Annotated in this window: 177 protein-coding genes, 7 tRNA genes and 22 pseudogenes (1 of these 206 cut by a window edge); 89 read left to right on the top strand and 117 right to left on the bottom strand. The window is 74.6% G+C overall.

The window, feature by feature from the left end:
- From L6E17_RS12705 to L6E17_RS12690, 4 genes are all read right to left on the bottom strand, one after another.
- Positions 1-642, bottom strand: the 5' portion of a protein-coding gene (locus tag L6E17_RS12705; RefSeq protein WP_236240847.1) for a cytochrome P450. It extends 576 nt beyond the left edge of the window; only the first 642 of its 1218 coding nucleotides appear in the window; its start codon is at positions 640-642; the stop codon falls past the left edge of the window.
- A 63-nt stretch (positions 643-705) separates the two neighbouring features.
- Complete coding sequence (locus L6E17_RS12700) at positions 706-1362, bottom strand: HAD family phosphatase (RefSeq protein ID WP_236240846.1); 657 nt, start codon at positions 1360-1362, stop codon at positions 706-708.
- Between the two features lie 90 nt (positions 1363-1452).
- Positions 1453-2487, bottom strand: a complete 1035-nt coding sequence (locus tag L6E17_RS12695; protein WP_236240845.1) for a ScbA/BarX family gamma-butyrolactone biosynthesis protein — start codon at positions 2485-2487, stop codon at positions 1453-1455.
- A gap of 653 nt (positions 2488-3140) precedes the next feature.
- The gene (locus tag L6E17_RS12690) at positions 3141-3920 is read right to left on the bottom strand and encodes an HAD-IIA family hydrolase (RefSeq protein ID WP_236240844.1); all 780 of its coding nucleotides are present in this window, start codon (positions 3918-3920) and stop codon (positions 3141-3143) included.
- Between the two features lie 1415 nt (positions 3921-5335).
- On the opposite strand from L6E17_RS12690, the gene L6E17_RS12685 reads away from it, so the two are divergent.
- Both L6E17_RS12685 and L6E17_RS12680 read left to right on the top strand, forming a co-directional pair.
- Entirely contained in the window at positions 5336-5599 is a 264-nt protein-coding gene (locus tag L6E17_RS12685; RefSeq protein ID WP_236240843.1) for a hypothetical protein, read from the top strand.
- A gap of 2 nt (positions 5600-5601) precedes the next feature.
- The gene (locus tag L6E17_RS12680; RefSeq protein WP_236240842.1) at positions 5602-6264 is read left to right on the top strand and encodes a class F sortase; all 663 of its coding nucleotides are present in this window, start codon (positions 5602-5604) and stop codon (positions 6262-6264) included.
- Positions 6265-6336: 72 nt separating this feature from the next.
- Here the strand turns inward: L6E17_RS12680 and L6E17_RS12675 are convergent.
- Positions 6337-6410 (bottom strand) — tRNA-Lys (locus tag L6E17_RS12675).
- Between the two features lie 196 nt (positions 6411-6606).
- Between L6E17_RS12675 and L6E17_RS12670 the strand changes: the two genes are divergently transcribed.
- Positions 6607-7998 (top strand): peptidoglycan-binding protein, encoded by a 1392-nt coding sequence (locus L6E17_RS12670; protein ID WP_236240841.1) that lies wholly within the window; start codon positions 6607-6609, stop codon positions 7996-7998.
- Positions 7999-8930: 932 nt separating this feature from the next.
- Here the strand turns inward: L6E17_RS12670 and L6E17_RS12665 are convergent.
- Positions 8931-9071 (bottom strand): hypothetical protein, encoded by a 141-nt coding sequence (locus tag L6E17_RS12665; RefSeq protein WP_236240912.1) that lies wholly within the window; start codon positions 9069-9071, stop codon positions 8931-8933.
- 592 nt (positions 9072-9663) lie between these two features.
- On the opposite strand from L6E17_RS12665, the gene L6E17_RS12660 reads away from it, so the two are divergent.
- Together L6E17_RS12660 and L6E17_RS12655 are read left to right on the top strand one after the other, a co-directional pair.
- On the top strand, positions 9664-10605 hold the full coding sequence (locus tag L6E17_RS12660; protein WP_236240840.1) for an SPFH domain-containing protein: 942 nt from the start codon (positions 9664-9666) through the stop codon (positions 10603-10605).
- Positions 10606-10767: 162 nt separating this feature from the next.
- Positions 10768-11379 (top strand): lytic polysaccharide monooxygenase, encoded by a 612-nt coding sequence (locus L6E17_RS12655; RefSeq protein WP_236240839.1) that lies wholly within the window; start codon positions 10768-10770, stop codon positions 11377-11379.
- A 108-nt stretch (positions 11380-11487) separates the two neighbouring features.
- On the opposite strand, the gene L6E17_RS12650 is transcribed toward L6E17_RS12655, so the two are convergent.
- The 6 genes from L6E17_RS12650 to ehuB form a co-directional block, all read right to left on the bottom strand.
- Positions 11488-11561, bottom strand: a tRNA-Lys gene (locus L6E17_RS12650).
- 67 nt (positions 11562-11628) lie between these two features.
- Complete coding sequence (locus L6E17_RS12645; RefSeq protein WP_236240838.1) at positions 11629-12387, bottom strand: IclR family transcriptional regulator; 759 nt, start codon at positions 12385-12387, stop codon at positions 11629-11631.
- 242 nt (positions 12388-12629) lie between these two features.
- On the bottom strand, positions 12630-13394 hold the full coding sequence (ehuA, locus tag L6E17_RS12640; protein WP_236240837.1) for an ectoine/hydroxyectoine ABC transporter ATP-binding protein EhuA: 765 nt from the start codon (positions 13392-13394) through the stop codon (positions 12630-12632).
- Entirely contained in the window at positions 13384-14034 is a 651-nt protein-coding gene (ehuD, locus tag L6E17_RS12635; RefSeq protein ID WP_236240836.1) for an ectoine/hydroxyectoine ABC transporter permease subunit EhuD, read from the bottom strand. The genes ehuA and ehuD overlap by 11 nt, the downstream gene beginning before the upstream one ends.
- Positions 14031-14690, bottom strand: coding sequence for an ectoine/hydroxyectoine ABC transporter permease subunit EhuC (ehuC, locus tag L6E17_RS12630; RefSeq protein WP_236240835.1), 660 nt, complete (start codon positions 14688-14690; stop codon positions 14031-14033). The genes ehuD and ehuC overlap by 4 nt, the downstream gene beginning before the upstream one ends.
- The gene (gene ehuB / locus L6E17_RS12625) at positions 14687-15577 is read right to left on the bottom strand and encodes an ectoine/hydroxyectoine ABC transporter substrate-binding protein EhuB (protein ID WP_236240834.1); all 891 of its coding nucleotides are present in this window, start codon (positions 15575-15577) and stop codon (positions 14687-14689) included. The genes ehuC and ehuB overlap by 4 nt, the downstream gene beginning before the upstream one ends.
- 93 nt (positions 15578-15670) lie before the next feature.
- On the opposite strand from ehuB, the gene L6E17_RS12620 reads away from it, so the two are divergent.
- The 3 genes from L6E17_RS12620 to L6E17_RS12610 all read left to right on the top strand — a co-directional run bounded on the left by L6E17_RS12620 (position 15671) and on the right by L6E17_RS12610 (position 20266).
- Positions 15671-16357: a decarboxylase gene (locus tag L6E17_RS12620; protein ID WP_236240833.1), complete on the top strand. Its 687-nt coding sequence runs from the start codon at positions 15671-15673 to the stop codon at positions 16355-16357.
- Positions 16358-17246: 889 nt separating this feature from the next.
- Entirely contained in the window at positions 17247-18368 is a 1122-nt protein-coding gene (locus tag L6E17_RS12615; protein WP_236240832.1) for an LLM class flavin-dependent oxidoreductase, read from the top strand.
- A 197-nt stretch (positions 18369-18565) separates the two neighbouring features.
- The gene (locus L6E17_RS12610; RefSeq protein WP_236240831.1) at positions 18566-20266 is read left to right on the top strand and encodes a glycosyl hydrolase family 18 protein; all 1701 of its coding nucleotides are present in this window, start codon (positions 18566-18568) and stop codon (positions 20264-20266) included.
- 98 nt (positions 20267-20364) lie between these two features.
- Here the strand turns inward: L6E17_RS12610 and L6E17_RS12605 are convergent, their stop codons facing one another.
- Positions 20365-22410, bottom strand: coding sequence for a bifunctional diguanylate cyclase/phosphodiesterase (locus L6E17_RS12605; protein ID WP_268985152.1), 2046 nt, complete (start codon positions 22408-22410; stop codon positions 20365-20367).
- Between the two features lie 750 nt (positions 22411-23160).
- On the opposite strand from L6E17_RS12605, the gene L6E17_RS12600 reads away from it, so the two are divergent.
- Complete coding sequence (locus L6E17_RS12600; RefSeq protein ID WP_236240907.1) at positions 23161-24366, top strand: M6 family metalloprotease domain-containing protein; 1206 nt, start codon at positions 23161-23163, stop codon at positions 24364-24366.
- 55 nt (positions 24367-24421) lie between these two features.
- Here L6E17_RS12600 and L6E17_RS12595 read toward each other — a convergent pair.
- The 3 genes from L6E17_RS12595 to L6E17_RS12585 form a co-directional block, all read right to left on the bottom strand.
- A tRNA-Lys gene (locus L6E17_RS12595) sits at positions 24422-24495 on the bottom strand.
- A complete protein-coding gene (locus tag L6E17_RS12590; RefSeq protein ID WP_236240830.1) occupies positions 24486-25157 on the bottom strand; it encodes a bifunctional DNA primase/polymerase in 672 nt (223 codons plus the stop codon). The genes L6E17_RS12595 and L6E17_RS12590 overlap by 10 nt, the downstream gene beginning before the upstream one ends.
- 148 nt (positions 25158-25305) lie before the next feature.
- The gene (locus tag L6E17_RS12585; RefSeq protein WP_236240829.1) at positions 25306-25662 is read right to left on the bottom strand and encodes a hypothetical protein; all 357 of its coding nucleotides are present in this window, start codon (positions 25660-25662) and stop codon (positions 25306-25308) included.
- Between the two features lie 356 nt (positions 25663-26018).
- Between L6E17_RS12585 and L6E17_RS12580 the strand changes: the two are divergent.
- A pseudogene (locus tag L6E17_RS12580) lies at positions 26019-27472 on the top strand (hypothetical protein).
- Positions 27473-27947: 475 nt separating this feature from the next.
- Here the strand turns inward: L6E17_RS12580 and L6E17_RS12575 are convergent.
- From L6E17_RS12575 to L6E17_RS12565, 3 genes and pseudogenes are all read right to left on the bottom strand, one after another.
- Entirely contained in the window at positions 27948-29291 is a 1344-nt protein-coding gene (locus tag L6E17_RS12575; RefSeq protein ID WP_236240828.1) for an AAA domain-containing protein, read from the bottom strand.
- A complete protein-coding gene (locus L6E17_RS12570; protein ID WP_236240906.1) occupies positions 29288-30895 on the bottom strand; it encodes a hypothetical protein in 1608 nt (535 codons plus the stop codon). Before L6E17_RS12570 ends, L6E17_RS12575 begins: the two co-directional genes overlap by 4 nt.
- Before the next feature lie 30 nt (positions 30896-30925).
- A pseudogene (locus L6E17_RS12565) lies at positions 30926-32067 on the bottom strand (hypothetical protein); the annotation flags it as partial.
- Between the two features lie 188 nt (positions 32068-32255).
- On the opposite strand from L6E17_RS12565, the gene L6E17_RS12560 reads away from it, so the two are divergent.
- A complete protein-coding gene (locus L6E17_RS12560) occupies positions 32256-32852 on the top strand; it encodes a histidine phosphatase family protein (protein WP_236240827.1) in 597 nt (198 codons plus the stop codon).
- Between the two features lie 390 nt (positions 32853-33242).
- Here the strand turns inward: L6E17_RS12560 and L6E17_RS12555 are convergent.
- A pseudogene (locus L6E17_RS12555) lies at positions 33243-34647 on the bottom strand (tetratricopeptide repeat protein).
- Positions 34648-34939: 292 nt separating this feature from the next.
- Between L6E17_RS12555 and L6E17_RS12550 the strand changes: the two are divergent.
- On the top strand, positions 34940-35359 hold the full coding sequence (locus L6E17_RS12550) for a hypothetical protein (RefSeq protein ID WP_374109043.1): 420 nt from the start codon (positions 34940-34942) through the stop codon (positions 35357-35359).
- Between the two features lie 370 nt (positions 35360-35729).
- Positions 35730-36588 (top strand): annotated as a pseudogene (locus tag L6E17_RS12545) (spermidine synthase).
- 3 nt (positions 36589-36591) lie between these two features.
- Here L6E17_RS12545 and L6E17_RS12540 read toward each other — a convergent pair.
- Positions 36592-37157, bottom strand: a pseudogene (locus tag L6E17_RS12540) (hypothetical protein).
- Between the two features lie 69 nt (positions 37158-37226).
- On the opposite strand from L6E17_RS12540, the pseudogene L6E17_RS31445 reads away from it, so the two are divergent.
- The 5 genes and pseudogenes from L6E17_RS31445 to L6E17_RS12515 form a co-directional block, all read left to right on the top strand.
- Positions 37227-37502: pseudogene (locus L6E17_RS31445) on the top strand (response regulator); the annotation flags it as partial.
- 142 nt (positions 37503-37644) lie between these two features.
- Entirely contained in the window at positions 37645-37932 is a 288-nt protein-coding gene (locus L6E17_RS31440) for a winged helix-turn-helix domain-containing protein (RefSeq protein WP_374109047.1), read from the top strand.
- Entirely contained in the window at positions 37929-39323 is a 1395-nt protein-coding gene (locus tag L6E17_RS12525) for a HAMP domain-containing sensor histidine kinase (protein WP_236240903.1), read from the top strand. The genes L6E17_RS31440 and L6E17_RS12525 overlap by 4 nt, the downstream gene beginning before the upstream one ends.
- A 497-nt stretch (positions 39324-39820) precedes the next feature.
- On the top strand, positions 39821-40453 hold the full coding sequence (locus L6E17_RS12520; RefSeq protein WP_236240826.1) for a hypothetical protein: 633 nt from the start codon (positions 39821-39823) through the stop codon (positions 40451-40453).
- A 244-nt stretch (positions 40454-40697) separates the two neighbouring features.
- Positions 40698-40961, top strand: a complete 264-nt coding sequence (locus tag L6E17_RS12515; protein ID WP_236240825.1) for a hypothetical protein — start codon at positions 40698-40700, stop codon at positions 40959-40961.
- A gap of 264 nt (positions 40962-41225) precedes the next feature.
- Here the strand turns inward: L6E17_RS12515 and L6E17_RS12510 are convergent, their stop codons facing one another.
- From L6E17_RS12510 to L6E17_RS12490, 5 genes are all read right to left on the bottom strand, one after another.
- Positions 41226-42647 (bottom strand): GH1 family beta-glucosidase, encoded by a 1422-nt coding sequence (locus L6E17_RS12510; RefSeq protein WP_236240824.1) that lies wholly within the window; start codon positions 42645-42647, stop codon positions 41226-41228.
- Positions 42648-42688: 41 nt separating this feature from the next.
- Complete coding sequence (locus tag L6E17_RS12505) at positions 42689-44140, bottom strand: glycoside hydrolase family 1 protein (RefSeq protein WP_236240823.1); 1452 nt, start codon at positions 44138-44140, stop codon at positions 42689-42691.
- A 172-nt stretch (positions 44141-44312) separates the two neighbouring features.
- Positions 44313-45206 carry a carbohydrate ABC transporter permease gene (locus L6E17_RS12500; protein WP_236240822.1) on the bottom strand — a complete coding sequence of 298 codons (894 nt, stop codon included), beginning with the start codon at positions 45204-45206 and terminating at the stop codon, positions 44313-44315.
- Positions 45207-45209: 3 nt separating this feature from the next.
- Complete coding sequence (locus L6E17_RS12495) at positions 45210-46226, bottom strand: carbohydrate ABC transporter permease (protein WP_236240821.1); 1017 nt, start codon at positions 46224-46226, stop codon at positions 45210-45212.
- A gap of 454 nt (positions 46227-46680) precedes the next feature.
- Positions 46681-48063: an ABC transporter substrate-binding protein gene (locus tag L6E17_RS12490; RefSeq protein ID WP_236240820.1), complete on the bottom strand. Its 1383-nt coding sequence runs from the start codon at positions 48061-48063 to the stop codon at positions 46681-46683.
- Positions 48064-48499: 436 nt separating this feature from the next.
- On the opposite strand from L6E17_RS12490, the gene L6E17_RS12485 reads away from it, so the two are divergent.
- Both L6E17_RS12485 and L6E17_RS12480 read left to right on the top strand, forming a co-directional pair.
- On the top strand, positions 48500-49528 hold the full coding sequence (locus tag L6E17_RS12485; protein WP_236240819.1) for a LacI family DNA-binding transcriptional regulator: 1029 nt from the start codon (positions 48500-48502) through the stop codon (positions 49526-49528).
- 87 nt (positions 49529-49615) lie between these two features.
- Positions 49616-50113: a GNAT family N-acetyltransferase gene (locus tag L6E17_RS12480; RefSeq protein WP_236240818.1), complete on the top strand. Its 498-nt coding sequence runs from the start codon at positions 49616-49618 to the stop codon at positions 50111-50113.
- A gap of 578 nt (positions 50114-50691) precedes the next feature.
- Here L6E17_RS12480 and L6E17_RS12475 read toward each other — a convergent pair.
- Together L6E17_RS12475 and L6E17_RS12470 are read right to left on the bottom strand one after the other, a co-directional pair.
- Positions 50692-51081 (bottom strand): VOC family protein, encoded by a 390-nt coding sequence (locus L6E17_RS12475; protein WP_236240817.1) that lies wholly within the window; start codon positions 51079-51081, stop codon positions 50692-50694.
- 477 nt (positions 51082-51558) lie between these two features.
- Complete coding sequence (locus tag L6E17_RS12470; RefSeq protein WP_236240816.1) at positions 51559-53337, bottom strand: glycoside hydrolase family 6 protein; 1779 nt, start codon at positions 53335-53337, stop codon at positions 51559-51561.
- A gap of 746 nt (positions 53338-54083) precedes the next feature.
- Between L6E17_RS12470 and L6E17_RS12465 the strand changes: the two genes are divergently transcribed.
- Positions 54084-57020: a glycoside hydrolase family 48 protein gene (locus L6E17_RS12465; RefSeq protein ID WP_236240815.1), complete on the top strand. Its 2937-nt coding sequence runs from the start codon at positions 54084-54086 to the stop codon at positions 57018-57020.
- Between the two features lie 105 nt (positions 57021-57125).
- Positions 57126-59816 (top strand): cellulose binding domain-containing protein, encoded by a 2691-nt coding sequence (locus L6E17_RS12460; RefSeq protein ID WP_236240814.1) that lies wholly within the window; start codon positions 57126-57128, stop codon positions 59814-59816.
- Here the strand turns inward: L6E17_RS12460 and L6E17_RS12455 are convergent, their stop codons facing one another.
- The 11 genes and pseudogenes from L6E17_RS12455 to L6E17_RS12410 form a co-directional block, all read right to left on the bottom strand.
- The gene (locus tag L6E17_RS12455; RefSeq protein WP_236240813.1) at positions 59817-61688 is read right to left on the bottom strand and encodes a rhamnogalacturonan lyase; all 1872 of its coding nucleotides are present in this window, start codon (positions 61686-61688) and stop codon (positions 59817-59819) included.
- 81 nt (positions 61689-61769) lie between these two features.
- The gene (locus L6E17_RS12450) at positions 61770-62699 is read right to left on the bottom strand and encodes a peptidoglycan-binding protein (protein ID WP_236240812.1); all 930 of its coding nucleotides are present in this window, start codon (positions 62697-62699) and stop codon (positions 61770-61772) included.
- Positions 62700-63246: 547 nt separating this feature from the next.
- Positions 63247-63378: a hypothetical protein gene (locus L6E17_RS30505; RefSeq protein ID WP_264296598.1), complete on the bottom strand. Its 132-nt coding sequence runs from the start codon at positions 63376-63378 to the stop codon at positions 63247-63249.
- A 24-nt stretch (positions 63379-63402) separates the two neighbouring features.
- Positions 63403-63612, bottom strand: coding sequence for a hypothetical protein (locus L6E17_RS30965; RefSeq protein ID WP_308315869.1), 210 nt, complete (start codon positions 63610-63612; stop codon positions 63403-63405).
- A gap of 730 nt (positions 63613-64342) precedes the next feature.
- A complete protein-coding gene (locus L6E17_RS12440; protein WP_236240811.1) occupies positions 64343-64549 on the bottom strand; it encodes a hypothetical protein in 207 nt (68 codons plus the stop codon).
- The gene (locus L6E17_RS12435) at positions 64546-64764 is read right to left on the bottom strand and encodes a hypothetical protein (RefSeq protein ID WP_236240810.1); all 219 of its coding nucleotides are present in this window, start codon (positions 64762-64764) and stop codon (positions 64546-64548) included. Before L6E17_RS12435 ends, L6E17_RS12440 begins: the two co-directional genes overlap by 4 nt.
- Before the next feature lie 138 nt (positions 64765-64902).
- A pseudogene (locus tag L6E17_RS12430) lies at positions 64903-65751 on the bottom strand (helix-turn-helix domain-containing protein).
- Positions 65748-66488: a DUF6879 family protein gene (locus tag L6E17_RS12425; protein ID WP_236240809.1), complete on the bottom strand. Its 741-nt coding sequence runs from the start codon at positions 66486-66488 to the stop codon at positions 65748-65750. Before L6E17_RS12425 ends, L6E17_RS12430 begins: the two are co-directional and overlap by 4 nt.
- Before the next feature lie 298 nt (positions 66489-66786).
- The gene (locus L6E17_RS12420) at positions 66787-67074 is read right to left on the bottom strand and encodes a hypothetical protein (RefSeq protein WP_236240808.1); all 288 of its coding nucleotides are present in this window, start codon (positions 67072-67074) and stop codon (positions 66787-66789) included.
- 104 nt (positions 67075-67178) lie between these two features.
- Positions 67179-67358, bottom strand: coding sequence for a hypothetical protein (locus L6E17_RS12415; RefSeq protein WP_236240807.1), 180 nt, complete (start codon positions 67356-67358; stop codon positions 67179-67181).
- Positions 67355-67546 carry a hypothetical protein gene (locus L6E17_RS12410; protein WP_236240806.1) on the bottom strand — a complete coding sequence of 64 codons (192 nt, stop codon included), beginning with the start codon at positions 67544-67546 and terminating at the stop codon, positions 67355-67357. The genes L6E17_RS12415 and L6E17_RS12410 overlap by 4 nt, the downstream gene beginning before the upstream one ends.
- 320 nt (positions 67547-67866) lie before the next feature.
- On the opposite strand from L6E17_RS12410, the gene L6E17_RS12405 reads away from it, so the two are divergent.
- The 3 genes from L6E17_RS12405 to L6E17_RS12395 all read left to right on the top strand — a co-directional run bounded on the left by L6E17_RS12405 (position 67867) and on the right by L6E17_RS12395 (position 69917).
- On the top strand, positions 67867-68637 hold the full coding sequence (locus L6E17_RS12405; protein ID WP_236240805.1) for a helix-turn-helix transcriptional regulator: 771 nt from the start codon (positions 67867-67869) through the stop codon (positions 68635-68637).
- Positions 68638-68653: 16 nt separating this feature from the next.
- Entirely contained in the window at positions 68654-69235 is a 582-nt protein-coding gene (gene cyaB, locus L6E17_RS12400; RefSeq protein WP_236240804.1) for a class IV adenylate cyclase, read from the top strand.
- A gap of 130 nt (positions 69236-69365) precedes the next feature.
- A complete protein-coding gene (locus L6E17_RS12395) occupies positions 69366-69917 on the top strand; it encodes a flavoprotein (protein WP_236240902.1) in 552 nt (183 codons plus the stop codon).
- Between the two features lie 104 nt (positions 69918-70021).
- Here the strand turns inward: L6E17_RS12395 and L6E17_RS12390 are convergent.
- The 4 genes from L6E17_RS12390 to L6E17_RS12375 form a co-directional block, all read right to left on the bottom strand.
- Positions 70022-70094 (bottom strand) — tRNA-His (locus L6E17_RS12390).
- A gap of 486 nt (positions 70095-70580) precedes the next feature.
- Complete coding sequence (gene orn / locus L6E17_RS12385; protein ID WP_236240803.1) at positions 70581-71183, bottom strand: oligoribonuclease; 603 nt, start codon at positions 71181-71183, stop codon at positions 70581-70583.
- Positions 71184-71287: 104 nt separating this feature from the next.
- Positions 71288-72550: a helix-turn-helix domain-containing protein gene (locus tag L6E17_RS12380; protein ID WP_236240802.1), complete on the bottom strand. Its 1263-nt coding sequence runs from the start codon at positions 72548-72550 to the stop codon at positions 71288-71290.
- 401 nt (positions 72551-72951) lie between these two features.
- Positions 72952-73254 (bottom strand): hypothetical protein, encoded by a 303-nt coding sequence (locus tag L6E17_RS12375; RefSeq protein WP_374109042.1) that lies wholly within the window; start codon positions 73252-73254, stop codon positions 72952-72954.
- A gap of 817 nt (positions 73255-74071) precedes the next feature.
- Between L6E17_RS12375 and L6E17_RS12370 the strand changes: the two genes are divergently transcribed.
- Positions 74072-74593, top strand: a complete 522-nt coding sequence (locus tag L6E17_RS12370) for a universal stress protein (protein WP_071265206.1) — start codon at positions 74072-74074, stop codon at positions 74591-74593.
- 236 nt (positions 74594-74829) lie between these two features.
- A pseudogene (locus tag L6E17_RS12365) lies at positions 74830-75395 on the top strand (GPR1/FUN34/YaaH family transporter).
- A 581-nt stretch (positions 75396-75976) separates the two neighbouring features.
- Here the strand turns inward: L6E17_RS12365 and glmS are convergent.
- The 13 genes and pseudogenes from glmS to L6E17_RS12300 form a co-directional block, all read right to left on the bottom strand.
- Positions 75977-77794 carry a glutamine--fructose-6-phosphate transaminase (isomerizing) gene (glmS, locus tag L6E17_RS12360; protein WP_236240801.1) on the bottom strand — a complete coding sequence of 606 codons (1818 nt, stop codon included), beginning with the start codon at positions 77792-77794 and terminating at the stop codon, positions 75977-75979.
- A gap of 86 nt (positions 77795-77880) precedes the next feature.
- Positions 77881-78159, bottom strand: coding sequence for a hypothetical protein (locus L6E17_RS12355; RefSeq protein WP_071264217.1), 279 nt, complete (start codon positions 78157-78159; stop codon positions 77881-77883).
- Between the two features lie 217 nt (positions 78160-78376).
- Positions 78377-80161, bottom strand: coding sequence for an IucA/IucC family siderophore biosynthesis protein (locus L6E17_RS12350; RefSeq protein ID WP_236240800.1), 1785 nt, complete (start codon positions 80159-80161; stop codon positions 78377-78379).
- Positions 80158-80721 (bottom strand): GNAT family N-acetyltransferase, encoded by a 564-nt coding sequence (locus tag L6E17_RS12345; RefSeq protein WP_236240799.1) that lies wholly within the window; start codon positions 80719-80721, stop codon positions 80158-80160. Before L6E17_RS12345 ends, L6E17_RS12350 begins: the two co-directional genes overlap by 4 nt.
- A complete protein-coding gene (locus L6E17_RS12340; protein ID WP_236240798.1) occupies positions 80718-81992 on the bottom strand; it encodes a lysine N(6)-hydroxylase/L-ornithine N(5)-oxygenase family protein in 1275 nt (424 codons plus the stop codon). Before L6E17_RS12340 ends, L6E17_RS12345 begins: the two co-directional genes overlap by 4 nt.
- Entirely contained in the window at positions 81976-83418 is a 1443-nt protein-coding gene (locus L6E17_RS12335) for an aspartate aminotransferase family protein (protein ID WP_236240797.1), read from the bottom strand. Before L6E17_RS12335 ends, L6E17_RS12340 begins: the two co-directional genes overlap by 17 nt.
- Positions 83419-83606: 188 nt before the next feature.
- Positions 83607-84476 carry a siderophore-interacting protein gene (locus L6E17_RS12330; protein WP_236240796.1) on the bottom strand — a complete coding sequence of 290 codons (870 nt, stop codon included), beginning with the start codon at positions 84474-84476 and terminating at the stop codon, positions 83607-83609.
- Between the two features lie 5 nt (positions 84477-84481).
- Entirely contained in the window at positions 84482-85537 is a 1056-nt protein-coding gene (locus L6E17_RS12325) for an ABC transporter substrate-binding protein (protein WP_236240795.1), read from the bottom strand.
- A 108-nt stretch (positions 85538-85645) separates the two neighbouring features.
- Entirely contained in the window at positions 85646-86050 is a 405-nt protein-coding gene (locus tag L6E17_RS12320; RefSeq protein WP_236240794.1) for a hypothetical protein, read from the bottom strand.
- Between the two features lie 125 nt (positions 86051-86175).
- Entirely contained in the window at positions 86176-87336 is a 1161-nt protein-coding gene (locus L6E17_RS12315; RefSeq protein WP_236240793.1) for an acyl-CoA dehydrogenase family protein, read from the bottom strand.
- A gap of 5 nt (positions 87337-87341) precedes the next feature.
- Positions 87342-88277: a hydroxymethylglutaryl-CoA lyase gene (locus tag L6E17_RS12310; protein ID WP_236240792.1), complete on the bottom strand. Its 936-nt coding sequence runs from the start codon at positions 88275-88277 to the stop codon at positions 87342-87344.
- Positions 88274-90213, bottom strand: a pseudogene (locus L6E17_RS12305) (biotin carboxylase N-terminal domain-containing protein). Before L6E17_RS12305 ends, L6E17_RS12310 begins: the two are co-directional and overlap by 4 nt.
- A 19-nt stretch (positions 90214-90232) precedes the next feature.
- Positions 90233-91849 (bottom strand): carboxyl transferase domain-containing protein, encoded by a 1617-nt coding sequence (locus L6E17_RS12300; protein ID WP_236240791.1) that lies wholly within the window; start codon positions 91847-91849, stop codon positions 90233-90235.
- A 105-nt stretch (positions 91850-91954) separates the two neighbouring features.
- Here L6E17_RS12300 and L6E17_RS12295 point away from each other — a divergent pair, with 105 nt between their 5' ends.
- Entirely contained in the window at positions 91955-92566 is a 612-nt protein-coding gene (locus tag L6E17_RS12295) for a TetR/AcrR family transcriptional regulator (protein ID WP_236240790.1), read from the top strand.
- 442 nt (positions 92567-93008) lie between these two features.
- Here the strand turns inward: L6E17_RS12295 and L6E17_RS12290 are convergent, their stop codons facing one another.
- On the bottom strand, positions 93009-94082 hold the full coding sequence (locus L6E17_RS12290) for a DMT family transporter (RefSeq protein WP_236240789.1): 1074 nt from the start codon (positions 94080-94082) through the stop codon (positions 93009-93011).
- A 219-nt stretch (positions 94083-94301) separates the two neighbouring features.
- Between L6E17_RS12290 and L6E17_RS12285 the strand changes: the two genes are divergently transcribed.
- Positions 94302-95081: a phosphatase gene (locus tag L6E17_RS12285; protein WP_236240788.1), complete on the top strand. Its 780-nt coding sequence runs from the start codon at positions 94302-94304 to the stop codon at positions 95079-95081.
- A 59-nt stretch (positions 95082-95140) separates the two neighbouring features.
- Here the strand turns inward: L6E17_RS12285 and tesB are convergent, their stop codons facing one another.
- The 3 genes from tesB to L6E17_RS12270 form a co-directional block, all read right to left on the bottom strand.
- The gene (gene tesB, locus L6E17_RS12280) at positions 95141-96013 is read right to left on the bottom strand and encodes an acyl-CoA thioesterase II (protein ID WP_236240787.1); all 873 of its coding nucleotides are present in this window, start codon (positions 96011-96013) and stop codon (positions 95141-95143) included.
- Positions 96014-96020: 7 nt separating this feature from the next.
- The gene (locus L6E17_RS12275) at positions 96021-97178 is read right to left on the bottom strand and encodes an acyl-CoA dehydrogenase family protein (protein WP_236240786.1); all 1158 of its coding nucleotides are present in this window, start codon (positions 97176-97178) and stop codon (positions 96021-96023) included.
- A gap of 175 nt (positions 97179-97353) precedes the next feature.
- The gene (locus tag L6E17_RS12270) at positions 97354-98712 is read right to left on the bottom strand and encodes a PucR family transcriptional regulator (RefSeq protein ID WP_236240900.1); all 1359 of its coding nucleotides are present in this window, start codon (positions 98710-98712) and stop codon (positions 97354-97356) included.
- A gap of 462 nt (positions 98713-99174) precedes the next feature.
- On the opposite strand from L6E17_RS12270, the gene speB reads away from it, so the two are divergent.
- Positions 99175-100170 carry an agmatinase gene (speB, locus tag L6E17_RS12265; protein WP_236240785.1) on the top strand — a complete coding sequence of 332 codons (996 nt, stop codon included), beginning with the start codon at positions 99175-99177 and terminating at the stop codon, positions 100168-100170.
- 123 nt (positions 100171-100293) lie between these two features.
- Positions 100294-101985: a thiamine pyrophosphate-binding protein gene (locus L6E17_RS12260; protein ID WP_236240784.1), complete on the top strand. Its 1692-nt coding sequence runs from the start codon at positions 100294-100296 to the stop codon at positions 101983-101985.
- A 4-nt stretch (positions 101986-101989) separates the two neighbouring features.
- Here the strand turns inward: L6E17_RS12260 and L6E17_RS12255 are convergent, their stop codons facing one another.
- Entirely contained in the window at positions 101990-102817 is an 828-nt protein-coding gene (locus tag L6E17_RS12255; RefSeq protein ID WP_236240783.1) for an endonuclease I family protein, read from the bottom strand.
- Positions 102818-103323: 506 nt separating this feature from the next.
- Between L6E17_RS12255 and L6E17_RS12250 the strand changes: the two genes are divergently transcribed.
- The 3 genes from L6E17_RS12250 to L6E17_RS12240 all read left to right on the top strand — a co-directional run bounded on the left by L6E17_RS12250 (position 103324) and on the right by L6E17_RS12240 (position 109608).
- The gene (locus L6E17_RS12250; protein ID WP_236240782.1) at positions 103324-104727 is read left to right on the top strand and encodes a MerR family transcriptional regulator; all 1404 of its coding nucleotides are present in this window, start codon (positions 103324-103326) and stop codon (positions 104725-104727) included.
- A 553-nt stretch (positions 104728-105280) separates the two neighbouring features.
- Positions 105281-109027, top strand: coding sequence for an ABC transporter ATP-binding protein (locus L6E17_RS12245; protein ID WP_236240781.1), 3747 nt, complete (start codon positions 105281-105283; stop codon positions 109025-109027).
- Positions 109028-109203: 176 nt separating this feature from the next.
- Positions 109204-109608, top strand: coding sequence for a hypothetical protein (locus L6E17_RS12240; RefSeq protein ID WP_236240780.1), 405 nt, complete (start codon positions 109204-109206; stop codon positions 109606-109608).
- 170 nt (positions 109609-109778) lie between these two features.
- On the opposite strand, the gene L6E17_RS12235 is transcribed toward L6E17_RS12240, so the two are convergent.
- Complete coding sequence (locus L6E17_RS12235) at positions 109779-111611, bottom strand: glycoside hydrolase family 3 protein (RefSeq protein WP_236240899.1); 1833 nt, start codon at positions 111609-111611, stop codon at positions 109779-109781.
- A gap of 679 nt (positions 111612-112290) precedes the next feature.
- Between L6E17_RS12235 and L6E17_RS12230 the strand changes: the two genes are divergently transcribed.
- Positions 112291-113070, top strand: a complete 780-nt coding sequence (locus L6E17_RS12230; protein ID WP_236240779.1) for an SDR family NAD(P)-dependent oxidoreductase — start codon at positions 112291-112293, stop codon at positions 113068-113070.
- Between the two features lie 57 nt (positions 113071-113127).
- On the opposite strand, the gene L6E17_RS12225 is transcribed toward L6E17_RS12230, so the two are convergent.
- The 6 genes from L6E17_RS12225 to L6E17_RS12200 all read right to left on the bottom strand — a co-directional run bounded on the left by L6E17_RS12225 (position 113128) and on the right by L6E17_RS12200 (position 117276).
- Positions 113128-113532, bottom strand: a complete 405-nt coding sequence (locus L6E17_RS12225) for a hypothetical protein (protein WP_236240778.1) — start codon at positions 113530-113532, stop codon at positions 113128-113130.
- A 12-nt stretch (positions 113533-113544) separates the two neighbouring features.
- On the bottom strand, positions 113545-114075 hold the full coding sequence (locus L6E17_RS12220; RefSeq protein WP_236240777.1) for a DUF1203 domain-containing protein: 531 nt from the start codon (positions 114073-114075) through the stop codon (positions 113545-113547).
- Between the two features lie 156 nt (positions 114076-114231).
- Complete coding sequence (locus tag L6E17_RS12215; protein WP_236240776.1) at positions 114232-115185, bottom strand: hypothetical protein; 954 nt, start codon at positions 115183-115185, stop codon at positions 114232-114234.
- 203 nt (positions 115186-115388) lie between these two features.
- A complete protein-coding gene (locus L6E17_RS12210; protein WP_236240775.1) occupies positions 115389-116177 on the bottom strand; it encodes a sugar phosphate isomerase/epimerase in 789 nt (262 codons plus the stop codon).
- 65 nt (positions 116178-116242) lie between these two features.
- A complete protein-coding gene (locus L6E17_RS12205) occupies positions 116243-116434 on the bottom strand; it encodes a DUF397 domain-containing protein (RefSeq protein ID WP_236240774.1) in 192 nt (63 codons plus the stop codon).
- The gene (locus tag L6E17_RS12200) at positions 116431-117276 is read right to left on the bottom strand and encodes a helix-turn-helix transcriptional regulator (protein WP_236240773.1); all 846 of its coding nucleotides are present in this window, start codon (positions 117274-117276) and stop codon (positions 116431-116433) included. The genes L6E17_RS12205 and L6E17_RS12200 overlap by 4 nt, the downstream gene beginning before the upstream one ends.
- Before the next feature lie 156 nt (positions 117277-117432).
- Between L6E17_RS12200 and L6E17_RS12195 the strand changes: the two genes are divergently transcribed.
- On the top strand, positions 117433-117888 hold the full coding sequence (locus L6E17_RS12195; protein WP_236240772.1) for an ATP-binding protein: 456 nt from the start codon (positions 117433-117435) through the stop codon (positions 117886-117888).
- Positions 117889-118357: 469 nt separating this feature from the next.
- Here L6E17_RS12195 and L6E17_RS12190 read toward each other — a convergent pair whose 3' ends face one another.
- Both L6E17_RS12190 and L6E17_RS12185 read right to left on the bottom strand, forming a co-directional pair.
- Positions 118358-118744 carry an SH3 domain-containing protein gene (locus tag L6E17_RS12190; protein WP_236240771.1) on the bottom strand — a complete coding sequence of 129 codons (387 nt, stop codon included), beginning with the start codon at positions 118742-118744 and terminating at the stop codon, positions 118358-118360.
- Positions 118745-119171: 427 nt separating this feature from the next.
- Complete coding sequence (locus tag L6E17_RS12185; RefSeq protein WP_236240770.1) at positions 119172-120239, bottom strand: LacI family DNA-binding transcriptional regulator; 1068 nt, start codon at positions 120237-120239, stop codon at positions 119172-119174.
- Positions 120240-120364: 125 nt separating this feature from the next.
- Between L6E17_RS12185 and L6E17_RS12180 the strand changes: the two genes are divergently transcribed.
- From L6E17_RS12180 to L6E17_RS12160, 5 genes and pseudogenes are all read left to right on the top strand, one after another.
- Complete coding sequence (locus L6E17_RS12180) at positions 120365-121531, top strand: Gfo/Idh/MocA family protein (protein ID WP_236240769.1); 1167 nt, start codon at positions 120365-120367, stop codon at positions 121529-121531.
- A complete protein-coding gene (locus L6E17_RS12175) occupies positions 121528-122700 on the top strand; it encodes a dihydrodipicolinate synthase family protein (RefSeq protein WP_236240768.1) in 1173 nt (390 codons plus the stop codon). The genes L6E17_RS12180 and L6E17_RS12175 overlap by 4 nt, the downstream gene beginning before the upstream one ends.
- Positions 122701-122738: 38 nt before the next feature.
- Positions 122739-123516, top strand: a pseudogene (locus L6E17_RS12170) (sugar phosphate isomerase/epimerase family protein).
- A gap of 431 nt (positions 123517-123947) precedes the next feature.
- Positions 123948-126185, top strand: a complete 2238-nt coding sequence (locus L6E17_RS12165; RefSeq protein ID WP_236240767.1) for an ATP-dependent RecD-like DNA helicase — start codon at positions 123948-123950, stop codon at positions 126183-126185.
- A gap of 171 nt (positions 126186-126356) precedes the next feature.
- Positions 126357-127646: a citrate synthase gene (locus tag L6E17_RS12160; protein ID WP_236240766.1), complete on the top strand. Its 1290-nt coding sequence runs from the start codon at positions 126357-126359 to the stop codon at positions 127644-127646.
- 496 nt (positions 127647-128142) lie between these two features.
- On the opposite strand, the gene L6E17_RS12155 is transcribed toward L6E17_RS12160, so the two are convergent.
- A complete protein-coding gene (locus tag L6E17_RS12155) occupies positions 128143-128460 on the bottom strand; it encodes a heavy-metal-associated domain-containing protein (RefSeq protein WP_236240765.1) in 318 nt (105 codons plus the stop codon).
- A 130-nt stretch (positions 128461-128590) separates the two neighbouring features.
- Complete coding sequence (locus tag L6E17_RS12150; RefSeq protein ID WP_236240764.1) at positions 128591-128788, bottom strand: AlpA family transcriptional regulator; 198 nt, start codon at positions 128786-128788, stop codon at positions 128591-128593.
- 335 nt (positions 128789-129123) lie between these two features.
- Here L6E17_RS12150 and mmsA point away from each other — a divergent pair, with 335 nt between their 5' ends.
- On the top strand, positions 129124-130626 hold the full coding sequence (gene mmsA, locus L6E17_RS12145; RefSeq protein ID WP_236240763.1) for a CoA-acylating methylmalonate-semialdehyde dehydrogenase: 1503 nt from the start codon (positions 129124-129126) through the stop codon (positions 130624-130626).
- A 140-nt stretch (positions 130627-130766) separates the two neighbouring features.
- Here mmsA and L6E17_RS12140 read toward each other — a convergent pair whose 3' ends face one another.
- Positions 130767-131186 carry a GNAT family N-acetyltransferase gene (locus L6E17_RS12140; RefSeq protein ID WP_236240762.1) on the bottom strand — a complete coding sequence of 140 codons (420 nt, stop codon included), beginning with the start codon at positions 131184-131186 and terminating at the stop codon, positions 130767-130769.
- A 123-nt stretch (positions 131187-131309) separates the two neighbouring features.
- Here L6E17_RS12140 and L6E17_RS12135 point away from each other — a divergent pair, with 123 nt between their 5' ends.
- Together L6E17_RS12135 and L6E17_RS12130 are read left to right on the top strand one after the other, a co-directional pair.
- Complete coding sequence (locus tag L6E17_RS12135) at positions 131310-134066, top strand: alpha/beta fold hydrolase (protein WP_236240761.1); 2757 nt, start codon at positions 131310-131312, stop codon at positions 134064-134066.
- Entirely contained in the window at positions 134063-134920 is an 858-nt protein-coding gene (locus L6E17_RS12130) for an ABC transporter permease (RefSeq protein ID WP_236240760.1), read from the top strand. The genes L6E17_RS12135 and L6E17_RS12130 overlap by 4 nt, the downstream gene beginning before the upstream one ends.
- A 289-nt stretch (positions 134921-135209) precedes the next feature.
- Here the strand turns inward: L6E17_RS12130 and L6E17_RS12125 are convergent, their stop codons facing one another.
- Positions 135210-135947, bottom strand: coding sequence for a DNA-binding response regulator (locus tag L6E17_RS12125; protein WP_236240759.1), 738 nt, complete (start codon positions 135945-135947; stop codon positions 135210-135212).
- 297 nt (positions 135948-136244) lie between these two features.
- On the opposite strand from L6E17_RS12125, the gene L6E17_RS12120 reads away from it, so the two are divergent.
- Together L6E17_RS12120 and L6E17_RS30960 are read left to right on the top strand one after the other, a co-directional pair.
- Positions 136245-136964: a DUF4142 domain-containing protein gene (locus tag L6E17_RS12120; protein WP_268985068.1), complete on the top strand. Its 720-nt coding sequence runs from the start codon at positions 136245-136247 to the stop codon at positions 136962-136964.
- A 281-nt stretch (positions 136965-137245) separates the two neighbouring features.
- Positions 137246-138127, top strand: coding sequence for a class F sortase (locus L6E17_RS30960; RefSeq protein ID WP_236240758.1), 882 nt, complete (start codon positions 137246-137248; stop codon positions 138125-138127).
- Between the two features lie 7 nt (positions 138128-138134).
- Here L6E17_RS30960 and L6E17_RS12110 read toward each other — a convergent pair whose 3' ends face one another.
- A complete protein-coding gene (locus L6E17_RS12110) occupies positions 138135-139256 on the bottom strand; it encodes a sensor histidine kinase KdpD (RefSeq protein WP_236240757.1) in 1122 nt (373 codons plus the stop codon).
- Positions 139249-140013 (bottom strand): response regulator transcription factor, encoded by a 765-nt coding sequence (locus L6E17_RS12105; protein WP_236240756.1) that lies wholly within the window; start codon positions 140011-140013, stop codon positions 139249-139251. The genes L6E17_RS12110 and L6E17_RS12105 overlap by 8 nt, the downstream gene beginning before the upstream one ends.
- Here L6E17_RS12105 and L6E17_RS30955 point away from each other — a divergent pair.
- A complete protein-coding gene (locus tag L6E17_RS30955) occupies positions 139962-140801 on the top strand; it encodes a redoxin domain-containing protein (protein ID WP_236240755.1) in 840 nt (279 codons plus the stop codon). The two genes, L6E17_RS12105 and L6E17_RS30955, sit on opposite strands and share 52 nt — an antisense overlap.
- A gap of 1 nt (position 140802) precedes the next feature.
- Positions 140803-141705 (top strand): cytochrome c biogenesis CcdA family protein, encoded by a 903-nt coding sequence (locus L6E17_RS12095; protein WP_236240754.1) that lies wholly within the window; start codon positions 140803-140805, stop codon positions 141703-141705.
- On the opposite strand, the gene L6E17_RS12090 is transcribed toward L6E17_RS12095, so the two are convergent.
- Positions 141668-142372, bottom strand: coding sequence for a peroxiredoxin-like family protein (locus tag L6E17_RS12090; RefSeq protein WP_236240753.1), 705 nt, complete (start codon positions 142370-142372; stop codon positions 141668-141670). The genes L6E17_RS12095 and L6E17_RS12090 overlap by 38 nt on opposite strands.
- Before the next feature lie 256 nt (positions 142373-142628).
- On the opposite strand from L6E17_RS12090, the gene L6E17_RS12085 reads away from it, so the two are divergent.
- Positions 142629-144023, top strand: a complete 1395-nt coding sequence (locus L6E17_RS12085; RefSeq protein ID WP_236240752.1) for an NAD(P)/FAD-dependent oxidoreductase — start codon at positions 142629-142631, stop codon at positions 144021-144023.
- Between the two features lie 178 nt (positions 144024-144201).
- Here L6E17_RS12085 and L6E17_RS12080 read toward each other — a convergent pair whose 3' ends face one another.
- Positions 144202-145362, bottom strand: coding sequence for a glycosyltransferase family 4 protein (locus L6E17_RS12080; protein WP_236240751.1), 1161 nt, complete (start codon positions 145360-145362; stop codon positions 144202-144204).
- 558 nt (positions 145363-145920) lie between these two features.
- Between L6E17_RS12080 and L6E17_RS12075 the strand changes: the two genes are divergently transcribed.
- Positions 145921-146394, top strand: coding sequence for a cupin domain-containing protein (locus L6E17_RS12075; RefSeq protein WP_236240750.1), 474 nt, complete (start codon positions 145921-145923; stop codon positions 146392-146394).
- A 203-nt stretch (positions 146395-146597) separates the two neighbouring features.
- On the opposite strand, the gene L6E17_RS12070 is transcribed toward L6E17_RS12075, so the two are convergent.
- The 5 genes and pseudogenes from L6E17_RS12070 to L6E17_RS12050 form a co-directional block, all read right to left on the bottom strand.
- A complete protein-coding gene (locus tag L6E17_RS12070; protein ID WP_236240897.1) occupies positions 146598-146768 on the bottom strand; it encodes a hypothetical protein in 171 nt (56 codons plus the stop codon).
- 159 nt (positions 146769-146927) lie between these two features.
- Positions 146928-147787: pseudogene (locus L6E17_RS12065) on the bottom strand (NAD(P)/FAD-dependent oxidoreductase); the annotation flags it as partial.
- A 68-nt stretch (positions 147788-147855) separates the two neighbouring features.
- On the bottom strand, positions 147856-148053 hold the full coding sequence (locus L6E17_RS12060; RefSeq protein WP_071267355.1) for a ferredoxin: 198 nt from the start codon (positions 148051-148053) through the stop codon (positions 147856-147858).
- Between the two features lie 56 nt (positions 148054-148109).
- On the bottom strand, positions 148110-149030 hold the full coding sequence (locus L6E17_RS12055; RefSeq protein WP_236240749.1) for a pyridoxamine 5'-phosphate oxidase family protein: 921 nt from the start codon (positions 149028-149030) through the stop codon (positions 148110-148112).
- Positions 149031-149175: 145 nt separating this feature from the next.
- Positions 149176-149631, bottom strand: a complete 456-nt coding sequence (locus L6E17_RS12050; protein ID WP_236240748.1) for a VOC family protein — start codon at positions 149629-149631, stop codon at positions 149176-149178.
- 160 nt (positions 149632-149791) lie between these two features.
- Between L6E17_RS12050 and L6E17_RS12045 the strand changes: the two genes are divergently transcribed.
- The 3 genes and pseudogenes from L6E17_RS12045 to L6E17_RS30490 all read left to right on the top strand — a co-directional run.
- Positions 149792-150364: a CGNR zinc finger domain-containing protein gene (locus L6E17_RS12045; RefSeq protein WP_236240747.1), complete on the top strand. Its 573-nt coding sequence runs from the start codon at positions 149792-149794 to the stop codon at positions 150362-150364.
- Positions 150365-150933: 569 nt separating this feature from the next.
- On the top strand, positions 150934-151587 hold the full coding sequence (locus tag L6E17_RS12040; protein ID WP_236240746.1) for an HAD-IA family hydrolase: 654 nt from the start codon (positions 150934-150936) through the stop codon (positions 151585-151587).
- A gap of 89 nt (positions 151588-151676) precedes the next feature.
- Positions 151677-151850 (top strand): annotated as a pseudogene (locus L6E17_RS30490) (helix-turn-helix domain-containing protein); the annotation flags it as partial.
- Between the two features lie 307 nt (positions 151851-152157).
- Here the strand turns inward: L6E17_RS30490 and L6E17_RS12030 are convergent.
- The 6 genes from L6E17_RS12030 to L6E17_RS12005 all read right to left on the bottom strand — a co-directional run bounded on the left by L6E17_RS12030 (position 152158) and on the right by L6E17_RS12005 (position 160373).
- Complete coding sequence (locus tag L6E17_RS12030) at positions 152158-153870, bottom strand: acyl-CoA synthetase (RefSeq protein ID WP_236240745.1); 1713 nt, start codon at positions 153868-153870, stop codon at positions 152158-152160.
- Positions 153867-155864, bottom strand: a complete 1998-nt coding sequence (locus tag L6E17_RS12025; protein ID WP_236240744.1) for an FAD/NAD(P)-binding protein — start codon at positions 155862-155864, stop codon at positions 153867-153869. The genes L6E17_RS12030 and L6E17_RS12025 overlap by 4 nt, the downstream gene beginning before the upstream one ends.
- 740 nt (positions 155865-156604) lie before the next feature.
- A complete protein-coding gene (locus tag L6E17_RS12020; protein WP_236240743.1) occupies positions 156605-157993 on the bottom strand; it encodes a methylaspartate mutase in 1389 nt (462 codons plus the stop codon).
- The gene (locus L6E17_RS12015) at positions 157990-158589 is read right to left on the bottom strand and encodes a cobalamin B12-binding domain-containing protein (RefSeq protein ID WP_268985065.1); all 600 of its coding nucleotides are present in this window, start codon (positions 158587-158589) and stop codon (positions 157990-157992) included. The genes L6E17_RS12020 and L6E17_RS12015 overlap by 4 nt, the downstream gene beginning before the upstream one ends.
- Before the next feature lie 174 nt (positions 158590-158763).
- Entirely contained in the window at positions 158764-159180 is a 417-nt protein-coding gene (locus tag L6E17_RS12010) for a cupin domain-containing protein (protein WP_236240742.1), read from the bottom strand.
- A gap of 269 nt (positions 159181-159449) precedes the next feature.
- Positions 159450-160373 carry a LysR family transcriptional regulator gene (locus tag L6E17_RS12005; protein WP_236240741.1) on the bottom strand — a complete coding sequence of 308 codons (924 nt, stop codon included), beginning with the start codon at positions 160371-160373 and terminating at the stop codon, positions 159450-159452.
- Positions 160374-160645: 272 nt separating this feature from the next.
- Here L6E17_RS12005 and L6E17_RS12000 point away from each other — a divergent pair, with 272 nt between their 5' ends.
- Both L6E17_RS12000 and L6E17_RS11995 read left to right on the top strand, forming a co-directional pair.
- Positions 160646-161290 (top strand): ABATE domain-containing protein, encoded by a 645-nt coding sequence (locus L6E17_RS12000; RefSeq protein ID WP_236240740.1) that lies wholly within the window; start codon positions 160646-160648, stop codon positions 161288-161290.
- A 188-nt stretch (positions 161291-161478) separates the two neighbouring features.
- Positions 161479-161754: a hypothetical protein gene (locus L6E17_RS11995; protein ID WP_236240911.1), complete on the top strand. Its 276-nt coding sequence runs from the start codon at positions 161479-161481 to the stop codon at positions 161752-161754.
- Between the two features lie 157 nt (positions 161755-161911).
- Here L6E17_RS11995 and L6E17_RS11990 read toward each other — a convergent pair.
- Positions 161912-162514: pseudogene (locus tag L6E17_RS11990) on the bottom strand (ABATE domain-containing protein); the annotation flags it as partial.
- A 116-nt stretch (positions 162515-162630) separates the two neighbouring features.
- Between L6E17_RS11990 and L6E17_RS11985 the strand changes: the two are divergent.
- The 3 genes from L6E17_RS11985 to L6E17_RS11975 are packed head-to-tail and all read left to right on the top strand — an operon-like array spanning position 162631 to position 164594.
- Positions 162631-163179 (top strand): HPP family protein, encoded by a 549-nt coding sequence (locus L6E17_RS11985; protein ID WP_236240739.1) that lies wholly within the window; start codon positions 162631-162633, stop codon positions 163177-163179.
- Positions 163180-163188: 9 nt separating this feature from the next.
- A complete protein-coding gene (locus tag L6E17_RS11980) occupies positions 163189-163872 on the top strand; it encodes a pyridoxamine 5'-phosphate oxidase family protein (RefSeq protein WP_236240738.1) in 684 nt (227 codons plus the stop codon).
- The gene (locus L6E17_RS11975; RefSeq protein ID WP_236240737.1) at positions 163869-164594 is read left to right on the top strand and encodes a hypothetical protein; all 726 of its coding nucleotides are present in this window, start codon (positions 163869-163871) and stop codon (positions 164592-164594) included. The genes L6E17_RS11980 and L6E17_RS11975 overlap by 4 nt, the downstream gene beginning before the upstream one ends.
- Positions 164595-164854: 260 nt before the next feature.
- On the opposite strand, the gene L6E17_RS11970 is transcribed toward L6E17_RS11975, so the two are convergent.
- Genes L6E17_RS11970 through L6E17_RS11960 form a run of 3 tightly spaced genes read right to left on the bottom strand, consistent with a single transcriptional unit; the run spans position 164855 to position 165416 of the window.
- Positions 164855-165013, bottom strand: coding sequence for a hypothetical protein (locus L6E17_RS11970; protein WP_236240736.1), 159 nt, complete (start codon positions 165011-165013; stop codon positions 164855-164857).
- The gene (locus L6E17_RS11965; RefSeq protein WP_236240735.1) at positions 165010-165201 is read right to left on the bottom strand and encodes a hypothetical protein; all 192 of its coding nucleotides are present in this window, start codon (positions 165199-165201) and stop codon (positions 165010-165012) included. The genes L6E17_RS11970 and L6E17_RS11965 overlap by 4 nt, the downstream gene beginning before the upstream one ends.
- On the bottom strand, positions 165198-165416 hold the full coding sequence (locus L6E17_RS11960) for a hypothetical protein (protein ID WP_236240734.1): 219 nt from the start codon (positions 165414-165416) through the stop codon (positions 165198-165200). Before L6E17_RS11960 ends, L6E17_RS11965 begins: the two co-directional genes overlap by 4 nt.
- Positions 165417-165761: 345 nt before the next feature.
- On the opposite strand from L6E17_RS11960, the gene L6E17_RS11955 reads away from it, so the two are divergent.
- Positions 165762-166496, top strand: a complete 735-nt coding sequence (locus tag L6E17_RS11955) for a DUF6879 family protein (protein ID WP_236240733.1) — start codon at positions 165762-165764, stop codon at positions 166494-166496.
- A gap of 10 nt (positions 166497-166506) precedes the next feature.
- Entirely contained in the window at positions 166507-167370 is an 864-nt protein-coding gene (locus tag L6E17_RS11950) for a helix-turn-helix transcriptional regulator (protein ID WP_236240732.1), read from the top strand.
- Between the two features lie 275 nt (positions 167371-167645).
- Here L6E17_RS11950 and L6E17_RS11945 read toward each other — a convergent pair.
- Positions 167646-167718: transfer RNA gene (locus tag L6E17_RS11945), tRNA-Arg, on the bottom strand.
- A 307-nt stretch (positions 167719-168025) separates the two neighbouring features.
- On the opposite strand from L6E17_RS11945, the gene L6E17_RS11940 reads away from it, so the two are divergent.
- From L6E17_RS11940 to L6E17_RS11905, 8 genes and pseudogenes are all read left to right on the top strand, one after another.
- Positions 168026-169651, top strand: a complete 1626-nt coding sequence (locus L6E17_RS11940) for a GTPase domain-containing protein (RefSeq protein ID WP_236240731.1) — start codon at positions 168026-168028, stop codon at positions 169649-169651.
- Positions 169652-169705: 54 nt separating this feature from the next.
- Positions 169706-171492, top strand: a pseudogene (locus L6E17_RS11935) (GTPase).
- A 122-nt stretch (positions 171493-171614) separates the two neighbouring features.
- On the top strand, positions 171615-172151 hold the full coding sequence (locus tag L6E17_RS11930; RefSeq protein WP_236240730.1) for a single-stranded DNA-binding protein: 537 nt from the start codon (positions 171615-171617) through the stop codon (positions 172149-172151).
- Positions 172152-172430: 279 nt separating this feature from the next.
- The gene (locus L6E17_RS11925; RefSeq protein ID WP_236240729.1) at positions 172431-173852 is read left to right on the top strand and encodes a thioester domain-containing protein; all 1422 of its coding nucleotides are present in this window, start codon (positions 172431-172433) and stop codon (positions 173850-173852) included.
- A gap of 389 nt (positions 173853-174241) precedes the next feature.
- Positions 174242-174436, top strand: coding sequence for a hypothetical protein (locus tag L6E17_RS11920; protein ID WP_236240728.1), 195 nt, complete (start codon positions 174242-174244; stop codon positions 174434-174436).
- Positions 174437-174901: 465 nt separating this feature from the next.
- On the top strand, positions 174902-176566 hold the full coding sequence (ettA, locus tag L6E17_RS11915) for an energy-dependent translational throttle protein EttA (protein ID WP_236240727.1): 1665 nt from the start codon (positions 174902-174904) through the stop codon (positions 176564-176566).
- A 14-nt stretch (positions 176567-176580) separates the two neighbouring features.
- The gene (locus L6E17_RS11910) at positions 176581-177015 is read left to right on the top strand and encodes a thioesterase family protein (protein WP_236240726.1); all 435 of its coding nucleotides are present in this window, start codon (positions 176581-176583) and stop codon (positions 177013-177015) included.
- Positions 177012-177713, top strand: coding sequence for a hypothetical protein (locus L6E17_RS11905; protein WP_236240725.1), 702 nt, complete (start codon positions 177012-177014; stop codon positions 177711-177713). The genes L6E17_RS11910 and L6E17_RS11905 overlap by 4 nt, the downstream gene beginning before the upstream one ends.
- 330 nt (positions 177714-178043) lie before the next feature.
- Here the strand turns inward: L6E17_RS11905 and L6E17_RS11900 are convergent, their stop codons facing one another.
- Positions 178044-178448 (bottom strand): globin, encoded by a 405-nt coding sequence (locus tag L6E17_RS11900; protein WP_236240724.1) that lies wholly within the window; start codon positions 178446-178448, stop codon positions 178044-178046.
- Between the two features lie 97 nt (positions 178449-178545).
- Here L6E17_RS11900 and L6E17_RS11895 point away from each other — a divergent pair, with 97 nt between their 5' ends.
- Positions 178546-179535: a methyltransferase domain-containing protein gene (locus L6E17_RS11895; protein WP_236240723.1), complete on the top strand. Its 990-nt coding sequence runs from the start codon at positions 178546-178548 to the stop codon at positions 179533-179535.
- On the opposite strand, the gene L6E17_RS30950 is transcribed toward L6E17_RS11895, so the two are convergent.
- From L6E17_RS30950 to L6E17_RS11850, 7 genes and pseudogenes are all read right to left on the bottom strand, one after another.
- Complete coding sequence (locus tag L6E17_RS30950; RefSeq protein WP_236240722.1) at positions 179532-179921, bottom strand: FHA domain-containing protein; 390 nt, start codon at positions 179919-179921, stop codon at positions 179532-179534. The genes L6E17_RS11895 and L6E17_RS30950 overlap by 4 nt on opposite strands.
- A 973-nt stretch (positions 179922-180894) precedes the next feature.
- Positions 180895-181044 (bottom strand): annotated as a pseudogene (locus tag L6E17_RS11880) (hypothetical protein); the annotation flags it as partial.
- Positions 181045-181349: 305 nt separating this feature from the next.
- Positions 181350-182813, bottom strand: a pseudogene (locus L6E17_RS11875) (PP2C family serine/threonine-protein phosphatase).
- Between the two features lie 216 nt (positions 182814-183029).
- Positions 183030-184294, bottom strand: a pseudogene (locus tag L6E17_RS11865) (hypothetical protein).
- A 910-nt stretch (positions 184295-185204) separates the two neighbouring features.
- Positions 185205-186206, bottom strand: a pseudogene (locus L6E17_RS11860) (N-acetylglucosamine kinase).
- The gene (locus L6E17_RS11855; protein ID WP_236240720.1) at positions 186197-187459 is read right to left on the bottom strand and encodes a 6-phospho-beta-glucosidase; all 1263 of its coding nucleotides are present in this window, start codon (positions 187457-187459) and stop codon (positions 186197-186199) included. The pseudogene L6E17_RS11860 and the gene L6E17_RS11855 overlap by 10 nt, the downstream one beginning before the upstream one ends.
- A 75-nt stretch (positions 187460-187534) precedes the next feature.
- Entirely contained in the window at positions 187535-188611 is a 1077-nt protein-coding gene (locus L6E17_RS11850; protein WP_236240719.1) for a mechanosensitive ion channel family protein, read from the bottom strand.
- 234 nt (positions 188612-188845) lie between these two features.
- On the opposite strand from L6E17_RS11850, the gene L6E17_RS11845 reads away from it, so the two are divergent.
- Positions 188846-189382 (top strand): HNH endonuclease, encoded by a 537-nt coding sequence (locus L6E17_RS11845; RefSeq protein ID WP_236240718.1) that lies wholly within the window; start codon positions 188846-188848, stop codon positions 189380-189382.
- Positions 189383-189556: 174 nt separating this feature from the next.
- Here L6E17_RS11845 and L6E17_RS11840 read toward each other — a convergent pair.
- A pseudogene (locus tag L6E17_RS11840) lies at positions 189557-192518 on the bottom strand (beta-N-acetylglucosaminidase domain-containing protein).
- A gap of 326 nt (positions 192519-192844) precedes the next feature.
- On the opposite strand from L6E17_RS11840, the gene L6E17_RS11835 reads away from it, so the two are divergent.
- The 3 genes from L6E17_RS11835 to L6E17_RS11825 all read left to right on the top strand — a co-directional run bounded on the left by L6E17_RS11835 (position 192845) and on the right by L6E17_RS11825 (position 195579).
- The gene (locus L6E17_RS11835) at positions 192845-193171 is read left to right on the top strand and encodes a hypothetical protein (RefSeq protein WP_236240717.1); all 327 of its coding nucleotides are present in this window, start codon (positions 192845-192847) and stop codon (positions 193169-193171) included.
- Positions 193172-193531: 360 nt separating this feature from the next.
- The gene (gene malQ / locus L6E17_RS11830; RefSeq protein ID WP_374109041.1) at positions 193532-195328 is read left to right on the top strand and encodes a 4-alpha-glucanotransferase; all 1797 of its coding nucleotides are present in this window, start codon (positions 193532-193534) and stop codon (positions 195326-195328) included.
- 20 nt (positions 195329-195348) lie between these two features.
- Positions 195349-195579 carry a hypothetical protein gene (locus L6E17_RS11825; RefSeq protein WP_236240716.1) on the top strand — a complete coding sequence of 77 codons (231 nt, stop codon included), beginning with the start codon at positions 195349-195351 and terminating at the stop codon, positions 195577-195579.
- A 307-nt stretch (positions 195580-195886) separates the two neighbouring features.
- Here the strand turns inward: L6E17_RS11825 and L6E17_RS11820 are convergent, their stop codons facing one another.
- The gene (locus tag L6E17_RS11820; protein WP_374109040.1) at positions 195887-196441 is read right to left on the bottom strand and encodes a MarR family winged helix-turn-helix transcriptional regulator; all 555 of its coding nucleotides are present in this window, start codon (positions 196439-196441) and stop codon (positions 195887-195889) included.
- 136 nt (positions 196442-196577) lie between these two features.
- Here L6E17_RS11820 and L6E17_RS11815 point away from each other — a divergent pair, with 136 nt between their 5' ends.
- The 4 genes and pseudogenes from L6E17_RS11815 to L6E17_RS11800 all read left to right on the top strand — a co-directional run bounded on the left by L6E17_RS11815 (position 196578) and on the right by L6E17_RS11800 (position 200111).
- Entirely contained in the window at positions 196578-197501 is a 924-nt protein-coding gene (locus L6E17_RS11815; RefSeq protein WP_236240715.1) for an EamA family transporter, read from the top strand.
- Positions 197502-197739: 238 nt separating this feature from the next.
- Positions 197740-198585 (top strand): annotated as a pseudogene (locus L6E17_RS11810) (DMT family transporter); the annotation flags it as partial.
- A gap of 205 nt (positions 198586-198790) precedes the next feature.
- Positions 198791-199693 (top strand): LysR family transcriptional regulator, encoded by a 903-nt coding sequence (locus L6E17_RS11805; RefSeq protein ID WP_236240714.1) that lies wholly within the window; start codon positions 198791-198793, stop codon positions 199691-199693.
- Positions 199694-199814: 121 nt separating this feature from the next.
- Positions 199815-200111, top strand: a complete 297-nt coding sequence (locus L6E17_RS11800; RefSeq protein WP_308315868.1) for a hypothetical protein — start codon at positions 199815-199817, stop codon at positions 200109-200111.
- A 34-nt stretch (positions 200112-200145) separates the two neighbouring features.
- Here the strand turns inward: L6E17_RS11800 and L6E17_RS11795 are convergent, their stop codons facing one another.
- The 3 genes from L6E17_RS11795 to L6E17_RS11785 form a co-directional block, all read right to left on the bottom strand.
- Positions 200146-200508 (bottom strand): hypothetical protein, encoded by a 363-nt coding sequence (locus L6E17_RS11795; protein ID WP_236240713.1) that lies wholly within the window; start codon positions 200506-200508, stop codon positions 200146-200148.
- Between the two features lie 314 nt (positions 200509-200822).
- Positions 200823-201017, bottom strand: a complete 195-nt coding sequence (locus L6E17_RS11790) for a DUF397 domain-containing protein (RefSeq protein WP_236240712.1) — start codon at positions 201015-201017, stop codon at positions 200823-200825.
- Positions 201018-201026: 9 nt separating this feature from the next.
- The gene (locus L6E17_RS11785) at positions 201027-201881 is read right to left on the bottom strand and encodes a helix-turn-helix transcriptional regulator (protein WP_236240711.1); all 855 of its coding nucleotides are present in this window, start codon (positions 201879-201881) and stop codon (positions 201027-201029) included.
- 243 nt (positions 201882-202124) lie between these two features.
- Between L6E17_RS11785 and L6E17_RS11780 the strand changes: the two genes are divergently transcribed.
- Positions 202125-202574, top strand: a complete 450-nt coding sequence (locus L6E17_RS11780) for an ATP-binding protein (RefSeq protein ID WP_236240710.1) — start codon at positions 202125-202127, stop codon at positions 202572-202574.
- Positions 202575-202961: 387 nt separating this feature from the next.
- Here the strand turns inward: L6E17_RS11780 and pepN (L6E17_RS11775) are convergent, their stop codons facing one another.
- The 3 genes from pepN (L6E17_RS11775) to L6E17_RS11765 form a co-directional block, all read right to left on the bottom strand.
- Complete coding sequence (pepN, locus tag L6E17_RS11775; protein WP_236240709.1) at positions 202962-205526, bottom strand: aminopeptidase N; 2565 nt, start codon at positions 205524-205526, stop codon at positions 202962-202964.
- A 124-nt stretch (positions 205527-205650) separates the two neighbouring features.
- Positions 205651-206667 (bottom strand): aspartate-semialdehyde dehydrogenase, encoded by a 1017-nt coding sequence (locus tag L6E17_RS11770; protein ID WP_236240708.1) that lies wholly within the window; start codon positions 206665-206667, stop codon positions 205651-205653.
- 194 nt (positions 206668-206861) lie between these two features.
- Positions 206862-210176: a S8 family serine peptidase gene (locus tag L6E17_RS11765; RefSeq protein WP_236240707.1), complete on the bottom strand. Its 3315-nt coding sequence runs from the start codon at positions 210174-210176 to the stop codon at positions 206862-206864.
- Between the two features lie 215 nt (positions 210177-210391).
- On the opposite strand from L6E17_RS11765, the gene L6E17_RS11760 reads away from it, so the two are divergent.
- On the top strand, positions 210392-210859 hold the full coding sequence (locus tag L6E17_RS11760) for an NUDIX hydrolase (protein WP_236240706.1): 468 nt from the start codon (positions 210392-210394) through the stop codon (positions 210857-210859).
- Positions 210860-210953: 94 nt separating this feature from the next.
- Positions 210954-212153, top strand: a complete 1200-nt coding sequence (locus L6E17_RS11755) for a serine hydrolase (RefSeq protein ID WP_236240705.1) — start codon at positions 210954-210956, stop codon at positions 212151-212153.
- 480 nt (positions 212154-212633) lie between these two features.
- Here L6E17_RS11755 and L6E17_RS11750 read toward each other — a convergent pair.
- Both L6E17_RS11750 and pepN (L6E17_RS11745) read right to left on the bottom strand, forming a co-directional pair.
- A pseudogene (locus tag L6E17_RS11750) lies at positions 212634-213613 on the bottom strand (hypothetical protein).
- A gap of 324 nt (positions 213614-213937) precedes the next feature.
- A pseudogene (gene pepN / locus L6E17_RS11745) lies at positions 213938-216479 on the bottom strand (aminopeptidase N).
- Positions 216480-216634: 155 nt separating this feature from the next.
- Between pepN (L6E17_RS11745) and L6E17_RS11740 the strand changes: the two are divergent.
- Positions 216635-217267, top strand: a complete 633-nt coding sequence (locus L6E17_RS11740; protein WP_236240704.1) for a DsbA family protein — start codon at positions 216635-216637, stop codon at positions 217265-217267.
- A gap of 128 nt (positions 217268-217395) precedes the next feature.
- Here the strand turns inward: L6E17_RS11740 and L6E17_RS11735 are convergent, their stop codons facing one another.
- Positions 217396-218031 carry a superoxide dismutase gene (locus L6E17_RS11735; RefSeq protein WP_236240703.1) on the bottom strand — a complete coding sequence of 212 codons (636 nt, stop codon included), beginning with the start codon at positions 218029-218031 and terminating at the stop codon, positions 217396-217398.
- A 152-nt stretch (positions 218032-218183) separates the two neighbouring features.
- A complete protein-coding gene (locus L6E17_RS11730) occupies positions 218184-219611 on the bottom strand; it encodes an amino acid permease (RefSeq protein WP_374109039.1) in 1428 nt (475 codons plus the stop codon).
- 393 nt (positions 219612-220004) lie between these two features.
- Between L6E17_RS11730 and L6E17_RS11725 the strand changes: the two genes are divergently transcribed.
- From L6E17_RS11725 to L6E17_RS11715, 3 genes are all read left to right on the top strand, one after another.
- Positions 220005-220583, top strand: coding sequence for a biotin transporter BioY (locus L6E17_RS11725; protein ID WP_236240702.1), 579 nt, complete (start codon positions 220005-220007; stop codon positions 220581-220583).
- Between the two features lie 670 nt (positions 220584-221253).
- Complete coding sequence (locus L6E17_RS11720; protein ID WP_236240701.1) at positions 221254-221742, top strand: ribose-5-phosphate isomerase; 489 nt, start codon at positions 221254-221256, stop codon at positions 221740-221742.
- Positions 221743-221747: 5 nt separating this feature from the next.
- A complete protein-coding gene (locus L6E17_RS11715) occupies positions 221748-222569 on the top strand; it encodes an Fpg/Nei family DNA glycosylase (protein ID WP_236240700.1) in 822 nt (273 codons plus the stop codon).
- Positions 222570-222576: 7 nt separating this feature from the next.
- Here the strand turns inward: L6E17_RS11715 and L6E17_RS11710 are convergent, their stop codons facing one another.
- A complete protein-coding gene (locus L6E17_RS11710) occupies positions 222577-223806 on the bottom strand; it encodes a GNAT family N-acetyltransferase (RefSeq protein ID WP_236240699.1) in 1230 nt (409 codons plus the stop codon).
- Positions 223807-223913: 107 nt separating this feature from the next.
- On the opposite strand from L6E17_RS11710, the gene L6E17_RS11705 reads away from it, so the two are divergent.
- Both L6E17_RS11705 and L6E17_RS11700 read left to right on the top strand, forming a co-directional pair.
- Complete coding sequence (locus L6E17_RS11705; RefSeq protein ID WP_236240698.1) at positions 223914-225062, top strand: PP2C family protein-serine/threonine phosphatase; 1149 nt, start codon at positions 223914-223916, stop codon at positions 225060-225062.
- An 82-nt stretch (positions 225063-225144) separates the two neighbouring features.
- On the top strand, positions 225145-225600 hold the full coding sequence (locus L6E17_RS11700) for an HD domain-containing protein (RefSeq protein WP_236240697.1): 456 nt from the start codon (positions 225145-225147) through the stop codon (positions 225598-225600).
- Here L6E17_RS11700 and L6E17_RS11695 read toward each other — a convergent pair.
- The gene (locus tag L6E17_RS11695; protein WP_236240696.1) at positions 225587-226708 is read right to left on the bottom strand and encodes an acyltransferase family protein; all 1122 of its coding nucleotides are present in this window, start codon (positions 226706-226708) and stop codon (positions 225587-225589) included. The two genes, L6E17_RS11700 and L6E17_RS11695, sit on opposite strands and share 14 nt — an antisense overlap.
- A gap of 439 nt (positions 226709-227147) precedes the next feature.
- On the opposite strand from L6E17_RS11695, the gene L6E17_RS11690 reads away from it, so the two are divergent.
- Positions 227148-227342 carry a hypothetical protein gene (locus L6E17_RS11690; RefSeq protein WP_236240695.1) on the top strand — a complete coding sequence of 65 codons (195 nt, stop codon included), beginning with the start codon at positions 227148-227150 and terminating at the stop codon, positions 227340-227342.
- Positions 227343-227653: 311 nt separating this feature from the next.
- Here L6E17_RS11690 and L6E17_RS11685 read toward each other — a convergent pair.
- Positions 227654-227727, bottom strand: a tRNA-Gly gene (locus L6E17_RS11685).
- A gap of 137 nt (positions 227728-227864) precedes the next feature.
- On the opposite strand from L6E17_RS11685, the gene L6E17_RS11680 reads away from it, so the two are divergent.
- Positions 227865-227941, top strand: a tRNA-Pro gene (locus tag L6E17_RS11680).
- Between the two features lie 390 nt (positions 227942-228331).
- Complete coding sequence (gene tig, locus L6E17_RS11675) at positions 228332-229711, top strand: trigger factor (RefSeq protein ID WP_236240694.1); 1380 nt, start codon at positions 228332-228334, stop codon at positions 229709-229711.
- The last annotated feature ends 44 nt before the right edge of the window (positions 229712-229755 follow it).

The raw sequence follows: 229755 nt of genomic DNA, 5'->3' as shown, positions 1-229755 counted from the left end.
GGCGATGAGGCCGTCGGCCCGGGTGGGGCGGGCGCCGGTCACCAGGTCGGTGACGTAGCCGTAGACCTTCCAGAAGTGGTCCAGGAGGGTGGGCACGTCATCGCCGGAGGCGATCTGGACGGTGCGGGAGAACGGCCGGAAGTACGCGATGTCCTCGACGGGGATGCCGAGGAAGTGGCAGTTGACGGTGACGGGCAGCGGGTCGAGGACGGTGCGGAAGAGGTCGGGCCGGTCCTGGGCGCGCAGCGCGGCGAACAGCTCGTCGATCACGGCGTCGACGGTGGGGCGCAGCCGCTCCACACCGGCGGAGCTGTAGTCGGCCGTGACGAAGCCGCGCATCCGAGCGTGGTCCGGCGTGTCGAGGTTGAGCAGCAGCTCGGGCGGCATGGTGGTGGGCAGGAAGCTGGGCCCGTCGTCGACGTTCGTCTCGGCGCGGGCGAACGTCGGGTCGGCGAGCACCTTGTGTACGTCGGCGTACCGGGTCAGGTGCACGGCGGTGTGGCCGCTGGGGAGGGTGACGAGCGGCAGTCCGCCGGTGGAGCGGCCGGGCCGGGGTGTGTAGGCGGGCGGCGCGTCGAGCCGGGGGACGCCGGCGAGCGGGAACACCGTGCTGACGGTGGTCGCGGAGGTGCTGAGGTCCATGGAGGGAGCCCCGTTTCGTGGTCGCGGTCGGGTGACGCGGGCGGCGTGCGGGTGCCGCGGGCGTCAGAGGATGCTGGGCAGGCCCGTGAGCTGCCGCAGGTCGTTCAGTGCCTGGTGGTTGTCGCGGAAGTGGACGGTGCGCCAGCCCTGTCCGCGGGCGGCGGCGCAGTTCTCGGCGAGGTCGTCGACGAGGACGCAGTCCTCGGGCGCCGCGCCGGCCGTCTTGGCCGCCAGGTCGAAGATCGCCGGGTCGGGCTTGCGGACACCGGCCTTGCAGGAGTCGATCAGGCAGTCGACCTCGCCGGCCGGGGCGACGATCGCCGTCCAGTACGGCTCCCACTCGACGACGTTGTTCGACAGGATGCCGACGCGGAAGCCGTTGTCTCGGGCGTACCGCAGGGCGCACACCATCACGGGGTTGGCCGTGACGCCGTCGAACCACTGCTCGCCGAAGGTCTCCAGGCGCGCCCGGCCGAGGTCGAGTCCGGGGTGGCGGGCCGTCAGCACGCGGCGCAGCCGGCTCCCCCACTCCGCCTCGGTGAGGGCGGCGGTCTCGATGGGGGCCAGGGTCGGCACGCCCATCTCGGAGGCCACCTCCTTCATGGCGGCCTGGAGACAGGCGGGCGGGATGCCCGTCTTGCGGTGGTAGGCGTCGTAGAGGTCGTCGAGCGGGGGCGAGAGGACGCCGCCGAAGTCGAACCAGATCATGGGCAGGGGCATGCTGGCGCCCTCCTGGGGGCGGTGAACGGGATGGTGGAAGGGTGGGCCGCGCGCGACGGCGCGCTGCCGGGGCAGGGGCGGGCCGGACCGCTATGCGGGGGCCGGGGCCTCTGCCGGCACGGACGTGGCGGGAACGAGGATCCGCCCCATGGGGCTGGTGCACCGCAGGGCGATCTCCGCCGTGGAGATCACCGTCTCTTCCTGGAGGGTTTCCATCCGGAAGACCGCCGCGCCCGGGGTTCCGGGGTCGTCGACCAGGTCGGCGCGGCACACGGTGGGCAGCTCGAACTCGCCGAACCGCGCGAAGGAGGCGTCACAGCGGGTGAGCGTCAGCCGTTCCGGCGAGAGCCCGAGGAGCTCGTGGGCGGCGTGCAGGGCGGTCTGCCGGTACGCCTCGAAGAACAGCGCGCCCGGGATGTGGTCCAGCGGGTGATCGAAGAGCGCCGGGTGCGCCTGGTCCACGACGACCTGCGCGACGACGCCGCGGCCGATGGACGCGGTCTCGGCCAGGACCACGTTGGCCGGTGAGCGCCGCCCGACGGCCGCCGGGGACAGCCGGCGCCCGCCGGGGTGCGGGAGGGCGCGCGGGGTGTCCAGGTCGAGTGCGGCGCGGCCGCGTGCGCGCAACCGGTCCCAGGCCTCGCCGGGCATCCACTGGATGGCCATGGTCATGGCGGCGGCCGCGCGGTCGTCGACGGCCAGCCGCATCTCCAGTGTCACGCCCACGAGTTCGCCGCCGCGGTGCTTCTCGGCGGTGACGGAGGCGGTGAGCAGCGCGTGCCCGGGCAGCGGCCCGATCTGCAGGGCTGCCGTGTCGAGGACGGTGAACTCACCGGTGTTGAAACTGAACTTGGCGCCCAGCGGCACGCCGAGGTGCTCGTGGGCGACCAGGATGGAGGTCTGCCGGAACACTTCGAGCAGCAGGAGCGGGTCGTAGGCGGCCGGAGTGGCCAGGTGGTCGCTGTAGTAGCTGTGCACCCGCGGGAGCTGTGCGGCGATCAGGAAATCGTTGTCAGAGCGCTGTTGGGTGTCGGTCAGGAACACCTCGCAGATGGCGGCGCGGTGGACGAGCTGCCGGGAGACGGTCGCCGCGTAGGACAGACCGTGGTTTCCAGAAATGGACATGCCTCGGTTCCCCCTTGAGTAAGGCAGGTTCGAAAATGACCGTACCAAGGTTCGATCATTCTCGTCCGTGGCGATGGTCACAGCAGGTGGGTGATGGTTTCGGCCATTCGCCAAGGGGTGCCCGGATGCTCGCTGTCGGCCCCGAGACGGTCGCGCGGTGACTGCTTCGGGTGCTCGTGGCGCGGGGCGGGTGCCGGCGTGGAGAAGGGCGAACGGCGCGCCGCCGCGGTGGAGGGCGGGGCGGAGGGAGGTGAGCGTGAAGGCGAGGGTGCGGGATGCTCCGGCGTGACGTCTGCCCTCGGTCCGGCCGGGTGCGGGAGGAATCCCGCCACGCTCGTGCCCTCCGCCTTGACGCCGTCAAGACCTGCGTGAGGCTGCTGTACGACCCGGCTGCGCTGCCGCCGATCGGGCCGGAACCGGGATCCGCGGCGTCCCGGTGGGCGAGTCGGTCGCCGTGCGGGCCGGGAGGCCGGCGGGGACACGGGGGCACTGGCCGGCATCGGACGTGCCCGCCGGGGCGTCCTCGGTGCCCCTCCGCTTCCACTGCGCCGGCGCGGACAGCGGGTACGGGGTGCTGGACGGCGTCCGCGCCACCGCCTCCTGACGGGCCGGCGGCCGGCCCCGCCCGCGGCAGGGGGGCCGGCCGCCGCCGGTCAGACGAAGTCCACCAGGTCCGCGATGGACTCCTTCACGTGGGTCGGCCGGTACGGGAAGCGGTCGATGTCCGCCCGTGCCGTCAGGCCGGTGAGCACGAGGAAGGTCTCCATGCCCGCTTCGAGTCCGGCCAGGATGTCGGTGTCCATCCGGTCCCCGATCATGGCGCTGCTCTCCGAGTGGGCGCCGATGGTGTTGAGGCCGGTGCGCATCATCAGCGGGTTCGGCTTGCCCACGAAGTAGGGCTCCTTGCCGGTCGCCTTCGTGATGAGCGCGGCGACCGCGCCCGTCGCCGGGAGGGCGCCCTCCGCCGAGGGCCCGGTCTCGTCCGGGTTCGTGGCGATGAACCGGGCCCCGTTGTTGATGAGCCGCACCGCCTTCGTCATCGCCTCGAAGGAGTACGTGCGGGTCTCGCCCAGGATCACGAAGTCCGGCTCGGTGTCCGTCAGGACATACCCGACGTCGTGCAGCGCCGTCGTCAGCCCGGCCTCGCCGATGACGTAGGCGGAGCCGCCGGGGTGCTGGTCGTCGAGGAACTTCGCGGTCGCCAGCGCCGAGGTCCAGATGTTCTCGACGGGCACGTCGAGCCCGATCCGGTCGAGCCGCGCGTGCAGGTCCCGCGCGGTGTAGATCGAGTTGTTCGTGAGCACGAGGAACGGCCGCCCTGAGTCCCGGAGCTTCCGGATGAAGGCGTCCGCGCCCGGCACGGGGACGCCCTCGTGCATCAGCACGCCGTCCATGTCGGTCAGCCACGAGGTGATGGGCTTGCGCTCTGCCATGTGCCGCTCTCCTGTACGCGAGGACCTGCTGGGGCCGCCGGGACGACGCTGTGCCGCGACGCCCTCAGCCTAGTTCCTCGGTGCCGGGCCGCCCGGGGGTGCCCGGCCTCCGCGGGCGGACGGCCGTTCACCGTGCCGGGCCGTGCGCCTCTACCGGCCGGTAGGGGCGGTCCGGGGGTCGGCCGGGCGGGTGCCGGGCCGGCGGCTCGGGATGCGGGGAGCGCGGGGAGGCGTGACGCTTCCAGTACGAGGAGGTTCACGATGCGCACAGGAGTGCTTGCTCTCCGTGCCGGAGGGGTCGTCGCCGTGGTGGCGGCGGTGCTCGGGCCGGGGCTGGGACTCGGATCCGGGGTGGTCCCGGAGGCGGGGGCCGTGGAGGCGCGGGTCGGTGTGGCGGCCAGTCCGGAGGTCGTGGCGCCCGGGGCGGACCTGGACGTCCGGGTGGAGGGGTGCGGCGCGGACCGAGGGGCCGTGCGGTCGGCCGCGTTCGTGACCGACGTCGAGCTGTCCGGCGCCGAGGGCGGCACCCTGCGCGGGGACACCACCGTGCGGTCCGGCACCGCCGAGGGCGCCTACGCCCTCCTGGTCGACTGCGGCGGCCGCACCTACGAGGCCGCGGGCAGCGTCCGCGTCTCCCCGGACCCGCCGCCCACCCCGTACGCCGCCGTCCGGGCGGGCGGGGAGGTGCCGCCCTCGCCGCGGACATGCCGAGCGTGGCCGGGCCGGGTGCGGCGGAGCAGCATGGGCCCGGGACCCGGCACGCCGTCATCGGCCTGGTCCTCGCGACCGTCGCCGCCGTGGCCGTCGCCCTGCGCGGCAACCGCCGCAGGCGGCCAGGCAGCCCCGCGGCCGGCCCTCCCGGCGGCGGCCCCCTCGGCACGGACCCCTGCGAACCCGACGGCCGAGGCGCCGACCGCCGCGCCACCGGCCCCGCCGGCACCGACTCCACGGGCACGGAGCCCTGGGCGCCCGACCACCTCGGCGCCGCTTCGGTGGGCGCCGGCCGACGCGGATCCGCTTCGGTGGGCGCCGACCGCCTCGGCGCCGATTCGCTGGGCGCCGATTCCTTGGGCGCCGACCGCCGCAGCGCTGACTCGCTCGGTGCCGCGGCGGTCGGTCCGGCCGCCCGCGAGGCCGACCGCCGCGAGCCGTCCGGCTCTGAGGTCCATCGCCGCGAGCCGTCCGGCTCCGAGACCCACCGTCCCGAGCCGTCCGGTTCCGACCCGGACCACCCCGGGGCCGGCGGTCCTGCGCCTGGAGGTCCTGGGCCCGGCGGTCCTGCCCCCGGCGGTACTGCACTTGACCGTTCCGTGTCCGACCGTCCTGGGTCCGGCGGTCCTGCGCCTGATGGTCCTGCCCCCGGCGGTCCTGCCCGCTCCCGCCCCGCGCCCGACGGTCCTGCACTCGACTGTCCCGTGTCCGACCGTCCTGCCCCCGGCCGCCCCGAAGGCGCCGTGCGGCCGGATCGCGACGGCTCCGAGGGTCCCGCCGGCCGCCCCGACCTCTCCCGCCGCCCCGGCCGATCGGTACGGGTGGACGCGGAGCGCCGCGGGCGCCCCGGGCGTGCGGACGCCGAACACGCCTCGCACGCCGAACACGCCTCGCACGCCGGGCAGGCCGAACACGCCTCGCACGCCGAGCGTGCCCGGCACGCCGACACCCGCTTCGGCACGGAGTGACCATGGGCAGGGAGGCGGGGGCCGGCGGTGCGGGACGGTTCGCCGTGGGGCTGGTCTGGGCGCTGGTCCTCGTCGTGCTCTGGCTCTGGGGCAAGGAGGTGACCCACGGGCAGGGGGCCCTGTCCGCCCCCGCGACCGGGGACGTCGCCGCCGTCGGCCGCCCCCGGGGCGTACCGCTGCCGCCGCCCGTGCCGCCCCTCCCGCCCGCCGCCCCGCAGCGGCTTGAGGTCCCGTCCCTGGGCGTGACCGCGCCGATCGTCCCGCGCGGCCTCGACGGGGCCGGCGGCATCGAGGCGCCGCCGTACGAGATGCCGCAGACCGTCGGCTGGTACGGCGCCGGGACCGCGCCCGGCGCGGACGGTGCCGCCCTCCTCGTCGGCCACGCCGACACCGACACCCGTCCGGCGGTGTTCCACACGCTGGCCGCCGTGCGGCCCGGCGCGGTCGTGCGCGTCCGGCGCGCCGACGGGGTGCTGGCCGAGTTCACCGTCGACGACGTGGGTGTCCTGCCGCGCCGCGGCTTCGACGCCGACCGCGCCTACGGGCGGCGCGACCCGGGCCGCGCCGAGCTGCGGCTCATCACCTGCGGCGGCACCTTCGACCGGGCCTCCGGCACCTACAGCGCGAACGTCGTGGTGTCCGCGTACCTCACCGGCGTCCGCTGACCCGCGCACCGGCCGCGCCCGCGGGCCGACACGAAGAAGCCCCCCGCTTCCGCGAGGGGCTTCTTCCGTCTGTGCGCCGCCAGGGACTCGAACCCCGGACCCGCTGATTAAGAGTCAGCTGCTCTAACCAACTGAGCTAGCGGCGCCTGCTGACCTGCACAACTCTACCCGATGCCGCGGGGTGCCCCGCACCACCCGGCCGGCCCCGGCGGCGGGGCGCGGTCCGATTTTCCGACTCGCCACGCCCGTCGGATGGTCGTTTTTTCCTTTTCAACCGTCAAAATGCGTTATGTCAGGACAGTCGAGAGACTGGCGCCCGTGCATCAGGACGAACGAAGCGTGATGAGCGTGGAGGGGAACAACCACATGGTCGCAACCGTCCCGGTCTTCGAGGAGTACGAGCCCGCCGCCGACTGTCCCTGCCCCGGCTGCGCCCGGTGGCGGCGGGAGCTCGCGCTGCGCCTCCCGGTGCGGACCGGCGGGCACCCCGCCGCGCACGGCGCCCGCCGTGCCCTCGTCCTCGCCACGGCGGCGGGCGTGGTCCTCGGCGGCGGTGCGGGCGCCGTGGGCGCGGTCCACCCGGCCGGCCCGTCCCACCCCCTGGGCCCCGCCGGTTCCGCCGCGCCGCCGCCCACCCCGCAGGGCTGGGCCGAGGGCCTGCACGGCCGCCCGCACCCCGGGCCCACCAGCGGCCCGGTCTCCCGCCAGGACCTGCCCAGGACCACCCGCGCGGACATCATCAACCGCGCCAAGCGCTGGGTCGCCGAGGGCGTCCCGTACTCGATGGAGAAGTACTGGTCCGACGGCTACCGCCAGGACTGCTCCGGGTACGTCTCCATGGCCTGGAACCTCCCCGGCAACGAGTGGACCGGCACCTTGCACCGGTTCGCCACCCGGCTGGACCGCAGCGAACTGCAGCCGGGCGACATCCTGCTGTTCCACAACCCCGACAACCCGACCAAGGGCTCGCACGTCACGATCTTCGGCGGCTGGACCGACTACCGCCGCACCCACTACGTGGCGTACGAGCAGACCAAGCCGTACACCCGCAAGCAGGCCACGCCGCTGGCGTACTGGAAGAACTCCGACCGCTACCTGGCCTACCGCTACAACGGGCTGATCAGCGGCGAGGCGCCGTCCGACACCGACACCGACACCGACGCCGACACCGGCACAGGCACCGGGGCCCCTGGCGCCGCGGGTGCGGGCTTCCCCGGCCCGTGGGCGTTCGGCCCCGGCGCGCGGAACCCGCACATCACCGAGCTCGGGCGGATGCTGGTCGCCCGCGGGGCAGGCCGCTACTACGCCAAGGGTCCGGGGCCCCACTGGGGCGAGGCCGACCGGCGGGCCACGCAGGCGTTCCAGCGGGCCCAGGGCTGGCGGGGCAAGGAGGCGGACGGCCTGCCGGGACCGCACACCTGGCGGCTGCTGGTGCACGGCAAGGGCCGTGACGTCGGCGGGGCGGCGGCGGCCACCCGCGCCCCGTCGGGCGCCGTCCCGTCCTACCCCGGCCGCGGCCGCTTCCGGCCCGGCCAGTCGAACACGTACGTCGAGTTGCTGGGCCGCCAGTTGGTGAAGCGCGGCTACGGCAGGCACTACCGGAAAGGCCCCACCCCGCGCTGGGGCGAGGCCGACCGGCGCAACGTCCAGGACTTCCAGCGGGCCCAGGGCTGGCGCGGCGGCGCCGCCGACGGCTACCCCGGCCCGGAGACATGGAGGCGGCTCTTCCGATGACCGACCACAGCGACGAGCGTGAGGCCCGCACGATGACCACGCCGAACCAGGAGCCCGCGCCCCCCGCCGCGGACGAGGCGCCGCCCGGGTCCATCCCCATGACGGACCTGCCGTTCCCCCCGACCCTGGGCCCGCGGACCAAGCCGGCCCGGCCGTCGGCGCCCGCCAGGGCGGCCACCCGGGTGATCTCGGCCGCGATGGCGGCCCCGCCCAGCCTGGCGCCCCTGGCGGGCCCGCCGGCCCAGCCCGCCCCGCCGGCGACGGCACCGCGCGGCGGCGAACCGGCCGGGGCGCCCCGCGAGACGCCGGTCACCGAAGGGGCAGCGGAACCGCCCCGGGCCCGGGTGGCGCAGCCGGCGCCGGCGCCGTCACCGGAGCAGCGGCCGCAGCGTGAGCGGGCGTCGGCGCCGCGGCGCCGTGTGACCACCGTGGCCGCCGTTCCGGCCGACCTCTCCGCGGCCGTGCGCCGGGCTGCGCCGGCGGGCCCCGCGGCCGCGGCGCCGTCGGCGCCGGTCGGCGGCGCCAGCCCGGCGGGCGCGCCCGCACCGGCCGGCACCGGCCCCTCGGCTGAGCGCGCCGGATCGGCCGACCGGGCCGCGACCCCCACTACGGCGGATCAGCGGACCGAGGCGGTTCCACCGACGGGCGCGGCCCGACCCCGGGGGCGGACCAGCCGACCGGGGCGCCTCTGCCGACCGGGGCGCCTCTGCCGACCGGGGTGTCTCCGTCGACCGGGGCGCCTCTGCCGATCGGGGTGTCTCCGTCGATCGGGGTGTCTCCGTCGAGCGGGGCGCGGCGGGCGGCCCCGGCGCACCGGGTGCGTCCGCCGCCCGCACGGCACCCGGCGCGTCCGCCGCCTCGCCGGCCCCCACCGCTGCGCCCGCCGCCGGGAGTTCCCCCGCTTCCCGTACCTCCGCGCCTTCCTCGGCCCCTCACGCGGCTGCGGCCTCCTCCGCATCCCCCACCTCTGCGGCCTCCTCCGCATCCCCCACCTCTGCGGCCCCTGCCGCTTCCCGCGCCTCTGCGGTCTCCTCCGCCTCCGTCATGCCGAGTGCGCCGGTCACTCCGGTCACGCCCGTCACGCCCGGCGCGCCGACCGATCCGGTGACGCCCGTCAGGCCGGCCGATCCGGACGCCCCGACGGCGCCGTCCGCGCCGTCCCCGGAACGCCGGCCGCAGCCGGAGCCCGAACCGGCGGCCGGAGCGGAGGCGGAGGGGCGGCAGCAGGCCGGGCTGTCCGCCGGGCCGCGGGCGGCACCGCTTCGGGCACCCCGCGCGGACGGTCGACCGACCTGTCGCAGGACCCCGCGGCCACCATGCCGCTGGGTCCGGTGACGGTTCCGCTCGCCGTGCGCCCCGCCGCCCGGCGGGACATCGCGGTCCGCCGCCTGGAGCAGCCGCCCCGGGGACGCCGCAGCGCGACCCGGCCCCGCAGCGCGACCCGGCCCCGCGGCGCGACGCAGCGCCGCAGTCCGCGCCCGAGGAGGCCGCGCAGCCCGAACGGCGGGCGCGCGGGCCCCGGTTCGCCGGGTTCGCCGTTCTGCCGGGGCGCGGCGGTCGCCCCGGCCGGCACGCGGGCAACCGGGCGGCGGGCCGGGGGCCCGGCAGCCGGGGGCGGGGAAGTGGGCCGCCGGTGGCCGGGCCGCGGCCGGACGGCCGGCGGCGGTGCCGGAGGCCGGGTCGGCGCAGGTCGAGCCGCGTCTTGTCGAGCGGCCGGGGGCCGTGCTGCCCGGCTGGGTCGCGGTGCTGGCCGGGCTGGCCGCCCTCGCGGCGTGCGCGGTGGTGGCGTGGTGGTCCGGGGCGGTGCCCGAGGGGCTGCTCGGTCTGCTGGGGCTGCCGGTGCGCCCGTACCGGGGGCTGGCGTTCGGGCCGGCGTTGCTGCTGGCGGTCGGGGTGCTGCTCGTGCTGTTCGCGTTCGGCGGCCTCACGCGCAGCAGGGTGGGGACGGCGTGGGTGCTCACGCTGTTCGGCGAGTACCGGGGCACGGTCCGCCGCACCGGCCTCGTGTGGGTGAGCCCCCTGCTCCTGCGCCGCCGCCTCGACGTGCGGATGCGGCACTGGCGCAGTGAACCGGTGGCGGCGGTGGACGCGGGCGGCACCGGGCTGAGGGTCGTGGTGCTGGTGGTGTGGCGGATCCGGGACACCGTCCGCGCGGCCTTCGCGGTGGCGGACCACGAGACGTACCTGCGGGAGCAGGTGGAGGCGGCGCTGGCCCGGGTGCTGTCCCGGCGGCCCGTCGACGCGCCGCGCTCCGGCGGCGGCGAGGCGCCGACGCTCCGGGACGCCGACGCGGTCGGCGAGGCCCTGACCCGTACGCTCTCCGCCGCCTGCGCGCCGGTCGGGATCGAGGTGTTCTCCGCGCAGCCGGTCCACATCGAGTACGCCCCCGAGATCGCGGCCGCGATGCGGCGGCGGCGGATCGCGGCGATCGAGGCGGACCAGCGGGACGCCGTGCTGTCGGGGGTGGTCGACGCGGTGGACGACGTGGTCCACCGGCTGACCGCGCGTGGTCTGGTCGAGCTGGACGACTACGACCGCAAGGCGCTGGTCAAGGACCTCACCGTGGCGTTCTGCGCGGGGCGGGGCGGTCCGGTCGAAGGCGCGTGAGCCGCCTGCGATTGGTATGGACATGACGAGTTCATGTCCCTAGATTGGGAGTTGGTCTAGACCGCAGCACGGCCCGTACGACGGTACGGCAGCACCGCAGCACGCCCGTTCCCTCCGCCATGACGTCGCGCGCGATCCCCCACCTCCCCACCGGAGTACAGCATGCGAGAGACGAGTCAGAAGAGGCATCGGATACGCACGGCGCTGGCCGTGGCCCTGGGGGTCGCCGGGGTCTCGGTCCTCGCCACCGGCAGCGCCGGCAGCCACGGCTACACCGACGCACCGATCAGCCGGCAGAAGCTCTGCGCCAACGGCACGGTCGCGAACTGCGGCTCCATCCAGTGGGAGCCGCAGTCCGTCGAGGGCCCGAAGGGCTTCCCGCTGGGCGGTCCCTCGGACGGCACCATCTGCTCGGGCGGCAACGCCCGGTTCGCCGAGCTCGACGACCCGCGGGGCGGCGCCTGGCCGGCCACGCAGGTGGCGAGCGGGCAGAGCTACAGCTTCCGCTGGCGGTTCACCGCCCCGCACCGCACGACCGACTTCCGCTACTACATCACCCGGAACGGCTGGGACCCCACCAGGCCGCTGACCCGCTCGGACCTGGACCCGCAGCCGTTCCTCACCGTCCCGTACAACGGCAAGCAGCCGCCGTACACCCTCACCCACCAGGGCACCATGCCGAGTGGCAAGACCGGCCGCCACCTGGTCCTGGCGGTGTGGAACGTGCACGACACGGCGAACGCGTTCTACGCCTGCTCCGACGTCCGGTTCTAGCCGCCCGCCCCCGCGGGTCCCGGTGTGCCGGTTCCGGTGCGCCGGCCCCCGCACCCGCGGGCCGACACGAAGAAGCCCCCCGCTTCCGCGAGGGGCTTCTTCCGTCTGTGCGCCGCCAGGGACTCGAACCCCGGACCCGCTGATTAAGAGTCAGCTGCTCTAACCAACTGAGCTAGCGGCGCCTGCTGACGGGGTTAATACTACCCGGTCCCGAGGGGTGCTCCCGACCGCGTTCAAACGTGGCGGGACTCACAGGGCCAGCGACAGCACCACCGGCGCCGCCTTGCGGTTCAGCGTGTCGGCCGCCGCGCGCAGGCGGTGGGCGTGCTCGATCGGCAGGGACAGCGCCAGGCAGCCCACCGACGACCCGGCCGTCAGCGGCACCGCCGCGCACACCGTGCCGACCGCGTACTCCTGGAGGTCCAGCACCGGCACGGTGGGCGGCTGGCTGTCCAGCTTGGAGAACAGCACCCGCTCGCTCGTGATCGTCCGGGAGGTCAGCCGGGCGATCTTGTGACGGGACAGGTGGTCCCGGCGGCCGTTCTGGTCGAGCTGGGTGAGCAGGCACTTGCCGACCGCGCTGGCGTGCGCCGCCGAGCGGAAGTCCACCCACTCGTTGACCTTCGGCGTGTGCGGCCCGTCCGCCATCTGCGTGATCTTGACCTCGCCGTCGATGTACCGGCTGATGTAGACGGCGGCGCCCACCGTGTCCCGCAGCGCGGTCAGCGTCTCCTGGAGCTTCGCTTCCAGCGCCTCCCGCCGGCTGGCACCCGACCCCAGCAGGAGCAGCGAGTCCCCGACCACGTACACACCGGCGGCGATCTCCTCGACGTACCCCTCCCGGCGCAGCATCCGCAGCAGCGGGGTCAGGTGGGCGACCGGGAGTCCGGCCTCCTTCGCGAGCTGGCTGTCGCTGACGCCGCCGCCGTGCCGGGCGACCGTCTCCAGCACACGCAGGGCGTACTGCACCGAATGGAACGCCGGATGCGGCTTGGGCTTCGGCGCCACGGTTTCCCCCTACCAGGTTGTGACCGCATGCTTCCTCCCCACGATAACCGCCAAGGGCCGTTTTCGGGCGCCCCGTTGACAAGAACGCCGGGGCGCCCCGGCCGTATACGCTGGGGCGCTCCCTTGTGGCATGTGCTGCTGGCATATCGAGGTGCGGTCGGGGCCGATGCGGCGGCCGGTCGGCGGCCCCGTCGGCCGAAACCGGGACGGGGCCGGATCCGAGCGGTGGACGGCGGTCCGGCTCAGAGCACGGCGCCGAGGAACTCGCGGGTCCGGGCGTGCTCGGGCGCGGAGAAGATCTGCTCCGGCGGACCTGCCTCGATCACCCGCCCGGAGTCGAACATCAGCACCTGGTCCGAGATGTCCCGCGCGAAGTTCATCTCGTGCGTGACGCAGAGCATCGTGATGTCCGTGGTCCGCGCGATGTCCCGCAGCAGGTCCAGCACCCCCGCCACCAGTTCCGGGTCGAGCGCCGACGTCACCTCGTCCAGCAGCAGCACCTTCGGCCGCATGGCCAGGGCCCGGGCGATCGCCACCCGCTGCTGCTGCCCGCCGGACAGCTGCGCCGGCCGGGCGCCCGCCTTGTCGGCGAGCCCGACCATCTCCAGCAGGCCGCGGGCGCGCTCCTCCGCCTCGTCGCGGCCCATCCCGAGCACCCGCACCGGCGCCTCGGTGATGTTGCGCAGCACGGACATGTTCGGGAACAGGTTGAACTGCTGGAAGACCATCCCGATCTGCTTGCGCAGCTCGCGCCGCTGCCGCTCGTCGGCGGGGAACAGCCGCTCGCCGCCGACCTCGATCGTGCCCCGGTCGGGCCGCTCCAGCGTCATCAGCATCCGCAGGATGGTCGTCTTGCCGGAGCCGGACGGCCCGATCAGGGTGACGTGCTGACCCGGGGAGACCGAGAACGACAGGTCGTCGAGGACGGTGTGCTCACCGAAGCTCTTCCCGACGCCCTCGAAGCGGACGAGTTCGGTGGACGGTCCGGTGGACGGTTCAGTGGACAAGGCGGCGCTCCAGGGCTCGGACGAGAAGGGAAGCCGGGTAGGCGATGAGGATGAAGGCGACACCGACGACGGTGAGCGGCTCGGTGTACTGGAAGGTCACGGCGCTCTGCAGCCGCGCCTGCTGGAGCATCTCCAGCACGCCGATCGCCATGAGGATCGGCGTGTCCTTCAGCATGGCGATGACGTAGTTGCCGAGCGCGGGGGCGACCCGCCGCAGCGCCTGCGGCAGGATCACCGCGGTCCAGGTGCGGTGCGCGGGCAGGCTCAGCGCCGTCGCCGCCTCCCACTGGCCCGCCGGCACGGCGTCGATGCCGGCCCGGTAGACCTGCGCGGTGTACGTCGAGTAGTGCAGCCCGATCGCGAACGTGCCGGTGACCAGCGCGGAGAACTGCACGCCCCACTCCGGCAGCACGAAGAACAGGAAGAAGAGCTGCACGAGCAGCGGCGTCGTGCGGATGAACTCGGTGAACACGTGCACCGGCCACCGCACCCACCGGCTGGGCGCGCGGAACGCGGCCGCCCACACCAGGCCCAGCGAGAACGCCAGCAGCGACCCCAGCACGAGGACCTGGAGCGTCACCAGCAGCCCGTCCGCGAAGCGCGGAAGGAAGTCCCAGACAGCAGACCAGTCCCAGTTCACTTGGCGGCCACCCCCAGATTCGCCTTGGTCCGTCGTTCGAGGGCCTTCATCGACTGCGTGATGCCGAAGGCGATGACGGCGTAGATCACCAGCACGACCGTGTAGATCTGCGCGCTCTCCTGCGTCGCCAGCCGGACCAGGTACGCCGCGAACGACACGTCACCCACGCCCAGCAGCGACACCAGGGCCGTGCCCTTCAGCAGCTCCACCAGCAGGTTGCAGAAGGACGGCAGCATCTCCGGCACCGCCTGCGGCAGCAGCACGAGCCGCATCCGCTGCCAGGGCGTGAAGCTCAGCGCCACGGCCGCCTCCCGCTGCGCCGGCGCCACCGCGTTCAGCGCCCCGCGCACGATCTCGGCGCCGTACGCGCCGTACGACAGGCCCAGCGCGAGCACCGCCGCCCACATCGGCACCAGCTGCCAGCCCAGCAGCGGAGGCACCACGAAGAACAGCCAGAACATCAGCACCAGAGCCGACACGCCACGGAACACCTCCGTGTACGCCGCCGCCAGGAAGCGCACCGCGCGGGAGCGGTGCGTCCTGGCCGTGCCCACGGTGAACGCCACGGCGGCGCCCAGGGCCGCGCTGAACACCAGCAGCTGCAGGGTGGTCCAGATGCCGGGCAGGACCCAGTTCTCCCAGAGTCCGGAGGTCATCGGCACAGCTCCTCGGCGGTCAGCGTGGTCATCTCGGACTCCGTGAAGCCGAACCGCCGCAGGATCCGGAAGAGCTCGCCGCTCCGCTTCATCTTGTGTATCTCGGCGTTGAAGGCGTCCCGCAGGTCGCCGTCGGTGAGGCGGAAGGCGAAGCCGCCGCCGTCGATCTGCTCCTTGCCGTCGACGACGGCCGCGAACGCCTCGGTGGCCTCGGCCCTGCTGCTCTTCTTCACCACCTCGCGGGCGGTGAGCGCGGTCCCGGCGAACACGTCGACGCGGCCGGACTCGACGGCGTTCAGTCCGGCCACCTGGTCCTGGAGAATGACGATGTCCTTCTCGGGGTACCCGGCCGCCACGGCGTAGCCGATCTGCGCGTAGCCGGTGCCGGTGGCGAGCCGGGCCCTCTTCCGCACAGCGTCGTCGTAGGAGCGCAGGCCGAGGGGATTGCCCTTGCGGACGATGAAGGAGTCGAGCATCTGGTACTCGGGGTCCGAGAACAGCACCTGCGCGCAGCGTTCCTTCTTGATGTACATCCCGGCGGACACCACGTCGAACTGCTGCGCGTTGAGGCCGGGTATGAGGGAGCCGAAGCCCGTGGCGACCGGCTGGACCCGGTCGATGCCGAGCCGCTTGAAGACCACCTTGGCGAGTTCGGGCGCCTCCCCGGTGAAGGCCCCTTGTTCGTCGATGTACCCGTACGGCACCTCGCCGGCGATGCCCAGCCGCACGGTGCGCTGCGAGCGCAGCCGGGCGAGCGCGTCCCCGGACGGCACGCGGGCGCACCCCGTGCCGCCGAGCGCGAACCCCGACGCGCCGAGCGCGGCGCCGCCGACCAGTAGCGAGCGCCGTCTTATGGATCCTGCTTCCCTGGAGTCTGTGAGGGCCATGGGCGCGCGGCTACCCGAAGCGGCGAGGGCTATGCGTGCGGGTTTCCCGCCGGACGCGCCCGGCGACCGCGCCGAAGGACCAGGAGGCTGACCATGACCACCGTCGGACTGCTCCGCCCGGAAGGCCACGCGGAGGACGACTACCGCCGTATCGAGACGCTGCTGGACAGCGACATCCGCGTGGCCTCGGTGGCGTACGGGGGGCCGGACGAGGATCCGGAGCGACTCGCCGCCGAGGCGGCGGGGCTGCGGCTCGCGGGCGCCGAAGCGGTGGTATGGGCGTCCACCGGGGCGTCGTTCGTACGGGGCTGGGAGGCGGCGCACGAGCAGGCCCGCGCACTGGCCCTGGCGGCCGGGGTGCCGGCCTCCAGCACGTCGATCGGTTTCGCGCACGCGGTGCGGGCGGTGGGCGCCGTGCGGGTCGCCCTCGCCGCGACGTACGCGCAGGACGTCACGGAGGGCTTCGCCCGGTTCCTGGAGGCGGCCGGGATCGAGGTGGTCGGCACCCGCCGGGCCCATGCCGCGGGTCCGCTGCCCGATCTGGTGCGGGCCGCGGACGACCCCGGCGCGCAGGCGGTCCTGGTGCCGGACACGGCCCTCGCGACGGTGTCCCTGCTGCCCGAGGCGGAAACGGCCGTCGGCAAGCCGGTCCTGACGGGCACGCTGGTCACGGTGTGGGAGGGCCTGCGGCTGGCGGAGCGCCGCGGGGCGTGGGCGGAGGAACTGGGCACGCTCTTCGCCCGCCACGAGCCGCGGGACGTCTGGGAGCCGGACCACTGACCACCCGGTCGGTCTCCGGCCACGCGCCACCTCCGGTCGGTCTCCGGCCACGCGCCACCCCCGGTCAGGCTCCGGCCGCGCGCCGTCCGCGGTCGGTCTCCGGCCACGCGCCACCCCGGGTCGGGCTCCGGCCGCGCGCCATCCGCGGAATCCGGCGGCGCACGCCGCTCGTGGACGGGGGCTCGCGCCGCCCGGGCGGGTAGCGGCTCACGCCACCGGCGGATACCGGCTTGCGCCGCCCGCGGAATCCGGCGCGCGCCGCCCGGGCGGGTTCCGGCTTGCGCCAGCCCCGGAAACCGGCTTGCGTCACCCGTGGGATCCGGCGCGCGCCGTTCGCGGATTCGGGCCCGCGCCGCCCGCCGGTTCCGGCCCGCGCCGCCCGAGGCTTCCGGCCCGCGCGCCCGTCGGCGCCCGGCCCGCCGCTGGGTGTCCGGGCACGCCGCTCCCGGCGGTGCCTCTCACCGTGGCCGGGGACCGTCGGCCGGCGGCGCGGTACGCCCCGCCATGCGGCCCACGTCCGCGCCGCTCCGGTCGGCCCGCCCTGTACCGCCGGCGCCTCGCCGGCAGCCCCCACCCGGCACCCCCGTACCGCCGGCCCTGTACCGTCGGCCCGCCGGCAGCCTCGCCGGCACCCCCGTACCGTCGGCGCCTCACGCGGCACCCGCCCCGTACAGCCGGCCCTGTACCGCCGGCCCCGCCGGCAGCCTCGCCCGGCACCCGCCCCGTACCGCCCGCCCGGTGGGCTCCCGCCGCCTCGCCTCGGGCGCCGCCCGCCCCCGTGGCCGTCGGCCTCAGGACAGCTCCGCCGCCTCCCTCTGCGGGGAATAACCGGAAGGACCCTCCAGTTAGGTTCTGCGTACGTGCACGGCCCTGACAGGAGGACCCCGCGGTGAGCGAGCCCGCATCGACGAACGCGACAGACCATCCGGCCATACGCGGGGCGGCCCGGGGCGCCGCGCCCGTGCCGCTCTCCGTGCTGGACCTGGTCACCGTCGGCCGCGGCAGCACCGCCGCCGAGGCGCTCGCCACCAGCGTCGCGCTCGCGAGGCTCGCCGAGCGCCGCGGCTACCACCGCCACTGGGTCGCCGAGCACCACTCGATGCCCGGCGTCGCCTCCTCCTCCCCGGCCGTGATCCTCGCCCACCTCGCCGCGCACACCGGCCGCATCCGGCTCGGCTCCGGCGGCGTGATGCTGCCGAACCACGCCCCGCTCGTGGTCGCCGAGCAGTTCGGCACGCTGGAGGCGCTCGCACCGGGCCGGGTGGACCTGGGCCTCGGGCGGGCGCCCGGCACCGACGGGGCCACGGCGGCCGCCCTGCGCCGTACCGACACCCCGGGCGAGGGGGCCGACGACTTCCCGCGGCAGCTCGCCGAGCTGGTCGCGTTCCTGGACGACGACATCCCCGCAGGCCACCGGTACGCCGGGATCCACGCCGTGCCGGGGCCGGTGCAGGGGTCGCGGGGCCGCCCGCCGGTGTGGCTGCTCGGCTCGTCCGGGTACAGCGCGCGACTGGCGGGGGAGCTGGGGCTGCCCTTCGCGTTCGCCCACCACTTCTCCGCCCGCAACACGGTCCCGGCGCTGGACCTCTACCGCGCCTCCTTCCGCCCGTCCGCCGTGCTGGACGCGCCGTACGCCCTCATCGGCGTCTCCGCGCTGGCCGCCGACGACGCGGGGGAGGCCCGCCGGCAGGTGCTGACCGGCGCGCTGTCGATGCTGCGGCTGCGCACTGGGCGCCCCGGGCTGATCCCCACGCCCGAGGAGGCGGAGGCGTACCCGTTCGGCCCGGCGGAGCGGGACTTCGTCGACCGCTGGCTGGCCGACGTCGTGCACGGCACGCCGGACGAGGTGCGGGCGGGCCTGGACGAGCTCCAGGGGCGCACGGGAGCGGACGAGTTGATGCTGACGGCGAACGTCCACAGCGGCGCGGCGCGGCTGCGCTCGTACGAGCTGGTGGCGGACGCGTACGGCTTCGCTGGTTCGGCCTCGGGAAGCGGTGCACAAGTGTCCTAAGTGAACCTTAAACCGCTCGTCACCCCCGGTGGCGAGCGGCTCGGTGGGACCCGGGAGGGGCTCTGACGAGGGCTTTCCTGCGCGAATTGGTCTAGTCCTCGTTTGGTTCAGACCATTGACGGGCGCGGGCGGCGGTGGCTATCAATGCTCCAACTTCCGCATCGCGCACCCCGCTTCGCCCCCCTCGGAGGCCCCCCGTGCACGCCCGTAAACCCTTGCTCGCCGCGCTCACCAGCGCCGCCCTCGCCGCCGGAGCGCTGGCCGCCGTCACCTTCGGCGGCGCCGCGGCGTCGGCGGCGGACACCGCGCCCGCCGCCGACGGCAAGGGCGGAGTGAAGATCGCCTACTACGACCAGTGGAGCATCTACGGCAACGCCTTCTACCCGAAGCACCTGGACACCCGGGGCATCGCGGCGAAGCTGGACGTCATCAACTACTCGTTCGGCAACATCCACCCCACCGACCTCACCTGCTTCATGGCGAACAAGGCGGCGGGCGACGACAACAACCCCAACGCCGGTGACGGCGCGGGCGACTCCTACGCCGACTACCAGCGCACCTTCTCCGCCGCGGACAGCGTGGACGGCGTCGCCGACAAGTGGGACCAGCCGATCGTGGGCGTCTTCAACCAGTTCAAGGAGCTGAAGGCGAAGCACCCGCACCTCAAGATCAACATCTCGCTGGGCGGCTGGACGTACTCGAAGTACTTCCACGACGCCGCCAAGACCGACGAGAGCCGCAAGAAGCTCGTCTCGTCCTGCATCAAGCAGTACATCCAGGGCGACCTGCCCGTCGAGGGCGGCTACGGCGGCCCCGGCACCGCGGCCGGCATCTTCGACGGCATCGACATCGACTGGGAGTACCCCGGCTCCTCCGGCGGCCACCTCGGCAACCACTACGGACCCGAGGACAAGGAGAACTTCACGCTGCTGCTGGCGGAGTTCCGCAAGCAGCTCGACGCGTACGGAGCCGCGCACGGCGGCGAGAAGTACCTGCTGACCGCAGCCCTCCCGGCCGGCCAGGACAAGATCAAGTACATCGAGACGGACAAGATCGGCGCGTACCTCGACTACGCGAACATCATGACGTACGACATGCACGGCGCCTGGGACGGCGACGGGCCGACGTACCACCAGTCCCCGCTGTACTCCGGGGCGAACGACCCGACCGACCCGATCGAGCCCGGCACCGAGAAGTACTCCATCGACGACGCCATCGACGCGTGGATCGACGGCGACCCGGTCTACGGCATCGCCGGCGGCTTCCCGGCGGACAAGCTCACCCTCGGGTACGAGTTCTACTACCGCGGCTGGAAGGGCGTCCCGGCCGGCGCCACCCACGGCCTGGCGCAGCCCGCCACGGGCGGCTCGGCGGCCCGCCCGCTGAGCCGGCAGGCAGGCATCGCCCACTACAAGGAGCTCGGCGGCATCGTCGACAACCCGGCGACGACGTTCTGGGACGACGACGCGAAGGCGTCCTACTTCTACAAGGACGGCGAGTTCTTCACCGGCCTGGACAAGCGCGCCGTCCAGGCGCGCGCCGACTACGCGCACAGCCGCGGACTGGCGGGCGCGATGATGTACTCGCTGCTCGGGCTGGACGAGGACACGACCCTGCTGAACCACATCGTGGAAGCGGTCGGCTCCACCCCGCAGACGCCGAGCCCCACCCCCACGGACCCGACCCCCACCCCCACCCCGACCGAGCCCACCCCGACCCCGACCCCCACCGCCCCGGAGGGCTGCACGGCCGCGGCCTGGAGCACGTCCGCCACCTACACCGGCGGCAGCGAGGTCTCCCACGACGGCCGCACCTGGAAGGCCGAGTGGTGGACGCAGGGCGAGGAGCCCGGCACCACCGGCGAATGGGGCGTGTGGCAGGACCTCGGCGCCTGCTGACCCGCAAGGCCCCATGACGGCCGCCCCCCACACCGCCGCCCCTGACCGGAGAGACCACATCCTCCCGGTCGGGGGCGGTTCTCACGCGTCCGCCGGGCTCAGGCCGTCCTCGCGCCGACCCGGATCATCTCCGCGATGCGCTCCGGGTCCACCGCCCGCGAGTACAGCCAGCCCTGACCGGTGTCGCAGCCGATCCGCCGCAGCCTCGCCGCCTGCCCGGCGGTCTCCACGCACTCGGCGGTGACGGTCAGCCCCAGCCGGTGTGCGAGGTCCACCATGGCCTCGACGATGACCTCGTCCGCGGGGTTCGGGTGCGCCTCGTCCTGGAAGCCCCGTACGAACGACCCGTCCAGCTTCAGCACGGACACGGGCAGCCTGCTGAGGTAGGCGAGGTTCGAGTAGCCGGTGCCGAAGTCGTCGATGGCGATCCGCACCCCCATGTCGCTGAGCGCCTGCAGGGCCTGGAGGGGCCGCCCCGCCGAACCCATCACGGCCGACTCGGTCAGCTCCAGCTGGAGCAGCCGCGGCGCGAGCCCGGTCTCGCCCAGGATCTGCGCGACGTCCGCCACCAGGTCGGAGTCCCACACCTGGCGGACGGCGACGTTGACGCTGACGAAGAGTGGCGGCTCCGAGGGGTGGTCCTGCTGCCAGCTGCGGGCCTGGCGGCACGCGGTCCGCAGCACCCACCGCCCCAGCTGCACGATGGAGCCGTCCTCCTCCGCGATCCCGACGAACCGATTCGGCGCCAGGGTGCCGAACCGCGGGTGGTTCCAGCGGACCAGCGCCTCCACACCGCGGACGGTGCCGTCCGCCATCCCCACCAGCGGCTGGTAGGCGAGGGCGAACTCGCCACGCTCCACGGCCGGCCGCAGATGGGAGGAGAGCGCCTGCCGCGTCATGCGGTGGGCGTTGCGCTCCGGGTCGAAGAGCGTCCAGCGGGCCTTCCCGTCGGCCTTCGCCCAGTAGAGCGTGGTGTCGGCGGCCTGCATCAGCCCGTTGACGTTGGTGCCGGCGGCGGCCCGCTCCACGACACCGATGGAGGCCGACACCGACAGCCGCTGCCCCGCCAGGTCGAACGGCTCCTGCACGGCGGCGAGCAGCGCGCCGGCCAGGTCGGTGAGCTGCTCGGTGCCGGCCGCGTCCTCGACGAGCACGGCGAACTCGTCACCGCCGAGCCGCGCCACGAGGTGGCCGCCGCGGGTGTGCGGGTCGTTGTCCGCGCACTCGGCGAGGCGGCCGGCGACGGCGGCGAGCAACTGGTCGCCCACCCGGTGGCCGAGCGTGTCGTTGACGGCCTTGAACCCGTCCAGGTCGAGGTAGCAGAGCCCGATCCGCCCGGTGCCCCCGTCCTCGTACCCGTCGTACGAGGAGTTCTCCAGCGCGGACGTCAGCCGCTCGAAGAACAGCGTGCGGTTGGGCAGCCGGGTCACGGGGTCGTACATCTGGAGGTGGCGCAGCCGGGCCTGGAGCGCGCGGCGGTCGCTGATGTCGGCGACCGACAGCAGGACGCTGCGGCCGCCGGGCACGGGTGCGACCGTCACCTCGGTCCACACGGAGTGCCCGTCGGGGTGCTTGAGGCGGCGGGTGCACCGGAGGCGGGACCGGTGGCCGCGGAGCACCTCGTGGTAGGCGTGCCAGGTGCGGCGGTCGGCGGCCAGGTCGACCAGGTCGGCGGCGGCCTGGCGGCGCAGGGACGACCGGTCGGTGCCGAGGAGGGCGGCGAGGGAGTCGTTGGCGCTGACGACCAGCCCCTCCGGGTCGACCACGGCCATGGCGAGCTGCGCGCTCCTGAACGCGGCGCCGATGTCCCGCAGTTCACCGGGCGCGGCGGCCGCCGGGGCGTCCCCGGACGCCGGTGCCGGTGCCGGTGCGGTGCCTGCGGCGGGTACGGCGGCGGGGCCCGTGCGGGCGGGGCCCTGCGGGTGCGGCAGCGCGCCCGCCGCGGGGTCCGTGCCGGGGGCGGGGGCCGCACCGGAGCCGGCGGCGGGGGAGGCCCCCGGGGCGGCGGGGCGGGCGGCGGCCGCGGTACGGCCGCGGGGGACGGCGGGGACCGCGCCGCCGCCCGGTCCCGCCGGGCGGGACCCGGCACCGGTGGCGGGGCCCGCGGCGGGACCCGTCGCGAGGGCGGCGGCCAGGCCGGTCATGGTGCCGGGGGCGGCGCGCAGCACGCGGACCGTGCGGGGGCGCCGGACGCGCCGGCCCGGGGCCGCGCCACCGGATCCGCGCCGCTCACCGGGCCGGGACCGGGTCCTCCGCCCGCGGCGGCCGCCGTCCCGGAACCCGCCGTACCGGACCCGGCCGGGAAGCCGCCGGGGCCCGCCGTGCGGCCGGCGGGGCGGGCGCCGGGGGAGTCGGCGCAGGGGGCGGCGCCGGGCACCGCCGCGAGTCCCGGGCGGCCCGCGGGTCTGCCGGCCGGGTGCGCCGACCTGGCGCTGTCACGCTGAGTGATCGCCAGTCGGAACAGCCGGGCGGTGCCGAGCTGTGCGACTGCCGTGTGTCCCGGTCCTTCTGGAGTTCCGTTCACCGCTCGCTCCCGCAGGGCAGTTGTGACGTACAAATGTGGTCGGGCCAGGTCAGGCTGGGAAAGTGTGCCGATCATAGAGGGCTCCCATGGGGCCGTTCCAGCGACCTTGGCGCCCTGTGGACAACGGGTCCCCGACCCCCCGCCCCGGGACGATCGTTTCTGCGCGGGTGTGGCGGGGGTCGATCCTCCTCTGACCGGTTGTGACTGTCGGTGAAGAGTCCGCGGGGGCCGGGAGTGTCGCCGATCACCCGGCTGGTGCAGTGGAACAGGACGTACGGCGGCAAATCCTCACAGGGTGGTGAGACATCACGTTTCCCGTACGGAGGTCGACGTGCAGGGTCAGCAGCCGCCCCCGCAACCACCCGAGGGAGTGCACCGCCCGAGCCTGCGCGCCGCGGCGGCGGGCTTGTTCTGCCTGGCGGCCATCGCCGCGACCGGACTGGTGGCGGGCCCGTCGGCGGCCGCCGACGCGCCGGGCTCCTGCGCCCTGCCGCGCACCGCGGCGCACCACTCCCTGGGTCTCGACACCTGGAACACCGCGTACCCGAAGCCCGAGCGGAGGCTGGACGCGGTGATGCTGTTCCTGTCCTTCCCCGACTCCCGGCCGCTGACCGGTACGGCGGAGATCGCGGCCTCGTACTTCCCGGACACCAGCCGCTTCTTCGAGCGGGCCTCCTACGGCCGGTTCACGCTGCGGGCCCACCCTCGCGAGGGCTGGCTCCGCATGCCGCGGGCGTCGACCGCGTACGCCGTGGAACGCGACTGGGCGCCGGACCGGCGCGCCGCCTACCTGCGGGACGCGCTGGCGGTGGCGGACCCGGTGGTGGACTTCTCCCGCTACGACATCGTCTACCTGGTCGCGGACCCGGACGCGCCGGGCGTGGACTCCGACGCGACGAAGGTCGTGAATCTGCGGACCCCGCTGCGGGCCGACGGCGCGGACATCGCCCGGGTGGTGACGCTGTTCGAACGGAACCCGCCGGACCGCAACGTCCTCGCGCACGAGACCGGTCACGTCTTCGACCTGCCCGACCTGTACCACCGCCCGGTGGACGGGAAGGGCGACTGGGACACGTACGTCGGCGACTGGGACGTCATGGGCAGCCAGTTCGCGCTGGCCCCGGAGTTCCTGGGCTGGCACAAGTGGAAGCTGGGCTGGCTGGGGGAGCGGCAGGTGCGCTGCGTGCGGGGACCGGAGGTGCTCTCCCTGGAGCCGCTCGCGGCCCGGCCGGTGCGCGGGACGACCCCGGGCACCCGGCTGGCGGTGGTGCGGACCGGGCCCCACAGCGCCCTGGCCGTCGAGGCGCGCGGCGCGGTCGGCAACGACCTCGGGGCGTGCACGGAGGGCGTGCTGGTCTACCGGGTGCGGGGCGAGGCGGCGTCCGGCGCCGGCCCGGTGGAGGTGATCGACGCGCATCCCCTCACGGACGCCTGCCGGGACCGCTCGGTGTACCCGCCGCTGGCGGACGCGCCCCTGGGGGTGGGCGAGGCGTTCACGGTGCCCGGGGAGACGACCCGGGTCGAGGTCGTGGACCGGACGGAGACCGGCACGTGGACGGTGAAGGTCACCCCGTAGGCCCCTCCGCCGCACGAAGAAGCCCCCCGCTTCCGCGAGGGGCTTCTTCCGTCTGTGCGCCGCCAGGGACTCGAACCCCGGACCCGCTGATTAAGAGTCAGCTGCTCTAACCAACTGAGCTAGCGGCGCCTGCTGACGTCGTAGACATTAGCACCCGGATCCTGGACTGGCGAAATCGATACCCGCACGTCCCGGCCCGATGTGGCGCGCGCCACGCGGACGCATGCCCACAGCAGCACCTCGGGGCCGGGCAGCCACGGGGAGCGGGTGTCGGGTGCGACGAGCCAGCGGGGCCCGTCCGCGGTGCCGGCGCAGGGGACGAGGGGCGGGACGGTCACGGCGTCGCCCGCGCCGTGGCACAGCAGCGGCGGGACGGCGCCGCCCCACTCCTCCCAGTCCAGCAGCGACGGCAGCCGGCGGGCGGTGCCGGGGGCGGCGAGCAGCAGGACCCGCCCGCGGTGCGCGGCGACCGGCCCGGAGCCCGGCCCCTCGTCCCAGAGCCGGTCCAGCAGGCGCCGCCCGAAGAACGCCGGGACGTTCACGACGTCGAAGGCGCGGCCGCACGGCAGCACGGCGGGCGCGGTGGGGCGCGCCTCCCACAGCGCCAGCGTGGAGTCCGGGTAGGCCGAGGCGGACACGAGCCAGTCCACGCCCTCCGCGGTGACCTGCGTGGCGTGCTGCGGACCGCAGCCGCCGGCCGGCCGCCGGACGGGGGCGGCGCGGCGGGCGGCGCGGGCGTCGTCGCCGTGGACGGGGGGCAGCGGGGTCTCGTGGCGCAGCCAGGTGCTCATGCGTCCAGGTCTACCGGCTGTGACGGGTCGAACCCGCTGAGTTCCCGGAATCGAGGACAAACCGGGGAGCGAGCCGCTATCGTTCGCCCCCGGCATATGTCCCCTGCGGGGTGCGGCCCGCATCCGGTCAACGGCGGGGTGCCCGGTTTCACTCGTCCGGGGTCTGACCGCCGCCCTTGACCAGGTCGCGTCCGAAGTCGACCATCCGCTGCGCGTAGTCCTCGGTCCACTCCGCCCGCGCCGCGATGTCGGCGGTGGTGAGCCGGTCGAAGCGGCGCGGGTCGGCGAGCTGCGCCGCCGCGATCGCCTGGTACTCCATGGCCCGGTCGGCGGCGGCCCGGAAGGCGAGCGCGAGCTCGGTCGAGCGGGAGAGGAGCTCGCGGGGGTCCTCGATCGACTCCAGGTCGAAGAAGTGCTCCGGGTCGGAGGCGGCCGCCGCAGGTTCGAAGAGCAGAGGGCCCGGCCTCAGCCGCCGCTGCTGCTCGCTCCGCTCGGTTTCCGCCATTGACGACTCCCCACATCCGATGACCCGGCCGCTGTTCCGGTTCCCCACGGCCACCGACCATTGTCCCGCCTCCCGCAAGACCGCGTCCGGACACCCCGCGGCGGCCGCATCCGCCCCTGCCCCGGCCGCGGCGCGGCGCTTTCCGGCCGGGGCGGCGCACCGGGGGCGCGCCGCGACCGGCCCCCTCGGGTCGGGCGTCCCCCGCCGGTCGTGCGCCCGCGCCGTTCGATTAACCTCCTCCCGACCATAGGGATGATCATGTGCTTTTCGGGCGGGGGCCCGCAGGGGGGAGCGCCATGCTGCACAAGCCGTCACCGGGCGGACGGACCACCGAGGGCCGGCGCGCCGCCGACCGCGTGTGCTCCGCCGTGCGCCGCCGGACACCCCTGTGGCCGGTGCCGGTGCTGTGGACCGTCGCCCTCGGACTGTGGGGGCTCTCCCGGCAGGACAGCGTGTGGCGCGACGAGGCCGCCACCTGGCAGGTGGCCCGGCGGTCCACCGCCGACATCCTGCGCATGCTGGAGCACGTCGACGTGGTCCACGGGCTCTACTACCTGCTCATGCACGGCCTCTTCGCGTGCTTCGGCCCCGGCACCACCACCCTGCGCCTGCCGTCCGTGCTCGCCGTCGCCGCGGCGGCGGGCTGCGTGGCCGCCCTCGGCCACCGGCTGGCGGCGCGTGGGCCGGCCTCGGCGGAGGTCTCGTGCTCGGCCTGCTCCCGGCCGTCCAGTTCCACCTCCAGGAAGGACGCCCCTACGCCCTGGTCGCGGCCGGGGCGGGGCTCGCGACACTGCTGCTCGTGGACGCGCTCCAGGGGCGCGGAAGCCCGGCCCGCTGGGCGGCCTACGGCGGCGCGGTCGCCGTGTGCGGCCTGCTCAACTGGCTCTCGCTGCTGGTCCTGCCGGCGCATCTCGTGACGCTGCTGTGGGTGCGCCCGGAGCGGCGGGTGCTGCTGCGCTGGGCCGCGGCCTCGGCGGCCGCCGCGACCGCGGTCCTGCCGCTGGTCCTCTACAGCCGCGGCCAGTCCGGCCAGGTGTCCTGGATACCGCCGCTGACGTGGCACATGATGATCGGCCCCGCCGTCCTGCTGGCGATCGGCGCGCTCGGGGCCCTGGCCGACCGCCCGCGCCGGGGCAGGCTGTCCGCGGCGTCCGTCGGCCTGCCGCTGCTCGCGGTGCCGCAGACCGGTCTCATCGGCCTGTCCCTGGTCAAGCCGCTGTACGTGGACCGGTACGTCCTGTTCAGCCTGCTGGGCCTGGCCCTGCTGATCGGCGCGGCCCTCGCCGCGCTGGTACGCGCGGCCGCGCCGCGGTCACCGCGGGCGGCGCCGTGGCTGGTGCCCGTGCTCGTCGCGGCGGCGGCGCTGGCCCTGCTGCCGCAGTCCCTGGCCAAGCGGTCCCCGGCGAGCCGGGTGGACGACGTCCTCGCCATAGCCGCGCAGGTGCGGCGGGTGAAGCAACCCGGTGACGCAGTCGTCTACCTCCCGGCGGCCCGGCGGGACACCGGGCTCGTCTCCCCCGACGCCGTCGCCGGTCTGCGGGACGTCGCGCTCGCGCGGAGCCCCGAGGAGTCCGCCACGCTGAAGGGCGAGGAGGCCGCGCCCGACCGGATACGGGCCGCGATGCTGGCCCAGCGGCGCATCCTGCTCGTCACGGACGCGGAGCAGGTGGCGAGGCCGGTGGCGGGCGCCAGGGACAAGGCGAAGGCGTCCGTGCTGGAGCAGCACTTCACGGCGGTGGCCGACCACCAGGTACGGGGCCGCCGGGTCACGGTGTACGAACGCCTCCCCGACGCCCCGGGACGTCGGTGACCCCGTGCCCCGCCGCCCCCCGCGCCCCGGTGACCTTGCTGCGCCGGTGACGCCGGTGCCCGCGCCCCCGGCCCCGCCGCCGCCCGGTGACTTTGCTGCCCCGGTGACGCCGGTGCCCGCGCCCCGGTGACCTCGCTGCCCCGGTGACGCCGGTCTCCGCGCCCCCGGCCCCGGGGCCCCTCCGGTGACGCGGCGGGCGCGCGGCTCACCCGGCGGCCCGGCGCGGAGCGGGCACGGCCGCCCGCACGTCCCGTGCTGCCCGCCCGTGCCCGGACGCGGGGCCCGGGACAGCGCGGCCGGGCCGCGGCGCTCGGCCACGCGGCTTCCCCGCTCGCCCGCCCGTCCTGCCAGTGCCGCGTCCGGCGGCGGCTGCCTGTCCTGGCGGTGCCGCGTCCGGCGGCGGCTGCCCGTCCCGGCGGCTGCGGGCAGCCGGCCCGTACGGCCCCGCCGGGGCACCCGGCCGAGGGGGCGCGGTTCAGGGGCGCCAGCTGACGCGGTGCTCGGACCAGTGGTCCCACGTGGCCATCATCGCCTCCCAGCCGTCCGGGAACTTCACCGTCACACCCAGCTGCACCGGTTCCGTGGAGGGGTGCTCGTCCAGCAGCTCCGCCACGCCCGCGCGGCACACCACCACGCACGCGTGCCGGTGGCGGGAGGCGAGGACGCACAGGCGGCCCGTCTCCAGGTGGAACGCCGTCGCGTCGGGGCGGCCCGACAGCGGGTGCAGCACCACCGTCAGGTCGTACTCGCGCCCCTGCAGCCGGTTCGCCGTGTCCACCGTGACGCCCGGCGGCACCCCCAGGTCGTGCAGCGCCGCGCGGACCGCCGCCGCCTGGTCCCGGTGGGCCGTGCCGACGGCGACCCGGTCCGGGGTGAGCGGCACCGGCCCGTCCGCGCGCTCGCTGACCGCGGCTGCGCCCCGGTCCAGGAGGCGGCGCACCACCAGCGCGCACGCCCGCACCGCCTCAGGGTCGGTGCGGGGCGTGTGGCGGGCGGGCAGCTCCAGCAGCCCCCACCCCGACTCCGCCGCCTCGTCCAGCACCCGGTCCGCCGGGGAGCCGTCGCCCCGCGCCCCGAACGTCAGCCGACGGTCCTGCGGGCCCGTGCCCGCGCGGAAGCGCGTGTACGGGTAGAACGCGTCGGACACCAGCGGCGCCGCCGACGCGGGCAGCCGCCACGACACCGGCAGCCGGTGCTGCGGCAGCTCCGGGTTGTGCGCCAGCAGCGTCGACACGGCGCTCGCCGACGGGTCGTACGACAGCCCCGCCCACTGGTCGGCCGTGACGACGGAGAACGGGTCGAGCTGCCCGGGGTCACCGACGAACAGCGCCCGCTCGAACAGGCCCGCCACGGCGAGGAGCGCGTCCGAGCGCATCTGGTACGCCTCGTCCACGATGGCGTGCCGCCACGGCTCGACACCCTTCACGTGCGCCCACTTCGCCGCCGTAGACAGCACCACCGGCAGCCCCGCCAGGTCCGCGGCCTTCGCCGACTTCCGCACGGTGTCCAGCGCGTCCAGCGCCCGGTCGTACGGGTCGCTGTCACTGGAGTGCAGCCGCCCCAGCTCCAGCCCCGGTTCCTTCTCCGCGAGCCGCAGCACCAGGTCGTCGACCTGCGCGTTCGTCTGCGCCACGATCATCAGGGGCCGTCCCGCCGCCGCCAGTTCGCGCGCCGCCGTCACCACCAGCGTCGACTTGCCCGCACCCGGCGGGGAGTCGACCACCACCCCGCGGTCCGTCCCGTGCAGGGTGTCGTGCAGGATCCGCGCGGTGGCGCGGGCGGCCTCGGCCGCCGGGTCGAAGCCGTCCGCCGCCGTCACAGGAAGTCCTCCGGCGTCACCGGGTCGGGCGTCTCCGCCAGGTCCGTGCGCGGCGGCCCCCCGTGGGTCCACGGGGTGTCCTCCGGGTCCGGCAGTTTCGGCCCCACCCGCTGGTCGTGTTCGAACAGCGTCCACACGATCCGGTCCCCCTTCTGCGGCACCGAGCCCTCCGCCGGCTCCCGCGACCTGCCCATCCGGTCCAGGACCCGCAGCACCACCCCGGACCCGGCCCCCTGCTCCCCGGCCTCCTCGAAGCGGACGAACTCCGCGCTCTGCGGGCGGCCGTCCAGCGACCGGTACGCCTTCACCCCGGGCCCCAGGTGCGGCGTGTCGTCCGTCCGCACCGTCAGCAGCGGGCGGGGCGACGGGCGCTTCGACTCCGTCCACGCCGGCTCCACGTCCACGACCTCCGCGAGGAACGCCTCGCCGGCGAGCCGCCGCCCCGCCATCACCAGCGGGTCGTCCAGCGCCTCCTGCGCGTCCAGCTGCGTCTGCGCCGCCTCCCGCGCGGCGAGCTTCTGCGCGGCCGTCACCGCGTCGTCCCGGCGCGGCTGCGGCGGCTCGCCCGCCCGCACCCGGTCCCGGTGCCCGGTGAACGACCAGCGGTCCCGCGTCCAGCGGTCCGCCACCCGCTGCCCGGCCGGCAGGTCCCGCAGCAGCCCGAGGGCCCGCCACACCGCGTCCCACGTGGGCCGCATCTGCGTCAGCAGCAGACGGCGGATCTCGCTCTCCGCCCGGTGCAGCGCGCCCAGCCGCTCGTCGGCCGCCTCGCCGTCCTCGGCGGCCGCCAGGGCCTGCCGCGCCCGGTCGTACCGCTCGATCGCGGGCGCCAGCAGCCGGTTGTCGAACGCCGGGTCCGTCGCCGGGCCCGCCGGCGGGCACAGCAGCTGCCCCTCCCGGTCCCGCCCCGACTCGGCCCGCAGCGCGGCGGCCGCGCCCTGCTCCCCCTCGGGAGGGTCGATCCACGCCAGCAGCGCCCCCAGGTGCTGGTCCTCCAGCGACGACTGGCCCGTCGCCCAGTGCCGGTTCAGCAGCTCCGTCGCCGCCACCAGCAGCGACGAGCCGGGCACCCGCGCCCGCTCGCCGTAGTGCGTCAGCCACCGGCCCAGCAGCGGCACCCGCGGCGGCGCCGGGAAGGGGGTCTCCGGGTCCTGCTCGGCGGTCCGCCGGAACCGCGTCGACCGCCCCAGCAGCCGTACGTACTCGACGCCCGCCCGGTTCGGCACGACGAGCTGCGGCGCGTCCGCGCACAGGTCGACCGCCACCTTCACCTTTTTGCCGGTCTCCGGGTCGGTCTCGGACCGCTCCGCCTGCTCCACCACGTCCGCGTACGCGTCGAGGTACGGCAGGACCTCCTCCGCCAGGTCCGCGAGGAACGTGAACCGCAGGTCCCGGTCGCGCGGCTGCGGCACGACGAGCAGCCGGGGCTCCGCCGGGTCCGTGCCGACCAGGGCCCCGAGCGGCGCGCCCGCCTCGCCCGCCGTCGTCAGCGGCACCAGCACCAGCGGCCGGTCCGACACGTGCCGGTGCCGCACCGTCGCCAGCGGGCGCGCCCGCCCCGCCTCCACGGCCTCCAGCCGCGCGAGCGTGGAGATCAGCGACATGCCCCGGCCTCCTCCCGCGCCCCGCGCTCCCCGGCACCCGGCCGCGTCCCGCTCTGCCGCGGCCTCCAGCGCCTCCGCCCGCAGCGCCGCGGCCCTGCGCAGCGCCGCCACCGCCGGGTCCCCGGCCTCGCCGGCGCCCGCGGGCCGCCGCCAGGACCGCGCCGACCGTCGTCAGCCCCCGAGCTCGCCCCGCACCGACCGGCCCAGCGTCTCCACGGCCCCCGCGCCGCGGGCCCGGCCCCGGCAGTGGAACGCCAGCTCGCAGGACGACAGGCACTCCGGCGCGTACGCGTGCGGCACCGCGTCCACGGCCGCCGCCAGCTCCTCGGCGGAGCGCGCCGACACGTCGAAGGTGAGCCCCTCGGGCAGGGCCGCCGCGATGTCGTCGAGCCGGGTCAGCCGCGCCAGCTGACGCCGGGTCACGGCGAGCTGCTTGCGCACGTCCACGGCGGAACCCGTCGGCTGGTTGGAGAAGTCCTTCGGGCAGATCAGCAGCACCGACGTCCCGACCTCCGCGCCGGGCGTCACCGCCGCCACCCGCTCCAGCGCCAGCACGTACACCGCGGCCTGCCGGGCCGCCGCACCCGCCTTCGCGGCGTCCGCCGTCCCGTCGATCATCGGGAACGACTTGATCTCCACGACCGTCCACCGCCCGTCCGGGTGCACCACCACCGCGTCCGGTTCCAGGTACACCGGGGAGCCCGCCACCTCCAGCGCCAGCAGCGGATGGTCCAGCAGGGTCCACGCCCCGGCCGCCGTCGCCTCCCGCAGCGCCAGCGCCGTACGGGCCGTGCGCCCCTCGGGACCGGCGGCGGACAGGTCCGGCGTCCGCACCTCCCCGGGCGCGTCGGCGCCCAGCAGCCGCAGCAGCTCGGCGCCGCCGCCCGCCTTGACCTTGGCCTCGAAGGCGTTTCCGCGCATGAACGCGAACTGCGACTGCCCGAAGCCGGGCTGCGCGCCCAGCGCGGACGCCAGCGCGAGTTTGTCCACCCCGGCCCCGTCCAGCAGCGCGCGCGGCGGCAGCCCGGGTTCGCCGCCAGCGCGGCCAGCGCCCGGGCGTCCAGCGGGTGCGGCGCGGCGGCGGGACCGCGCAGCTCGGCCAGGCGCAGCCGGAGGGGCGTCTGCGGAGTGTGCGGAGCCGGACGCGGCCCGCTGCCCAGGGAATCGCTCACCGCGGAAGTCTCCCATCCGCCACTGACAGACGGGGCGCGGTCCGCCGGAACCGCTCGGGGCCCCGGCCGCGGGTGGGCGCCGGCGCCCGTACGCGATGATGGACGGGTACGCCGCTGCACCCGCCGTCGTGTGCACACCTTCCGCGGGCTCCCGCCAGACGCCCCGCGCACCTCCAGGAGAACCACCCATGGCACCGCGCATCCTGCTCGCCCGGCACGGCCAGACCGAGTGGTCGCTGCTCGGCCGGCACACCGGCAGGACCGACATCCCCCTGCTGGACGAGGGCAGGCGCGGCGCGGAGCTGCTGGGCGGGCGGCTGCACCGCGGTCCCTGGGCGGGGCTCGCCGGGTACGAGATCCGCACCAGCCCCCTGTCCCGTGCGCGCGAGACGTGCGAGCTGGCCGGCTTCGGGGACCGCGCCGAGACGTGGGACGCGCTCATGGAGTTCGACTACGGCGCCTACGAGGGCATGACGCCCACCGAGATCAAGGCCGCCCGCCCCGGCTGGCTCATCTGGCGCGACGGCGTCCCGGACGGCGAGACCCTGGCGGAGGTGGCCGCCCGCGCGGACGAGGTCGTGGAGTGGGCCCGCTCGGCCGACCGGGACGTGCTGGTCTTCGCGCACGGGCACATCCTGCGCTCCATCGCGGCGCGCTGGCTGGGCGAGGACGTCTCCTTCGCCGCGCGCATCAACCTCGCACCCACGAGCCTGTCGCGGCTCGGCTGGGCGTACGGCGCGCCCGCGATCGAGCGCTGGAACGACACGGGGCACCTGGAGGCGTAGCCCCCGGGCAGCCGTGCGGTTCACGCCGTACCCGCGCGCGCACCCGCCCGGGTGCGGGCACGTGCCGATGAACGACGACCCGGCCGTGCCCACGCGCGCACCCGCCCTGCCCCGACCGGGCAGTGCTCCGTCCACCGAGGCCCCGCCGTGCCGAGCGGGCAGCGTCTCGCCCACCGCGGCCCCGCCGTGCCCACACGCGCACCCGCCCTGCCCCGACCGGGCAGTGTCTCGGCCACCGCGGCCGCCCCGCGCCGAGCGGGCAGCGTCCCGCCCACCGCGGCCCCGCCGCCCTCAGCGCCCGCCGGCGACCACCCCCGCGGCGTACCGCATGCCTCCGCACCCGGGAGGCCAGGACCCGCGGAGCCCGCCGCCCTGCCTGTCCCGGCGTGCCTACGCGCGCGTGGGACCCGTGGTCCAGGGGGCGGCCGCCGGCGGGCGGGTGCGGCTCGCCGCCCCGGCGCCCGCGCCCGTGCGCCGGGCCAGGAAGGCCGCCACCTGGGGTGCGGTGCGCCACGGCTCCAGGGCCCGCGCCGTCTCGGCGAGCATCGCCCGGATCCGCGTCGACTGCACCTCGCCCAGCGCGTCCAGGACCCGCCCGCCGACCTCCGCGGCCTCCTCCGGCGCGCCGTCACGGGCCAGGTCGGCTGCCAACTGGGCCCGGTACAGGGCCCGGTTCCTGGCGAACTCGGGGCCGGCGAGCGCCGCCGCGTGCCGGGCGTGCCGCACCGCGCGCCGCCCGTCGCCCAGCAGCGACCAGCACTGCGCCTCCAGGAACGCCAGCTCGGGCTCCCCGAAGAACGACATCCACTCCGGGTCCGCGTCCGACGGCCCGTGGCCGAACAGCGCGTGCGCCCTGCCGAGGGCCTGCTCGCACGCGGCCCTGTCCCGCAGGCCCGCCCAGCCGTTCGCCTCGCGCAGCGCGAGCAGCGCCGCAGGCGGCCCCCGGCAGGTGGCGGACGGCCTGCTGCCCCGCCTGCGCCGCCCGCACGGCCTCGCGGTGCCGGCCCGCGTCCTTGGCGAGGAAGGCCATGTTCGAGAACGCGTGCGCCTCCAGGCCCGCGTCGGCGGCCACCCGCGCGGTGGCCAGGGCCTCCGCGTAGTGCGAGCGGGCGTCGTCCAGGCGGCCGGAGTCATGGGCCAGCCAGCCCACGGACAGGGCGAGCTCGCCGGCGCCCGCGTGCAGCCGGTCCGCCGTCGACCTGCGGGCCGTCGTCCCGGCGTCGAGCAGCGCGTACGCCGTGCGCAGCGGTTCTGACGCCCTCCGGTACAGCGCGTCGGCGCCGTACCGGTCGTCGAACAGCCTGATCTGCCGGACGGCGCTCTCGACGGCGCCCACCTCGGTCTCGCCGAACCGGCCGCCGCCCGCGGCGCGGGGATGGCGGCCAGCGCCTCCAGGCCGCCGCCGAAGGAGGCGGCCGCCACGGACACGGTGCCGCTCCTCATGAATGCGCGACGCCGCACGTCGCTCTCCTCGTCGTCCAGGGGCGGGGCGGGTGCGGGGGCGCCGGGGCGGGGCGGCGGCGCGCGCGCCCCGGCCGCGCACCGCCTCCCGTGCGACGAACCCCAGGTCCGTCAGCGACCGGCCGGGGAACATGTGCAGGAACACCCGCTCGTAGGCGTAGTTGGGGCAGCGGATCTCACCGGACTCGACGCGCCCGATGTAGCGGGCGTCGCAGGAGACCTGCTCCCCGATCTCCCGGGCGGCCCGGCGGACCGCGGCGGCGAACTCCCCCGCGGAGCGGTGCCCGCGCAGCCGGCGGAAGGCGAGATTCGGAACTGCCCGTGACGAGGCCATGACGGGTCCTCCCCTGCGTGCTGCCGATGCTCCGGCGGAGCAAGAACGTACCTGCGCGGAACGCCACCGGTATCCGACTTTTCTGAATGAAAGGGACTTTTCACCCCTGATCCGCTATGAAGTGCCACCCTTTGCGGCGGTGTACGGCCGTAGCCGTTGACAGGTGGCGGCCGTTGAACCCTGCGGAACTGAGGCAGGGCCGAACCCTGCGGAACGGAGGCAGGGCGGCGACCGACGCCACCGGACGGTGCCTCCGTCCCGTCCACCGGGACCGGAGCAAGGAGGACCCACCTTGTGGGAAGCCAGCACGGAGACCGCAGCGCACGCCCGCGCTCCGCAGCACCCGTCGCGGAGCGCCCCCCGGCACCAGCCGTGCGACCTGGTGACGGTCCCGGCCCGGCAGGGGCTTGAGGCGGTCGACATCCTGCGCCGCACCGGGGCCCCGTCGGTCGGGCCCGTCCTCCACGACGACGCCAGCGACACCCTGGGCTTCCTCGTGCCGCCCGGCACCGCGGCGGCCTGGGACGTGCCCGGCAGCGCCTGCACCCGCACCTCCGGGCGCGGCCTGCGGCTCCCGGCCGAGCCGCCGGTCGCCGGGGCGGGCTGGCTGCTGCCCCCGGCCGACGCGGAGCCCCTCACCGACCCCGCCACCCTCCGCGAGGCCCTCGGCGAGGCGGCCCGCCTCATCCGGGCCGCCGACGGCTGCCACTGACCGCGGCCCCGGCGCGGCCCGGCCCGCGCCCGGCAGCCCGCCCCGCCCGCAGCCGGGCCGCGCCTGCGGGCCGCGGCGCGGTGCCTCGCCGCCCACCGGGCCGCGGCGCGGTGCCCTGCGCGGCCCTGCCCTGCGCCCCGGGCCGGGCCCGGTCCGTCCGGTCATACACGGCAGTACGGCTCGGGCCGGCGCCGCGCTCAACCGCGCCTCGCCGCCGCATGCGGTGCGACCCCGCCCCGCGGCCGGGGCGGCCCTCCGCCTCTGCCGGGACGGCCGCCCGTCCCGCCGCCCGCCGCGGTGGCCTTCCCGCCCCGGCCGGGGCCGCCGCCCCCGGGCGGACGGCCGCGGGGCCGCCGCCGATAATGGGTCCGTGGCGAAAGGCAGGCAGCAGCGGCGCGGGCGGGAGACCGTGTCCGAGACGGTGGACGGCGGGCTCGCGGAGCTCGTACCCGACAGGGACCGGCCGCGGGCCTGGACCCTGCTCGTCGACGGCGCCCCGCAGTCGCACGTCGACCTGGACGACCCGGCCCGCCTCGACTTCGCCTACCAGCGGCGCCTGGGGCACGTCATCGACCTCGCCGCCCCGCCGGGGCGCCCCTGCACGCCGTGCACCTCGGCGGCGGCGCCCTCACACTCGCCCGGTACGTCGCCGCCACCCGCCCCCGCTCCACCCAGCAGGTCGTCGAGATCGACGCGCCGCTCGTCCGGCTCGTGCGGCGGGTGCTGCCCCTCGACCCCGGCGCCCGCATACGGGTGCGGGACGGCGACGCCCGCGCCGGTCTCGGCCGCTCCCCGACGGCTGGGCCGACCTCGTCGTCGCCGACGTCTTCAGCGGCGCCCGCACCCCCGCCCACCTCACCAGCACCGAGTTCCTCACCGAGGTGCGGCGGGTCCTGAAGCCCGGCGGCACCTACGCCGCGAACCTCGCCGACGGCCCCCCTCTCGCGCACCTGCGCGGCCAGATCGCCACCGCGGCGGCCGCCTTCCCCGAACTCGCCCTCGCCGCCGACCCGGTGGTGCTACGCGCCCGCCGCTTCGGCAACGCCGTCCTGGTCGCCTCCGACGCCCCGCTGCCCGTCGCGGACCTCACCCGGCGCGTCGCCACCGACCCGCACCCGGGCCGCGTCGAACACGGCCGCGCCCTCGCCGACTTCGCCGGGGGCGCCGCGCCGGTCACCGACGCGAACGCCGCGCCGTCCCCCGCCCCGCCGCCGGAACTGTTCCGGTAGCCCTCACGCGGGGCGCTCGTCGATCTCCACCCGGGGCGCCGTGTCGTGCCAGACGCAGAACACCGACACCTCGCGGCCGTCGCCGGTGAACGTCACCCGGATCCACGTGTCCTGCTTCCACACCTGCATCCGCCAGCCCGACGCCGGGGTCGCCGACACCAGCTCCGCCGAGCGGTCGCCGAGGGAGAACGCCACCCAGCCGCCCGCCACCGCGTAACTCCGCACCGCGCCCTGGACGGACGGCGACGGCGACGTGGGCGGTGCGGCCGGCGAGGACGGCGGGGCGGAACCGGTGCCGCCGCCCGGCGCCGGCGCGGCGGGCGCGGGAGCGGCCGGGGACGACGGGGGCGCGCCGACGGCGACGGGGAAGGGACCGGCTTCGGGCGGTGCGTCGACGACGCCTGCGGCGCGGGGCTCTCCGGCACCGCCGCCAGCGGGACCGCCGCCGGACGGTCGTACACCGTCCCGGTCATCACCGCGCGCACGCCCCACCACGAGAGGGCGACCGCCGCTCCCGTGGCGAGCGACCACGCCATGGCGTGAACCAGTCCTCTTCGCATCCGGGCCATAGTGCACCACCCGCCCACGGCGTCAACACCGGTCCCCCTCATTCCGCCTCATGGCGTACGGTGCCGCCCATGGCAAGTGTGCTCGTGGTCGAGGACGACCAGTTCGTGCGCTCCGCCCTCATCCGGCACCTGACCGAGGCCGCCCACACCGTGCGGAGCGTCGGAACGGCCCTGGAGGCGCTGCGCGAGGTCGCCCATCTCCGCTTCGACGTCGTCATCCTGGACCTCGGTCTGCCCGACCTCGACGGGGCGGAGGCGCTGAAGATGCTGCGGGGCATCACCGACGTACCGGTCATCATCGCCACCGCCCGCGACGACGAGGCCGAGATCGTACGGCTCCTCAACGACGGCGCGGACGACTACCTCACCAAGCCGTTCTCCGTGGAGCACCTGTCGGCGCGCATCGCCGCCGTGCTGCGCCGGGCCCGCGCCGGCGCCGCCCGGGCGAGCTGCCGCACGGCACCGCCCTCCGCGTCGGGGGCTCGCCATCGACCCGCTGCGCCGCCAGGCCGAACTCGACGGGCGCCGACTCGACCTGACGCGCCGCGAGTTCGACCTGCTGGCGTTCCTCGCCGGGCGGCCCGGCGTCGTCGTCCCGCGCCGCGAACTCCTCGCCGAGGTGTGGCAGCAGTCGTACGGGGACGACCAGACCATCGACGTCCACCTGTCCTGGCTGCGCCGCAAACTGGGGGAGACCGCCGCGAACCCCCGCTACCTGCACACCCTGCGCGGCGTGGGCGTGAAGCTGGAGCCGCCGCAGGAGGCCCTGCCGTGAGATGGGCCCTCGTCAAGGTGGCGCTCGCCGTCACCACCATGGTCGTCCTCGCCTTCGCCGTGCCCCTCGGCCTGGTCATCAAGGAGATGGCCCGCGACCGCGCCTTCGGGGACGCCGAACGGCAGGCCGCCGCACTCGGCCCCACCCTCTCCATCACCACCGACCGCGGCGCCCTCGAACGGGCCGTCGCCTCCACCCGGGCGGGCGCCGACGGCCGGATGGCCGTCCACGTCCCCGCCCCGCCCGACCAGCCGTCCGCACGGCCGACGGAGATCGGCACGGGCCGTGCGGGCGACGCCGACCTGGACACCGTGCGCCGGGTCCCGCGCGCCTCCATCACCGAGGTCGAGGGCGGCTCCGTGCTGCTCCAGCCCACCGCCCTCGGCACCGGGAAGATCGCCATCGTCGAGGTGTACGTCCCCGAGGGCGAGCTGACCCGGGGCCTCACCACCGCGTGGCTGACCCTCGCCGGGGTGGGCGCCGCCCTGGTCGTCGGCTCCGTCGCGGTCGCCGACCGGCTGGGCGTGCGCATGGTGCTGCCCGCCCAGCGCCTCGCCCGCGCCGCCCGCGAGCTGGGCGACGGCAGGCTCGGCGCCCGTGTCCGCGAGGAGGGCCCCGCCGAACTCAGGTCCGCCGCCGTCGCCTTCAACTCCATGGCCGACCAGGTCGTGCACCTCCTCGCCAACGAACGCGAGCTGGCCGCCGACCTGTCGCACCGGCTGCGCACCCCGCTCACCGTGCTGCGCCTCAACGCCGCGTCCCTCGGTGACGGTCCGGCCGCCGAGCAGACCCGCGCGGCCGTGGAGCAGCTGGAGCGGGAGGTGGACACCATCATCCGCACGGCCAGGGAGGCCAAGCCGCAGACGCAGGCGGCCGGTCCCGGGGCGGGCTGCGACGTCTCCGAGGTCGTACGGGACCGGATGGCGTTCTGGTCGGCACTCGCGGAGGACGAGGGCCGCAAGGTGCGCCTCGCCGGCACCGACCGGCCGGTGCGGGTCCCCGTGGCCCGCCCCGACCTGGCCGCCGCCCTCGACGCGCTGCTCGGCAACGTCTTCCGGCACACCCCCGAGGGCACCGCCTTCTCCGTCGACGTCCACAACGGGGAGGACGCCGTCATCGTGCTCGTCTCCGACGCCGGGCCCGGCATCAAGGACCCGCAGGCCGCCCTGGCCCGCGGCAACAGCGGGGAACGGGCCGGGTCGACCGGTCTCGGCCTGGACATCGTGCGGCGCGTCGCCGAGTCCACGGGCGGCGACGTCCGCATCGGGCACTCGGTGCTGGGCGGCACGGAGGTACGGGTCTGGCTGGGCCTCGACGGCCGCCGCACCGGCGGCACGGGCGGCCGCACCCACCGCGTGGGGCGCCGCCGCCGCAGAGCGGTCGCCGCCTGAACAGCCGGGGCCCGCACCCGGCCGGCGCTCCCGTGTCGCACCCGGCCCCGTGCCGCCGGCCACCCTTCCGCACTTCGGCCCGCACCTGCCCCGCCGGCCGGCGCTCCCGGGCCGCACCCGGCCCCGTGCCGCCGGCCACCCTTCCGCACCTCGGCCTGCCCCTGCCCCGCCGGTCGCCGCTCCCGTGTCGCACCCGGTCCCGTGCCGCCGGCCACCCTTCCGCGCCCCTGCCCGCACCTGCCCGCCGGTCACCGCTCCCGCACCCCAGCCGCCCGCCCGCCCCCGGCCTGAAGCCCCCGCGCCCGACCGGGGACATCCGCCCACCGCAGCTCCCACCTCCAGCGCCACACGCACCCGCACCTGTGTCCCCGCCTCGGCCCGTGTCCCGGCCGCGCCCCGCGGTGCCGCCGCGGCGGGCGGTAGGGGAACATGGCGGGAACCCCCGGTGCGTGCGCTGTCCCCGCCGCCGCGCCACGAGCCGAAAGCACGCCACGACCATGCCGCACCTCCTCACCTCCCTGCCGCCCGTCGCCCAGGGCATCGCCATCGCCGCGGGCGGCCCGGTCCTCCTGTGGTCGTTGTGGAGCAGCGCCCGGCTGGCCCGAGCCAAGCGGCAGGGGACGGCCGGCATCGACCTCGCCGCCCACGGCCTGGTGCCGCGCCACCTGCTCGACCCGTCGCGCAGCGGCCCGCCGGAGCCCGAGGCGGCCCTTGCCGTGCAGGCCGCGCAGGGCGGCGACCGGCGGCCCGCCGCGGCGCTGCTCGCGGACGCGGGCGAGGACTGGGACCTGCGCTGGGACCGGCTCACCGCCCTCGCCTCCGCGGCGGTACGGGACGGGCGCTGGCTGGCGGACTGGCGGGCCGAGCGGCCCGACGACCCGGACGCCGCCGCGGTCCACGCCGAGGCGCTGCTGCGGCAGGCGTGGGGGTGCGCGGCGGCGGCTCCGCCGAGGACACCTCCACCGAGGACCCGGAGCGCTTCCGGCGGATGCTGTCCGCCGCGGTGCAGGCCGCCCGCGAAGCCGCCGCGCTCGCGCCCCGCGACCCCTCCCCGTGGGTCACCCTCGTCACCGCCGCCCGCGGACTCGCTCTGCCGCACGGCGACTTCCGGCTCCTGTGGGACGAGCTGACCGCCCGCGCCCCCCACCACTTCTTCGGGCACCTCAGCGCCCTCCAGTACTGGTGCGCCAAGTGGTGCGGCTCCCACGCCCTGGCCCAGCGCTTCGCCGACGGCGCCGCGGGCGCCGCGCCCGAGGGCAGCCTGCTGTCCGTGCTGCCCCTGCAGGCGGCGTTCGAGAGGGCGCTGGCGCGCGCCGCGTACACCCCGCTCGGCGGCCGGAACACGGGGGCGACCTCGACGCGGTCCGCGACGCCGTGGCCGCGGCGGCCCCCGGGGACCCCCGGCTGCCGTACGTCCGGCACATCCTCGCCGGAGCCCTCGTCGTGGCGGGGCGGGGCCGGGAGGCACTGGAGCAGTTCCGGGCGCTGGAGCCGTGGGTGGGCGCCGAGCCCTGGACCTGCCACCCCGACCCCGCCGCCGCCTTCGACCACGCCCGCGCGGTCGCGGTGTACCGCTCCGGCAGGTGGCCGTGGCTCCTGGCGGGCCCGGCGCGGCCGCGCGCCGGGCAGCAGCGTTAACCGGGCCCCATGGGCGCCTTAAGCGCGCCCTAAGGTCCCCGACCGCCGCCCGGTGTGCCCCGTTTGCCGGTTCCGGGCGCGCTAGCGTGGTGCCGCGCCCCACTCCCGCGGGAGCCGGGCACAGCGCATGGGCCCACGCGGCGGCGCCGCCACCGGCGGCAGCCGGCGCGGGCGGGTGCCGCCCACCGGTGACCCGCCCCGCCCGGACCACCCCCCACACGCGCGCTCCGGCCGTCACCCCACCCGGCCGGAGCGCGCGCCCCCTCACGACCCGGGCGGGTCGGGGAGGACGCCGCTGCGGGCGAGCCGCGCGTACCAGTGGGCGCTGGCCTTCGGGGTGCGGGTCTGCGTCGCGTAGTCGACGTGCACGATCCCGAACCGCTTCGCATAGCCGTACGACCATTCGAAGTTGTCCAGCAGGGACCACAGGAAGTAGCCCCGCACGTCCGCGCCGCCCTCGGTCATCGCCCGGTGCAGTTCCGACAGGTGCCCGTGCAGGTAGCGCACGCGGCGGGCGTCGTGGACGGTGCCGTCGGCGGGCGACGGCCGGTCGGGGTAGGCGGCGCCGTTCTCCGTGACCATCAGCGGCAGCCCGGGGGCCTCCCGCGACCACCGGGTCAGCAGGTCGTACAGCCCGGTCGGGTCGATGCCCCAGCCCATGTCGGTGCGCTCGCCCGGCTGCTGGTGGAACGACACGTCCTCGGCGCCCGGCCAGGGGGAGTGGTCGCCGGCGCCGTGCCCGTCGTCCGCCGCGGACCCCGGCCCGCCGTCCGCGGCGGACACGAGCGTCGGCGCGTAGTAGTTGACGCCCAGCCAGTCCAGCGGGTCGCGGCGGACGGCGGCCTCGTCGCCGGCCCGCACGAAGGACCAGTCGGTGAGCCGCGCGGTCCCGGCGAGCAGGTCGTCGGGGTACGCGCCGTGCAGCAGCGGCCCGGTGAAGATCCGGTTCGCGAGCGCGTCGATGCGGCGCCGCGCGTCCAGGTCGGCCCCGCTGCCGGTCCGCGCCCGGACGGCGCAGGTGTTGAGGCTGATGCCGATCCGGGCCGCGGCGGGCAGCCGCGCCCGCAGCGCGGTGGCGGCCAGGCCGTGCGCCAGGTTGAGGTGGTGGGCGGCGCGCAGCGCGTCGACCGGGTCGGTGCGGCCCGGGGCGTGCACGCCGGAGCCGTATCCGAGGAAGGCGCTGCACCACGGCTCGTTGAGGGTGATCCAGTACGGGACGCGGTCGCCCAGGGCGCCGGCGACGATGCCTGCGTAGTCGGCGAACCGCTCGGCGGTGTCCCGGTGCGGCCAGCCGCCCGCGTCCTCCAGGGCCTGCGGCAGGTCCCAGTGGTACAGCGTGAGGGCCGGTGTGATGCCGTGCTCCAGCAGGTCGTCCACCAGCGCCCGGTAGAAGTCGAGCCCCTTCTGCACGGCCGGTCCGCGCCCGGTCGGCTGCACCCGCGGCCAGGACACGGAGAAGCGGTACGCGTTGACGCCGAGCCCCGCCATCATCCGCACGTCCTCGGCCCGGCGGTGGTAGTGGTCGGCGGCGGTGTCACCGGTGTCACCGCCGCGGGTCCGGCCGGGCGTGCGGCTGAAGGTGTCCCAGACGGACGGGCCGCGGCCGTCCTCCCGGGCGGCGCCCTCGATCTGGTAGGCGGCGGTGGCGGTGCCCCACAGGAAGCCGGGCGGAAAACGGACGGGCATGGACCTCTCCCTCGGGTGCGGCGGCGTGGCGGGCGGGGCGTTCAGCCGTCCTCCCCGGGCGGGGGCAGCTCGCCGCTGCGGGCGAGCCGCGCGTACCAGTGGGCGCTGGCCTTCGGGGTGCGGGTCTGCGTCGCGTAGTCCACGTGCACCGCCCCGAACCGCTTCGCGTAGCCGTACGCCCACTCGAAGTTGTCCAGCAGCGACCACAGGAAGTACCCGCGCACGTCCGCGCCGCTCTCCACGGCCCGGTGCACCGCCTCCAGGTGGCCGTGCAGGTAGGCGACGCGCTCCGGGTCGTGGACCGAGCCGTCGGGGCCCACCGCGTCGTCGTACGCGGCGCCGTTCTCCGTGACGTACAGCGGGAGGTCCGGGTACTCCCGGGCCATCCGCATCAGCAGGTCGTACAGCCCGGACGCGTCGACCGACCAGCCCATCGCGGTCTGCTCGCCGGGCGGCTGGTGGAAGACCACGTCCTCCGCACCCGCCCACGGCGAGTGCCCGCCGCCGCCGTGCCCGCCGTCGGCCATGACGCTGCCGACGCCGTCCCGGGCGACCGCCGACACCAGCGTCGGCGTGTAGTAGTTGACGCCGACGAAGTCCAGCGCCTGGTGCGCCGCGGCCGCGTCGGCCGGGCGGACGAAGGACCAGTCCGTGAGCCGGGCCGTGTCGGCGGCCAGGTCCTCCGGGTAGGCGCCCCCCAGCATGGGCCCGAGCCAGATGCGGTTGCCGACCGCGTCGATACGGCGGGCCGCGTCCAGGTCCTCCGCCGTCTCGGTCAGCGGCCTGACCTGGTGCAGGTTCAGCGACACGCCGACCTCCGCGCGCGCCGGCAGCGCCGCCCGCAGCGCCTGCACGGCCAGGCCGTGGCCGAGGTTCAGATGGTGGGCGGCGCGCAGCGCGGCCACCGGGTCGGTGCGGCCCGGGGCGTGCACACCGGAGCCGTAGCCCAGGAAGGCGCTGCACCACGGTTCGTTGAGCGTGGTCCAGCGGTCGACGCGGTCGCCGAGGGCGTCACCGACGAGCCCCGCGTACGCGGCGAACCGCTCGGCGGTCGCCCGGTGCGGCCAGCCGCCCGCGTCCTCCAGCTCCTGCGGCAGGTCCCAGTGGTAGAGGGTCACCGCCGGCCGGATCCCCGCGGCGAGCAGCTCGTCGACCAGCGCCCGGTAGAAGTCCAGGCCCTTCTGCACGGCCGGTCCGCGCCCGGTCGGCTGCACCCGCGGCCAGGACACGGAGAAGCGGTACGCCGTGAGGCCCAGCTCCTTCATGAGCCGGACGTCCTCGCGGAACCGGTGGTAGTGGTCCACGGCCACATCGCCCGTGTGGCCCTCGAACACCTTCCCCGGCGTGTGGCTGAAGGTGTCCCAGATGGACGGCGTGCGCCCGTCCTCCCGGGCGGCGCCCTCGATCTGGTACGCGGCGGTCGCGGCGCCCCACAGGAAGCCCGGGGGGAACCGGCGGATCGCGGTGAGCGGACGGGTGTCGGAGGCAGTCATAGGGGGAGCGCTCCCAGGAGTAGGTACGGCTTGCTCGGACGGGCGGACGGGACGGACGGCGCGGACAGGACGGACGGCGCGGACCGCGGGGGAGGGCGGCCGCGGCGCCGCCAGGGACGGGGAAGGAGGCGCCGCGGAGCAGCAGGGGGCGGGCGGCCGGCGGACGCGGGGGTCAGCTCTTGACCGCGCCCGAGGTGATGCCGCCCACGATGTGCTTGCCCAGCACGGCGAAGACCGCCAGCAGCGGCACGGTGGAGATCAGCGCACCGGTCAGCACGATGGCCTGGTCGATGGTGTGGTTGCCGGAGCCGAGCCCGGCCAGCGCCACCTGGAGGGTCGGGTTGCCGTCCGGGGTGAGGGCGATGAACGGCCAGAAGAAGTCGTTCCACGCCTGGACGAAGACCAGCATCCCCAGCACCGCCATCGCGGGCCGCGCCACGGGGAACACCACGTGCCAGATGATCCGCAGGCTGTGCGCCCCGTCCACGCGGGCCGCCTCGATCAGCTCGACCGGCAGCGCCTCCAGCAGGTACTGCCGCATGAAGAACACGCCGAACGCCGCGACCAGCGAAGGCAGCACGACCGACTGGAGCTGGTCCACCCACCCGAGGTCGGTGACGATCTGGTACAGCGGGATCACGCTGAGCTGGGGCGGGACGGTCATCGTCGCCACCACGAGGGCCAGCAGCACGTTGCGGCCGCTGAAGGGCAGCTTGGCGAAGGCGAAACCGGCCAGCGTCGAGAACACCACCGTCGACGCGGCCACGAGCCCCGCCACGACCGTCGTGTTCACGAGCGCCTCGCCCATGTCGACCTGGTTCCAGGCGAACGTGAGGTTGTCCAGCAGGCGCGGCCCGGGCAGCAGCGGCGCCGGGGCCTCCACGACCCGCTCACCCGAGTGGGAGGCGGCGACGAGGTTCCAGTACAGGGGGAAGAGGGACAGCAGGGCCGCGAAGCCCAGCAGGACGTAGGTGAGGTGCCCGGCGTGGTGCTGGCGCCCGGCGGCCTGCCTGAAGCCGCGCCGCGGCCCGCGCCCGCGCGCCGGCCGGTCGGTGGTGAGCGTCATCGGTCAGACCCCCTGCTTCTTGCGGCCGGCACGGGCGAGCAGCAGCCGCAGCGCGCCGATGAGGAGCAGGAGCAGCAGCATCACCCACGCGATCGCGGACGCCTGCCCCAGGGCGCCGGTGACCCAGCCCTTCTCGTACATCAGCAGGCTCAGCGTCTGGAACTGGTTGCCGCTGCCGCCGCTGACGCCGAGGCTGCCGCCGAAGAGCATGGGCTCACCGAACAGCTGCGTCGCGCCGATCGTGGACACGACGATCGTGAAGAGGATCGTCGGCCGGATGGACGGGATGGTGACGCTGACGAACTGCCGCCAGCGGGACGCCCCGTCGAGGGAGGCCGCCTCGTACAGGTCCTGCGGCACCGCCTGCATCGCGGCCAGGTAGATCAGCGCGTTGTACCCGGTCCACCGCCAGGTGACGATGGCGGAGATGGCGATCTGCGCCGGCCACTTGGACGACTCCCAGTCCACCGGCTCGAACCCGACCCAGCCGAGCACGGTGTTGATCAGCCCGTAGTCGGAGTTGAAGAGCTGGGCGAAGACCAGCGTCGCGGCGGCGATCGAGGTGGCGTACGGGGCGAGGACGGCGACCCGGAAGAAGCCGCGGCCGCGCAGCTTGTAGTTCAGCAGGTGCGCCAGGCCCAGCGCCATGAGCAGCTGCGGGACCGTCGAGATGACGCCGATGGTGAAGGTGTTGGCGAGGGCGTTCCAGAAGAAGTCGCTGTCCCAGAGCGCCGTGTAGTTGTCGAAGCCGCGCCACTCGGCCTCACCGCCCAGCTCCACCCGGTGCAGCGAGAGCCAGCCCGTGTGGATCAGTGGGAAGAGCCCGAACGCCCCGAAGGTGAGGAAGAAGGGCGCGATGAACGCGTACGGCGTCGCCTTGAGGTCCCAGCGGTACAGCCTGCTGCGCCAGCCGGTGCCGGCGGGTGGCCGGTTCGGTCGCTTGTTCCGGGACGCGGAGGAGGGCGGGGGCGGGGAGGGCGGCGAGGTGCCGCCGTCCGCCGCCTGGACGGAGGTGGCCACGGGGGCGTCCTTCCAGGTCGGTGCAGACGTCGGGCGGTCGGGGGACGGTGGCACGGCCCCGGACCGGGACCGGCAGCGGTGCGGGGGCGCGGGGGCGGGAGGGAGGGGGCCGGGCGGCGGGCCCGGAGCCGGGCAGGGGCGCGCGGGCCCGGACTGCGACCGGCGGCGGTACGGAGGTGCGGCGGCGGTACGGAGGCGCGGGAAGCGGTGCAGGGGCGCGGTCCCGGGCGGCGGGCCCGGAGCCGGGCAGGGGCGCGCGGGCCCGGACTGCGACCGGCGGCGGTGCGGCGGGGCCGGGAAGCCGGACAGCGGACCCGGACCCGGACCCGGGGCGCGGGCGCGCGGGCGACCCGGCCGGGACCGCCGCCGGCCCGCCCCGCCCGGGCGGCGGGGCGGGCGCCCGGACGGGGAGCCCGCCGGCCCGCCGGAAGTGCGGCGGGCTCCCCGCCGGGGGCTACTGGACGATCTTGTCCTCGATCAGCTTCTTCACGTTGTTCCACGCCGTTTCCGGGTCGGTCCCGCGCTGCTCGATGTCGAGGATCCCGTTGTCGGTGAGGAAGGTCTTCACCTGGCCGTCGTGGCGGCTGATGGCCGCCGGGGTGATCCCCGCCGCGGCCTGCGAGTAGATCCGGCCGACCGGAGTGTCGCCGAAGTAGTCGATCGTGGCGTTCTGGACCGCCTCGGAGGCCAGGGTCTCCTTGGTGGACGGGATGTTGCCGTTGACGCCGAACACCTTGGCGTGCTGCTCGGGGGCGGTCAGCCAGGCGGCCAGCTTGGCGGCCTCCTCGGTGTGCTTGCCCGCCTTCGGCACGGCGAGGAAGGAGCCGCCCCAGTTGCCCGCGACCGGCGCCGACGCGATGTCCCAGTCGCCCTTGTTCTTCTCGCCGGCCTGGTCCTTGATGATGCCGGTCATCCAGCTCGGGCAGGCGACGGTCGCGAACCTGGCGTTCTTGAAGCCGGCGTTCCAGGTGCCCTTCTCGTCGAACTGGCGCAGCTTCGCGGTGATGCCGCTTCGCGCCGCGTCGACCGCCAGGCCCCAGGCGGTCTTCACGCCGGGGCTGTCCTCCCAGGCGAGCTCGCCCTTGTCGTCGGCGTACTGCTGGGGCTGGCTGGACAGGACGGCGTTGAAGAGGCCGCTCGCGGAGTCGTGGAAGGCGGTGCCTTCGGGGGCGGCGCTCTGGTACTTCTTGCCGGTCTCGACGAACTTCGCCCAGTCGCCGGCCCACAGCTTGCCCACCTCCTCCCGGTCGGTGGGCAGCTTGGCCTTCGCGAAGAGGTCCTTGTTGTAGCAGATGGCCATGGGGCCGATGTCGGTGCCGAGCGCGATGACGGAGCCGTCGGCGGTGGTGGCCTGCTTGACCTTCCAGTCCAGGTAGGCGGACAGGTCGGCGCCGCCGGACTCGGAGAGGTCCGCCCACTTGCCGGCCATGGCGGGTCCGGTGGCCTCGGCGATGTACCCGACCTCGACGGCCTGGATGTCGGCGAGGCCGCTGCTGCGGGAGAGGCGCAGCTTGAGGGTGTCCCAGTACTTCTGGCCGTCGGCGACGTTGGACTCGACGATCTTGATGTGGGGGTTCAGCTTCTCGTATTCGGCGTACAGCTTGGCGCCGTTCTCGTTGTCGTAGCCGAACGAGCCGAAGGTGCCGATCCGCAGGGTGATCTGCCCGCCGTCCCCGCCGGCGTCGCCGCTTCCGCCGTCCCCGGCGCCGTCGCTGCAACCCGTGACCAGCGCCGCGCAGGCCAGGAGGGCGGTCGCTGCGACCAGGGGGCGGCGGTGGCCGCGGTCGCCGGTTCTGCCGCTGCCGCCGCGGCTGCGGACTCTGCTGATGGTGCGCATTCCACTCTCCTCGTCCAGGGTGGTGCTGGTGTGCGCCGGATGGGGCGGGTGCCGGGTCCGCAGCCGGGCTGCGGGGGGTCGGCGTGGCGACAGGGCGGCTCGGCCGTGTCGCACACATGAGGGGCTACGGACCGTGGTATGGGAGCGCTCCCACGCCACTCGTTGCCGGAAGGTTGCTGCCTGCCGGGGGTGGGTGTCAAGGCATGAACGCGAATTGTTGCCGTAGGGGATCCGGCCGTCCGCAGAATGGCGTCCGCCTTCAGAACCTCAAGGCGTGCGAGGGAGAAGGGGCGGTACGGTCCGCTAGGGTGGGAGCGCTCCCACTACGGAGGGTCAAAAGATGGCCCTCCCGCTGGGGCTGCCCAGCGGTGCACGCTCTAGGTTGGGCTCAAGCAGCCGCTGCACGGGTGGGCGGGCGCGAACGGGAGGCGGGAACATGGCGGTGAACGGACGGCAGACGGGCAGACCCACGCTGGAGGAGGTCGCGGCCCGCGCGGGCGTGGGCCGGGGCACCGTGTCCCGCGTCATCAACGGCTCGCCCCGGGTGAGCGACCGCGCCAAGGCCGCCGTCGCCCAGGCCATCGCGGAGCTCGGGTACGTCCCGAACCGCGCCGCCCGCGCGCTGGCGGGCGCCCGCACCGACGCCGTGGCGCTGGTGATACCCGAGACCGAGGCGCGGCTGTTCGCCGAGCCGTACTTCCTCGACATCATCCGCGGGGTCAGCGCCGAACTCGCCGACGCCGACAAGCAGCTGCTGCTCACCCTGATCCGCTCCCGGCAGGAGCGGCAGCGCTTCGAGCAGTACCTCGCCGCGCAGCGCGTGGACGGCGTCCTGCTCGTCTCGGTGCACGCCGACGACCCCCTGCCCGAGGTCGTACGGGAGCTGGACATCCCCGCCGTCCTCAACGGCCGCCGCTCGGAGACGGAGTCCGCCGCGTACGTCGACTCCGACAACGTGGGCGCGGGCCGCTCCGCCGTGGACCACCTGGCGGGCCGCGGCCGCCGGAGGATCGCCACCATCACCGGCCCGCTCGACATGTACGTGGCGCGCTGCCGGCTGGAGGGCTACCGGCGGGGGCTGGAGGCGGCGGGCCTCGACCCGGCCGAGGACCTCATCGCACCGGCGGACTTCACGGAGGAGGGCGGTCGCAGCGCCATGCGCGCCCTGCTGGCCCGCCGCCCCGACCTGGACGCGGTGTTCGCCGCGTCCGACGTGATGGCGGCAGGCGCCCGCGGGGCCCTGCGGGAGGCAGGGCGCCGGGTCCCGGACGACGTGGCGCTCGTCGGGGTGGACGACTCGGCGGTGGCCCGCCACATGGACCCGCCGCTGACGAGTGTGCGCCAGCCGATCGAGGAGATGGGCCGCGTCATGGCCCGCGCCCTGCTGAAGGAGATCGGGGGCGCCTCGGGGGAGCCGAGCCAGCTCGTGCTGCCGACGTCCCTGGTGGTCCGCGCCTCGTCGTGAGCTCCGGCGGGCGTGCGGCCGCGCGCCCGCGGGAAGCAGGCGGAAAACCGCGCGACAGCGCCCGGGCGCCCGGCTAGGGTCCGGCGCATGTCGAAGAGCAGCCTGCGTCTGGAGAAGGTCACCGAGGACAACGTCCTGGAGGCATGCCGTCTCCAGGTGGCCCCGGAGCAGCGGAAGTTCGTCTCGCCGGTGGCCCAGTCCCTGGCGGAGGCGTACGTCCACGGGGACACCGCCTGGCCGCGGGTCGTCATGGACGGCGACGAGCTGGTCGGCTTCGTGATGGCCTTCTTCGACGTGCCGTTCACCGAGGGCTGCCACCACGACCGGCCCCGCAGTGGACTGTGGCGCCTCAACATCGCGGCGGACCGCCAGGGCAGGGGGTACGGCCGCTTCGCCGTGGAGGCGGTCTGCGAGGAGATCCGCCGCAGGGGCGGCACCACGGCGACGGTCACCTGGGTGCAGGCCGAGGGCGGACCGGAGGAGTTCTACCGGAAGCTCGGTTTCCACCTCACGGGGGAGACGAGCGAGGACGAGGTGGTCGGCGAACGGGACCTGGGCTCCCCGGCGCAGGCGCCGGTCCTGTAGGGCGACGACGGCGGGGGTGCCGCCGACCGGGGCCGCCCGTACGCGCAACGGCGGACGGACCGGTACGGGCGGGGGAGGCGGGGGAGACCCGCCCGCACCGCCGCACCGGGCGGGCGGGGAATCCGCGCACCGCGGCACGGGGCGGGCGCAGCCTCCTCCCCCCCGCCGCGCGGGACCGGCGGCGCGGCTTCCGGCGCACCCGGGGCTGCACGCGCCACCCGGCGGCACCCGCCACCCGGCTTCACGCGCCACCCGGCTTCACACGCCACCCGGCTTCACACGCCACCCGGCTTCACACGCCACCCGCCTTCCCGGCCGCCATGGCTTGCGCGCCGCATGGCTTGCCGTCACGTACGGCTTACCGGCCGCCTGGCTTCCGCGCCGGACGGCTCCGTCTCGTACGGCCTCCGGGCCGCATGGCTTCCGTGCCGGAGGGCGCGGGGGTCAGCCGGCAGAGGTGTCGGGCGCGGACAGGCCAGGCGGGCCGGTGTCCGCCCGCGTCGGACGGCCGGACGGACCGGGGCCCTCCCGTGCCGGGCGGCTCGGGAGGGCCGGGTGGGCCGGGGAGGCCGGGTGGCTCAGGCAGGTCGGGCGTAGGGGCGGGTCATGATCTCCATGTTGTGCCCGTCGAGGTCGTCGAAGTACGCGCCCCGGCCGCCGAAGAGCCGGTTGACCTGGTTCGGCTCGGTGTGGTGCGGGTCCGCGTAGTAGGTGACCCCGGCCGCCTTCAGCCGGTCGATCATCGTGTCGAACTCCTCGTCGGGGACGAGGAACGCGTAGTGCTGCGGGGCGACGGCTGCGCCGTCCGGGTCCTCGTAGAAGTCGAGCGTCACGCCGTTTCCGGTGTCCACCGGGATGAACGGCCCGAACGGCGCCCCGACGGCCAGCCCCAGGATGCCGGCGAGGAACTCGGCGGAGGCCCGTTTGTCGGAGGCGTGGACGACGGTGTGGTCGAGTGATGCGGTCATGAGGCGGGTCCTTCCCGTCGGTGCGGAGCGCTGGAAGAGGTACGGGAGAAGAGTCCGCGTGCGGCGCCCGCAGGCACCGGGCACGCGGCCGCACCGACGGCGGCCCCCTGGCCCGTCGCGCCCTCACGACAAGGCCGGGAACCCCACTCGCTCATGGCCCGAGGCCGACCCGGCAGTCACGCTGACGACGGTAGCGCGGCGGCGGCGTACGGCGCCACACGATGGAGTGCCGCCCCGCGCAGAGGACTTGCGGCCGCAAGCGCCGGACCCTGCCCGTCGGCACGCCGCGCCTCCCGCGCCTCCCAGTCCTCGCTGGCCTCCGGGGCCCCCGCGCCGCCGCGCCCACCCGCGCCCCGCCCCTGCCGCGTAGGCGGACGCAGGCAGGCGGGGCCGGGGCGCGCGTGGGGCGAGCCCCGCGCCCGGCGCGGACTGGCGCCGGGGGCGGGGGCTCGCTGGGGGAAGGAGCTGCTGTGCGGCTCAGACCGCCGGGTGGGCGTTCCTCATCAGCTCCTGGAACTGGGCGGAGAACCAGTGGCCCGAGACGGGGGCCTCGGGCAGGGCCCCCGACATGTTGTGGTTGTTCCTGGGGTTGCCGGTGTAGGTGGGGTCGCACATGCGGTCGAAGCCCTTGCCCTCGTCGTTCGGGATCGACTTGCTCGCCCCGTCCGACTCACCCGGCGGCTTCATCCACACGTACGCGTCGATGCCCGGCTCCGGGGCGGCCTGCGGGCGTTCGCCGAGGCCCGCACCGGCCTGGTTGCACCAGTTGCCGGTGTTGAAGCGGCGGTCGTAGCGCCCGCCGTCCACGTACGTGTCGACGTTCGTCGTCGCGCCCGGGCCGCTCGGGCGGTTCGCGCCGCCCCACCCGTTGCGGGACGTGTCGATGAGCATGCCGATGCCGGCGTCGAAGCCGATCCGGACCAGCTCGTCGCGCATGGCCTGGGCGTAGGACAGCTCGTCGGTGTACCGGTTCCAGTCGACCCACTTCGACTGGCGGACCGACGTGCCGTTCACGGTGTCGTCGATCGTGAAGTGGTCCTCCTTCAGCGCGCTGTAGTTGGCCGTGTTGACGATGAAGCCGTGGACCTTGGAGACCGTCGAGCCCTCGGCCGTCGCCGCCTCCTTGAAGATCTGCGCCGACGGGCCGAAGTTGTCGTCCCAGCCCAGCCAGCCGTGGTGGCCCGCGTCCACGTAGTTGTACACGTTGGGGACGGCGCCCAGCTTGTTCAGGGCGTAGCCGACGCCCTTCACGTAGTTGCCGTTCGCCTTCATCACGTCGCAGTTGGGGGTGGCGGTGGCGCGCGGGGTCACGTTCGTGACGAGGTTCGGGAGGCTGTCGAGCTCGACCGTGGTGACGATCCGCAGACCCGCGTACTTGGGGTCGCCGAGGATCGCCGCGATCGGGTCGATGTACTCCGCCTTGTACCGGTCGATCTCGTTCGCGCCCAGCTCGCCGTTGGAGGCGAGGGCGGCGCAGTCGCGGCCGGGCAGGTTGTAGATCACCAGCTGGATGGTGAGTTCGCCGTCGCCCTTCTGGCGCAGCGCCTCGTCCAGGTGCGCGCGCAGGCCCATCTTGCCGTTGGCGCCCGCGATGGCGGCGGTGCGGTCCAGCCAGACACCGGTCGGCTGGTCGGCGATCCTGCTGCCGCCGGGTTCGGCCCGGGCGTTGTCGGCCCACTCCGGGTTCACGTAGACCTTCGCGCCGACGTACGGGTTGTCGACCTTGCTGCCGGTCGGCGGCGGGTCGGTCGGCGGGTCGGTGGGGTCGGTCGGCGGGTCCGTCGGGTCGGTCGGCGGGTCCGTCGGGTCCGTGCCGTCCTCGTTGCAGGTGACGCCGTTCAGGGTGAAGGTGCCGGGCACGTCGTTGGTGCCGCTGTACGACGCGTTGAAGCCGAACGACGTGGAGGCGCCCGTCCCGAGGCTGCCGTTCCACGAGGCGTTCTTCGCGGTCACGGCGGCGCCGGACTGGGTGATGCCGGCGTTCCAGCCCTGCTGCACCCGCTGGTTGCCGCCGTACGTCCACTCCAGCGTCCAGCCGTTCAGGGCGTCACCGGTGTTGGTGACGGTGACGTCGGCACCGAAGCCGGTGTCCCACTGGTTGGTGATCCGGTATTCGACGGTGCAGCCGGGGGCGGCGGCTCCGGCGGGGGTGGTCAGCGCGGTGGCGGTGGCGCCGGCGGTCGCGAGGAGGGTGCAGGCGGCCAGCAGGGCGGTTCTGCGGCGCCCGGCCGGTGTGGGGGTTGCGGTGCGGCTCATGAGGATGGGGGTTCCTTTCCGAGGTGGCGTGGTGCTGTTCCGCTGGTCTCGTGCGGTTCAGGAGGAACCGGCCGCGGGCGTCGCCGGCCGCGGGCCGTGGTGCGTGCGCCGGCCGTCGGGCCTGCCCGGCGGCGTGCCGCCGTACGCGTCCCGAGGGGCCGGCCCATGGCGCGGCGGCCCGTGCGGGGCGGGTGCGGAGGGGTGCCCGGCACGCCCGCCGGGGCCGCGCCGCGCACCTGCCGCCCGGCACGGGGGCAGGCTGCGGCCGCCGAGGAGGAGGGGCCGGTGCGGCGCGTCCCGGGGCGGGACGGGTCCGGGTCGTCCGGGCCGCGGGCGGGCACGGGTGGCCCGGGCGGCGCGGCGTGCACGGCTGACACGGGCCACGGGAACCGGTGCGGGTTCCCGGAGCGGCGCGGCGTGCACGGTCGGCAGCGAGCAGGGGTGTTCGCGGACCGACACGGGCGGAAACGGCGAACGCGTAGGTGTCGCATGGAGCGACTCCTTCCAGCATGGGCGCGTACCTGACAACGTGCCCTACCGAATGGAAGCGCTCCCACTGGTCGACGCCGACCGTAGCGCCATCCCGCCGTCAAGCAACAGAGGGCGGGGCGGACTTTCTCGTCGAACCACTTCGACTCTTCAAGGACCTTGACCCCGCCCGTCCCCCTCCTCATAGTGGGAGCGCTCCCACTGGTTCAAGGCTTGTCATCCTCACCTCTCACGAGAGCCGCTAGGAGAGACACCCCATGTCGCCAGGACCACGGACGGGTCCGGGCAGGCGCCGGCGCAGACGGGCGGGAACAGCCCTCGCCGCCGCCGCACTCGCCCTCCCCCTCGGCGCCGCCGGCGCCGTCAGCTCCCCCGCTCCCGCACGGGCGGCCGCCGCCGTGCAGTGCAGCGTCGACTACACGACCAACGACTGGGGCTCCGGCTACACCGCCGAGCTCACCCTCACCAACCGGGGCACCGACCCCCTCCAGGGCTGGACCCTCCGCTACGACCAGCCCGGCAACCAGCAGCTGACCAGCGGCTGGAGCGGCGTCTGGTCCCAGTCGGGGAAGACCGTCACCGTCACCAACGCGAGCTGGAACGGCACGGTCGCCGCGGGCGCGGCCGTCACCACGGGCGCCCAGTTCACCTACAGCGGCAGCAACGCCGCCCCCACCGCCTTCACCGTCAACGGCACCGTCTGCGCGGGCGCCCACCAGCCGCCCATCGCCGTGCTGACCAGCCCCGAGGCGGGCGCCGCCTTCAGCGCCGGCGACCCGGTCCCCCTGGCCGCCACCGCCGCGGCCGCCGACGGAGCCGCCGTCACCAAGGTCGAGTTCTACAGCGACACGACCCTGCTCGGCACGGACACCACGTCCCCGTACACCCTCGCCGCCACCGGCCTGGCCGCCGGCTCCCACTCCCTCTACGCCAAGGCGTACGACAGCCAGGGCGCCGCCGCCGAGTCCGCACCCGTCGGCATCACCGTCGCCGCGGGCCCCGCCCTCGTCGCGACACCGGCGCAACTGCCGGTCCGCCAGGGCGAATCGGCGTCCTTCGCGGTGAAGCTCTCCACCCGGCCGTCCGCGGACGTCACGGTGAGCGTGGCCCGCACCTCCGGCAACACCGCCCTGACCGCGGCCCCGGCCGGCCTCACGTTCACCCCGGCGGACTGGGACACCGCCCAGCAGGTCACCGTCACGGCCGCCGAGACCGGCACCGGCTCCGCCGTCTTCACGGTGACCGCCCCGGGCCACTCCGCGGCCGAGGTCACCGCCACGCAGCTCGCCGCCGGCTCCGCGTACGACGAGCGGTTCCTGGCCATGCACGCCAAGATCACCGACCCGGCGAACGGCTACTTCTCGCCCGAGGGCATCCCGTACCACTCCGTGGAGACCCTCATCGTCGAGGCCCCCGACCACGGGCACGAGACGACGTCGGAGGCGTACAGCTACCTGATCTGGCTGGAGGCGATGTACGGCAGGATCACCGGCGACTGGTCCCGGTTCAACGCGTCGTGGGACACCATGGAGCAGTACATGATCCCCACGCCCGCCGACCAGCCGACCAACGACAAGTACAACGCCTCCGCCCCCGCCACGTACGCCCCCGAGCTGGACGACCCGTCCGACTACCCCGCCCGGCTCGACGGGCAGGTCCGCTCCGGCGCCGACCCCCTCGCCGGCGAACTGCGCAGCGCGTACGGCACGGACGACGTCTACGGCATGCACTGGCTCCAGGACGTCGACAACGTCTACGGCTTCGGCAACGAGCCCGGCACGTGCTCCGCCGGACCGGCCGCCACGGGACCGTCGTACATCAACACCTTCCAGCGCGGCCCGCAGGAGTCCGTCTGGGAGACCGTCACCCACCCGACCTGCGACGACTTCGAGTTCGGCGGACCCAACGGCTACCTGGACCTGTTCACGGGCGACAGCTCCTACGCCAAGCAGTGGAAGTTCACCAACGCGCCCGACGCCGACGCCCGCGCCGTGCAGGCCGCCTACTGGGCCGACCTGTGGGCCAAGGACCAGGGCAAGGGCGGCGAGGTCGCCGGCACCGTCGCCAAGGCCGCGAAGATGGGCGACTACCTGCGCTACTCCCTCTTCGACAAGTACTTCAAGAAGGCCGGCAACTGCGTCGGCCCGGCCGCCTGCCCCGCCGGCACCGGCAAGGACAGCGCCCACTACCTGATGTCCTGGTACTACGCCTGGGGCGGCGCCACCGACACCAGCGCCGGCTGGGCCTGGCGCATCGGCTCCAGCCACGCCCACAGCGGCTACCAGAACCCGCTGGCCGCGTACGCGCTCAGCTCGTACGCGCCCCTGAAGCCCAAGTCCCCGACCGCCGCCCAGGACTGGGCGACCAGCCTCAAGCGGCAGATCGAGTTCTACCGCTGGCTGCAGTCCGCCGAAGGCGGCATCGCGGGCGGCGCCACCAACAGCTGGCAGGGCCGGTACGCCACCCCGCCGGCGGGCACGCCCACCTTCCACGGCCTCTTCTACGACGAGAAGCCGGTCTACCACGACCCACCGTCCAACCAGTGGTTCGGCTTCCAGGCGTGGTCCATGGAGCGCGTCGCCGAGTACTACCACCAGACCGGCGACGCCCTCGCCGAGGAGGTCCTCGGCAAATGGGTCGACTGGGCGGTCGGCGAGACCACGATCAACCCTGACGGCACCTTCCGCTTCCCGTCCACCCTCCGCTGGACCGGCGCCCCCGACACCTGGAACCCGTCCGCCCCGGGCGCCAACGCCGGCCTGCACGTCACCGTCGCCGACTACACCAACGACGTCGGCGTGGCCGCCGCGTACGCCAAGACGCTGACGTACTACGCCGCCAGGTCCGGCGACGCCGACGCCGAGCGGGTCGCGAAGGCCCTCCTCGACGGCATGTGGGAGCACCACCAGGACCCGCTGGGCATCGCCGTCCCGGAGACCCGCGCCGACTACGAGCGGTTCGACGACCCGGTGTACGTGCCCGGCGGCTGGACCGGCACGATGCCGAACGGCGACCGCGTCGACTCCTCGGCCACGTTCCTCTCGATCCGCTCCTTCTACCAGGACGACCCGGCGTGGTCGAAGGTCGAGAGCTACCTGAAGGGCGGCGCCGCGCCCGTCTTCACGTACCACCGCTTCTGGGCCCAGGCGGACATCGCCCTGGCCATGGGCTCGTACGCGGAGCTCCTCGAATAGCCCCAGCCCCGCGGCTCCGCGTACGTACACGAGCCGGGCGGGCCGCGCCCCCGCGCGTCCCGCCCGGCTCCTCCGCATCCCCGCACCACCGGAGGAACCACCCGCATGAGACGACACCTGCTCGCGGGGCTGGCCGTGACGGCGGCCCTGCTGACGGCCGGCCCGCCACCCGCCCAGGCCGACCCCGCCCGGCCCGCCGCGGCGGCCGCGGCCGACACCTACACCTGGAAGAACGTCCGCATCGACGGCGGCGGCTTCGTCCCCGGCATCGTCTTCAACCGCGCCGAGAAGGACCTCGCCTACGCCCGCACCGACATCGGCGGCGCCTACCGCTGGGAGCAGTCCACCAGGACGTGGACGCCGCTGCTCGACCACATCGGCTGGGACGACTGGGGCCACACCGGCGTCGCGAGCCTCGCCACCGACTCCGTCGACCCCGACAGGGTGTACGCCGCCGTCGGCACCTACACCAACGACTGGGACCCCGGCAACGGCGCGGTGCTGCGCTCCGCCGACCGCGGCGCCACCTGGGAGAAGACCGACCTGCCGTTCAAGCTCGGCGGCAACATGCCGGGCCGCGGCATGGGCGAGCGCCTCGCGATCGACCCGCACCGCAACAGCGTCCTGTACCTGGGCGCGCCCAGCGGCCACGGCCTGTGGCGCTCCACGGACTCCGGGGCCACCTGGTCGGAGGTCGAGTCCTTCCCGAACCCCGGGAACTACGCCCAGGACCCGTCCGACACCAGCGGCTACGGCTCCGACAACCAGGGCGTCGTCTGGGTCGTCTTCGACGAGACGACCGGCAGCGCCGGGCAGGCCACCGGCACCCTCTACGTGGGCGTGGCGGACAAGGACGACGCCGTCTACCGCTCCACCGACGCCGGCGCCACCTGGACCCGGCTCCCCGGCCAGCCGACGGGCTTCCTCCCCCACAAGGGCGTCCTCGACGCCGAGAACGGCCACCTGTACCTCGCGTACAGCGACACGGGCGGCCCGTACGACGGCGGCGACGGCGCGGTGTGGCGCTACGGGACGGCCACCGGCACGTGGAAGGACATCACCCCGGACGCCGAGCCCTCCTACGGCTTCAGCGGCCTGAGCGCGGACCGGCAGGACCCCGGCACGGTGATGGTCAGCGGCTACAGCTCCTGGTGGCCCGACACGCAGATCTTCCGCACCACGGACAGCGGCGAGACCTGGACCAGGGCGTGGGAGTTCGCGCCCTACCCGGAGCGGGACAACCGCTACCGCATGGACGTGTCGTCGTCCCCGTGGCTGACCTGGGGTGCGAACCCGTCCCCGCCCGAGCAGACCCCGAAGCTCGGCTGGATGACGGAGGCGCTGGAGATCGACCCCTTCGACTCGGACCGCATGATGTACGGCACCGGGGCCACGATCTACGGCACGGAGGACCTCACCCGCTGGGACGAGGGCGCCGACATCACCATCAAGCCGATGGTGCGGGGCCTGGAGGAGACCGCCGTCAACGACCTGGTCTCCCCGCCTGCCGGCGCCCCCCTGATCAGCGGCCTCGGCGACATCGGGGGCTTCCGCCACACGGACCTGGCCGAGGTCCCGCCGATGATCTTCACCCAGCCGGTCTTCACCAACACGACGAGCCTGGACTACGCCGAGAAGGCCCCGGACACGGTGGTGCGCGCCGGCCGCAACGACACGGGCCCCCGCATCGCCTTCTCCACGGACAACGGCGCGAACTGGTTCGCCGGGCAGGAGCCCGCCGGCGTCTCCGGCGGCGGCACGGTGGCCGCGGCGGCGGACGGCAGCCGCTTCGTGTGGAGCCCCGAGGGCGCGGGCGTGCACACGACGACCGGCTTCGGCACCTCGTGGACGGCGTCCCGGGGCGTCCCGGCGGGCGCGGTGGTCGAGTCCGACCGGGTGGACCCGCTGAAGTTCTACGCCTTCAAGGACGGCACCTTCCACGTCAGCACGGACGGCGGCGCCACCTTCACGGCGTCCGCGGCGACCGGCCTGCCCGCGTCCGGCAACGTCCGCTTCAAGGCGGCCCCCGGCCGGGAGGGCGACATCTGGCTGGCGGGCGGCGAACCGGACGGCACGTACGGCCTGTGGCGCTCGAAGGACTCGGGCGCGACCTTCGACCGGGTCGCCTCGGTCGGCGAGGCCGACACGATCGGCTTCGGCAAGGCCGCGCCCGGCGCGTCGTACGACACGCTCTACACCAGCGCGGAGGTCGGCGGGGTGCGCGGCATCTTCCGCTCCACGGACGAGGGCGCCACCTGGACCCGTATCAACGACGACGCCCACCAGTGGGGCTGGACGGGCGCCGCGATCACCGGCGACCCGAGGGTCTACGGCCGGGTGTACGTGTCGACGAACGGCCGCGGCATCGTCTACGGCGACACGTCGGACCCCGGGACCGACCCCACGGACCCCACCGACCCCACCGACCCGACCGACCCGACCGACCCCACGGAGCCCACCGACCCGCCCGCGGCCTGCGAGGCCGTGTACAAGGTGACGAACCAGTGGCAGGGCGGCTTCCAGGCGGACGTGACGGTCGTGAACACGTCCGATGAGACCTGGAACGGCTGGCAGGCCGGCTGGGCGTTCCCGGACGGCCAGCGCGTCACACAGGGCTGGAACGGCGCCTTCACCCAGGCGGGCGCGGACGTGACCGTCGCCAACGCCTCCTGGAACGGCACGGTCCGGCCGGGCGGCACCGTCGGCTTCGGCTTCACGGGCACGTGGCCGGAGGCCAACACGCCCCCGACCACGCTCACTCTGAACGGCACCCCCTGCGCGACGGCGGCGCCGTAGTCACGGGGTGGACACCCGGGGCCGGGGTGCCGTGCGCATCCCGGCCCCGATGTGGAACGACGGGTGCGGCGGCTGGTTGTAGCCGGTGTTCTGCCACGCCAGACCCGTCCGGTACATCGTGTCGTGCAGCAGGGTCGTGATCCGCGTCCCGGTCAGGTGCGGCGTGGAGTAGATCCGCAGGTTCCGGTTGTCCGCGGTCCGCCACACGACTTCCTCCCGCCAGTCGCCGAGGATGTCCCCGGACAGCGCGGGCGTCGCCTTCGTCCCGTTGTTGGACGCGACCGAGGCCCCCGTCAGCAGCCGGGTGTCCCCGCCGGGCCCGTACTTGTCGACCCGGGTCCCGTCGAGCAGCTCCCGCGACGGGTCCCCGTCCCACCACGCGAGGAAGTTGGCGGACGACGGCTTGCGCCCCTTCGCCGCGCCGCCCGCGTCGCGGACCGACCCGTCGGCGGAGGACCACACCTCGGCCCCGGCGCTGCCGTCCCAGACGTCCCCGGCGACCCCGCGCCCGTTGTCGCAGCAGGGGGCGAGCCGCCACCGGACGGCCCCGTCCGCCGGGTCCAGGTACAGCGCGGCGGGCTGCGACGCGGACTCCGACACCTTGAAGTACTCCAGCCCCGGCGTGCCCGGGTCCAGGTCCCCCAGGTGCTGGGCGTCGCCGTGCCCGGTGCGGGCCGTCCACAGCCCGCGCCCGTCGTCGTCGACGGCCATGGACCCGTACACGACCTCGTCCCGCCCGTCGCCGTCGACGTCCCCGACGGACAGGCTGTGCGACCCCTGCCCGTCGTACCCCCTCCCCGCGTTGGTGGAGGAGTCCGTGTCGAACGTCCACCGCCGGGTGAACCGCCCGTCCCGCCAGTCCCAGGCGGCGACGACGGTACGGGTGTAGTAGCCGCGCGCCATGACCAGCGAGGGCCGCACGCCGTCCAGGTACGCGGTCCCGGCGAGGAACCGGTCGACCCGGTTGCCGTAACCGTCGCCCCAGGACGCCACGTTCCCCCGGGCGGGCACGTAGTCGACGGTGCCGAGCGCGGCCCCGGTCCGGCCGTCGAACATGGTGAGGTACTCCGGCCCGGACAGCACGTACCCGCGGGAGTTGCGGTGGTCGGCGGCCCCGTTCCCGAGGACCGCCCCCCGCCCGTCCACGGTCCCGTCCGCGGTCTTCGCCGCGACCTCGGCGCGCCCGTCGCCGTCGTAGTCGTACACCTGGAACTGGGTGTAGTGCGCCCCGGACCGGATGTTCCGGCCGAGGTCGACCCGCCACAGCCGCGTCCCCTCCAGCGTGATGCCGTCGAGGACGGTGCTGCCCGTGTACCCGGCCTGCGAGTTGTCCTTGGCGTTGGTGGGCTGCCACTTGAGGACGAAGTCCAGGTCGCCGTCCCCGTCGAGGTCGCCCACCGACGCGTCGTTCGCCTCGTACGCGTACGCCACCCCGTCGGGGGTGGTGCCCCCGGCGGGCGGCGACAGCGGCACGTCCTTGTACCCGGCGCGGAACTGCACGGCGGGCGGGGAGTCGGCCTGCTCGACGCCGCCGACGACGGCACGGACGGTGTAGCCGGCGTGGCCGGGCGCACCGGCGTGGAAGAAGTTGGTGGACCCGGTGACGGGTGAGGCGTTCACCTTCGTACCGGACCGGTAGACGTTGAAGGCGACGCCGTCCGGGTCGGTGGCCAGCCACCGCCAGCTCACGAGGTTGCCGGAGCCGGTGTGCACGCTGACGAGCCCCCGGTCGAGCCGCTCCGCCTGCCGCGGGGGAGCGGCAGCGGCGGCGGCGCCGGCCGAGGGCGCGGGGAGCCCGGTGACGGCGACCGCGACGGCGGCGGCCAGAGCCGCTCCGGCCGCGGACGCACGGCGTGTGCGCGGGTGACGCATGTGTCCTCCGGATGGGGGTGAGGGACGTTGCGTACGACAGTCGCCGCCACCCGCTCCGGGGTTGCCGCCCGGGCCCGCCCCTCAGGGCGTCACGTCGAAACCGCGGGCGCGGCCCAGGCGGGTCAGGGAGTCGCGGCCCGGGATGCCGTCGGCGGCGGCCCCGGTGTAGCCGCAGCGGCGCTGCCACGCCGCGTACGCCCGGACCGTCGCCGTGCCGAAGTGCCCGTCCGCGTACCGCCGGTCCAGCAGCCCCTCCGCGACCAGCGCGTCCTCCACGACCCGTACGCCCGCGTAGGACACCCGCGTACCGGACGACGGCGGGTCCTGCCGGGCGGCGGCCACCAGCCGGGACAGGTCCACCACCGGCCGCCCCGGCAGCCTGCCGAGCAGCCGCCGCAGCGACACCTCCCCGGGCACGCCGTCCGCGTCGCCGCCCGTGTAGCCGAGGGAACGCTGCCACGACGCGTAGTTGAGGGTGTCCGCATCCGACCACACCGGGCCGGGGCCCACCCGGTAGTGCTCCCCGTGACCGCGCTCGACGAGGGCCCGGCCGACCGCCGTCACGTGGTCGCCGCGCGCCCCGTACCCGTACACGAGCCCGTTGATCGTGGTCTGGTACCGGGCCACGGGCGGCGGCCCGGGCTCCCCCTCCCCACCGCCCGGCCGGGGGGCGCCCGCCCGCACCCACCGGTACAGCGGATCGCCCGGGCACGAGGTGGGGTGGCCGTCGCGGTGCCCGAGGACCTCGTCGCCCGCGTCCCCCTCGCGGCGCAGGTACGCGATGGCGTCCCGCAGCCCGCGCAGCAGCGCGTCGGGCGGCTCCGTCAGCCCCGACGAGCCGAGCAGCGCGCACACCGCGTAGTGCGCGCGGTTGAGCTCCGCGCTGCCGTTGGCCCCGCAGCGGCGGTGCGCGCCCCGCCCCTCGTACACGGTGCCGTGCTCGCACACGAGGAGGTTGTACGCCACGTCCACGTAGTTCTCACTGGTGTTCGCCAGGTGGGCGTCGCGCACCTTCCGCACGTAGGGTGTTCGCCAGGTGGGCGTCGCGCACCTTCCGCACGTGGACCTTCACCTTCCCCCCGGGTCGAGGCGAGGAGGCCGCCGGGCTGGTCGCGGGAGCGCCCCACTCCGAGCGCGGGACGAAGTCCATGAGGCCCTCCTTCAGGGCAGGGGAGAGCACCCGGCGGCGTGCGGCCGGGCAGCGGGGAACGGGGAGACAAGGGGATGAGGTGGGGGAGACAGGTGGGGGCGCAGCCGGGCCGTAGGCGCCGTTACGGGGCGGTGCGTACAGGAGTCGTGCCCGGTCAGGGCGGCGAAGACACCCCGCGGCCGCACCTGCCGGTGGCATCCGCACCCGCTCTCCGCGCCCCTCGGATGCCCCCGCACGCGCCCACCGCGCCACCGCGGGCCGCCCGCGGGACCGGAGTCACGTCCGGTGGCGGACCGCGTGGGTCAGGGGCGTGCTGCTGCGTGGCAGGGGCCCACGCCGCGTTGGACGGCACGGATCTGGTGCGGTAGGGCCCCGGCCGACCGCGGGACGTGCCGCCGGAGCGGTCGGTCAGCGCTTCGGCTGCGCCATGATGAAGCCGCGGGCCGGACGGGGTTCGCGCGGATCACGCGAGTCCGGCTGCTGGGCGCGCTTCCACGCCGCCACCAGGTGCGCGTACCGCGGGTCGATCCACTCCTTCATGCGGGTCACCTCCAGGGCGCCACGCTACGGCCACTCGGGCTTCGGCATCGGCCTGATGGCGCAGGACGGCGCGTGCTGGCACTGCGCCGCCACCGCGGCGAGACGCTCGTCGCCCGGTGCCGCCCACAGCTCTTCGTCCACGTCGAACCCGGCGGCGCGGATGCTCGCGCGGGTACGGTCGAGGATCTCGTGGTCGTAGTGGGTGGGGTCGTAGCCCGGGTAGTGGTGCACCATGCTCCCGAAGCGGGCGCACAGCTCGGCGTACGGGGCGGAGTGCAGCAGCAGGGCGCCACCCCTCGTCGACGATCCGTGACGGAGCCAGGGCCACGCCGGGGGTGCGGGCGCAGGTGACGACGAACTTGATGCGGAGTGCAGCCTCGGTGACGATCCGTGACGGAGCGGGCCACGCCGGGGTGCGGGCGCAGGTGACGACGAACTTGATGCCCTCCTCGGTGATCCGTTCGGCGAGGTCCTGCTGCATGCCGGGGTTGCTGTCGAGGACGGTCGCGACGACGTTCGGGAAGTGCTCGCTCAGGAGCGTGCGGGCGTCGAGTGTGGTACTCACGTGGTGCCTCCCGTTCTGGTGGATGGGGTGGTCGCCGGTGCGGCCGGAGGACCTGGCAGGGTGCCGGCCGCACCGGGTCGTGCACCCGCCGCCGCGGCCGCTGCCGGGCGCTGGCGGGCGGGGATCCAGCGGCAGCCCTACGGGCACCGCTGGTCGTACAGGGGTTGCCGGGGGCCGGGGCGACGCGGAGGAAGGCGGTCACGATCTCCCGGAACCCGGTGTGCCGGGTGCGGGCGGCGTGCCGGATCGCCCACAGGTCGGGGCCGAGCTGCTCATCGCTGGCCTCCGAACGCTCATGGCACGTGGTGCACTCGGTCTCCCGGACCGGCGAGCGCGGGGCACCCTCGCCGCGGTCGGCGCCGATGACCCACTCCGCCTCGCGGATGGCGCTGCGTACGGTCACGGCGCGCCCTCCCCGACGCAGCCGCGGCAGGCGCGGGGCGCCCACACGACCCGCACGCCGGGCGCGGGCCGGTGGCGCAGCCACCCCGGCGACACCGCGGCTCCCGGCGCGAGCGGCGCGCCGCAGAACGCGCAGTCCAGGCCGTACCGCTGGAGTGCGGTGAGCGCCCCGTACGCGGGCAGCGCCCCCGCGGCCGCGGTCACCGGCTGCTCCTCGCGGTGTGGCAGCGCAGGCAGACCCGCAACGGGAAGCGCCGCGGCAGCGGCCGGGCGGTGACGGCGGTCAGCTCGACGGCGCAGTCCGCGCACTGCCGGCCGCGGCGCTGCCGCTCGGTGAGCGGCGGAGGCTGCGGCGGCCCGGCGAGCGCGGGCGCGGCGAGCCACGTCGGGGGCGGGCCCACAGGCGGCGGGACGCTCATCGGGCGGTCACCTCTTGCGGATTCCTGCACTGAGACGGGTTGTGGGGTCATGACCAGGACCGTAGGGACTGCGATCGCCTGGAAGCCCCACGATTGCGCGCGATTGCGAACGCCCGGACGGTGTTTGCTGCCGGTTGCTCAACCGAGGTCGAGCGAGGCCCGCGCCCGGCCGATGAGACGGCGTGCCACTGTTCCGTACTCGGCGGACTCGGCGAGCCATTCCCAGGCCCGCTCGTACAACTGCACGTCCTCTGTACCCGTCAGCCAGAGCTCTTCGCTGATCGTCTCCACGATGACGAGCCGCTCATCGTAGATCCAGAACGCGTGGGGTGCCGTGCGGCGCAGCCGGGTTCCGAAGGGCAGCACGCCCAGCTCCACCCTTCGCTGGCCGACGAGGTTGTACAGCCGGTCCAACTGCTCCGCCATCACGTCTGCCGCGCAGGAGCGGTGGTAGAGGGCCGCCTCGCACAGCAGGAACCGGAACTGTTTGCCCGGGTCGTACAGCGCCTCCTGACGTCGCATCCGCGCCTCAACGGCAGCCTCGGTCGTAGGCGGAATGCCCCGGAACCTCGCGTTCGCATCGAAGATGGTCCGGGCGTACTCCGGAGTCTGGAACAGCCCCGGGACGCGTGACACCTCCAGGCCGCGGATCATCCGCGTGGACTCCATCTGGCGGACGGCGATCTCCTGTCGGCCGCGGTGCCCGGCAGCGAGCTGACGCCGCCGCGATCGGTGACGCTGCTTCATCTCCCATCCGGCTCGTAGCCTTTGGAGTTCCGCGTCGCTCTCCGGCAGGCCGCACGCCTGGGCCCACGCCGTCAGGTCGGCGGCCGTGGGGGTCTGCTTGCCGTTCTGGAGCCGGGAGACCTTCGACGGCTACCAGCCGAGTCTCGCCGCCAGGTCTTTGCCTTCCAGGCCCGCCTCGGCGCGCAGTTCGCGGAGCCGCGCGCCGAGCGCTGCGCGGGCCGTCTGGAAGTCGGTGCTCACATGCCTGAACGTACCCGCCGGGCGAAGTCTGCGGTACGCGTGGCGTAATGCCAGGCCGCGTCGCGCGCTTGGCACGCGGCGAGCACGTCAGCCGGGTCGTCCGTGACGTACACGCCGAGTGTGGTGTCTTCGTCGTCGAAGGCGAACCGTGCGACGACGCGTGAGTCGAAGAGCCAGAAGTCGTAGTCGGGCAGCCGCAACTGCTGTGCCTTCTGGCGGGTGAGGTTGCGGATGTCCTCTCCTGCGGCGACGTTGCTCGGCGCGCTGGCGAGGAGGAACTCCTGCCCCCGGGTCATGGGCTCGTCCACCAGGCGTACACGCTCGAACCGCTTGCCCTGAGCCGTCTGCGTCCGGACGTTCTCCCGCCACACGTTGTCGGGCTCGCGCGCGATGTCCTCACCGGCGAGGAAACGCTGCCACTTGGGGCTCCTGCGGTCTGAGGCGTAGCCGCGGCGGGTCTCCAGGCGCCATGCGGTGTGCCGGAACTCGCGGAACAGGTGCGTGATCGAGGAGAACGGCTGAAGTGCGGGCGCTTCGGTCCTCGGGGCGTACCGGGCGAGGAGGCTGCGCGGAACCCGGACGAAGGTCTCGGACGGCTTGACGTCCCGCAGCGCGGCGAGGTGCTCGGGGTCGGTCTCCCTTTCTCCCTGGACCAGGATCTTGTTGGTGCCTTCGATCTCGTACAGGGTGGGGCAGTCACCGTCGTCGCTGGTGGTGCCGATGAACCTGAGCCCCATGAAGCCCTCCTCAGATGGTGGTCGGACGACCAGAATGCGAGGGAGCGTGCGCCGGGATCGGCGGATTGCCACGAATTGCTGCCCGCTGTCGAAGGCCGCGGGTTGCTCGCAATCCCGGCCAGGACACAACCCCGGCGTCGTGCGGCCCGTCGGACGGGGGTGAGGTGGCCATGGGCCCGTGCAGGACCGCCGTGGTCGGGGGCCGCTCGGGGTGGTGAGCGCGGCTGATTCCTGGGGAGGTGGTGCGGTAGGGCCCCGGCCGGCCGGGGGGGGATGGATGCCGGCCGGGGCAGTCGGGTCACGTCCAGGCGGGTTCGAGGGCGCGGAGGTGCGCCGTACGCGCCTGCACGTAGGCGAAGAACCGGTCCGGGTCGGCGTCCAGGTGGGCGACGAGGTCGGCGTACACCTGCCGGGACGCCTCGTCGATCTCCCATCGGCACGCCCCGCACCGGTACCAGCCGGGCGCGCCGGGTACCGCGGGCAGGTGGCAGTGCGGGCAGTCCACCGCGGCTGCGGGGACCTCGGCGCGGAGCTGGGTGTTGCCGCACGTCCAGCACTGCCACGAGCCTCCCGCGGTCTGTGACATCTGGACGCCGCATCGGGGACACTGCATGAAGCCTCCTCGGGCAGGGGGGTGCCCCGCCCTGGGCAGCGGACCGGCCAAGGAAGCGGCCCGGGGCGGGGACGTGGTCAGCGGCCGGCTGGGCCGGTCGGGTAGGTGTGCGGCCGCGGGGCGGCCGGGGGCCGGCAGGTGGGGTGCCGGTAGGCGTCCGGGCGGGCGCCCGACGCGGAGAACCCCGGGATCACCACCGCCTCGCCCTCGATCAGCCGCCCGCAGTGCACGCACCAGCGGCGCACCGGATGGGTCACGGCCGGCCCCTCGCGTGGCAGGGGCAGGTGCAGCGGATCGAGAACAGAGGCCGCTCATCCGGCCGCGGCCGGTCGGTCGCGTACACGTCCTGCGGGTGGCACTGCCAGTGCTCCCCGAGCTCGCACTCGCCCGTCCGGCCCGCCCGCTCGGCGTCCGCCCGGATCTGCTCCAGTGTGCGCGCGGTCATCCGCTGCTCCTCGCGGCGCGGCAGCGGACGCAGACCCGTAGAGGGGAGCAGCGGGGCAGCGGCCGGGCGGTGGCGGCAGTGAGCACGATCGCGCAGTCCGCGCACTGTCGGCCGCGCTTCTGACGGGCTGTATGGGTGTTCATGAGGCCACCCTCCAACCACGGGGGGTGACCGCTCGATACCCGGACGGTAATCTCGCCGTGAGATGTGTTTCCATCCCAGCCTGGAGGGGCCCCTTGCCTTCGTTGCTCATCCCCCTTGAGCTGCCCCGGTGGGCATGGGAACGAGCAGAGGTGCGCCAGGCACTTCGAGCCCGCGATATGGCAGCAGTCTTCCGGTTCGTGCAGCAGTACACCGGGGCGAGCCAAGCCCGAATCGCCACAGCCGTCGACATGACTCAAGCCCGTGTCAACGAGATCCTCAACGGTCGTCGGCAGGTGACCCGGCTCGACGTCTACGAGCGGATCGCCGACGGACTCAAGGTCCCTGATGATGCCCGGCACCTTCTCGGTCTGGCCCCGAGCAGGGAGCCGGGCCGAGGGGGAGCGGCCTTCGACCTCGCGGCCTTCCCGGAAGTCGTGCGGGTGTACCCGGCACAGGCTTCGGCGGCCGACGAGATCCAACAGCAGGTCCGCGCGGCCTCCGAGCTGGACGTCCTGGCGGTCCGTGGACTTGGGCTCATCGGGTTGAACGACTCGCTCCTGCGGGCCTGTCTGCCTCGGGAGCGCGGCGGCCGCGGCACGCGGGTAAGGGTGCTGCTGCTCGACCCTGCGTCTCCGGCTGTCGTCCAGCGCGCCGCCGAGATCGGCGAGTCTCCGCGGTGCCTCTCCGACGGCGTCAGGCTGTCCGAGGGGCGACTGCGTGACCTGGCGGACGAAGGCTGTGATGTGCGGGTGTACCGATACGGCATGCTGCCGACCTGGCGCATCATCAGGGCAGACACCACTATGTTCGTCGGAGCCTTCGACAGTGGGTGGGAAGGTCACGAGTCCGCCATGTACAAGATCATGGAGACCCCGCATGGACCGCTCTTCCGAGGGTTCCGCCGGATGTTCGATGCGATCGCCGAGGGCGCCGACCGCACGGTGTGAGCCAGAGGGGAACGGGATGATCGAGGCGGAGCTGAAGGCCCGGGTGGATGCCCCTGAGGCCGTGATGAAGCAGTTGGACGACCTCGCCGCAGGCCGTGCCGAGGTGTACCAGGACACCTACTACGACGCCCCCGACGGGCGCTTGGAGGCCGGCGGCCAGGAGTTGCGTGTCCGCACGATCCGCAGCTCGGCAAGCACTCGCACGGTGCTTACGTTCAAGGGCGCCGTCGTCGATGAGGCGTCGGGGTCGAAGCCCGAGCACGAGACGAGCGTCGCTGATGCAGCGGCTGTCCAAGGAGTGCTGCTCGGGCTCGGTTACGTTCCCGTGATCAGCTTCGAGAAGCATTGCCGCAACTACGAGTTCCAGGCGGGCGGTCGGCGGATGCTGGCGACGCTGGTGCGGGTGCCCGAGATCGACGGCACGTTCTTGGAAGTGGAGACCCAGGCGGCCGATGACGAGGTCACTGACGCTCTCGAAGCGGTCAGAGCGGTGCTGGAGGGGCTCGGGATCGAGTCGGACGCTCTGACGCGTGAGCTGTACACGGAGGCGGTGCGCCACCGCCGCCTGCGGGACGGGCGCCACACTTCTTCTGGTTAGAGAGGCTCTAGGGGTACTGGGTCCGCTTTGCGCGCCGCTTCCGGGCGAGTGTGCCCGACGCGTACGCACCTTTAACGGGCCTTGCAGACAACAGGGTTAGGGCGTGCTGCTGTGGTCAGATGGGGTCATGATGAGGACCTTGTACCTGTTCTGCTCTGCCGCGCCGCCTGTGTTCGACGTTGCCCGCGTGATCGAGGACGCGCAGACGCGAGGTTGGGACGTGTGCCTCGGGCTCACGCCTACCGCCGCGCGGTGGCTGGAGCCCAGCTTGGAGGGGCTGGCGGCGCTCGCGGGCCATCCGGTGCTCTACGACTACAAGACACCGGGTGAGCCGGACGTGTGGCCCCGTGCGGATGTCGTACTCATGGCTCCGGCAACGTTCAGCACGTTCAACGAATGGGCCCTCGGACTCACGTCCAAGTTCGTGGTGGGTGTGGTCGCGGAGGGTATCGGCAAGGGCATGCCCCTCGTAGTCATGCCCTGCGTGAATGCGGCCTACGTACAGCATCCGCAGTTTCAGCGCTCCTTGGAAACCCTGCGCTCCGCTGGAGTCACGGTGCTGTACGGAGAGGGTGGATTCGTCCCCAACCAGCCGGGCCAGGGTCGTCCGAAGGAGTATCCGTGGGGTCTGGCGCTGGACGCCGCGGATGCTGCATGGCGGGCGAAGACGACCCAGACCTGAACACCGGCGCGCGGCGGCCGCGTGGGCGGCGCCCACCGTTTGGCCACAACACGGAAAAGATCAGCCGGTGACCCGTTTTCGCAGGTCACCGGCTGATCAATCAGGGTGAGTAACGGGACTCGAACCCGCGACATCCTGGACCACAACCAGGTGCTCTACCAGCTGAGCTATACCCACCACGACCGGTCGTCTTCCCGACCGGCCGAGAAAAAGTGTACAGGGTCCGAGAGGGTGCTCGCGCACACCTTTTCCCGGGGGTGTCCGGAGGGCTCCCGGGGGCGGGGGCGGAGCCGCCGCCCCCGCCCCGGCCCGCCGCACAGCGCACCGCAGGCCGTGGTCGCGCAGCCGCCGCCCGCCGGCCGAAGCTGCCGCCCGGCGCCCCGCTGCCACCGCCCGTGCTGCCGCACCGCGCGCCGGCGGGCCTGCGGCCCAGCTCAGTGCCCGGTGTGCCGTACGGCGTGACGCCGGGGCCGGCGCACCGCGGCGAGACCGGCCTGCCGTACGGCGTGACCCCGCGCCCGCCGCACAGCGACGCCCGCCGCACAGCGACGCCCGCCGCACGGCGACCCCGCCGCGACGCCTACCGCACCGCGCCCCGCCGCACACGCAGCGAGCCCCGTCGCGAGGCGTGGCTCACAGGGGGCGCCGTGCGGCCCGGTAGGGCTACTGCGGGGGGACGACGTGGCGCGCCGCGAGCGACTTCGCCGTGTCCGAGTCCGGGCCCGGCTGCGGGACGAAGATCGCCTCGCGGTAGTAGCGCAGTTCCGCGATCGACTCGCGGATGTCGGACAGCGCCCGGTGGTTGCCGTTCTTCTCCGGGCTGTTGAAGTACGCCCGGGGGTACCAGCGACGTGCCAGCTCCTTGACCGAGGACACGTCCACGATCCGGTAGTGCAGGTAGTTCTCCAGCGTGGGCATGTCACGAGCGAGGAAGCCGCGGTCGGTGCCCACCGAGTTGCCGCACAGCGGCGCCTTGCCGGGCTCCTTGACGTGCTCGCGCACGTACGCCATGACCTGGGCCTCGGCGTCGGCCAGGGTGGTGCCGCCCCCGAGTTCGTCGAGAAGCCCGGAAGCGGTGTGCATCGCGCGCACCACGTCCGGCATGGTCTCCAGGGCCTGCTCCGGCGGGCGGATCACGATGTCCACGCCGTCGCCGAGCACGTTCAGTTCCGAGTCGGTGACCAGTGCGGCCACCTCGATGAGTGCGTCGTCCTCCAGCGAGAGCCCGGTCATCTCGCAGTCGATCCACACCATGCGGTCGTTCATGCGTCCACCTTACGGGGGCATGACCGTGCGGAACCGCCGGGAAGGGGCACGCTGAGGCGGTGCGCCCTTCCCGGCGGTTCCCGGTCATCGGCTATGCGGTTGTCCTACGGTGCGCCGGTCCGGCACCGCGGCGGGGCGGTGGTGACTCCGTCCCGCCGCCCGTCACGGCGCGCTGCGCTGGCCCGGCAGCGCGGTCGCCGCAGCCCGGCCGACCCCGGCCCGTACGCGTCGGCGTGGGACTTGCCGCCGTCCGGCGCCATGCCCGCCGCCGCGCCCGCCGGGTGCCGCCGCATCCCGTGCCCGCCCGGGCCCTGCGGCGATACCACCGCGTCGCTGACCGGAGCACTGTCGCCCTGCGGGCGGCGGGCCCGGTAGGCGGCCCGGTACGCGGCCGGCGAGGAGCCGAGCTGGCGGCGGAAGTGGCCGCGCAGCGCCACCGGCGAGCGGAAGCCGCAGCGGCCCGCGACCTCGTCCACCGAGTAGTCCGACGTCTCCAGGAGGCGCTGCGCCTGGAGAACCCGCTGGGTGATCAGCCACTGGAGCGGTGCGCTGCCCGTCAGCGAGCGGAACCGGCGGTCGAAGGTGCGGCGGCTCATGTACGCGCGGGCCGCCAGCGTCTCCACGTCGAACTGCTCGTGGAGGTGCTCCAGCGCCCAGGCCACCACCTCCGCCAGCGGGTCGGCGCCGATCTCCTCGGGGAGGGACCGGTCCAGGTACCGCTCCTGGCCGCCGGTGCGGCGCGGCGGTACGACGAGCCGCCGGGCGAGCGCCCCGGCCGCCTCCGCGCCGTGGTCGGTCCGCACGATGTGCAGACAGAGATCGATTCCGGCCGCCGTGCCCGCCGACGTCAGGACGTCCCCGTCGTCCACGAACAGCTCCCGCGGGTCCACATGGACCGACGGGTAGCGCTTCGCGAGCGTCGGCGCGTACATCCAGTGCGTCGTGGCGGGCCGCCCGTCCAGTAAGCCGGCGGCGGCGAGGACGAACGCCCCGGTGCAGAGGCCGACGATGCGCGCGCCCTCCTCGTGGGCGCGGCGCAGCGCCTCCAGCGCCTCGGCCGGCGGCGGCGAGGTGATCGACCGCCAGGCCGGGACGACGACCGTGCCTGCTCTGCTGATCGCCTCCAGTCCGTACGGCGCGGCGAGTTCCAGCCCTCCGGTCGTGCGCAGCGGGCCTTCCTCGCCTGCGCAGACCAGCAGCCTGTAGCGCGGAACCCCGGCGTCCTGGCGGTCAATCCCGAACACCGAGAGTGGGATGGAACTCTCGAAAATGGGGCCGCCGCTGAACAGCATGACGGCGACGACCTCGCGACGGCGGCGTCCGGACAGTTTGCGTCCGGCCTCCGGTGCGGCGGAGTCCTGGCTCATGACGCTAAGCCCCCCTCGGTGTTCGCGTCTCCTAGGTCCTGTCGCTCCTGCACGTTTCCCCTCGGTTTTGCACGAGACCCCGTTCTTCGATAGTCATGATCGAATCTACTGCGTCCCGGGGTGCCGACGTGACAAGTTCCGCATCCGGGACTATGTCGACAAGGCAACTTGGCGTGAAGCATTCGATCACGAAGCGTTTCACCCGAGGGGCCCCGCAGGGAAGTGCGTCTGGCGCTCATGGCCCAACCGCGTAGGGTACGCGAGCCGTCTTCGGCCCTTTCTTCCCTGGTGGCAAGGGGGTTGGCGGGCCATTCCCGCACCAAAGGGCGGGGTCATGGAAGTTGGCCGAAAACATACGGGTGCGGATGTGCGAAGCCGTCAGCCTTCCGCGTCAACGGCCGTCAGCCCTCCGGCGTACCCGGCACTCCGTGCCGCCCGCCCCGGTGGGCTCCGGACCCGGTGCGGGAGTGGCGCCCGCGGTGGGGGAGGGGCCCCGCGCCGCGCGGCCGGTCCGCCGCGGGCTCCGGCAGCAGGGGGACGGGGGCGCCCCGCTCGGCACGGCGCAGCAGCATCCGGCAGGCGGCGGTGACGGCGGCCAGGCCGAGCGCGGTGCTCGCGGCGCCGCCGAAGGACGTTCCGTACACCAGCAGCACCGCAGGGACGAGGGCGCAGCTGAACGCCGCCCAGCGCACCACCTCGCCCACCGCGTCCTGCGGAGCGCCGGCCCCCGTGCGCTCCCGCCCTCCCGCCGGCCCCGCGATCCCTGCGGAGGCCGGGCCCGTGATCCCTGCACGGCGTCGTACGGCTCGGCGCCCTGCGCGGCGTCATGCGGCCCGGCGCCCGGCACCGCCCCCTGCGGCCCGGCGCCCGGCACTCCGCCGTACGGCCCCGGCGCCTCGCCGTACGGCTCCGGTGTGTCTGCGGGAGCGTACCCGCGGGACGGCGCGGGCGCCGCCGCGTACAGGGGCGGGTACGGATGCGGCGCCGCGGGCGCGGTCGGGTGCGGGGCGGTGGCCTGGGTCGCGGACACGGGGGCTCCCTGGGGGTGCGGCGGTCGGGGGGACCGCGCTGCCAACGAGAGCGCGCCGCTCAGGTCACTGCCGCACACTCCGACCGGCGGGCGTTCCGCTCGCGCCATACGCCCGGGGCGGTGGCTGCCCCGCTTGCCCCGCACGCCCGAACGGTGGCTGTCCCGCTCGGGCCGCAGGGGGCCCGGGCGGCCGCCGTGCCGGTGCCCGCCGACCCGATAGGGGTGACGCTCCGTGTCGGTCGGCGGGCATTCCGTAAGCTCTCCGGGGGACGGCTGTAAGGGGCAACCGGCGTTGCCATACGCCGCCGGCTCGGGCATGCTCCCTGGAACGCCGCGTGCCCAGTGGCGTACGCAGGGCAACTCTGGGCATGGCAGGAGTGGCGCCGTACCCTTGGGGGTATGGGGTTGGGAAGATGATTCCCGGACACGGCTCCGAGCCGCCCGATGCTTGCCCTCACCTCCCTTGAAGGACTTCCCTCGCCGAGACACCGATGGCCGGTCACGAATACCCAGAACCCGCGGACCGCAGAAGGGGCGCCGATTCGGCGGTCGACCCCCTCGCGGCGGCCGAGCCGCGCCACTCCTGTGACCCCGCGTTCCGCCACGGCGTCGTCGTCGGCTTCGACGGGTCGACCTCCAGTGAGCGCGCCCTCGCGTACGCGATCGGCATGGCGAGCCGCTCCGGCTCCGGCCTGATCATCGTCCACGTGGCGAACCGCCTCCCCACCACGGTGTGGGCCGGCTGCGAGCCGCCCGTCTTCGTCGACGTCCCCGACCACCGCACCGAGGTGCTCGGTCTGGAGCTCGCCTGCGCGGACTACCTCTCCGAGGTCCCCTGGATCCTCGTCGAGCGCGGCGGCGACATCTGCCACGAGCTGGAGGAGGTCGGCCGCGAGTACGAGGCCGACGCCATCGTCGTCGGCTCCACCCACGGCATCGTGGGGCGCATTTTCGGCTCGGTCGCGGGCCGGCTCGCCCGGCGCGCCCAGCGGCCGGTCGTCGTCATTCCGTAACCTGCCGTCGGCCCAGGTGAGGCCTCGTCAACTCAGCCTCCGATCCGCGTGATTCGATGCGTCCGCGAGGTGGGTTGTGCGCTTGTGAAGGGTATATCCCCATGGCTGGGAACCAACGCAGCGGAGCAGAAGCCCTGCACCGGCCTGGCGGACTCGGCGCCCGCGAGCGGCGGCCCGGCAGCGTCCCCGACACAGCAGCCACGTCTGCGCACAACTGCACAGGAAGGGAGCCCGCCGTGGACAACGACGTCTCTGCGGGAAGCACCACCTCCACTCTCGGTCAGCTCGCCCTCGGCCTGACCCTGCTCGCCTTCGGCCTCGGCCACACCGGGGCGATCGACAACGTCGGGGCGGCGGACGCCTCGTCCCTCGCCACCTGGGTCGGCGGGGTCGCCCTCTTCGTCTGCGGCGTCCTCGCCCTGCGCGCCGGCGACGGCCGCACCGGCACCGCGTTCGCCGGGCTCGGCGCCTTCTGGTTCACCTGGGGCAGCGCCGCGGGCACCGACGTCTCCGCCGCGGCCGGCGGCCTGTTCCTGCTGCTCTTCGCGCTCCTGGCGCTCACCCTGACCGCCTCGGCGGGCGGGAGCGGGCTGCTCGGCCAGGGGGTGTACGGGCTGCTGTTCCTGTCGCTCCTGCTGCTCGGCATCGGCACCTTCGCCGACATGTCCGCGCTCGGCAAGACGGCGGCTGGATCGCCGCCGTGGCGGGCCTCGCGGCCTGGTACGGCGCGACGGCGGCGCTCGCCGGCTGGCCGGCGCTCACCGGACGCGGCGCACGCGGCAGCGCGCCCGCCGCGAGCTAGCGGGCGGAAGCAGGACCGATGAGGCCGGCGCCGAAGCGGCGCCGGCCGGGCCGAGGGCGGCCCCGGTGCGCGGTGGCACGCGCCGGGGGCCGCCCGCCGTTCCGCACACCCCGCCGCCGCCTCCGAGCCGCCACCGCGCGCCCGCGCCACGCGTCTCGCCCCCGGCCGCAGCGCGCCCTCGCCGAGCCTCTCGTCCCCCACGGGCACCGTGCGCTTGTGCGGCGGGCAGCGCGCCGCGCCTCTCGCCGGGGCCTCGTTCCCCGCGCCCCGCATGCCGCTCCGGGCCCCGGGTGCCGCGCCTGGCCGCCTCCCCGGATGCCGCACCGGCCCTCCGCCCCGAACGCCGCGCCGTCGCCCCGGGGGCCGCGTGCACCTGCTGCGCACCCCGAGGACCGGCCCGCGGGCGTGCACCGGCCCGCGGGGCTTCACCCGCACCAGCACGCAGAACACCCTGAGCTGCTCGACCAGCGGCGGCTTCCGGACGATGTACCTGCTGCGCCAGGTGGGACGTGCAGCGGCCCGGGGGCCGGCGGCCCCGGACACTGTCAGGGCCGGCCCCCGGGCCGTACGCGCGCGGTGGGCTACTCCACCGTCACCGACTTCGCCAGGTTGCGCGGCTTGTCGATGTCCCGGCCGAGGGCCAGGGCGGTGTGGTACGCGAACAGCTGGAGCGGGATGCCCATGAGGATCGGGTCGAGCTCGTCCTCGTTCTTCGGCACGACGATCGTGTGGTCGGCCTTCTCCTGCTCCTGGTGCGCCACGGCGAGGATCCGGCCGCTGCGGGCCTTGATCTCCTCCAGCGCGGCGCGGTTCTTCTCCAGCAGGTCGTCGTCCGGGACGATCGCGACCGTCGGCATGGCGGGCTCGATGAGGGCCAGCGGGCCGTGCTTGAGCTCGGACGCCGGGTACGCCTCGGCGTGGATGTAGGAGATCTCCTTGAGCTTCAGCGACGCCTCCAGCGCCACCGGGTAGCCGCGCACCCGGCCGATGAACATCATCGACTTGGCCTCGGCGTACTCGTGCGCCAGCTTCTCGATCTCGTCCTCCATGGTGAGGATCTCCGAGATCTGCTCCGGCAGCCTGCGCAGGCCCTCGATGATCCGCTTGCCGTCCGTGACGGACAGGTCCCGGATGCGGCCGAGGTGCAGGGCCAGCAGGGCGAAGGCGACGACCGTGTTGGTGAAGCACTTCGTGGAGACCACGCAGACCTCCGGGCCGGCGTGCACGTACACGCCGCCGTCGGCCTCGCGGGCGATCGCCGAGCCCACCACGTTGACCACGCCGAGGACCCGGGCGCCCTTGCGCTTCAGCTCCTGCACGGCGGCCAGCACGTCGTACGTCTCACCGGACTGGGAGACGGCGATGTAGAGGGTGTCGGGGTCCACGACCGGGTTGCGGTAGCGGAACTCGGACGCCGGCTCGGAGTCGGCGGGGATCCGGGCCAGGCCCTCGATGAGGCTCGCGCCGATGAGGCCGGCGTGGTACGAGGTGCCGCAGCCGAGGATCTTGATGCGGCGGATGGTGCGGGCCTCGCGGGCGTCCAGGTTCAGACCGCCCAGGTGCACGGTCGAGAAGCGGTCGTCGATCCGGCCGCGCAGCACGCGGTCGACCGCGTCGGGCTGCTCGGAGATCTCCTTGTGCATGTACGTGTCGTGGCCGCCCATGTCGTAGGACGCGGCCTCCCACTCCACGGTCTCCGGGGTGGCGGTGGTCCGCGTGCCGGAGGTCGTGTACGTACGGAAGTCGTCGGCCTTCAGGGTGGCCATCTCGCCGTCGTCGAGGGTGACGACCTGGCGGGTGTGGGCGACCAGCGCGGCGACGTCGGAGGCGACGAACATCTCCTTCTCGCCGATGCCGAGGACGACCGGCGAGCCGTTGCGGGCGACGACGATGCGGTCGTTGAAGTCGGCGTGCATCACCGCGATGCCGTAGGTGCCCTCGACGACCTTGAGCGCCTCGCGGACCTTCTCCTCCAGGGAGTCGGCCTGCGAGCGGGCGATCAGGTGGGTGAGGACCTCGGTGTCGGTCTCCGACGCGAAGACGACCCCGTCCGCCTCCAGCTTGGCGCGCAGCTCGGAGGCGTTGTCGACGATGCCGTTGTGGACGACCGCGACCTTGTTCTCGGGGTCCATGTGCGGGTGCGCGTTGTGGTCGCTCGGCGCGCCGTGGGTGGCCCAGCGGGTGTGGGCGATGCCGGTGGTGCCGGTGAAGCGCTTGGGGATCCGGGCCTCCAGGTCGCGTACCCGGCCCTTGGCCTTGACCAGCTTGAGCCCGGCCGCCTTCGGGCTGGTGATCACCATGCCCGCGGAGTCGTAGCCGCGGTACTCCAGCCGCGCCAGGCCCTCCAGCAGCAGCGGGGCGACGTCGCGCTTACCGATGTAACCGACGATTCCGCACATAGAGTTGTAACCCCTCCTGGTTTCACGGATGTGTGCTCGCGTCCGCGCGCCGGCCGGTGCCGGCGCCCCGGCGGCCCGGTGGCGGGTCAGCCGTAGACCATGCGGCGCAGCTGCCGGAGCGAGAGCTCCGGGGGCGCCACGGCGCGGTGCGGCAGCTCCGCCGCGATGCGTTCGAAGATCTCCGAGTTCACCGCGCCGTCCGCCTGCAGCTCGCGGTGGCGGCGGCGGACGAACTCCTCGGTCGTCTCGTCGAAGTACGCCAGCACGTCGAGCACCACCCGGGCGGCCTCCCCGCGCTGGAGCGCGGTGCTGCGCACCAGGTGGTCGATGAGGTCGTCGTGGGACGACGGGCGGCGATCGAGCACCCGTAGATACTGCGGGGTGAGGTCGCCTCTTCGCAAGAAATCTGCCCGGTATCGGGCAGGAGGCCGCATGGTCGGCGCCGGTAACGGCTTTGGTCTATACCTGACATGCCTACAAAAAGGGCAAACCGGGGCGCGGTGGAGGACCGTACTCCACCGCGCCCCGGTCGGTCGGCGCCGGCCGTGCGGCGCCCGCGGCTGCGGGCGCCCGGCCGCACCCCTACGGGCGGAACTTCGCGAGCGGGTTCGCGAGGGTGCCGACGAGCTGGAGCGCCGCCGACGGGTCCGCCAGGTCCACCATCTGCTTGTTGTTGCGCAGCTGGAGCCGGTTCAGGCAGGACAGCGTGAACTCGTCCGCGAACAGGTCGTACCGCGCGAACTTCTCCGCCAGCTCCGGCTTGGACTCCTGGTACGCGATCACGCACTCCGCGACCGTCCGCCAGAAGGAGTCCTCGTCCAGCACGCCCACGGCGTCCAGCGTGGCGCCCAGGAACCGGAAGAAGCAGTCGAAGACGTCCGTGAAGACGGACAGGAGCTTCTGGTCCTCCGGCACCTCGACCCGGATGCGCTCCACGGCCGGCGGCAGCACCGCCTGCGGGTCCATGACGACGATCTCCTCGGCGATGTCCTTGAAGATCGCCCGCCGGACCGCGCCGCCCTCGATGACGAGGATCACGTTCTCGCCGTGCGGCATCCACGCCAGGTCGTACGCGTAGAAGGTGTGCAGGATCGGCAGCAGGTAGGCGTCCAGGTACTGCCGCAGCCACACCTCCGGGGTGAGCCCCGACTCGGCGATCAGGGCGCCCGCGAAGGACGCGCCCTCGTGGTCGACGTGCAGCAGCGACGCCATGGTGGCCGGCCGCTGACCGGGCTCCAGGGACGGCACGGGGCTCTCCCGCCACAGGGCGGCGAGCATCTTGCGGTACGGGGAGTAGCGGTCGGTGGCCCGCTCGTACTCCAGGTGCCGGTAGCCGACCGCCGCCCGCTCGCGGATGATCGAGAACCGGGCCGCGCGGAGCACGTCGTCGCCCTCGACGAGCTGGTGCAGCCAGTCGTTGATCGCCGGGGTGGCCGCCATGTACGCGGCGGACAGGCCCCGCATGAAGCCCATGTTCAGCACCGACAGCGCCGTCTTCACGTAGTGCTTCGACGGGTCGGTGGTGTTGAAGAACGTGCGGATGGACTGCTGGGCCAGGTAGTGGTCGTCGCCCGGGCCGAGCAGCACGAGCCGCTGCTGGGCGATCTCCGCGGCGAAGGTCACCGACAGCTTGTTCCACCACTGCCAGGGGTGCACCGGCACCAGCAGGTAGTCGTCCGGGTCCAGGCCCTTGCCGGTGAGCACGCGGGCGCAGGAGTCGACGAAGGCGTCGCCCAGCTCCGCGCGGATGAACGACTCGTACGTGATGCCGGAGCCGGCGGAGAACGCGGTGCGGTCCCGGTGCGCGGCCAGCCAGATCAGCTGCAGGGGGCTCGCGGCCTCGGGGGCGTAGGCGTGGTACTCGTCGATGCCGAAGCCGAGCCGGCCGTTGTTGGCGACGAAGCACGGGTGGCCCTCGGTCATGCCGGTCTCGACGGCCTGGAAGTCGGCCTTCGCCAGCTCGGCGGCGGTGACCGGTGGTTTCCCGGACTTGTAGGCCGTGCCGGACAGCGTGGAGGAGATCTCCTCCAGGTAGACGGGCAGGACCTCGTCGCTCAGGCCGAGGGCGCCGCGCAGCTCGATGACGAACTCCAGGGCGTCGAGCGGGAGCTCCTCGCCGTCGCGGTGGCGGCTGATCGAGTCGGCGTACACCTGCCAGTGGTCCAGGGCGAACCGTCCGGCGGTGAAGCGGTACTCCGTGGTGCCGTCGTCGCTGAGGACGCGGTACCGGCTCTCGCCGAGCGGCTCGGGTGCGAGGAGCCGCTCGTGCGCGAACTCGGCGAGGCCCTTGCGGACGAGCAGGCGGTTGGCGTGCGCCCAGCGCTCGGGGGTGAGGTGGGCGACCGGGTCGAGGGCGATCGGGCTCATCGGGCGGCACCTCCGGTGGCGGCTTCGAACGCCTCGCGGGTGCAGACGCTGAGCAGCGCCTCCTTCTCCGGCTTGGTGATCTTGTCGACGGCGACGAACCCGACGGCCTCGTTCAGGGCGTGGACGGCGGTGTTGCGCACGTCCGGCTCGACGACGACGCGGGCGGTGGCCGGGTCGCGGAACAGCTCCGCCATGACGGCCGTGATGACCGCGCGGGTGAAGCCGTGGATCGGGGTGTCGGTCGGCGCGACCAGGAAGTGCATGCCGACGTCGCCGGGCTGCGGGTCGTAGAGCCCGACGAGCTCCACGTGCGCCGGGTCGTAGCGCTCCATGAGGAAGGCCGGTTCGCCGTCGTGCAGGCCGATGAAGGCGTCGTGGTGCGGGTGCGCGGCGATCGCCATGTAGTCCCGCTCGACGTCCTCCAGCCGGTGGTCCTGCATCAGCCAGTACGACGCCTTGGGGTGGGTGACCCAGCCGTGGACGAGTTCGGCGTCGGAGAGCGGGTCGAGGGGGCGGAAGGCGAGGCTGCCCACGGAGCGGGCGGCGGGGGCGGTGCTCATATGCTGAACTCCTGGAACGCGATGGACTTCTCGACGGGGTAGTACTCGGTCCCCAGCAGCTCGCGGATGATGCAGGAGTTGCGGTACGGCCCCATGCCCAGGTCGGGCGAGGTGATCGAGTGGGCGTGGACCCCGGCGTTCTGCAGGAAGATCCCCCGGCCCGTGGTGTCGACGGAGTAGTTGCGGGCGATGTCGAACCGGCCGCGTCCGTCCCAGTTGATGCGGTCGCGCACCGGCTCCAGGAAGGCGGGGACGCGGTACTTGTAGCCGGTGGCGAGGACGAGGCCCTCGGTGCGGATCTCGTAGTCCTTGCCCTGCTCCTCCTGGCGCAGGCCCAGCGTGTAGGTGCCGGCAGCCTCGTCGTACGACGCGGTGTTCAGGGAGGAGTTGGTGAGCAGCCGGGTGGGGACCGGGCCGCCGGTCTCGACGTTCTTCTGGTACAGCAGGTCGAAGATGGCGTCGATGAGCTCGCCGTTGATGCCCTTGAACAGGCCCTTCTGCTCGGCCTCCAGGCGGTAGCGGGTGTCCTCGGGCAGTCCGTGGAAGTAGTCGACGTACTCGGGGGACGTCATCTCCAGCGTGAGCTTGGTGTACTCCAGCGGGAAGAACCGCGGGGAGCGGGTGACCCAGTTCAGCTGGTAGCCGTGCACGTCGATCTCGGACAGCAGGTCGTAGTAGATCTCGGCGGCGCTCTGGCCGCTGCCGACGAGCGTGATCGACTTCTTGGCCTTCAGGGCGTCCCGGCCGGGCATGTAGCGGGAGTTGTGGAGGAAGTCGCCGCCCAGGTCCGCGCAGGCGTCCGGGACGTACGGCGGGGTGCCGGTGCCCAGGACGAGGCGGCGGGCGCGCAGCACGTCGCCGCCGTCGGTGTGCACGGCGTACACCTCGGCGCCGGCCTCCCACTCGACGCGGGTGACCGTCGTGCCGAAGCGGACGCTGCTCAGCTTGGCCGCCGCCCACCGGCAGTAGTCGTTGTACTCGGCGCGCAGCGGGTAGAAGTTCTCGCGGATGTAGAACGAGTACAGCCGGCCCTTCTCCTTCAGGTAGTTGAGGAAGGAGTACGGCGAGGTCGGGTCGGCCAGCGTGACGAGGTCCGACATGAACGGCGTCTGGAGGTGGGCGCCCTCCAGGAACATGCCGGAGTGCCACTCGAAGTCCGGCTTGGACTCCAGGAAGAGCCCGTCGAGTCCCTCGATGGGCTCCGTCAGGCAGGCGAGGCCGAGGTTGAACGGACCCAGTCCGATACCGATGAAGTCAAGAGGCGTGGACAAGGTTCTCTCCCAGGTACTGCTCGGCGTGGCCGGCGATGAGATCCAGGACGGCCGCGATGTCCTGCACGGTCGTCTCCGGGTTGAGCAAGGTGAACTTGAGGTACTGGCGGCCGTCGACCTTCGTACCGGCGATGACGGCCTCGCCCGAGGCGAACAGCGCCTTGCGGGCGTGGAGGTTGGCGCGGTCGATCTCCTCGGGGGAGGTGATCCGCTCCGGGATGTAGCGGAAGACGAGGGTGGACAGCGAGGGCCGGACGACCACGTCGTAGCGGGGGTCCGCGGCCAGCAGGTCGAAGCCCGCGGCGGCCAGGTCGCACACCTCGTCGAAGAGCCCGCCGATGCCGTCGGCGCCCATGACGCGCAGCGTCATCCACAGCTTGAGGGCGTCGAAGCGGCGGGTGGTCTGGAGGGACTTGTCGACCTGGTTCGGAATCCGCTCCTGCACGGTGCGGCGCGGGTTGAGGTAGTCCGCGTGGTACGTGGCGTGCCGCAGCGTGGCGCCGTCGCGGACCAGGACCGCGGAGGAGCTGACCGGCTGGAAGAAGGACTTGTGGTAGTCGACGGTCACGGAGTCGGCGCGCTCGATGCCGTCGAGGAGGTGGCGGCGGGTGGGGGAGGCGAGCAGGCCGCAGCCGTAGGCCGCGTCGACGTGCATCCAGGCGCCGTACTCGTCGGCGAGCCCGGCGATGTCGTGGAGCGGGTCGATGGAGCCGAAGTCGGTGGTGCCTGCGGTGGCGACGATCGCCATCGGCACCAGGCCCTCGGCGGCGCAGCGGGCCAGCTCGGCGGCGAGGACGACGGTCTGCATGCGCCGGTCGCGGTCCGTGGGGATCGAGACGACCGCGGACCGGCCGAGGCCGAGGAGCTGCGCGGACTTCTGGACGCTGAAGTGGCTGGACTCGGAGGTGAAGATGCGCAGTTTCGCCAGGTCGGCGGTCTTGGCCTCCTCGCGGGCGAGGAGGAGGGCCTGCAGGTTGGACTGCGTGCCGCCGCTGGTGAACACGCCGTCCGCGGCGTCGCCGAGGCCGATCCGGGAGGCGGTCCAGTCGATCAGCCGGCGCTCGATGAGGGTGCCGCCCGCGCTCTGGTCCCAGGTGTCCAGCGAGGAGTTGACGGCCGAGAGGACGGCCTCGCCGACCAGGGCGGGTATGACCACCGGGCAGTTGAGGTGGGCGACGTAGCGGGGGTGGTGGAAGTAGACCGCGTCCCGCAGGTAGACCTCCTCCAGCTCGTCCAGCGCGGCGGCGGTGTCGCCGAGCGGCCGGTCGAGGTCCACGGAGTTGACGGTCGGCGCGAGCGCGTCGGGGGTGACGCCGGTGAACGGGCGCCGGGTGGTGGCGATTTTCTGCGCCACCCGCTCGACTCCTTCGGTGACGGAACGCCGGTACTGCTCCGCCGTCTCGTCGTTCAGCAGGTGCGAGCGCATACGACATCCTCCCGGATGCGGGGACTTGGCCGTCCCTCAGAGGACAGGATGAGGGGCGAGGGACGAGGTGATAGTTAGGTTAGCCTAACCTAACTTGATCTCGCAAACGTTCCTCGCCCCTCGGGCGGTGCAGGGTCGTGCGGGTCGCTGCGCGGGTGCGGGCCCCTGCCTCGGTGCCCGCACCCGCGTCACGCGTCGGTGTCGGTATCCGTCTCCGGGGCCTCGCGCAGCGCGTCCTCGCTCAGGCCCTGGCGCCAGTATCCGACGAACGTGACCCGTCGGCGATCGAACTGACGCTCGTTCACAAAGTGGCGCCGCAGCGCCTTCACCGCACCGGACTCCCCGGCGATCCACACGTACGGCGCGGTGCCGGCGACCTCGGCCGCGCGCACCGCGTCGACCGCGGCCGGCGCGCCCTCGTCCCGTACGAGCCAGGTGACCGCGGCGTCGGCGGCGGTCGGGAGCTCCAGCCGGTCCGCGGCGTGCGGCACGTCGAACCACGCCTGGACCCGCAGGCCGGCGGGCAGCGACTCCAGGATGGCGGAGGCGGCCGGCAGGGCGGTCTCGTCCCCCCAGAGCAGCACCTCGTCGGCGTCCTGCGGCAGGTGGAAGCGCACCCCGGTGTTCTCCGCGACGACCGGGCCCAGCACGGCGACCCGGTCGCCCGGCGCCGCCTGCTGCGCCCAGCGGCACGCGGGCCCGCCGTCCTCGTGGACCGCGAAGTCGATGTCGATCTCGTTCGGGTCCCGGCGCTGCTGCCGCACGGTGTACGAGCGCATGACCGCCCGCACGTCGTCCGGCATGGCCCGCCAGGCGCCCAGCGCCCCGTACAGGTCGCCGTCGACGACCGGCGGCAGCACCGGCTCCGGCTGGCCCGGGTGCGGCAGGAACAGCGACAGGCTCTGGTCGCGCCCGCCGGAGGCGAAGTCCTCCAGGTCCTCGTCCCCGGCGCCGGTGAAGGTGACGCGGACCAGCGACGGCCCGAGCCGCCGGGTGCTCACGACGGCGAGGGGGAAGAACCGGAAGGGCACGGACACGGCGGTCCCGGTGGTCGTCATGGGGGTCAGGCCGCCTTCTTCGCGTTCTCGAGCGCCTCGGCCAGGGCCTCCAGGATCGGGGCGCACTTGTCGTACGAGTAGATGGGCTCGGTGACGCGCGGGATCACCTGGCCGGCCTTGACGGCGGGCAGCTGCTTCCAGGTCGGCTTGGTCTTCTCCAGGTCCGCGGGCTGGATGGCCGACGTGCGGTTGTCCATCATGATGATGTCGGCCGGGTACTTGCCGACGTTCTCGAAGCTCAGCTCCTCGAACCAGCCGGTGGCGTCCAGCTTCTCCGGCACGACGAGGTTGACGCCGAGCTCCTTGAAGTACTTGGTGTCGGCCGGGCGGTCCGGGTGGGAGACGTAGAAGATGTCGGAGCCCTGGTAGGCCGAGCCGATGAGCACCTTGATCTCCGGCTTCGCCTTGGCGGCGGCGCGCAGCCGGGCGGCGGCCTTCTCGAAGCGCTCCTTGCTCTCGACGACCTGCTTCGCCTTCACATCGGCCCCGAGGCTCTCGGCGAGCTCCACGTGACGCTCGATCACCTTCGGCATGGACTGGTCGGCGGCCCACAGCGCGACGCTCGGGGCGATCTTGAGGATCTTGTCCTTGGACTCCGCCGGCACGTACCAGAGGTCGTCCTTCTCCCACATGTCGGAGATGAGCAGCTCCGGCTGGAGCTTCAGGTACTCCTCGATGTTGAACTCGCCGTGGACGTTGCCGAGGATCTTGACCTTGTTCACGTCGAGGTCGCCGGCCTGCACGTCGGGCTTGCCGTCGGCGGTCTTGGTGGGGCCGAAGACGCCCTTCACCTCGACGCCGAAGTCGTGCAGGGCCGCCGCCATGCCGGTGAAGGCGACGATGTTCTTCGGCACCGTGTCGGCCTTGGCGGTGACGCCGCGGTCGTCCTTGAAGGACCAGGGGCCGGAGCCGGCGCCGCCCTTGTCCGTGCCGGAGTCCTTCGCGTCCTTGCCGCTGTCGCTGCCGCCGCAGGCGGCGAGCACGGCGCCCAACCCGAGGGCGCCACCGGTGGCGAGGAGGCCGCGGCGGGTGAGGTGGCTGGCTCGGGCGTTGCTGGGCATGGCGGGATCGCTTTCGTACGGCCGGATACCGGCCCTCTGGCAGGGTCGAAGGTAGGTTAGCCTAACCTCAGATCATGTCCAGGGGTCGGGGGCTGCCGACGCTGTCGATCACGTCACGCCGACGGCCCGCTTCCGCCGTGCCCGCACGGCCATGGCGACGGCCCCGGCGGTGCCCGCGACCCCCGCCGCCAGGCCGGGGTTCACATACCCCGGGACCATGTCGTACGACGCGTTGCAGGGCGCCGACAGCGGCAGCAGCGACTGCCCCGCGCGGACCGCCTCCCAGTCGTACGGCTGGTGGTGGTACAGCGCGCATGTCTCGGCGGTGTCCAGGGTGAACAGGTGCAGCAGCCCCCACAGGTAGAGCACCACCGTGCCCAGCAGCAGCACCACCGCGAGGCCCACCCATGGGGCGCGCCGGAACACCCTGACGGCCCCCCAGGCCACCAGCCCCAGCATGAGCAGCGGCGGCACCACCGCGGCGACCAGCTGCACGACGTACTCGACGGACACGGGCTCCCCCTCCGCTCGGTCGGGGTCAGCCTATGGCCAAGGGTCCGTGGGCCGGCCCCCGCCCGGCAGCGCGCAGGCCCCCCGCCCAGCGAGGCGGAGGGCCTGCGCGGCCCGGGGGCCGGCCGTCAGGCGGACAGGCCCAGTTCGCGGGCGATGAGCATGCGCTGCACCTCGCTGGTGCCCTCGCCGATCTCCAGGATCTTCGAGTCGCGCCACATGCGGGCCACCGGGTACTCGTTCATGAAGCCGTAGCCGCCGTGGATCTGGGTGGCCTCGCGGGCGTTGTCGACGGCGACCGTGGAGGAGTACAGCTTCGCCACCGCCGCCTCCTTCTTGAAGGGCTCGCCGCGGACCAGGCGGGACGCCGCGTCGCGCCAGCCGATGCGGGCCATGTGGGCGCGCATCTCCATGTCGGCCAGCTTGAACTGGATGGCCTGGTTGTCGCCGATGGGGCGGCCGAACGCGTGACGTTCCTGCGCGTACCGGAGCGACTCGTCCACACAGCCCTGCGCGAGCCCGGTGGCGAGCGCCGCGATCGCGATGCGGCCCTCGTCCAGGATGCGCAGGAACTGGGCGTAGCCGCGGCCCTCCTCGCCCAGCAGGTTGGCCGCGGGGACGCGGACGTCCTGGAAGGACAGCTCCCGGGTGTCGGAGGCGTTCCAGCCGACCTTCGAGTAGGGGGCCGCGACCGTGAAGCCCGGGGTGCCGGACGGGACGATGAGGGAGGAGATCTCGGGCCGGCCGTCGTCCTTGCGGCCCGTCACGGCGGTGACGGTCACCAGACCGGTGATGTCCGTACCGGAGTTGGTGATGAAGCACTTCGTGCCGTTGATGACCCACTCGTCGCCGTCCCGGACGGCCGTGGTGCGCGTGCCGCCCGCGTCGGACCCGCACTCGGGCTCCGTCAGGCCGAAGGCGCCCAGCACCTCGCCCGAGCAGAGCTTCGGCAGCCACTCCCGCTTCTGCTCCTCCGTGCCGAAGCGGTGGATCGGCATCGCCCCCAGCGAGACGGCCGCCTCCAGCGTGATGGCCACGGACGAGTCGACCCGGGCCAGCTCCTCCAGCACGATGCCGAGGGCCAGGTAGTCGCCGCCCATCCCGCCGTACTCCTCCGGGAAGGGCAGGCCGAACAGGCCCATGCGGCCCATGTCGCGCACGATCTCGTAGGGGAACTCGTGCCGCTCGTAGAAGTCGCCGATCTTCGGCGCCACCACGTCGCGGGCGAACTCCTCGACAGTGCGGCGCAGTTCCTCGTGCTCTGCCGAGAGCCGGTGGTCCAGGGACATGGTGGTCACTCCTTGTGGGAGAGGGCGCGGACGGTACGGGAGGGGCTGGGACGGCCCAGCCGTTCGGCCAGCCACACGCTCGTGGCGGTGAGCCGGCCGAGGTCGACCCCGGTCTCGATGCCGAGGCCGTGGAGCATCCACACGAGGTCTTCGGTGGCGAGGTTGCCGGTGGCGGACTTCGCGTAGGGGCAGCCGCCCAGGCCCCCGGCGGAGGCGTCGACGGTGGTCACGCCGTGCTCCAGCGCCGCGTACGTGTTGGCCAGCGCCTGGCCGTACGTGTCGTGGAAGTGCACGGCCAGGGCGGACGTGGGGACGCCCGCCCCGTTCAGGCCGGCCAGCAGCGCCTTCACATGGCCCGGCGTCGCCACGCCGATGGTGTCGCCGAGGCTCAGCTCGTCGCAGCCCAGGTCCGCGAGGCGGCGGCAGACGCCCGTGACCTGCTCCACCGGCACCGGGCCCTCCCACGGGTCGCCGAAGCACATCGACACATAGCCGCGCACAGCCAGGCCCTCGGCCTTCGCGCGGGAGACGACCGGCGCGAACATGGCCAGCGACTCGTCCACCGTGCGGTTCAGGTTGGCCCGCGCGAAGGACTCCGTCGCGCTGGCGAACACGGCGACCTCGCGGGCGCCGAGCGCCAGCGCCCGGTCCAGGCCCCGTTCGTTGGGGACCAGCACCGGCACACGCACCCCGAGGCCGCGGACCCGCGGGAAGAGGTCTTCGGCGTCGGCCAGCTGCGGCACCCACTTCGGGTGCACGAAGCTCGTCGCCTCCACCGTGCCGAGGCCCGCCTCGGCGAGGCGGCGGACGAACTCCGCCTTCACCTCGGTCGGCACGGTCGCCGACTCGTTCTGGAGGCCGTCGCGCGGACCCACCTCGTGGATCCTCACCCGGGCCGGGAGGCCCGGCGCCGGGATGGCCATCGGAAGTCCCGCGGTCATGACCCGGCCTCCTCGTGCGCGGCGTGCGGCTCCACGACCGCCAGGACCTGGTCCATGGCGACCGTCGTGCCGGGCGTGACGTCCAGGGCGACGACGGTGCCGTCGTGCGGGGCGGAGATGACGTGCTCCATCTTCATCGCCTCCACCACGACCAGCCCCTGACCGGCCGCGACCTCGTCGCCGACCGCCGCCTTGACGACCGTGACCGTGCCGGGCATCGGCGCGGTCAGCGAGTCCGCCCCCGCATGGGCCGAACGGGTGAGCGACGCCTCCACCGGGTCGTGGTCCAGCACGTTCCACGCGTCCCCGTCGCGGCCCAGCCACGTCCCGGCGCGGTGGAAGGTGTGCGTGACGCCGTCGAGGGTGACCGCGACCCGGTCGGCGGTGACGCGGTGGCCCGTGCCCCGCAGGACGTGAGTGACGGGTTCGAGTCCCGCGATCCGCAGGTGGTGCGCCACCGGCAGTCGCTCGCCGCCCATCCGCCAGCCGCTCGGCACCGAGAACGGGTCCGTCCAGCCGCCGTCCCCGGGCGCGGGGCGCAGCGCCTCCTCGCGCACCGCCGCGGCCGCCTCGTACACCTCGGGCGGCACGCCCTGCGGGACCAGGCCGTCGGCCTCCCGCTCCACGAGGCCCGTGTCCATGTCCCCGGACACGACCGCCGGGTGGGCCAGCAGGCGGCGCAGGAACCCGGCGTTCGTCGGGACGCCCAGCGTCACGGTGTCCGCGAGGGCCGCCCGCAGCCGGCGCAGGGCCGTCGCCCGGTCCGGGCCGTAGGCGATGACCTTCGACAGCATCGGGTCGTAGAGGCTCGACACCTCCGTGCCCTCGCTCAGGCCCGAGTCGGTGCGCAGGCCCTCGCCCTGCGGCTCCCGCAGCGACAGCACCGTGCCGCCGGACGGGAGGAAGCCGCGCGCCGGGTCCTCGGCGCAGAGGCGGGCCTCGACGGCGTGGCCGGTCAGGGCGATGTCCGCCTGCCCGAACGGCAGGCGCTCGCCCGCGGCCACGCGCAGCTGCCACTCGACCAGGTCCAGTCCGGTGACGAGCTCCGTCACCGGGTGCTCGACCTGGAGCCGGGTGTTCATCTCCATGAAGTAGTACGAGGACGGGTCGCGGCCCGGGACGATGAACTCCACCGTGCCCGCGCCCCGGTAGCCGCAGGAGCGGGCCGCCTGCACGGCCGCCTCACCCATGGCCGCGCGGGTCTCCTCGTCCAGCAGGACGGACGGGGCCTCCTCGATGATCTTCTGGTGGCGGCGCTGCAGGGAGCACTCGCGCTCGCCGAGGTGGACGACGCTGCCGTGGCCGTCCGCCAGGACCTGGATCTCGATGTGCCGGGGGCGGTCGATCCAGCGCTCCACGAGGAGCGTGTCGTCGCCGAAGGACGCGCGGGCCTCGCGTCGGGCGGCGGCGATCTCCTCCTCCAGCACCGACAGGTCCCGCACCAGCCGCATGCCCTTGCCGCCGCCGCCCGCGGACGGCTTCAGCAGCACGGGGGCGCCCATCTCCCGGGCGGCGGCCTCCAGGCCGGGGCCCGAGGCGCCGGGCACCACCGGCACGCCCGCGGCCCGCACCGTCTCCTTGGCGCGGATCTTGTCGCCCATGAGGGAGATCGCGTCGGCCGGGGGCCGATGAAGACGAGCCCCGTGTCCTCGCAGGCCCGCGCGAAGGCGGCGTTCTCGGCGAGGAAGCCGTAGCCGGGGTGGACGGCCTGGGCGCCGGTCCGCCGCGCCGCCTCCAGGAGGGCGTCGACCCGCAGGTAGCTCTCGGCGGCCGGCGGCGGTCCGATCCGCACGGCCGTGTCCGCCTCCCGCACGTGGCGCGCGTCGGCGTCGGCGTCGCTGAAGACGGCCACCGAGCGCACCCCGAGGGCCCGCAGCGTGCGGATGACCCGGACGGCGATCTCGCCCCGGTTGGCCACCAGAACGGTGTCGAACATGGAATCGCTCACGGCTCCCTCACATCCGGAAGACGCCGAACTGGGGGTCACCCAGGGGCGCGTTGGCGCAGGCGGTCAGGGCCAGACCCAGCACCTGCCGGGTCTCCAGCGGGTCGATGACGCCGTCGTCCCACAGGCGGGCGGTGGCGTAGTAGGCGCTGCCCTGCGTCTCGTACTGGGCGCGGATGGGGGCCTTGAAGGACTCCTCCTCCTCGGCCGGCCACTCCTCGCCGCGCGCTTCGAGCTGGTCGCGCTTGACGGTGGCGAGCACCGACGCGGCCTGCTCCCCGCCCATGACGGAGATCTTGGCGTTGGGCCACATCCACAGGAAGCGGGGGCTGTAGGCCCGGCCGCACATGGAGTAGTTGCCCGCGCCGTACGAGCCGCCGACGACGACCGTCAGCTTCGGCACGCGGGTGCACGCGACGGCGGTGACCATCTTGGCGCCGTGCTTGGCGATGCCGCCCGCCTCGTAGTCCCGGCCCACCATGAAGCCGGAGATGTTCTGCAGGAACAGCAGCGGGATGCCGCGCTGGTCGCACAGCTCCACGAAGTGGGCGCCCTTCTGGGCGGACTCGGAGAACAGGATGCCGTTGTTGGCGACGATGCCCACCGGGTGGCCGTGGATGCGGGCGAAGCCGGTGACGAGGGTCTGCCCGAACTCGGCCTTGAACTCCGCGAACCGGGAGCCGTCCGTGATCCGGGCGATGACCTCGCGCACGTCGTACGGGGTGCGGGAGTCCACCGGCACGGCCCCGTACAGCCCGGCCGGGTCCGCCTTCGGCTCCTCCGCGGGCTCCACGGGCCAGGGCAGGGGCCCGCGCCGCGGCAGGGTGGCCACGATGTCCCGGACGATCCGCAGGGCGTGTGCGTCGTCCTCGGCCAGGTGGTCGGTGACGCCGGAGGTGCGGGAGTGGACCTCGCCGCCGCCCAGCTCCTCGGCCGTCACGACCTCGCCGGTCGCGGCCTTCACCAGCGGCGGGCCGCCGAGGAAGATCGTGCCCTGGTTGCGCACGATGACGGCCTCGTCGCTCATGGCCGGCACGTATGCCCCGCCGGCGGTGCAGGAGCCGAGGACGGCCGCGATCTGCGGGATCCCGGCGCCCGACATGCGGGCCTGGTTGTAGAAGATCCGCCCGAAGTGCTCGCGGTCCGGGAACACCTCGTCCTGCATCGGCAGGAACGCGCCGCCCGAGTCCACCAGGTACACGCAGGGCAGCCGGTTCTCCAGGGCCACCTCCTGCGCGCGCAGGTGCTTCTTCACCGTCATCGGGTAGTAGGTGCCGCCCTTGACGGTCGCGTCGTTCGCGACGACCACGACCTCCCGGCCGCTGACCCGGCCGATGCCCGCGATCACCCCGGCGGCGGGCGCCTGGTCGCCGTACAGGCCGTTCGCGGCCAGCGGCGCCAGCTCCAGGAACGGCGAGCCCGGATCGAGAAGGGCGTCCACGCGGTCGCGGGGCAGCAGCTTGCCGCGCGCGGTGTGCTTGGCACGCGCCTTCTCGCCGCCGCCGAGCCGGGCCGCGGCCAGGCGCGCCCGCAGGTCGTCGGCGAGCTCGCGGTGCGCCGCCTCGTTGGCCTGCCAGGCCGGCGACGCGGGATCTGCCGCGGTCGTCAGCACAGGTGCCTGCTGCATCGTGTCGAGCCCCCTTGCCCGTACGACTGTCACCACTCGGTTAATGAGCGTTAACGTACCGCCTCAGGTTAACGAGCGCTAACCGCCTTGTCTAGAATCAGTCCCATGAGCACCAGGACCGACGCCCCCACGCGCCGCGAGCAGATCCTCAGGGAAGCCGCCCGGCTCTTCGCCGAGCGCGGCTTCCACGGCGTGGGCGTCGACGAGATCGGCGCCGCCGTCGGCATCAGCGGTCCGGGGCTCTACCGCCACTTCGCCGGCAAGGACGCGATGCTCGCCGAACTGCTCGTCGGCATCAGCGAGCGCCTGCTGGACGGCGGGCGCCGCCGGGTGGAGGAGTCGGACGGCGATCCCGACGCTCTGCTCGCCGCGCTCATCGACGGGCACATCGACTTCGCGCTCAACGACCGCTCCCTCATCACCCTGCACGACCGGGAGCTGGACCGCCTCCGGGACACCGACCGCAAGCGGGTGCGCCAGCTCCAGCGGCAGTACGTGGAGCTGTGGGTCGACGTGGTGCGGCGGCTCCACCCGGAGCAGTCGGAGCAGCAGGCCAGGGCGGCCGTCCACGCGGTCTTCGGCCTGCTCAACTCGACCCCGCACCTCGGCTCCGCGTCCACCGCGGGCGACCCGGCGGCCCGCCGGTCGATGGAGGCGCTGCTGCGCCGACTGGCCCACGGCGCCTTCGGCTCGCTCGCGGGCCCGCCGGCGGCCTGAGGCGGGGTCGGCGTGGGGGCCTGCGGGCGGCCTGCGCGGGTTGGCGGGAGTGCGGGGACGCCGGGCGGCGTACCGGCGGTAGTGACGTACGGGCCCACGGCCTGCGGGCCTGCGCGGCCCGGCGGCCTGGCGGCCTGGCGGCGCACGGGGGTGCGGGGACGCCGGGCGGCGTACCGGCGGTGGTGGCGTACGGGCCTCACGGCCTGCGGGCCTGCGCTGCGTACGGGCTGTGCGGCGTACGCGCCTGCGGGCTCCAGGGGCGCGGCGGCGCCGGGTGGCGCGTACCGGCTGGGGCGGCGGTCCCCGCGGCCCATGTGCTCCACGGCGTACGGGCCCCGCGGTACAGGTCCCGCACGGCGTACGTGCCCCACTGCGGCCGGGCCCGCGGGGCGTACGGTCCGGCGGGGCGTACGGCACCGGGACGCCCGCCGGCCTTCCGGCCCTACGGTGCGGGTTCCGCCGGCGCCGGGCGCGGGCTTCCGGCGGCCTCCGGACCGGGCACCGCGGCGTGCGGTGCCGGCTGCGGGCGGACCGCGGCGCCGGGCGCCGGCCGCGGGAGGTCCGCGGTCCGCGCTGCGCGCCCGCGCGGGCCGCGCGGCGCGCGGTCGGCGGCGTGGCGGCCCCACAGGGTGCCCACCAGGACGAGCGCGGCGCCCGCCAGGCCCGCCGGGGTGAGGCGGTCGCCGCCCAGGGTGAGGCCGACGGCCGCCGCCCAGAGGGGCTCGGTCCCCAGCAGCAGGCTGACCCGGGACGGCGAGGTGCGCCGGACCGCCCACATCTGGACGAAGAACGCGAAGAACGTGCAGAAGACGGCGAGGAACAGCAGCCCCGCCCACTCGCGCGGACCGAAGTCCAGCGCGGCGGCCCACGGGGTGGCGCCCGTACCGGGAACGGCGGCCAGCACGGCGAACAGCAGCACGGCCGTGCCGAGCTGGACGGTGGTCAGCGACAGCGAGTCGGCACCCCGCACCGCGCGGGTGCGGGCCATGACCAGCACGTGCGCGGTACGGGCGAGCGCGGCGAGCAGCATCAGCAGGTCGCCGGCCGAAGGGGTGGTGAAGCCGCCGTTCTGCGTGAGCAGCACGACCCCGGCCACGGACAGCCCGGCCCCGGCGAGGAACGCGCCGGACGGTCGGGTGCGGGTCAGGGCGGCCTCGCCGAGCGGTGTGAGGACCATGGTGAGGCTGATGATCAGGCCCGCGTTGGTCGCGGAGGTGTGGACGAGCCCGTAGGTCTCCAGCAGGAAGACGCCGCCGAGGACCAGCCCGAGGAGCGCCCCGCCCCGCCACTGGGCGGCGGTCAGGGCCCGCAGGCGCCGCCCGGCGGCGACGGCCAGCGCGGGCAGCACGACCGCGAACCGCAGCACGAGCACGGCGATCACGGTGTGGGCCGTCGTGATGCCCTTGGCGGCCAGGTAGCTGGCGCCCCAGACGACCGCGACGAGGAGGACGGGCAGGTCGGTGAGCCAGGCGGGGCGCACGCCCGGGGCGGGCGCGGGGGCGGCGGGCGACGACATGGCGGGCCGGGCCTCCAGTCATGTGCGGGGGCGCGGAGGCGTCGGCGGCTCACGCGGGACGGCGCTCACCGTACCCGCCGGGAAGATCACCGGTCGAGGGGGCGGCGCCGCGCCGCCGGCCTCGGGCGGAGGGCCGGTAGGTGCCCTGGAGGCCGGTGGGCGCGTCCACGCCGCGGAACCCCTCGGCCACGGGGCGTGGCGGACGGCAGAATGGGGGCCATGCCGATACCCAGCCGCGCCGCCCTCGTCGAGCACCTCGTCCGTACGCGTATCGCGGGGAACGTCGCCACGCCTCGCGACAACAACCTCGCCCACTACCGCAGCCTGGCCAACGGTGACCGGCACTACTGGCTGGGGCTTGAGTTCGGCGACCGCTGGGCGGACGAGCAGGACGTGCTCGCGGTCATGGCGGAGCGGTGCGGCGTCAACGACGACCCCGGGCACCGGACGGGCCAGGACACCATCGACCCCGAGCTCACCGTCGACGCCCTGGACCGCATGGCGGGCCGTCTGCGCAAGGCCGCCGCCGACCGGGCGCGGGTGCTCGTCGCGACGGGCCACCCCGGCTCCCTGCTGGACGTGCACAGCCGCACCGCCGCCGCGCTGCGCGCCGCGGGCTGCGACATCGTGCGCATCCCCGACGGGCTGACCACCGACGAGGGGTACGTCGTCCAGTTCGCCGACGTGGCGCTCTTCGAGCGGGGCGCCACCCTGTGGCACACCCACTCGCCCGCACCCATGGACGCCGTGCTCGACGGACTGCTGGCCGCCGACGAGCCGCTGCCCGACCTGGTCGTCGCGGACCACGGCTGGGCCGGCCGCGCGGGCCGGCGCGGCATCGACACGGTGGGCTACGCCGACAGCAACGACCCCGCGCTGTTCCTCGCCGAGGCCGAAGGCACCCTCCAGGTCACCGTCCCCCTCGACGACCACGTGGTGGACCCGCGCTCCTACGAGCCGATGACGGCCTACCTGCTGGGGGCGGCCGGACTGCTCTGAGCCCGCCGCCGGAACCGGGTCGCCGCAGGCCGGCTGCCCGGCACCGCGGGCGGCGGGTGTCAGTGCGGGACGCGGACCACGCCCTCCTGGATGACCGAGATGGCCAGCCGGCCGTCGCGCGTGTAGATGCGGGCCTGGCCCAGGCCCCGGCCGCCGGAGGAGGACGGCGACTCCTGGTCGTACAGCAGCCACTCGTCGGCCCGGAACGGCCGGTGGAACCACATGGCGTGGTCCAGGGAGGCGCCCACCACGTCGCCGACCGCCCAGCCGCCCCGGCCGTGCGCGAGCAGCACCGAGTCGAGCAGCGTCATGTCGGAGACGTACGTCGCCAGGCAGATGTGCAGCAGAGGGTCGTCCGCGAGCTTGCCGTTGGTGCGGAACCACACCTGGGAGCGCGGCGCCCGCGGCGCGCCCGCCGTCGCCCACGGCGGCTCCTGCACATAGCGCAGGTCCACCGCGGCGCGGGCCTCCAGCATCCGCTCCGCGATACCGGGGTCGGCGAACAGGTGGCGGTAGCCGGGAAGGACCTCCTCCGCGGTGGGGAGGGTCTCCGGATCCGGCGCGGGCGGCATCAGGGCCTGGTGGTCGAGCCCGTCCTCGTACGTCTGGAACGACGCCGACAGGTGGAAGATCGGCTGCCCGTGCTGCACCGCCACGACCCGGCGGGTGGTGAAGGAGCGGCCGTCGCGGATGCGGTCCACGGTGTAGACGATGGGGGCGCCCGGGTCGCCCATGCGCAGGAAGTACGCGTGCAGGGAGTGGGCCGTCCGGTCCTCCGGCACCGTGCGGCCGGCCGCGACCAGTGCCTGGGCCGCGACCTGGCCGCCGAACACCCGGGGCACGATCGCGGACCGCGACCTGCCCCGGAAGATGTCCTCCTCGATCCGCTCCAGGTCGAGCAGATCGAGGAGGGCGTCGAGTGCCTGGCTCATCCGGTGCTTACAGGCCCATCGACTTGGCGATGATCGACTTCATGATCTCGCTGGTGCCGCCGTAGATGCGGTTCACGCGGTTGTCCGCGTACAGGCGGGCGATCGGGTACTCGTTCATGTAGCCGTAGCCGCCGTGCAGCTGGAGGCAGCGGTCGATGACGCGGTGGGCGACCTCGGTGCAGAACAGCTTCGCGGACGCGGCCTCGGCGGGGGTCAGCTCACCGGCGTCGAGGGCCTCCAGGGCGCGGTCGGCGACCGCCTCGGCGGCGTCCACCTCGGCCTGGCAGGCGGCCAGCTCGAACTTGGTGTTCTGGAAGTGCGCCACCGGCTTGCCGAAGACGGTGCGCTCCTGCACGTACTGCTGCGCGAACCGGACCGCGGCCTTGGCCTGCGCGTACGCGCCGAAGGCGATGCCCCAGCGCTCCGAGGCCAGGTTGTGGCCGAGGTAATAGAAGCCCTTGCCCTCCTCGCCGAGCAGGTCCTCGACCGGGACCTTCACGTCGACGAACGCCAGCTCGGCGGTGTCGGAGGTGCGCAGGCCCAGCTTGTCGAGCTTCCGGCCGATCGAGTAGCCCTCGGACTTGGTGTCGACGGCGAAGAGCGAGATGCCGAAGCGGCGGTCCTCGGCCGTGGGGGCCGAGGTGCGGGCGCAGACGATGACGCGGTCCGCGTGGACGCCGCCGGTGATGAAGGTCTTGGCGCCGTTGAGGACGTAGTGGGTGCCGTCCTCGCTGAGCTTGGCGGTGGTCTTCATGCCGGCGACGTCGGAGCCCGTGCCCGGCTCGGTCATCGCCAGCGCCCACATCTCCTCGCCGGTGACGAACTTCGGCAGGTAGCGCTTCTTCTGGTCCTCGGTGGCGAGCATCTTGATGTACGGGAGGGCCAGCAGCACGTGCACGCCGGAGCCGCCGAACTGGACGCCCGCGCGCGAGGTCTCCTCGTACAGCACGGCCTCGAACTTGTGGGTGTCGAGGCCCGCGCCGCCGAACTCCTCCGGCACGTTGATGCCGAAGATGCCCAGCTCGCCCAGCTTGTAGTAGAAGTCGCGCGGCGCCTGCCCGGCGGCGAACCACTCGTCGTAGACGGGGACGACCTCGGACTCGATGAAGGCGCGGATGGTCTCCCGGAACGCCTCGTGGTCCTCGTTGAATACGGTACGGCGCACGGAGCCTTCTCCTTCTGGTCCGGGGTACGACGAATAAAGCGACTAAGCGCTTGCTCAATCGAAGTTACCCGGCGGTCGGTTCGGCTGTCCAGAGTCGTTCAGCTCACAACCGGCGGCGCGCCGCGACCGCGCCCCGGCCCCGCGGCGCACCCCCGCCGCGCAGCGGGCCGCGGCGTCACCCCCACCGCAGCGCGAACCACAGCTCCATCCGGGTCTCCGGGTCGTCCAGGTCCGCGTCCAGCAGCGCCGCGCACCGGGCGATCCGCTGCCGCACCGTGTTGCGGTGCACCCCCAGTGCCGCCGCCGTGCGGTCCCAGCTGCCGTGCAGCGACAGCCAGGCCCGCAGGGTCTCCGGGAGCGCCGGCGCCTGTGCGAGCGGCGCGAGGAGGGCGCGGGCGTGCGCGGCCGCCTCCTCCTCGTCGACCAGCGCCGCGAGCCCGCCCGCGCGGTGCCGCACCAGGCCCGTGTGCGCGGCCTCCGCGCGGCGCAGCGCGCGGGCCGCCTGCGCGTCCGCCGCCGCCAGGTCGCCGGGCGCGGCCGGGGCGCTCGCCCCGAGGCTCCAGCCCGGGTACGGCGCCGGCTCCCGCCCGGCGGGCAGCAGCACCCGCACGGTCCCGTCCGCCGCCGGGTCCACGAGCGGGCTGCCCAGCGCGGGCGGCGGGGCGCCGGGGCCGCCGCCCCGCGCGTGCACCACCGTCCAGGGCGCCTCGCCCAGCAGCGGCGCCGCCTCCTCCGGCCGGGCCCCCAGCAGGAGCCGTACGAGCGCGGCCGAGCGGGTCGCCTCGTCGGCTCCCTGGTGCGGGGCGGTCAGCAGCGACAGCAGCACCATCGCGGTCTCCGCGAGCCGCTGGTCCGCCTCGTCCCTGCGGGCCATGGCCAGGCCCAGCGTCAGCCCCCGGCCGGCCCCCGTGCCCAGGCCGTACGCCACCAGCCGCGTCCCGCCCGCGGTGTCCGCCGCCGACGACGGGCGGCGCGCCGCCCCGGCCGCCCGCCGGACCAGCCGGGCCAGTGCCGCGTCCTCCTCGGGCATGAGGTCCCGCCCGTCGGCGGCGTACTCGCCGCCCTCCGGGGTGTACAGCACCGCCCGCCCGTCCAGCCGCACCGCCAGGGCGTGCAGCACCGCCGGTACGGGATCGGGCCGGGCCGCCGCCGTGGCCAGGGCCCGCTGGCCGTCCGCGACCCGGCGCAGCTCGTGGTGGCGGGCCTCCGTCATGAGCCGCCACACCGCCCGCGCCACGGCCGCGAACGGCGTGCCCGGCTCCACCTCCACCAGCGGCAGCCCGTGCCGCCGGCAGGCCGCGACCAGCGCGTCCGGCACCGTGTCGTACACCGGCGTCACCCCGAAGCCCAGCGCCGCGGCGCCCGCCTCCGCGACCCGTGCCACGAACCGCTCGGGACCGGTCTGCCCGAGCTGGAACGGCACCCCCGCCGTGAGCAGCAGCTCACCGCCCAGCAGGTAGGGGAAGGGGTCGGCCATCTCGGAGGTGTGCACCCCGTGCAGGTCCGCCCCGGGCCCGCCCGCCACCAGCCGCATCCCGAGGCCCTCGCTCGCCAGCAGGTCGGCCAGCCGCACCGGCGGCGCGAACGGCACGGGCGGCTGCGCCGCGCGCCCGGCGGCGCGGCGCCCCGCACCCCGGGGCCCCCGCCGTCGCGGCCCCCGACGGTCTGGTGCCCGTCCTCGCGGCCGCCGGCGGGCTGGTGCCTGTCCTCGCGGCCGCCGGCGGGCCGGCCGCTGTCCGGATGGCCCCGGCCCTGCCCTCTGGCCGCGCGGTCCGTGCGGGGGGTGCCCTCGTGGTCCCGGTCCCGGGCGCTGCGGTCCATCGCCGTGTGCTCCCTGTCCCTGCGGCCCTCGGCCGCGCGGTCCGCGGGGACGCCGCCTGCCGCCCCGCGGCTGCCTGCCCCGGACGCTGCCATGGACGATTCCTCCACTCCACCTCGTACCGATGGATAAAACGTACACTTCTGTCCGGGCTTCCGCCCGCCTACCGTCGACACCATGAGCAGCAACCACGGCACCGACACGACGCCCCGCGGCCCCATCGACTCCTCCCGGGTCCCGCGCTACGCAGGCCCCGCGACGTTCGCCCGGCTGCCGCGCCTGGACGAGGTCGGCACGGCCGACGTCGCCGTCATCGGCGTGCCCTTCGACTCCGGCGTGTCCTACCGCCCCGGCGCCCGCTTCGGCGGCAACGCCATCCGCGAGGCGTCCCGCCTCCTGCGCCCCTACAACCCGGCGCAGGACGCCTCCCCGTTCGCCCTTGCGCAGGTCGCGGACGGCGGCGACATCGCCGTCAACCCGTTCAACATCAACGAGGCCGTCGAGACGGTCGAGGCCGCCGCCGACGACCTGCTCGGCACCGGCGCCCGCCTGATGACCCTGGGCGGTGACCACACCATCGCCCTGCCGCTGCTCCGCTCCGTCGCGAAGAAGCACGGCCCGGTCGCCCTGCTCCACTTCGACGCCCACCTCGACACCTGGGACACCTACTTCGGCGCCGAGTACACCCACGGCACCCCGTTCCGCCGGGCCGTCGAGGAAGGCATCCTCGACACCTCCGCGCTGTCCCACGTCGGCACCCGCGGCCCGCTGTACGGCAAGCAGGACCTGACGGACGACGAGAAGATGGGCTTCGGCATCGTCACGTCGGCCGACGTCTACCGCCGCGGCGCCGACGAGGTCGCCGACCAGCTCCGCCAGCGCATCGGCGACCGCCCCCTCTACATCTCCATCGACATCGACTGCCTGGACCCGGCGCACGCGCCCGGCACCGGCACCCCGGAGGCGGGCGGCATGACCTCCCGCGAACTGCTGGAGATCCTGCGCGGCCTGGCGTCCTGCAACCTGGTCTCCGCCGACGTCGTCGAGGTCGCCCCCGCCTACGACCACGCGGAGATCACCTCGGTGGCCGCCTCCCACACCGCCTACGAACTGACGACGATCATGTCCCGCCAGATCGCGGCGGCCCGGAACGCGGAGGGAGCGGCGCAGTAACCTCCGCGAGGACGGCGCCGGGCCGCAGCCCCCGCAGACGCGGCCCGGCGCCACCGCAGAGGACCGCCGCACCGCACGGACGGGCGCGGCCGGTCACCGCACCGACACGAAGGCCCGCCGACCATGACCCACGACCACGACCTCGTCCTGCGCCCCACCGCCGCGCAGACGGCCGCCGCGCTGAACCCGCCCCCCGGCCGCATCGGCGGCGACCTCGTCGTGGAGACCCTCCGCGGCCTCGGCGCGACGACCGTCTTCGGACTGCCCGGCCAGCACGCCCTGGGCATGTTCGACGCGCTGCGCCGCTCCGACCTCGCATACGTCGGGCTGCGGGTGGAGAACAACGCGGGCTTCGCCGCCGACGCGTACGGCCGGGTCACCGGAGAGGCGGCGCCCCTCCTGCTGTCCACCGGGCCCGGCGCGCTGACCGCCCTGCCCGCCCTCCAGGAGGCCGCCGCGGCCAGCGCGCCGGTGCTGGCCGTGAGCGCGCAGGTCCCGGCGCGCGGCCTCGGCGGGGGCCGCCACGGCCACCTGCACGAACTGCGGGACCAGCAGGCGTCGTTCCGCGACGTCGTGAAGTCCGTCCACTGCGCGCGCACGGCCTCCCAGATCCCGTCCGCGATCGCGGCGGCCTGGCAGTCGGCGCTGACGCCCCCGCACGGGCCCGTGTTCGTCGAGATCCCCCAGGACGTCCTGGCCGCCCCGACCTCGCTGCCGGTCGTCACGGCGCCGGACGCGACCCCGCCGGACCTGCCGCCGCGCCCGGAGCTGACGGCGCTGGCGGCGCACCTGCTGACGACGGCCGAGCGCCCGGCGGTCATCGCCGGAGGCGGCGTCGTGCGGTCCGACGCGTCCGGGAAGCTGCGCGCCCTGGCGGAGCGGCTCGACGCCCCCGTGGTGACCACCTTCGGCGGCAAGGGCGCGTTCCCGTGGGAGCACCCGCTGTCCCTCCAGTCCTGGCTGGAGGACCGCCACATGACGGACTTCCTGGAGGACGCGGACGTCCTGCTGGTGGTGGGCTCGGGCCTGGGCGAGCTGTCGTCGAACTACCACACGTTCCGCCCGCGCGGCCGGGTGATCCAGATCGAGGCGGACCTCGGCAAGCTGGAGTCCAACCACCCGGCGCTCGGCATCCACGCCGACGCCCGCCTGGCGCTGTCGGCGCTGCTGGAGACCGTCGGCGAGCGCTCCGACGCGTCGGCGCGGGACCGCGTGCGGGAGGTCCTGGCCGCGGTCCGCTCCCGCCTCGACTCCCAGCAGCTCACCCTGGAGCAGGGGCTGCTGGCCGCCATCCGGCAGGCACTGCCGAGCGCGTCGCCCAGCTTCTGGGACATGACGGTCCTGGGCTACTGGGCCTGGTCGGCGTTCGACGCCCGACGGCCGGGCGCCATGCACTCCGCGCAGGGCGCGGGGGGCCTCGGCTACGCCTACCCGGCGGCGCTCGGCGCGGCCGTCGCGGACCGCACCCGGCCGGTGCTGGCCGTGTCCGGTGACGGCGGAGCCCTGTACTCGATCGCGGAGCTGGCGACGGCCCGGCAGCACGACCTGCCCGTGACCTGGCTCATCGTGGACGACGGCGGCTACGGCATCCTGCGCGCCTACATGACGGAGGAGTACGGCGAGCCGATGGGCACGGAGCTGGCGGGCCCCGACTTCGCGGCGCTGGCGGAGTCGTTCGGCGTGCCCGCCACCCGCACCACCCCGGAGGCCCTCCGCGAGGACCTCGCGCGGGCCCTGTCGTCGAAGGGCCCGTCGGTGGTGGTGCTGGGGGCGAGGCCGCGCATGTTCGCCCCCACGCACCTGGCGGACCGCTGACGGGCTACCAGATCGCCTCGACCCACTCCGGGTGGTCGATGAACGGGTTCCGGTTGCCCTGGTAGCTCTGGTAGATGACCTCGTTGCGCCGCTTCTCGAACGCGTCCGGCGGGTCCAGCTCGTTCCACTGCTTCAGCACGGAGAGCCGGCCGTGGTAGGGGGCGCTGCCGTTGCTGACGGAGTTGTTGGGCTCCAGGTCGGGCCAGTAGTCGTCGCCCTCGTACCGCACGGCCATGTAGAGGATCATGCGGGCGACGTCGCCCTTGACGGCGTCGCGCGGTTCGAAGGAGTCGGCGTCGGTGTAGTTGCCGGGAGCGCCGCTGACGGCGCTGCCGCCCCAGTCGAAGTCCTTGTTGCCCCGGATGCTGTTGACCTGGACGTCGGCGGGCCGCAGGTGGTGCAGGTCGGTGCCGGGGCCGGTGCTGGTGCCGAAGTCGCCGTGGGACTTGGCCCAGACGTGCTCCCGGTTCCAGTCGCCGAGGTCGCCGCCGTTGAGGGTCTTGCTGCGGGACTTGCCGCTGTAGAGCAGTATCACGTTGTTCGGGTTGGCCGGGTCCTGGTCCGTCGCCTTGAGGGCGTTCCACACGGCCGAGTACGAGAGCTTGCTGTGGTCGCTGATGATGTGGTGCAGCGTGCTCTTGAGCGCCGTACCCGACTTGCCCGCGGTGCCGTCGTAGTACGTGTCGTCGTACGAGGAGGCCGAGGCGGTGGCGGCGGGCGCGGTGTCCGCGGCGGCGGCCGGAACCGCGCCCCCTGCGAGCAGGACGGCGGCGGCGAGGAGCGGCAGTCTCCAGCGGCGGGCGGCTCGGCCGGAGGGCAGCGCTGAGGGCATGGGGGAGCCCCTTCCATGGCGGAGGAACGCGGGAACGGTGGGGTCGTTCTACGCGAGTTGACGAGTGCGGCAAGGGGAGGGTGGCACAGCATCGGTCACTGTCGTGTGAACGAGACACGTCAATCCGGTGTCGTTGTCATGGACGTGCCCAATTGGCCGGATTTCTACGCGTGGCGGGGGTCTTGAAGGGCCGTGTGGGTGTGGGTGTGGGTGTGGGTGCGCGGGTGGGCGGGTGCGGCGGGTGCGCGGGTGTACGGGTGCGCGGGTGTGTGGGTGTGGCTGCGGGGCCGGGCCGGGTCGGGGACGCGCGCGACCGGGGGGCGGCCCCGCCTGCGGGTGCACAGGGGTGCAGGGGTGCAGGGGCGTGGGTGCTCCGGTGCGCGGGAGGGCGGCCCGGTGGCCCCGTCGGGCGCGGAGCGGTGGGCGCGTACGGAGGGGGCTCTGTGGCGCAGGTCACGTCACCCGGCCTTGAACCTGGAGTCGGCTCCAGGTCCTAACCTCGCCGTATGTCCGCTTCGACGATGATCGAATCCCCCCGGTTGACCATTGGGGCCCTGGCCCGGTCCGCCGGCCTCTCGGTCGACACCCTCCGCTACTACGAGCGCAGGGGGCTGCTGCCCGCCCCCGAGCGCACCTCCGGCGACCACCGCCGCTACCCCGCCGCGACCCGGGAACGGCTCACCTTCATCCAGGTCGGCCAGCGGCTGGGGCTGCGCCTGGAGGAGATCAAGGAGCTCCTCGACGCCTGCGAGCACCACGACGACTGCCCCGTCGGCACGGCCGTCCGGGTGCTGCGGCAGCGGATCGACGAGGTCGACGCGCAGATCGGGCAGATGGTCGCCCTGCGCGACCGGCTGCAGTCGGCCGTCGCCCGGATGGGCGTCCACGGCGACGACGTGACCCGCCTCCTCACCGACGAACCGGAGCCTCCGGCCTTGGAGCCCGGTGCCGGCACCCGAGGGGCGCCGGACCTCGCGCATGGCCCCGTCGTCGCCTGGGGGAGCGAGCCGACCGCGCGGAGCTGCCCGAGCGCGCCGCCGACCGTCCGGCGCTCCCGGAGCCGGGCGCCACCGCCGACCGTCCGGCGCCCCCAGTGCCCGTCGTCGCCGCCGACCGGCCGGAGCGCGCCGCGTTCGAAGCCGCCGCCGGCGGTGCCCAGCGCGCCGCGTTCGGCGCCGCCCCGCGGGGGCGCTCCGGTGACCGCTTCCGACACCCGCCTGTACGACCGTGCCGGGCTCCTGGGCGCCGGGGTCACGCTCGCCTGCGCCGTCGCGTTCCAGGTGCTGGCCGCCACCCATCCGGGCGTGCACCTCCAGCCCACGGACCTGCCGCTGCCCGCGGCCGACTTCCTCCGGCCGATCGCGACCGAGCCCGGCGCGATGCTGCTGTGGATGGCCTTCGACTGCCTCTTCGTCCTCGGGTACACGGCCATGTTCACCGGCGCGTACGGGCTGGCCCGCTCCCGGCTGCTGGGCGGGCTCAGCCTCGGCGGCATCCTGGTCGCGGGCGCCCTGGACGCCGTCGAGAACGCGCTGCTCGCGGGCTACGCGGCGCAGTCGGAGCTGGGAGCGGTGGTGCAGGCCCCGCCGCTGACGGCGCTCTACACGGTGGCGGCCCTGAAGACCGCCGCCGCGATGTTCGCCGTGGCGTTCCTCGGTCTGGCACTGCCCTCCGCCACCCGCCTCCAGCGGGCCATGGGCCTCGCCGCGGCCGCGTTCGTCCTCGTCAACGCCGCCGGGGTGGCGGTGCCGGAGCTGGGGCCCGTCGAGGCGCTGCCGATCGCGGTGCTCACCGTCCTGCTGGGCGTCACCTTCCGGGCACGCCTCCGCGACCGCGGAAACGCCCGCGGAAACGCCCGCGGGGCGGAGTCGGACGGCCCGCGACCGGTCGCGGCGGGTGGCGCTGCCTGAGACCGGGAGAAGCGGCGAGCGGCTGCCGTCTGCGGCGAACGTCCCTGCCGCCGGCCGGCGGCCGTTCGTCCGGCTGGACGGATGCACGATGAGCGCCACCCCGGGACGGCAGAAGCCGAAGCGCCGGACCAGGGCGTCCCGGTGCCGGGCGCGGCGCTGAAGGGCGGCGCGGCGCGGGTGCCGGGCGCCCTCCGGTCGAGTCCGCCCGGGCCGCCCGCGGCGTAGCGCCTCCCCGCGAGCCGGCCGCCCCGGGGGCACCGGCCCGGTCCCGGCACCTGTGCCGCACCCCGGCCGGAACCGGCGGCGGCGCCGCTCGACCTGAAGCCGATCACTCCGCGACCCCGCCCTCAGGCGGAGACCGCACCGGAACGGACGGCAGGACTCGGCGGCCGCCCGGCCGCAGCCCCCCGCCACCCCCGGCCCTAGGCCGGGAGACCGAGCCGCCTCCGCCCTTGGGAGGGACCCGCACACGAACGGGCCCGTCCGGGATGAAAACCCGGACCCGGCCTGTTGGGCCTTCCGGTAGAGCAGCGGAAACGGGAGGTCGGGCGACGTGGCGTCGGCGGTGGGGGAGCAAGGGCGGACACCTGCGCGAGGGTGGGCGCGGCGGCTGTGGGAGTACTGCCGGAGGCACCCGGTCGACGTGTGGCTGGCCCTCGGCTCGTCGCTCGGCGGAATGGCCCTCATGGCCGTCGTGCCGCTCATCACCAAGGTCGTCATCGACGACGTGATCGGGGAGGCCGACGGCTCGCTGACCCTGTGGATCGGGCTGCTCGTCGGCTCCGCCCTCGCCGTGTACGTGCTGACGTACATCCGGCGCTACTACGGCGGGCGCCTCGCGCTCGACGTGCAGCACGACCTGCGGACCGAGATGTACGGGTCGATCGCCCGGCTCGACGGGCGGCGGCAGGACGAGCTGTCCACCGGCCAGGTCGTCGGCCGGGCCACCAGCGACCTCCAGCTCATCCAGGGCCTGCTGTTCATGCTCCCGATGACCATCGGGAACGTCCTGCTGTTCGTCATCTCGCTCGGCATCATGGCCTGGCTGTCCCCGCCGCTCACCCTCGTCGTGCTCGCCGTCGCGCCCGCGCTCTGGGCGATCGCCCGGCGCAGCCGCACCCGGCTCCACCCCGCCACCTGGTACGCGCAGACGCAGGCCGCCCAGGTCGCGGGCGTCGTCGACGGCGCCGTCACCGGTGTGCGGGTCGTCAAGGGGTTCGGGCAGGAGGATCAGGAGACCGGCAAGCTCAGGGACGCCGGCCGCAAGCTGTTCGCCGGGCGGCTGCGGACCGTCCGGCTGAACTCCCGCTACACCCCGGCCCTCCAGGCGGTGCCCGCCCTCGGGCAGGTCGCCATGCTGGCGATCGGCGGCTGGCTGGCCACCCGCGGCGAGATCACCCTCGGCACCTTCGTCGCGTTCTCCACGTACCTCGCGCAGCTCGTCGGCCCCGTCCGCATGCTCGCCATGGTCCTCACCGTCGGCCAGCAGGCCCGAGCGGGCGCCGAGCGCGTCATGGAGCTGATCGACACGCGCCCGGCCATCGAGGACGGCACCCGCGCGCTGCCGGCCGACGCGCCCGCCCGCGTCGAGTTCGACGACGTGTCGTTCGGCTACGCGGGCGCCACGAAGCCGGTCCTGGACGGCTTCTCCCTCACCATCGAACCCGGCGAGACCGTCGCCGTCGTGGGCGCCTCCGGCAGCGGCAAGTCCACGGTCTCGCTGCTGCTGCCGCGGTTCTACGACGTGACCGGCGGCGCCGTCCGCGTCGGCGGGCACGACGTGCGGGAGCTGACCCAGGAGTCGCTGCGGGCCGCGATCGGCCTCGTACCGGAGGACTCCTTCCTGTTCTCCGACACCGTCCGCGCCAACATCGCCTACGGGCGCCCCGACGCCACCGACGAGGAGGTCGCCGCCGCCGCCCGCGCCGCGCAGGCCGACCGCTTCATCGCCGAACTGCCCGACGGCTACGCCACCACCGTCGGCGAGCACGGCCTGACCCTCTCCGGCGGTCAGCGCCAGCGCATCGCGCTGGCCCGCGCCCTCCTCACCGACCCGCGGCTGCTGCTCCTCGACGACGCCACCTCCGCGGTGGACGCCCGCGTCGAGCACGAGATCCACGAGGCGCTGCGGTCCGTGATGGCCGGGCGCACCACACTGCTGATCGCGCACCGGCGGTCCACCCTCGGCCTCGCGGACCGCATCGCCGTCCTCGACCGGGGGCGGCTGGCCGACGTCGGCACCCACGAGGAGCTCCAGGCGCGCTGCGCGCTCTACCGGCGGCTGCTGACCGACCCGGAGGGACTGGGCGGGGTGTCGCCGGGCCACACGCCGCGGACCGGTGCCGCAGAGGACGGCGACCGCACCGTGCGGGACGAGCTCGACGCCGAGTTCGACGCGGAGCGCGGCATCACCCCGCACCTGTGGGACCGCGCCGGGACGGAGGGCGCGGAGCGCGCGGACGCCGACACGGGCGCCACCGCGGACCTGCTCGCCAAGGTCGCGGCGCTGCCCCCGGCCGACGGCACCCCCGACGTCGACGAGGCGCGGGCCGTGCGGCCCGAGGAGTCGTACGGGCTGCGGAGGCTGCTGCGCGGCTTCGGTGTGCCGCTGCTGCTCAGCCTGCTGCTCGTCGCCGTCGACGCGGGCGCCGGGCTGATGGTGCCCGTGCTGATCCGGCACGGCATCGACGAGGGCGTCACGCAGCTCGCCCTCGGCGCGGTGTGGGCCGCGTCCGCGCTGGCGCTGCTGACCGTGGCCGTCCAGTGGGCCGCGCAGGTCGGGGAGACCCGGATGACCGGGCGGACCGGTGAGCGGGTGCTGTACGCGCTGCGGCTGAAGATCTTCGCGCAGCTCCAGCGGCTCGGGCTCGACTACTACGAGCGGGAGCTGACCGGGCGCATCATGACCCGGATGACGACGGACGTCGACGCCCTGTCGACGTTCCTCCAGACGGGCCTGGTCACCGCCTTCGTGTCGGTGGTGACCTTCTTCGGGATCATGGTCGCGCTGGTCGTCATCGACGTGCAGCTCGCCCTGGTCGTGTTCGCGACCCTGCCCGTGCTGATCGTCGGCACGGTGTTCTTCCGGCGGGCCAGCGTCAAGGCGTACGAGCTGGCGCGGGAGCGGATCAGCGTCGTCAACGCCGACCTCCAGGAGTCCGTGGCGGGCCTGCGGATCGTGCAGGCGTTCCGCCGCGAGCGGTCGGGCGCCGCGCGGTTCACCGAGCGGAGCCTCGCCTACCGGGCGGCGCGGGTGCGCGGCCAGTGGCTCATCTCCGTGTACTTCCCGTTCGTGCAGCTGCTGTCCTCGCTGGCCGCCGCCGCGGTGCTGGTGGTGGGCGCGGGCCGGATCGAGGCGGGGACGCTGACGGCGGGCGCGCTCGTCGCGTACCTCCTCTACATCGACCTGTTCTTCGCGCCCGTGCAGCAGCTCTCGCAGGTCTTCGACGGCTACCAGCAGGCCGCGGTGTCGCTCGGCCGCATCCAGGAGCTGCTGCGGGAGCCCACGTCCACCGCGCCGGCGGCCGACCCGCGGCCCGTGCCGTCGCTGAAGGGGGAGATCCGCTTCGAGGGCGTCTCCTTCTCGTACGGGGACGAGGAACCGGCGCTGAGCGGCGTGGACCTGCGGATCCCCGCCGGGCAGACCGTGGCCTTCGTCGGCGAGACCGGCGCCGGGAAGTCGACCCTCGTCAAGCTGGTCGCCCGGTTCTACGACCCCACCGAGGGGCGGGTCACCGCGGACGGCACCGACCTGCGGGAGCTGGACCTCACCGCGTACCGGCACCGCCTCGGTGTGGTCCCGCAGGAGGCGTACCTCTTCCCCGGCACGGTCCGGGACGCCATCGCGTACGGGCGGCCGGACGCCACCGACGCCGAGGTGGAGGCCGCGGCCCGCGCGGTCGGCGCCCACGACATGATCGCCACCCTCGACGGCGGGTACCTCCACGAGGTCGCCGAGCGGGGCCGGAACCTGTCGGCGGGCCAGCGGCAGCTGATCGCCCTGGCCCGCGCCGAACTCGTCGACCCGGACGTCCTGCTGCTCGACGAGGCGACCGCGGCCCTCGACCTCGCGACGGAGGCGCAGGTCACCCGGGCCACCGAGCGGCTGGCCGGGCGCCGCACGACACTGGTCGTCGCCCACCGGCTGACCACGGCCGCCCGCGCGGACCGCGTCGTCGTGATGGACCACGGCCGGGTCGCGGAGGACGGCACCCACGAGGAGCTCCTCGCCCGCGGCGGCCGGTACGCCGAGCTGTGGCGCACGTTCATAGGGGAGGACGAGGCGGAACGGGTGGCCTGAGCACCGGAGCGGGGCGCTGCCGGGGCGGGGGTCCGGGCCGCAAGCCCCCGGCGCCGCCCCCGCGCCCCCGGCCCCTTCCTCGGCGCGGCTTCGCGGAAGGCAACCCTCCGCACGCCGTCCGCGTCGTACGCAGGTACGGACCGTGGACGGGGACGCATGAGGCGAGGGAGCACGCAATGGGCGCTGGGGCAGGGCACACCGGCATACGCGCGGCCGCACGGACACTTGCGGTCCTGGTCGCGGCCGGGCTGGCCCTCACCGGTCCGGGCGCGGTGACCGCCGACGCCGCCGCTCTCGCCGGCTGCTCGGGGCGGCTCGCCAAGACGGCCCGGTTCGCCGGCGGGGAGCTGCGCGTCTACAAGTCCCGCCAGTACGCCTGCGCCGTCACCGTCGCCGCGAAGCCGGGCGTCCGCCGCAGCATGTCGGTGACGCTCCAGCCGCGCGGCGGCAGGGCCGTCACCGACAAGGGCCGCTTCACCCACCAGGCAGGACCGGTCACCGTGCACGCCCTGAACCGCTGCGTCCGCGCCTCCGCCTCCATCGCGGGGAAGAAGACCGCCACCGGCTGGATCCTGTGCTGACGGCTGACGGCTGACGGCTGACGGCTGACGGCTGACGGCTGACGGCTGACGGCTGACGGCTGACGGCTGACGGGTGACGGGTGACGGGTGACGGGTGACGCCTGATGGCTGACGGGCTGACGGGCTGACGGGGCGACTGGCCCCCGGGGCGGCAGCGGCGCCGGGGCGGATCAGTACGCCAGCCCGTGCCCGATCGGGTACAGCACCCGGTCCGGCGCGTCGGCGCGGTGGACGGGCACGGGGAGCCGGCCCCGCGGCGGCGTCCGGCCCGCGACGACCCGGGCGGCGGCCCGCAGCTCCCCGTCGGTCCACGTGTACGTGGCGAGGACCGCGCGCTGGCCGGTGAGCCGGGCCGCGTCGTACGGGTCGCGCAGCGCCACCGCCACGACCGGGACGCCGGTGGCGGCCAGCCGGGCCACCAGGGCGCACTGGGCGTCCCCGGCCCTGACGTTGTACGTGCAGACGACGACCGCGTCCCGGCCCGCGGCCGCGGCCACCGCCTCCTCGATCCGCTGCGGGCCGGGCGTGAGGCCCGTCGCCAGCGCGGACGCCGCGAACCCCAGCTCGGTGAGGGCCGCGGCGAGCACCGCCGTGGCCGGGCCCCCGGTACCGGAAGGGGATGCCGGGTCGGCGCCGACGACCAGCACATCCCGGTGGGTGCGGCGGTGGAGCGGCAGCAGGCCGCCGGTGTTCTGCAGCAGCGTCGTCGTCGCGTCCGCGATCCGCTCGGCGGCCTCCCGGTGGGCCGGGCTGCCGACGAACCGGTCCACGTCCGCGCGGACGGTGTACGGCTGCCGCGGCAGCCCCAGCTTCTCCTTGAGCCGCAGGATGCGCAGCACCGACGCGTCCAGCCGCTCCCGGGCGAGCTCCCCGCTCCGCACGGCGTCCCGCACGGCCGTCCACGCCAGCTCCAGGTCCGGCGGGTTGAGGAGCTGGTCGCAGCCCGCCTTCAGGGCGAGCACGGGCACCCGGTCGTCGCCGTACCGGGTGCGGACGCCCTCCATGCGCAGCGAGTCGGTCACCACCACCCCGTCGTAGCCGAGCCGTTCCCGCAGCAGCCCGGTGATGATCGGCCGGGACAGCGTCGCCGGGTCCCCGCTGGGGTCCAGTGCCGGTACGACGATGTGCGCCGTCATCACGGCGTCCGCCCCGGCGGCGACGGCGGCCCGGAACGGCGGCTCGTCGAGGAGGCCCCACTCCTCGCGGGTGTGGCCGATGGACGGCAGGTGGGTGTGGCTGTCGGCGGTGGTGTCGCCGTGGCCGGGGAAGTGCTTGGCGGTCGCGGCGACCCCGGCGTCCTGGAGGCCCCGCACCTGCGCGGCGACCAGGCGGGCCGCGGCCCGCGGGTCGGCGCCGAAGGAGCGGACCCCGATGACCGGGTTGGCCGGGTCGACGTTCACGTCCGCGACCGGCGCGTAGTTCTGCCGGACACCGAGCGCGGCCAGCTCCGTCCCGGCGATCCGCGCGGCCTGCCGGGCCAGGTCCGGGGAGCCCGCGGCGCCCAGCGCCATGGCGCCGGGCAGCAGGGTGGCGGGCGCCCCGATCCGGGCGACGGCGCCGTGCTCCTGGTCGGTGGACACGAGCAGCGGGACGGGGACGCGCTGCGCGAGCGCCGCGCGCTGCAACCCGTCGGACAGGTCGGCGATCTGGTGCGGGTCGCGGGTGTTGTGCGCCCACCGGAAGTAGATGACGCCGCCGACGTGGTACCGCCCGACGAGTTCGGCGGCGGTGCGCACCCCGAGCTCCCGCAGGTTCGCCGCGGCGTCCTCCGGGTCCGGGTCGGTGGCGGAGTGCCCGTACGCCCGGGTGACGAAGAGCTGGCCGACCTTCTCCTCCAGGCTCATGCGGGCCAGGAGCCGCGCCGCCCGCGTCTCGGCACCCCCGGCGGTGCGGGCGGCCCCGGCGGCGCGGGCCCCCGGCGGGGGCGCGGCGGCGAGGGCGGCGGCGGTGGCGGCGGCACCGGCGAGGACGGTGCGTCGGGAGGGGGTGGCGCGTTCCTGCACGGACAAGGGGTGCTCCTTCCGGCCCGTATGCAACGGACATTCCGTGGCATAACGACCAACAGGCCACGCTTAGGGGAAAGCCGTGACCAGCGCAAGGAAGCGCGCAGACGGCCCGCAGCCGGACCCGCGCGGCGGGCGGCGGCGAGCGGGGCGGCGGCCTCGGTCCGGGGGCGGGTCGCGCGGCGGGTCGCGGTCCTTGGTCCAAGGGCGGGGCGGCAGCGGCCTTGGCCCGCGGGCGGGGCGGCGGCGGGCCGGGCGGCGGGCTGCGGGCTGCGGCGCGGGAGCCCGCCGCCGTCCTGGGCGGGACGGGGCGGGCCGGTCGGGACGTTGCGGGCGCGGGCGCGGGCCGACCGGGGCGGTGGCGAGCGGGCGGCGAGCGGGTGGCGAGCGGCCGGGGACACCCGGCGGCGGGCCGGTCGGGACAGGCCGACACGGCGGGCGGGCTGCGGGCCGGTGGCGGTGTGTGGTGGGCGCGGCGCTGCGGCGGCGGCCGGAGGCGTCCGGCGGCGGGCCGTTCCGGACGGATCGGCGGCGGCGCGGGGCCGGGGCGCCAGCCGGTGCGGGGCAAGGTCGGCGCCGGGCAGGGCGGTGCAGGGCCCGGGGAGCGCGGGCCGGGTGGGCGGAGGCGGGAGTGCGGGCCGTCGGCCGGGGCCCCTGCGGCCCATGAGAGGCTGCGGCCATGGCCACGGACACGTACCTCTCCGACCTCTTCTCGCTGGACGGCCGCGTCGCCGTCGTCACCGGCGGCAGCACCGGCATCGGCCGGGCCATCGCCGAGGCCCTCGCCCAGGCCGGGGCCCGCCTCGTCGTGATCGCCCGGCGGAAGGCCGAACTCGCCGCCACCGTCGAGGCCCTGGAGGCCCGGGGATGCCGGGCCGCCTGGGTGAGCGCCGACCTCGGCACCCGCGACGGGGTGCGGGCGGCCGCGGAGGAGGCGGCCGCGGTGTACGGCGAGCCGGACATCCTCGTCAACTCCGCTGGTGTCAACCTCCGCCCGCACCTCAGCGACCTCGGCGAGGACGTCTGGGACACCACCATGGCCGTGAACCTGGAGGCACCGTTCCTCCTCGGTCAGCGCTTCGGCCCCGGCATGGCCGAACGCGGCTTCGGCCGGATCATGCACGTCAGCTCGCAGCAGGCCCACCGCGCCTTCGTCCAAAGCGGCGCGTACGGCGTGTCGAAGGGCGGGCTGGAGGCACTGGCCCGCTCCCAGGCGGAGGCGTGGTCCCCGCACGGCGTCACCTGCAACACGCTGGTGCCCGGCTTCGTCATGACGGCGCTGAACGCCCACCTGTCCTCCGACCCGGACAAGGTCGCCGCCCTCGCCGCCCGCACCTTCGTGGGCCGCAACGGACAGCCGGAGGACTTCGCGGGCGCCGCCGTGTTCCTCGCGAGCCGCGCCGCCGCGTACGTCACCGGCCAGTCGATCCACGTGGACGGCGGCTTCTCGGTCCACTGACCGGCCGCGCCCCCGCCGCCCGCCCGCACACCGACCGGCGGGGACGCCGGCCGGCCCTCACCGGGCGGGGAACGGCGCCAGCTCCGCGTCCCACGCGTCCGCCGCACGCAGCAGCCCCTCCGGCCCCACCCGCACGTCGACCGCGTCCGGCAGTCCGGGACCGGCGTGCGCCAGCCCGACCCGCACCCCGTAGGCGGTGCGACGGAACGTCAGGGTGGGCTCGACGAAGTCCAGTACGGCGGGGCTCCCGCCGTCGGCCGCGGCCTCCCGCAGCCACGCGGACAGCCGCCGCGCCTCGTCCGTCAGCAGGCACGGCTCGGTAAACGCCCACCGCCCGGTGGGCGTGACGACCTCACCGCGCACGACCAGCCAGTTGTCGTCGTACGCGTCGCCCTGGGCCGCGGCGAACTCGTACCGCAGCACCTTCAGCCCTATCCCGCACCCCTGATCGTCGAACAGCATCCGCACACCCTCTCACGGGGCGGGCGTCCCGTCCTCGGCGGACGGACGCCGCACCGCGAAGTGGAAGCACCCGTACTCCAGCGCGCGGACGTGCACGAGCACCACGTCCGGATCGGCGAACGCGTCGTCGAAGGCCGCGTCGAAGGCGGCCGTGGCGTCGGCCGGGATCTCCAGGAGGCGGCCCCCCGCGATGCGGCCCCGGGCGTCATAGCGGCGCACGGTACGCAGCGCGCCCGGCCTGGCGAAGGGGTAGTCCGCACCGGGCGCGAACCCCCCGCAGCCGTCGGCGTGGATGAAGACGGGCCCCTGTTCGTCGTAGGCCCCCGGATCCGCACCGCGGGCGGCGGCCCAGCGGCGCAGCGGGGCGTACGAGACGAGGGCGATCCGCTCGCCGGGCGTGATCGGGCGCAGGCAGCAGCGCAGCGGGGAACCCGCGTCGTCGCGGGTCGCGCGGTACGGGACGCAGGGGCGGCCCGCGTCGTCGGCGGTACGCAGCTCCGTGAGGGCGGCCGGGTCGACGGGCAGCACGGTGTACGCGGTCATGCACCCATGCTGGGCCGCCCCACGGCGGCCCGCCGGCGGGAATCGGACATCACGGTGGCCGCAGGCTCGTCGGCGGGGCGGCTCCGGGGCACCGCGGCCGCACCGGGTGCCCGCGGCCCGCCGGCCGTCGGGGCCGGCTTCCCGGGACGGCGCGGCTCAGCTGCTCCGGAGCCTCACGCCGTAACGGCTCCGCAGCCGCGCGACCTCCCACCACGCCACCGCCGTCACCGACGCCGGGCCGCCGAGGAGCGCGGCGAGCTGCACCGGCGGCGGGCCCGGGGGGAGGCCGCCGACGGCCAGGTTGATGACGGCGAACTCCCACACCAGCACCCCGGTCAGCAGGGCGGGCAGCGTCGGGTGCACCTCCGTCGTGTTGAACGCGCTGCGCACCGCCCGCCCCGAGGCGAACGCCACGAACATCGCCGTCCACACGGGCGGCAGCATCAGCAGGAACCGCACCGGGATCCACAGTGGTTCGGCCGGGAGCTCCTGGCCGAGCAGGACCGAGCCCCACGCCAGCAGCGGGGTCGCCGTGAACGCGCCGAGGTACCACAGCACCGACCGCACCGCGGGCCCCACTCCGCGCCGCATGCCCGGACGGGCGTGCGGCGGGGCCAGCCGGAACAGCACCAGCACCACCAGCGGCGTACTGAGCAGCAGCAGCCACGGCGTGAACGCCAGCCGCATCGTGAACTGCTGCCACGCCTGGTCCCAGTCCTCCCCGCTGCCGTACGCGGCGAGGATCACGAAGGACGCCGCCGCGGCCGCCCAGGCGCGGGTCTTCTGCGCCCGCGCCACGGACGGGTCGGTGACGGTGCGCCGGTCGGCCGGAAAGACCCGCCGGGCCTGCGCACGCGCCGACCGCACCAGGGGATATCCGGCGACCAGCAGCAGCGCGGGCCACACGCACAGCAGCAGCGGAACCCACAGGCAGCCGCTCACCCGGCCCGTCAGCTCCCGCAGCGTCGGCCAGTCGTCCTCGCGGAACCGCGCCGACAGCGACGGCGCGGGATACCCGTACGGAGGGCGCTGGTACGGGGCGGGGTGCGGGCCCCGCGGACCGGGGACGTACGGTCCCCGCGGCGGATACGGCGCCGACGGCGGCGGCACCGGCTGACCGTAGGGCCCTTGGGCGTACGGATGGCCGCCGTGCGGACTCCCTCCGTACGGATTCCCGCCGTAAGGCTGCTGTCCCCCGAACGACACGCTGGCGCCCCCCTGCTGCGGTGAAGTGTCTGACGAGCAGTCAACTCCTATCGCACCCGGCGTGCGTAAGCGAAGTCGCGGTGCCGCAAGGCCGCCCTGAGCCGCGCTCACCGCGCGGCGAGCGCCTCCAGGTGCGTGCGTCCGGCGGACAGCAGCGCGGGGAGCTCCGCCGCCTGGGGATACCGGCGCTTCTCGTACTCCCAGCACACCCAGGCGCCGGGATCGCCCCGAACGGCCCCGAGGCAGTCGCCCAGGGGCAGGACGCCCGCGCCGAGCGGCAGCGGTGCGGTGTCCTCACGCGAGGCGATGTCCTTGACCTGCACGTATCCGAGGTACGGGGCCAGCAGCCGGTACGACTCCGCGGGGTCCTCACCGGCCCGCCAGGTGTGCATCACGTCCCAGAGGGCCCCCACGTGCGGGTGCCCCACCGCGGCGACCACGCGGGCCGCGTCCGCGCCCGCCGGGTGCGAGTCGTGCGTCTCCAGCAGCACCCGCACCCCGATCTCCGCCGCCACCTCCGCGGCCGCCCCCAACCGCCGCGCCGCCGTCGCGTCGGCCGCCGCCCGCGGCTGGTCGCCGCCCCCGGGGAACACCCTCGCGTACGGCGCCCCGAGGTCCGCCGCCAGGTACAGCAGCCGGTGCAGCTCCTCGTACACGGGCTCGTCGTCCCCGGCCTGCGCCACCCGCGCGTACCCGGCGACACACAGGATCCGCACCCCGGCGTCCTCGAACCTCCCGGCCACCGCCCGCCGTTCCCGGCCCAGCAGCCCCGGATGCACCGGCTCCTCCGGGTGCGCCCGCAACTCCACCCCGTCGTACCCGGCCCCGGCCGCGAGCCGCACCACGTCGGCCACCGGCATCCCGGGCACGCCCAGCGTCGAGAACGCGTATCTCATGCCCCGAAGCTACCGCCGCACAGGCAGCAGGACGCCCCCGCGACCCGCCCGGCACCGCGGCAGCGTCACACGGCGGGCCCGCCGGGGCGGCGCAGGAAGCGGGCCCAGGCGGTGGGGGAGACGGTGATGGCGGGGCGCCCGGTGTCCTTCGAGTCGCGGACGTGAACGGAGCCGGTGCTGTGGGCGACTTCGACGCAGTTTCCGCCGCCGCCGCCGCTGTAGCTGCTCTTCAGCCAGTGCAGGTCTCGGGTGCTCATGGGGCTCCTCGCATGTGCTTCAGCAGACTCATCGAGGACTCGGAGTCAAGGGCCTGTCCTCGCATCCTGCCATAGCGCTGAAGCAGCGTGCCGACCTGGTTTCGCTCGCTGAAGAGAAAGCTTGTGTCGTGGCTTTCCGCGTAGCCGATCCATTCGCGGCCAGGTGTCTCCGCCAGGTAGAGCGGCCCGTCGAGCCCTGCGTGTCCCAGGCGGCGCGTTGGCATGATCAGTAGCTCCACGTTGCGGAGTTCGGCGCAGGACAACAGGTGGTCGATGAGGCATCGGGTCACGTCGGACCCACCCAGGCCGCGCTCGATGACGTGCTGCTCGATGATGAACCCGAACGCGGTGTTACCGCGTTCCGTGAGGAGCCTCTGGCGCTCCAACCGGGCAGCAAGACGCACTTCCAACTGCTCATCGGTCAGCGGAGGTAGGTAGTTGTCGTGCACCACCCGCATGTACGACTCCGGTTGCAGCAACCCAGGGACCAGGCGGCATTCGTACGCGTACAGCGTCAATGCCTCTTCCTCGATGTCGGCCCAGCGCTGGAACCACGATGCCAGCCCGGCCTTCCGATTCAGCTTCTTCGCAGCTGCCTTCAGAGCGCCCGCCGCTGCCGAGCCGAGAATCGGTTCCACCCGCTCGGGCAGATCGCGCGGCGGGAACCGCCTCCCTTGCTCGATCTTGGAGATGTAGTGCACTGAGTACCGGACCTTCGGGGCGAAGCTCTCCTGCGTCAGGCCCGCACCTTGACGTAGCGCCTGGAGGACTGCGCCATACACCTGAAGCCCCTCGGAAAGCTCCTCTGCCGATCCCTTGTCCCCGCCGCTGTCGAATGCCATCGCCGCCCCGCTTCCGCTGCTCGGTGTGTGCCTCACCCGACAGGGAAATCCTTACGGTGCGTGACTCGCCCAGTCCAGCGAGTGAGCTGGTACAAATCGATCTGTACCAGTGGAGTGCCTGGTAGCGCGTGCAATTCGCGCGTCAGTCTGGCAGGCATGCCAGTGATCAGGGCCCAAGAAGCCGTCACCGTAAGTGTGTTCGCCCAGCGCTTCAGCTCCACGCGGCGCGGTGCGCAGCTCGCGCGGATGCTCGCCGCGCACCAGCTGCACGTCTGGGGCGTGCCGTACGACAGTCCGCACAGCGACGCCGTGCTGCTGGTCGTGGCCGAGCTGGCCGCGAACGTGGTGCTGCACGGCTGCGTGCCCGGCAGGGACTTCGAACTGCGCCTCCTCCGGGACCAGGGGGCGGGCCGCGTACGGGTCGAGGTGTCGGACACCCACGACGGGCGCCCCGTGCTGGCGCCCGCGCCGGTGGACGGCGAGCACGGACGCGGGCTGCTCCTCGTGGACGCCGTGGCGTCCCGGTGGGGAGTGGCGCGGCGACGGGGGCCGGGCAAGACGGTGTGGGTGGAGGTCGACTGCCCGGGGACTGCCGTCAGTGCCGGACCCTAGGGTGCTCGGTCTGGTCACTGCGGTGGAGGCCCTTCCCCGCCGCCAGGTGAGCGCCGTCTCGGCCCGCGGCGTGCCGCTCGGCGGTGTCGCGCAGGGGCTGCGGAGCCTGCCGCCGCTTCCGCTCCCGCTCCTGCTGCCGCTTCCGGTGCACGGCCCCGGTGACCGGGGCCGTGGGGCTCGCCGTGCCGCTCAGGTGACGTCGACGCGGTCGGTGTGGTCGGGGCGGGTGCACGCGTCGTCCCGCCCGCCGTAGCAGGCGTGCGCGAGGTCGCGGCTGCTGCGCTCGAAGTCCCAGCAGGCTCAGCACGTCGGCTACGCCGAAAGACGGCAGCCCGAGAAGGAGTTGCCGTCCGGTGCGGCCCGGTTCAGTGCGCGCTCGGTGATCTCCACGAGCGGGACGGTGTCGCCGGCGGGGCCGCGGCCGCCAGGCCGGGCGCGGGAGGCCGCGCCCGGCGCTGGGCATGCGGTGTCAGTGACGGCACCACGGGATGTAGTCGAGGTTCTTCACGTAGCGGGCCGACACCCAGCCGTGGCGCTTGTCGTGGTGCTTGTCGAGCAGGTACCAGATGTGGTTGCCCTTGATCTTCTGGCCCTTGACCTTGCACTTCAGCTTGACGACATCGCCCTTGTGGACGTGGCCGACCGTGTCGGAGTGGGTGGTGGGCTTCTTGCGGACGTTCAGGGTGCGGGCGAGCACCTTGCCGCGCTGCTTGTCGTGCTTGGGGTGCGCCGCGACGGTGGTGGTGTCGCCACCGGCCGGGGCGGCCTGGACGGCGGGCGCGGTCATGGCGCCGAGCAGACCGAGCGCGAGCGTGCCCGTGGCGAGGCCGATGGCCGCCTTGGTGTTCCCTCTCATGGGGTTCCCCTTCTCGTGAGGTGCGGAGAGCGGGGGACGCCGCCCTCCACGGGCCACGAGAGCCCATGGGCGTCCGGCGGTGCGTCCGGCGCGCGGGCCGCTTAGCCCGGCCGGGGCAGGCACTCCACTCGTACGCGCCAACGGGCGGGAGCCCGGTGCGGGCCCGGTGCGGGCGCGGGCGGTGGAGCACCTCAGGGGAAGCGCCCCGCCCTCGACCCCCGCCGCCCGGCCACCGCGCCGCGCTCTTCAGCGGAGCGCCCCGCGCACCTGCCGCCGCGTCCACGGCCCCGCGTCGCCCAGTCCCGCGCCGAGCACCCCGCCCCGCCCCGCGCCGCCCCGCGCAGGGCAGCCGCCGCCCGGCGGCCGCCCCGCCCAGGGCAGCCGCCGCCCGGTGGCCGCCCCGCCCCTCAGCGGAGCGTCCCGCCCTTCAGCGGAGCGCCCCGTCCCGGGGCGGTGCCGTCGAGGCGCGTAGGGTCAGCTCGCCGCGGACGGTGGCGACGCCGCCCAGGGGCGGGGCGTCCGCGCCCATGGCGAGGCGGCCCGCCCGTACGCCCGCCTCGTGCAGGGGGAGGCGGACCGTCGTCAGGGACGGCACCGCGTCCAGCGAGAACGGCAGGTCGTCGAAACCGGCCACCGAGACGTCCTGCGGGATCCGCAGCCCGGCCTCCCGCAGTGCCGCGCACGCGCCCAGCGCCACCGTGTCGTTCGCCGCGACGACCGCCGTCAACGACGGTTCCCGGGCGAGGAGTTCACGTGTCGCCTCGTATCCGGAGGCCCGCGTGTACGCCCCGTACACCAGCAGTGCGTCATCCTGGTCCGGCAGTCCGGCGGAGCGCAGCGCCTCGCGGTGGCCCTCCAGGCGGTGCCGGGTCGTCGTGCGCTCCGCCGGCCCCGCCACGTAGCCGATCCGCCGGTGCCCGAGGGACAGCAGGTGCTCCGTCAGCCGCCGGGCCCCGCCGCGGTTGTCGAAGGCGAGGGTCGCCGTCACGGTGTCGCCGGGCACCGGCGGGCGGCCCAGCAGCACCACGCGGGTGCCCGCGTCCGTCAGCTTGGCGAACTTCGCCGCCAGCGCCGCGACGTGCTGCGGGTCCTCCAGGGCGCCGCCGGTCACCACCACGGCCGCGGCGCGCTGGCGCTGGAGCAGCGTCAGGTAGGTGAGTTCGCGTTCGGCCGAGCCGCCCGTGTTGCAGACGACGGCCAGCTTCTCGCCGCCCGCGCGGCCGGAGCCGGCGTCGCCGATGGCGGACTGCACGGCGCCCGCCATGATCCCGAAGAAGGGGTCGGCGATGTCGTTGACGAGGACGCCGACCAGGTCGGAGGCGGCCGCGGCCAGCGCGCTCGCCGGGCCGTTGAGGACGTAGTCGAGCTCGTCGACCGCGCGCAGCACCCGCTCCCTGGTGGACGCGGCCACCGGGTAGTTGCCGTTCAGCACCCGCGAGACGGTCGCCGGGGACACCCGTGCGCGTGCCGCCACATCGGCGAGGGTGACTGTCATCGCGTCCCTCCGGAGGAGAAGTCGGGCGCGGCCCTTGTCCGCGCCGCACTCGGCAGGCTAGCGTCACGACGCATAGAAAGCGCTTGCTATCAAGCGTTGGACGGCTTCACTCCGGGAGGGGACCTGTGACACGCAGGACAGTGCGGATCGCCATGAACGGCGTCACGGGACGGATGGGCTACCGCCAGCACCTGGTGCGCTCCATCCTCGCGATCCGCGAGCAGGGCGGGCTCGACCTCGGTGACGGCCGGGTCCTGTGGCCCGAGCCGGTCCTCGTCGGGCGCCGCGAGCACGCCCTGCGCGCCCTCGCCGAGCGCCACGGGCTCACCGAGTGGTCCACCGACCTCGACGCCGTCCTCGCCGACGAGCGCACCGACGTCTACTTCGACGCCCAGGTCACCTCGGCCCGCGCCGAGGCCCTCACCAAGGCGATCGGCGCCGGCAAGCACGTCTACACCGAGAAGCCGACCGCCGCCGGCCTCGACGGCGCCCTCGGCCTGGCCCGCCTCGCCCGCGGCGCCGGCATCAAGCACGGCGTCGTGCAGGACAAGCTCTTCCTGCCGGGCCTGCTCAAGCTGAAGCGGCTGATCGACGGCGGGTTCTTCGGCGAGATCCTCTCCGTGCGCGGCGAGTTCGGCTACTGGGTCTTCGAAGGCGACTGGCAGGAGGCCCAGCGGCCCAGCTGGAACTACCGCGCCGAGGACGGCGGCGGCATCGTCGTCGACATGTTCCCGCACTGGGAGTACGTGCTGCACGAGCTGTTCGGCCGGGTGCGCAGCGTCAACGCCCACGTGGTCACGCACGTCCCGCAGCGCTGGGACGAGCAGGGCAAGCCCTACGCCGCCACCGCCGACGACGCCGCGTACGGCATCTTCGAGCTGGCCGGCGAGGCCCTCGCGCCCGGCGCCGTCGCCCAGATCAACTCCTCCTGGGCGGTGCGGGTCCACCGCGACGAACTCGTCGAGTTCCAGGTGGACGGCACGCACGGCTCCGCCGTCGCGGGCCTGCGCGGCTGCCGCGTGCAGCACCGCTCCGCGACCCCCAAGCCGGTCTGGAACCCGGACCTGCCCGTCACCCACTCCTTCCGCGACCAGTGGCAGGAGGTCCCCGACAACGCCGGCTTCGACAACGGCTTCAAGGCCCAGTGGGAGCTGTTCCTGCGCCACGTCGTGCTCGACGAGCCCTACCGCTGGGACCTGCTCGCCGGCGCCCGCGGCGTCCAACTGGCCGAGCTGGGGCTGAAGTCCTCCGCCGAGGGCCGCCGCTTCGAGGTGCCGGAGCTGTCGCTGTGACCGCGCTGAGGCTGCCGAACCCCGACGGCTCCACCCGCGCGTACCGGCCCCGCGGCGAACCGCGCCGCTTCGCGGCGGGTGCCCCGCTCGCCTCCCGTACGGTCTTCTCCGCCGCGCACGTCGTCGCCGACCCGTACGCCGACACCGCCCCCGACTCCCCGGCCGCCGTCGACTGGGACGCCACCCTCGCCTTCCGCCGCCACTTGTGGGCGCACGGCCTCGGTGTGGCGGAGGCCATGGACACCGCGCAGCGCGGCATGGGCCTCGACTGGTCGGGCGCCGCCGAGCTGATCCGCCGGTCGGCCGCCGAGGCCCGCGCGGTGGGCGGCCGCATCGCCTGCGGCGTCGGCACCGACCAGCTCCCGCCCGGCCCGGCCTCCCTCGACGAGGTGCGGAAGGCGTACGAGGAGCAGCTCGCCCTCGTCGAGGAGACCGGCTCCCAGGCGATCCTCATGGCGTCGCGCGCCCTCGCGGCCGCCGCCCAGGGCCCCGACGACTACCTCGCGCTCTACGGCCACCTCCTGCGCCAGGCGGGCGAGCCGGTCGTGCTGCACTGGCTCGGCCCCATGTTCGACCCGGCGCTGGAGGGCTACTGGGGGTCGGCCGACCTGGACGCGGCGACGGACACCTTCCTGGAGGTGGTCGCCGCGCACCCGGACAAGGTCGACGGCGTCAAGATCTCCCTGCTGGACGCGGGCCGGGAGGTCGACCTGCGCCGCCGCCTGCCCGAGGGCGTGCGCTGCTACACCGGGGACGACTTCCACTACCCGGAGCTGATCGCGGGCGACGAGCCGGCGGCGGGAGGGCGCTTCAGCCACGCCCTGCTGGGGATCTTCGACCCGCTGGGCCCGCTGGCGGCGGAGGCGGTCCGGGTCCTGGACACCGGTGACGTGAAGGGGTTCCGCGAGCTCCTCGACCCGACGGTGGAGCTGTCCCGCCACCTCTTCCGGGCCCCCACCCGCTTCTACAAGACGGGTGTCGTCCTCCTGGCCTGGCTCTCCGGCCACCAGGACCACTTCACGATGGTCGGCGGCCTCCAGTCCGCCCGCTCGCTGCCGCACCTGGCCCGCGCGTACGAACTGGCCGACGGGCTCGGTCTCTTCCCCGACCCGGAGCTGGCCCGCGACCGCATGGCGGCGCTGCTGACGGTGAACGGCGGCATCCGGTGAGCGCCGTCGGGGACCTCTCCCGGTTCAGCATCAACCAGATGACGGTCCGGCAGCTCGCCCTGCCCGACCTTGCCGCCCACTGCCTGCGCCTCGGTGTCCCCGGCGTCGGCCTGTGGCGCGAGCCCGTCCGGGAGTACGGCGTCGAGGCCGCCGCCAGGCTCGTGCGGGACGCGGGCCTGGCCGTCACCAGCCTGTGCCGGGGCGGCTTCTTCACCACGGCCGCCGGCCTGGACGACAACCGCGCGGCCGTCGACGAGGCGGCGGCGCTCGACGGACACGCTGGTGCTGGTCTGCGGCGGCCTGCCCCCGGGCAGCAGCGACCTCCACGCGGCCCGGGGGCGCGTCGCGGACGCTCTGGCCGAACTGGCGCCGTACGCGGCCGACCGCGGCGTGCGGCTCGCCATCGAGCCGCTGCACCCGATGTACGCGGCCGACCGGTGCGTGGTCTCCACCCTGGACCAGGCCCTGGAACTCGCCGAGCCGTTCCCCGCCGCGCAGGTGGGCGTCTGCGTCGACACGTACCACGTCTGGTGGGACGACCGCGCCCCGGCGGCCGTGGACCGCGCGGGCGCGCAGGGCCGCATCCACGCCTTCCAGCTGGCCGACTGGACCACCCCGCTGCCCGCGGGCGTCCTGACCGGGCGCGGCCAGATCGGGGACGGCTGCGTCGACCTGCGGGCATGGCGGGCACGCGCCGACGCGGCCGGCTACACGGGCCCCGTCGAGGTGGAGCTGTTCAACGACGCCCTGTGGGCCCGCGACGGCGTCGAGGTCCTGGAGGAGACGGCCCGACGCTATGTCGAGCACGCCCTCTGAGCGGCCGGCCAAACGGCAGCCGGGCTTCCGAAAAAATCACCCCCCGCATCCGTGCAACCCTTTGGGCGTGACGGGTGTCGTATGTATCGGCAGAGCCCGAGAGGGGGGACCCGGGGGGGGAAACCAGGAGGGCTCGCGCCAGGGGGGGAGGAAGGGGCCCGGTCCGTCGTCGGACCGGGCTCCTCCGGTATACCGGGCCCCGCCGGTACCGGCTGAGCCCGGCTGCCCGCGAAGCATGGCCCTGCCGTGCCGGACGGCTCCCGCCGCCGGGGCCAAGGCCCGCCTCCGGCCCGGCCCGTGAGCCGCAGCCGCAGCCGCACGCCGCGGAGGCCGCCGCACTTCCGCGAGACCCTGCACTCCGCCCTGCCGCGCGGCCGCCGGCCGCGCACCGTGCGCGCCCGGCTGTCGGAGGCGCCCGGTAGCGTCGGGGCATGGCGCAGTTGGCTGTGGTCGAAGGGGTCCTGGAGCGGATCACGTACTGCAACGAGGAGAACGGCTACACCGTGGCCCGGGTCGACACCGGGCGGGGCGGCGGGGAGCTGCTCACGGTCGTGGGGGCGCTGCTCGGCGCCCAGCCGGGGGAGTCGCTGCGGATGCGGGGGCGCTGGGGCTCCCATCCGCAGTACGGGCGGCAGTTCACCGTCGAGGACTACACGACCGTGCTGCCCGCGACGGTGCAGGGCATCCGGCGGTACCTCGGTTCCGGCCTGGTCAAGGGCATCGGGCCGGTGTTCGCGGACCGCATCACCCGCCACTTCGGCACGGACACCCTGAGGATCATCGAGGAGGAGCCGGAGCGGCTCGTCGAGGTGCCGGGGCTCGGGCCGAAGCGGACGAGGAGGATCGCGGAGGCGTGGGAGGAGCAGAAGGCCATCAAGGAGGTCATGGTCTTCCTGCAGAGCGTCGAGGTGTCGACCTCCATCGCCGTGCGGATCTACAAGCAGTACGGCGACGGCTCCATCGCCGTGGTCAGGGAGCAGCCCTACCGGCTGGCCGCCGACGTGTGGGGCATCGGGTTCCTCACCGCCGACCGCATCGCCCGGGCCGTCGGCATCCCGCACGACAGCCCCGAGCGGGTGAAGGCGGGGCTGCGGTACGCGCTGTCGCAGTCCGGCGACCAGGGGCACTGCTTCCTGCCCGAGGAGCGGCTCATCTCGGACGCCGTGCAGCTGCTCCAGGTCGACACCGGGCTCGTCATCGACTGCCTCGGGGAGATGGCGCAGGACGAGGAGGCCGGGGGCGTCGTGCGGGAGCGGGTGCCCGGGGCGGACGGGGAGCCGGTCACGGGGGTGTACCTGCTGCCGTTCCACCGCGCCGAGTGCTCGCTCGCCGGGCAGCTCCTGAGGCTGCTGCGGGCCGGGGACGACCGGCTGGCGGCCTTCCGCGACGTGGCGTGGGACAAGGCCCTGGCGTGGCTCGCGGACCGCACGGGGGCCGAGCTGGCGCCCGAGCAGGAGGAGGCGGTGCGGCTGGCGCTGACCCGGAAGGTGGCGGTGCTGACGGGCGGGCCCGGCTGCGGCAAGTCGTTCACCGTGCGGTCCATCGTGGAGCTGGCCCGCGCCAAGCGCGCCAAGGTCGTCCTGGCCGCCCCCACGGGCCGGGCGGCCAAGCGGCTGGCGGAGCTGACCGGCGCCGAGGCGTCCACCGTGCACCGGCTGCTGGAGCTGAAGCCCGGCGGGGACGCCGCCTACGACCGGGACCGGCCGCTCGACGCCGACCTCGTCGTGGTGGACGAGGCCTCCATGCTGGACGTGCTCCTCGCCAACAAGCTGGTCAAGGCCGTCGCGCCCGGCGCGCACCTGCTGCTCGTGGGGGACGTGGACCAGCTGCCCAGCGTGGGGGCGGGGGAGGTGCTGAGCGACCTGCTCGCCCCCGGCGGGCCCGTGCCCGCCGTGCGCCTCACGCGGATCTTCCGGCAGGCGCAGCAGTCCGGGGTGGTGACCAACGCCCACCGGATCAACGCGGGCGAGTTCCCCGTGACGAGCGGGCTGCCGGACTTCTTCCACTTCGTGGAGGAGGACACCGAGGAGGCCGGGCGGCTCACCGTCGACGTCGCGGCCCGGCGGCTGCCCGCGAAGTTCGGGCTGGACCCGCGCCGCGATGTGCAGGTGCTCGCACCCATGCACCGCGGCCCCGCCGGTGCGGGCACGCTGAACGCGCTGCTCCAGCAGGCGATCACCCCGGCCCGCCCCGACCTGCCGGAGAAGCGGCTGGGCGGCCGGGTCTTCCGCGTCGGCGACAAGGTCACCCAGATCCGCAACAACTACGAGAAGGGGGAGAACGGCGTCTTCAACGGGACGGTCGGCGTGGTGACCGCGATCGACGGGGACGAGCAGCGGCTGACCGTGCGGACCGACGAGGACGAGGAGGTGGGCTACGACTTCGACGAGCTGGACGAGCTGGCCCACGCCTACGCGGTGACGATCCACCGGTCGCAGGGCAGCGAGTACCCGGCGGTGGTGATCCCGGTCACCACGGGCGCCTGGATGATGCTCCAGCGGAACCTGCTCTACACGGCCGTGACCCGCGCCCGCAAGCTGGTGGTCCTCGTCGGCTCCCGCAGGGCGATCGGCCAGGCGGTGCGGACCGTCTCCGCTGGTCGGCGGTTCACCGCGCTGGACCACCGGCTGTCCGCGGCGCTGCCGGTGGGAAACATCACCAAGGATTGATCAGGACTTTCCCAACCGGGGCGAAGGGGGCAAGATGTGCAGGTTGACGGCACTGAGTGCCGCCAATAGGCGCAATGGTCGACCCCGAGTGCACTCTGCTGAGCCAAGTGGGGGATGGTAGAGACAGTCAGGGCACCTCGAAGAAGAGGCACTACGTCGGTGAGGGATGACGTGAGCGAGAACTCTGTAGTACTGCGGTACGGCGACGGCGAGTACACCTACCCGGTGGTCGACAGCACCGTGGGCGACACGGGCTTCGACATCGGGAAGCTCCGCGCGCAGACGGGCCTGGTGACGCTGGACAGCGGCTACGGCAACACGGCCGCGTACAAATCGGCGATCACCTACCTGGACGGCGAGCAGGGCATCCTGCGGTACCGCGGCTACCCGATCGAGCAGCTCGCCGAGCGCTCGACCTTCCTCGAGGTGGCCTACCTGCTGATCAACGGCGAGCTGCCGAAGGTCGACGAGCTGGCGGGCTTCACCAACGAGATCACCCAGCACACGCTGCTGCACGAGGACGTCAAGCGGTTCTTCGACGGCTTCCCGCGGGACGCCCACCCGATGGCCATGCTGTCGTCCGTGGTCAGCGCGCTGTCCACGTTCTACCAGGACAGCCACAACCCGTTCGACGAGGAGCAGCGCCACCTCTCCACGATCCGGCTGCTCGCCAAGCTGCCCACGATCGCGGCCTACGCCTACAAGAAGTCGATCGGCCACCCGTTCGTCTACCCGCGCAACGACCTCTCGTACGTCGAGAACTTCCTGCGCATGACGTTCTCGGTGCCGGCGCAGGAGTACGACCTCGACCCGGTCGTGGTCTCGGCGCTCGACAAGCTGCTCATCCTGCACGCCGACCACGAGCAGAACTGCTCCACCTCCACGGTCCGCCTGGTCGGCTCCTCGCAGGCGAACATGTTCGCCTCGATCTCCGCGGGCATCTCCGCCCTGTGGGGCCCCCTGCACGGCGGCGCCAACCAGTCCGTGCTGGAGATGCTCCAGGGCATCCAGGCGAACGGCGGCGACGTCGACACCTTCATCCGCAAGGTGAAGAACAAGGAGGACGGCGTCCGCCTGATGGGCTTCGGCCACCGGGTGTACAAGTCCTTCGACCCGCGCGCCAAGATCATCAAGGCGGCGGCGCACGACGTGCTGTCGGCGCTCGGCAAGTCCGACGAGCTGCTCGACATCGCGCTCAAGCTGGAGGAGCACGCGCTCGCCGACGACTACTTCGTCCAGCGCAACCTCTACCCGAACGTCGACTTCTACACCGGTCTGATCTACCGGGCGATGGGCTTCCCGAGCGAGATGTTCACGGTGCTGTTCGCCCTCGGCCGGCTGCCGGGCTGGATCGCCCAGTGGCACGAGATGATCAAGGAGCCCGGCTCCCGCATCGGCCGCCCGCGCCAGATCTACACCGGTGTGGTCGAGCGCGACTTCGTGCCGGTCGAGGCCCGCTGAGCGGCTGACCTCCGACGGGGGGCCCGCCCCCCGTCACCCGCTCCGCCGTAGTGCGAGAAGCGAGAAGCGCCCCGCCTGCCGATCCCCCCACGGGTCGACGAGCGGGGCGCTTCCCATGTCCCCGACAGCGGATTCCCCCCACGGGATCCGGTCGGGCGTCTGCCGCGCGATCTGCCGGGGTACGTACGGATCGGGAGGGCCGCTCAAAGCTCCCCGGTGCACGTGCCCCGGCCAACGCTTGCCTGGGATGTCCCCCAAGACACCCCATGAACGTCCCCCAAGACGTTCTTGGCATCGCCCATTTAGACTCGCGAGCCATCCAAATGGTTACCCCCAAATATCTGTGATCTAGGTCTCTTTGTGAAGGTCTGGTGAGTCACGTGAAGGTGAATTCACGTGCGCTCCGACCCTGAGCGGGGCGGCAGAACGGGCCGTACCGCACCAAAAGGTGCAGCACGGCCCGTAGGGCGGCGGGGGTCCCCGCGCGGGTTGCCGCTCAGGCGGTGGCGCGGCCCACCAGGGTGTAGCCGGCCTCGTCGACGGCGGCGCGTACGGCCTCCTCGTCCAGCGGTGCGGCGGAGACGACCGTCACCCGGCCGGTGGCGGCCGCCGCCTCGACCGACACGACACCGGGCAGCGCCGAGACCTCCTCGCGCACGGCGCCCTCGCAGTGGCCGCAGGTCATGCCCTTGACCTCGTAGACCGCGGTGACGCCGGCGCTCTGCCCGGTCGCCGCCTCGCCGCGGCCGGAGCCGTTCGACGAGCAGCAGGAGCCGCCGGCCTGGGGCAGTTCGGTCCTCGTTTCGGGGGTCATGACGTTCTCCTCCGGTGTGTGTGCGGGTGCGGGCGGTGGCGCTGGTGGGCGCGGGGCGCCTCGCACGTGCCATGTTATACCCCTAGGGGGTATGAAGCGAGGATCTTCGTGCGGGCGCCGCGCGTCCGGCTCAGTCCCGGCGGTTGCGGTTGCCCGGCCGGTTCGCCACCCAGGCGCGCACGGTGTCCGCGTACCAGTACGGTTTTCCGCCCTCCACGTGGTCGGGGCGGGGCAGCAGCCCGTGCTTGCGGTAGGAGCGGACCGTGTCCGGCTGCACCCGGATGTGGGCGGCGATCTCCTTGTACGACCAGAGCCTTCTGTCCGTCATCGTCAGGCACCTCCCTGGACGCGCCGCGGCGCGACCCGGGCGGGGTCGTCGGGGGAGCCGCCGGCGCGGACTGGTGATCACCAGCCCTGTGCCCTTCGGCAACGCAGAGTGACCGGATCCGGACGGACTGTGGAGCATCTGTGACCGGAAACCCGCGTGATCGAGACAAGTGTGACGGGAGGGAGACAACCGGACGGCATGGGTAGGACAGGGGTGTCTACGGCGACGGGGGAACGCCCGACACAGTGTCGGGCGCCGCCCCGGGACCCGGCGTGGTGGGATCGGCCTGACGCCGCCGCCATCCGTGGCCGCCAACTGGAAGGAGCACCTGCGACATGACGAAGAGCGTCCACCACTGGATCGCCGGCAGGACCGTCGAGGGCACGTCGGGGGACTGGGGGCCGGTCACCGACCCCGCGACGGGGGAGGTCACCACGCGGGTCGCCCTCGCCTCCGCCGCCGACGTCGACGAGGCCGTCGCCGCCGCCCGGGCCGCCTACGCGACATGGGGCACCTCGTCGCTCGCGCAGCGCACCGCCGTCCTGTTCCGGTTCCGCGCCCTGCTGGACGCGCACCGCGACGAGATCGCCGCGCTCATCACCGCCGAGCACGGCAAGGTGCACTCCGACGCGCTCGGCGAGGTCGCCCGCGGCCTGGAGATCGTCGACCTGGCGTGCGGCATCACCACCCAGCTGAAGGGCGAGCTGTCCACCCAGGTCTCCACCGGGGTCGACGTGGCCGCCATCCGCCAGCCGCTCGGCGTGGTCGCGGGCATCACCCCGTTCAACTTCCCCGCCATGGTGCCGATGTGGATGTTCCCGCTGGCCATCGCCTGCGGCAACACCTTCGTGCTGAAGCCCAGCGAGAAGGACCCGTCGGCCTCCGTGCGGCTGGCCGAGCTGCTGACGGAGGCCGGGCTCCCGGACGGCGTCTTCAACGTCGTCCACGGCGCCAAGCCCGCCGTGGACCGGCTGCTGGAGCACCCCGACGTGGCGGCGGTGTCCTTCGTGGGCTCGACGCCCATCGCCCGGTACGTGCACGCCGCGGCCTCCGCGAACGGCAAGCGGGTGCAGGCCCTGGGCGGCGCCAAGAACCACATGCTGGTGCTGCCCGACGCCGACCTCGACGCGGCGGCCGACGCCGCGGTCTCCGCTGCGTACGGCTCGGCGGGCGAGCGCTGCATGGCGATCTCGGCGGTCGTCGCGGTCGGCGCGACCGGCGACGCGCTCGTGGAGAAGATCCGCGAGCGGGCCGAGAAGGTCAAGGTCGGGCCCGGCACGGACCCGGACTCGGAGATGGGACCGCTCATCACCCGCGAGCACCGCGACAAGGTCGCCTCCTACGTGACGGGCGCCGCCGCCGAGGGCTGCGAGGTCGTCCTCGACGGCACCGGTTACCGCGTGGAGGGCCACGAGGGCGGCCACTGGATCGGGCTGTCCCTGCTGGACAAGGTCCCCACCACCGCCCGGGCCTACCAGGACGAGATCTTCGGCCCCGTGCTGTGCGTGCTGCGCGCCGAGACGTACGAGGAGGGCCTGGCCCTCGTCAACGCCTCGCCGTTCGGCAACGGCACCGCGATCTTCACCCGGGACGGCGGCGCGGCGCGGCGCTTCCAACTGGAGGTCCAGGCGGGCATGGTCGGCGTGAACGTGCCGATCCCGGTGCCGGTGGGCTACCACTCGTTCGGCGGCTGGAAGGACTCCCTCTTCGGCGACCACCACGTCTACGGCAACGACGGCGTGCACTTCTACACCCGCGGCAAGGTGGTCACCACCCGGTGGCCGGACCCGGCGGAGGCGCCGGCCGGCATCGACCTGGGTTTCCCCCGCAACCACTGAGCCCCCGGCACGTCCCCGTCCCCGCCCGCCCCGCCGTACGGCAGGGCCGGCGGGGACGGCCGCGTCCGGGAAGCCGCGGAGCACCCGTCCCGGAGGCGGGCGCGCCGGCAGGCCGCCAGGGACCCGAGGCCGCGGCCGCGCTAGGAGGCCGGGGTGAACGGCCAGGCCAGCATCGTGAAGGGGCCCTCGTCGAGGGCGCCCGCCGAGCGGTACGTCGCCAGGGCCGCTGCGTTGTCCGGGTCGACGCCGACCCACAGGTCGTAGCAGCCGCGTGCCCGGGCCTCGGCCGCCAGCGCCTCCGTCAGCGCCCGGCCGATGCCGCGCCTGCGGTACGGCTCCGCCACCGACAGCTCGTACAGGCACATCTCCGCGCCCTTGTCCGGGTGGAGCATCTCGATGCCGGACACCATGCCGACCGGCGCCCCGTCCTCGTGGGCGATGAGCATCAGATGGCCGGGTGAGGCCAGGAACCGCTCCGCCCACTCCGGGCGGGGCGGGCCGTCGTACAGGTCGGCCGCGGCCAGCAGCTCCGCGACCGTCGTCGCCCTGCGGATCTCCATGGTGAGGCGCCCCCTCGTACCGCGTCTGGTGTACGGGGACCGTAGTCCGTACCTCTCAGGGAGGCCACCGGATTCCGACCGGCGGGGGCCGAGACCGCCCGCCCGTCCGTCTAGGGTCGGGGCATGCAGATCCGACTTCCCCGGACGCGGCGGCGCCGGTGGGCCGCGCTCGCCGCGGCCGCCGCCGTGCTCGCGGGCGCCGGCACCTGGACGGCCGCCGCCTCGGACGGCGAATCCGCGGTGCAGCGCCAGGACGCCGTGATGGACATGCCGGGCGCCGCGATCGACACCTCCTACTTCACCGCAGGGGGCGGCGGCCGCCGCCCCGCCGTGCTCCTCGCGCACGGGTTCGGCGGCAGCAAGGACGACGTACGCGCCCAGGCCGAGGGGCTCGCCCGCGACGGGTACGCCGTGTTGACCTGGTCCGCCCGCGGCTTCGGGCGGTCCGGCGGCACGATCGGGCTCAACGACCCGGACCACGAGGTCAAGGACGTCCAGCGGCTCATCGACTGGCTGGCCCACCGCCCCGAGGTGCTGCTCGACGCGGAAGGGGACCCGCGGGTCGGCGTCACGGGCACCTCGTACGGCGGCGCGGTGTCGCTGCTCGCCGCCGGGTACGACCGCCGGGTCGACGCCGTCGCCCCGCACATCGCCTACTGGAACCTCGCCGACGCGCTGTTCCCCGACGGCGTGTTCAAGAAGCTGTGGGCCGGCATCTTCTTCACCTCCGGCGCCGCCCCCGGCACGGGAGCCGCACCCGGCGACGGCCCCGGCGACACCCCCGGCACCGTGGACGGCCCCGGCGCCGGCCGTCCGGCCGGCACCCCCGGCAGCGGCGCGGGCCCCGCCGCCACCGGCTGCGGGCGGTTCCAGCCCGAGCTGTGCGCCATGTACGAGCGGGTCGCCGTCAGCGGCACGCCCGACGCGGACGCCCGCGCCCTGCTGGAGGCGCGCAGCCCCTCGGCCGTCGCGGGCCGCATCGACGTGCCCGCCCTCATCGTGCAGGGCCGGTCCGACTCGCTCTTCCCGCTCGCGCACGCCGACGCCATGGCCCGCGCCATCGCGGCCAACGGCGCGCCCGTCGCCGTGGACTGGGCCGCCGGCGGACACGACGGCGGCGACCAGGAGGCCGCCCGCGTCGCACAGCGGATCACCCGCTGGTTCGACCGCCACCTCAAGGGCGAGGAGGGCGCCGACACGGGACCCGCCTTCCGCGTGAGCCGCACCGGTGGCGTCGACTCCACCGACGGGCAGGCCCGGCTGCGCGGCGCCTCCGCCGACCGCTACCCGGGACTGCGGGCCGGCACCCGGGACGTGCCCCTCACCGGCAGCCCGCAGACCTTCCGCAACCCCGCCGGGGCCGCCCCGCCCGCCGTGTCCGCCGTCCCCGGGCTCGGCGGCGGCCTCTCCCAGCTGTCGTCGCTCGGCGTCGGCGGCCTGTCGCTGGACTTCCCCGGACAGTACGCGCGCTTCGACACCGCCCCGCTCGACGAGCCGCTGCGGATCACCGGGTCGCCGACCGTCCGGGTGCGCGTCGCCTCCGACAGCGGCGAGGCCGTGCTCTTCGGCAAGGTCTACGACGTGGGGCCCGACGGCCGCCGCCAGGTGCTGCCCTCGCAACTCGTCGCGCCCGTGCGGATCCAGGACGCCGGGGAGCCGCGGGAGGTCACCCTCACGCTGCCCGCCATCGACCACGAGGTGGAGGCCGGGCACCGGCTCCGGGTCGTGCTGGCCGCCACCGACCTCGGCTACGCCTCGCCGGCCGCCCCCGCCTCCTACACCGTCGGCCTCGCCGGCGGCGCGCTGTCCGTGCCCACCGCACCCGGGGTGAGCACCCGGGCCGCCGCCCTGCCCTGGTGGGTCTGGGGCATCCCGGCGGGAGGCGCCGTCGCCGCCGCCGGGCTGCTGCTGACCACCCGCCGCCGCAGCGCCGCGCCCGCCCCCGACCCGGCACTGGCGGACGTGCCGCTGACCATCACCGGCCTGACGAAGCGGTACAGCCGGTCCGCCGACCGGTACGCCGTGCAGGACCTGTCCTTCCGGGTGGAGAAGGGCCAGGTGCTGGGGCTCCTCGGACCGAACGGCGCCGGCAAGACCACCACCCTGCGCATGCTGATGGGGCTCATCTCCCCGGACGGCGGCGAGATCCGGGTCTTCGGCCACGCCGTGCGGCCGGGCGCGCCCGTGCTGTCCCGCGTGGGGGCCTTCGTGGAGGGCGCCGGCTTCCTGCCGCACCTGTCCGGGCGGGAGAACCTGGAGCTGTACTGGCGGGCCACCGGCCGCCCCGCCGCCGACGCGCACATCGACGAGGCACTGGAGATCGCCGGACTCGGCGACGCCCTCGCCCGCGCCGTGCGCACCTACTCGCAGGGCATGCGGCAGCGGCTCGCCATCGCCCAGGCCATGCTGGGCCTGCCCGACCTGCTCATCCTCGACGAGCCGACCAACGGACTGGACCCGCCGCAGATCCGCGAGATGCGGGACGTGATGGTCCGCTACGCCGCCGCCGGCAGGACCGTCATCGTCTCCAGCCACCTCCTCGCGGAGGTCGAGCAGTCCTGCACCCACCTCGTCGTCATGGACCAGGGGCGGCTCGTGCAGGCCGGTCCCGTCGCGGACATCGTCGGCAGCGGCGACACCCTGCTCGTCACCGTCGCGGGCACGCTCCCGGACGCGGTGGTGGACAAGGTCGGCGCCCTCGCGGGCGTCGCGTCCGCCACCCGCGCGGAGGGCGGCCTGCTCGTACGGCTGGACGGGGCCACCGCGAGCGGCCTCGTCGCCGAACTCGTCCGGCTCGACGTGCCGGTGGCCAAGGTGGGGCCGCACCGCCGCCTGGAGGACGCGTTCCTCACCCTGATCGGAGGAGGCGGATCCGCATGACACCGCTGCTCGACGCCGCGCCCGGCTACCGGGCCCGGCACACCCTGCCGCTGCGGGTGGAGGCCGTGCGCCAGCTCAAGCGGCGCCGGACGTACGTCATGGGCGCGGTCCTGGCCGCCCTGCCGTTCGTGCTGATCGCGGCCTTCGCGATCGGCGGCGACGACCGGGACGGACCCGACAACCGCATCACGCTGATGGACACGGCCACCGCGTCGGGCCTCAACTTCGCCGCGACCTGCCTGTTCGTGTCCGCCGGCTTCCTGCTGGTGATCCCCGTCGCGCTGTTCTGCGGGGACACGGTGGCCTCCGAGGCCGGCTGGTCGTCGCTGCGCTACCTGCTGGCGGCGCCCGTGCCGCGGGCCCGGCTGCTGTGGTCGAAGCTCGCCGTGGCGCTCGGCTTCAGCGCCGCCGCCATGGTGCTGCTGCCGGTGGTCGCGCTCGCCGCGGGCACGGTCGCCTACGGGTGGGGGCCGCTGCGGCTGCCCGCCGGCGGGGCGCTGGCCGCCGGGGACGGCGTGGCGCGGCTGGCGGTCGCCGTCGCGTTCGTGTTCGTCTCCCAACTAGTCACCGCCGGGCTCGCGTTCTGGCTGTCGACCCGGACGGACGCGCCGCTGGGCGCGGTCGGCGGCGCCGTCGGCCTCACCATCGTCGGCAACGTCCTCGACGCGGTGACCGCGCTCGGCGACTGGCGCGACCTGCTGCCGGCGCACTGGCAGTACGCCTGGATCGACGCGCTCCAGCCGCACCTGGAGTGGTCCGGCATGGCCAAGGGCGCGGCGGTGTCGACCGGCTACGCGCTGGTGCTCTTCGCGCTGGCCTTCCGCGGGTTCGCCCGCAAGGACATCGTGTCCTGAACGGCACGGCCCCGGACGCGCCCGCGACGGCCGGTGCGTCCGGGGCGGCGCTTGCTGCGCCCGGCTCCGTACGGGGCGAGCCCGGCGCCTCCGGCGTCCCGTCGTCCCGGCGCGGGCCGGACGGGCCGGACGGGCCGGACGGGCCGGATCCGGACCCTGGCCGCTACCGGGGCCAGGTGGCGAGCCGGGGCGGGCGGTGCGGCCGCGGGCCGCGGCAGGCGGTTGCCGGGGCGGGCGGTGCGGCCGCGGGCCGCGGCAGGCGGTGGGCCGGAACGCGCGCGGCGGGCGCTCACACCCAGCCGCGGCGGGCCGCCTCCACCCCGGCGCGGAAGCGGCTCGTCGTACCGAGCGCGGCCAGCAGCTCGCCCACCCGGCGGCTGTACGTGCGCCCCGATATGCCGAGCCGCGCCGCGGCCGTCTCGTCGGTGAGCCCCGCCACCATCGCCTCCAGCACGGGCCGCAGCCGCGGCGGCAGCGCGTGCGGCGCCGCCGCCTCGCCGACGTCCTGGCCCGACTCCCACCACGCGCGGTGCGCCCGCACCAGTGCCTGCACGATCACCGGGTCGCGGATCAGCAGCAGCCCGTTGCAGAGCAGTTCCAGGTCCAGCGGGACCGCCGCCACCGCGCGGTCCACGACGATCATCTTGAAGGGGATGCTCTCCGTCAGCCGCGCCCGGCCGGGCAGCCGCGCCACCACGCCGACGTCCGCCGCCGTCACCCGTCCCAGCGCGTGCCGCGGCACCACCTGCCGCACCGTGCGGACCCGCTCCGCCGCCGTCCGCACGCACGCCCCGGCCAGTTCCAGGAACGGCTCCGGCACCGGCTGGCGCAGCCCGGCCGCCGGGTCGTCGAACGTCAGCAGCTCGCGGCGGGCCGACTCGGTCAGGGCCGCCAGCGCCGCGCAGACGTGCCGGGTGCCGCGCACCGGCTGGCCCAGTGGCCGGGGGACCTGCGGAGGCACCGTGCGCGCCACGGCCGCCTCATGTGAAGCCGCCAGGCCGAGCACGGCACCCGGGACGTGCACCACGGCTGATCACCCCCGCCATCCCCTCGGAACGTACGCCACTCCATGTACTCACGTGACTCCACACGGTGACAAGGGTGTCCGGGGTCGATGGCGAGTCCCGGCCACTTCGCGTACACGGGCCGTGCCGGCGCGATCCGCCGGTCCGGTCGGCCCCCGCCCCCGCGCGACACCGGGCAGGGCCGTCGGAGTGACACGCCGAGCCGTTCGCACTACGGCGGATGGCGGACCGGCGGCGGCCGTGCCCGGATGGTCCTGTGGCCCCGCGTCACCCGGGGGCCGTACTTCCGACCACCATGGATGGATGACGACACCGTGATGCACACGCACCGCTCCCGCCGCGCGGCGACCGCGCTCGCCGCCCTCGCCGCGGCCTGCATAGCCGCCGCCCCCGCCGTCGCCGCGGACCAGGACGGCGGGCTGCCCACCGACAACGCCTTCCTGCGCGCCGCCCACCAGGCCAACCTGGCCGAGATCGCCCTCAGCCAGGACGCCCGCAAGAACGCCACGACGGCCTGCGTCAAGGACGTGGCCGCCGAACTGGAACGCGACCACGCCAAGCTGGACGCGGACGTGAAGGCGCTCTCCGACAAGCTCGGCGTCGACCTGCCCCTCGCCCCCACCGCCCACCAGCAGCAGATGCTCGCCGACGTGATGGCGCAGAAGGGCACCGCGGCCTACGACAGGGCCTGGCTGAAGACCCAGGACACCGTGCACCGGCTGACCCTCAAGGCCATCGACCACCAGGTCGCCCGCGGCGAGAACCGGCAGATCACGGCCGCCGCCAAGGCCGCGCGACCGGTCGTCGCCGGCCACCTGGAGAGGGTGGAGGGCGGCACCTGCCACGGCACGGCCCCCGCGCGGACCATCCACGCCGGCAGCGGCGGGCAGGCCGCGACCGTGTTCGCCGCGGGCGTCCCCGCCGCCGTCGCCGTGCCGGCCGTCGCGCTCGGCGGGGCACTGGTCGCGGGCGGCGCCTTCTGGACGGCGTCCCGGCTGCGCCGCAACGACCTCCGCTGAGCGGCGGCACGCAGTGGTACGCGTCAGCCGACCGCAGCACACCGCCCGCCCCCGCCGCAGTGGCCTGGCCCGCCGGGTGGGGCGCGCGGCACTGGCCTTCGGCGCGGTCCGGCTGGCCCGTGCCGTGCGCCTGCGCGCGGGCCGCGCCCACAGGCACCCCGGCCCGGGGCGTCCCGCGGCGGCGGCACGCGGGAGCGGCCCGCCGCCCCCGGCGCGGTCCCCTCCCCGCCCGCCGCAGGAGCCGCCTCGCCCGCTGGGAGCGCCGCCTGAGCCACGCGCCCGTGCCCGCGGTGCGGCTCGCGGGCTGGGGCCTGCGCCTCGGCCGCAGCCGCACGGCCCGCGCCCTGTACCGGGCCGCGCGCAGGCCCGCCGCGCGCCTCGCCCGGTGGGCCCGCGGCCGCCGCAGGGCCCGCGGCGGCCGCCGCCCCGGCGCGGGCACCGGTCCCGCCGCAGCCGTGCGGGCCGGGCCGGTGGGCCGCGTGCGGAGCGCCGGGCGCGGCCGGCCGCGCGCCGCCGGCCGCCTCGGGCGCGCCGCGCGGCGCGGCGGCGGCGTGCTGCGGCGCGAGCCGGGACCGGCGCGGCTGCTCGCCTGGGCGGGTCTCGCGGCCGCGGCGTCGGCGGCGCTCACCCTCGCCCTCCCGGCCGGCGCCCCCAGCCCGGCCGACACGGGCGCCCTGCCCAGCGCCCCTGCGGGGCCCGCGCGGCCCGCCGGGTCCGCGCACGCCCCGCCCGTGGCGCTGTCCGTGCCGGGGCACGTGGGGACGCTGCCCGTCGACCCGGTCGCCGCCTCCCGCGACGGCGCCCTCGACGTGCCCGCGTCACCGTCCCGGGTCGGCTGGTGGGCGCTCGGCGCCCGCCCCGGCGACCCGCGCGGCACCCTGCTGCTCGCCGGGCATATCGACTCGGCGGAGGAGGGCGCCGGGCCTTTCGAGGCACTGCACGCCCTGCCCATGGGGGCCCGCGCGCACGTCGCCGCCGCCGACGGGACCCGGCACACGTACCGGATCGTCGCCCGCCGCACCTACCGGGCGGGCGACCTGCCGCAGGACCTGTTCAGCGCGGCGGGCCGACCCCGGCTCGCCCTCGTCACCTGCGCGGGCGACTTCGACCCGCAGGCGGGCGCGTACGCCGAGAACCTCGTCCTGTACGGGGTGCCCGGCTGAGCCGCCGTCAGGCGCCGGCGGCCGCCGCGGGAAGGGTCACCTCGAACCGGCAGCCGCCCTCCACGTTCCGTACGTGCGCGTGCCCGGCGTGCGCCTCCACGATGCCGCGCACGATCGCCAGGCCGAGGCCCGCCCCCGCCGGAGGGGTGCGGGCCTCCGTGCCGCGCCACCCCGTGTCGAACACCCGCGGCAGGTCCTCGTCCGGGATGCCGCCGCAGCCGTCCGTCACCGACAGCACCACCGTGCCGTCGTCGCCGCGCTCGGCCGCCACCGCCACCGTCCCGTCGGCCGGGGTGTGGCGGATCGCATTCACCAGCAGGTTCGCGAGGACGCGGGTCATCTCCTTGCCGTCCACCTCCACCGGCACGGCCTCCAGGCGGCCGCCCACCAGCCGCACCCCGCGCTCCCGCGCCAGCGGGTCCGCGCCCGCCAGCGCGTCGCCCACCAGGTCGTACACCGACACCCGCGACGGGCTGAGGGCGAGCGCCCCGGCGTGGATCCGGGACAGCTCGAACAGGTCGCCCACCATGGAGTTCAGCCGGTCCACCTCGGTGCGCATCAGCCGGTGGTAGCGGGCCGGGTCCTTCACCACCCCGTCCTCCAGCGCCTCCGACATGGCCCGCAGCCCCGCCAGCGGGGTCCGCAGGTCGTGCGAGATCCACGCCACGAGCTCCCGCCGCGACGCCTCCAGGGCGCGCTCCCGTTCCCGGGACGCGGCCAGCCGGGCGCTCGTCGCCGCCAGCTCGCGGCTCAGCGCGGCCAGTTCCGCGGGCGCCGGCCCCGGCGGCGCCAGGAACGTGCCGCCGTCGCCGAACTCCCGCGCCGCCACCGCCAGTCCCCGCAGCCTCCGCACCACCTGGCGCCCCAGCAGCAGCGACGTCGCCAGCGACACGGCGGCCGCCATCGCCACCACCGTCGTCACCACGCCCAGGTCGTGCGACGACAGGAACATCGCCCAGCACACCGCCAGCGTCCCCGCCAGCATCGCCGTGACCGTCACCGCCGACACCACCGCCAGCGACACCGCCACCGAGCGGCTCCGGGTCAGCCGCAGCCCGCACCAGCCCAGCGCGCCCGCCGCCAGGGCGCCCGCCAGCGCGTACAGCGCGATCAGCAGGAAGTCACGCACCGCTGCCCGCCTCCTGAGGCCCCACCGGGTCGAAGCGGTAGCCCGCCCCCCACACCGTCTGGATCAGCCGCGGACGCGCCGGATCGTCCTCGATCTTGCCGCGCAGCCGCCGCACATGGACCGTGACCGTCGACAGGTCGCCGAAGTCCCAGCCCCACACCTCCCGCATCAGCCGCTCCCGGTCGCACACCTGCCCCGGGTGGCGCAGGAAGTACGCCAGCAGGTCGAACTCCCGCAGTGTCAAAGCCAGTTCACGGCCCCGCTTGGTCGCACGCCGGGCCGCGGGATCCACCTCCAGGCCCGCCGCCCGCAGCGGCACGACCGGCTCGGGCCGCGGCCCGGCGGCCAGGGCGCTGCGCCGCAGCACCGACTCGACGCGCAGCACCAGCTCACGCGGGCTGAACGGCTTCGTGACGTAGTCGTCGGCGCCGATCTCCAGCCCCAGGATCCGGTCCTCCTCGTCGGCGCGGGCCGTGAGCATGATGACCGGCACGGGCCCCCGGGCCCGCAACTCCCGGCACACCGCCAGCCCGTCCATGCCGGGCAGCATCAGGTCCAGCACCACCAGGTCAGGCCACCGGGCGCCCGCCGCCGCGAGCGCGCCCGGCCCGTCCGCGGCCAGGTCGACGCCGAAACCGGCCCGCTCCAGGTAGCCCGTCACGATCTCCGAGACCGTCGGGTCGTCGTCCACCACGAGGACGTGCTGTGCGCCGCCCCCGCCCGTGCCGCCGCTGCTCCCGCTCTGACCACTCTGCATGCGGCCAGCCTCGCACCGCCGGGCCGCCGCGTCGCCCCCGGGCCCCGGAGCCGGCGGCGACGTCCGTATTTCGTAAGGGTCCTGAGGGCCGGGGGGCCTCCCGGCGGGCCCGCCCGTCCCCGTACGGTGGGTGCGTCCTCCGGCACCCGACGTCAGGAGTCCCCCATGGGCCGCCAGCGACCCGCCCGCCCGCTCGCCGCCACCGCCGCCCTGCTCGCGGCGGTCGTCCTCGCCGGCTGCGGCGGATCCGGCTCCGGCGGCCCGGCGCAGGACTCCTCCCCGCAGCCCGCCGCGTCCGCCGCGGCGCCCGCCGGGGCGCCCCGTCCGCGTCCGCCGGCGGGTCGCCCGCCCCGGGGGCGGCGAGCCCGGGCGCCGAAGACCTCGCCTCCACCCTCCGGTTCACGGCGACCACCCTGGACGGCGCCGCGTTCGACGGCGCCAGCCTCGCGGGCAAACCGACGGTGCTGTGGTTCTGGGCCCCCTGGTGCCCGACCTGCAAGGGCCAGGCGAAGGAGACCGCCCGGGTCGCCGCCGAGTACGCGGGTCGCGCCAACGTCGTGGGCGTGGCCGGCCTCGACCGGAAGGACGCCATGCGCACCTTCGTCTCCGGCAACGGACTGGACGGCTTCCCGCACCTGGCGGACGAGTCCGGCAACGTGTGGCGGAAGTTCGCGGTCACGCAGCAGAGCACGTATGTCGTCATGGACGCCACCGGCCGGCCCACCCACACCGGCGTGCTGCGCGGCGGCGAAGGCCTTGCCGACAAGGTCCGGGAACTGCTGGGCTGACATGGCCGACCTGCCCCTCGCCCTCACGGCGGGCATGCTCGCCGCGGTCAACCCCTGCGGCTTCGCCCTGCTGCCCGCCTACCTGTCGCTGCTCGTCCTCGGCGACGACAGCCCCGGCCGGGTCACCGCCGTGGGCCGCGCGCTGGCCGCCACGGCCGCGATGACGCTCGGCTTCACCGCCGTCTTCGCCGTGTTCGGCCTCGCCGTCGCCCCGGTCGCCGGGCAGGTCCAGCAGCACCTGCCGTGGTTCACGGTCGTCTTCGGCGCCGTCCTGGCCGCCCTGGGCGGCTGGCTGCTGGCCGGCCGCGACCTGCCGGCGGCGCTGCTTCCGAAGCTGCGGCGGGCCCCGAAGGTAGGCCGCTCACCGCTGTCGATGGCGCTGTTCGGCGCGGCGTACGCGATCGCCTCGCTCGGCTGCACCATCGCCCCGTTCCTCGCCATCGTCGTCTCCGCCTTCCGCGGCGGCTCGGTCGCCGAGGGCGCGCTGCTGTTCGCGGCGTACGCGGCGGGGATGGGCGCGATCGTCGGCGCGGCCGCCCTGACCGTGGCCCTCACCCGCACCACCCGGGTGGGCGCGCTGCGCCGGGTCGGCCCGCTCGCCACCCGCCTCGGCGGCGGCCTGCTGCTCCTCGCGGGGGCGTACGTCGCCTACTACGGCTGGTACGAGATCCGGGTGCTGCGCGGCGCCTCGGACGGCGCCGACCCGGTGGTCACCGCGGTCGGGGAGGTGCAGACCCGCGTCGCGGACGCCCTCGGCGCGGTCGGCGCCCCCGCCGTGGCGGCGGCCGCCCTGGTGCTGCTCGCCGCGGCGGTGGCGGCGGCGCGGCTGCGGGGGCGCCGCAGGGCGGCCTCCGGGTCCGAAGCGGTCACCGGGACCCCGGCCGCAGCGCGTCGAGAGCCGTGAGCACGTCGGCCGGTTCCGCGCGCCGCGTGTAGTCGGCGTCGACGAACGCCCAGCGGATCGTGGAGCCCGCGTCGATCACGTACGTGGCGGTCAGCGGCAGGGTCCTGCCGTGGCCGCCGTTGACCCGGTCCATCTCGAAGCGGAACCCCTCGTACACCTTGGCGAGGGCGTCGGGCACGGGGAAGTCCAGGCCGTAACTCCGGGCGACGGCGGAGCCGACGTCGCTGAGCACGTCGAAGTCCAGCGCGTGCTTCTCCACCAGGGACAGCGACTGGTCGGGGATCTGCGGCGAGACCGCGACCAGCCGGGCCCCGCGCGCGGTGATCTCCGGGAGCCGCCGCCGCAGCGCGCGCAGGGCGAGCACGCAGAAGGGGCACCAGGCGCCGCGGTAGAAGGTGAGGACGACGGGCCCCTCGGCGAGCAGGTCGTCCAGGGCGACGGTCCGGCCGGTCGCCGACGGCAGCGCGAACCGCGGTGCCCGCGCCCCGACTCCCCGTGCCCGCTCGGCCCGACCCGACGCGGCGAGGTCGGCGGTCGCCCGGTCGATGACCTCCAGCATGGCGGCGGGGACGTACGCGCCGCGGCGGGCCCGCACCGCACGCAGCTCCTCGTCGAGGCGCCGGTCCTCGGGGGCCGTGCCCGGCGCGGGGGCCTGCTGCTCGCTCATCGTGCGGGGTCCCTTCTCGTGCGGCGGCGGTCGCCCACCGCCGCGCTCGGGTGCGTTCACGGGGTGGCGAGACTCAACCACTATGGCCCACAGGGTAGTTGGCGGCATCCTGCCGCGCCGGGCGGGGCGCCTCGGGCGGGCCGGCCGACCAGGCGGGCCGGTGCCGGGCGCGTCCCCCGTGCCGACGGCGCCGGACGCGTGACGATGGTGCGGAGCAGGGGACTCCAGTGGACCCGACGAGGAGGAGGCCGCCCCCATGGGGACACCGCAGGAAGAGCAGGCCGTGGACGTCGTCGTCATCGGCATGGGCGTCGGCGGGGAGCACGCCGCCGGGCGCCTGGCCGCCGCCGGGCTCGACGTCGCCGGGGTGGAGGCGGAGCTGGTCGGCGGGGAGTGCCCGTACTGGGCGTGCATCCCGAGCAAGATGATGATCCGCGCCGGGGACCTGCTGGCCGAGGCGCGGCGGGTGCCGGGCATGGCGGGACGCGCCGACGTCACCGCCGACTTCGCACCGGTCGCGGCCAGGATCAGGGACGAGGCGACGGACGACTGGGACGACACGGCGGCCGTGCACCGCTTCACCGAGCGGGGCGGGCGGTTCCTGCGGGGCCGCGCGCGGCTCACCGGGCCCGGCCGGGTGGAGGTCGACGGCCCGGACGGCTGCGTCCTGACCGCCCGCAGGGGCGTGGTCGTCGCCACCGGCAGCCGCCCGCAGATCCCGCCGGTGCCCGGCCTGGACGCGGTGCCGTACTGGACGAACCGCGACGCGGTCGCCGCGAAGGAGGCCCCGGCGTCCCTGCTGGTCCTCGGCGGCGGCGCGATCGGGGTGGAACTGGCCCAGGCCTTCGCCCGGTTCGGCTCGGCCGTGACCGTCGTCGAGGCCGCGCCGGGACTGCTGCCCGCCGAGGAGCCCGAGGCGGGCAGGCTGCTCGCCGAGGTGCTCGGCGCGGAGGGCGTCACCGTACGGACCGGGGCGCGGGCCGCCGGGGTGCGGCACGCGGACGGCGCCTTCCGCCTCACCCTGGAGGACGGCGGGGAACTCACCGCGCAGCGGCTGCTCGTGGCGACCGGCCGCCGCCCCGACCTGCGGGGGCTCGGCCTCGACCGCGTCGGCCTGGACCCGCAGGCGCGCGCCCTCGACGTGGACGGCAGGATGCGGGCGGTCGGCGCCGACGCGGTGTGGGGCGTCGGGGACGTGACCGGGCGGGGCGCGTTCACGCACGTGGCGATGTACCAGGCGGAGATCGCGGTCCGCGACCTCCTCGGCGAAGCCGGCCCGGAGGCGGACTACCGTGCGCTGCCCCGCGTCACCTTCACCGACCCGGAGGTCGGCGCGGTCGGGCTCACCGAGCAGGCCGCCCGCGACCGGGGCCTCACCGTGCGCACGGGCTGCTCCCGCGTGCCGTCCTCGACGCGGGGCTGGATCCACAAGGCGGGCAACGAGGGCTTCGTCACGCTCGTGGAGGATGCCGCGCGCGGTGTCCTCGTGGGCGCGACCGCGGTCGGCCCGACGGGCGGTGAGGTGCTGTACGGGCTCGCGGTCGCCGTGCACGCGGAGGTGCCGGTGGAGCGGCTGCGGCACATGATGTTCGCCTACCCGACCTTCCACCGGGGCGTGGAGGACGCCCTGCGCGACCTGACCACCACGTGAGGCCGCGCAGGGCGGCCGATGGGGGTGTTGCCTGGGGCGGGTGGGGGGTGGCCGTGGTCCGGACCCTTCGGCGGGCCGGGAGTCCCGGGCGGCCCGTGTCCCGGTCGGCCCGCCCGGCTGCTGCCGGTGGGCGGCCGGGTGGGCCGGCGCAGGGCCGGAGTCCGTACGGCCGCGGGGGTCAGCCCGCGGGCGCGTGCGGCGCGCCCCGGTCGCCTTCCGGTGCCAGCAGGTCGGTGAGGTGGCGGACCGAGGAGTCCCAGGACCACTCCTCGGCCACCCACCGCCGTCCCGCCTCGCCCTGCGCCTCCCGGTCCGGTGACCGCAGCGCCGAGCCCACCGCGTCCGCCACCGCCGCGACGTCCCGGCCGTCCACGACACGGCCGTTCCCCCCGCCCCGCACGGTGTCGGGCGCACCGCCCGAGTCGCCCACGACCACCGGCAGCCCGCTGGCCTGCGCCTCCAGGAACACGATGCCGAGGCCCTCCGCCTCCAGGCCGCCCTTGCGGGTGCGGCACGGCATGGCGAAGACGTCGGCGGCGGCGTAGTAGTCCGCCATCTCCGTGTGGTCCCTGCCCCCGGCGAACACGACCGTGCCGGGAGGGCAGCCGCGGGCCAGCTTCCGCAGCCGCTGCTCGTCGGGGCCCCGGCCCACCACCAGCAGCACGGCGTCCGGGACCTCGCGCAGCAGCCGCGGCAGGGCACGTATCAGCGTGTCCTGGCCCTTGCGGGGCACCAGCCGGGCCGCACACAGCACCACCTTCCGGTCCTCGCCTATGCCGTGGCGCCGCCGCACCGCGCGCCGGCGCTCGGCGGACCCGTCCGGGCGGAACTCCCGCGCGTCCACGCCCGGTGCGAGCCGGCTCAGCCGGGCCCGCGGCCCCAGAGCGGGCGCTAACCGCGAGCGCGTGTACTCCCCGAGGTACGTCACCACGTCCACGTGGTCGCCTATGCGGCGCAGCACCTGCCGCGCGCCTGGCGTGCGCGCCCACCAGATCTCGTGGCCGTGGGTCGTCGCGACCATGCGGCGCACACCGGCGCGCCGCAGGTCGGGCGCCATGTAGGCGAGGGGCGCCGCCGCGCCGAACCACACGCGGTCGCAGCCGTGCTCCCGTACGAGCCCGACCGCGCGCCGGGTCACCCGCGGCGAGGGGAGCAGCGTGCGCGCCGGGTCCCTGACCACCGGGAACGGCAGGGTGCGGTCGTACGCCTCCGTGCCCGGCTCACGGGACGTGTACACGACGACATCGCCCGGCATGCGGGTCACCATGGCGTGGACGAAGGTCTCGATGCCGCCCTGGCGGGGCGGGAAGTCGTTGGTGATGACAAGGGTGGTGCTCACAGCGCGGGCCGCCTTCGCTCGTCCGGTGTTCGGTGTCCACAGGGAGGGACGGGAAGATCGCGTTCCGGGTTTACCGGGGGAGCCGACGCGGTCGCCGCGGACCGGAGTCGGTGCCGTGCACGGCAGCTGACGGCGCCTCGGGAGCGGGGTCCGGTCGGCGCCCCGTGCGCCCCGGCGCCCGTGCCGGAGTCGGGTCGTCCACTCCTGTTGTCGCCGTGGCCGAATCTCGCCCGCGGGACGGCCCCCGTCGGCGCCGCCGCCTCACGCGCCGCCGGCCCTGCGAGCCCGCCCACCGTCACTTCCGGCCGATCCGCGCCCCGCGTCGGCCGCCGCCGCTGCGCACCGCCCGGCCCGTACCACCGCACACCGCCCCGGGCGCCGCTTGTTTGGGGCCTTTTGCCGGGGCCTCGCGTGCTCTGGGATGGTATTCGATTTCCCGAATTCCCCTATCGGATAGCTACGCCGGATTTTCCTTGTGGCTGTCCGAAAGGGCTCCCTACGATCCTGTCAAGGAATTGAACGCCGCCGTCCGGTGGCGTACCGAGCGAGGAGCATGCAATGAAGCGCACCACTCTGTCGCGTCGAGGGAAGATCATCACGGCTCTGGTCGCGGCAGCGGCGACGATGGGCGGCGCGGGCATCGCCACGGCCACCCCGCCCGTGGACGCCAGCCTGGTCGACCGGTTCGAGGGCAAGTTCCTCGCGCCGCACGACATCAAGGTCAACAACGTCTCGGACGTCGTCCAGCAGACCCTGACCATCCAGCCCGGCGGCGAGACCGGCTGGCACATCCACCCCGGCATCGTGGTCCTCACCGTGAAGTCCGGCGAGATCACCCGCAAGAACGCCGACTGGCACTGCACCGTGGAGACCTTCAAGGCCGGCGACTCCTTCGTCAAGCAGGGCAGCGTCCCGCTGAACGGAGTCAACGAGGGCACGGAGCCCCTCGTCGTGGAGCTCATCTACATGAAGCCCGAGGGCACCCCGCTGCGCTACGAGCGCGAGGCCCCGCGCCACTGCGACTTCGGCTGACCCGCGGAACGGCCCCCGGCAGTCGCGCAAGACCCTCCGGCTTCCCTCCGTCCGGCGCATGCGCAGGGGGGCCGGACCCATTGGTTCTGCGGAGAATGAATTCCGGGGGAATTCTTCGCGGACCACGGCGGAGCGGTCCGGCACTTCCCAGGAGAATGGGCGTGCCGGTCCGCTCCGACCGCTTCCGGAATTCCCGCCGGTCATCAGGCGGTCATTTCCTGGAGGGTGCTCCGGTAGAACGCGAGCCGCGCGGTGCGGCCGATGGTGAGGGCGCCGACGAGCCGCCCCGACCGGTGGTAGCTGACCTCCAGCCGGCGGCCCGGCAGGTCGTGCTCGACGATCCGCGCCTCGTCCGCGGCGGCGGGCAGGCCCACGGACCGGATCCTGGCGCCGTACAGGTCGGACCAGAAGGACGGGACCCCGGTGTACGGCTCCGGGTCCTCCGCCGCCAGCAGGGTGGCCGCGGCGGCGGCGCCCTGCTCCACGGCGTTCGTCCAGTGGCCGAGCGCCAGCGGCTGCCCGTCGGCCAGCCGGTGCGGCACACGCGCGACATCGCCCGCGGCGACCACACCCGGTGCCGTGGAGCCGTCGGTGCGCAGCGCCCGCAGGGAGGCGTCGCAGTGCACGCCGCCGTCCAGGGCCAGGCCGGAGCCCTCCAGCCAGCCGGTCGACGGGACCGCGCCCAGCGCCAGGACCGCGGTGTCGGCCGGGACGGTCGAGCCGTCGGACAGCACCACGCCGGTGAGCCTGCCGTCCGGTGCGGCGTGGAAGTCGGTGACGGTGGTGCCGGTGCGCAGGTCGATGCCCGCCTCGCGGTGCAGGGCCGCGATGTACGCGCCCGGTTCGGCGCCGATGGCCCGCTCCAGGGGCTGGTCGGCGGCTTCGACGAGGGTCACGTCGAGTCCGCGGGCGACGCCCGCGGCCGCGATCTCGCCGCCGAGGAAGCCGGCGCCGACGACCACCAGCCGCCGTCCCGGTTCCAGCGATCCCCGCAGCGCGACGGCGTCGTCCCAGCCGCGCAGGGTGACCACGCCGGCGGGCGGCGCGGGGCGCGAGGCCGGCCAGCCGCGCGCGGCCGACCCGGTGGCGATGACCAGCCGTCGTACGGGAGGTCCTCGCCGTCCGCGAGGGTGACGGTCCGCGCCTTCAGGTCGAGGCCGACGGCGGGCCGGCCGAGCCGCCAGTCCGCGTCCAGGCCGTCCGGCAGGGCGAGGCCGGTGACGCCGGGTTCGACGTCCGAGGTGAGGACCTGCTTGGACAGCGGCGGCCGGTCGTAGGGGAGGTGGGGTTCGTCGCCGACGATGGTCAGCGTGCCGGCGAAGCCGCGGGAGCGCAGGGCCTCCGCCGCCCGCAGGCCGGCGAGCGAGGCGCCGACGACCACGATGCTGTCCATGCCTCTTCCGCTTCTCATGCCGTTTTCCGTGGTGTTCGCGTGACCGGTGCTCATGGCGTGACGGGTGCTCATGGTGTGGCCGGGGCGATGGCGATGGCGCGGAGCGGGCAGACGGCGGCGGCCTTCTCGACCTTGTCGCGGAGCTCGTCGGAGGGCTCGGCGTCGTAGATCAGGTAGTCGTCGTCGTCGAAGGAGAAGACCTCGGGCGCTGCGAAGACGCACTGCCCGTGGCTCTCGCAGAGGTTCCGGTCGACGGTGATGCGCATGGCGGGCTCCGTTGCGGTTCAGGGGGGCGAGGAGGGGTGGGGGAGAGGGGAGTTCGTCAGCCCGCCGGCGGGTTGAAGCGCGAGTAGCCGGGGGAGGACCAGCGCAGCGGCGAGGCGGCGGAGATCTCCCGTACGGCGTCGATCGAGAACTCGACCAGGCGCTGGGCCCCCGGCACCCGGGCGGCCTCCTCGGTGTCCCACACCGTGTGCGCGGTGCCGGACAGGTGGAGCACGGAGCCGGTCTCCCAGTCCGGGAAGAAGAGCCCCGCGGCCGGGTTGAGCTGGAGGTTCCCGAGGGTCAGGAACATGGCGTTGCCGATGTAGTCGGGCCAGCGCAGCCGGGTGGGGGAGAGGACCCTGACGAAGCCGGGGTTGCCGCCGCGGTGGGAGGCGTCGGCGTCACCGCGGTCGGAGGCGGTGGCGACGAAGAAGGTGTCGGCCGTGGCCACGGTCAGCTGCTGGGCGGCGGTGAGTTCGCCGCCGGCGGTGACGGCCCGCCGGGCGGTGCCGCCGGAACCGACGTGCTCGTAGTCGCGCTTCTGCAGGTACTTGGGGCAGTTGGAGATGACCTGGTCGAGGTCGACGCGCAGTCCGTCTCCGACGCGGTGGGCCCGCCCGTTCATGCGCATGCGGCGCCGCGTGGCGGGCTCGATGGCGATCATCCCGATCCGTGCCGGGTTCCCGGGCGTCGCCGCGTTCAGGGCGCCGGCCAGCGGGTCCTCCGGCAGCGGCAGTGCGTCGATCAGCAGCGTGCCGGGGTCCGGGACCCGGAGGAAGCCGGGCTCACCGGTCAGCTGGGTCGCCCAGATCAGCCCCGAGGCGTCGGCGCCACCCAGCACGATCATCGGTTGCTCGGCGAGGAAGTCCCGCGCGATGGGCGGGACGGTCTCACCGATGGCACCGAGGGAGAACCCTGCCGTCTCGGTGAGGCCGGCGCGCTGCTGCACCGCGATCTCGCCGCTGTGATACGTGGCCACGGCCATGTCCTTTCCGAACGTCCGAGGTGCCGCCGGGCTGCCGGGGCGCGTCCCGCCCCGGCCGCCGGGCTGCCGACCCGGCCCGGGCCCCGGCGCAGGGGCCCCGGCACGGGTCGGTGCGGCTCCCGGCGGACTGGTCTGTCTCTTAGAAGAAGCCGCAGGTGGGGGCACCGGTGGTGGGGGCCTCCGCGGTGTCGGCGCCGGAGGGGGCGTAGACCTCCAGGCGGGTGCCGTCCGGGTCGGTGAAGAAGATGCCGCCGGACGAGGCGCCCTCGCCGTGCGGGACGACGCCGTCGTACGCGAACTCCGCGCCGAGCGAGCGCAGCACCTGCTCGGTGGCCCGCACCTCCTCGATGGTGTCCACCTGGAAGGAGAGGTGGTGCAGACCGGGGCGGTCGGCGGCGAACGTGCCCTGGCTCTGCTGCCACAGGGTCACGAGCAGCTTGCCCTCGCGGCCCAGGAAGGCGAACCGGCGGCCGTCCTCCTTGCCTTCGCCCATGACCTCGAAGTCGAAGACCTCGCGGTAGAAGGCGAGCGAGCGGTCCATGTCCGTGACGTTCAGCCCGACGTGCCCCGTCTGCAGGTTCTTGGCCTTGCTCATCGTCGATCACATGCCTTTGGTCAGCGTTGCGAGTCCGCCTCGCAACCGGTGAAACTGAATTTAGCGGTTAGAACCTGGATACGTCAACCGGTGATCAAGCGATGACCGGTTATCGTGGGTGGTGTGCAGCCGCAGCCCCCCTAGAGGAAGGACCCGCAACGTGCCGACGACCTCCGACAACGACCCGAGGCCGCTGACCGGCGAGCCCGTCGCCATCGACCTGCTGAACACCCGCTGGATCGACGGCGCCGGCCGCCACGACCTGCTGGTGTCGCCCGAAGGGCTGGCGATCTGGCTGGCCGCGCCGCAGATACGGGACGCGCTGGGGAACACGCCCGTGTCCGCCGATCAGGAGACCCTGGACCGGTTGGTGCGCGCTCGTGCCGCGCTCGACCAGGCGGTCGCGGACCCCGGCCTGCCCGCACCGGAGGCGATCGAGGCCGTCAACTCCGTCCTCGCGCACGGCCGGGTCCGCCACCTGCTCACCCCCGAGGGCCCCGCCACGGCCGTCGAGGTGGACGCCCCGTCCTGGCTGCCCGCGTGGATCGCGGTCGCCGACTTCCTGCGGCTGCTCGGGGACCGCCCGGACCGCATCCGGGCCTGCGGCAACCCGGAATGCGTCCTGCACTTCTACGACGTGTCCAAGAACGGCACCCGCCGCTGGTGCTCCATGGCCGGCTGCGGCAACCGCGCGAAGGCGCAGCGCCACTACGCCCGCCACCACCGCCCCTGACCGCACCGCCCACCGGGCCCGGGCGCCGGGGCCGGGGTGCTCCGGCCCCGGCGGGTGCCCCGGCGTCGAGGGGCGCCCGACTTCCGGCGGCGCCCCGGCTGCGAGCCGGGCCTGGTCCGCGCGGCCGCCCGGACGGGAGGGCCCGCCGCGCACGGCACCCGCGGCGTCGTGGACGGCGGGCGGCGGATGCCCCTCGGGCACCGCGGGGCCTCGCCTTCCTGCCTGTACGGGCCGCGTACCGGCAGCCGAGCAGACCGGGAGGGCCGCCGGCCCTCCCGCGACAGCCGACATCCTGCAGCCGGCCGTCGCACAGCCGTGGCGGATCCAAGGAGCCCTGCACCGCAGTGGGAGTGGGATCCGGGTGCCCAACGTGAAGCCTCTGGTTCAACGCACGATCTTGCGCGAGACCTGTCCTACCAGGGGCTTCATGTCTGCCCGCGGCACGGGTGCCGTACCCGCTCGCCGGTGACACCGGCCATCACCCCGGCCCGCAGAGATCATTTCACTGACAAACCTCCGTGCGCGGTAGCGTCGTCGAGAGAACCCATCAGGGAAGGAACGATCGCCGGATGCCGCACAAGACTGATGTCGCCGACAGGCGCGGCCTGATCCTCGACTTCGCCGGGGTGCTTACCGCCAGCCCGATCGATGTCCATCGCGCCTGGTGCGTGTCGGAAGGGCTGGCTCCGGGCGCGTGGCGCAGCACTCTCAACGATCACCCTGAGGGCCGGCGTCTGTACGCGGCTCTGGAGATCGGGGAGATCGGGCAGGCCCAGTGGAACGAGGGCACGGCCGCGCTGTTGGGTGCGCACGTGGATCCGGTGAACCTGATGGGGCGGGCCTGGGCCGGGGTGCCCGCAGCCCGCCGGATGGTCGCGCTCGCGCGTGCCGCGCGTGCCGCCGGCCACCGGCTTGCCCTGTTGTCCAACAGCTTCGGTCTCGACCCGTTCAACCCCTACGAACACGTCGGCATCTGGGACTTGTTCGACGTGCACGTCGTCTCCGAACTGGTCGGCATGGCGAAGCCCGATCCGGCGATCTACGAACTCGCCCTGGAGCGGATCGGGCTGCCCGCCGAGCGGTGTGTGTTCGTGGACGATCACGCGGTGAACCTTCCGCCGGCCGCCGATCTGGGCATCGCCACGGTCCACGTCACGGACGAGGGTGAGGCCGTGACCGAGTTGGAGGCCCTCCTCGGTGTCACAGCGGTGCTCGCCGCGTGAACCCAACTGCGGTCTGATCAAAGGCTGTCGGCTCCACCGCTCCAGCCAGTACTGTCCGTGTGGGGCCCATCACGCGGAGGTTCTGGAGCATGCAGTGGTCGGAGTACACCACCTCTGAGCGCTTGAAGGCGCTGCGCGGCGGCATGACGCAGGAGCAGTTGGCGGAGGCGGCCGGTGTGTCCGTCGGCGTGGTCCGGAAGCTCGAACGCGGCGGAACGGCTTCCCTGCCGTCCCTGCTGTCGATTGCCGACGCGCTCGGCACGGACATCGCCGTGCTCCTCGGTCAGCAGGCGCCACGGCGGTCCATGGACCGCGACGAGCGGGCCGCGTTGCGCCTGGTCTCCGCAGCCACCCATGACGCGGCCATCGGCATCCCCGCCGAGGTCGAGCCGGGCACCGTCGAAGAGCTCCGCGCCGTCGTCCGTCGTGCGGACGCCGCGTACTGGGGAGGCCGGTACACCGAGCTCGGCACTCTCCTCGGGCGCGGCGGGCCGCCCGGGCGCAGCGGACGGCCCGGGTCCGGTGGGAAACCGGGCCCGGGCCGTCGCCGTACTACTCCCGCGCGCCGCCTCAGCCCTCCGGCAGTGCCTCGACGCGGTACTCCACGCCGCCGGAGTCCGCACCGCGGTCCCTCAACTCGGCGCGGCGCACCTTGCCCGACGTGGTCCGGGGCAGGGACGGGACGAACTCGAGCACCCGCACCCACTTCTCCGGCGGGAGTTCCGCCTGCACCCGGTCCAGGATGCGCCGCGCGGCCTCCGCTCCGCCGGGCCGTCCCGGTGCCGCGACCACGTACGCCTTCGGCGCCCACAGGCCGACGGGGTCGGGCACCGGCACCACCGCGGCGTCGGCCACCCCCTCGTCCCGCAGCACCACGTCCTCCAGCTCCCGCGGCGAGATCCGGTGGTCGAACGCCTTGAACATGTCGTCGGCGCGGGCCACGTAGGTGAGCGAGCCGTCCGGGTTGCGGACCCCCAGGTCACCGGTGTGGTAGTAGCCGTTCGCCAGGGCCTTCGCGGTGCGCTCCGGATCGCCGACGTACCCGCGCATCAGCCCGACGGGCGGGTCCGCCAGATCCAGGCAGAGCTCGCCCGGCGTGCCGTCCGGGACCTCACGGCCGGTCTCCGGGTCGATCAGGACGACCGTGTGGCCGGGCAGCGGGAAGCCCATGCTGCCGGGCACCGGGGTGCGGCCGGGCGGGTTGCCGATCTGGCCGGTCGTCTCCGTCTGCCCGTACCCGTCGCGCAGGTCCAGCCCCCACTCGCGGGCCACCCGCTCGATCAGGGCCGCCTCCAGCGGCTCTCCGGCCGCCGCCGCCTCCCGCAGCGCGGGCGGCCGCGGGCCCAGGCCGTGCGCCGCCATCCCCCGCCACACCGTCGGCGGGGCGCAGAACGTCGTGATGCCGCGGGTGCGCAGCACGTCGAGGATGTCCGCGGGCGTACTGCGCGCCGCGTCGAGGGCGACGACCGTCGCCTCCGCGTTCCACGGCACGAAGAAGGAGCTCCACGAGTGCTTCGCCCAGCCCGGCGCCGAGATGTTCAGGTGCACGTCGCCCGGCTTGACGCCGTTCCAGTACATGCCGGACAGGTGGCCCACCGGGTAGCTGACGTGGGTGTGCTCCACCATCTTCGGCTTCGACGTGGTGCCCGAGGTGAAGTAGCGGAACAGCGGGTCGTCCGCGGGCGTGGGGCCGGAGGGGGTGAAGTCGGCCGCCACGCCCGCGGACAGCTCGTACGGCAGCCAGCCCTCGGGCGAACCGCCCACGCTGATGCCCTTCCACCGGCGCGACCCGGGGTCGCCCGCCTCGTCGAACCGGCCCGCCAGGCCCGCCTCCGCGACGACGTACCGCACGTCGCCCCGGTCCAGCCGGTCCGCCAGCTCGGCCGGGGTCGCCGTCGTGTAGGTGGGGATGACGATCGCGCCCAGCTTGATGGCGGCGAGCATGGTCTCCCACACCTCCGCCCGGTTCCCCAGCATCAGCAGCACCGGGTCGCCCCGGCGCACGCCCAGGGACCGCAGCCACGCGGCGACCTGCGCCGACCGCCGGGACAGGTCCCGGAACGTCAGCTCCCGGTCCGTGTCCGGGCCGGCGCCGCCCACGATCCGCAGCGCGGCCGTCTCCCCCCGCTCGGCGGCCACCGCGTCGAACCAGTCGAGCGCCCAGTTGAAGTGGGTGGGGCGCGGCCAGCGGAACTCGGCCGCGGCCTTCGCCAGGTCCGTGCGGTGCAGCAGCAGCAGGTCCCGGGCCGCCCGGAACTCCTCGGTCGCCGACGGCCGGGTCATCCCGCACCCCCGGGCGCCGCGGCGGCGACGGCCGCCTCGTTCTCCCGGACGACCTCCAGCGGGCGCAGCGCGTCCTGCGCGATCGCGTCGGCGTCCCGGTAGAAGAGGGTGCTGACGCCGGGGCGGCTGCTGCCGACCTGCGTGAACCACCGGGTGTGCTCGGTGGGGATGCCGAGCGCGTACAGGTCGGGCCGCGGCACGCCGTGGGCGTCGACCACGTGGAACGGGCTGTCCGTCACCTCCAGGCCGCCGGTGACGAAGCGGCTGCCGCCCGGGCCCTCGATCACGTACCGGCGGACCATGCCCTCCTCCAGCAGCTGACGCGTCAGCGGCGAGGTGTCGCGGTGCAGGTCCGGCGTCGGGATCCGGGCGTCGATCAGCGCCCGTACGACCCGTGCGGAGCCGGCCACCTGCGGGGACTCCACGAGGAAGCCGCCGGCCTCCTCGTCGGTGCCGAACCGGGTGCCGGGCCCCGCCACCTCGACCACGCCCTGCTCGATGAGCGCGCGCAGCTGCTCCACCCGGTACATGGGCGGACCGGCCGACAGCAGGGCGTTGACCGGCAGGAACCTCCGGTGGAAGAAGCCGGTGTGCGACTCGGGCAGCAGACCGCCGAAGTCGACGGCCAGGCGCACCACGTTGCGGATGTCCCGCAGCACGTCCAGCGCGGACTTCAGGGGGCCGTCCAGGGTGCCGAGCGCGGCGGCCGCCAGGTCGTCGTCCATCACCTTCAGCAGCCGCTCCCGGAACTCCTCCGGCGAGCCGAACTGCTCGTCGCCGAACGGGCGGGCCAGGGCGTCGAGGTCGACGGGCGGTACGTGGCCGAGGCCGGCCGAGGCCAGCAGCTCACCGCGGTCGCGCCCGGCGCGCAGCGCCTCGGCGTGCTCGGCGGCGAAGGCGTCGGCGGCCTGCGCCCCGCGGGTGTTGCGGACGTGCGTGACGTAGTAGACGTGCTCGACCTCCTGCAGCAGCAGCGGCAGCACGTCCTCCGCGAAGTCCAGCTGCCCGGTGCCGCCCGCGGCGCGGCGTGCGGCCCGCGCCGACTCCAGGGCGTCCTTCGTGAGGAAGAGCGCCTTGTGGCTGAAGTTCGGCTCCTTCTGGTTGCGGCCGCGGGCCGGGATGGGCAGCCCGCTGCGCGACCCGGCGACGATGTGCGGCTCGCGGCCGCTCGCCCGGTACTCCAGCGTGCCGTCCTCGCGCGGGTGGAAGGTGCCGCCGCGGCCGACGGTCAGCGACAGCATCACGTCGTAGAAGGACAGGCCGATGCCGCGGATGCCGACCGCGCTGCCGGCCGGGATGGTGTCCTCGTCCAGCGGCATGTCGGCGGCGGAGTCACCGCACAGGTAGTGCAGGCCGGGGACCCGCGTCGAGAAGTCGAGCATCTCCTGCTCGAAGCGGTCCGGCGCGTTGACCGGGTGGCCGGTGGCGAGCACGACCCGGTCCGCTTCCAGCAGGTGCGGCGCGGTGTCGAGGCTGAGCAGGTAGCCGCTCCCGGCGCCCGTCCGCAGCGCGGTGACGCGGCCCTTCACCGGGACCAGCTCCACGTGCCCGGGCAGGGCGTCGACGACGGTCCGGTACACGTCCACGAGGTACTCGCCGTACCGCACCCGCGGGGCGTAGTCGTCGGGGCCCAGCAGCTCCTCGCCCGCGGTGCGGGCGCGCTCCTCGATCCACTGGCCGAGGGACGGGCCGGCGCCCGGCCTGGCGGGGCCGCCGTCGGGGTCGCCGGAGTACATCGTCACCTGGCTGATGACGGTGTTCATGGTGAACCAGTCGTCCTGGTCGGTGCGCCACACCCGGCCGGCGCCGACCTCGGTCGCGTCGATCAGGTGGACCCGGACCGGGCGGGGCGCGGTGCCGGAGGCGGCCGCGGCCTGCGCCTCGGCGGTGGTCCGCACGGCGAGCCGCTCCAGGACGGAGATGCCGCGCGGGCCGCTGCCGACGACGGCGATGACGAGAGGACGCGTATCGGATGTGGCTGTGTGTGACTGCACAGGAAGTCCTAGGTGGTGAGGAGGAACGCCCGAGGAGGGTCGGGGCGCGGGACTGGAGTGGGGGTGCGACCGCGCGGTCATCGCACGGCCGGGAGACTGCTGCGACCGACAGACCGACAGACCGACAGACCGACAGACCGACGGACGGACGGACCGGCTGACCGGCTGGCTGGCGACCGACCGGCCTGCTGGCGGCCGACTGACGGACCGGCCGACTGGCGGCCGACCGGCTGACGTCCGACCGACCGACGTCCGACCGATTGACGGACAACCGACGGCCGACGGACCGGCCGGCCACCCGGACAGCCGCCACTCGGGCTGCCGCCACTCGGGCTGCCGCCACTCGGGCTGCCGCCACTCGGACAGCGGCCCCCGGGCAGCGGCCCCCGGACGGGGGTCGTCCGGGCTGCCTCCGACGGCCCGCGCGGGCCTGCCGCCGTGGCCGCCGGAGCGCCGGCGGGTGCTGCGGCCGCACTCCGGTGGAGCCGCGGGCCCGGCGGCCCGGCGGTCTCCCGGCCGGTGCGCCCGGCCGCGGCCGGGTCGGCGTCGCGGGCGGGTGGCGCGGCAGGTCCCGGCCGGTGCGCCCGGCCGCGGCCGGGCGGCTCGTGCGTGCCCCGGTCGGGGTCCGGCTCGGGTCGCGGCCGGCCCGCCGCCCTGGGCGGGGTGGTCGTGCTGCTCCGCGCACCGGTCCGGGTCCCGGTCGGCGCCGCGGTCGTCGTCTTGGCGGTGGTGGCGCGGGGTCAGGCGGACAGCGCGGGCGCCGTCCTGCCCGGCTCGCCGCCGGAGGTCAGCGCGGCCCGGTCGAAGGACTCCTGGGTGTGCGACAGCATGCCCAGGAGGTCGTCGGCGCGGAGCCGGTCGCGCCCCGGCTGGGGCGAGGCCGCGATCGGCATGCCACCGGTCGCGTGCCACTGGAGGCTCCCGCGCCCGTCGATGTAGCTGCGGGTGCGCTGCGCGTTGTCCGCGTGGAGGCAGTACGGGACGTCGAGGACACCGCGGCGGAACGCCTCCGTGAAGGCCCGCCCGGTGTCCGGGTGGATGTCCAGGACCGCCTCGACCAGCGCCCGCGCCTCCGCGAGGACACCGAACTCCCCATCGGCCGCGGCCCGCTGGCCGTGCAGCTCGGCCGCCGCGCGCGCGGCCTCCTCCAGGGCGTGGACGTTGTCCTGGATGGTGGGGATCCGGTGGGCCTCCGCCGGGGTCTTGACGATGAGCCGCTCGGTGCCGGTGAGCGACGCCAGCTGCGCGCTGTCCCGCAGCAGCTTCAGGGCGCCGGCCGTGGTGCGCGGGAAGACGCCCATGTACGTGTAGAGCACGACGTGCCAGTCGAGGCCCGACAGGTGCTCCGCGGCCAGGGTGCGCAGCGCCAGCAGCGCCTCCACGTCCTGGCCGCGGTGGGTCTGCTGGGCGTAGCTGAGCGAGACGCTGCGCAGCCCGTGCTGCTTGAAGAAGACGCCCTCCAGCACGGAGAGCGCCACAAGCAGGCTGGGCGGGCACAGCTGGCCGAGCATGCAGCCGCCGAAGCTCTCCAGGTGGGTGCCCGGCTGCTCGGCGAGCAGCTCGCAGCTGCGCGCCCAGGCGTCGACCGACTCCCGCAGCGGCTTTCTGCTGTATGGCAGGCAGTACGAGACGGGACCGCCCTCGGTCGCGTCGAGGCCCGCGTCGAGCAGGGTGCGGATGATGTCGACCGGGTTGGCGGAGCCGTGCCGCACCTGGACCGCGAAACGGCCGTCGACCAGGTCGGAGACCAGGCCGCGGGTGGTGTCGGCGCCGTGGGCGACGATCGGGTAGCCGTTGAGGTCGGTGCCCTCGGCCAGTGCGAGGCGCGCCGACTCGTTGTCGTTGACGCGGGTGTAGCTGTCGATGGTCAGCGTGCCGACGCTGCGCGCGTCGGCGCGTCTCACGGCTTCGAGGCCCTCCCGCATGCGCGGCAGGTCGGCGAAGCCCATGCGGGGCTGGACGACGAGCTGCCCGTCCCGCACCGCCGCGGCGACCGCCGAGGCGAAGGGGCCGAGCTGCACGCCGTCCGGGACGGCGGGCGACGCGGCTGCCGGGACACTGCCCGTGCAGGGGGCCGGGACATGCGACGGGTCCGCGGCCGCCGCGGACTCCGGTACCAGGCCGCTCATCGCACACCCGACACGGCGACGGCTCCGGAGGTGCCGACGGCCTCCGGAGCGCCGAGGACGCCCGGCCCGCCGCCGGCGCCGGGCGCGGGGTCGGCGTCCGGCAGCGAGCGGGGCCCGGAACCGGCCAGGTAGCGGCGGAACTCGGCGACACCCGCCGCGTCCTCGAAGACCGCGTCGAACCCGGCGGCGAGCAGCTCGGGCCCGTACGTGCCCGCCTCCGCGCCGGTCACGCCGAGCTTGCCGCCGATGACGACCCGGATGCCGGCGAGGTCCGGCTGGGCGCGCAGCCGTCGGACGGCCCGGGCGCCGTCGAGCGCCCCGTGGCCGTTGACGCTGCTGATGACGACCAGTTCGGGGCGGACCCGACGGCATTCCTCGACGAGCAGCTCGTCGGGCACGCACGAACCGATATTGGTCACCTCGTGGCCCATCTCCTCCAGGAGGAGTTGGAGGAACACGAGATTCCAGGTATGGGAGTCGGAGGAGACACTCGAGACGAGCACACGGCGGCCGCGGCGCTCCACGGCGCCTTCGGCGCTCTGCTGCGGAGCGTCCTGCCGGCGGCTCTGCGGCGGCTGGACGTGGTACGTGGTCAAGGCTGGCTCTTTCGGCTCGGCGCGGGGCGCGGTGACGACATGGCGGAAAAGACGGAACGCCGGTCGGCGTGTCCGTCTCGCGGGGACTCGGCGCGGCTGCGGAACGCCGGCTGCCGGCAGGAGGGGCGGGACGGCCGGTCAGGGCGTGAAGGCCGCCCCGCCCCGCCCGGTCGGTCAGGGCGCCGCGGTGACGCCCACGGGGCGGATGGCCTTCTGGGGGGTGCGGGCGGAGGCCGGCCGCGTGCGGATGGCGAGCACCGTGCAGCCGGTGCGGCTGGACATCTGGTGCTCGGTGCCCGGGCCCTCGACGACGAGGTCGCCCTTGACGTACGACATGCCGTCGCTGTGGTCGAGGACACCGTCCAGGACCAGCATCAGCTCGTAGCCCAGGTGCTCGTGGAAGTCGCCGTGCGCGCCCGGGGGGAAGCGCAGCAGCAGGCCGACCGAGTCCTCGTTCTTGGACTCGTCAGGGGCCCACAGCACGTGGTGCTCCACATTGGCCCTGCCCGGTTCGTCCCACGACGTCCACTCCAGTTCGTCCAGCTCGAAACCGCTGCGGAACGCGTTGGGTATGTACTCGATTTCGGACACTGTGATATGCCTCTCCTCGGCCGGCGCGTCGAGTTCCGACCAACCCGCCGGTGGAAATTTTTTTGTTTGCCTCAAGAAGGCTATGCCGATGCCGCGGATACAGATCCGCATATTCCTTGATGGCGGGTATCGGACTTTCCGATAGGGTGCGGCGGCCGGTAAACGGAGGGAATAAAAAAAGCAAAGGCAGGTGGCGCGGAAAGCGAATGATCGGCTTTCCGCGCCACCTGCCTCGTCATGACGGGCCGGTGTTATCCGGAACCGGCTCCTCAGGCCGGCTGGACCACCTTCTCCCGGCCGACCCTGGTGGCCACGTCGCACACTGCCGCGACCGGCGGCCGGGCGAGCTCGCGCCCGCCCCATAGGGCCCGTACGGCCAGCCGGTGGCGGGGCAGTCCGGGCAGGACGGCGAGTCCGCCCGCGGCGGGGCCCACCGACTCGTACGGCAGCATGGCGACGCCGTAGCCGGCCCGTGCGAGCTCACGCGCGCCGCCCATGGAGCCCGCCTCGACGATCGCGGGGTCGATGCCGTACGTCTCCCGCAACGCGCCCACCAGGGCCTGGTGGGACGCGCAGTCGGGGTCCACGGCGAGGACCCGCACGGAGGCGAGCGCCGCCACCGGGTCCGGGGCGTTCACGAGGGACGCCGCGGCGACCGGCACGACCTCCAGGTCCGGCAGTTCCTCGACCGTGATGCCGGCGGGAGGAGGCTCGCCGACGGCGGGCTCCCCGTGGACGAGGGCCAGGTCGACCTCGCCGCTGCGTACGGCCTCGTGGGCCCGGCTGATCGACAGCTGCCGCAGCGACACCTGCACCTTCGGGTAGCGGTAGCGGCACTCGTGCATCAGCGACCCGATCCGCGTTTCCAGCAGGAACGCGGACGCGCCGACCGTGGTGCGTCCTTCCATTTCACCGGAGGGGTTGAGGGCGGTGGCCATCTCGTCCACCACGTGGAATATCCGCTGCGCGTATTCGTGGAATATTTCACCGGACGGAGTGAGACGGACTCCATGCGGAAGCCGCTGGACCAGCTGCATGCCGACCCTGGACTCCAGCGACCGAATGTGTGAGGTGACACTCGACTGCGCGTAGCCGAGGCTACGGGCAGCTTTCGTGAAACTTCCCAGGCGAGCCACCTCGCGAAAGGTTCTGAGTTGGTAGAGAGCGAGATCTAACGACACGTTGTCCCCCATGAAACATGGATCCGGTGTCATCCCGCAGGCCGCGCCGCCGCCCAGGTCGGGCTGCGGTCGTCGGGCTCCGGGAATCGTCAACCCCCCGACAGCTGCGGCCACTTCCCCGTGCGACCTGACTGTCGGACCCACTGCCAGACTAACGCTACTGGGAGCGATAGTGCGTTAGATTGAGGATCCTGCCATGTGTCCGCTCCCCTCGACAAGTCCTGTTCCTGTATGCCGTAGGACACTCAACTGCCACTCGAATCAAGCCGGATGAGGAGCCCGCCATGACGTCCGATGCCCTGCCGGCGGTGCCTGCCGACGTCCCCCCGCTGCACGGGGAGCCGCTGCCGCTGGAGTTCGCCAACACGGTGTTCCCGGTGCGCGGCGACCTCAGGGACGTCCTCGACAGCCCCCAGGGGCTCACCTGGTGGCTGGGCGCCTGCCGCGACCGGCTGGCCACCCCGCTGTCCGACAGCGACCTGCACGGTGTCGGCGCCGCCGACGTCGCATGCTTCGTGATGCTCAGGGACGCCACCCGGCGGCTGGTCGACGCCCACGTCAGCGGGCACGCCCCGGATGCCTGGGACGTCGCCCAGGTGAACCGGGTGTCGAGTGTCGGGCGGCCGTGGCCGATGCTGCGCTGGAGCGGCGCCGGCCGGCCCGCCTCCCTGGAGGTCTCCACCGCGCCGCCGCTCGTGGCCGTCCAGGCCGAGATCGCGCACGCGCTCATCGCGCTGCTCTCCGGGGCGGCGGCGGGCGACGTGCGCGCGTGCCGGGCGCCGGGCTGCGTGTTCTTTTTCGACCACGCCCGATCCCGTCGCGAGTGGTGCTCGACCGGGTGCGGCAACCGTGCCCGGGTGGCCCGCCACTACGCCCGGCACCAGCGCGGCCGCAGGTTGCCTAACGGGCAAGATTTCTCCGGCCGTTAGCAAAGATGTGACGTTCGCCGGGCCGTCCCGTGCGGCCCGGCGCATCGGAGTTTCCGATCCCTGGAATCTGCGAAGCCGTCGATGACAAGCCAGCGTGGCGCATTAGTTTCGATGCACAGCAGGAAACGCCGTGGCCTCCGCCACTCCCGATCCGGGGGCGCCAGGGCTTCGACAGACAGGATCACGCCATGTTCCGCACTGCATCCCAGCGCAGCACAGCGTTACCCCGCGTCGCCGCCAGGTCCTCGGTGCCCGACGACGCCGCCGGCTCCATGGCGCAGGGCCCAGGCCCCGCCCGCGGAACGGTCCGCACCGGCTCGGGCACCCTCCGGGCCACCGGCGGGGCCCTCCGCCGCACGGCCGTCCGCGGCGCCGGCCGCCGGGCCCGCCGCAGCGCCGGCCCCGATGCCGGACGCGACGGCTCCGCACACGGCGCCGCCGGTGCCCCCGTCGCCGCCGGCTGACGTGCGGGCGCCGTCCCCGAGTCCCGGCCGGCGCCGCGGGCGAGGCAGCCCCCGCCTCACCCCGGCAGCCGGCCGACCCCCTCCGCACCGGGCGCGGCCGCCGCTCCTCGGCCGCGCCCGGTCCGGTCACCTCGTTCTCCCGCGTACGGCGGCTGTGCCGGGCCACCCTTACCCGGTTGCCGCAGCCGGACGTGCACCAGGCGCGCCGGGCATGGCTCTTGACGAAGTACAGGATGCAGCCGGGCGCCCCGCAGGCCCGTATCAGGTCGGCCTGCTCCCCGGAGAACAGCGCCACCGCGGCCGCGGCGACCTCTCCGAGCGCCACCCGGTAAGGATCCCCCTCCAGCCACCGGGGGACCGCGTCGAAGGCGGGGCCGGGGGCGAGCTCCCGCCACTGGGTGGCGAGCCGGGCGGCCGCGTTCACGGCGGCGGCGTCGGCGGGCTCCGGCTCGTGACCCGCCGTACGGGCGGCGGCCAGGCCCCGCAGCGCGCGGCGCAGCTCCCGGAACGCCTCGACATGGTCCTCACCCGCGGGCCCCGAGCGTTCGAGTGCCGCGGAGAGGGCGGAGCTGAACTTCCCCCGGTGCACGGCCAGCCACGCGTCCAGGGCCTCCGCTGAGGTCAGGGCGTCCACGAGGTGACCGCGCACCCCGCCCTTGATGTACGTCGTGTTCACCAGGTCGAGCGGCAGCGGCTCACCCAGCAGCGGGAGTTGCCCGATGGCCTCCCGTCCCTGCCCTGCATGTGTCCCTTGGTCCATCGCTCCATCCTGCCGTCCTCGGACTTCGCCGGAACTCCCTCCTGAAGCTAATGCATCAGGCTATGATCCATACGTTAGCTGCTCAACTCCGTGTATTTCCAAGGGAGGAGTCCCCGATGTCCGAGTCCACGGTGACCGAGCCGCAGGCCGGCACCCCGGCCTTGAAGCGGGTCGGTGCCGCGCTGGGCGGCAAGGCGCCCGCCCGGGCCCCCGGTGCCGCCATCTCGGTGGCCACGCTGAGCGGTGTCGTCTCGCTCGTCCTGCTCGTCGCCATCGGCATCCTGCTCGACCAGGCCGTGCTCATCCCGCCGCTCGCCGCCAGCGCCGCGCTGGTGTTCGCGGCACCGGCGCTCCCGCTCGCCCAGCCGCGCAGCGTCGTCGGCGGCCAGCTCGTCTCGGCCGTCGTCGGCTTCGTCTGCCTGGCGGTCGGCGGCAGCTCCACCTGGACGGCCGCCGTCGCCGGCGGTCTCGCCATCGGCGCCATGGCCCTGGCCAGGACGCCGCACTCGCCCGCAGCGGCGACGGCGGTGATCGTCGTGGTCACCCAGCCGTCCGCGCTCCTGTTCCTGTCGCTCCTGCTGCTCGCCACGCTGGTCCTGGTCGGCGTCGGCATCGTCGCGGGACGCAGCGGCAAGACCGCCCGCTACCCCACCTACTGGTGGTGAGGGGCGACCATGACCAGCAGATTCGGACAGCTGCTCTTCACCCCTGAGGCGCAGCGGCACCAGGAGCGGCACGGCAGCCGCCGCAGTTACGCCCACATGACGGCCGGGCCGGCCGAACCCGACCGGCTCACCGAGGACGAGGCGTACTTCGCCCGCACCAGGACGAGCTTCTACATGGCGTCCATCAGCTCCTCGGGCTGGCCCTACATCCAGCACCGCGGCGGGCCCCCCGGCTTCCTGCGGGCCCTGGACGACAAGACCCTCGGCTTCGCCGACTACCGGGGCAACAAGCAGTACATCACCACCGGAAACCTCGACCACGACAACCGGGTCGCGCTGTTCCTCATCGACTACCCGTCCCGGAGCCGGCTGAAGGTCCTGGGCCGCGCCCGTACGGCCGGGGCCGAGGAGTGGCCCGACGCGGCCGGACCGCTCGTCCCGGGCGACTACCGGGCGGTCGTGGAGCGGGTCGTCCTCATCGACGTCGAGGCCTACGACTGGAACTGCCCCCAGCACATCGAGCCCCGCTACACCACGGACGAGGTGGAGCAGGCGATCGCTCCGCTGCGCCGTCGGCTGGCGGAACTGGAAAGCGAGAACGCCCGGTTGAAGGCCGGCCGCCCGTCGGAAACCGACGCAGGCCGGGAGCGCGCCCGGGCGACCGCGCACCAACGAACGGAGGAACCTCCATGAGACACACCCGCATAGTCCGCCGCGGACGCTCCGCCCATGCAGCGGGCTCCGCACTCCCCGCGACGGGCCAGGGCAGGCTCACCGACAGGTGCAAGCCCTGGCTGTCCGCCTTCTGCACCGCCTACCAGCGCAGGGAGATCACCGTGCTCCGCGTGAGCGTGGGCATCCTCTACCTGTGGTTCGGCATCCTGAAGTTCATCCCGGCCCTCAGCCCCGCCGAGGACATCGCCACCGTCGTGATGGGGATCATGACGTTCGACGCGGTGCCCACCGAGGTGACCGCCCCGCTCCTGGCCCTCATGGAGGTGCTGATCGGGATCGGCCTCGTCACCGGGCGGCTGCTGCGGCTGACGCTCGTCACGTTCTTCGTGCACATGGCCGGCGTCTTCGTCACCCTGGCGATCGTCCCCGGCGCCGTATGGAGCCACCCCCTCGTGCCGACGCTTGAGGGGCAGTACATCATCAAGAACCTGGTCCTGGTGGCCGCGTGCCTGTCCGTCGCCGCGGCGGCGGTGCGCGGCTCCCGGACCGCCGGGGTGCCCGAGGCCCAGGAAACCGCCCTGGCCGCCGGGCTCCCCGCCGGCCTCGACACGGCCCTCGACGGCAACTGCCCCACGTGCAGCAGCCCGTTCCCCGCCTCGGAGGCTCGGCCGGAGCCGACACCGCCCGAGCCCGCACTCGCCGCCCGGTCCCAGCCGGTCAGCTCGACCGCCCGGGACTGACCCCGGCACCCGCACCGGCCGTACACCGCCGGCGCATCCCCCCACGCACCCCGCACGCACCACTCCGCACCATCCGTGCACCCGCGTCCCACCCGGGCCCCGCGCCGCTTCCGCAGGCGCGGGGCACCCGGCGTTCCGGGGCCTGACGGCGCCCCTGCGGCCGGTCTGTCGCATCCGGCTGCCGCACCGGGTCCCCTGCACGGCGCCTCCTCCCCGGCCAGCGGACCGGCCAGGGAAGCGGCCGGGGCGCGGGGGTGCGGTCAGCGGTGGCGCGGGCGCGGTGGAGCCGGGAGCCGGCACGAGGGGTGCCGGTAGGCGTCCGGTCTCGCGCCCGACGCGGAGAACCCGGGGATCACGACGGCCTCACCCTCGATCACCCGGCCGCAGCGCACGCACCAGCGCCGGACCGCGTAGGTCATGGCCGTGTCCTCTCGTGGCAGGTGCAGGTGCACGTGACAGAGAACAGCGGTCGCTCGCCGGGGCGGGGGCGGTCGGTGGCGTACACGTCCTGCGGGTGGCACTGCCGGTGCTCGCCGAGCTCGCACTCACCGGTCTGCCCCGCCCGCTCGGCGTCCGCCCGCACCTGCTCCAGCGTCCGCGCGGTCACCGGCTGCTCCTCGCGGTGTGGCAGCGCACGCAGACCCGCAGCGGGAACCGCCGCGGCAGCGGCCGGGCGGTGACGGCGGTCAGCTCGACGGCGCAGCCCGCACACTGCCGGCCGCGGCGCTGCCGGTCGGTGAGCGGGCGCGTCTGCGGCGGCCCGGCGAGCGCAGGCGCGGCGAGCCACGTCGGCGGCGGGCCCACGGGCGGCGGCACGGTCATCGGGCGCCGTCCTTGTTCGTGCGACTGATCGTCATCATGGGTGTCTCCCCTCGTAGGGCGGGTACCAGGTGCTGGGCCGCCTCACGCGGACGCGGCCGGCACACCGGCGCAGGCAGGACGAAGCCGGGCGCACGCTGCACCACCGTGAAGTGCCCTACGGCCCCTGCTTCGTCATGGACGAGAAGCTAGAAGCGAGCAGGTTGCCGGCGGTACGCTGGTTTCTCGGATTTGCTCGACCTGCCCTTGAGATTGCTGCTGATTTCTCCTGGGCCCGGTCTGGGCCCGTGGAACCGCGCCGGGCGTCCGGCCATGCTGTGGACCAACACCCCGGAAGGGAGAGCGTCCATGGCGCGTCAGCTGCGCTTCACCGGCACGGACAGCAAGGTCGACGGCTGCCCGGCCCTGCACACGGACGAGAGCACCGGTGAGATCATCGTGCAAGGCACGCCTGTCACCGACCCGGAAGACCTCATGCAGCTCAGGCACTTCGGAGCGGGCGAGGCAGCGGTGGCCGTGCCGCGCGAACTCCTCGTGAACTGGGGACCGAAGGAGATGGACCGGGTGCCTGAACTCGTCGACCGGGCTACCTTCCGCCGCCTGTTCGAGACCTTCCAGCACACCGCCTGGCGGCTGGAGACCCGACGTGGCTACGCCTCCGACCGGGAGGACCCTGACTTCCGGGCGTTCCTGGCCACGGGCTCCGCGCCGTGCGACCCCGACGAGCCCTGGTTCGTCACCATCAAGGCGCAGACCGCAGCGGGAAAGAAGGTCGGCCGGGTGCGCGTCGCCGACAAGCCGATGACCACCGAGCAGCGGTTCCTGCTCGACTACGCCCGGCACAACGCCGCGGTCGGCGAGGACATCAGGTACCTGTGGCGCGAGGACGCATCCGAGCTGCCCGCCGAGGACTTCTGGATCTTCGATTCACGCTTGGTGGCCCTGCTGCACTTCGATGGCGCCGACAACATCACGGACATCGAGCTGATCACCGAACCGGCCGAGGTCGTCCGGTACGCCATGGTGCGTGACGCAGCCATGCACCACGCCGTGCCGTTCGACCGGTTCGCTGCGACCGCATGACGCGTAACCGGTGAGCACGGACTACCAGCAAGCCAGGGGGGCCCTGGGGGCGCGCCTGCGCGAGCTCCGGTACAGCTGCCCTGGCGGTCGGCTCACCGGTCGGCAGCTGGCCCTGCGGTTGGGCTGGCCGGGTTCCAAGGTCAGCAAGCTGGAGAACGGCAGGCAGACCGCCACCCCTGAGGACCTGCGGGCGTGGGCGGATGCGGTGGAGCAGCCCGAGGCCTACCCCGAGCTTTCGGCTCGGCTCGCCGGGTTCGAGTCGCACATCAGGTCATGGCGCAGGGCCTTGGCGCACGGCTTCAGACCGCTGCACGAGGGGCTGAGCGCAGAAATCGACCGCACCTCGGAGCTGTGGATCTGGGAGGAGGCGGTGATCGCCGGGCTGGTGCAGACGCCGGAGTACGCGCGCCACGTCATCCGGCGGTACGCGGAACTGCTTGGTGGCGCAGACGACGTCGAGGACGCGGTGCGCGCCCGAGTGCAGCGGCAGGAGTGGCTGTACCGGTCGGAGCGCAAGCTGCACGTACTGATGTGGGAGGCCGCCCTCCGCTCGCTGATCTGCCCTCCTTCCGTGCTGATCGCACAGCTCGACCGTCTCACCGGCATGATCGGCATGGACACGGTCGAACTGGGCGTCATCCCCTTCTCCGCGTCCCTCAAGATCGTGCCGGCGAACGGCTTCTGGATTCTCGACGACCGCCTGGTCGTCGCGGAGGACTGGCACGCCAAGATGTGGTTGGACGACGCCGACAACGTCTCCTTGTACAAGAAGGTCTGGGAGACCCTCCGCGAGTCAGCCGTGTACGGTGCCCGTGCCCGCAGCCTGATCAGCCACGCGCGGCAGGCACTGGGCCCACCCGGACTCCGGCCATGACGAGGCGGCGCTCTGGCCTTTCCGTAAGCGATGAGCCGCTGCCCGACGGCCGCACGGTTGCAGCGCGGCTCCCTCCATACGGCTGCCGCGTCCGGAAGCGTGGACAGTCGCGGGGTCGGCCCATCACCGCCGCACTTCCTGACCCGAAAAGGGCCGGCCGCGGTCCGGCCGTTTTTCCGCCCTGCGCCCGCCCCGGGGAGGCGCTTGGCCAACGTGCGCCGCGCTTCCGCCCGCACATGACGATGACCAGCGCTTCCGCTGGTCAAGTGGGGGAGCGCCCCAGGCAGGACTCGAACCTGCGGCCAAGCGCTTAGAAGGCGCCTGCTCTATCCACTGAGCTACTGGGGCCGGTGGTGGCCTTGTGGCCTCTGGAGCCCGGGTGGGTGGTCCGTGACCTTGCCGGGGTCAAGGATAGGGCTCCGATCGCCTTGGGCCGGTCGCTTCAGCTGCGTGGCACGATGTGGAGGTTCAGTGAAGCGACACCGATAATCGCAGGCAGGTGCGATTTCCGCAGCGCTTTTCGCGCCGCGCGCGCCGGGTGTTGTGCACTCGTTATGCCTGAGTCCCACTCGTTCCCCTCTATCCATTGTGTCCAGTCGGCGCGCAGAGAGGGCATACGCTTCAAAAAGATGGTGAAATTGGGCATTCTTCACATGTGGTGACCTTGGACGTACGGCCTCAGCTCCTCGACGCACTCTCCGCCCTGCGCGACAGTGTCGCCGCTGTGCGTCTCCCGCTCTCGCTGCCCGGCGCGCCCGGTGCCCGGCGCACCAGGGCCGAGCTGCTCGCACAGCTCGACGACTACGTGGTCCCCCGGCTCCACCATCCGGAGGCGCCGCTCCTCGCCGTCATCGGCGGATCCACCGGAGCCGGGAAGTCCACCCTCGTCAACTCCCTCGTCGGCCGCCGCGTCAGCGAGGCCGGGGTGCTCAGACCCACCACCCGCACCCCCGTCCTGGTCTGCCATCCGGACGACCGCGAGTGGTTCGCCCACCCGCGCGTCCTGCCGCACCTCACCCGCGTCTGGGGCCCCTGCCCCGCCGACCGGGACACCGCCGGCGACGAGCCCGGCGACGACGGCCCCGGCGGCGGGCGCACCCTGCGCGTCGAGCAGTCCGACGCCCTCACCCCCGGGCTCGCCCTCCTCGACGCACCCGACGTCGACTCCCTCGTCGTCGAGAGCCGCGAACTCGCCGCCCGGCTCATCTGCGCCGCGGACATCTGGGTGATGGTCACCACCGCGTCCCGCTACGCCGACGCCGTCCCCTGGCACCTCCTGCGCACCGCGAAGGAGTACGACGCCACCCTCGTCACCGTCCTCGACCGCGTCCCCCACCAGGTCATCACCGACGTCGCCCGCCAGTACGAGGCCCTCCTCACCCGCGCCGGCCTCGGCGACGTACCGCGGTTCACGATCCCGGAACTCCCCGAGTCGGCGGGCGGCGGCCACGGGCTGCTCCCCGACACCGCCGTCGCCCCCCTGCGGGCCTGGCTCAGCCACCGCGCCCAGGACCCGGCCGCCCGGCAGCAGGCCGTCGGCCGCACCGCGACCGGGGTCATCGACTCCCTGCGCGCCCGCGTCCCCGAACTCGCCGCCGCCGTCGCCGCCCAGTGCGCCGCCGCCGTGCGCCTCACCGGCGCCGTCGAGAACGCGTACGAACGCGAGCGCGACCGGGTCCGCAGCGAACTGCGCCGCGGCGCCGTCCTGGCAGGCGACGCCCGCACCCGCTGGCGCGCGCACCCCCACGACTGCACCCCCGCCGAACTCCTCGACGCGCTCGTCGAATCGCTCACCGCCCTCCTCCACTGCGCCGTCGCCGCCGCCGACGAGCGCCTGCACGACGCCTGGCGGCGCGAGCCCGCCGCCGGCGCCCTGCGCACCGAGGACAGGGCGCGGCAGGACCGGGAGGCCGCGGAACGCATCGCCATGGCCGTACGCCGCTGGCGCCGCGTCCTGGAGGAACTCACCGACGAGGAGGTGCGCCGCACCGACCGCCCCTCCGGCCCGGCCCCCTCCGAGACGGTCGCGGCCCTCCTCGCCACCGCCCTCCTCGGCGGCCGCCGCGCCCGCGGCGCAGGCGAGCAGCTCGCCGAACTCCTCGGCGCGCAAGCCACCCTGCGGCTGCGCGACCGGGCCGCGGAACTCACCACCACGTCCATCGACCGCATCCTGCGCGAGGAACGCGACCTCCGCCTCGCCCCCCTCGACGGCCTCGGTGTGACCCCCGAACCCCAGGCCGCGCTCATCGCCGCGCTGTCCGTACTGCAGAAGGAGAGGTGACGGCGGTTGAGCGCCGTGGAGCAGAGCTGGGACGACGGACTCATCGCCCGCCGCATGAGCGGCCGCGCCGTGTACGACGACACCCCATTCGACCCCCCCGCCCCCCACGACACCCGCGTCCCGGCCGAGGACACCGGGCACACCCTGGAGACCACCCCGTACAAAGGCGCCCTCCGCACCCGCCTGGACGCCCTGCGGGAACTCATGGGCCTGTCCGCCACCCGCGTCGACACCGACGTCCTCGCCGAAGCCGGCCGCGTCCTCGACGAGGCGGCCGCCCGGCAGCGGCTGTCGGCCCGCCACACCGTCGTCGCCATCGCCGGAGCCACCGGCAGCGGCAAGTCCAGCCTCATCAACGCGCTGGCGGGAGTGCCCGTCTCCGAGACCGGCCTGCGCAGGCCCACTACCGGGGCCCCCATCGCCTGCGCCTGGTCCGACGGCGCCGCCGGGCTCCTCGACCGGCTGTCCATCCCCGGCCGCCTGCGCCGCCGCCCCCTCGCCGGCGGCGCCTGCGACGAGGCCCTCCAGGGACTCGTCCTCGTCGACCTGCCCGACCACGACTCCGCCGTCACCGCACACCGCCGCCAGGTCGACCGGGTCCTCGCCCTCGTGGACGCCGTGATCTGGGTCGTCGACCCGGAGAAGTACGCGGACGCCGCTCTCCACGAGCGCTACCTGCGCCCCCTCGCGGGCCACGCCGACATCACCTTCGTCGTCCTCAACCAGATCGACCGGCTCCCCGGCGACGCCGCCCACCAGGTCCTCGACGACCTGCGCCGCCTCCTCGACGAGGACGGCATGGCCCTCGGCGAACACGGCGAACCCGGCGCCACCGTCCTCGCCGTGTCCGCCGTCACCGGCGAGGGCATCGGCGAACTGCGCGAACTCCTCGGCGCGTTCGTGCAGAGCAGGACCGCTGCCGCCCGGCGGATCGCCGCCGACGTCGACGCGGCCGCCACCCGCCTGCGGCCCGCGTACGTCGCGGAGGGACGCCCGGGCCTCGGCGAGCGCTCCCAGGAGGACTTCGCGGCCCGGCTCGCCGTCGCCGTCGGCGCCACCGCCGCCGGCGAAGCCGCCGAGCGCGAGTGGCAGCGCAACGCCGGCCGCGCCTGCGGCACCCCCTGGCTGCGGCTGTGGCGCTGGTACGAGCGGCTGCGCACACCCGGCGGCGGCGAACCCCGGGCCCGCCGCCCGCGGAGGACGAGCCGACCGCCCGCCAGCGGGTCGAGCAGGCCGTACGGATCGTGGCGGAGGAAGCCGCCCACGGGCTCCCCGCCCCCTGGGCCCAGGCGGTGCGGGAGGCCGCGGTGCGCGGGGCGCACCGGCTCCCGGAGGCCCTCGACGACCTCGCCGTCAGGGTCCGCGCGCAGGACGACCGGGACACCCGGGCCGCGGCACCCGCCACCGGACCGGGCGGCGCGGAACCGGCCCCCGAGCCCGCGTCCCGCGCGGACAGGGCACGGCGCCGCCGACCGCTGCGGCCCGCCTGGTGGCCCGTCGCGGTGCTGCTCCAGATGGCGATGACGCTGCTGCAGATCGCGGGCGCACTGTGGCTCGTCGGCCAGATCGCCGGCGTCCTGGAGCCCGGCCTGCTCGCGCCCGTGCTGGTCATGCTCAGCGGCATCGTCGGCGGCCCGCTCATCGAGTGGGGCTGCGCCGCGGCCGCCCGCGGGCCCGCACGCCGCCACGGCCAGGACGTCGAGCGGCGGCTGCGGGAGGCGGCGGCGGCCTGCGGGCGCGCCATGGTGCTCGACCCCATCGCCGCCGAGCTGATGCGCTACCGGGAGGTGCGCCAGCAGTACGCCACGGTGTCAGGCAGCAGCAGGCTCCGCCGCCACTGACGGGTGACGGGGTTGTCCCCAGCGGCCCGCTCGTCCACAGGCCCCGGCGGGATCCGCCCGCGGCGCCCACCATGGACCCACACGGCGGCGGCAGGCGCCGGCGGACGGGAGGAGCGACGCACATGAACGACACCCTGGTGACCGTGGTGGGGAACGTGGCGACGAGCGTGGAGTACCGGGAGACCCAGGGCGGCGGGGTGGCCCGGTTCCGCTTCGCGGCGACGCCCCGCCGCTGGGACCGCGAGCGCGGCACGTGGACCGACGGCCCGACGAACTTCTACACGGTCAACGCGTGGCGGCGCCTCGGCGCCAACGTCGCCGCTTCCGTGTCCGTCGGTGAGCGCCTCGTGGTGCACGGGCGGCTGAGGGTGCGGGAGGAAGGCGCCAGGGAGGGGCGGCGTGCGACGTTCGTCGACATCGACGCCCTGGCGGTCGGGCACGACCTGACGCTCGGTACGGCCGCCTTCCGCCGCACCAGCGTCCCGCCCCCCGAACCCGGGCCGCCCGGCAGCGGCAGGGACGCCCCGGAGGCCACCGGCCGGGACGCGCCACAGGCCACCCCCCAGGACCCGTGGCACCCCACCGTGCAGGACGCGCCCGTGGCCGTCGACAGGGACGCCCCGCAGGCAGCAGCGGGAACCGGTACCGACGGGACGTGAACGCAGGGAACGGAGAAGCCACTTGCCGGCGTCCTTGGGGCAACACACCGCACACACGGGCGGTTCACGGTAACGATTCTGATTCGGAATGGTTGATCGCGGGCATCCCGGGGGACTGTGGGTGGCCGCCTCTCTAGGATTCCCGGGTACTCACGGGGCACTTGAGTCGTTCGGCGAGTCCCACCCCCCATGTGTCTCATGGTGTGCTCTCGCGCCAAGGGGTCTCGCCCAGAGGGGAAATTCGTGTTCGGTTCGTTTTCTGTCCAGGGGCGCCGGCGGATGGCCCGCCGCGTCGCCGCCACCGTCCTGACGTCCGGCCTGATCGCGGGCGGCTCCATAGCGGGGGCGGCCACCGCCTCCGCGGAGGAGGCGCCGCACCAGGGCGGGGCGTCCGCCACCCTCAACGGGCTCACCACGTACCACCGCGCGGAGATCCACGAGGAGGGCAAGGCCGACAAGCCCCTGCCCGCCGGGCTCTTCGAGATGGAGGTCGAGGGCGGCGGCACGCTCAAGACGTACTGCATCGACATCCACAACCCGACCCAGTCGAAGGCCAAGTACCTCGAGACGCCGTGGGACCAGACGTCCCTCGGGCAGAACGAGGAGGCCGGCAAGATCCGCTGGATCCTGCAGAACTCCTACCCGCAGGTCGACGACCTCGTGGGCCTCGCCAAGAAGGCCGGCGCGGGCGCGCTGACCCCGGAGACCGCCGCGGCCGGCACCCAGGTCGCCATCTGGCGCTACTCCGACGGCGTCGACGTCACCGCGGTCGACCCGGCCGCGGAGAAGCTCGCCGACTGGCTGGAGGAGAAGGCCCAGAACCTGGAGGAGCCCAAGGCCTCGCTGAGCCTGGAGCCCGCCGCGGTGTCCGGCCCGGCCGGCACCAGGCTCGGCCCGATCACGGTCCGCACCAACGCCGACAGCGCCTCCGTGAACCTGCCCTCCGAGGTCGCCGCCACCGGTGTGAAGGTCACCGACAAGGCCGGCAAGCCGGTCACCGAGGCCGCCGACGGCAGCGAGCTGTACGTCGACGTCCCGGCCGGCGCCAAGGACGGCTCCGCCTCCTTCGGCCTGCAGGCGACGACCTCCGTGTCCGTCGGCCGCGCCTTCGCCAGCCTCAGCAAGAGCCAGACGCAGATCCTCGCCGGGTCCAGCGTGTCCACGGTCTCCGCCACGGCGACCGCCACCTGGGCCGAGAAGGGCGCCATCCCGGCGCTCTCCGCGGAGAAGAACTGCGCCAAGGGCGGTGTCGACATCACTGCCACCAACGAGGGCGACGAGCCGTTCGGCTTCGAGCTGATGGGCGGCAAGTTCACCATCGGCGCCGGCGAGTCGAAGACGGTGACCATCCCGGTCGCCGAGGACCAGCCGTACGACTTCACCATCGCGCTTCCGGGCGGCGAGAAGAAGACGTTCAAGGGCGTGCTGGACTGCAAGACCACCAGCAGCACCACCCCCACCACCGGGGGCGGCAGCGGCGGCACCGACGAGCCCGGCCCCGCGCCGAGCCCCCAGTCGGGCGGCACCACCTCGTCCGGCACCACCGGCACGGGCGGCTCCACCGGCGGCGCCGGTGACCTGGCCGAGACCGGCGCCTCCAGCGCCACCCCGATGATCGCGGGCATCGCCGCCGCGTTCCTGCTGGCCGGTGGCGGAGCGGTGTTCTTCCTCCGCAAGCGGAAGGGCGCTTCCGCCGGGTAGCGCCCCGCGCCCCGGACAGCCCCTCGGCGGCCCCCGGCGCCCGTGCCCAACGGCACGGCGCACCGGGGGCCGCCGCCTCGTTTCCACCGCCTGCCGCCTGCCGCCTGCCGCCTGCCGCCTGCCGCCTGCCGCCTGCCGCCTGCCGCCTGCCGCCTGCCGCCTGCCGCGCCCCTCCCACGCGCCCGCGCCCGGAACGGCGGTACGGCCGGGCCGTGCGCCGAGCCCTGAGGCTCCCTCGCCCCGGGCGTGGCCGGTCGGGCCATGTGGATCCCTCACCCGGGCCGGGCCCGGCGCGTGACGCGGCCTTGCCGGCCACGGGCCGAAAGCGCGAGGGCGGGGAGCAATCGCAGAATGGAATGGCAAAAGAGCACATGACACCCGGAGGATCCATGGACGCACTCAGCAGTGACGGAATGTGCGAGCTCGACCCGGTCACCTGGGACGCGATGATCGACGCGCTGAAGGCCAACGGCGTGTCCGACGAGACCCTCGGCAAGGTCTGCCGGCAAGCCCTCACGGCCATCAACGCCACACCGGCCGCGGTACGGGAGGAATGGGTGGCCACGGGCACCAGGCCCCAGTGAGCCACCGGCAGCCCGGCGTGGCCCGCGTCGGCCGGGCCCCGGCCGCCGCCGGGGCGCCGGGTCCCACGGCCCGCAGGTCCGCCACCGCCCGGCCGCGGACCGCTGAGGCGCTGACCGTCGGCGGCTCGGGGTGCGGCGGCGCTGAGATGAGGGGCCACCGCCGCGGGCGCCGCCGTAGAGGGGCCGCCCCGCGGGCGCCGACGTGAGGGGTCACCACCGCGGGCGGCGCCGCCCCGCCGCCGGGGCTCCTGCCGGGCCGCCCCGGGCCGTCGGAGCGCGCCGGGCGAGGACCGGCGGCCAGCGGCAACGGCCCCGTTCCGAAGCGGGCACCGGCTCCCGTCCTGGTGACGGCCCGCCGAGGTACTCGTTTTCGCCCTGGGGTGGCGGTACGGCAAGATGGGGTGTATCTGCCCTGACGCGGCGGAGCCGCTGACTCGACCCCTACGGATTGCCGGACGGTTTCTCTTGGCTGAGTACATCTACACGATGCGCAAGACGCGCAAGGCGCACGGCGACAAGGTCATCCTCGATGACGTGACGCTGAGCTTCCTGCCCGGCGCGAAGATCGGTGTGGTCGGCCCGAACGGCGCCGGTAAGTCCACCGTCCTCAAGATCATGGCCGGTCTGGAGCAGCCGTCGAACGGCGACGCCTTCCTGACGCCGGGCTACAGCGTCGGCATCCTCCTCCAGGAGCCGCCGCTCGACGAGACGAAGACCGTGCTGGAGAACGTCCAGGACGGCGTCGGCGAGATCAAGGGCAAGCTCGACCGGTTCAACGCCATCGCCGAGGAGATGGCCACGAACTACACCGACGAGCTGATGGAGGAGATGGGCAAGCTCCAGGAGGAGCTGGACCACGCCAACGCGTGGGACCTGGACGCCCAGCTGGAGCAGGCCATGGACGCCCTGGGCTGCCCGCCCGGCGACTGGCAGGTCACCAACCTGTCCGGTGGCGAGAAGCGCCGCGTGGCGCTCTGCAAGCTGCTGCTGGAGCAGCCCGACCTGCTCCTCCTCGACGAGCCCACCAACCACCTGGACGCCGAGTCCGTGCAGTGGCTGGAGCAGCACCTGGCGAAGTACCCGGGCACCGTCGTCGCCATCACCCACGACCGGTACTTCCTCGACAACGTCGCCGAGTGGATCCTGGAGCTCGACCGCGGCCGCGCCTACCCGTACGAGGGCAACTACTCCACCTACCTGGAGACCAAGCAGTCCCGCCTGAAGGTCGAGGGGCAGAAGGACGCCAAGCGCGCCAAGCGCCTCAAGGAGGAGCTGGAGTGGGTCCGCTCCAACGCCAAGGGGCGCCAGGCCAAGTCGAAGGCGCGCCTGGCCCGCTACGAGGAGATGGCGGCCGAGGCGGAGAAGGCCCGCAAGCTGGACTTCGAGGAGATCCAGATCCCGCCGGGCCCGCGTCTGGGCAACGTCGTCGTCGAGGTGGAGAACCTCAGCAAGTCCTTCGGTGAGAAGGTCCTCATCGACGGCCTCAGCTTCACCCTGCCGCGCAACGGCATCGTCGGCGTCATCGGCCCCAACGGCGCGGGCAAGACCACGCTGTTCAAGATGATCCAGGGTCTGGAGCAGCCGGACTCCGGCTCGATCAAGATCGGCGACACGGTCAAGATCAGCTACGTCGACCAGAGCCGCGAGAACATCGACCCGAAGAAGACCCTGTGGGCCGTGGTCTCCGACGAGCTCGACTACATCAACGTCGGCCAGGTCGAGATGCCGTCCCGCGCGTACGTCAGCGCGTTCGGCTTCAAGGGGCCGGACCAGCAGAAGCCGGCCGGCGTGCTGTCCGGCGGTGAGCGCAACCGCCTGAACCTGGCCCTCACCCTGAAGCAGGGCGGCAACCTGCTGCTCCTCGACGAGCCGACCAACGACCTCGACGTCGAGACCCTCTCGTCGCTGGAGAACGCGCTGCTGGAGTTCCCCGGCTGCGCCGTGGTCGTCTCCCACGACCGCTGGTTCCTCGACCGCGTCGCCACGCACATCCTGGCGTACGAGGGCGACTCGAAGTGGTTCTGGTTCGAGGGCAACTTCGAGTCGTACGAGAAGAACAAGGTGGAGCGGCTCGGCCCGGACGCGGCCCGTCCGCACCGCGCGACCTACAAGAAGCTCACCCGCGGCTGAGGCGGCGCTGACTCGTGGCTCGACACCTCTACCACTGCCCGCTCCGCTGGTCGGACATGGACGCCTTCGGGCACGTCAACAACGTGGTCTTCCTCCGCTACCTGGAGGAGGCCCGGATCGACTTCATGTTCCGGCTGGCGCCGGGTGACGGCTCGCCGTCGTTCTCCGGCGGGTCCGTCGTGGCCCGGCACGAGATCGACTACCTGCGGCCCCTGGTCCACCGGCACGAGCCGGTGACCGTCGAGTCGTGGGTCACCAAGATCGGCGCCGCGTCGCTCACCATCGCGTACGAGATCAAGGATCCCGACCAGGTGTACGTGCGGGCCTCGACGGTCGTCGTGCCGTACGACCTGGAGGCGCAGCGTCCGCGCCGCATCTCCGACGAGGAGAGGGCGTTCCTCCAGGAGTACGTGGACGACGCCATGTCCTCGGAGGGCGCCGCCGCATGACGGCGCCGACCGCGTCACTGCAGTGCGCCGACGTCAGGGAGGCGGCGGGCCTCGCCGCCTTCCTGACCCGGCTGCTCCACTACGACCGGGCCGCCGCCGTCCGCCTCCAGTCGGGCGGCGGCGTCCTGGCCGTGTTCGGACGCCCGCCGTCCTTCGAGGTGATCGCGGTCCGCACGGCCCTGCTGCGGGACGGGGACGCGGCGCCGTCCCTGGACCTCACCGTGTCGGCCGGCGAGCTCCTCGACGGCGTCGACGACACGGACGGCAGGCTCGCGCTGCCCGCGCCCGTCACCGGCCCGCCGTGGAGCGGCGTGCTGCCGCCGCGCGGCGGCTGGCGGGAGGTGCCGGGACTCCCCGGCGCCGATGCGCTCGGCCGGGCGGTCGCCGCCGCCGTCGCCGAGTTCCGCAGGCGCGACGAGGAGCTTCCGCCGGAGCGCAGGACGCGCGCCGAACGGGACCGGCTCGGCCGTGAGATCTGGTCGCGCACCATCGCCGGCACGGGGCTGCCGCTGCGCGCCGCGCACGCCGCCCAGTCCCTGGGCTTCCTCCCGCCGCCCGGCCTCCTGCCGCGTGAGGCACCGGTGACGCTGCTGGCGGCCGGCCCCTGGCTGCGGCTGCGCACCCCGTTCGGCTCGGTCGCCGTACGGACCGGCACCGGCCTGGGCGAGCTGGGCGTCACCCCGCTGCGCCACGGCTGACCGCGCCGCAGCCCCGACCGGGCGGGCACCCGCGCCGAACGCCCCCGCGATCCGGCCCGGCGATCCGGCCCGGTGGGCGGTACGTCGGCGCCGCCGGTCACGAGCGGGCGGACCGGCACCGGGGACAGGGTCCGCACAGGCGGGCAGCGGCCGCTCCGCAGGACCGCAGCCTGCAGGGATGCCGTCGCGGCCCCTCCGGGGACCTGCACAGGCGCGCCGCCGTTGACCTGCGGGAGGTCTGGCTCGCGGCTCGGCCGTGGGCGACCGGCGGCCAGCCCCGCTCGCGGCTCGGCCGTGGGCGTTGATCGGCGGGTGGCCTGGCTCGCGGCCTCAGCCGTGGGCGTTCACCATCGACGCCGCCGCGTACGTCAGATACCCCCACAGCTGGCGCTCCAGCTCCTGCGGCAGCCCCAGCTCGTCCACCGCGACCCGCATGTGCTTCAGCCACGCGTCGTGCGCCGCCCGGTCGACGACGAACGGCGCGTGCCGCATCCGCAGCCGCGGGTGGCCGCGCCGGTCGCTGTAGGTGCGCGGGCCGCCCCAGTACTGCATGAGGAACAGGGCGAGCCGCTCCTCGGCCGGGCCCAGGTCCTCCTCCGGGTACATCGGCCGCAGCAGGGGGTCCTCCGCCACACCCTGGTAGAACCGGTGGACCAGGCGCCGGAACGTCTCCTCGCCGCCCACCTGCTCGTAGAACGTCTGCTCCTGGACGGTGCCGTGCGGGATGTCTGTCACCCGTCCATCGTCTCAGACCCCGCGCGGGGGGAGCCGGGCCCCGGGACCCCTCCGCCCGGGAGCGCCCGCACCAGGTGACCGATGTCACAGTGGAGTCATGGGTGCACCCGTGGACGACCCCTGGGCCGAGGCGGCCGGCGCCGCCCGCCGCCGCCTGGTGGCCGCGCTCACCGCCGAGGGCCGGCTGCCGGACCCCGCCTGGCGGGCGGCGTTCGCGGAGGTGCCCCGCCACCTCTTCGTGCCGTACTACTTCGTGGGCGTGTCCGGCGGCTACGAGCGGCTGGGGTGCGACGACCCCGACCCGCTGCGCCGCGAGGACTGGCTCCTCGGTGCGTACGAGGACGAACCGGTCGGCATCCGGCTGCGGGACGGCGAGCTGGTGTCCACCGCGAGCCAGCCGTCGCTCATGGCCGAGATGCTGCACGCGCTCGACGCCCGCGACGGCGACACCGCCCTGGAGATCGGCACCGGCTCCGGCTACAACGCCGCGCTGCTCTGCCACCGCCTCGGCGACGGCCGCGTCACGACCGTCGACCTCGACACCGACATCACCGACGCGGCCAGGGCCCGGCTCGCCCGGGCCGGCCGCCATCCCGTCGTCGTCACCGGCGACGGGGCGCGGGGCTGCCCGGAGCGCGCACCCTTCGACCTCGTCGTCGCGACGTGCGCGATGCCCGAGGTGCCGCCCGCCTGGCTCGCCCAGTGCCGGCCCGGCGCCCGGATCGTGGCCCCGCTCTCCACGGGGGTGCTGCGGCTGGAGGTCGCCGACACCTCCCGCGCGGAAGGGCGGTTCCTGCACACGTCGGCGTACTTCGTCCCGCTGCGCGGCGCCCTGCCGCCGCCGCCCGGGGTGCGGACGGCGGGACTGCCCCGGCAGGCGCTCGACAGCGACCTGTTCCGCTTCCTGCTCACCCTCACGGCGGGCAGCCTCGACCCGTACGAGGCGTACGCGCTGTGGCGGCGGGAGGGCAGGCCGCAACGCGAGCGCTACGGGGTGACGGTCGCCGGGGACCGCCAGTGGGCGTGGCTGGACGACCCCGAGGGGCCGTACGCCTGGCCCCTCGGGTCACCGCCCGCCCGCGGCTAGCCTCGGACGACCGTGAGCGTCGTCCAGGCCCCGACGTGGACCCGGTCGCCCTCGCGCAGCGGCACCGGGACGTACGGCTGGATCGGGTCCTCGCCGCCGTTGACCGTCGTGCCGTTGGTGGAGTTCTGGTCCACGACGGCCCAGGAGCCGTCGGGCTGCTGGACCAGGATCGCGTGCTGGTGCGAGACGCCCGGGTCCTCCGGCGGGCCCGACAGGTCGATGTCGGGGGACTCGCCCGTGGACTGGCGGCGGCGGCCGATGCCCACCTGCTTGCCGGTCAGCGGAACCCGACGCTCCGGTGCGTACGCGGGCAGGGTGAGCCCCGCGGCCTCGGGGCCGCTGCGCCGCATCATCGCCGTGAAGTACTCACCGTCCGGCGCGACCACGACGGACCAGCCGGCGGGCGCCGCGCCGGGCCCGTGCCCGCCGTGACCTGCCGCGCCGCCGGGGCCGGGCTGGTGGCCCTGCTGCGGGAACCCCGGCGCGGGGGCGGGCGGGAAGGCCGGGCCCCGGTCCTGGGGCGCCGTGCCGGGCCCCGGCGCGGGGGCGCCGGGGCGTGCGCCTGCGGAGGCATGCCGTGCGCGGAGTGCGGGCCCTGCTGCTGCGGGCCGCCCTGGTGTGAGGGCGGAGGCAGCAGCCAGTCGTCGCCACCGGCGGCGTGCTGCGGCGGCCCGGGCGGGGGAAGCCCTGCGGAGGCGGCGGCGGCCCCGGGTTCCGGCCCGCCGGCGGCTCGTGCGACGGCCCGTGCGACGGCTCGGGCGCCGGCGGTCCGGCCGGGCGGTGCCCCTGCGGGGGAGGCGGGCCCGGGTACGCGTACGGGTCCTGGTGGCCCTGCCCCTGTGAGGGCGGGCCGGACAGGAAGCCGGGCGGCAGGTCCATCCCGGCCGACGACCCGAACGGGCCGGGGCCGTGGCCGCCGGGTCCGCCCGGGCCGGGTCCGCCGGCGGCGGGTCCGGGGTGCGGCGGGGGAGCGGGCACCGGGGAGTACGGGTCGCCCTGGCTCGGGGCGAAGTTCCAGCGGCACTCGCCGCAGAACGGCGCCCCCGGCTCCCGCGGTGTACGGCAGCGCGGGCACAGCTCCGCCTGCTGGGTGGCGTTCGGGTCGCCGCCCGACGTGCCGTAGCCGTGGGCGGGGGGCGGCGGCGGAGGCGGGGGAGGGTAGCCGTATCCGGGAGCGGGCGGCGGGGGAGGCGGCGGGACGGCGCCCGCCGGGGTGCCGGCCCCGGCCATGCGGTGACCGCACACCTCGCACCAGTCGTCGGAAGGCGACTGGTGTCCGTTCGGGCAGGTCGGCATGTCGGCCTTTCCCCCTCTCCTCGCCGGCCGCCGCTGCGGCCGTGGTCGTGACGCTCTCGTCCGTCAGGGCTTTCTCACGCGAACCGTCTTGGTGGAGCGCGTTGCGAGCGTCATCTCGTCCGCCTCCGCGACCTTCGCCTTCCGTCGCACAGTACCCGCCGCCGCGGCGCCGGCGTCGGCCGCCTTCGAAAGCAGTTTCGCAGTATCCGTGTTCCTGCGGGCGCCGCGCCACCTGCACGGGGGCCGCTGCGCAGCCGCCCCGGCGCGGACGCCGCCGACGTGCGGCGACCCGTGCGCCGTGGTGCGGCACGGGGGCCGGGTGCGCCGTACACGCCCCTGGTGGGAGCGGCCGTCGACGAGGGCCGGCCCGGTGCGCGGGGGCGCGCCCGCTGCCGCCCCCGTGACCCACCGCATCTGCACGGGCGGGGCCCAGGTCCCGGGACGGATGTACGGTTCCGAGGCGGCAGGCGGCAGGCGGCAGGCGGCAGGCGGCAGGCGGCAGGCGGCGGGCGGCTCGGTCAGGCGGCCCCTGCTCCCTGCGGCGGTACGGCGAACGGCAGCACCGCCACTGTCACGTTGTCGTGCCCTCCGCCGTCCAGGGCGTGGCCGACCAGGACCCGGGCCGCGTGCAGCGGCCGCAGGGCGGCGTCCGCCGGAACGGCGCGGGCCATGTCCCCGGCCGACTCGGCGTAGTTCCACAGGCCGTCCGTGCAGACGACGACCACCCCGGGCCGGTCCGGGGCGAACACGGCCGTGTGGGGCTCCAGTTCGTACGCGTCAGCGCCCAGCCAGCCGGTGATGGCGTGGGCCCGCTCGTCGGCGTACGCCTGGGCCTCGGTCATCAGGCCCGCCGCGACCATCTGCGCCGCCCACGAGTCGTCTTCGGTAAGCCGGGACGGCGCGGCCGTGCGGTCGTCGGGCACCCAGTAGGCGCGGCTGTCCCCCACCCACCCGACGGCCAGCCTGCCGCCGGCGGCGACGGCGGCGACGAGGGTGCAGGCGGGGGCGTTGCGGTGCCGTGGGGACTCGGGGTCGTGGCCCGGCCCGTCGCCGTCGCGGGCCGCGAGGGCGGTGACCGCGTCCCCGGCGGCCAGGATGGCGTCGTGCAGGGCCTGGCGGGGCGGGGTGCCGTCGGCCAGGGCCCGGGTCAGGCAGGCGTTCGCCGTGTCGGAGGCGGCGGCCGACGCCTCGTCGGGGCGCGCCGCGGAGGACACGCCGTCGCAGACGACGGCGACGACGGCGGGCGAGCCGTCCGCGAGGGCCGCGGCGGTCACCGCGAACGCGTCCTCGTTGCGGTGGTGGCGCAGGCCCCGGTCGGTGACGGCGGCGACGCCGCCCAGCTCCTGCTCCAGGTGGTCCCTGGGGCGCGGCTGGGCGTGCCCGCAGTGCTCGCAGTACCCGTCGCGGTCGACGCGCCCGGCACCGCAGGCGACGCACCCCGGTGCCGGGCGGCGGGTCGGTGGCGTGGGCCGCGGCCTGCGCGGCGGCGCGGGGATCGGGCGCTGCGAGCTCGAAGTCCCCTTCGCCGGCGGGGTGCGGCTGACCACCCGGCGGATCGTGGCGTACGGGGTGGTCGGGTGTGGCGCTCATACCCGACACGGTAGGCCCGTCGGCCTCCCGGGTCACGGCCGGTGCCGCGGACGCCTCGTGCGCCGCGGGTACGGCGGGAGGCGCAGGAGGAAGAGGAGGCGGCGGAGGGGGCGGAGGCGGAGGAGGGGGCGGAGGCGCGGGGGCCGCATGCGGCCGAGGGGGCACCGGAGGAGGGGAAGGCAGAGGGGGCTGAGGGGGGTGAGGAAGCTGAGGGGGTGAGGAGGCTGAGAAGGCATGGCGGGCGCGGGAGTTCGGGAGGCGGCGGCTGGTGCGGGGGCTTCAGGCGGTGCAGCGGGAGGTGCAGCAGGGGCAGGGGGCACAGGCGGCTCCTGTGCCGTGTCCCGGGCCCCCTCCTGCTCCGGCTCCCGCGTCTCTTCGTGCCTCTGCGCCATCGCTCAGCCTCCTGTTCCGGTGCGGCGGCCGTCGGGCCGCCCCGCCCGTCCCGTCTGTCCCGGCACGCCGCGCGTCAACCCCGTACGGCCCGTAGGGGTGTTCCGGACACGGGCGGACCCCGGACCCTGTCCGCCCGGGATCGGCGCACAGGCGTGCCGCGGCGCCGCGCCGGGAGGCCGTACCGCCCACCCGTGTGCCGTCCGCTGCCGGGGGCCTCATCCGCGGCCCCCGGCCCCACCCCCGCCCGAGAGCAGCTCCGCCGCCGCCTGCTGGTAGCGCAGCACCGCCTGCTCCGCGGCCCGCAGGTCGCAGGGGCGCTCCACAGCATCCGCCGCGCCGCGTCGTACCGCTCGGCGACCAGCGCGTCCTCCGCCAGCCCGTGCCGCGCCAGCCGTGCCCGGTACGCGTCCAGGCGCCCCCGCAGCTCGGCGCGGATCGCCAGCGGGGCCGTCACCGCCGTCAACGACTCGCGGGCCCGCAGCAGTTCCTCCTCCGCCTCCCGCTCCAGCGCCTCCAGCAGCGGGGACAGGCGGTGCCACCGGGCGTGGCGCCGGTGCTCGGCGGCGGTCGCGAGACGTTCCTGCAGTGCGGTCGGCGGTCCGCTGACCGCCGGGACCTCGGACGCCGCGATCTTCGCCAGCACCTCGCCGCGCGCCGTCCGCGCCTCCGCCAGGGTGCGGTCGGCCCGGGACAGCAGGTCGCGCAGGCGCAGCAGCCGGGACTCCGAGTCCTGCCGCACCTGGAGCACCGCCTCGATCTCCCGCCGCACGTCCTCCAGCGCCCGCGCCGCCGCGTCGTACCGCTCCGTGTCGGGCCGCCCTCCGCCGGGCGCCGAACTGCCCTCCGCGGGGCGCCAGAACGCCAGCGGGTCGCTCACCACCTGCGCGCGCAGCGCGGCGAGCTCCTCCGTGATCGCCTCCAGGTCGTCCCCCGCCGGGTGCTCCCCGGGGCGTACGCCCACCGAACGGGCCAGTGCACGCGTCCGGTGCAGCTCGGCCGCCAGCAGGTCTATGCGGGCGGGCAGCGCCGACCACACCGCCTCCGCGGTCACCACCACGTCCAGGGAGCGGGCGTAGAGCTCGTTCATCCGCTCCACCAACCGCTCCAGCGTGAACCGCTCGACCGGCTCGCCCCCGCCGTGCGCGACCTCCACGCTCGCGCCGGCCAGCCGCTCGGTCAGCTCGGCCAGCTCGTCCGGTTCCGGCCAGTGCCGCCGCGCCCGCACCTCCCGCAGCTCGTGCAGCGCCGCCGTGTACGCGTCGAAGTACGTCCACAGCCGGGTCACCGTCCGCTCGGTCGCCGCCCAGCGCTCCTTCGTCGTCCCGGTCAGCTCCGCGCCCTCCAGCAGCCGGCGGCCGGCGTGGTCCTGCAAGGCGAGCAGGGAGTCCTCGACCGCCTGGTGCTCCGCGCCGAGCCGCGCCAGCGCGCGGTCCACCTGGTCCCGGTCCATCACCGACCCGGGGAGCCCCGTGGCGCCCATCGATCACCCCTCGCTCTCGTGGAACTGCTGCTCGTCGACGCCCGGCCCCGCGCCGCTCGCCCCTCCTGTCGCATGTGCCGCTCCTGCCGTGCCCGGTCGGTCCGCGTTCCGTGCCACAGGAGGAAGGTTCCCGTCCGCCCGGGCCCCGAGGGGACCGATCCGGGCGCCGTTCAGCACCATGAGCGAATCGCGGCACCGCGCGGGGGCCCTGCCCGAGCCCCGGCGGGCGGGTGCGGCCGGCGCGACGCGGACGGCCCCGGGGCCCGCGGGAGCGGCCGCGGCCCGTGGGCGGAGGAACGGCGGCTGTGCCACGTGACCTCCCCCTCGGTCGCCGACGTCGGCCGCCCCGGCGGTTGCCGGAGGCGGCTGCCCGCCCAGCAGTATGGCCGCAGGACCGGGCGTTGACACCGGACTTCCCGGGATCTTGTACGTATCGGCCCGTACCGGGACCGTGTCGGCCACCGCTCGGCGCTGCGTGTCGGCCCGTACCGGGACCGTGCCGGCCACCGTTCGGCGCTGCGTGTCGGCCTGTACCGGGACCGTGTCGGCCACCGTTCGGCGCTGCGTGTCGGCCTGTACCGGGACCGTGTCGGCCACCGTTCGGCGCTGCGTGTCGGCCTGTACCGGGACCGTGTCGGCCACCGTTCGGCGCTGCGTGTCGGCCTGTACCGGGACCGTGTCGGCCACCGCTCGGCGCTGCGTGTCGGCCCGCGCTGGGACTGTGTCGGCCACCGCCGCCCGCACCGGGAGTGCCGGCCACCGCCCGGGCGCGGAGGCACCGGCTGCCGATCACCGCCCGGCGCGGAGGCACCGGCTGCCAGCCACCCACCGCCCGCCGCACCGGCTGCCGCCCGCCGCACCGCTCGCCGCACCGGCTGACAGCCACCCACCGCCGGTCCCCGCCCAGCCCCTACCGCTGTTCGCCGTACTGCTCGCGCAGGGCCGCCGCGGCCGACGGCGGGGCGCCCACGTGGTCCAGCCCCAGCAGCGCCGCCCCCAGCACGGGGGCGCCGTCACGACGCGGGGGACCGCCCGCGGCGCCGCCTCCCGGAGCAGCGCGGCGATCCGGTCGACCAGCCCCGGGTGGCGGCCGCCAGGACGCCGCCGCCCAGCAGCACCGGCACCCGCGCGTCCCGCAGGTCCAGCCGGTCCAGTGCGACCACGGCCATGGCCACGACCTCCCGGGCCAGCCGCTCCACGAGGGACGCCGCCACCGGGTCCCCGCCCGCCGCGACCGCGAACAGCACCGGCGCGAGTTCGAGCCGCCTTCCGTCCGGGATCCGCCCCCGGTGCAGTGCCTCGATCAGCGCGGCCATCGAGCCGAGCCCGAAGTGCGCGGGCAGCGCGCGGGCCAGCTCCGTCGGCTCGCCGCGCCCGTCCTCGGCGCGCGCCGCGTGCCACAGCGCCTCCTCCGCCAGGCCGGCGCCGCCGCCCCAGTCACCCGAGATCCGGCCGAGCGCCGGGAACCGCGCCGTCCGCCCGTCCGGCAGCAGCCCCGCGCAGTTGATGCCCGCCCCGCACACCACGGCGACCCCCGCGGCTCGTCCGCCCCGGCGCGCAGCACCGCGAAGGTGTCGTTGCGCACGGCCGTCGACGCGCCCCAGCCGCGCGCCTCCAGCTCCCTCGCAAGCCGCTCCTCCTCTACCGGCAGGTCCGCGTTGGCGAGGCACGCGGAGACGTGCGCGATCCGGCCGGCGGGCCCGTGCCGCGCCGCACCGTCCAGCCCGGCCGCCCGCAGGGCCTCCGCCACGGCTCCGGCCAGCACGTCGACGGCGGCCGCCACCCCCACCGCAGGCGGCCGGAAACCGCCGCCGCGCGCGGTGCCGAGGACGGTGCCGTCGTCGGCGGACACGACGGCGACGTCCGTCTTGCTGTTGCCGGCGTCCACCGCCAGCACGCGTCTCACGCCCATGCCAGGTGCTCCCGGTTGTGCGCGATGAGCGTGTCGGTGAGCGTGTCCGCGTACCCGTACTGGCCGATGAGCGGGTGGGCCAGCAGCGCCCGGAACACCCGCTCGCGGCCGCCCCGCAGGGCCGCGTCGAGCGCCAGCCGCTCGTAGGCGGCGACGTGCGTGATCAGCCCCGCGTACAGCGGGTCCACCTCGCGCACCGGCAGCGGGCGGGCGCCGTCCGCGTCCACCGCGGCCTGCACCTCCACCACCGCGTCGTCCGGCAGGAACGGCAGCGTGCCGCCGTTGCGCACGTTCACCACCTGCACCGCCGGGCGGCCGCCGAGCAGGGAGGCGGCGAGGGCGACGGCCGCCTCCGAGTAGAAGGCGCCGCCCCGCTGCGCCAGCAGCCCCGGCTTCTCGTCCAGCGCCGGGTCGCGGTACATCTCCAGCAGCTGCCGCTCCATGGCCGCGACCTCGGCGGCCCGCGACGGCTTCGTGCGCAGCTCCGCCACCACCTCGTCGTGGGCGTAGAAGTAGCGCAGGTAGTAGGAGGGGACGGCGCCGAGCCGGTCGAGCAGCGGGCGCGGCAGCCGCAGGTCGGCCGCGACGGCGTCGCCGTGCCCGGCGAGCAGCTTCGGCAGCAGGTCCTCCCCGCCGGGCCCGCCGAGCCGCAGGCCCAGCTCCCAGGTGAGGTGGTTCAGGCCCACGTGCTCCAGGTGCAGGTCCTCGGGGGGCAGGCCCAGCAGCCGGGCGAACTTCCGCTGGAAGCCGATGGCGACGTTGCACAGCCCGACCGCGCGGTGCCCCTCGTCGAGCAGGGCGCGGGTGACGATGCCGACGGGGTTGGTGAAGTCGACGATCCAGGCGCCGGGGGAGGCCCGGCGCACCCGCTCCGCGATGTCCAGCACGACCGGCACCGTCCGCAGCGCCTTGGCGAGCCCGCCCGCGCCGGTGGTCTCCTGCCCGACGCAGCCGCACTCCAGCGGCCAGGTCTCGTCCTGCTGCCGGGCCGCCTGCCCGCCGACGCGGAGCTGGAGCAGCACGGCGTCGGCGCCCTCGGCGGCCGCGTCCAGGTCCGCGGTCCAGGTGACCTTCCCGGGGTGGCCCTGCCGGGCGAGGATCCGCCGGGCCAGCCCGCCCACCGGCTCCAGCCGCTCGGCGGCCGGGTCGACCAGCACCAGCTCCGCCACGGGCAGCACGTCCCGCAGCCGCGCGAACCCGTCGACCAGCTCCGGTGTGTACGTCGACCCGCCCCCGACGACGACGAGCTTCATGTGCCGTACCCCTTCCGTCACGTGACGCGTACGGGGATACGTAACCAGCAGAAGACAGGTGTAGACCAGTGGGCGTCAGTGCTTGGACAGGTTCGGGCCCGACTGGAGCGGTATCGGGTTCGTCGCGAGGGACTGCGGGGACACCGGGGAGGCGAACGCGGACGGGGCGGCGACCCCGGCCGCGGGGTCGGCGGCGGACGCCCCGTCGCCGGGCTGCGGCGGCCCGCCCACGATCCGCACGCCCGCCGCGTCGAAGGCCCGCTTGATCCGCCAGCGCAGCTCGCGCTCCACGCCCAGGGCCTTGCCCGGCATGGTCTTGGCCGACACCCGCAGGGTCATCGAGTCGAGCAGCACCTCGGTCAGCCCGAGCACCTCGACGGGCCCCCACAGCCGCTCGTTCCACGGCTCGTCCTCCGCCAGGGTCGCGGCGGCGTCGCCGACGAGCTTGCGCAGATGCTCCAGGTCCTCGGTCGGCCGGACCGTCACGTCGACGGTCGCGGTCGCCCAGCCCTGGCTGAGGTTCCCTATGCGCTTGATCTCGCCGTTGCGCACGTACCAGATCTCGCCGTCCACCCCGCGCAGCTTCGTCACGCGCAGCCCGACCTCGATCACCTCGCCGGACGCCACGCCCGCGTCGACCGAGTCCCCGACGCCGTACTGGTCCTCCAGGATCATGAAGACGCCGGACAGGAAGTCCGTCACCAGGTTCCGGGCGCCGAAGCCGATCGCGACGCCGGCGACGCCCGCCGACGCCAGCAACGGCGCGAGGTCGATCTTGAAGGCGCCGAGGATCATCAGCCCGGCCGTGCCCATGATCAGGAACGAGGCGACCGAGCGGAGCACCGAGCCGATGGCCTCCGACCGCTGCCGGCGGCGCTCGGCGTTCACGAGCAGGCCGCCCAGCGCCGTGCCCTCCACGGCCTGGACGCCGCGGTTCATGCGGTCGATCAGCTTGGTCAGCGCCCGGCGGACCAGGAACCGCAGGGCCAGCGCGACGGCCAGGATCACGACGATCCGCAGGCTGGTGTTGACCCAGGTGGACCAGTTCTCCTCCACCCAGCCCGCGGCCTCGGTGGCCTGCCGCGCCGCCTCGTCCAGCGAGCCGGCGGGCGGGGGAGAGGGGTCGGCGGAAGGCGTGGCCGATGCGAACACGCGGAACCTCCTGGGATCACGAGCGGGTCACAACAATTTAACGGCCCGGGGCAGGGGGTTCGCCGCCATGTTCGAGGGAGAGCTTCGTCGCACCCGGGGATGACTCCCGGTGTGGTCGAAAACACTCCGTGCCCGTTGCCGGTACGTGGTGGCGCTTCGACCAGGCATGAGGAGAGACTGAGAGCAGATCGTCCCGGCGCGAGCCACGCGCCGCCGGCGTACAAGGAGGCATCCGTGCCGCACGTCCTGGTCCTCAACGCGTCGTACGAGCCGCTCGGCGTCGTACCGCTCCGCCGCGCGCTCGTGCTCGTCCTGGAGAACAAGGCCGTGTGCCTTGAGGAGTCCGGCGCCTTCCTGCACAGCGCAACCCGAGTGATGGCCGCACCCAGTGTCGTGCGGCTGAAGAGGTTCGTGCGGGTCCCGTACCGGGGGCCCGTCCCGCTGACCCGCAAGGCCCTCTTCGCCCGCGACGGCGGGCGCTGCATGTACTGCGGTGGCGTCGCAACCAGCGTCGACCACGTCATCCCGCGCAGCCGCGGGGGCAAGCACACCTGGGAGAACGTGGTGGCCGCCTGCCGCCGCTGCAACCACGTCAAGGCCGACCGGCACCTGCGCGAACTGGGCTGGCGGCTCCACCAGCCGCCCGCGCCGCCCACCGGTCTCGCGTGGCGGATCATCGGCACGGGCCATAGGGACCCGCGCTGGCTGCCCTACCTGCAGCCGTACGGCGCGGACGACGCCCTGGCCCGGATCGACGGCATTTCCGCCTGAGACCCGGGCCTACGCGTAGCCCGAGGGCCGCGCCCGCCCCCAGGGGCACCCGGGCGCGGCCCCCTTCGGTGTGCGCCCGGCACCCGTGCCTCCCCGCCCTGGCGGGGAGGCCCGCGCGGGGGCGACCGTCAGCGGCCCCCTGTCAGCGGCCCCCTGCCAGGGAGCCGCCGCGTATCAGGGAGCCACCGCGTACAGCTCGACGCCGTACAGCGAGTACCCGTACTCCGTGGCCCGGGCGTCCAGCTGGAGGCGGACGAAGCGGGCGCCGGGCGCGTCCATGCGCACGGCCTCCCGGCCGCCCCGCCCGTCACGCACGGTCGCCGCCGTGCGCCACGTCCGGCCGTCCGCCGACACCTGCACCCGGTAGCGCGTCGCGTACGCGTCCTGCCAGTGCAGCACCACCTGGCCGACCCGCGCCGGCGCCGGCAGCTCCACCTGCCACCAGGCCGACTCCTGCGGCGGGGAGGACCAGCGGGTCTCCCGGTCGCCGTCCAGCGCCGCGGACGGCGGGAAGTCGGCCGTCTCCTGGCCCGACGCCGAGGCCGTGCCCGCACGGGCCAGGTCCCCGCCGCCCGTCCGCGGGAAGGCCCGCACGGTCAGCGTGCGCTGCTCCCCGCCGAAGGACAGCGCCACCGCGTACTCCCCGGGCCGCGTCCCCTCGGGGACGGTGACCGTCACCGGGACCGTCGCCGCCGTGCCCCGGGGCACGGTCGTGTCCTTCGGCACGTCCACCACGACGCCCTCCGGCGCACGCGCCGCGAGCGCCCGCGCACGGCGCCGGGGCGCTGCGCGGACACCACCGCGTCCACCCGCAGCGGCGCCCCGCCGATCTCCGCGTCCACCTCGGTGCGCCGCAGCTCCAGCCCCACTTCCGGCTCGTCCGCGAACCACGGCACGAGAGCCCGCACGGGCACCGCCCCCGCGCCCTGCGGCCAGCGCACCCGCACCGCGTCGGCCCGCACCCCGCCGGCCGGGGCCTGGGTCCACCCCGACGGCGACAGCGCGCCCAGTGCCCGCCAGCCCTCACCCGGCACGCGCACCTCGACGGTGCCCGCCGCCGAACCCGGCTCGGCCAGCGCGGTGACGGCCTCCAGCGACCGCGTCCGGCGCAGGTCCACGGTGTAGGCGTCGCCCGACCGGTACGCCTCGCCCGCCGCCCTCGACGTGCCCGTCCAGGCCGCGGCCTGCTTCTCGGCCCGGTCCAGGAACGGGCCCAGCACGCCCTTGCCGACCGTCGCGGGACTCGCCGCGAGCGCCGCGCGCAGCGGCTCCAGCTCCAGCTGGGCCCGCCACGCCGCCGGCCCGTCGCCGCGCGCCTGCGCCTGCAGCATGTCGACGGCCGTCTCCCCGGCCTGCCCGTACCGGGCCAGCTGCTCCAGCCAGGGCCGCACCTCGTCGTCGAGGCGGCCCTCCGCGGGTCCCGTGAGCTGCCCGGGGGCGGCCCGCATCGCGGTGAACGCCGCGCGCAGCCGGGCGGCCGCCCGGTCGCGGACCTCGGGGGCCACCCCGGCCGTGGTCCTGGACCGCCAGAACTCCCGCAGCAGCGGCCGCAGGTAGGCGGACTCGCCGGTCTGGTCCAGCAGCGACGACGCGTCGTTCCCGGCCAGTGCGGCCAGCGCGGCGCGGGCCCGCGGATCGCCGCCCGCCAGGTCGTCGAGCGCCGCCTCCCACGACTCGTGCGGCCGGTAGCCCCGCGGGTTCCAGGCGAAGTCCGCCGCCGTGAACACGGGGATGCGGGACGCCGACGCCTGCTCCATCGCGTTGGCCAGCAGCGCCGCCGAGCCGGCCGCCACGGCGGGCTCCCGCCCGGTGTAGGGCCCGAGGAAGAGGCGGTCCTGCGCGTAGTCGTTGACGGGGTAGTTGTCCATGGTGACCAGCGGGTGCTGTCGGAACGCCGTGCGTGCTCCCGCCAGTTCCCGTCCCGTGATGGTGCGCGGCACCACGCCGACCCCCGTCCACGCCACCTGCACCCCGGGGTCCAGCTCGTCCGCCAACGCCGTGCGGTAGTCCGTCACCCCGTCCTGGTAGTACTCGGTCGGCATCAGCGACAGCGGCTCCGCGTCCGGGTAGCGCGCGGCCAGGTGGCGGGCCAGCTCGCTCGCCACGCGGGCGTGCGCCGTCGCCGCCGCCCGCGGGCCGCGGCCGTGGACCTCCGCGTCCCGCCCGCAGTGCCACTCGTCGTAGCTCGCGTCGTGGAACTGCACCTGGAACGCCCGCACGCCCAGCGCGTACATGGCGTCGATCTTCCGCTTCAGCGCCTTCACGTCGTCCGGCGAGGCCAGGCACATCGCCTGCGCGGGCGCCACCGCCCAGGCCAGCGTGACGTGGTTGCGCCGGGCGCGCTCCGCCAGCTCCCGGAACTCCGCGCGCTGCGCCGCCGGGTACGGCTCCCGCCACCGCGCCTGCCGGTACGGGTCGTCGCCGGGCGCGTACAGGTACCGGTTCTGCTTCGTCCGCCCCATGAAGTCGAGCTGCGACAGGCGCTGCTGATGGCTCCACGGGCGGCCGTAGAAACCTTCCGTCAGGCCGCGCACCGCCGTCCCTGGCCAGTCGCGCACCACCACGCCCGGCACCTGCCGGTCCGCCGTGATGAGCTGACGCAGCGTCTGCACGGCGTGGAAGAGACCGTCCCGGCCCACCCCGTCCAGCGCGACGACGTCCCGGCCCTCGTGGCGGCCGGTCGCGAGGCGGTAGCCGCCGGAGGGCAGGTCCCCGCGCTCGGGCACGCGCAGGGCGCGCAGTACGCTCTGCGCGCCGGGTCCGCCCATCCACACGACCGGTCCCCGCCCCCGGCGTCCGGTCCGCCCCGGTCCACCCGCCGCACACCCGCCGCGCGCAGCACCTCTTCGAGCGCCGCCACCGCATACGGGTCGGCGTCCGCCGGGGCGGCCACCGCCACCGCGTCGCCCAGGGCCACCGCCGCCCCGTCCGTGCCGCGCAGCGACTGCGGGCGCGGCCACACGGCGGGAGGCGTCGCCGCGTCCCGCTCGGGCGTGGCGCTGGCCGGGGACGACGGGTCGCCCGGAGCGGCCGACGCGCCGGGCGCGCCGCCCAGAAGGCCGCCGATGACCGCGACCGCGACCGCGGTCACCGTCCGCCTGCCGCGTCCGAACTGCGGGAGCTGGCCGAACTGCACGCGCGTCTCCCCTCGTGCCGCCTGGTTGTGCGGGTAGCTTTGCCGTCGGACGTACGGAAGGCCGTACCCCCGGCCGTACGGGTGCTCGTACCGGTGGGTTTCGAGCCCACCACCCCCTCGCCGAAGGTGTCAATGTGCGTGGTCGATGTGTCGTATTTGCACACGGGTCAGGTTCCGGCGGCGGCTCACCGGCCCGGTGCGCGGCGGCCGGCGGACCTCACCGGGCGGGGCGGGCGGTGTGAGGACCGCCACGTCGTGCGGATGGTCCGGCGCATGCTGGGTAGGGCTGCTGTGGTCCGCCCTTCCCACCGCACAGGGAGACCACCATGGCCACCTCCGCCCATCTGCTGCACGCCGCCCTCTCCAAACAGGTCCGCGTCCTGTCGGGGCAGGCCCGCACCCCTTCCCGTCCCGGCCGGCAGGATGCCCAGGACCACCCCCGCAGGCCGCAGCCGTGCCGCTCCCTCCCGGCCCAGCCGGCCGCCCGCCTCGCCGAACCGCGCGTCACCGAGGCGCTGCCGCTCACGAGTGAGCCGCCCCTCGCCGACGCCGCCCCCCTCACCAGCGAACCGCCGATGACCGACGCCGCGCCCCTGACCAGTGAGCCGACCGCACGGGGCACGGCCGGCGGTCCGGAGTTCCCCCGCGCGTAGCCCCGCCCCGGAACCCGGGGACCAGGAGACCAGGATCAGGAGCCCGCATGACGCTCGCCCGGCTCGCCGCGCTGCACGGAGTGGCCACCGCCTACTCCCCGTCCCCGGGAGTCACCGTCCCGGTCCCCGACACCACCGTCGTCGCCGTCCTGGCGGCCCTGGACGTCGACGCCGGCACGCCGGCGGCAGTCCGCGCCTCCCTGGCCGCCGCCGAGGAGGCCGCGGCCCGCCGGCTGCTGCCGCCCACCGTCGTGGTCCGGCAGGGCGACGAGCCGGCCGCCGCCCCCGCCCGGTCGCCGCCCTGCCCTCCGGCACCGTCCTGCACATCACCCTGGAGGACGGCCGCACCCTCACCTCCCCGTGCCCTGGGCGGGCCTGCCGCCCGGCGCCCACCTGCTGACCGCCCGCGCGCCCGACGGCCGCACCGCCGACGCGACGCTCCTCGTCGCACCGGCGCGGGTGCCCGCTCCGCCGGCCTCCTGCCACGGCCTGCTCGTGCAGCTCTACTCGCTGCTGTCGGCCCGCTCCTGGGGCATGGGCGACCTCGGCGACCTGCGGGAGCTCGCGGACTGGGCGGGCCGCGCCCACGGCTGCGGCTTCGTGCAGGTCAATCCGCTGCACGCGGCCGTGCCCGGCACGCCCACCGACCCGTCCCCGTACCGGCCCTCGTCGCGGCGCTTCCCCGACCCCGTGCACCTGCGGGTCGAGGACGTGCCCGAGTACGCGTACGCCGCCGGCGCCGACCGCGCGGAGCTCGACTCCCTCGCCGGCCGCGCCGCGGAGCTGCGCGAGGGCGTGCTGCGCAAGGGCGAGCTGATCGACCGCGACGCGGTGTGGGTGCTCAAGCGGCAGGCCCTGGAGACCGTCCGGCGCGTCCCCCTCGGCCCCGGCCGCCAGGCCGCCTTCGACGCCTTCCGCGCCGGGGGCGGGCAGGCGCTGGAGGACCACGCCGTGTGGTGCGCGCTCGTGGAGCGGTACGGCGCCGACCGCGCCCAGTGGCCCGCGGGCCTGGACGACCCGCGGTCGGCCGCCACCGCCCGGGCGCGCGCCGGCCTCGCCGACCGGGTCGCCTTCCACACCTGGCTGGCCTGGCTCACCGACGAGCAGCTCGCCGCCGCGCAGCGCGCCGCCCGCGGGTCCGGCATGGCCGTCGGCGTCGTCCACGACCTGGCGGTCGGGGTGCACCCGGACGGTGCCGACGCCTGGGCGCAGCCCGGGGCCTACGCGCGGGGCATGTCGGTCGGTGCCCCGCCCGACGCCTTCAACGCGCGCGGCCAGGACTGGGGGCTGCCGCCGTGGCGCCCGGACGCGCTCGCCGCCTCCGGCTACGCCCCGTACCGGGAGCTGCTGCGGGCGCTGCTGCGGCACGCGGGCGCCCTGCGCGTGGACCACGTCATGGGCCTGTTCCGGCTGTGGTGGGTGCCCGCGGGGCTGCCGCCCACGGAGGGCACGTACGTCCGCTACGACGCCGACGCGATGCTCGCGGTCCTCGCGCTGGAGGCGCACCGGGCGGGGGCCTGCGTGATCGGCGAGGACCTCGGCACGGTCGAGCCCGGCGTGCGGGACGTGCTGGCGCGCCGCGGGGTGTTCGGCACGTCGGTGCTGTGGTTCGAGCGCGACTGGGAGGGCACGGGCCGCCCGCTGCCGCCCGAGGCGTGGCGGGCGGACTGCGTCGCCACGGCCACCACGCACGACCTGCCGTCCACGGCGGCCCGGCTCGGCGGCGACCACGTGGAGCTGCGCCACCGGCTCGGCCTGCTGACCGGGCCGGTGGAGGAGGAGCGCGAGCGGGACGCGCGGGACGTCCGCGAGTGGCTGGCGTACCTGCGGGAGCTCGGGCTGCTCGACGCGGCCGGCGGCCCGCGGGACGAGGAGGCGGAGATCCGGGCCGTCTACCGCTTCCTGCGGCGGACACCCGCGCGGATGACCGGGGTGTGGCTGCCGGACGCCGTGGGGGACCGGCGCCCGCAGAACCTGCCGGGCACCTGGGACCAGTACCCGAACTGGCGGCTGCCCGTCGCCGGGGCCGACGGGCGGCCGGTCGCCCTGGAGGACCTGGCCGCGTCGCCCCGGCTGGGGGCGCTCATGGCGGTGCTGCGGGGCGGCGCGGACGGGGAGGAGCCGCCAACGGCACCCCCGGGCGCGCGCTGCGTCTAGGCGTTCGCTACGTTTGCTCCGTGGACAAGAAGAACGCCCTGCGCGCCGGCGCCGTCGCGACCGGTACGACGCTGATGATGCTGCTGATGTCGTCCCCGGCGCTCGCGCTGACCCGTGACGACGGCGACGACCCGGGCCCGGGCCTGAGCGTCATGGAGACGCTCGGCCTGTTCGTGGTGGCCCCGATCGCCCTGTTCGTGGTCATCGCCGGCCTCGTGATGGTCATGGACCGCTCGAAGAAGCAGGCCTGACACCGGGCGCACCCGCTCTTCCGAGGGCGCCGCACGGCAGGGTTCCCACCCCGCCGTGCGGCGCTCTGCTGCGTCCGCGCGCCGCTCCGGGGCCGCCCCGACGCGTCGTCCGTCCTTCCGTGACCCGTACCGGCCCGTACCGGCCCGTACCGGCCCGTACCGGCCCGTACCGGCCCGTACCGGCCCGTACCGGCCCGTACCGGCCCGTACCGGTCGGTGTGCCGGGGGAGGCGTCCCGGAGCCGGCTCGCGCCCCCGCGTCCCGCCCGTGCTGAGCGCGACATCCGGCATGCAGGCCGGGCGGCGGCTCAGGCCCCCGTCGCGATGAGGAGCTTGCGCAGCAGCCCGGCGAGCTGCTCCGCCTCCTGCCGGTCCAGGCCCGCCTCCAGTGCCTCCCGCTGCACGGCGAGCCCCGCGCCGACGGCCTCGTCGACCAGCGCCAGGCCCCGTTCGCTGAGCGTCACCCGCAGCCCGCGCCGGTCGTGCGGGTCCGGGCTGCGGCTGAGCAGTCCCGCCCGCTCCAGCTTGTCCAGCCGGCCCGTCATGCCGCCCGTCGTGAGCATCAGCGTGGCCGAGAGCTCCCGCGGCGAGAGCGTGTAGGGCTCTCCGGAGCGGCGCAGCGTCCCGAGCACGTCGAACTCGCCGCGTGAGATGCCGTGCCGGGCGTAGGCCTGCTCCATGCGGCCGCCCACGGTGTGGGTGAGCCGGTAGATGCGGCCGAACACCGCCATGGGCAGCGTCTCCAGGTCGGGCCGGACGACGGCCCACTGGTCGGTGATGGCGTCCACGGCGTCGCGGCCGGGGCCCGGGCTGGTTTCCGGACTGTTCACCGGGGCGTTTCCTGAGGTGCGAGTCGAGCTCATACCGCGAAGTCTCATGAGGAGTCCCCTTGCTCGCAAGCAAGCGGCGGGATAGCAGCTTGCGTCTAAGTAGCTTAGCGCTAAGCTACTTAGTGCCAAGTAAGTTCCCTGCCGCCTTTCCGACCGCCGAGGGGTCTCCATGTCCCGCCGCGCCGCCGTCGTCGCCGTCACCGCCCTGGCCCCGATCTCCTGGGGCACGACCTACGCCGTCACCACCGAGCTCCTCCCGCCCGACCGCCCCCTCTTCACCGGCCTGGTGCGGGCCCTGCCCGCCGGACTCATGCTGCTCGCCGCGACCCGCACCCTGCCCCGCGCGGACTGGTGGTGGCGGTCGGCGGTGCTGGGCACCCTCAACATCGGCGCCTTCTTCCCGCTGCTGTTCCTCGCCGCCTACCGGCTGCCGGGCGGCGTCGCCGCCGTCGTCGGCTCCGTGGGCCCGGTCTTCGTGATCGGCCTGGCCGCCCTGCTGGTGGCCGAGCGCCCCACACTGCGGGCGCTGGCCGCCGCGGTCGCCGCGACCTGCGGGGTCAGCCTCGTCGTCCTGCGCTCCGACGCGGCCCTGGACGCGGTCGGGGTCGCGGCCGGTGTCGCGGCCGCCGCCTGCATGTCGGCCGGCACGGTGCTCACCAAGCGCTGGGGCCGCCCCGAGGGCGTCGGCCCGCTGGTGATGACCGGCTGGCAGCTCACCGCGGGCGGCCTGTTCATCGCCCCCATCGCCTTCCTGATCGAGGGCGCCCCGCCCGCGTTCGACGGACCCGCGGTGCTCGGCTACGCCTACCTGGCGCTCGGCAACACCGCCGTCAGCTACTGGCTCTGGTTCCGCGGCGTCGAGCGCCTGACCGCCACCTCCGTCACCCTCCTCGGCCCGCTGTCCCCCATCACGGCCGCGGTGATCGGCTGGGCGGTGCTCGGCGAGGCCCTCGGCCCCGTCCAGGTCTTCGGCATGCTCCTCGCCTTCGGGGCCACGGCGGCGGGGCAGCTCCAGCCGCGATCGTTCAGGAATGCTGAAAAGAACGATCGGAAAGACGAGATGGACCTTACGGTTCAGCCGGTGCGACGGTAGGTCCCCAAGACCCCGACGCACCCCGCCTCCCTCCGCGAGCGGGGAGAGAGGCAGGCCCCGTGACCCCCGTGGACCGGCCGGCACCACCCCCGCGCCCCCGGGCCCGCCCGCGCCGAGCCCCGCCCCGCCCCCCGCGCCCCCGCGCCCGCCCGCGCCGAGCCCCGCCCCGCCGCCCGCGCCCCCCGCCGCGCCCCCGGCGGCGGGAGGAGCGGGCCGGGCGGCCGCCGCCGGGGTCCTCCTGGCGGCCGTCGCGACCGTCGTCTGGTCCGGCAGCTTCGTCGCCACCCGGGCGCTCGCGGACACCGTGCCGCCCGTCCAGGCCGTCTTCTGGCGCTGGACCGTCGCGCTCCTCGTCGTCGCCCCGTTCGGCGCCCGCGCGGCGTGGCGGCAGCGGCACGTGGTCCGCCGCCGCCTCGGCTGGCTCACCCTCACCTCGTTCCTCGGCGTCACCGCGTACAACACCCTCGTCCACCAGGCCGGGCTGACCACCCCGGCCGCCACCATGGGCCTCGTCATGGCCGCCGCGCCCGTCCTGATGGCGGTGTACGAGCGGATCGGCGGCGTCCGGCTCGGCCCGCGCCGCACGGCGGGCCTGCTCACCGCCTTCGGGGGAGTCGTGCTGCTCCTCGCCACCGGCTCCGGCACGGCCGGCCTCCCCGGCCCCTCGGACCTGTGGATCGTCGCGGCAGCCGGCTGCTTCGCCTCCTACAGCGCCATGCTGCGCCGCCGGCCGCGCGAACTGGACGGCCCCGCCCTGCTGTTCACCACCTTCGCACTCGGCACCCTGATGCTGGTCCCCCCGTACGCGGCCGGGGTGGCCCTCTCCGGCGGGTTCCCGGTCACCGTGTCGACCGCCGGGCCGCTGCTCTACCTGGGCGTGCTGTCGTCCGCCGTCGCCTTCTTCGCCTGGAACAAGGCCGTCGCGCTCGTCGGCGCCGCCCGCGCGGGCCTCGTCTACTACCTGCAGCCGCTCTGCGCGGCGCTGCTCGCCCTGCTCCTGCTCGGCGAGGAGGTGCGGCCCGCCGGTCTCCTGGCCATGGGCCTCGTGCTCGGCGGTGTCGCCCTGGGCTCCGCGGAGCGCCGCAGGGGAAAGGCCCGGCCCGCCGGTGGTCAGGCGGCGGACCGGGCCCCTCAACGGGGAGGCGCCGGAGGGCCGGGGGGTGCCCGGCCGGCGCCCTACCGAGTCTCAGGGTCCCCGCACACCACCGGCAACCGGTTCGCGCGAGCTGTCCGGAAGACGCCACGGGGGGCGTGAGGCGGCCGCCGCGGGGCCCGCGTAGGTTGCCGCCATGACCGAGTGGGACATCAGGAAGCTCCGCGTCCTGCGCACGCTGCGCGACCGCGGCACGGTGACCGCCGCGGCGCAGGCCCTGTCGATGACGCCCTCCGCGGTGTCGCAGCAGCTGTCCGGTCTCGCCCGGCAGCTCGGCGTGCCCCTGCTGGAGGCCCACGGGCGCCGGGTCCGCCTCACCGACGCCGCCCACCTGGTGCTGCGCCACGCGGAGGCGGTGTTCGCGCAGCTGGAGCAGGCCGACGCGGAACTGGCCGCGCACGCGCGGGGCGACGCCGGCACGGTCCGGATCGGCGCCTTCTCCACGGCGGTGCCCGCGCTGGTGGTGCCCGCGGTACGGGCGCTGCGCGCGGCGCGGCCCGGCCTGGAGGTGCGCGTCCGCGAGGCCGAGGCCGCGGAGGCGTACGGGCTGCTGGCGGCCGGGGACGTGGACGTGGCCCTGTCGCTGGCGGCCCGGGCGCCCACCGCGCGGGACCCGCGCTTCACCCGCGTACCGCTGCTGGCGGACCCCCTGGACGTGGCCCTTCCGCAGGACCACCCGGCCACGGCCGCGCCGGAACTCCGCCTCGCCGACCTGGCGGAAGAGCCCTGGATCTTCGGCGGCAGCGGCCCCTGGTCGGAGATCACGCTGACGGCCTGCGAGGCGGCCGGCTTCGTGCCCGACCGGGCCCACTCGGCGGCGGGCTGGCCGGCGATCCTGGCGATGGTGGGCGCGGGCATGGGCGTGGCCCTGATCCCGCGCATGGCGGCGACCGCCGGCACCGGGGGCGCCGTGGTCCGCCCCCTCACCCCGGACCCACCCCGCCGCCACGTGCTCGCGGCGGTCCGCAGCGGCGCGGAGGCGAGCCCGGCGATCGCCCGCGTACTGACGGCCCTGCGGGAGTCGGCGAACGCCCGGTGACCGCGTCCCCGGCCGGCTTCATCGGCCGTACTTCTGCCTCCGTCCTCGACGGCCCCGCCCTCCGGGCCCGGTGCCCCCGCCCCGCGTCCCACGCGGTGCCGCCGTGTCCTACAGTCGCCGCATGCGACGAAGGGCGGTACCGGCGGTGGCCGGGGCCGCGTTCTGGGCCTGGGGCGAGTGGGTGAACCGGCGCTGGTCCCGGACGCTCGTGGGGAGCGGCGCGGGCGTCTCCGAGGCCGTGGTCGTCCCGGGCTACCGGAACCCCGGACCGAGGGCGAACGCCGTCAACCGTTGGCGAGTCCGCGCGGGCGTCCGCTCCGTGGCCGCCGACCGCGCCCCCGCCACTCGCGAGGAGCGGAGGGTGTCGCGGCGGATGTCGGCCGCCGCGTCGGCGGCACCGCCGGGGGCTCCCGGGTGACGTCCCCTCACGTGGCCCGTGCCGTCCCGCCGGGTTACCGCGCGGCCCGCGTACGGGGGCGGGGCGACAGCGTGAGGCACCGCACGGGACGCACCGCCCACTCGGCGACCGCGCCGCTTCCGAGCACGACGGTGAATCCGCACGGCTGCCCGGCCTTCAGGAGGCCGATGGCCTGCATCCAGCCGCACTCGGCCCAGGCGAGCGCCCGCTCGATCTCGTGCGGGGTCATGCCGAAGACGTGCGCCGTGCGGATCTGCACGCGGATGGTCCGGACGGCCTCCCGGGCGGTGGGGAGGACGCGGGGGGCTGCGGCGGGCTCCGCTCTCTTGGCGGTGGTCGACGGGTACCTCAGTACCTCGAGTAGGAAGCCCTGCTCGATCTGGGCCTCTGCGGTCAAAGGGGCGGACAACCTTGCCCCGTGTGTGCCGATCGCATGGTCCGTGATCCGCATGACTTGCCTTCCGTCTCGGTAGCGCGGTTGCCGCCGTGGGCATGCCGTAGACGCGCATGGCCAGGGGTGATCTTCGAGGAGTCCGTCTCAGGGCGCAGGAACATTGCCCGCTATCTGGGCGCGGCTGCCCTGTTTGCGACGCACGGCGACGGTAGCGCTACTCATTGATGGGTGGCAAGTGTGCCCCGGGGCATGTATGTCCGAGCATACGAGTGCCCCCCGCCCAGTCGGGCGAGGGGCACGGTCGTGCGTGGCTGGTGTTAGACGAGGTCGTCGAACTCGCCGTTCTTCACGCCCAGGATGAAGGCGGCGAGCTTCTCCGGAGTGGTTCTCACGATGACGTTGGGGCTGTCGCTCTCCCGCAGCAGGATTTCACCGGCGACTCTGGCGGTTTCGAGGCACTGCTCGCCGCCGGCGCCGGAGTAGCTCGACTTCTTCCACTTGATTTCGCTCATGTCTGACTCTCACAGTTCCCTTGCGATGTGATGAATGAAGCTGCGCGACTCTTCGGGTCCGAGTGCGGCCTGCTCGGCCAGGTCGAGCAGCGTTCGGTAGCTGTCGAGGTCCGTGGCCGCATCGAGGAAGCGACCGCCGAACGGGGTGTCGATGTGCACGGTGTCGAGTTGAGGCACGGTGCCGTTCGCGTACATCACGGTCTGTGTCACCTCGACGAAGTCCTCGTTCGTGAAAGGGATGACCTGGAGGATCAGGTCAGGACGCTCCGACATGGATAGGAGGTGCTCGAGTTGGCCACGTGCCACCTTTCGCCCGCCTACGCGCATGCGTAGCGCTGCCTCGTGCACGATCGCCTCGAATCGCGTGGGGGTGTCGTGCTCCAGGATTGCCCGCCGCTTCATGCGGTGCTCGACGCGGGCCCGCACTTCGTCGCCCGGGAGATGTGGGATGAGGCTGGCGAACAGGGCCTGTGCGTAGTCCTCGGTCTGGAGGATGCCGGGAAACGTGACGGGTTGCAGGCATCGAAGCCGGGTGGCGTGGTGCTCAAGCTCGGCGATGTCGAGGAAGCCGGGGGGAAGGATGCCGCGGTAGTCGTCCCACCAGTACTGGCCTCGGTGCTCGCGCGCGATGCTGCAAAGGGCCTCGATGAGCGCCGGGTCGTCGCAGGCGTAGAAGACGGCGAGCTTGCGGATGCGTTCTTCGCTGACTCCGATCCGGCCGGCCTCGATGTGGCTGATCTTCGCCTGGTCGGTCGAGATCATCCCGGCCGCCTGTCGGGCGGTCTTCCCTGCGCGTTCGCGCAGCTTGCGAAGCTCGGCGCCAAGTCGGGCCTGGCGGACTGTCGGGTTGTCCCTCGGCGGCATGAGTCCCTTCCCCTGTCTGCGCACAGTGTCGCCCGTAACCGTGTCATGGGTCCACTCAATGGGACCAACACGGGGGGCAACCTTGCTACGGGGCATACATGCCCCCTATGGTGCTGGTGGCATCGCGCCACGCCAATGAGAGCGAAGTGCAGCCGCGCAGCGCGTTGTTGCGTGCCCGAACCTGGGAGCGGCCAAGCCACGCATGGCGAGCGCGAGTACGAAACGCGTTGGGAGACATTCGACATGACGACCACTGCATTAGCACCCCCTCCCGCCCCGCTCCCCGAGGCCGCGAGCTACCGGCTCACGGCGCCGAACCTGGCGAGTACCGTCGGGCTCGCCCGGCACTGGGTGGTGGACCTCCTCCAGATCAGCGGGCGCGGGCGGCTCGTCGATCGGGCCGCGCTCTGCACCTCCGAGGTGGTGACCAACGCCCACCTGCACACCACGTCTTCGGTGATCACGGTCGACGTGTCCCTCTCGCGCGGCGGTGTGACCGTGTGCGTGCGCGACGGCGCCCCGAGTCCTGGCCCGCGGCCGTGCCCGGCGTGGTCGGACGGGCGCGTGCTCCGGACCACGGGGCGGGGGCTGGGGATCGTGTCCGCGCTCGCCGACCGGTGGGCGACGGTCTCGGGGGAGACGTCGAAGACAGTGTGGTTCTCGTTGCTCGCGGACGGGAGGGCCGCGCCGTGAATCGCCCGGATCGCGTCCGCTCCGCACGCGAGGTGGCCGGATGGTGACCGGGCGGCTGGTCGCCGGACTGCTCGTCCTCTGCGTGAGCCTGGGCGGGCTGGCCCTGGTGGCGATCTACTCGTCCATGCCGAGCCCCCGCAGAGCCCTCTCGCCCCCGCCGGAGCGTCCCGGCACGACGTACCGCTGCCACTGCTGGAGCCGGTCCGTACGGGTGTGGATCGAGGCGCCTCCCGAACCGAGTCCGCCGCGACGGTGGTCGCGGTCGGCCCGGGGCGCGCGGCGGGGGCGTCACGCCAGGCCGCGGGCGGCTCCCGCGCGGGCGGAGCCGTAGAAGCACCGGGGCCCTCGGCGACACGTTCGCCGAGGGCCCCCGCCGCGCCGGCGGGCCTAGCGGTCCGCCGCCTGCGCCTTCAGGGCGCGCTCCACGCCCGCGCGGGACTCCGTCACCAGCCGCCGCAGCGCCGCGTTCGGCTCGGCCGAGGCCAGCCACGCGTCCGTGGCGTCCAGCGTCGCCTGGGAGACCTGCAGCGCCGGGTAGAGGCCCACCGCCACCTGCTGCGCCATCTCGTGCGAGCGGGACTCCCACACGCCCTTCACGGCCGCGAAGTACTTCTCCGTGTACGGGGCGAGCAGCTCCCGCTGGTCCGTCTGCACGAAGCCGCCGATCACCGCCTCCTGTACGGCGTTCGGCAGCCGGTCGGACTCGACGACCGACGCCCACGCCTCCGCCTTGGCCTCCGCGGTGGGCCGCGCCGCCATGGCCGTGGCGGCGTGCCGCTCGCCCGCCGCCGTGCGGTCGCGCTCGTGCTCGGCGGCGATCTCGTCCGCGCCGAACCGGCCGGTCGCCGCCAGCCGCTCCACGAACGCCCACCGCAGCTCGGTGTCGACCACCAGGCCGTCGATCGTCTCGGAGCCGTCGAGCAGCGCCGCCAGCAGGTCCAGCTGCTCGTCGGTGCGGGCCGTCGCCGCGAAGGCCCGCGCCCACGCGAGCTGGTGGTCGCTGCCGGGCGCCGCTGCCCGCAGGTGCTCCAGCGCCGCCTCCGTCCAGCGGGCCAGCCCGGTCGCCCGCCAGTCCGGCGCCGCGTAGAGGTCGAGGGCCAGCTTCACCTGGCGGTGCAGGGACTGCACCACGCCGATGTCGGACTCCTTGCCGATGCCCGACAGCACCAGGTCCAGGTACGCGCGCGCGGCCAGCTCGCCGTCCCGCGTCATGTCCCACGCCGACGCCCAGCACAGCGCGCGCGGCAGCGACTCCGCGAAGTCCCCGAGGTGCGCGACGACGTTGCGCAGCGACTCCTCGTCCAGGCGGACCTTCGCGTACGACAGGTCGTCGTCGTTCAGCAGCACCACCGCCGGACGGGGCCTGCCCACCAGCGCCTCGACGCCGGTCAGCTCGCCGTCCACGTCCAGCTCGACCCGCTCGGTGCGCACCAGCTTGCCGGTGTCGTCCAGGTCGTAGCAGCCGATCGCGATGCGGTGCGGACGCAGCACCGGCTCGCCCTGCGCGCCGGCCGGCAGCGCCGGGGCCTCCTGGCGCACCGCGAAGGACGTGATGACGCCGCTCGCGTCGGTGTCGACGACCGGGCGGAGGATGTTGATGCCCGCCGTCTCCAGCCACTTCTCCGACCACGTCGCCAGGTCGCGCCCGGAGGTCTCCTCCAGCGCGCCCAGCAGGTCCGCGAGCCGCGTGTTGCCGAACGCGTGCCGCTTGAAGTACGCCTGCACACCGGTGAAGAAGGCGTCCATGCCGACGTACGCGACGAGCTGCTTCAGCACCGACGCGCCCTTGGCGTAGGTGATGCCGTCGAAGTTGACCAGCACGTCGTCGAGGTCGCGGATCTCCGCCATGATCGGGTGCGTCGACGGCAGCTGGTCCTGCCGGTACGCCCAGGTCTTCATCTGGTTCGCGAACGTGGTCCAGGCGTGCGGCCACTGGGAGCCCGGCGCGTACGCCTGGCAGGCGATGGACGTGTAGGTGGCGAACGACTCGTTCAGCCACAGGTCGTTCCACCACTCCATGGTGACGAGGTCGCCGAACCACATGTGGGCCAGCTCGTGCAGGATGGTCTCGGCCCGCACCTCGTAGGCCGCGTCCGTCACCTTCGACCGGAAGACGTACTGGTCGCGGATGGTGACCGCGCCCGCGTTCTCCATCGCCCCGGCGTTGAACTCCGGCACGAAGAGCTGGTCGTACTTCGCGAAGGGGTAGGCGTAGTCGAACTTCTCCTGGAACCAGTCGAAGCCCTGCCGGGTGACCTCGAAGATCGCGTCCGCGTCGAGGAACTCCGCGAGCGACGGCCGGCAGTACACGCCCAGCGGCACGACCTGCCCGTCCGGCCCCTCGTAGGAGGAGTGCACCGCGTGGTACGGGCCGACGATCAGGGCCGTGATGTACGTGGAGATCCGCGGGGTCGGCTCGAAGACCCAGAGGTCGTCCTCGGGCTTCGGCGTCGGCGAGTTCGACACGACCGTCCAGCCCGCCGGCGCCTTCACGGTGAACTGGAACGTGGCCTTCAGGTCGGGCTGCTCGAAGCTGGCGAACACCCGCCGCGCGTCCGGCACCTCGAACTGCGTGTACAGGTACGCCTGGTCGTCCACCGGGTCCACGAAGCGGTGCAGGCCCTCGCCGCTGTTGGTGTACGCGCAGTCCGCGACGACCCGCAGCTCGTTGCGGCCGTGCCGCAGGTGCTTGAGAGTGATCCGCGAGTCCCGGAACACGGACGCCACGTCGAGGTGCTTGCCGTTCAGCACCACCTCGTGCACCGCGGGCGCCACCAGGTCGATGAACGTCTCCGCGCTCTCCTCCGCGGAGTCGAAGCGCACGAGCGTGTCGGACCGGAAGGTGCCCCCCTCCTGCGCGCCGCTGAGATCGAGGTCGATCTCGTACGAGTCCACGGTCAGCAGCGCGGCGCGGCGCTGCGCCTCCACACGGGTCAGGTTTGTGCCAGGCACCCGGTCATCTCCTCCATGTACGACTGTGCTGGCCCATCCTTCCATGGCCGGGTGCCGGCGGCAGCGCCGAAAAAAAGGGCGGTCCCGCCGGGCCGGCGGGACCGCCCTCACGGCGGGCGGGGGGTCAGCCCCGGAGCTCCTGGGCGACCAGCTCCGCGAGCTGCACCGCGTTCAGCGCGGCGCCCTTGCGGAGGTTGTCGTTGGACAGGAACAGCGCCAGGCCGTTCTCGACGGTCTCGTCGACCCGGATCCGGCCCACGTAGGAGGCGTCCTTGCCGGCGGCCTGGAGCGGGGTGGGGATCTCGGACAGCTCGACGCCCTCGGCGTCCTTCAGCAGCTCGTACGCGCGCTCCACGCTGATCGGGCGCTCGAAGCGGGCGTTGACCTGGAGGGAGTGGCCGGAGAAGACCGGGACGCGCACGCACGTGCCGGACACCTTGAGACCGGGGATCTCCAGGATCTTGCGGGACTCGTGGCGGAGCTTCTGCTCCTCGTCGGTCTCGAAGGAGCCGTCGTCGACGATCGAGCCGGCCAGCGGCAGCACGTTGAAGGCGATCGGGCGCTTGTAGACGCCGGGCTCGGGGAAGTCCACGGCCTCGCCGTCGAAGGCCAGCCGGTCGGCCTGCTCGGCCACCGCGCACGCCTGCGTGCGCAGCTCCGCGACGCCCGCCAGGCCGGAGCCGGACACGGCCTGGTAGGTGGTGGCGACGAGGGCGGTCAGGCCCGCCTCCTGGTGCAGCGGCTTGAGCACCGGCATGGCGGCCATGGTGGTGCAGTTCGGGTTGGCGATGATCCCCTTCGGGCGGTCCTTGATCGCGTGGGGGTTCACCTCGGAGACGACCAGCGGCACCTCGGGGTCCCGGCGCCAGGCCGAGGAGTTGTCGATCACCACGGCACCTTGCGAGGCGACCTTCTCGGCGAGCGCCCGGGACGTCGCGCCACCGGCGGAGAAGAGCACGATGTCGAGGCCGGTGTAGTCGGCGGTGGAGGCGTCCTCGACGGTCACGCCGTCCACGACGGTCCCCGCCGACCGGGCGGAGGCGAAGAGCCGCAGCTGGTCGACCGGAAAGCTGCGTTCGGCGAGGATCTTGCGCATGACCGTGCCGACCTGACCGGTGGCTCCGACGATTCCGACCTTCACGGGGACTCCTGTCGTACGAATGTGCGGCAAGGGGTGCTGCCGCTGTCCATGATGCGTATGTCCGGTCCCCGGTTGTCCAATCGGTTGTCCAGAGGGTGAGAAGGGCCACGGACGGATCCGGGAACGCGAAGGGCGGGCGCCCCACCGGGCGCCCGCCCTCACACTCCGTATCCCTCCAGGCTACGGAGTGGTGCTCACGGAGCGGTCACCTTCTCGATGACGACGCTGCCGGTGCCCGCCACGGTGCCGCGCGCGTTCACCAGCGAGACCTCGCCGAAGAAGCGCCGGCCCTCGGGGGCCGCGCCGTTCACCACGACCTCGGCGGCGAGCTCCGCGGAGGCGCCGTTCGCCAGGGAGAGGGTCTTCGACCCGTCCACCCGGACCTCGCCCAGCGCGGAGGAGAAGTACACGTCCTTGTAGTCGTAGGCGGTCTCACCGGCCGGGACCGAGTAGCCGTCGACGACGATCGTGTACGTGCCGGGGGCCGGCTTCACCAGGGACACCGACTCCTCCGAGTCGCCGTCCGCGGACGAACCGACCTGCACGCCGTCGCGCAGGACGATCAGGTCCAGGTCGGCGGCCTTGTCGGAGACGTTGCCGATGGCGACGTCGAAGCGCTCGACGCCCGCACCGATCTCCACGGTGGTCCGCTGCTCGGCGTGGTGGCCGATGGTCGGACGGGCTGTCTTCGCGGAGCCCAGGGACCCGCCCTTGGCCTTGCCCTCGATGGCCGCGAAGTCGTTGGTCACCGTCCACTCGACCGGAGCCGCCGCGCCCTGCACCGCCTCCGGCAGGGTCTGGACGGCCGGGTCGAAGGTGGCGCCCAGCACGGAGACGTCCAGCTTGTACGGGTTGCGCAGCAGCGGCGACGTGCGGCGCGACTCCACCTCGATCTCCCAGACGCCCGGCTGCGGGTTCGCGTACGAGCGCACGTCGGGGCGGCAGGTGTTGTTCGGGTTGTCGTAGTTCGGGTAGCAGTTGATCGTCGACGTGGAGTCCGCGGGGACGCCGTACGGGTGGATCGCGATGAACCGGGTCTGGCTGCCCTCGGCGAGCCCGCTCAGCGCGACCTCCAGCGTCTTCGCCCCGGCCGGGACGTTGACGAAGTACGACGTGGGCGCGTTGCGCTCCACCCGGCCGGTCGCCGACATCCCGAAGGACGGCGCGGCCAGGTCCTCGGCGGCGACGACGGTCGTCAGGATCTGCTTGTCGACGCCCCTGGTCCACGGGTCGGAGACCTCCAGGACCGCGCTGTGCACGCCGGCGCTGCGCGGCTTGGCGGCCACCTTGACGGTGACCGGCTTGTTCAGCGGCAGCATGATCAAGTGGCTGCCGACGACCCGGAAGGTCCGCTCGTGGTTGTTCTCGAACCGCAGCGTGTGGAGGGTCGGCCGGTCGGGACCCGTGGTGCGGGTGACGGTGACCTCGTACACCTTCTTCTGGCCGACCTTGAGGCCGCCCTCGCGGTCGTACAGGCCCGTGCCGAAGCCGGGCTCCGCGAGGAACTGGTCGAGCGCGGTGTCGACGGGCGCCTTGACCGTGTACTCGTGGGCGTCGGCGCCGCGCAGCACCTGCTTCCACGCCTTCACGACGTTGATCCGGCCCGCGCCCTGCTCGTGGGCCTGCACGCCGCGGATGCGGTCGGCCTGGCTGGTGACGGCGGTGCGCAGCTTTGCCGGGGTCAGCTCGATGCCGCGCTGCTTGGCCGCGGACAGCATCAGCGCCATCGCGCCGGTGGCCTGCGGGGCGGACATCGAGGTGCCCTGCAGCATCGAGTAGCCGGCCGGCAGCTCGTAGCCGGCCTCCTTGACGGGGCCGCCGGGCGCCCAGGTCTGCGTGGTGTTGATCGCCGCGCCGGGGGCGGTGATGGTCGGCGTGAAGCCGCCGTCCTCACGCGGGCCCCGGGAGGAGAACGGCATCATCTGGTACCGCGTGGTCACGGCCGAGCCGTAGTTCGCGGCCCAGGTCTCCTTGGAGACGGCCGCGCCGACGCTGATGACCTTGTCGGACAGGGCCGGGTCGCCGATGGTGTTGACGCCGGGGCCGCTGTTGCCGGCGGAGATGACGATCTGCACGCCGTAGGTGTCGATGAGGCGCGTGTAGAGCTGGGCGCGGGCGTTGTTGCCGTCGTTCAGCGCCGGCAGGCCGCCGATCGACATGTTGACGATGTCCACGCCGCGGTTGGCGACGAGGTCGATCATGCCCTCGGTGAGCGCGACGTTGGTGCAGCCGCCGCTCCAGGTGCAGGCGCGGGACGACACCAGCTTGGCGCCGGGGGCGGCGCCGTTCATCCGGCCGCCGAACAGGCCGTTCGCCGCGGTGATGCCGGCGACGTGGGTGCCGTGGGACCCCTCGATGACGCCGATGTTGACGTAGTCGGCCTTGTCGCCGGCCGCGTTGTAGGGGACGTCCTTGCGGATCTCGACGACGAAGGGGATGCGCTCGACGACATCGGTCGCGGGGTCGTCCGTGCCGAAGTAGCCGATCTGGAAGCCGTCCTTGTACGGCTTCATCGGCTCGTCGTCACCGAAGTCGGAGTTCCCGTTCAGGTCGACGCGCACCGTCCCCGCCGCCGGGTCGTACAGCACGCCCCACACGTCGGTGGTGTCGCCGTCCCGGTTCAGGTCGCCCGCCATGTCGCCGCCCTTGGTGGCGGCCTCGGCGAACGTGCGGAACTTGTACGTGCCCTCGGGGGCCGTCCACGTTCGGCTCTCGGCGGTGAAGACGGGGCCGGACACGCCGACGTCCATCCGGCGCCAGGTCTGGTCGCCGTCGGAGACCGGGTCGGTGGCGGTCACCCAGTCGACGATCTTGCGCTCGCCGGTGGTCGTCTTCTGCAGCGCCGGGTGGCCCAGGTCGACACCGGAGTCCAGGATGCCGATGGTGATGCCCCGGCCGTCGGCCTTCCGGTACTTCCGCACGAAGTCGACGGCGCCCGTCTCGTGGGACGGGTTGTACGGGTTGACCGCGGGCGTGTGCTTGCCGGGCGCCGGGTAGCTGCCGGTCTTCGCGGTGGCCGCCCCGTCCGCCCGGTCGGCGGCGGGCGTCGGGTCGTCCAGCACGATCTCGTGCTTCAGGTCGATGCCCTGCACGCTGGACAGCTTGGCGGCCGCGCCGATGGCGGCCTCGGCCTGCGAGGTCGGCACGGTGGCCCGGACGTAGCCGAGCTTGTCGTTCGTCTGGCCGACGGTGCCGCCCTTGACCGCGTCGAGCTGCTCGGCGACCTGCTCGGTGCTGCCCGGCTCGGTGGCCAGCATGAGGGTGACGGTCTTCTCGCCCTGGGCCTGCGCCTCGGCGAGCCGCTCCGCGTCGTCGGAGCCCAGCTTCTCGGCGGCGGTCTTCGCCGGCTGCGGCTCGGTCTGCGCGGACCCGGGCGCCGGGGCGGGCGCGGGGTCGGCGAACGCGGGCGCGGCGCCGGTCGCGACCAGGGCGGCCACGAGGCCGGCGGCGGCGGCGATCCGGGCCGTACGTCTCATCCCCGGTATGGGGCTGGGGGGTTCGAGGGTCATCTGCATCCCTGTGTGTGACCTGCTGCTGAAAGGAACAGTCCGGAATCCGATACCGGATGACCGCTGAGCTTTTCGCATCTGACGGCCTTTGGGGAGTACGCACCCGGACGGATCGTGTCCATGACGTAAACCCGCCACCGCGCGCCGATCGCCACGGGGCAGAAACCCGCAGAAAACGGATGGAGGGAGAGGGAAAACCCTCCTAACCTCCCTCTATGAAGCAGAGGTTGAGAGTGGCCGCCTACGCGGTCTGCATACGGGTCGACGCCGTCCTGCTCGCCCGCAGCCCGGCCGCCGACGGGGGCCGGGAGTGGGTGCTGCCCGGCGGCGGCATGGAGCACGGTGAGGACCCCGTCGACACCGTGGTCCGCGAGGTGGCGGAGGAGACCGGCTACACCGCGGAGGTCACGGCGCTCCTCGGCGTCGACTCCCTGCATGTGCCCGACCACCCCGGCCGCCTCGGCACCCGCGTCGACCACCAGAGCCTGCGCCTCCTCTACGAGGGCCGCGTCGTCGGCGGCGCCCTGCGCCCCGAGGCGAACGGCTCCACGGACCTCGCCGCCTGGCACCCGCTCGCCGCCGTCCCCGCGCTGCGCCGCGTCCCCCTCGTCGACACCGCCCTCCGCCTCTGGCCTGAGCGCCCCGCCACCGGCCGCCTCCCCGACCCCGCCGGGAACGGCTGAAACCGGGTCAACCCCGAAGGGGGGCTCAACCCCCGGCGCCGCCCCCGGGTCCCCTCCCGCAACCGAGCCCGACGACGAGGGGACCGACCTCACCATGTCCGTACGCAAGGGGAAGACCGTCCGCGCCGCCCTCCTGGCCGGCGCCGTCGCGGCGGCCGTCACCGCGACCGCCCTCACCGCCCCCGCGACCGCGGCGACCGCCCCGGCTGCCGCGACCGCCGCGCCGGGGAAGGCCGCGGCCCACGGCCGCCACGACGCCACCAGGGAGGCCCTGGAGGAGACCGTGCGGGCCGGCGCCCCCGGCGTACTGGTCCAGGTCCGCGACCGGCACGGCGTCTGGAACGGCAGCGCGGGCGTCGCCGACCGCACCACCGGCCGCGAACGCGGCGCCCGCGACCGCTACCGCGTCGGCTCCGTCACCAAGACGTTCGTCGCCACCGTCCTGCTGCAGATGGAGGCCGAAGGACGCCTCGACCTGGACGACAGCGTCGAGGAATGGCTGCCCGGGGTCGTCAGGGGCCACGGCCACGACGGCCGCCGGATCACCCTGCGCCAACTCCTCAACCACACCAGCGGCGTCCACAGCTTCACGTCCGACCCCGACTTCGCGCAGAAGGTCTTCGGCCCGGACTTCCTCCGCCACCGCTACGACACCTGGACCCCCGAGCAGCTCGTCGCGGTCGCGATGCGGCACGGACCGGACTTCGCGCCGGGCCAGGGATGGAACTACTCCAACACCAACTACGTGCTGGCCGGCATGGTCATCGAGAAGGCCGCCGGCCGGCCGTACGGAGAGGAGATCGAGCGCCGCATCCTCAGGCCGCTCGGGCTGCGCGCCACCTCGGTCCCCGGCACCTCGGCCGCCATGCCCCGGCCGAGCGGCCGCGCCTACTCCACCCTCGGCGCCGACCCCTCCGACCCCGCCACGCGGATCCACGACGTGACCGAGCTGAACCCGTCGCTGGCCCACGCGGCCGGGGAGATGGTCTCGGACAACTCCGACCTCCAGAGGTTCCTGCGCGCGCTGCTCGCGGGCAGGCTGCTGCCCCGGGAGCAGATGAGGGAGCTGACGGCCACGGTCCCGGTCGGGGAGGACGGCATACGGGCCTACGGCCTGGGCGTCTACGTCCAGGAGCTGAGCTGCGGCGAGAAGGTCTGGGGCCACACGGGCGGCATCCACGGCTCGGGGTCGCTGGTGATGGCGACGCGCGACGGCCGGCACTCGATGGCGGGCAACGTGAACGGCGACTGGGTGGGCCTCGACAAGGTGCTGGAAGCGGAGTTCTGCGGCTAGCCGCACGGGCGGGACGGCATGCTCACGTCCAGGACGCGGCCCGCCCCCACCCGCGGGCCGCGTCCCGCCTCCGCGTCCTCGCGCCCCCACCCGCGTCCCGCCTCCGCGCCTGAGCGCCCCCACCCGCGGGCCGCGTCCCCGCGGCCCCATCCGCGGGCCGTACCCGTGCGACCGCCTCGTGCCGCCGCGCCCGTACGGCCGCCCCCGCCTCCGCTCCCGGGCGGCCGCCACCGTCCCGGAACGCCCCGGCCGGGCGGTCGCGGCCCGGTCCCGGCAGGGCGGCGCGGCGTCTGCCCGGGGCCGCCGCGGCAGCGGTCCCTCCGCGGCGGGGCGCCGCGGCCCTCCCGCCGCCGCCCGAAGGCCGCCCGGCGGCGCTGCGCCCGCTCCCGGTCACCGCGCCCGCGCGCCGGCCGTCCCCGCGTTCCGCGCCCCGGAGCCCACGGGCCGGCCCCGGAGCACCAGGGCGCCCGCCGTCCCGGCTCACCGCGGCAGGACGACGACGTACGCGGCCGGGGCGCGGTCGTCCGCCGCCATCAGGGCCGTGCGCACCACGACGGCCTGCTGCTCCGCGGAGTCCCGCAGCTTCCTCGGCGTGAGGTGCACGACCGTGATGCCGAGCCGCTCCAGGTACTCCCGCTTGCGCGTGGACTCCGCCCACACCGCGTCGTCGTCCTGCCGCGGCGCCCGCGTGTCCAGCTCCACCGCCACCGCGTGGTCGGGCCAGTAGGCGTCCACCCCGCCCAGGTGCGGGCCGCCCGGCAGCCGCAGGTCCACGTTCCACAGCGGGTCCGGCAGCCGGTGGTCCCGCACCATCGCGTACAGCCGGTCCTCCGCCCGTGCCCGACCCTCGGCCAGCAGCGCGTCCACCGCGTCCACCACGTGCGGCCGGGACAGCAGCCGCGCCCGGTTCAGTTCCCGCACCACCGCGGCCGGTTCGCAGTGGCCGTCGCGCACCGCCTCGGTGAGCAGCCGGCGCACGGCGTGGGCGTCGGTGATCTGCGCCACCGCGTCCGCCAGCGCCCGCGCCACCGGCGCGACCGGCAGCCCGGTGACCTCCTGCGGCACCGGCAGCTCGTGGCCCGTCGCCCGGACGATCCGGACGAACCCGGTCGACCGCAGCCGCCGGGTGCGCGGCACCAGCACGTCGATCCGCTCCAGGGCGAGCAGCGGCGGGGCGGACGAGAACCGGTACAGCGCGAGCGCCGCGAGACCGGTGACCATCGAGTCGCCGTACCCGGGGCCGTCCGCGGGCGCGGGCGCCGGCCGGTGTACAGCAGCGCGGCCCGCAGCCGCTCGTCGCTGGTGGGCGGCCCCGGGTGCAGCAGGTACACGCCGGGCAGCAGCTGCTGCCACGGGCCGCCGCCGCGGCTGCGCGCGCTGACCTCGGCCGGGGGCACCCCCTGGGCCCGCAGCTGCGCGGCGGACAGCACGCGGGCCGGGGCGCCGGACAGGTGGGACAGGGGGCGGGGGAGAGCGGGGTGTTCTTCATGCTGCGGAAGTGCCCGCCGCCGACGGGCCCGCTAACCGCTGTTACACGCCCGTCGACAATCCGGGACAAGCCCGCCCTAAAGTACGGGCGTTCGATTGCCGATGTAGGGCGCCCTGCCGACGGGCACAGCGCCGCCCCGCGCCCTGCCGACGGCCCAGCGCCACCCCGCGCGCTGCCGACGGCCCAGCCCCGCCCCGCGCGCTGCCGGTGGACGCCCCCGGACCCGGCCGCCCCGCGCCGGGCCCCGCGCACAGCCGCGGGCGGCGCCCCGCAGGGAGCGCCGCCCGCGGGGCGGTCAGGCCGAGGCGTCGCACTCCTGCGCCCGCAGGGCCCGCGCCAGGTCGTCCCTCGCCTCCAGCACCAGCCTGCGCAGCGCGGGCGCCGCCGACGCGTGCGCGGCCAGCCAGGCGTCCGCCGCCGCCCGTCGCCTCGTCGCCCTGGAGGGCCGGGAACAGCCCCCGCACCACGTCCATGCCGATCTGGATGGACCGCTCGGCCCACACCCGCTCGATCGCGTCGAAGTACTTCGACGCGTACGGCGCGATCAGCTCCCGCTGCGAGGGCTGCGCGAACCCGGCGATGGTGGCCTCCACCAGCGCGTTCGACAGCTGGTCCGACTCCACGACCTGCGCCCACGCCTGCGCCTTGACCGCCGCCGACGGCCGCGCCGCCAGGCACCGCACCTGGTGGCGCTTGCCCGACGCGGTGTCGTCCCGCGCCAGCTCCGCGCCGATCACCGTCTCGTCGGCGCGCCCGTGCGCGGCCAGCGGCTCCAGCAGCGCCCAGCGCAGCTCCTGGTCGACGTCCAGCCCCTCCACGGCCGCCGTACCCGCCAGCAGGCCCTGGAGGAAGGCGACGTGCTCGTCCGACGACGCCACCGCCGCGAAGAACCGCGCCCAGGTCAGCTGGTGCTCGCTGCCGGGCTCCGCCTGCCGCAGCTCCCGCAGCGCGCCCTCGGCCAGCGCGGCGGCGCCCTCCACGCGCCACCCCGGAGCCGCGTAGTGCGTCAGCGCGGTGCGCGCCCAGGCGTGCAGCATCTGCAGCACCCCGATGTCCGACTCGCGTCCCGCGAACCGCAGCACGAGCGCCACGAAGTCCCGCGCCGGCAGCAGCGCGTCGCGCGTCATGTTCCACAGCGCCGACCAGCACAGCGCCCGCGCCAGCGGGTCCGCGACCCCGCCCAGGTGCTCCCGCAGCACCGCCAGGGACTCCGCGTCGAACCGCACCTTGCAGTACGTGAGGTCCTCGTCGTTCACCAGGATCAGCGCCGGCCGCTCGGAGCCGGCCAGCCCGTCCACCACCGTCCGCGCGCCGGTGATGTCGGCCTCGGCCCGCGCGTACCGGACGAGGGCGCCGCCCTCCAGCCGGTAGAGCCCGACCGCGGCCCGGTGCGGGCGCGGCTCGGCGCCCTCCTGCTCCACGGCCAGTTCGGCGAGGCGGCCGTCCGCGCCGTACGACGGCACCGGCGTGAGCGCGTTCACCCCGGAGGTCTCCAGCCACGACCGGGACCACGCCTTCATGTCCCGCCCGGACGTCTCCTCCAGCACGGCCAGCAGGTCGTCGAGCGTCGTGTTGCCGTACGCGTGCCGCTTGAAGTAGCGCCGGGCGCCCTCCAGGAACGCCTCCCGGCCCGCGTACGCCACCAGCTGCTTCAGCACCGACGCGCCCTTGGCGTAGGTGATGCCGTCGAAGTTCAGCTTGGCGTCCTCCAGGTCCCGGATGTCGGCCGTGACCGGGTGCGTGGAGGGCAGCTGGTCGGCGCGGTACGCCCACGCCTTGCGGTTGTTGGCGAAGGTGGTCCACCCGTTGGTGAAGCGGGTCGCCTCGACCATCGAGAAGGTGCCCATGAAGTCCGCGAAGGACTCCTTCAGCCACAGGTCGTCCCACCACTTCATGGTGACGAGGTCGCCGAACCACATGTGGGCCATCTCGTGCAGGACCACGTTGGCCCGCCGCTCGTACGCCGCCCGCGTCACCTTGCCGCGGTAGATGTACTCCTCGCGGAAGGTGACCAGGCCCGGGTTCTCCATGGCGCCGAGGTTGTACTCGGGCACGAACGCCTGGTCGTACTTGCCGAACGGGTACGGGTAGTCGAAGGCGTCGTGGAAGAAGTCCAGGCCCTGCTTGGTGACCAGGAAGACGTCGTCCGCGTCGAAGTGCTTCGCGAGGCCCTTGCGGCACATCGCGCCCAGCGGGATCTCCAGGTCGCCGCGCCGGTAGGTGTCCGTCACGTAGTGGTACGGCCCGGCGACGACGCAGGTGATGTACGTGGAGATCGGCCGGGTCCCGGCGAACCGCCACACCCCGCCGCCGCGGGACTCCTCCGCGCCGTTGCTCCACACGGTCCAGCCCTCGGGGGCCGTCACCTCGAAGCGGAACGGGGCCTTGAGGTCCGGCTGCTCGAAGTTCGCGAAGACCCGGCGCGCGTCGGCCGGCTCGTACTGCGTGTAGAGGTAGACCTCGCCGTCCTCCGGGTCCACGAACCGGTGCAGGCCCTCGCCGGTGCGGCTGTACGCGCACTGCGCGTCCACCGTCAGCACGTTCTCCTCGGCGAGCCCGACCAGGGCGATCCGCGCCCCGTCGAAGACGGCCGCCGGGTCCAGCTCCCGCCCGTTGAGGGTGACCGCCGTGACGGACGGCGCCACCAGGTCCGCGAAGGTGTCCGCGCCCGGTTCGGCGCACCGGAACCGGATCGTCGTCACCGACCGGAACGTCCGCTGCCCGGCCTCGCCGTCCCCGACGGCCGACCGCACGTCGAGTGCGACGTCGTAACCGTCCACGGACAGCAGCGCGGCCCGCTCGCGGGCCTCGTCGCGGGACAGATTCTCACCGGGCACGGGCGACTCCTTCGTGGCGCGTGGACAACCGCCCGCGATCCTCCCACGCACCGCCGACCGGGCTGAACCGGGAATGCCCTCGTCACCCCCTGGTGTTGTCGGGGGTGAACCGACCCGATGCGCCCACCCGTGACCCGGGGACCGTGAGGAGAGACATGTCCGAGAGCAGGACCACCGCCGACTTCTGGTTCGACCCGCTGTGCCCGTGGGCTTGGATGACGTCGCGCTGGATGCTGGAGGTGGGCAGCGTCCGGCCCGTCGACGTGCGCTGGCACGTGATGAGCCTCGCCGTCCTCAACGAGGACCGGCACGACGAGCTGCCCGCGGAGTACGTGGAGCTGCTGCGCACCGCCTGGGGCCCCGTCCGGGTGGCCGTCGCCGCCGAGCAGCTGCACGGCCCGGAGGTCCTCGGCCGGCTCTACACGGCGATGGGCACCCGCTTCCACAACCGGGGCGAGGGCGTCACGCGGGAGGCGATCGCCGCCTCCCTGGAGGACGCCGGGCTGCCCGCCTCGCTCGCCGAGTACGCCGAGAAGGACACCTACGACGCCGAGCTGCGGGCCTCCCACAAGGAAGGCATCAGCAAGGTCGGCGAGGACGTCGGCACGCCCGTCATCGCCGTGCCGGGCCCGGAGGGCGAGGAAGTCGCCTTCTTCGGCCCGGTGGTGACCCCGGCGCCGAAGGGCGAGGCGGCGGGCCGCCTGTGGGACGGCACGCTGCTGGTGGCGTCGACGCCCGGCTTCTTCGAGATCAAGCGCACCCGCACCACCCCGCCGATCTTCGACTGACGGCCGCCGCACCGGCAGGGGGCAGCCCCCGCGAGTCCTGACCTCGCGGGGGCTGCCCCTTTTTCTCCGCCTGCCGCGTGAAGGGTGAGAAGACGATCACGAGCAGGACGTCATGGTGCGACCGGCCGTCAGGGGGCGATCAGCGGCGTGCGGTTCTTCGCGTCGGCGTACCGCTTCGCCACGTCCTGCCAGTTGACGACCCGCCACATCGCCTCGATGAAGTCCACCTTCTGGTTCCTGTACTGCAGGTAGAAGGCGTGCTCCCAGGCGTCGAAGACCAGGATCGGCACCGAGCCCTGGCCGACGTTGCCCTGGTGGTCGTAGACCTGCTCGACGATGAGGCGGCCGCTGACCGGCTCGTACGCCAGGACGCCCCAGCCGGAGCCCTGGGTGGTCGCCGAGGCCTTGGACAGCTGCGCCTTGAAGCGGGCGAAGGAGCCGAAGGACTCGGCGATGGCGTCGGCGAGCTCGCCCACGCCGTCCTTCTCCAGGGGCTCGCCGCCGCCGTCACCGGTCATGTTGTGCCAGTAGATGGAGTGCAGGATGTGGCCGGAGAGGTGGAAGGCCAGGTTCTTCTGCAGGCCGTTGATCGCGCCCCACTGGTCCTTGTCCCGCGCCTCCTCCAACTGCTCCAGCGTGTCGTTCGCGCCCTTGACGTAGGCGGCGTGGTGCTTGTCGTGGTGCAGCTCGATGATCTCCGGGCTGATCACGGGCTCCAGCGCCGCGTAGTCGTAGGGGAGTTCCGGAAGGGTGTACATCGCCATGGCCTGGGCCTCCGACCGCTCCGAGCTTGTTATTGCAACCAATGTGCAAGTGCAGGACTCGTGCAGGCTAACAGCAGCGGGCGGACGCGGGGCAACCAGGAGGGCCCGGGCGCGTCCTGCGCCCGGGCCCTGCCGTGGTGGGGTGAGCCGCGTCAGTCCGCCGCGGCGGCCTTCGCTCGGGACCGCTGGTGGGCGTAGCCCCCCGCGGAGAGCAGCAGCACCAGGCCGCCGGTGTAGTACAGCTCCAGCCGCGTGTCCGGGTTGCGGGCCATCAGCACGAACACCACCGCGATGCCGACCAGCGCGGCGTACGTGAGGTACGGGTACGCCCACATGCGCACGGCCAGCTTCTCCGGGGCCTCCCGCTCCAGGCGGCGGCGCAGGATCAGCTGCGACACGGCGATGAAGAACCAGACGACCAGGATGATCGCGCCGATGGTGCGCAGCAGCCACATGAACACGTCGTCCGGCCGCCAGTAGCTCAGCAGCACGCAGGAGAAGCCGAACACCGACGACGTCAGCACCGCGATGCGCGGCACGCCGCCGGAGACCCGCCCCAGCGCCTTCGGGCCCTGGCCGCGCGCGACCAGCGAGCAGGCCATGCGGGAGGCGCCGTAGATGTTGGCGTTCATCGCGGACAGCAGCGCGATCAGCACGACGGCGTTCATCACCTCGCCGGCGGCGGGCAGCCCCAGGTGCTCCAGCGCGGCGACGTAGGAGCCCTTCGCCAGCGACTCGCTGTTCCACGGGATGAGGGTGACGATGACGGCCATGGAACCGATGTAGAAGATCGCGATCCGCCACATCGCCGTACGGACCGCCTTGGCGACGCCCTGCACCGGGTGCTCGGACTCGGCGGCCGCGATGGTGACGGTCTCCAGACCGCCGTACGCGAAGACCGACGCGAGCAGGCCCACGATCAGGCCCTCGGTGCCGTTGGGCAGCCAGCCGCCGTGGTCCGTGAGGTGGGAGGTGCCGGGGGAGTCGACGCCGGGCAGCAGGCCCAGGATCGCCAGCACGCCGATCACCAGGAACAGCACGATGGCGGCGATCTTCAGCGCGGCGAACCAGAACTCGAACTCGCCGAAGTTCTTCACGGCGGCCAGGTTGGTCACGCAGAACATCAGCATGAACAGCGCCACCAGCGCCCACTCCGGCACGCCGGGCAGCCAGCCGTGCACGATGCCCGCGGCGCCGATGGCCTCCAGGCCGACCGCCACGCAGAGCAGGAACCAGAAGGCCCAGCCCGCCGTGAACCCGGCCCACGGGCCGATCGCCCGCTCGGCGTGCACCGAGAAGGAGCCGGACGCCGGGTTGGCCGCGGACATCTCGCCCAGCATGCGCATCACGAGCATCACGAGCAGGCCGGAGATCGCATACGCGACGACGATCGACGGCCCGGCGGCCGCGATGGCGGCGCCCGAGCCGACGAAGAGGCCGGCGCCGATCACACCGCCGAGGGCGATCATCGACAGGTGGCGTTGCTTGAGTCCGTGCGAGAGCGGCGCGTCGGCGGTCGCGGTCGAGGCGTTCTCGACGGCGGCCGGCTCGGCGGACGCGGGCGCGGAAGTAGGGGGCATGGGTGGGCCCTGTTCCTGTCCGGGTAAGGGGCAAAGTCGCCCATGAGTCTGGGTGCGTGTACCGCTCACAGGGAACCGGTTTCCGCTATACGGACACACCGCTGACACAAGGTGAAGAGGTGGGCACGGAATGGCCACATCCGCTTGTCGGGTGACTTTGGTGGGAGTCCACAGTCTCTTCCGTGGAGCCTCCAGGGTGCAAAACGGGCTGTTCGAACGTCCGCCCCCCGTGACAAGCATCACGTCCGATCGGGTGTAGCCGGGGATCTTTGTGAGAAGTCCATGAACGCGACGTTGGGTGCTTTGTCGGCGGCTGACGGTGATCACCCGTCCGCTCCTGGGCTACGGTCGGCAGGTCCCCCCGACCGGCCCACCCGACCCCGGAGCCATGCCATGAGCACTGCCGCCGCCCCCGCAGGAGCGGTCCTCGCCGACCTGCTGCCGACCAGCCGCGTCCGCGACGCGGCCCTCGTCGCCGGCGGCGCCGTGCTGACCGGTCTCGCCGCCCAGATCGCCGTCCCGGTGCCCGGCTCCCCGGTGCCCGTGACGGGGCAGACCTTCGCCGCCCTGCTCGTCGGCACCGCCCTCGGCGCCCGCCGAGGCTTCGCCGCGCTGGCCCTGTACGCCGTCGTCGGCATGGCGGGCCTGCCGTGGTTCGCCGGCGGGGCCTCCGGATACGCCCTGCCGAGCCTCGGCTACGTCCTCGGCATGCTGCTGGCCGCCACCGCGGTCGGCGCGCTCGCCCGGCGCGGCGCCGACCGCTCGGTGTGGCGCATGGCCGGGGCCATGGCCGCGGGCTCCGCGATCATCTACGCGGTCGGCGTCCCGTACCTGGCGCTGGCGACCGGCATGGGCCTGTCCGAGGCGCTCGCCGCAGGAATGGTCCCGTTCCTCCTCGGGGACGCGCTGAAGGCCGCCCTGGCCATGGGGCTGCTCCCGACCGCCTGGAAGCTCGCGGGCCACCGCGGCTGACACCGCTCCGGGCAGCAGGGCACGCGGCCCCCGCCGCCCGCAAGGCCACCGCCGTACCGCGCCTGCACCGGCCCCCGGTGCGGCCGGGGGCGCATGCGGCCCGGTGCACCCGACGAGGCAGCGTGCCCCAGCCCCGGCGAGGCCCGCACGGCCGGCAGCCCCCGCGGCCGTAGCGCTCCCGCCCACGGGCACCGCACGGCCGCAGGTACCCGCGCCCCGTGCGCCCGAAGGGCGGCGCGCCCGCAGGCCGGGCGAGGCCCGCGCTGCATCGCGCCCGCACCCTCGGCCCCGGGACCCCCGCACCGCCATAGGCGCCCCCGCCCGTAGGTCCGAAGGGGCAGCGCGCGCAGGCGCCCGCGCCCGTACGCCCGACGGGGCAGCGCGCCCGCGCCCGTACGCCCGAAGGGGGTCTCCGTAGCCCCGGCGAGGCCCGCGCGCAGGCGCCCGCGCCCGTACGCTCGACGGGGCAGCGCGCCCGCGCCCGTACGCCCGAAGGGGCCTCCGTAGCCCCGGCGAGGCCCGCGCAGCCGGCAGCCCCGCACCGCACCGCCGCAGGCGCCCGTCCACCCGCGCGGCAGCGCCCCCGCGGCAGCGACCCCGCGCCGGGGCCCGCGTGGGGGCGGCCTGCCCCGGTTGCGGGGGCGCGCCCCGCGCGTGCCACACTCGGACCATGCGCGTGTACCTCGGCTCGGACCATGCCGGCTACGAACTGAAGAACCACCTCGTCGAGTGGCTGACGGCGCACGGGCACGAGCCCGTCGACTGCGGCCCCCACATCTACGACGCCCAGGACGACTACCCGCCGTTCTGCCTGCGCGCCGCCGAGCGGACGGCCGCGGACCCGGAGGCCCTCGGCATCGTGATCGGCGGCTCGGGCAACGGCGAGCAGATCGCCGCCAACAAGGTGAAGGGCGTCCGTGCCGCCCTGGCCTGGAGCGAGCAGACCGCCGCCCTCGGCCGCGAGCACAACAACGCCAACGTCGTCGCCGTCGGCGCCCGCATGCACACGCAGGACGAGGCCACCAAGTTCGTCGAGGTCTTCCTCTCCACCCCGTACAGCGGCGACGAGCGCCACACCCGCCGCATCGACATGCTGGCGGCGTACGAGACGGAGGGCACCATGCCCCCGATCCCGGCCCACCACCCGCAGCAGGACTGAGGCCCGTGCCCGAAGGGCATACGATCCACCGGCTGGCCGCCGACTACCGCAACCGGTTCGGCGGCCGCCGCGTCCGCGTCACCAGCCCGCAGGGCAAGTTCTCCGACGCCGCCGCCCTCCTCGACGGCACCGTCCTGGAGCGCACCGAGGCGCACGGCAAGCACCTCTTCCTCGGCTTCGGCACGGGGGAGTGGGTGCACATCCACCTCGGCCTGTTCGGCAAGGCGGCGTTCGGCGCCGCCCCCGCGCCCCCGCCGGCGGACACCGTACGGCTGCGCCTGGCCGGCGAGGAGTCGTACGCCGACCTGCGCGGCCCCGCGGTCTGCGCGCTCGTCACCGACCCCGAGAAGCAGGCGGTCCACGACCGGCTCGGCCCGGACCCGCTGCGCGCCGCCGACGCCGGCGAGGAGGGGGCCGCACGCGCCTGGCGCCGCATCTCCCGCTCCCGCACCACCATCGCCGCCCTCCTCATGGACCAGAAGGTCGTCGCGGGCGTCGGCAACGTCTACCGCGCCGAGGTCCTCTTCCGGCACGGCATCGACCCGTACCGCCCCGGCCGGGACCTGGCGCCGGACCAGTGGACCGCGATCTGGGCGGACCTGGCCGCCCTCATGCGCGAGGGCGTCCGCCTCAACCGCATCGACACGGTCCGCCCCGAGCACACCCCGGAGGCGATGGGCCGCCCGCCGAGGGTGGACGACCACGGCGGCGAGGTGTATGTCTACCGGCGGGCCCGCCAGGCCTGCCACATCTGCGGCGGCGAGATCCGCACCGCCGATCTCGCCGCCCGCAACCTCTTCTGGTGCCCCGCCTGCCAGCCGGGGTGACCGGCCGTCAGAAGCCGTGCGGCAGCCACGGCGCCACCACCGAGCCGAAGGCTGCCGACGCCTCCGCCAGCGCGCCCTCCCGCAGCTCCCGCACCCGCCCGGCCGCCGCGAGGGACGCCAGCGGCACCCCGCCCAGGTAGGCCGCGCCCAGCTCCCGCACCGACAGCGCCAGCTCCGCCGGGTCGCTCGTGCCCACGCACCGCGCGCCCTTGGCGTCCCCGGTCAGCCGCCAGCGCCCCGTGTTCCAGGGGCAGAAGTCGTCGACCACGTCCAGCACGACGTCCACCGGCGCCTGGTAGGTCCGCGCCTCCAGCGCCCCGCCCACGTCCACCAGCCGCACGAACATCCCGTCCCGGTGCGCCACTTGGCACCGCCGGATGTCCGACACCAGGTGCTGCCAGGCGTCGTCCACCGGCCGGTTGTGCATCCGCACCGACGAGACGAGGTCCATCTCGCACAGGTAGCGCAGCAGGGCGGCGTACGCAGCGGGGTCGAGCGCCTCCAAGTGCTCCAACACGACCGCGCCCCGGGCGCCCGCCGCGTCGAACTCCGGACGCACCCGGTACAGCGCGAAGCCCGCCACCTCACCGCCCCGCTCCGCCAGCACGCACGTCAGCGGCGACGCCCCCGCCCGCTCGGACGGCGGGTCCAGCAGCGGCAGCCGCTCCCAGCCCGGCCGGCGCTCCAGCATCCCCGGCCGGCCCGGCACCAGGCGCGCGTAGACCGCCTCGCACGCCCCGGACGCCTCCGCCGGGGACGCGAGCCGCAGCCGTACGCCATCCGTCCCCTCGGGTACGGACAGCCGCACCCGGCTCGTGTCGATCTCCGCCCGCATCCGCAGCGCGCCCAGACCGTAACCGAACCGCCCGTAGATATCCGGTTCCGACGCCGTCAGCAGCGCCAGCGGCTCACCCAGGGCACGCACGTCGTCCAACTGCCGCCGCATCATCGAGGTGAGGATCCCCCGCCTGCGGTGCGTCGGCGCCACCCCCACCATCGTCACCCCGGCCGCCGGCACCACCGCGCCGCCCGGCACCGCCACCCGGAACGAGAACGCCCCCGCCGTCCCCACGCACAGGTCCCCGTCCCAGGCGCCGAGCGACCGCGCGGGCTCGGTCAGCGCCCGCCACAGCTCCTGCTCCTCGGGGGCCTCCGGGACCCCGCCGAACGCCAGCTCCAACTGCCCGTACCAGGCATCCCACTCGGACGCACGCAGGACCCGCAACTCGGTAGTCATATGCCATGCGTACCAGTCACCGTCCGGCCCGGGCGAACCGTTTTCGCACACCTGCACACGGGGGTCGCCTGCACACGGCCCCGCCGGATGGATAGGGTCACGTCCCGATGGCCCGTAGCGCACGACGAGTGGACGCGTACCTGGCCCGGTACCGCAAGGCGGTCCACCGGGCCCGCGTCGGCCTGCGCAAATCCGCCGTCGACTACTTCCGCGGCGACGGCTCCGACTGGATCGCGCTGGCCGCCCTCTTCCTGACCATCCCGGCGCTGATGCTGGCCACGCTCGCCGCCCCGGTGTGGTTCGCGCCCGAAGCGCTCGTCCTGCCCATCGTGGCCGGCGGCCTGCTGCTGCGGCCCGCGAGCCTGCTCGGCCTGTACGCGGCGGCGGCCGCCGCCCTCATCATCGAGTCCGCGGTGCTCGGCCCGTACACCGAGGGCTTCGCCCGCGTGACCCCCGGCACGGTCCTCGTGGTCGCCGCCTGCGGGCTCTTCGGGCTGCTGATAGCGCAGTTCCGCGCCCGCGTCGGCGTGCCCTGGCGGCGCGGCGGCACCATGCTCTTCGACCTACGCGAACGCATCCGCGCCCAGAGCGCCCTGCCCCCGCTCCCCAAGGGCTGGCACCGCGAGATGGCCCTGCGCCCCGCGGGCGGCCAGTCCTTCTCCGGCGACTTCGTCGTGGCCGCCCGCACCCACGGGGGCCGCACCCTTGAGGTCGTCCTCACCGACGTGTCCGGCAAGGGCATGGACGCCGGCTCCCGAGCCCTCCTCCTGTCCGGTGCGTTCGGCGGCCTCCTCGGCTCCCTGCCGCCGCACGACTTCCTGCCCGCCGCCAACGGCTACCTGCTCCGCCAGGACTGGGACGAGGGCTTCGCGACCTCCGTCCACCTGGTGCTGGACCTGGACTCCGGCGACTACGAACTCCTCTCCGCCGGCCACCTGCCCGCCCTCCAGCTCCACGCGGGCAGCGGCCGCTGGGAGGAGAAGGCCGCGGAAGGCCCCCTCCTCGGCGTGTACGACGGGGCCGAGTTCCACCCGGTGAAGGGCACCCTGCGCCCCGGCGACGTCCTCATGCTGTTCACGGACGGCCTCGTGGAAGCCGCCGACCGGGACATCGCCGAGGGCGTCGACCGCCTCACCGGCGAGGCCGACCGCTACGTCACCGCCGGCTTCCAGGGCGCGGCGTGGCACCTGATCGAGGCGTGCGCCAAGGACGTCAACGACGACCGGGCCCTGCTGCTCATCTCCCGCACCTCCTGATCCGCCGCACCGGCCCGCCCGTACCTCCGGCCCGCCCGCACCTCCGGGCGGCGCGGCGCCGCCCCCGGCGTACAGTCGCCGCATGCCGCAGCCGCACCTCACGCCCGACCAGGTCGAAGCCCTGGCCCGCCGCGCCCACGACGGCCAGACCGACAAGGCGGGCCGCCCCTACGCCGAGCACCTCCAGGCCGTCGCCGACGGCGTGCGCGCCCGCGGCGGCAGCGACGAGCAGATCGCCGCCGCCTGGCTGCACGACGCCGTCGAGGACGGCGCCCTGTCCCCGCGGTGGCTCGCCGACGCCCCGCTGGCCCCGCAGGTCAAGGACATGGTCCTCGCGCTGACCAAGCGGCCCGGTGAGGCGCCCGCGGACTACGCCGCCCGCATCCTGGCCGTTCCGGGGGCCCTCCTCGTCAAGGAGGCCGACCTCGCCCACAACGCCGACCCGGACCGCCTCGCCGTCCTGGACGAGGCGGTCCGCGCCCGGCTGACCGCGAAGTACGCGCACATGCGGCAGCTGCTGGGCCTCACGGCCGGCTGACGGCGACGGGCTCCCGGCCCGCCCCGGCGGACCGCTCGCCGCCGGCCGGCTCCGCGGGCCGGGGTCCGGGCGCGGCCGGGGGCGGCGCCGGGCGGAACGCCCACGCCAGGTGCGGCTCCGTCACGCAGCGCAGCGCCCGCCGCACCGGCCCGGTGCACAGCAGCGTCACCACCACCGCGGCGGCCGCCGTCAGGCCGATCCGCCCGGCGGGCGAGGCCAGTACCGGATACGCCTCCACCACGCCCCCGTACTCCAGTGCCTTCAGGGGGAAGCCGTGCAGCAGGTAGCCGCACACGCTGCCCGCCCCCAGGGCCGTGCACCACATCCGGCGCCCTGGCACCCACGCGAGGAACGCCGCCGCGAGCACCAGCGCGCACGCGCCCAGGGCCGCCGTCATCACCGGGCCCGACCACCACGGTGCGGCCGACTCCTGCGCGGCCGCATTGCGGAAGAACCAGCCGAGCCGCAGCTCCGGCGCCAGGACGTAGGCCGCGGCCACCGCGCCCACCGCCACCGGCACGGCCGCCGCGCGCACCGCGGGCCGCCGCAGCAGCAGGAAGTGCTCCTCCCGCAGCACCAGCCCCAGCACGAAGAACGGCAGGAACTGGAGCACCCGCGGGAGGTCCAGGTCGGCGCCGATCCCGGGCGTGCAGGAGGCGGCGGCCGCGACGGCCACCGCCACCGGCAGCGGATGGCGCAGCGCCCGCCACAGCGGCACGGTCAGCCGCCAGACGAACAGGGCTGCCAGGAACCACGTCAGGTAGAAGGGGTCGGTGAGCGACAGGGGGTGCTCCGGCTCGCCCCCGGCCCAGCGGCGGAGCAGCGAGTACGCCGCCTCGAACACCACGTACGGGACGACGACCCCGCTCACCAGCCGTCTCATCTGTTCCGGCCGCCCGGCGAAGCCCCGGGAGAAGTACCCGGAGATGATCACGAAGGCCGGCATGTGGAAGGTGTAGACGACCATGTACAGCGCGCGGGTGGTGCGGCTGCCCTCCATGACCGGCTCCCACGCGTGCGCCACGGCGACCAGCACGATCGCCAGGTATTTGGCGTTGTCGAAGAAGGCGTTCCGGTGTTTCTGCTTTTCGTGGGGTGGGTGGGGCATTCACCGCACACTAACCACGCCCGCAGCCCCGGAGAGTTCCGGGAGTTCGCCCTCACACCCTCCACGGGGAGCCCGAAATGCCGCGATAAGTGCGTATCAAAAGCCGCATATCGCCGACACTCTCCGTAGGACGGTGGCCACAGCCTCGCGTCCCTGCGTATGTTCCGTGAACGACCCGCAGCGGCCCTGCAACGAATTCCGCGTATTCCTCCGAGAAACCTCCCACCGGCGGACACCGCCCTGGCGGCCCGCCGCCGCCCGGCGGGCACCGCTCCGGCCGCCCGCCGCCGCCCGGCGGGCACCCGCCCTGGCGCGGCCCGCCGGCGAGGTGTCACGGGGCAGCGCAGGCGGGCAGGTTGATGGCACGATGGACGCCGAGCGGGGGGTGCCGGGCCGTGTGCCCCCGGTGTCCGTAAGGGCCGACCGAGGGGTGAGCGTCGTGGTCATTTCGCTGTCCGTGGTGCTGCTGTTGGCGATCGTCCTGGTGATGATGATCCGCAGCGGCTCCATCAAGACGGGGCCGGCGTTCGTCGCCGCGCTCCTCGGATTCTTCCTCGCGTCGTCCGGACTCGGGCCGACCATCAACAACGTCCTGAGCGAGATAACCGCCTCGATCAGCAAGATCAGCTTCTGAGGAGCGCCTCGGGCCCGCCCGGCGGCACAGGCAGCCGGGCGGGCCAGCAGGTCGTACGGGGCCCGGCGCAAAGGACGGCATGGACACCCGCGGGCAGCCTCCAGAAGCGGCCCGGACGCCCTGTGCCCCGGGGCCCGCATTCTCCGACTCGCCGGCGCGCCCGTGGGGCATACCGCCGGCGCTGCTGCGCCCGGCACCTCTTGAGGAGCGCGGTGATCCGCGCGCACTCGCCTGCGCCGACCAGCCGCGCGAGCCCCGGAAAGCACCAGGGCCAGGCCGGAGGATCATCCTCGGGCCTGGCCCTGGTGCAGTGGAGCGGGCGACGGGAATCGAACCCGCGTAGCTAGTTTGGAAGACTAGGGCTCTACCATTGAGCTACGCCCGCAAGCGGCACCCCACCCGTCACGCGCTGGCGACCGGTGCGGCACGAACAGCATCGTAGCGGGTCCCGCCCGCTGGTCGCACACCCCTTAAAGGGCCGACGCAGTGCCCGCGGCCATGTACCCTACGTGTCGCACCAGACGGGGTGTGGCGCAGCTTGGTAGCGCGTCCGCTTTGGGAGCGGAAGGCCGTGGGTTCAAATCCCGCCACCCCGACCACGCCGGGCCGCCGTGCGCCTCGCCGGCCCCCCCCGGCCCTGCGCCGCCCGTCCGCGTACGCGCCCTGCGGCCCCTGGCCTGCCGTTCCGCGGGCCCCTGTGAACCGAGCCGCCCCCGCGGCGCCCGTCCGCGAGGTGCGCCTTCCCCATGACGGCGGGCCGCGCGTAGGGGCCACCCCGGTTGCCCGCGGGGAACGCCTCCCGCGCGCCCGCGAAGGGGCCCGGCTCCGGCGCTCCCGCTGATCAAGGTCGCGTTGTGGGGCGCGTACTCCTTGCGGTTACTATGCAAGCTACGTGCCCGTGTGTCTCGTGACCGGGCCGTTCCCGATGGGGCCGCCCAACCACCGAGCCCCAGCTGAAAGCCAGAATCAGCCACCAAGGAGACCGAACCGTGAAGAGCGCCGTGGAGACCCTGAACCCGACCCGGGTTCGGCTCACTGTCGAGGTGCCCTTCGAGGAGCTCAAGGACAGCCTCGACGCGGCGTACAAGAAGATCAACCAGCAGGTCACGGTCAAGGGCTTCCGCAAGGGCAAGGTCCCCGCGCGCGTCATCGACCAGCGCTTCGGCCGCGGTGCGGTGCTGGAGGAGGCCGTCAACGACGCCCTGCCGAAGCTCTACACCGAGGCGGTCAACGAGGCCGAGGTCAACCCGCTGGGCCAGCCCGAGGTCGACATCACCGAGCTGAAGGACGGCGAGGTCCTCGCCTTCACCGCCGAGGTGGACATCCGCCCGGCCATCGAGATCCCGGACTACTCCGGCATCGACATCACCGTCGACGCCGTCGAGGTCACCGACGAGGACGTCGAGAAGTCCGTGGAGCAGCTGCGCGAGCGCTTCGCGTCCACCTCCCCGGTCGAGCGCGCCGCCGCCGAGGGCGACGTCGTCACCCTCGACCTGGAGGCCAAGGTCGACGGCGAGGTCCTCCCGGACGGCGTCGCCAGCGGCGTGCAGTACACGATCGGCTCCGGCGAGCTCCTCGACGGCATCGACGAGGCCGTGACCGGCCTGGAGGCCGGCGGCGAGGCCACCTTCACCTCCACCCTCAAGGGCGGCTCCGCCGAGGGCAAGGAGGCCGAGGTGTCCGTGAAGGTCACCCAGGTCGCCGCCCGCGAGCTCCCCGAGCTGGACGACGAGTTCGCCCAGATGGCGAGCGAGTTCGACACGCTCGACGAGCTGAAGGCCGACAGCCGCAAGCGCCTCGAGAACATGAAGCAGTACGACCAGGCCACCCAGGCCCAGGAGCGCGTCCTGGACGAGCTGCTGAAGCTGGTCGAGGTCCCGATCCCCGAGAAGCTGCTCGAGGACGAGGTCAACACCCGCAAGCACAACCTGGAGCACCACCAGCTCGGCCAGATGGGCCTCACGCTGGACAAGTACCTGGAGCTCCAGGGCAAGACCGCCGAGGAGTTCGACGCCGAGACCCGCGAGGCCGCGGTCAAGGGCATCAAGACCCAGTTCATCCTGGACGAGCTGGTCTCCACGGAGAAGGTCAACGTCAACCAGGAGGAGCTCACCGAGCACCTCATGCGCCGCGCCGCCTCCTCCGGCATGAGCCCCGACCAGTTCGCCCAGGCCGTCGTCCAGGGCAACCAGGTCCCGATGCTCGTCGGCGAGGTCGCCCGCGGCAAGGCCCTGGCCCTGGTCGTCGAGGCCGCCAAGGTCGTCGACACCAACGGCGAGCCGGTCGTCCTGGACGACGAGGACGACGAGGAGGCCGCCGAGGCCTCCGCCGACGCCGAGGAGAAGGCCGAGGACAAGAACGAGGCCTGAGCCTCGCACTGACCTCGTACCGGCGGGCCCCGGGCGCATCCGTG

It is taken from the genome of Streptomyces sp. CC228A (assembly GCF_021390935.1).
Lineage (GTDB): Bacteria > Actinomycetota > Actinomycetes > Streptomycetales > Streptomycetaceae > Streptomyces.
The sequence above is the reverse complement of the archived record's forward strand: the minus strand, read 5'-3'. Positions and strand labels throughout refer to the sequence as shown.

What these genes read in the sequence shown, in the direction of transcription:
- L6E17_RS12700 (WP_236240846.1), bottom strand. Translation starts at nt 1,362, where the DNA reads ATGCCCCTGCCCATGATCTGGTTCGACTTCGGCGGCGTCCTCTCGCCC.
- L6E17_RS12695 (WP_236240845.1), bottom strand. Translation starts at nt 2,487, where the DNA reads ATGTCCATTTCTGGAAACCACGGTCTGTCCTACGCGGCGACCGTCTCC.
- L6E17_RS12690 (WP_236240844.1), bottom strand. Translation starts at nt 3,920, where the DNA reads ATGGCAGAGCGCAAGCCCATCACCTCGTGGCTGACCGACATGGACGGC.
- L6E17_RS12680 (WP_236240842.1), top strand. Translation starts at nt 5,602, where the DNA reads ATGGGCAGGGAGGCGGGGGCCGGCGGTGCGGGACGGTTCGCCGTGGGG.
- L6E17_RS12670 (WP_236240841.1), top strand. Translation starts at nt 6,607, where the DNA reads ATGAGCGTGGAGGGGAACAACCACATGGTCGCAACCGTCCCGGTCTTC.
- L6E17_RS12655 (WP_236240839.1), top strand. Translation starts at nt 10,768, where the DNA reads ATGCGAGAGACGAGTCAGAAGAGGCATCGGATACGCACGGCGCTGGCC.
- ehuC (WP_236240835.1), bottom strand. Translation starts at nt 14,690, where the DNA reads ATGACCTCCGGACTCTGGGAGAACTGGGTCCTGCCCGGCATCTGGACC.
- ehuB (WP_236240834.1), bottom strand. Translation starts at nt 15,577, where the DNA reads ATGGCCCTCACAGACTCCAGGGAAGCAGGATCCATAAGACGGCGCTCG.
- L6E17_RS12620 (WP_236240833.1), top strand. Translation starts at nt 15,671, where the DNA reads ATGACCACCGTCGGACTGCTCCGCCCGGAAGGCCACGCGGAGGACGAC.
- L6E17_RS12605 (WP_268985152.1), bottom strand. Translation starts at nt 22,410, where the DNA reads ATGACCGGCCTGGCCGCCGCCCTCGCGACGGGTCCCGCCGCGGGCCCC.
- L6E17_RS12590 (WP_236240830.1), bottom strand. Translation starts at nt 25,157, where the DNA reads ATGAGCACCTGGCTGCGCCACGAGACCCCGCTGCCCCCCGTCCACGGC.
- L6E17_RS12585 (WP_236240829.1), bottom strand. Translation starts at nt 25,662, where the DNA reads ATGGCGGAAACCGAGCGGAGCGAGCAGCAGCGGCGGCTGAGGCCGGGC.
- L6E17_RS12570 (WP_236240906.1), bottom strand. Translation starts at nt 30,895, where the DNA reads ATGTCGCTGATCTCCACGCTCGCGCGGCTGGAGGCCGTGGAGGCGGGG.
- L6E17_RS12560 (WP_236240827.1), top strand. Translation starts at nt 32,256, where the DNA reads ATGGCACCGCGCATCCTGCTCGCCCGGCACGGCCAGACCGAGTGGTCG.
- L6E17_RS12520 (WP_236240826.1), top strand. Translation starts at nt 39,821, where the DNA reads ATGCCGCACCTCCTCACCTCCCTGCCGCCCGTCGCCCAGGGCATCGCC.
- L6E17_RS12510 (WP_236240824.1), bottom strand. Translation starts at nt 42,647, where the DNA reads ATGCCCGTCCGTTTTCCGCCCGGCTTCCTGTGGGGCACCGCCACCGCC.
- L6E17_RS12505 (WP_236240823.1), bottom strand. Translation starts at nt 44,140, where the DNA reads ATGACTGCCTCCGACACCCGTCCGCTCACCGCGATCCGCCGGTTCCCC.
- L6E17_RS12500 (WP_236240822.1), bottom strand. Translation starts at nt 45,206, where the DNA reads ATGACGCTCACCACCGACCGGCCGGCGCGCGGGCGCGGGCCGCGGCGC.
- L6E17_RS12490 (WP_236240820.1), bottom strand. Translation starts at nt 48,063, where the DNA reads ATGCGCACCATCAGCAGAGTCCGCAGCCGCGGCGGCAGCGGCAGAACC.
- L6E17_RS12485 (WP_236240819.1), top strand. Translation starts at nt 48,500, where the DNA reads ATGGCGGTGAACGGACGGCAGACGGGCAGACCCACGCTGGAGGAGGTC.
- L6E17_RS12480 (WP_236240818.1), top strand. Translation starts at nt 49,616, where the DNA reads ATGTCGAAGAGCAGCCTGCGTCTGGAGAAGGTCACCGAGGACAACGTC.
- L6E17_RS12475 (WP_236240817.1), bottom strand. Translation starts at nt 51,081, where the DNA reads ATGACCGCATCACTCGACCACACCGTCGTCCACGCCTCCGACAAACGG.
- L6E17_RS12470 (WP_236240816.1), bottom strand. Translation starts at nt 53,337, where the DNA reads ATGAGCCGCACCGCAACCCCCACACCGGCCGGGCGCCGCAGAACCGCC.
- L6E17_RS12465 (WP_236240815.1), top strand. Translation starts at nt 54,084, where the DNA reads ATGTCGCCAGGACCACGGACGGGTCCGGGCAGGCGCCGGCGCAGACGG.
- L6E17_RS12460 (WP_236240814.1), top strand. Translation starts at nt 57,126, where the DNA reads ATGAGACGACACCTGCTCGCGGGGCTGGCCGTGACGGCGGCCCTGCTG.
- L6E17_RS12455 (WP_236240813.1), bottom strand. Translation starts at nt 61,688, where the DNA reads ATGCGTCACCCGCGCACACGCCGTGCGTCCGCGGCCGGAGCGGCTCTG.
- L6E17_RS30505 (WP_264296598.1), bottom strand. Translation starts at nt 63,378, where the DNA reads ATGAAGGAGTGGATCGACCCGCGGTACGCGCACCTGGTGGCGGCGTGG.
- L6E17_RS30965 (WP_308315869.1), bottom strand. Translation starts at nt 63,612, where the DNA reads ATGGTGCACCACTACCCGGGCTACGACCCCACCCACTACGACCACGAG.
- L6E17_RS12435 (WP_236240810.1), bottom strand. Translation starts at nt 64,764, where the DNA reads ATGAGCGTCCCGCCGCCTGTGGGCCCGCCCCCGACGTGGCTCGCCGCG.
- L6E17_RS12425 (WP_236240809.1), bottom strand. Translation starts at nt 66,488, where the DNA reads ATGGGGCTCAGGTTCATCGGCACCACCAGCGACGACGGTGACTGCCCC.
- L6E17_RS12420 (WP_236240808.1), bottom strand. Translation starts at nt 67,074, where the DNA reads ATGTCACAGACCGCGGGAGGCTCGTGGCAGTGCTGGACGTGCGGCAAC.
- L6E17_RS12410 (WP_236240806.1), bottom strand. Translation starts at nt 67,546, where the DNA reads ATGACCGCGCGCACACTGGAGCAGATCCGGGCGGACGCCGAGCGGGCG.
- L6E17_RS12405 (WP_236240805.1), top strand. Translation starts at nt 67,867, where the DNA reads ATGGCAGCAGTCTTCCGGTTCGTGCAGCAGTACACCGGGGCGAGCCAA.
- cyaB (WP_236240804.1), top strand. Translation starts at nt 68,654, where the DNA reads ATGATCGAGGCGGAGCTGAAGGCCCGGGTGGATGCCCCTGAGGCCGTG.
- L6E17_RS12395 (WP_236240902.1), top strand. Translation starts at nt 69,366, where the DNA reads ATGAGGACCTTGTACCTGTTCTGCTCTGCCGCGCCGCCTGTGTTCGAC.
- orn (WP_236240803.1), bottom strand. Translation starts at nt 71,183, where the DNA reads ATGAACGACCGCATGGTGTGGATCGACTGCGAGATGACCGGGCTCTCG.
- L6E17_RS12380 (WP_236240802.1), bottom strand. Translation starts at nt 72,550, where the DNA reads ATGAGCCAGGACTCCGCCGCACCGGAGGCCGGACGCAAACTGTCCGGA.
- L6E17_RS12370 (WP_071265206.1), top strand. Translation starts at nt 74,072, where the DNA reads ATGGCCGGTCACGAATACCCAGAACCCGCGGACCGCAGAAGGGGCGCC.
- glmS (WP_236240801.1), bottom strand. Translation starts at nt 77,794, where the DNA reads ATGTGCGGAATCGTCGGTTACATCGGTAAGCGCGACGTCGCCCCGCTG.
- L6E17_RS12350 (WP_236240800.1), bottom strand. Translation starts at nt 80,161, where the DNA reads ATGAGCCCGATCGCCCTCGACCCGGTCGCCCACCTCACCCCCGAGCGC.
- L6E17_RS12345 (WP_236240799.1), bottom strand. Translation starts at nt 80,721, where the DNA reads ATGAGCACCGCCCCCGCCGCCCGCTCCGTGGGCAGCCTCGCCTTCCGC.
- L6E17_RS12335 (WP_236240797.1), bottom strand. Translation starts at nt 83,418, where the DNA reads ATGCGCTCGCACCTGCTGAACGACGAGACGGCGGAGCAGTACCGGCGT.
- L6E17_RS12330 (WP_236240796.1), bottom strand. Translation starts at nt 84,476, where the DNA reads ATGACGACCACCGGGACCGCCGTGTCCGTGCCCTTCCGGTTCTTCCCC.
- L6E17_RS12325 (WP_236240795.1), bottom strand. Translation starts at nt 85,537, where the DNA reads ATGCCCAGCAACGCCCGAGCCAGCCACCTCACCCGCCGCGGCCTCCTC.
- L6E17_RS12315 (WP_236240793.1), bottom strand. Translation starts at nt 87,336, where the DNA reads ATGTCCCTGGACCACCGGCTCTCGGCAGAGCACGAGGAACTGCGCCGC.
- L6E17_RS12310 (WP_236240792.1), bottom strand. Translation starts at nt 88,277, where the DNA reads ATGACCGCGGGACTTCCGATGGCCATCCCGGCGCCGGGCCTCCCGGCC.
- L6E17_RS12300 (WP_236240791.1), bottom strand. Translation starts at nt 91,849, where the DNA reads ATGCAGCAGGCACCTGTGCTGACGACCGCGGCAGATCCCGCGTCGCCG.
- L6E17_RS12295 (WP_236240790.1), top strand. Translation starts at nt 91,955, where the DNA reads ATGAGCACCAGGACCGACGCCCCCACGCGCCGCGAGCAGATCCTCAGG.
- L6E17_RS12290 (WP_236240789.1), bottom strand. Translation starts at nt 94,082, where the DNA reads ATGTCGTCGCCCGCCGCCCCCGCGCCCGCCCCGGGCGTGCGCCCCGCC.
- L6E17_RS12285 (WP_236240788.1), top strand. Translation starts at nt 94,302, where the DNA reads ATGCCGATACCCAGCCGCGCCGCCCTCGTCGAGCACCTCGTCCGTACG.
- tesB (WP_236240787.1), bottom strand. Translation starts at nt 96,013, where the DNA reads ATGAGCCAGGCACTCGACGCCCTCCTCGATCTGCTCGACCTGGAGCGG.
- L6E17_RS12270 (WP_236240900.1), bottom strand. Translation starts at nt 98,712, where the DNA reads ATGCGGCTGGTGGCGGGCGGGCCCGGGGCGGACCTGCACGGGGTGCAC.
- speB (WP_236240785.1), top strand. Translation starts at nt 99,175, where the DNA reads ATGAGCAGCAACCACGGCACCGACACGACGCCCCGCGGCCCCATCGAC.
- L6E17_RS12260 (WP_236240784.1), top strand. Translation starts at nt 100,294, where the DNA reads ATGACCCACGACCACGACCTCGTCCTGCGCCCCACCGCCGCGCAGACG.
- L6E17_RS12255 (WP_236240783.1), bottom strand. Translation starts at nt 102,817, where the DNA reads ATGCCCTCAGCGCTGCCCTCCGGCCGAGCCGCCCGCCGCTGGAGACTG.
- L6E17_RS12250 (WP_236240782.1), top strand. Translation starts at nt 103,324, where the DNA reads ATGTCCGCTTCGACGATGATCGAATCCCCCCGGTTGACCATTGGGGCC.
- L6E17_RS12240 (WP_236240780.1), top strand. Translation starts at nt 109,204, where the DNA reads ATGGGCGCTGGGGCAGGGCACACCGGCATACGCGCGGCCGCACGGACA.
- L6E17_RS12230 (WP_236240779.1), top strand. Translation starts at nt 112,291, where the DNA reads ATGGCCACGGACACGTACCTCTCCGACCTCTTCTCGCTGGACGGCCGC.
- L6E17_RS12225 (WP_236240778.1), bottom strand. Translation starts at nt 113,532, where the DNA reads ATGCTGTTCGACGATCAGGGGTGCGGGATAGGGCTGAAGGTGCTGCGG.
- L6E17_RS12220 (WP_236240777.1), bottom strand. Translation starts at nt 114,075, where the DNA reads ATGACCGCGTACACCGTGCTGCCCGTCGACCCGGCCGCCCTCACGGAG.
- L6E17_RS12210 (WP_236240775.1), bottom strand. Translation starts at nt 116,177, where the DNA reads ATGAGATACGCGTTCTCGACGCTGGGCGTGCCCGGGATGCCGGTGGCC.
- L6E17_RS12205 (WP_236240774.1), bottom strand. Translation starts at nt 116,434, where the DNA reads ATGAGCACCCGAGACCTGCACTGGCTGAAGAGCAGCTACAGCGGCGGC.
- L6E17_RS12200 (WP_236240773.1), bottom strand. Translation starts at nt 117,276, where the DNA reads ATGGCATTCGACAGCGGCGGGGACAAGGGATCGGCAGAGGAGCTTTCC.
- L6E17_RS12195 (WP_236240772.1), top strand. Translation starts at nt 117,433, where the DNA reads ATGCCAGTGATCAGGGCCCAAGAAGCCGTCACCGTAAGTGTGTTCGCC.
- L6E17_RS12190 (WP_236240771.1), bottom strand. Translation starts at nt 118,744, where the DNA reads ATGAGAGGGAACACCAAGGCGGCCATCGGCCTCGCCACGGGCACGCTC.
- L6E17_RS12185 (WP_236240770.1), bottom strand. Translation starts at nt 120,239, where the DNA reads ATGACAGTCACCCTCGCCGATGTGGCGGCACGCGCACGGGTGTCCCCG.
- L6E17_RS12165 (WP_236240767.1), top strand. Translation starts at nt 123,948, where the DNA reads ATGGCGCAGTTGGCTGTGGTCGAAGGGGTCCTGGAGCGGATCACGTAC.
- L6E17_RS12155 (WP_236240765.1), bottom strand. Translation starts at nt 128,460, where the DNA reads ATGACCCCCGAAACGAGGACCGAACTGCCCCAGGCCGGCGGCTCCTGC.
- L6E17_RS12150 (WP_236240764.1), bottom strand. Translation starts at nt 128,788, where the DNA reads ATGACGGACAGAAGGCTCTGGTCGTACAAGGAGATCGCCGCCCACATC.
- mmsA (WP_236240763.1), top strand. Translation starts at nt 129,124, where the DNA reads ATGACGAAGAGCGTCCACCACTGGATCGCCGGCAGGACCGTCGAGGGC.
- L6E17_RS12140 (WP_236240762.1), bottom strand. Translation starts at nt 131,186, where the DNA reads ATGGAGATCCGCAGGGCGACGACGGTCGCGGAGCTGCTGGCCGCGGCC.
- L6E17_RS12135 (WP_236240761.1), top strand. Translation starts at nt 131,310, where the DNA reads ATGCAGATCCGACTTCCCCGGACGCGGCGGCGCCGGTGGGCCGCGCTC.
- L6E17_RS12130 (WP_236240760.1), top strand. Translation starts at nt 134,063, where the DNA reads ATGACACCGCTGCTCGACGCCGCGCCCGGCTACCGGGCCCGGCACACC.
- L6E17_RS12120 (WP_268985068.1), top strand. Translation starts at nt 136,245, where the DNA reads ATGGATGACGACACCGTGATGCACACGCACCGCTCCCGCCGCGCGGCG.
- L6E17_RS12105 (WP_236240756.1), bottom strand. Translation starts at nt 140,013, where the DNA reads ATGCAGAGTGGTCAGAGCGGGAGCAGCGGCGGCACGGGCGGGGGCGGC.
- L6E17_RS12095 (WP_236240754.1), top strand. Translation starts at nt 140,803, where the DNA reads ATGGCCGACCTGCCCCTCGCCCTCACGGCGGGCATGCTCGCCGCGGTC.
- L6E17_RS12090 (WP_236240753.1), bottom strand. Translation starts at nt 142,372, where the DNA reads ATGAGCGAGCAGCAGGCCCCCGCGCCGGGCACGGCCCCCGAGGACCGG.
- L6E17_RS12085 (WP_236240752.1), top strand. Translation starts at nt 142,629, where the DNA reads ATGGGGACACCGCAGGAAGAGCAGGCCGTGGACGTCGTCGTCATCGGC.
- L6E17_RS12075 (WP_236240750.1), top strand. Translation starts at nt 145,921, where the DNA reads ATGAAGCGCACCACTCTGTCGCGTCGAGGGAAGATCATCACGGCTCTG.
- L6E17_RS12060 (WP_071267355.1), bottom strand. Translation starts at nt 148,053, where the DNA reads ATGCGCATCACCGTCGACCGGAACCTCTGCGAGAGCCACGGGCAGTGC.
- L6E17_RS12050 (WP_236240748.1), bottom strand. Translation starts at nt 149,631, where the DNA reads ATGAGCAAGGCCAAGAACCTGCAGACGGGGCACGTCGGGCTGAACGTC.
- L6E17_RS12040 (WP_236240746.1), top strand. Translation starts at nt 150,934, where the DNA reads ATGCCGCACAAGACTGATGTCGCCGACAGGCGCGGCCTGATCCTCGAC.
- L6E17_RS12030 (WP_236240745.1), bottom strand. Translation starts at nt 153,870, where the DNA reads ATGACCCGGCCGTCGGCGACCGAGGAGTTCCGGGCGGCCCGGGACCTG.
- L6E17_RS12020 (WP_236240743.1), bottom strand. Translation starts at nt 157,993, where the DNA reads ATGAGCGGCCTGGTACCGGAGTCCGCGGCGGCCGCGGACCCGTCGCAT.
- L6E17_RS12005 (WP_236240741.1), bottom strand. Translation starts at nt 160,373, where the DNA reads ATGGGGGACAACGTGTCGTTAGATCTCGCTCTCTACCAACTCAGAACC.
- L6E17_RS12000 (WP_236240740.1), top strand. Translation starts at nt 160,646, where the DNA reads ATGACGTCCGATGCCCTGCCGGCGGTGCCTGCCGACGTCCCCCCGCTG.
- L6E17_RS11995 (WP_236240911.1), top strand. Translation starts at nt 161,479, where the DNA reads ATGTTCCGCACTGCATCCCAGCGCAGCACAGCGTTACCCCGCGTCGCC.
- L6E17_RS11985 (WP_236240739.1), top strand. Translation starts at nt 162,631, where the DNA reads ATGTCCGAGTCCACGGTGACCGAGCCGCAGGCCGGCACCCCGGCCTTG.
- L6E17_RS11980 (WP_236240738.1), top strand. Translation starts at nt 163,189, where the DNA reads ATGACCAGCAGATTCGGACAGCTGCTCTTCACCCCTGAGGCGCAGCGG.
- L6E17_RS11975 (WP_236240737.1), top strand. Translation starts at nt 163,869, where the DNA reads ATGAGACACACCCGCATAGTCCGCCGCGGACGCTCCGCCCATGCAGCG.
- L6E17_RS11970 (WP_236240736.1), bottom strand. Translation starts at nt 165,013, where the DNA reads ATGACCTACGCGGTCCGGCGCTGGTGCGTGCGCTGCGGCCGGGTGATC.
- L6E17_RS11960 (WP_236240734.1), bottom strand. Translation starts at nt 165,416, where the DNA reads ATGACCGTGCCGCCGCCCGTGGGCCCGCCGCCGACGTGGCTCGCCGCG.
- L6E17_RS11955 (WP_236240733.1), top strand. Translation starts at nt 165,762, where the DNA reads ATGGCGCGTCAGCTGCGCTTCACCGGCACGGACAGCAAGGTCGACGGC.
- L6E17_RS11930 (WP_236240730.1), top strand. Translation starts at nt 171,615, where the DNA reads ATGAACGACACCCTGGTGACCGTGGTGGGGAACGTGGCGACGAGCGTG.
- L6E17_RS11925 (WP_236240729.1), top strand. Translation starts at nt 172,431, where the DNA reads ATGGCCCGCCGCGTCGCCGCCACCGTCCTGACGTCCGGCCTGATCGCG.
- L6E17_RS11920 (WP_236240728.1), top strand. Translation starts at nt 174,242, where the DNA reads ATGGACGCACTCAGCAGTGACGGAATGTGCGAGCTCGACCCGGTCACC.
- L6E17_RS11905 (WP_236240725.1), top strand. Translation starts at nt 177,012, where the DNA reads ATGACGGCGCCGACCGCGTCACTGCAGTGCGCCGACGTCAGGGAGGCG.
- L6E17_RS11895 (WP_236240723.1), top strand. Translation starts at nt 178,546, where the DNA reads ATGGGTGCACCCGTGGACGACCCCTGGGCCGAGGCGGCCGGCGCCGCC.
- L6E17_RS11855 (WP_236240720.1), bottom strand. Translation starts at nt 187,459, where the DNA reads ATGAAGCTCGTCGTCGTCGGGGGCGGGTCGACGTACACACCGGAGCTG.
- L6E17_RS11835 (WP_236240717.1), top strand. Translation starts at nt 192,845, where the DNA reads ATGGCCACCTCCGCCCATCTGCTGCACGCCGCCCTCTCCAAACAGGTC.
- L6E17_RS11820 (WP_374109040.1), bottom strand. Translation starts at nt 196,441, where the DNA reads ATGAGCTCGACTCGCACCTCAGGAAACGCCCCGGTGAACAGTCCGGAA.
- L6E17_RS11815 (WP_236240715.1), top strand. Translation starts at nt 196,578, where the DNA reads ATGTCCCGCCGCGCCGCCGTCGTCGCCGTCACCGCCCTGGCCCCGATC.
- L6E17_RS11805 (WP_236240714.1), top strand. Translation starts at nt 198,791, where the DNA reads ATGACCGAGTGGGACATCAGGAAGCTCCGCGTCCTGCGCACGCTGCGC.
- L6E17_RS11800 (WP_308315868.1), top strand. Translation starts at nt 199,815, where the DNA reads ATGCGACGAAGGGCGGTACCGGCGGTGGCCGGGGCCGCGTTCTGGGCC.
- L6E17_RS11790 (WP_236240712.1), bottom strand. Translation starts at nt 201,017, where the DNA reads ATGAGCGAAATCAAGTGGAAGAAGTCGAGCTACTCCGGCGCCGGCGGC.
- L6E17_RS11785 (WP_236240711.1), bottom strand. Translation starts at nt 201,881, where the DNA reads ATGCCGCCGAGGGACAACCCGACAGTCCGCCAGGCCCGACTTGGCGCC.
- L6E17_RS11780 (WP_236240710.1), top strand. Translation starts at nt 202,125, where the DNA reads ATGACGACCACTGCATTAGCACCCCCTCCCGCCCCGCTCCCCGAGGCC.
- L6E17_RS11765 (WP_236240707.1), bottom strand. Translation starts at nt 210,176, where the DNA reads ATGACCCTCGAACCCCCCAGCCCCATACCGGGGATGAGACGTACGGCC.
- L6E17_RS11760 (WP_236240706.1), top strand. Translation starts at nt 210,392, where the DNA reads ATGAAGCAGAGGTTGAGAGTGGCCGCCTACGCGGTCTGCATACGGGTC.
- L6E17_RS11755 (WP_236240705.1), top strand. Translation starts at nt 210,954, where the DNA reads ATGTCCGTACGCAAGGGGAAGACCGTCCGCGCCGCCCTCCTGGCCGGC.
- L6E17_RS11740 (WP_236240704.1), top strand. Translation starts at nt 216,635, where the DNA reads ATGTCCGAGAGCAGGACCACCGCCGACTTCTGGTTCGACCCGCTGTGC.
- L6E17_RS11735 (WP_236240703.1), bottom strand. Translation starts at nt 218,031, where the DNA reads ATGGCGATGTACACCCTTCCGGAACTCCCCTACGACTACGCGGCGCTG.
- L6E17_RS11730 (WP_374109039.1), bottom strand. Translation starts at nt 219,611, where the DNA reads ATGCCCCCTACTTCCGCGCCCGCGTCCGCCGAGCCGGCCGCCGTCGAG.
- L6E17_RS11725 (WP_236240702.1), top strand. Translation starts at nt 220,005, where the DNA reads ATGAGCACTGCCGCCGCCCCCGCAGGAGCGGTCCTCGCCGACCTGCTG.
- L6E17_RS11720 (WP_236240701.1), top strand. Translation starts at nt 221,254, where the DNA reads ATGCGCGTGTACCTCGGCTCGGACCATGCCGGCTACGAACTGAAGAAC.
- L6E17_RS11710 (WP_236240699.1), bottom strand. Translation starts at nt 223,806, where the DNA reads ATGACTACCGAGTTGCGGGTCCTGCGTGCGTCCGAGTGGGATGCCTGG.
- L6E17_RS11705 (WP_236240698.1), top strand. Translation starts at nt 223,914, where the DNA reads ATGGCCCGTAGCGCACGACGAGTGGACGCGTACCTGGCCCGGTACCGC.
- L6E17_RS11700 (WP_236240697.1), top strand. Translation starts at nt 225,145, where the DNA reads ATGCCGCAGCCGCACCTCACGCCCGACCAGGTCGAAGCCCTGGCCCGC.
- L6E17_RS11695 (WP_236240696.1), bottom strand. Translation starts at nt 226,708, where the DNA reads ATGCCCCACCCACCCCACGAAAAGCAGAAACACCGGAACGCCTTCTTC.